General features: G+C 38.8%; 229 protein-coding genes, 3 tRNA genes, 5 pseudogenes, 1 riboswitch and 1 other annotated feature (2 of these 239 running past the window's edge). Of the genes and pseudogenes, 195 read left to right on the top strand and 42 right to left on the bottom strand.

Annotated features, from left to right (window positions below):
* Positions 1-1212, top strand: the 3' portion of a protein-coding gene (locus KBU52_RS01090) for an ABC-F family ATP-binding cassette domain-containing protein (protein ID WP_074324219.1). Its footprint begins 330 nt before the window's first position; 1212 of the gene's 1542 nt are visible here — the last part of the coding sequence; its start codon lies off the left edge, out of view; its stop codon occupies positions 1210-1212.
* A gap of 102 nt (positions 1213-1314) precedes the next feature.
* Here the strand turns inward: KBU52_RS01090 and KBU52_RS01095 are convergent, their stop codons facing one another.
* From KBU52_RS01095 to KBU52_RS01130, 8 genes are all read right to left on the bottom strand, one after another.
* Positions 1315-2613: a hypothetical protein gene (locus tag KBU52_RS01095; RefSeq protein ID WP_254724037.1), complete on the bottom strand. Its 1299-nt coding sequence runs from the start codon at positions 2611-2613 to the stop codon at positions 1315-1317.
* Positions 2614-2725: 112 nt separating this feature from the next.
* Positions 2726-2965: a zinc-ribbon domain-containing protein gene (locus KBU52_RS01100; protein WP_004253050.1), complete on the bottom strand. Its 240-nt coding sequence runs from the start codon at positions 2963-2965 to the stop codon at positions 2726-2728.
* Between the two features lie 27 nt (positions 2966-2992).
* A complete protein-coding gene (locus KBU52_RS01105) occupies positions 2993-3799 on the bottom strand; it encodes a peptidylprolyl isomerase (protein WP_254724038.1) in 807 nt (268 codons plus the stop codon).
* A 65-nt stretch (positions 3800-3864) separates the two neighbouring features.
* On the bottom strand, positions 3865-4683 hold the full coding sequence (locus tag KBU52_RS01110) for a Cof-type HAD-IIB family hydrolase (protein ID WP_004253054.1): 819 nt from the start codon (positions 4681-4683) through the stop codon (positions 3865-3867).
* A gap of 13 nt (positions 4684-4696) precedes the next feature.
* On the bottom strand, positions 4697-5440 hold the full coding sequence (locus KBU52_RS01115; protein WP_004253055.1) for a DeoR/GlpR family DNA-binding transcription regulator: 744 nt from the start codon (positions 5438-5440) through the stop codon (positions 4697-4699).
* Positions 5441-5552: 112 nt separating this feature from the next.
* Positions 5553-5762, bottom strand: a complete 210-nt coding sequence (locus tag KBU52_RS01120; protein ID WP_004253056.1) for a hypothetical protein — start codon at positions 5760-5762, stop codon at positions 5553-5555.
* 198 nt (positions 5763-5960) lie between these two features.
* Complete coding sequence (locus KBU52_RS01125; protein ID WP_042769224.1) at positions 5961-6185, bottom strand: helix-turn-helix transcriptional regulator; 225 nt, start codon at positions 6183-6185, stop codon at positions 5961-5963.
* Between the two features lie 2 nt (positions 6186-6187).
* Entirely contained in the window at positions 6188-6784 is a 597-nt protein-coding gene (locus KBU52_RS01130) for a DUF3796 domain-containing protein (protein ID WP_254724039.1), read from the bottom strand.
* A gap of 482 nt (positions 6785-7266) precedes the next feature.
* On the opposite strand from KBU52_RS01130, the gene rpsP reads away from it, so the two are divergent.
* The 6 genes from rpsP to KBU52_RS01160 all read left to right on the top strand — a co-directional run bounded on the left by rpsP (position 7267) and on the right by KBU52_RS01160 (position 9827).
* Complete coding sequence (rpsP, locus tag KBU52_RS01135; RefSeq protein WP_004253064.1) at positions 7267-7539, top strand: 30S ribosomal protein S16; 273 nt, start codon at positions 7267-7269, stop codon at positions 7537-7539.
* A 19-nt stretch (positions 7540-7558) separates the two neighbouring features.
* Positions 7559-7798, top strand: a complete 240-nt coding sequence (gene kphA, locus KBU52_RS01140; protein ID WP_000379617.1) for an RNA-binding protein KphA — start codon at positions 7559-7561, stop codon at positions 7796-7798.
* 43 nt (positions 7799-7841) lie between these two features.
* On the top strand, positions 7842-8174 hold the full coding sequence (locus tag KBU52_RS01145; RefSeq protein ID WP_254724040.1) for a MazG nucleotide pyrophosphohydrolase domain-containing protein: 333 nt from the start codon (positions 7842-7844) through the stop codon (positions 8172-8174).
* Between the two features lie 74 nt (positions 8175-8248).
* A complete protein-coding gene (rimM, locus tag KBU52_RS01150) occupies positions 8249-8767 on the top strand; it encodes a ribosome maturation factor RimM (protein WP_254724041.1) in 519 nt (172 codons plus the stop codon).
* Complete coding sequence (gene trmD / locus KBU52_RS01155) at positions 8757-9476, top strand: tRNA (guanosine(37)-N1)-methyltransferase TrmD (RefSeq protein WP_254724042.1); 720 nt, start codon at positions 8757-8759, stop codon at positions 9474-9476. Before rimM ends, trmD begins: the two co-directional genes overlap by 11 nt.
* A gap of 12 nt (positions 9477-9488) precedes the next feature.
* Positions 9489-9827, top strand: a complete 339-nt coding sequence (locus KBU52_RS01160; protein WP_004253071.1) for an ATP cone domain-containing protein — start codon at positions 9489-9491, stop codon at positions 9825-9827.
* A 29-nt stretch (positions 9828-9856) separates the two neighbouring features.
* On the opposite strand, the gene KBU52_RS01165 is transcribed toward KBU52_RS01160, so the two are convergent.
* Entirely contained in the window at positions 9857-10177 is a 321-nt protein-coding gene (locus KBU52_RS01165; RefSeq protein ID WP_036754204.1) for a hypothetical protein, read from the bottom strand.
* Positions 10178-10269: 92 nt separating this feature from the next.
* On the opposite strand from KBU52_RS01165, the gene KBU52_RS01170 reads away from it, so the two are divergent.
* Positions 10270-10485: a YdbC family protein gene (locus tag KBU52_RS01170; RefSeq protein ID WP_006151239.1), complete on the top strand. Its 216-nt coding sequence runs from the start codon at positions 10270-10272 to the stop codon at positions 10483-10485.
* Between the two features lie 54 nt (positions 10486-10539).
* On the opposite strand, the gene KBU52_RS01175 is transcribed toward KBU52_RS01170, so the two are convergent.
* Together KBU52_RS01175 and gor are read right to left on the bottom strand one after the other, a co-directional pair.
* The gene (locus KBU52_RS01175) at positions 10540-11079 is read right to left on the bottom strand and encodes a biotin transporter BioY (protein WP_006153208.1); all 540 of its coding nucleotides are present in this window, start codon (positions 11077-11079) and stop codon (positions 10540-10542) included.
* A gap of 140 nt (positions 11080-11219) precedes the next feature.
* Complete coding sequence (gene gor / locus KBU52_RS01180; RefSeq protein WP_254724043.1) at positions 11220-12566, bottom strand: glutathione-disulfide reductase; 1347 nt, start codon at positions 12564-12566, stop codon at positions 11220-11222.
* Between the two features lie 239 nt (positions 12567-12805).
* Here gor and KBU52_RS01185 point away from each other — a divergent pair, with 239 nt between their 5' ends.
* From KBU52_RS01185 to KBU52_RS01230, 10 genes are all read left to right on the top strand, one after another.
* Positions 12806-13993 (top strand): efflux RND transporter periplasmic adaptor subunit, encoded by a 1188-nt coding sequence (locus tag KBU52_RS01185; protein ID WP_254724044.1) that lies wholly within the window; start codon positions 12806-12808, stop codon positions 13991-13993.
* Positions 13977-14678, top strand: coding sequence for an ABC transporter ATP-binding protein (locus KBU52_RS01190; protein WP_254724045.1), 702 nt, complete (start codon positions 13977-13979; stop codon positions 14676-14678). The genes KBU52_RS01185 and KBU52_RS01190 overlap by 17 nt, the downstream gene beginning before the upstream one ends.
* Position 14679: 1 nt before the next feature.
* A complete protein-coding gene (locus tag KBU52_RS01195) occupies positions 14680-15939 on the top strand; it encodes an ABC transporter permease (protein ID WP_036754215.1) in 1260 nt (419 codons plus the stop codon).
* 136 nt (positions 15940-16075) lie between these two features.
* A complete protein-coding gene (metG, locus tag KBU52_RS01200; protein WP_254724046.1) occupies positions 16076-18073 on the top strand; it encodes a methionine--tRNA ligase in 1998 nt (665 codons plus the stop codon).
* A gap of 103 nt (positions 18074-18176) precedes the next feature.
* Positions 18177-19103, top strand: coding sequence for an aldo/keto reductase family oxidoreductase (locus tag KBU52_RS01205; protein ID WP_254724047.1), 927 nt, complete (start codon positions 18177-18179; stop codon positions 19101-19103).
* Between the two features lie 98 nt (positions 19104-19201).
* A complete protein-coding gene (locus KBU52_RS01210; RefSeq protein WP_006153235.1) occupies positions 19202-19438 on the top strand; it encodes a DUF2829 domain-containing protein in 237 nt (78 codons plus the stop codon).
* Positions 19431-20129 carry a 3-oxoacyl-ACP reductase gene (locus KBU52_RS01215; protein ID WP_254724048.1) on the top strand — a complete coding sequence of 233 codons (699 nt, stop codon included), beginning with the start codon at positions 19431-19433 and terminating at the stop codon, positions 20127-20129. Before KBU52_RS01210 ends, KBU52_RS01215 begins: the two co-directional genes overlap by 8 nt.
* Before the next feature lie 9 nt (positions 20130-20138).
* Positions 20139-20639 carry an NUDIX hydrolase gene (locus KBU52_RS01220; RefSeq protein WP_254724049.1) on the top strand — a complete coding sequence of 167 codons (501 nt, stop codon included), beginning with the start codon at positions 20139-20141 and terminating at the stop codon, positions 20637-20639.
* The gene (locus tag KBU52_RS01225; protein WP_254724050.1) at positions 20617-21516 is read left to right on the top strand and encodes a putative PEP-binding protein; all 900 of its coding nucleotides are present in this window, start codon (positions 20617-20619) and stop codon (positions 21514-21516) included. The genes KBU52_RS01220 and KBU52_RS01225 overlap by 23 nt, the downstream gene beginning before the upstream one ends.
* A complete protein-coding gene (locus KBU52_RS01230) occupies positions 21461-21901 on the top strand; it encodes an ASCH domain-containing protein (protein WP_254724051.1) in 441 nt (146 codons plus the stop codon). The genes KBU52_RS01225 and KBU52_RS01230 overlap by 56 nt, the downstream gene beginning before the upstream one ends.
* 190 nt (positions 21902-22091) lie before the next feature.
* Here KBU52_RS01230 and KBU52_RS01235 read toward each other — a convergent pair whose 3' ends face one another.
* Positions 22092-23783, bottom strand: coding sequence for an Ig-like domain-containing protein (locus KBU52_RS01235; RefSeq protein ID WP_254724052.1), 1692 nt, complete (start codon positions 23781-23783; stop codon positions 22092-22094).
* 233 nt (positions 23784-24016) lie between these two features.
* Here KBU52_RS01235 and KBU52_RS01240 point away from each other — a divergent pair, with 233 nt between their 5' ends.
* From KBU52_RS01240 to KBU52_RS01250, 3 genes are all read left to right on the top strand, one after another.
* The gene (locus tag KBU52_RS01240) at positions 24017-26563 is read left to right on the top strand and encodes a M1 family metallopeptidase (protein WP_254724601.1); all 2547 of its coding nucleotides are present in this window, start codon (positions 24017-24019) and stop codon (positions 26561-26563) included.
* Between the two features lie 115 nt (positions 26564-26678).
* The gene (locus KBU52_RS01245) at positions 26679-27350 is read left to right on the top strand and encodes a response regulator transcription factor (protein WP_254724053.1); all 672 of its coding nucleotides are present in this window, start codon (positions 26679-26681) and stop codon (positions 27348-27350) included.
* Positions 27343-28677: a cell wall metabolism sensor histidine kinase WalK gene (locus tag KBU52_RS01250; RefSeq protein ID WP_254724054.1), complete on the top strand. Its 1335-nt coding sequence runs from the start codon at positions 27343-27345 to the stop codon at positions 28675-28677. Before KBU52_RS01245 ends, KBU52_RS01250 begins: the two co-directional genes overlap by 8 nt.
* A 27-nt stretch (positions 28678-28704) precedes the next feature.
* On the opposite strand, the gene KBU52_RS01255 is transcribed toward KBU52_RS01250, so the two are convergent.
* Positions 28705-28980, bottom strand: a complete 276-nt coding sequence (locus KBU52_RS01255) for a DUF3270 family protein (RefSeq protein ID WP_074324208.1) — start codon at positions 28978-28980, stop codon at positions 28705-28707.
* 368 nt (positions 28981-29348) lie between these two features.
* Between KBU52_RS01255 and KBU52_RS01260 the strand changes: the two genes are divergently transcribed.
* The 9 genes from KBU52_RS01260 (at position 29349) to deoD (ending at position 37845) form a co-directional block, all read left to right on the top strand.
* Positions 29349-30404 (top strand): ABC transporter permease, encoded by a 1056-nt coding sequence (locus KBU52_RS01260; protein ID WP_254724055.1) that lies wholly within the window; start codon positions 29349-29351, stop codon positions 30402-30404.
* Positions 30405-30417: 13 nt separating this feature from the next.
* Complete coding sequence (locus KBU52_RS01265) at positions 30418-31098, top strand: ABC transporter ATP-binding protein (RefSeq protein WP_254724056.1); 681 nt, start codon at positions 30418-30420, stop codon at positions 31096-31098.
* Positions 31099-31209: 111 nt separating this feature from the next.
* On the top strand, positions 31210-32139 hold the full coding sequence (locus KBU52_RS01270; RefSeq protein ID WP_254724057.1) for a peptidase U32 family protein: 930 nt from the start codon (positions 31210-31212) through the stop codon (positions 32137-32139).
* 104 nt (positions 32140-32243) lie between these two features.
* A complete protein-coding gene (gene rpiA, locus KBU52_RS01275; protein WP_074324207.1) occupies positions 32244-32927 on the top strand; it encodes a ribose-5-phosphate isomerase RpiA in 684 nt (227 codons plus the stop codon).
* A gap of 23 nt (positions 32928-32950) precedes the next feature.
* Entirely contained in the window at positions 32951-34162 is a 1212-nt protein-coding gene (locus tag KBU52_RS01280) for a phosphopentomutase (RefSeq protein WP_254724058.1), read from the top strand.
* A 1-nt stretch (position 34163) separates the two neighbouring features.
* Entirely contained in the window at positions 34164-34721 is a 558-nt protein-coding gene (locus tag KBU52_RS01285) for a DUF1697 domain-containing protein (RefSeq protein WP_254724059.1), read from the top strand.
* Positions 34721-35530 (top strand): purine-nucleoside phosphorylase, encoded by an 810-nt coding sequence (locus tag KBU52_RS01290; protein WP_247935307.1) that lies wholly within the window; start codon positions 34721-34723, stop codon positions 35528-35530. The genes KBU52_RS01285 and KBU52_RS01290 overlap by 1 nt, the downstream gene beginning before the upstream one ends.
* Before the next feature lie 2 nt (positions 35531-35532).
* Complete coding sequence (locus KBU52_RS01295) at positions 35533-36813, top strand: chloride channel protein (RefSeq protein WP_254724060.1); 1281 nt, start codon at positions 35533-35535, stop codon at positions 36811-36813.
* Between the two features lie 321 nt (positions 36814-37134).
* Positions 37135-37845: a purine-nucleoside phosphorylase gene (deoD, locus tag KBU52_RS01300; protein ID WP_254724061.1), complete on the top strand. Its 711-nt coding sequence runs from the start codon at positions 37135-37137 to the stop codon at positions 37843-37845.
* Between the two features lie 94 nt (positions 37846-37939).
* Here the strand turns inward: deoD and KBU52_RS01305 are convergent, their stop codons facing one another.
* The 3 genes from KBU52_RS01305 to coaA all read right to left on the bottom strand — a co-directional run bounded on the left by KBU52_RS01305 (position 37940) and on the right by coaA (position 39739).
* Entirely contained in the window at positions 37940-38452 is a 513-nt protein-coding gene (locus tag KBU52_RS01305) for a DNA topology modulation protein (RefSeq protein ID WP_254724062.1), read from the bottom strand.
* A gap of 65 nt (positions 38453-38517) precedes the next feature.
* Positions 38518-38766 carry a 30S ribosomal protein S20 gene (gene rpsT, locus KBU52_RS01310; RefSeq protein WP_029689886.1) on the bottom strand — a complete coding sequence of 83 codons (249 nt, stop codon included), beginning with the start codon at positions 38764-38766 and terminating at the stop codon, positions 38518-38520.
* A 52-nt stretch (positions 38767-38818) separates the two neighbouring features.
* The gene (gene coaA, locus KBU52_RS01315) at positions 38819-39739 is read right to left on the bottom strand and encodes a type I pantothenate kinase (protein ID WP_006148720.1); all 921 of its coding nucleotides are present in this window, start codon (positions 39737-39739) and stop codon (positions 38819-38821) included.
* Positions 39740-39862: 123 nt separating this feature from the next.
* Between coaA and KBU52_RS01320 the strand changes: the two genes are divergently transcribed.
* From KBU52_RS01320 to KBU52_RS01360, 9 genes are all read left to right on the top strand, one after another.
* The gene (locus KBU52_RS01320; RefSeq protein WP_254724063.1) at positions 39863-40141 is read left to right on the top strand and encodes a 1,4-dihydroxy-2-naphthoate prenyltransferase; all 279 of its coding nucleotides are present in this window, start codon (positions 39863-39865) and stop codon (positions 40139-40141) included.
* Between the two features lie 107 nt (positions 40142-40248).
* On the top strand, positions 40249-40839 hold the full coding sequence (locus KBU52_RS01325) for a class I SAM-dependent methyltransferase (RefSeq protein WP_134805404.1): 591 nt from the start codon (positions 40249-40251) through the stop codon (positions 40837-40839).
* Complete coding sequence (locus KBU52_RS01330; protein WP_254724064.1) at positions 40836-42119, top strand: pyrimidine-nucleoside phosphorylase; 1284 nt, start codon at positions 40836-40838, stop codon at positions 42117-42119. Before KBU52_RS01325 ends, KBU52_RS01330 begins: the two co-directional genes overlap by 4 nt.
* A gap of 17 nt (positions 42120-42136) precedes the next feature.
* On the top strand, positions 42137-42799 hold the full coding sequence (deoC, locus tag KBU52_RS01335; RefSeq protein ID WP_254724065.1) for a deoxyribose-phosphate aldolase: 663 nt from the start codon (positions 42137-42139) through the stop codon (positions 42797-42799).
* A complete protein-coding gene (locus KBU52_RS01340) occupies positions 42786-43175 on the top strand; it encodes a cytidine deaminase (protein ID WP_004253174.1) in 390 nt (129 codons plus the stop codon). Before deoC ends, KBU52_RS01340 begins: the two co-directional genes overlap by 14 nt.
* A gap of 90 nt (positions 43176-43265) precedes the next feature.
* The gene (locus tag KBU52_RS01345) at positions 43266-44321 is read left to right on the top strand and encodes a BMP family protein (RefSeq protein ID WP_195183300.1); all 1056 of its coding nucleotides are present in this window, start codon (positions 43266-43268) and stop codon (positions 44319-44321) included.
* A 140-nt stretch (positions 44322-44461) separates the two neighbouring features.
* Positions 44462-45997 carry an ABC transporter ATP-binding protein gene (locus KBU52_RS01350; protein ID WP_006148713.1) on the top strand — a complete coding sequence of 512 codons (1536 nt, stop codon included), beginning with the start codon at positions 44462-44464 and terminating at the stop codon, positions 45995-45997.
* Positions 45990-47048: an ABC transporter permease gene (locus KBU52_RS01355; protein WP_254724066.1), complete on the top strand. Its 1059-nt coding sequence runs from the start codon at positions 45990-45992 to the stop codon at positions 47046-47048. Before KBU52_RS01350 ends, KBU52_RS01355 begins: the two co-directional genes overlap by 8 nt.
* A 2-nt stretch (positions 47049-47050) precedes the next feature.
* Positions 47051-48007 carry an ABC transporter permease gene (locus KBU52_RS01360; protein ID WP_254724067.1) on the top strand — a complete coding sequence of 319 codons (957 nt, stop codon included), beginning with the start codon at positions 47051-47053 and terminating at the stop codon, positions 48005-48007.
* 30 nt (positions 48008-48037) lie between these two features.
* Here the strand turns inward: KBU52_RS01360 and plsY are convergent, their stop codons facing one another.
* Entirely contained in the window at positions 48038-48679 is a 642-nt protein-coding gene (gene plsY / locus KBU52_RS01365; RefSeq protein WP_049495867.1) for a glycerol-3-phosphate 1-O-acyltransferase PlsY, read from the bottom strand.
* Positions 48680-48894: 215 nt separating this feature from the next.
* On the opposite strand from plsY, the gene KBU52_RS01370 reads away from it, so the two are divergent.
* The 30 genes and pseudogenes from KBU52_RS01370 to KBU52_RS01510 all read left to right on the top strand — a co-directional run.
* The gene (locus tag KBU52_RS01370; RefSeq protein ID WP_254724068.1) at positions 48895-49536 is read left to right on the top strand and encodes an amino acid ABC transporter permease; all 642 of its coding nucleotides are present in this window, start codon (positions 48895-48897) and stop codon (positions 49534-49536) included.
* A 10-nt stretch (positions 49537-49546) separates the two neighbouring features.
* Complete coding sequence (locus tag KBU52_RS01375; protein ID WP_254724069.1) at positions 49547-50176, top strand: amino acid ABC transporter ATP-binding protein; 630 nt, start codon at positions 49547-49549, stop codon at positions 50174-50176.
* A gap of 9 nt (positions 50177-50185) precedes the next feature.
* Positions 50186-51028: an amino acid ABC transporter substrate-binding protein gene (locus KBU52_RS01380; protein WP_254724070.1), complete on the top strand. Its 843-nt coding sequence runs from the start codon at positions 50186-50188 to the stop codon at positions 51026-51028.
* A gap of 146 nt (positions 51029-51174) precedes the next feature.
* Complete coding sequence (parE, locus tag KBU52_RS01385) at positions 51175-53118, top strand: DNA topoisomerase IV subunit B (protein ID WP_254724071.1); 1944 nt, start codon at positions 51175-51177, stop codon at positions 53116-53118.
* A 33-nt stretch (positions 53119-53151) separates the two neighbouring features.
* Positions 53152-53559, top strand: a complete 408-nt coding sequence (locus KBU52_RS01390) for a YkvA family protein (RefSeq protein WP_254724072.1) — start codon at positions 53152-53154, stop codon at positions 53557-53559.
* A 49-nt stretch (positions 53560-53608) separates the two neighbouring features.
* Positions 53609-54151, top strand: coding sequence for a hypothetical protein (locus tag KBU52_RS01395; RefSeq protein ID WP_254724073.1), 543 nt, complete (start codon positions 53609-53611; stop codon positions 54149-54151).
* Positions 54141-54647: pseudogene (locus KBU52_RS01400) on the top strand (aminoglycoside 6-adenylyltransferase); the annotation flags it as partial. The gene KBU52_RS01395 and the pseudogene KBU52_RS01400, both read left to right, overlap by 11 nt.
* Positions 54646-54867, top strand: a pseudogene (locus tag KBU52_RS01405) (hypothetical protein); the annotation flags it as partial. The pseudogenes KBU52_RS01400 and KBU52_RS01405, both read left to right, overlap by 2 nt.
* Before the next feature lie 63 nt (positions 54868-54930).
* Positions 54931-55305 carry a GNAT family N-acetyltransferase gene (locus KBU52_RS01410; protein WP_254724074.1) on the top strand — a complete coding sequence of 125 codons (375 nt, stop codon included), beginning with the start codon at positions 54931-54933 and terminating at the stop codon, positions 55303-55305.
* Positions 55306-55371: 66 nt separating this feature from the next.
* Positions 55372-55589, top strand: a pseudogene (locus tag KBU52_RS08850) (GNAT family N-acetyltransferase); the annotation flags it as partial.
* A 16-nt stretch (positions 55590-55605) separates the two neighbouring features.
* On the top strand, positions 55606-56424 hold the full coding sequence (locus KBU52_RS01415) for an aminoglycoside 6-adenylyltransferase (protein WP_254724075.1): 819 nt from the start codon (positions 55606-55608) through the stop codon (positions 56422-56424).
* A gap of 329 nt (positions 56425-56753) precedes the next feature.
* The gene (gene parC / locus KBU52_RS01420; RefSeq protein ID WP_254735587.1) at positions 56754-59231 is read left to right on the top strand and encodes a DNA topoisomerase IV subunit A; all 2478 of its coding nucleotides are present in this window, start codon (positions 56754-56756) and stop codon (positions 59229-59231) included.
* Between the two features lie 129 nt (positions 59232-59360).
* Positions 59361-60383: a branched-chain amino acid aminotransferase gene (locus KBU52_RS01425; protein WP_254724077.1), complete on the top strand. Its 1023-nt coding sequence runs from the start codon at positions 59361-59363 to the stop codon at positions 60381-60383.
* Positions 60384-60404: 21 nt separating this feature from the next.
* Positions 60405-62372, top strand: a complete 1968-nt coding sequence (locus tag KBU52_RS01430) for a peptide ABC transporter substrate-binding protein (RefSeq protein WP_254724078.1) — start codon at positions 60405-60407, stop codon at positions 62370-62372.
* Between the two features lie 34 nt (positions 62373-62406).
* On the top strand, positions 62407-63096 hold the full coding sequence (locus KBU52_RS01435; protein ID WP_036754553.1) for an SP_0858 family membrane protein: 690 nt from the start codon (positions 62407-62409) through the stop codon (positions 63094-63096).
* Positions 63093-64016, top strand: a complete 924-nt coding sequence (locus tag KBU52_RS01440) for an SP_0859 family membrane protein (protein WP_036754559.1) — start codon at positions 63093-63095, stop codon at positions 64014-64016. Before KBU52_RS01435 ends, KBU52_RS01440 begins: the two co-directional genes overlap by 4 nt.
* Positions 64017-64029: 13 nt before the next feature.
* Positions 64030-64674: a pyroglutamyl-peptidase I gene (gene pcp, locus KBU52_RS01445; protein ID WP_254724079.1), complete on the top strand. Its 645-nt coding sequence runs from the start codon at positions 64030-64032 to the stop codon at positions 64672-64674.
* Between the two features lie 134 nt (positions 64675-64808).
* Complete coding sequence (locus KBU52_RS01450) at positions 64809-65039, top strand: DUF2969 domain-containing protein (protein ID WP_254724080.1); 231 nt, start codon at positions 64809-64811, stop codon at positions 65037-65039.
* A gap of 49 nt (positions 65040-65088) precedes the next feature.
* Positions 65089-65169, top strand: a tRNA-Tyr gene (locus KBU52_RS01455).
* A gap of 9 nt (positions 65170-65178) precedes the next feature.
* Positions 65179-65250: transfer RNA gene (locus KBU52_RS01460), tRNA-Gln, on the top strand.
* A 159-nt stretch (positions 65251-65409) separates the two neighbouring features.
* Positions 65410-66612, top strand: a complete 1203-nt coding sequence (gene rpsA / locus KBU52_RS01465) for a 30S ribosomal protein S1 (RefSeq protein ID WP_004253232.1) — start codon at positions 65410-65412, stop codon at positions 66610-66612.
* An 84-nt stretch (positions 66613-66696) separates the two neighbouring features.
* Positions 66697-67194 carry a GAF domain-containing protein gene (locus KBU52_RS01470; RefSeq protein WP_254724081.1) on the top strand — a complete coding sequence of 166 codons (498 nt, stop codon included), beginning with the start codon at positions 66697-66699 and terminating at the stop codon, positions 67192-67194.
* Positions 67194-68858, top strand: coding sequence for a DNA polymerase III subunit gamma/tau (gene dnaX / locus KBU52_RS01475; protein WP_254724082.1), 1665 nt, complete (start codon positions 67194-67196; stop codon positions 68856-68858). Before KBU52_RS01470 ends, dnaX begins: the two co-directional genes overlap by 1 nt.
* Before the next feature lie 22 nt (positions 68859-68880).
* Positions 68881-69075: a DUF3272 family protein gene (locus tag KBU52_RS01480; protein ID WP_006153320.1), complete on the top strand. Its 195-nt coding sequence runs from the start codon at positions 68881-68883 to the stop codon at positions 69073-69075.
* A gap of 154 nt (positions 69076-69229) precedes the next feature.
* Complete coding sequence (sufC, locus tag KBU52_RS01485; RefSeq protein ID WP_000114489.1) at positions 69230-70000, top strand: Fe-S cluster assembly ATPase SufC; 771 nt, start codon at positions 69230-69232, stop codon at positions 69998-70000.
* Positions 70001-70027: 27 nt separating this feature from the next.
* Complete coding sequence (sufD, locus tag KBU52_RS01490) at positions 70028-71290, top strand: Fe-S cluster assembly protein SufD (RefSeq protein ID WP_254724083.1); 1263 nt, start codon at positions 70028-70030, stop codon at positions 71288-71290.
* 10 nt (positions 71291-71300) lie between these two features.
* Positions 71301-72527 (top strand): cysteine desulfurase, encoded by a 1227-nt coding sequence (locus KBU52_RS01495; RefSeq protein WP_254724084.1) that lies wholly within the window; start codon positions 71301-71303, stop codon positions 72525-72527.
* Positions 72514-72954, top strand: coding sequence for a Fe-S cluster assembly sulfur transfer protein SufU (sufU, locus tag KBU52_RS01500; protein ID WP_006153239.1), 441 nt, complete (start codon positions 72514-72516; stop codon positions 72952-72954). Before KBU52_RS01495 ends, sufU begins: the two co-directional genes overlap by 14 nt.
* A gap of 57 nt (positions 72955-73011) precedes the next feature.
* Complete coding sequence (gene sufB, locus KBU52_RS01505) at positions 73012-74424, top strand: Fe-S cluster assembly protein SufB (RefSeq protein ID WP_000797046.1); 1413 nt, start codon at positions 73012-73014, stop codon at positions 74422-74424.
* 124 nt (positions 74425-74548) lie between these two features.
* Positions 74549-74746: pseudogene (locus tag KBU52_RS01510) on the top strand (amino acid permease); the annotation flags it as partial.
* A 146-nt stretch (positions 74747-74892) separates the two neighbouring features.
* Here the strand turns inward: KBU52_RS01510 and pbp3 are convergent.
* The gene (gene pbp3 / locus KBU52_RS01515; protein WP_254724085.1) at positions 74893-76134 is read right to left on the bottom strand and encodes a D-alanyl-D-alanine carboxypeptidase PBP3; all 1242 of its coding nucleotides are present in this window, start codon (positions 76132-76134) and stop codon (positions 74893-74895) included.
* Positions 76135-76239: 105 nt separating this feature from the next.
* Here pbp3 and KBU52_RS01520 point away from each other — a divergent pair, with 105 nt between their 5' ends.
* From KBU52_RS01520 to KBU52_RS01575, 12 genes are all read left to right on the top strand, one after another.
* On the top strand, positions 76240-77340 hold the full coding sequence (locus KBU52_RS01520; RefSeq protein WP_036752911.1) for an AI-2E family transporter: 1101 nt from the start codon (positions 76240-76242) through the stop codon (positions 77338-77340).
* A gap of 198 nt (positions 77341-77538) precedes the next feature.
* Positions 77539-78735, top strand: a complete 1197-nt coding sequence (gene tuf / locus KBU52_RS01525; protein WP_004253262.1) for an elongation factor Tu — start codon at positions 77539-77541, stop codon at positions 78733-78735.
* Between the two features lie 270 nt (positions 78736-79005).
* Positions 79006-79644 (top strand): dTMP kinase, encoded by a 639-nt coding sequence (tmk, locus tag KBU52_RS01530; protein ID WP_254724086.1) that lies wholly within the window; start codon positions 79006-79008, stop codon positions 79642-79644.
* A complete protein-coding gene (locus KBU52_RS01535; RefSeq protein WP_254724087.1) occupies positions 79641-80525 on the top strand; it encodes a DNA polymerase III subunit delta' in 885 nt (294 codons plus the stop codon). The genes tmk and KBU52_RS01535 overlap by 4 nt, the downstream gene beginning before the upstream one ends.
* Positions 80526-80560: 35 nt before the next feature.
* Positions 80561-80878 carry a DNA replication initiation control protein YabA gene (gene yabA, locus KBU52_RS01540; RefSeq protein ID WP_254724088.1) on the top strand — a complete coding sequence of 106 codons (318 nt, stop codon included), beginning with the start codon at positions 80561-80563 and terminating at the stop codon, positions 80876-80878.
* A 2-nt stretch (positions 80879-80880) separates the two neighbouring features.
* Positions 80881-81759, top strand: a complete 879-nt coding sequence (gene rsmI / locus KBU52_RS01545) for a 16S rRNA (cytidine(1402)-2'-O)-methyltransferase (protein ID WP_254724089.1) — start codon at positions 80881-80883, stop codon at positions 81757-81759.
* A gap of 133 nt (positions 81760-81892) precedes the next feature.
* Complete coding sequence (gene trmFO / locus KBU52_RS01550) at positions 81893-83227, top strand: methylenetetrahydrofolate--tRNA-(uracil(54)-C(5))-methyltransferase (FADH(2)-oxidizing) TrmFO (RefSeq protein ID WP_254724090.1); 1335 nt, start codon at positions 81893-81895, stop codon at positions 83225-83227.
* An 83-nt stretch (positions 83228-83310) separates the two neighbouring features.
* Positions 83311-84048, top strand: a complete 738-nt coding sequence (gene pyrH / locus KBU52_RS01555; RefSeq protein WP_004253279.1) for a UMP kinase — start codon at positions 83311-83313, stop codon at positions 84046-84048.
* A 7-nt stretch (positions 84049-84055) separates the two neighbouring features.
* Complete coding sequence (frr, locus tag KBU52_RS01560; protein ID WP_006152642.1) at positions 84056-84613, top strand: ribosome recycling factor; 558 nt, start codon at positions 84056-84058, stop codon at positions 84611-84613.
* 60 nt (positions 84614-84673) lie between these two features.
* Positions 84674-85528, top strand: a complete 855-nt coding sequence (cvfB, locus tag KBU52_RS01565) for an RNA-binding virulence regulatory protein CvfB (protein WP_254724091.1) — start codon at positions 84674-84676, stop codon at positions 85526-85528.
* An 8-nt stretch (positions 85529-85536) separates the two neighbouring features.
* Complete coding sequence (locus tag KBU52_RS01570) at positions 85537-85752, top strand: YozE family protein (protein WP_001232087.1); 216 nt, start codon at positions 85537-85539, stop codon at positions 85750-85752.
* Positions 85753-85836: 84 nt separating this feature from the next.
* The gene (locus KBU52_RS01575; RefSeq protein ID WP_036752940.1) at positions 85837-86823 is read left to right on the top strand and encodes a PhoH family protein; all 987 of its coding nucleotides are present in this window, start codon (positions 85837-85839) and stop codon (positions 86821-86823) included.
* A 47-nt stretch (positions 86824-86870) separates the two neighbouring features.
* On the opposite strand, the gene ald is transcribed toward KBU52_RS01575, so the two are convergent.
* A complete protein-coding gene (ald, locus tag KBU52_RS01580) occupies positions 86871-87983 on the bottom strand; it encodes an alanine dehydrogenase (RefSeq protein ID WP_036757336.1) in 1113 nt (370 codons plus the stop codon).
* A 176-nt stretch (positions 87984-88159) separates the two neighbouring features.
* Here ald and KBU52_RS01585 point away from each other — a divergent pair, with 176 nt between their 5' ends.
* The 13 genes from KBU52_RS01585 to KBU52_RS01645 all read left to right on the top strand — a co-directional run bounded on the left by KBU52_RS01585 (position 88160) and on the right by KBU52_RS01645 (position 100071).
* Positions 88160-88729 carry a GNAT family N-acetyltransferase gene (locus tag KBU52_RS01585; protein ID WP_254724092.1) on the top strand — a complete coding sequence of 190 codons (570 nt, stop codon included), beginning with the start codon at positions 88160-88162 and terminating at the stop codon, positions 88727-88729.
* Positions 88730-88794: 65 nt separating this feature from the next.
* A complete protein-coding gene (locus KBU52_RS01590; RefSeq protein WP_254724093.1) occupies positions 88795-89427 on the top strand; it encodes a helix-hairpin-helix domain-containing protein in 633 nt (210 codons plus the stop codon).
* Entirely contained in the window at positions 89411-91621 is a 2211-nt protein-coding gene (locus KBU52_RS01595; protein WP_254724094.1) for a ComEC/Rec2 family competence protein, read from the top strand. Before KBU52_RS01590 ends, KBU52_RS01595 begins: the two co-directional genes overlap by 17 nt.
* Positions 91622-91743: 122 nt before the next feature.
* Positions 91744-93030 carry a U32 family peptidase gene (locus KBU52_RS01600; protein ID WP_006148665.1) on the top strand — a complete coding sequence of 429 codons (1287 nt, stop codon included), beginning with the start codon at positions 91744-91746 and terminating at the stop codon, positions 93028-93030.
* Between the two features lie 13 nt (positions 93031-93043).
* The gene (locus tag KBU52_RS01605) at positions 93044-93355 is read left to right on the top strand and encodes a CHY zinc finger protein (RefSeq protein WP_254724095.1); all 312 of its coding nucleotides are present in this window, start codon (positions 93044-93046) and stop codon (positions 93353-93355) included.
* A gap of 229 nt (positions 93356-93584) precedes the next feature.
* Positions 93585-93785, top strand: coding sequence for a F0F1 ATP synthase subunit C (locus KBU52_RS01610; RefSeq protein ID WP_004253309.1), 201 nt, complete (start codon positions 93585-93587; stop codon positions 93783-93785).
* 32 nt (positions 93786-93817) lie between these two features.
* Positions 93818-94534, top strand: a complete 717-nt coding sequence (atpB, locus tag KBU52_RS01615; RefSeq protein WP_254724096.1) for a F0F1 ATP synthase subunit A — start codon at positions 93818-93820, stop codon at positions 94532-94534.
* A gap of 18 nt (positions 94535-94552) precedes the next feature.
* Positions 94553-95047, top strand: a complete 495-nt coding sequence (gene atpF / locus KBU52_RS01620; RefSeq protein WP_254724097.1) for a F0F1 ATP synthase subunit B — start codon at positions 94553-94555, stop codon at positions 95045-95047.
* Positions 95047-95583: a F0F1 ATP synthase subunit delta gene (locus KBU52_RS01625; RefSeq protein WP_006152681.1), complete on the top strand. Its 537-nt coding sequence runs from the start codon at positions 95047-95049 to the stop codon at positions 95581-95583. The genes atpF and KBU52_RS01625 overlap by 1 nt, the downstream gene beginning before the upstream one ends.
* A gap of 14 nt (positions 95584-95597) precedes the next feature.
* Positions 95598-97103: a F0F1 ATP synthase subunit alpha gene (atpA, locus tag KBU52_RS01630; protein WP_006152674.1), complete on the top strand. Its 1506-nt coding sequence runs from the start codon at positions 95598-95600 to the stop codon at positions 97101-97103.
* Between the two features lie 15 nt (positions 97104-97118).
* Positions 97119-97997, top strand: coding sequence for a F0F1 ATP synthase subunit gamma (locus KBU52_RS01635; protein WP_254724098.1), 879 nt, complete (start codon positions 97119-97121; stop codon positions 97995-97997).
* 237 nt (positions 97998-98234) lie between these two features.
* A complete protein-coding gene (gene atpD, locus KBU52_RS01640) occupies positions 98235-99641 on the top strand; it encodes a F0F1 ATP synthase subunit beta (RefSeq protein ID WP_036757320.1) in 1407 nt (468 codons plus the stop codon).
* Positions 99642-99651: 10 nt separating this feature from the next.
* On the top strand, positions 99652-100071 hold the full coding sequence (locus KBU52_RS01645; protein ID WP_006148659.1) for a F0F1 ATP synthase subunit epsilon: 420 nt from the start codon (positions 99652-99654) through the stop codon (positions 100069-100071).
* Positions 100072-100108: 37 nt separating this feature from the next.
* Here KBU52_RS01645 and KBU52_RS01650 read toward each other — a convergent pair whose 3' ends face one another.
* Positions 100109-101128 carry a lactonase family protein gene (locus KBU52_RS01650; RefSeq protein ID WP_254724099.1) on the bottom strand — a complete coding sequence of 340 codons (1020 nt, stop codon included), beginning with the start codon at positions 101126-101128 and terminating at the stop codon, positions 100109-100111.
* 188 nt (positions 101129-101316) lie between these two features.
* Between KBU52_RS01650 and KBU52_RS01655 the strand changes: the two genes are divergently transcribed.
* From KBU52_RS01655 to KBU52_RS01670, 4 genes are all read left to right on the top strand, one after another.
* On the top strand, positions 101317-102480 hold the full coding sequence (locus KBU52_RS01655) for an AI-2E family transporter (RefSeq protein WP_254724100.1): 1164 nt from the start codon (positions 101317-101319) through the stop codon (positions 102478-102480).
* On the top strand, positions 102470-103702 hold the full coding sequence (locus KBU52_RS01660; protein WP_254724101.1) for a tetratricopeptide repeat protein: 1233 nt from the start codon (positions 102470-102472) through the stop codon (positions 103700-103702). The genes KBU52_RS01655 and KBU52_RS01660 overlap by 11 nt, the downstream gene beginning before the upstream one ends.
* Before the next feature lie 170 nt (positions 103703-103872).
* The gene (locus tag KBU52_RS01665) at positions 103873-104709 is read left to right on the top strand and encodes a DegV family protein (protein ID WP_254724102.1); all 837 of its coding nucleotides are present in this window, start codon (positions 103873-103875) and stop codon (positions 104707-104709) included.
* Between the two features lie 108 nt (positions 104710-104817).
* Positions 104818-105093 carry an HU family DNA-binding protein gene (locus KBU52_RS01670; protein ID WP_004253345.1) on the top strand — a complete coding sequence of 92 codons (276 nt, stop codon included), beginning with the start codon at positions 104818-104820 and terminating at the stop codon, positions 105091-105093.
* Between the two features lie 214 nt (positions 105094-105307).
* On the opposite strand, the gene KBU52_RS01675 is transcribed toward KBU52_RS01670, so the two are convergent.
* Both KBU52_RS01675 and KBU52_RS01680 read right to left on the bottom strand, forming a co-directional pair.
* Positions 105308-105550: a type B 50S ribosomal protein L31 gene (locus tag KBU52_RS01675; protein WP_004253349.1), complete on the bottom strand. Its 243-nt coding sequence runs from the start codon at positions 105548-105550 to the stop codon at positions 105308-105310.
* A gap of 92 nt (positions 105551-105642) precedes the next feature.
* Entirely contained in the window at positions 105643-106581 is a 939-nt protein-coding gene (locus KBU52_RS01680; RefSeq protein ID WP_254724103.1) for a bifunctional oligoribonuclease/PAP phosphatase NrnA, read from the bottom strand.
* A gap of 103 nt (positions 106582-106684) precedes the next feature.
* On the opposite strand from KBU52_RS01680, the gene KBU52_RS01685 reads away from it, so the two are divergent.
* The 11 genes from KBU52_RS01685 to KBU52_RS01735 all read left to right on the top strand — a co-directional run bounded on the left by KBU52_RS01685 (position 106685) and on the right by KBU52_RS01735 (position 113862).
* A complete protein-coding gene (locus tag KBU52_RS01685; protein WP_004253355.1) occupies positions 106685-107128 on the top strand; it encodes a flavodoxin in 444 nt (147 codons plus the stop codon).
* Positions 107129-107241: 113 nt separating this feature from the next.
* Entirely contained in the window at positions 107242-107508 is a 267-nt protein-coding gene (locus tag KBU52_RS01690) for a chorismate mutase (protein WP_006148651.1), read from the top strand.
* Entirely contained in the window at positions 107505-107879 is a 375-nt protein-coding gene (gene crcB / locus KBU52_RS01695; RefSeq protein WP_247921435.1) for a fluoride efflux transporter CrcB, read from the top strand. Before KBU52_RS01690 ends, crcB (KBU52_RS01695) begins: the two co-directional genes overlap by 4 nt.
* Entirely contained in the window at positions 107873-108202 is a 330-nt protein-coding gene (crcB, locus tag KBU52_RS01700; RefSeq protein WP_247921436.1) for a fluoride efflux transporter CrcB, read from the top strand. Before crcB (KBU52_RS01695) ends, crcB (KBU52_RS01700) begins: the two co-directional genes overlap by 7 nt.
* Before the next feature lie 118 nt (positions 108203-108320).
* Complete coding sequence (rplS, locus tag KBU52_RS01705; protein ID WP_001068670.1) at positions 108321-108668, top strand: 50S ribosomal protein L19; 348 nt, start codon at positions 108321-108323, stop codon at positions 108666-108668.
* Between the two features lie 42 nt (positions 108669-108710).
* Positions 108711-108782, top strand: a tRNA-Arg gene (locus KBU52_RS01710).
* Positions 108783-109586: 804 nt separating this feature from the next.
* Positions 109587-110573, top strand: coding sequence for an ATP-binding cassette domain-containing protein (locus tag KBU52_RS01715; protein WP_003010129.1), 987 nt, complete (start codon positions 109587-109589; stop codon positions 110571-110573).
* A complete protein-coding gene (locus tag KBU52_RS01720) occupies positions 110570-111364 on the top strand; it encodes an ABC-2 family transporter protein (protein ID WP_254724104.1) in 795 nt (264 codons plus the stop codon). The genes KBU52_RS01715 and KBU52_RS01720 overlap by 4 nt, the downstream gene beginning before the upstream one ends.
* 1 nt (position 111365) lies before the next feature.
* Positions 111366-112151, top strand: coding sequence for an ABC transporter permease (locus KBU52_RS01725; RefSeq protein ID WP_254724105.1), 786 nt, complete (start codon positions 111366-111368; stop codon positions 112149-112151).
* A gap of 309 nt (positions 112152-112460) precedes the next feature.
* Positions 112461-113333 (top strand): hypothetical protein, encoded by an 873-nt coding sequence (locus tag KBU52_RS01730; RefSeq protein ID WP_254724106.1) that lies wholly within the window; start codon positions 112461-112463, stop codon positions 113331-113333.
* 49 nt (positions 113334-113382) lie between these two features.
* A complete protein-coding gene (locus KBU52_RS01735) occupies positions 113383-113862 on the top strand; it encodes a hypothetical protein (protein ID WP_254724107.1) in 480 nt (159 codons plus the stop codon).
* Between the two features lie 69 nt (positions 113863-113931).
* On the opposite strand, the gene yidA is transcribed toward KBU52_RS01735, so the two are convergent.
* The gene (gene yidA, locus KBU52_RS01740; RefSeq protein WP_006152355.1) at positions 113932-114738 is read right to left on the bottom strand and encodes a sugar-phosphatase; all 807 of its coding nucleotides are present in this window, start codon (positions 114736-114738) and stop codon (positions 113932-113934) included.
* A gap of 12 nt (positions 114739-114750) precedes the next feature.
* On the bottom strand, positions 114751-116055 hold the full coding sequence (locus KBU52_RS01745; RefSeq protein ID WP_254724108.1) for an HD domain-containing protein: 1305 nt from the start codon (positions 116053-116055) through the stop codon (positions 114751-114753).
* Positions 116056-116127: 72 nt separating this feature from the next.
* Here KBU52_RS01745 and KBU52_RS01750 point away from each other — a divergent pair, with 72 nt between their 5' ends.
* Positions 116128-116505 (top strand): DUF1934 domain-containing protein, encoded by a 378-nt coding sequence (locus KBU52_RS01750; RefSeq protein ID WP_254724109.1) that lies wholly within the window; start codon positions 116128-116130, stop codon positions 116503-116505.
* Between the two features lie 179 nt (positions 116506-116684).
* On the opposite strand, the gene KBU52_RS01755 is transcribed toward KBU52_RS01750, so the two are convergent.
* On the bottom strand, positions 116685-117767 hold the full coding sequence (locus KBU52_RS01755; RefSeq protein WP_254724110.1) for a DEAD/DEAH box helicase: 1083 nt from the start codon (positions 117765-117767) through the stop codon (positions 116685-116687).
* Entirely contained in the window at positions 117764-118741 is a 978-nt protein-coding gene (locus KBU52_RS01760) for a Gfo/Idh/MocA family protein (protein ID WP_254724111.1), read from the bottom strand. The genes KBU52_RS01755 and KBU52_RS01760 overlap by 4 nt, the downstream gene beginning before the upstream one ends.
* Before the next feature lie 146 nt (positions 118742-118887).
* Between KBU52_RS01760 and KBU52_RS01765 the strand changes: the two genes are divergently transcribed.
* The 10 genes from KBU52_RS01765 to sdbB all read left to right on the top strand — a co-directional run bounded on the left by KBU52_RS01765 (position 118888) and on the right by sdbB (position 126436).
* Positions 118888-119583 (top strand): YoaK family protein, encoded by a 696-nt coding sequence (locus KBU52_RS01765; protein ID WP_254724112.1) that lies wholly within the window; start codon positions 118888-118890, stop codon positions 119581-119583.
* Positions 119584-119637: 54 nt separating this feature from the next.
* Positions 119638-119817: a sequence feature (ribosomal protein L21 leader region), on the top strand.
* Positions 119818-119852: 35 nt separating this feature from the next.
* The gene (gene rplU, locus KBU52_RS01770; RefSeq protein ID WP_000109141.1) at positions 119853-120167 is read left to right on the top strand and encodes a 50S ribosomal protein L21; all 315 of its coding nucleotides are present in this window, start codon (positions 119853-119855) and stop codon (positions 120165-120167) included.
* Positions 120168-120182: 15 nt separating this feature from the next.
* Positions 120183-120527, top strand: a complete 345-nt coding sequence (locus KBU52_RS01775; protein WP_000613698.1) for a ribosomal-processing cysteine protease Prp — start codon at positions 120183-120185, stop codon at positions 120525-120527.
* A gap of 16 nt (positions 120528-120543) precedes the next feature.
* Entirely contained in the window at positions 120544-120837 is a 294-nt protein-coding gene (rpmA, locus tag KBU52_RS01780; protein WP_000916509.1) for a 50S ribosomal protein L27, read from the top strand.
* A gap of 213 nt (positions 120838-121050) precedes the next feature.
* A complete protein-coding gene (locus KBU52_RS01785; RefSeq protein WP_254724113.1) occupies positions 121051-122310 on the top strand; it encodes a UDP-N-acetylglucosamine 1-carboxyvinyltransferase in 1260 nt (419 codons plus the stop codon).
* A 17-nt stretch (positions 122311-122327) separates the two neighbouring features.
* On the top strand, positions 122328-122879 hold the full coding sequence (locus KBU52_RS01790) for a GNAT family N-acetyltransferase (RefSeq protein ID WP_254724114.1): 552 nt from the start codon (positions 122328-122330) through the stop codon (positions 122877-122879).
* Positions 122872-124149 (top strand): CBS-HotDog domain-containing transcription factor SpxR, encoded by a 1278-nt coding sequence (gene spxR / locus KBU52_RS01795; RefSeq protein WP_254724115.1) that lies wholly within the window; start codon positions 122872-122874, stop codon positions 124147-124149. Before KBU52_RS01790 ends, spxR begins: the two co-directional genes overlap by 8 nt.
* A gap of 15 nt (positions 124150-124164) precedes the next feature.
* Positions 124165-125025, top strand: a complete 861-nt coding sequence (locus tag KBU52_RS01800; RefSeq protein WP_254724116.1) for a methionyl aminopeptidase — start codon at positions 124165-124167, stop codon at positions 125023-125025.
* Between the two features lie 127 nt (positions 125026-125152).
* Entirely contained in the window at positions 125153-125860 is a 708-nt protein-coding gene (gene ccdA2 / locus KBU52_RS01805; protein WP_254724117.1) for a thiol-disulfide oxidoreductase-associated membrane protein CcdA2, read from the top strand.
* Positions 125861-125872: 12 nt separating this feature from the next.
* On the top strand, positions 125873-126436 hold the full coding sequence (sdbB, locus tag KBU52_RS01810; RefSeq protein ID WP_254724118.1) for a thiol-disulfide oxidoreductase-associated lipoprotein SdbB: 564 nt from the start codon (positions 125873-125875) through the stop codon (positions 126434-126436).
* A gap of 63 nt (positions 126437-126499) precedes the next feature.
* Here the strand turns inward: sdbB and KBU52_RS01815 are convergent, their stop codons facing one another.
* Positions 126500-127486 (bottom strand): L-lactate dehydrogenase, encoded by a 987-nt coding sequence (locus KBU52_RS01815; protein ID WP_004253416.1) that lies wholly within the window; start codon positions 127484-127486, stop codon positions 126500-126502.
* Positions 127487-127680: 194 nt separating this feature from the next.
* On the opposite strand from KBU52_RS01815, the gene gyrA reads away from it, so the two are divergent.
* The 28 genes from gyrA (at position 127681) to KBU52_RS01955 (ending at position 163222) form a co-directional block, all read left to right on the top strand.
* Positions 127681-130149 carry a DNA gyrase subunit A gene (gene gyrA, locus KBU52_RS01820; RefSeq protein ID WP_254724119.1) on the top strand — a complete coding sequence of 823 codons (2469 nt, stop codon included), beginning with the start codon at positions 127681-127683 and terminating at the stop codon, positions 130147-130149.
* A complete protein-coding gene (locus KBU52_RS01825; protein WP_036757611.1) occupies positions 130149-130895 on the top strand; it encodes a class A sortase in 747 nt (248 codons plus the stop codon). The genes gyrA and KBU52_RS01825 overlap by 1 nt, the downstream gene beginning before the upstream one ends.
* A 154-nt stretch (positions 130896-131049) precedes the next feature.
* Positions 131050-132126: an aspartate-semialdehyde dehydrogenase gene (locus KBU52_RS01830; RefSeq protein ID WP_254724120.1), complete on the top strand. Its 1077-nt coding sequence runs from the start codon at positions 131050-131052 to the stop codon at positions 132124-132126.
* Between the two features lie 283 nt (positions 132127-132409).
* Complete coding sequence (gene dapA, locus KBU52_RS01835; protein WP_036757606.1) at positions 132410-133345, top strand: 4-hydroxy-tetrahydrodipicolinate synthase; 936 nt, start codon at positions 132410-132412, stop codon at positions 133343-133345.
* Positions 133346-133454: 109 nt separating this feature from the next.
* Positions 133455-134312 (top strand): DNA-processing protein DprA, encoded by an 858-nt coding sequence (gene dprA / locus KBU52_RS01840; protein ID WP_367618085.1) that lies wholly within the window; start codon positions 133455-133457, stop codon positions 134310-134312.
* Between the two features lie 120 nt (positions 134313-134432).
* Positions 134433-136520, top strand: a complete 2088-nt coding sequence (gene topA / locus KBU52_RS01845) for a type I DNA topoisomerase (RefSeq protein WP_254724121.1) — start codon at positions 134433-134435, stop codon at positions 136518-136520.
* A gap of 108 nt (positions 136521-136628) precedes the next feature.
* On the top strand, positions 136629-136988 hold the full coding sequence (locus tag KBU52_RS01850; protein WP_006148621.1) for a YbaN family protein: 360 nt from the start codon (positions 136629-136631) through the stop codon (positions 136986-136988).
* Between the two features lie 92 nt (positions 136989-137080).
* Positions 137081-137713: a copper homeostasis protein CutC gene (locus KBU52_RS01855; RefSeq protein WP_254724122.1), complete on the top strand. Its 633-nt coding sequence runs from the start codon at positions 137081-137083 to the stop codon at positions 137711-137713.
* A 43-nt stretch (positions 137714-137756) separates the two neighbouring features.
* Positions 137757-138413, top strand: coding sequence for an MmcQ/YjbR family DNA-binding protein (locus KBU52_RS01860; protein WP_254724123.1), 657 nt, complete (start codon positions 137757-137759; stop codon positions 138411-138413).
* Positions 138414-138727: 314 nt separating this feature from the next.
* Entirely contained in the window at positions 138728-140290 is a 1563-nt protein-coding gene (locus KBU52_RS01865; protein WP_254724124.1) for a 2-isopropylmalate synthase, read from the top strand.
* 11 nt (positions 140291-140301) lie between these two features.
* The gene (leuB, locus tag KBU52_RS01870; RefSeq protein WP_254724125.1) at positions 140302-141339 is read left to right on the top strand and encodes a 3-isopropylmalate dehydrogenase; all 1038 of its coding nucleotides are present in this window, start codon (positions 140302-140304) and stop codon (positions 141337-141339) included.
* Positions 141336-141605, top strand: a complete 270-nt coding sequence (locus KBU52_RS01875; protein ID WP_254724126.1) for a DUF1294 domain-containing protein — start codon at positions 141336-141338, stop codon at positions 141603-141605. Before leuB ends, KBU52_RS01875 begins: the two co-directional genes overlap by 4 nt.
* Positions 141606-141608: 3 nt before the next feature.
* Positions 141609-142991, top strand: a complete 1383-nt coding sequence (gene leuC / locus KBU52_RS01880; RefSeq protein ID WP_254724127.1) for a 3-isopropylmalate dehydratase large subunit — start codon at positions 141609-141611, stop codon at positions 142989-142991.
* Positions 142992-143000: 9 nt separating this feature from the next.
* Positions 143001-143594 (top strand): 3-isopropylmalate dehydratase small subunit, encoded by a 594-nt coding sequence (leuD, locus tag KBU52_RS01885; protein WP_254724128.1) that lies wholly within the window; start codon positions 143001-143003, stop codon positions 143592-143594.
* A gap of 27 nt (positions 143595-143621) precedes the next feature.
* Positions 143622-144401, top strand: coding sequence for an L-threonylcarbamoyladenylate synthase (locus KBU52_RS01890; protein WP_254724129.1), 780 nt, complete (start codon positions 143622-143624; stop codon positions 144399-144401).
* A 152-nt stretch (positions 144402-144553) separates the two neighbouring features.
* The gene (locus KBU52_RS01895) at positions 144554-146461 is read left to right on the top strand and encodes an McrB family protein (protein WP_254724130.1); all 1908 of its coding nucleotides are present in this window, start codon (positions 144554-144556) and stop codon (positions 146459-146461) included.
* Positions 146448-147752, top strand: a complete 1305-nt coding sequence (locus KBU52_RS01900) for an McrC family protein (protein WP_254724602.1) — start codon at positions 146448-146450, stop codon at positions 147750-147752. The genes KBU52_RS01895 and KBU52_RS01900 overlap by 14 nt, the downstream gene beginning before the upstream one ends.
* A 183-nt stretch (positions 147753-147935) precedes the next feature.
* A complete protein-coding gene (gene guaC, locus KBU52_RS01905; protein WP_254724131.1) occupies positions 147936-148919 on the top strand; it encodes a GMP reductase in 984 nt (327 codons plus the stop codon).
* Positions 148912-149008, top strand: a riboswitch (purine riboswitch). It overlaps the preceding gene by 8 nt.
* 76 nt (positions 149009-149084) lie before the next feature.
* A complete protein-coding gene (locus KBU52_RS01910; RefSeq protein WP_016465764.1) occupies positions 149085-149666 on the top strand; it encodes a xanthine phosphoribosyltransferase in 582 nt (193 codons plus the stop codon).
* Positions 149666-150925 (top strand): nucleobase:cation symporter-2 family protein, encoded by a 1260-nt coding sequence (locus tag KBU52_RS01915; RefSeq protein WP_254724132.1) that lies wholly within the window; start codon positions 149666-149668, stop codon positions 150923-150925. Before KBU52_RS01910 ends, KBU52_RS01915 begins: the two co-directional genes overlap by 1 nt.
* Positions 150926-151017: 92 nt before the next feature.
* On the top strand, positions 151018-152976 hold the full coding sequence (gene ligA, locus KBU52_RS01920) for an NAD-dependent DNA ligase LigA (RefSeq protein WP_254724133.1): 1959 nt from the start codon (positions 151018-151020) through the stop codon (positions 152974-152976).
* A 105-nt stretch (positions 152977-153081) separates the two neighbouring features.
* Positions 153082-155364: a type I pullulanase gene (gene pulA / locus KBU52_RS01925; protein ID WP_254724134.1), complete on the top strand. Its 2283-nt coding sequence runs from the start codon at positions 153082-153084 to the stop codon at positions 155362-155364.
* Between the two features lie 407 nt (positions 155365-155771).
* Positions 155772-157700, top strand: coding sequence for a 1,4-alpha-glucan branching protein GlgB (gene glgB, locus KBU52_RS01930; protein ID WP_254724135.1), 1929 nt, complete (start codon positions 155772-155774; stop codon positions 157698-157700).
* The gene (locus KBU52_RS01935) at positions 157690-158832 is read left to right on the top strand and encodes a glucose-1-phosphate adenylyltransferase (protein WP_254724136.1); all 1143 of its coding nucleotides are present in this window, start codon (positions 157690-157692) and stop codon (positions 158830-158832) included. The genes glgB and KBU52_RS01935 overlap by 11 nt, the downstream gene beginning before the upstream one ends.
* Positions 158822-159961, top strand: a complete 1140-nt coding sequence (gene glgD, locus KBU52_RS01940) for a glucose-1-phosphate adenylyltransferase subunit GlgD (protein WP_254724137.1) — start codon at positions 158822-158824, stop codon at positions 159959-159961. Before KBU52_RS01935 ends, glgD begins: the two co-directional genes overlap by 11 nt.
* Positions 159958-161391, top strand: a complete 1434-nt coding sequence (gene glgA, locus KBU52_RS01945) for a glycogen synthase GlgA (RefSeq protein ID WP_254724138.1) — start codon at positions 159958-159960, stop codon at positions 161389-161391. Before glgD ends, glgA begins: the two co-directional genes overlap by 4 nt.
* A 61-nt stretch (positions 161392-161452) precedes the next feature.
* Entirely contained in the window at positions 161453-162094 is a 642-nt protein-coding gene (gene serB, locus KBU52_RS01950) for a phosphoserine phosphatase SerB (protein WP_254724139.1), read from the top strand.
* A gap of 18 nt (positions 162095-162112) precedes the next feature.
* Positions 162113-163222, top strand: coding sequence for a glycerate kinase (locus KBU52_RS01955; protein ID WP_254724140.1), 1110 nt, complete (start codon positions 162113-162115; stop codon positions 163220-163222).
* Positions 163223-163224: 2 nt separating this feature from the next.
* Here KBU52_RS01955 and KBU52_RS01960 read toward each other — a convergent pair whose 3' ends face one another.
* On the bottom strand, positions 163225-163668 hold the full coding sequence (locus tag KBU52_RS01960) for a DUF1694 domain-containing protein (protein ID WP_254724141.1): 444 nt from the start codon (positions 163666-163668) through the stop codon (positions 163225-163227).
* A gap of 163 nt (positions 163669-163831) precedes the next feature.
* On the opposite strand from KBU52_RS01960, the gene eno reads away from it, so the two are divergent.
* The 22 genes from eno to lacG all read left to right on the top strand — a co-directional run bounded on the left by eno (position 163832) and on the right by lacG (position 185454).
* Positions 163832-165136, top strand: a complete 1305-nt coding sequence (gene eno / locus KBU52_RS01965; protein ID WP_254724142.1) for a surface-displayed alpha-enolase — start codon at positions 163832-163834, stop codon at positions 165134-165136.
* Between the two features lie 177 nt (positions 165137-165313).
* Positions 165314-166654 carry an exodeoxyribonuclease VII large subunit gene (gene xseA, locus KBU52_RS01970; protein ID WP_254724143.1) on the top strand — a complete coding sequence of 447 codons (1341 nt, stop codon included), beginning with the start codon at positions 165314-165316 and terminating at the stop codon, positions 166652-166654.
* Complete coding sequence (locus KBU52_RS01975; RefSeq protein WP_004253516.1) at positions 166632-166844, top strand: exodeoxyribonuclease VII small subunit; 213 nt, start codon at positions 166632-166634, stop codon at positions 166842-166844. The genes xseA and KBU52_RS01975 overlap by 23 nt, the downstream gene beginning before the upstream one ends.
* Positions 166841-167716, top strand: coding sequence for a polyprenyl synthetase family protein (locus tag KBU52_RS01980; protein ID WP_004253519.1), 876 nt, complete (start codon positions 166841-166843; stop codon positions 167714-167716). The genes KBU52_RS01975 and KBU52_RS01980 overlap by 4 nt, the downstream gene beginning before the upstream one ends.
* On the top strand, positions 167709-168524 hold the full coding sequence (locus tag KBU52_RS01985; RefSeq protein ID WP_254724144.1) for a TlyA family RNA methyltransferase: 816 nt from the start codon (positions 167709-167711) through the stop codon (positions 168522-168524). Before KBU52_RS01980 ends, KBU52_RS01985 begins: the two co-directional genes overlap by 8 nt.
* Positions 168517-168948, top strand: coding sequence for an arginine repressor (locus KBU52_RS01990; RefSeq protein ID WP_004253525.1), 432 nt, complete (start codon positions 168517-168519; stop codon positions 168946-168948). Before KBU52_RS01985 ends, KBU52_RS01990 begins: the two co-directional genes overlap by 8 nt.
* A gap of 6 nt (positions 168949-168954) precedes the next feature.
* Positions 168955-170622 (top strand): DNA repair protein RecN, encoded by a 1668-nt coding sequence (recN, locus tag KBU52_RS01995; protein WP_254724145.1) that lies wholly within the window; start codon positions 168955-168957, stop codon positions 170620-170622.
* On the top strand, positions 170623-171351 hold the full coding sequence (locus KBU52_RS02000) for a metallophosphoesterase family protein (RefSeq protein ID WP_254724146.1): 729 nt from the start codon (positions 170623-170625) through the stop codon (positions 171349-171351).
* An 81-nt stretch (positions 171352-171432) separates the two neighbouring features.
* Positions 171433-173256 (top strand): translation elongation factor 4, encoded by a 1824-nt coding sequence (gene lepA / locus KBU52_RS02005; RefSeq protein ID WP_036757546.1) that lies wholly within the window; start codon positions 171433-171435, stop codon positions 173254-173256.
* Between the two features lie 73 nt (positions 173257-173329).
* Complete coding sequence (locus KBU52_RS02010; RefSeq protein ID WP_254724147.1) at positions 173330-173941, top strand: hypothetical protein; 612 nt, start codon at positions 173330-173332, stop codon at positions 173939-173941.
* Between the two features lie 184 nt (positions 173942-174125).
* Entirely contained in the window at positions 174126-174602 is a 477-nt protein-coding gene (locus tag KBU52_RS02015) for a PTS sugar transporter subunit IIA (RefSeq protein WP_254724148.1), read from the top strand.
* 41 nt (positions 174603-174643) lie between these two features.
* Positions 174644-174949 (top strand): PTS sugar transporter subunit IIB, encoded by a 306-nt coding sequence (locus tag KBU52_RS02020; protein WP_006148587.1) that lies wholly within the window; start codon positions 174644-174646, stop codon positions 174947-174949.
* A 44-nt stretch (positions 174950-174993) separates the two neighbouring features.
* Entirely contained in the window at positions 174994-176469 is a 1476-nt protein-coding gene (locus KBU52_RS02025; RefSeq protein ID WP_254724149.1) for a PTS galactitol transporter subunit IIC, read from the top strand.
* Between the two features lie 95 nt (positions 176470-176564).
* Positions 176565-177458, top strand: coding sequence for an aldose 1-epimerase family protein (locus KBU52_RS02030; RefSeq protein WP_254724150.1), 894 nt, complete (start codon positions 176565-176567; stop codon positions 177456-177458).
* A gap of 262 nt (positions 177459-177720) precedes the next feature.
* Positions 177721-178146, top strand: coding sequence for a galactose-6-phosphate isomerase subunit LacA (gene lacA / locus KBU52_RS02035; protein ID WP_006148584.1), 426 nt, complete (start codon positions 177721-177723; stop codon positions 178144-178146).
* A gap of 148 nt (positions 178147-178294) precedes the next feature.
* On the top strand, positions 178295-178810 hold the full coding sequence (gene lacB / locus KBU52_RS02040; protein ID WP_001216925.1) for a galactose-6-phosphate isomerase subunit LacB: 516 nt from the start codon (positions 178295-178297) through the stop codon (positions 178808-178810).
* Positions 178811-178820: 10 nt separating this feature from the next.
* The gene (locus KBU52_RS02045) at positions 178821-179750 is read left to right on the top strand and encodes a tagatose-6-phosphate kinase (RefSeq protein ID WP_254724151.1); all 930 of its coding nucleotides are present in this window, start codon (positions 178821-178823) and stop codon (positions 179748-179750) included.
* Between the two features lies 1 nt (position 179751).
* Positions 179752-180732 (top strand): tagatose-bisphosphate aldolase, encoded by a 981-nt coding sequence (gene lacD, locus KBU52_RS02050; RefSeq protein WP_006148581.1) that lies wholly within the window; start codon positions 179752-179754, stop codon positions 180730-180732.
* A 223-nt stretch (positions 180733-180955) separates the two neighbouring features.
* Complete coding sequence (locus KBU52_RS02055; protein ID WP_254724152.1) at positions 180956-181792, top strand: PRD domain-containing protein; 837 nt, start codon at positions 180956-180958, stop codon at positions 181790-181792.
* A gap of 33 nt (positions 181793-181825) precedes the next feature.
* Positions 181826-182143 carry a PTS lactose/cellobiose transporter subunit IIA gene (locus KBU52_RS02060; protein WP_006151126.1) on the top strand — a complete coding sequence of 106 codons (318 nt, stop codon included), beginning with the start codon at positions 181826-181828 and terminating at the stop codon, positions 182141-182143.
* Complete coding sequence (locus KBU52_RS02065; RefSeq protein WP_254724153.1) at positions 182143-183834, top strand: lactose-specific PTS transporter subunit EIIC; 1692 nt, start codon at positions 182143-182145, stop codon at positions 183832-183834. Before KBU52_RS02060 ends, KBU52_RS02065 begins: the two co-directional genes overlap by 1 nt.
* A gap of 213 nt (positions 183835-184047) precedes the next feature.
* Entirely contained in the window at positions 184048-185454 is a 1407-nt protein-coding gene (lacG, locus tag KBU52_RS02070; protein WP_301785836.1) for a 6-phospho-beta-galactosidase, read from the top strand.
* 39 nt (positions 185455-185493) lie between these two features.
* Here lacG and KBU52_RS02075 read toward each other — a convergent pair whose 3' ends face one another.
* From KBU52_RS02075 to nrdH, 4 genes are all read right to left on the bottom strand, one after another.
* Positions 185494-186261, bottom strand: coding sequence for a DeoR/GlpR family DNA-binding transcription regulator (locus tag KBU52_RS02075; RefSeq protein WP_254724155.1), 768 nt, complete (start codon positions 186259-186261; stop codon positions 185494-185496).
* A 130-nt stretch (positions 186262-186391) separates the two neighbouring features.
* Positions 186392-187354 (bottom strand): class 1b ribonucleoside-diphosphate reductase subunit beta, encoded by a 963-nt coding sequence (gene nrdF / locus KBU52_RS02080; RefSeq protein WP_006148574.1) that lies wholly within the window; start codon positions 187352-187354, stop codon positions 186392-186394.
* A gap of 137 nt (positions 187355-187491) precedes the next feature.
* Positions 187492-189651 (bottom strand): class 1b ribonucleoside-diphosphate reductase subunit alpha, encoded by a 2160-nt coding sequence (gene nrdE, locus KBU52_RS02085; RefSeq protein WP_254724156.1) that lies wholly within the window; start codon positions 189649-189651, stop codon positions 187492-187494.
* A gap of 69 nt (positions 189652-189720) precedes the next feature.
* Positions 189721-189939 (bottom strand): glutaredoxin-like protein NrdH, encoded by a 219-nt coding sequence (gene nrdH / locus KBU52_RS02090; protein ID WP_004253610.1) that lies wholly within the window; start codon positions 189937-189939, stop codon positions 189721-189723.
* A 360-nt stretch (positions 189940-190299) separates the two neighbouring features.
* On the opposite strand from nrdH, the gene KBU52_RS02095 reads away from it, so the two are divergent.
* From KBU52_RS02095 to udk, 3 genes are all read left to right on the top strand, one after another.
* On the top strand, positions 190300-190563 hold the full coding sequence (locus KBU52_RS02095; protein ID WP_000146947.1) for a phosphocarrier protein HPr: 264 nt from the start codon (positions 190300-190302) through the stop codon (positions 190561-190563).
* 4 nt (positions 190564-190567) lie between these two features.
* Positions 190568-192301, top strand: coding sequence for a phosphoenolpyruvate--protein phosphotransferase (gene ptsP / locus KBU52_RS02100; protein WP_254724157.1), 1734 nt, complete (start codon positions 190568-190570; stop codon positions 192299-192301).
* Positions 192302-192422: 121 nt separating this feature from the next.
* Positions 192423-193061: a uridine kinase gene (udk, locus tag KBU52_RS02105; protein WP_004253618.1), complete on the top strand. Its 639-nt coding sequence runs from the start codon at positions 192423-192425 to the stop codon at positions 193059-193061.
* Positions 193062-193098: 37 nt separating this feature from the next.
* On the opposite strand, the gene KBU52_RS02110 is transcribed toward udk, so the two are convergent.
* Genes KBU52_RS02110 through coaB form a run of 3 tightly spaced genes read right to left on the bottom strand, consistent with a single transcriptional unit; the run spans position 193099 to position 194895 of the window.
* Positions 193099-193659 (bottom strand): ECF transporter S component, encoded by a 561-nt coding sequence (locus KBU52_RS02110; protein ID WP_254724158.1) that lies wholly within the window; start codon positions 193657-193659, stop codon positions 193099-193101.
* On the bottom strand, positions 193643-194194 hold the full coding sequence (coaC, locus tag KBU52_RS02115) for a phosphopantothenoylcysteine decarboxylase (protein WP_254724159.1): 552 nt from the start codon (positions 194192-194194) through the stop codon (positions 193643-193645). Before coaC ends, KBU52_RS02110 begins: the two co-directional genes overlap by 17 nt.
* A gap of 14 nt (positions 194195-194208) precedes the next feature.
* Positions 194209-194895, bottom strand: coding sequence for a phosphopantothenate--cysteine ligase (coaB, locus tag KBU52_RS02120; RefSeq protein ID WP_254724160.1), 687 nt, complete (start codon positions 194893-194895; stop codon positions 194209-194211).
* A 233-nt stretch (positions 194896-195128) separates the two neighbouring features.
* On the opposite strand from coaB, the gene KBU52_RS02125 reads away from it, so the two are divergent.
* Positions 195129-196799, top strand: coding sequence for a formate--tetrahydrofolate ligase (locus tag KBU52_RS02125; RefSeq protein ID WP_254724161.1), 1671 nt, complete (start codon positions 195129-195131; stop codon positions 196797-196799).
* Between the two features lie 83 nt (positions 196800-196882).
* Here KBU52_RS02125 and lysS read toward each other — a convergent pair whose 3' ends face one another.
* The 5 genes from lysS to KBU52_RS02150 all read right to left on the bottom strand — a co-directional run bounded on the left by lysS (position 196883) and on the right by KBU52_RS02150 (position 201363).
* The gene (gene lysS / locus KBU52_RS02130) at positions 196883-198373 is read right to left on the bottom strand and encodes a lysine--tRNA ligase (RefSeq protein ID WP_254724162.1); all 1491 of its coding nucleotides are present in this window, start codon (positions 198371-198373) and stop codon (positions 196883-196885) included.
* 135 nt (positions 198374-198508) lie between these two features.
* Positions 198509-199132 (bottom strand): histidine phosphatase family protein, encoded by a 624-nt coding sequence (locus KBU52_RS02135; RefSeq protein WP_254724163.1) that lies wholly within the window; start codon positions 199130-199132, stop codon positions 198509-198511.
* A complete protein-coding gene (locus KBU52_RS02140) occupies positions 199129-199614 on the bottom strand; it encodes an aminoacyl-tRNA deacylase (RefSeq protein WP_254724164.1) in 486 nt (161 codons plus the stop codon). Before KBU52_RS02140 ends, KBU52_RS02135 begins: the two co-directional genes overlap by 4 nt.
* The gene (locus KBU52_RS02145; protein WP_254724165.1) at positions 199614-200456 is read right to left on the bottom strand and encodes a DUF368 domain-containing protein; all 843 of its coding nucleotides are present in this window, start codon (positions 200454-200456) and stop codon (positions 199614-199616) included. The genes KBU52_RS02140 and KBU52_RS02145 overlap by 1 nt, the downstream gene beginning before the upstream one ends.
* Before the next feature lie 106 nt (positions 200457-200562).
* Complete coding sequence (locus KBU52_RS02150; RefSeq protein WP_254724166.1) at positions 200563-201363, bottom strand: glycoside hydrolase family 25 protein; 801 nt, start codon at positions 201361-201363, stop codon at positions 200563-200565.
* A 157-nt stretch (positions 201364-201520) separates the two neighbouring features.
* Here KBU52_RS02150 and glmU point away from each other — a divergent pair, with 157 nt between their 5' ends.
* From glmU to KBU52_RS02180, 6 genes are all read left to right on the top strand, one after another.
* Complete coding sequence (gene glmU / locus KBU52_RS02155; RefSeq protein ID WP_254724167.1) at positions 201521-202900, top strand: bifunctional UDP-N-acetylglucosamine diphosphorylase/glucosamine-1-phosphate N-acetyltransferase GlmU; 1380 nt, start codon at positions 201521-201523, stop codon at positions 202898-202900.
* Between the two features lie 9 nt (positions 202901-202909).
* Positions 202910-203455, top strand: coding sequence for an NUDIX hydrolase (locus KBU52_RS02160; protein ID WP_254724168.1), 546 nt, complete (start codon positions 202910-202912; stop codon positions 203453-203455).
* Positions 203456-203466: 11 nt separating this feature from the next.
* Complete coding sequence (gene macP / locus KBU52_RS02165) at positions 203467-203778, top strand: cell wall synthase accessory phosphoprotein MacP (protein ID WP_036757475.1); 312 nt, start codon at positions 203467-203469, stop codon at positions 203776-203778.
* Between the two features lie 10 nt (positions 203779-203788).
* Entirely contained in the window at positions 203789-204484 is a 696-nt protein-coding gene (locus KBU52_RS02170) for a 5'-methylthioadenosine/adenosylhomocysteine nucleosidase (RefSeq protein WP_254724169.1), read from the top strand.
* Between the two features lie 126 nt (positions 204485-204610).
* Complete coding sequence (gene pcrA, locus KBU52_RS02175) at positions 204611-206899, top strand: DNA helicase PcrA (protein WP_254724170.1); 2289 nt, start codon at positions 204611-204613, stop codon at positions 206897-206899.
* Between the two features lie 130 nt (positions 206900-207029).
* On the top strand, positions 207030-207290 hold the full coding sequence (locus tag KBU52_RS02180; protein WP_250307240.1) for an SWEET family sugar transporter: 261 nt from the start codon (positions 207030-207032) through the stop codon (positions 207288-207290).
* 48 nt (positions 207291-207338) lie between these two features.
* Here KBU52_RS02180 and KBU52_RS02185 read toward each other — a convergent pair whose 3' ends face one another.
* Positions 207339-208148 carry a Cof-type HAD-IIB family hydrolase gene (locus tag KBU52_RS02185; RefSeq protein ID WP_254724171.1) on the bottom strand — a complete coding sequence of 270 codons (810 nt, stop codon included), beginning with the start codon at positions 208146-208148 and terminating at the stop codon, positions 207339-207341.
* Between the two features lie 184 nt (positions 208149-208332).
* Here KBU52_RS02185 and KBU52_RS02190 point away from each other — a divergent pair.
* The 9 genes and pseudogenes from KBU52_RS02190 (at position 208333) to KBU52_RS02230 (ending at position 223540) form a co-directional block, all read left to right on the top strand.
* A pseudogene (locus KBU52_RS02190) lies at positions 208333-209004 on the top strand (lysostaphin resistance A-like protein).
* A gap of 132 nt (positions 209005-209136) precedes the next feature.
* Positions 209137-212388, top strand: a complete 3252-nt coding sequence (gene rexB, locus KBU52_RS02195; RefSeq protein WP_254724603.1) for an ATP-dependent nuclease subunit B — start codon at positions 209137-209139, stop codon at positions 212386-212388.
* A complete protein-coding gene (gene addA / locus KBU52_RS02200; protein ID WP_254724172.1) occupies positions 212385-216035 on the top strand; it encodes a helicase-exonuclease AddAB subunit AddA in 3651 nt (1216 codons plus the stop codon). Before rexB ends, addA begins: the two co-directional genes overlap by 4 nt.
* 89 nt (positions 216036-216124) lie before the next feature.
* Complete coding sequence (locus KBU52_RS02205) at positions 216125-216622, top strand: YkgJ family cysteine cluster protein (RefSeq protein WP_070677462.1); 498 nt, start codon at positions 216125-216127, stop codon at positions 216620-216622.
* 222 nt (positions 216623-216844) lie between these two features.
* Positions 216845-218638, top strand: coding sequence for an LPXTG cell wall anchor domain-containing protein (locus KBU52_RS02210; RefSeq protein WP_254724173.1), 1794 nt, complete (start codon positions 216845-216847; stop codon positions 218636-218638).
* Positions 218639-218876: 238 nt separating this feature from the next.
* Positions 218877-219920 carry a bifunctional glycosyltransferase family 2/GtrA family protein gene (locus tag KBU52_RS02215; protein ID WP_254724174.1) on the top strand — a complete coding sequence of 348 codons (1044 nt, stop codon included), beginning with the start codon at positions 218877-218879 and terminating at the stop codon, positions 219918-219920.
* A complete protein-coding gene (locus tag KBU52_RS02220) occupies positions 219917-220828 on the top strand; it encodes a phosphodiester glycosidase family protein (RefSeq protein WP_254724175.1) in 912 nt (303 codons plus the stop codon). Before KBU52_RS02215 ends, KBU52_RS02220 begins: the two co-directional genes overlap by 4 nt.
* Positions 220803-221228 (top strand): hypothetical protein, encoded by a 426-nt coding sequence (locus KBU52_RS02225; RefSeq protein WP_254724176.1) that lies wholly within the window; start codon positions 220803-220805, stop codon positions 221226-221228. The genes KBU52_RS02220 and KBU52_RS02225 overlap by 26 nt, the downstream gene beginning before the upstream one ends.
* 221 nt (positions 221229-221449) lie before the next feature.
* Positions 221450-223540, top strand: a complete 2091-nt coding sequence (locus KBU52_RS02230) for a glucosaminidase domain-containing protein (protein ID WP_254724177.1) — start codon at positions 221450-221452, stop codon at positions 223538-223540.
* 129 nt (positions 223541-223669) lie between these two features.
* Here KBU52_RS02230 and KBU52_RS02235 read toward each other — a convergent pair whose 3' ends face one another.
* The gene (locus KBU52_RS02235; protein ID WP_254724178.1) at positions 223670-225457 is read right to left on the bottom strand and encodes an Ig-like domain-containing protein; all 1788 of its coding nucleotides are present in this window, start codon (positions 225455-225457) and stop codon (positions 223670-223672) included.
* Between the two features lie 530 nt (positions 225458-225987).
* Here KBU52_RS02235 and KBU52_RS02240 point away from each other — a divergent pair.
* The 6 genes from KBU52_RS02240 to KBU52_RS02265 form a co-directional block, all read left to right on the top strand.
* Complete coding sequence (locus tag KBU52_RS02240; protein WP_254724179.1) at positions 225988-226680, top strand: YjjG family noncanonical pyrimidine nucleotidase; 693 nt, start codon at positions 225988-225990, stop codon at positions 226678-226680.
* A 64-nt stretch (positions 226681-226744) separates the two neighbouring features.
* Entirely contained in the window at positions 226745-227500 is a 756-nt protein-coding gene (locus KBU52_RS02245) for a DUF4336 domain-containing protein (RefSeq protein ID WP_025170353.1), read from the top strand.
* Positions 227501-227513: 13 nt separating this feature from the next.
* Positions 227514-228167 carry a uracil-DNA glycosylase gene (locus tag KBU52_RS02250; RefSeq protein WP_254724180.1) on the top strand — a complete coding sequence of 218 codons (654 nt, stop codon included), beginning with the start codon at positions 227514-227516 and terminating at the stop codon, positions 228165-228167.
* A gap of 12 nt (positions 228168-228179) precedes the next feature.
* Positions 228180-228644 carry an 8-oxo-dGTP diphosphatase gene (locus tag KBU52_RS02255; protein WP_001135775.1) on the top strand — a complete coding sequence of 155 codons (465 nt, stop codon included), beginning with the start codon at positions 228180-228182 and terminating at the stop codon, positions 228642-228644.
* A gap of 12 nt (positions 228645-228656) precedes the next feature.
* Positions 228657-229925 (top strand): dihydroorotase, encoded by a 1269-nt coding sequence (locus KBU52_RS02260; protein WP_254724181.1) that lies wholly within the window; start codon positions 228657-228659, stop codon positions 229923-229925.
* 43 nt (positions 229926-229968) lie between these two features.
* Positions 229969-230686, top strand: the 5' portion of a protein-coding gene (locus KBU52_RS02265; protein ID WP_006152275.1) for an MATE family efflux transporter. 623 nt of this gene lie beyond the right edge of the window; 718 of the gene's 1341 nt are visible here — the first part of the coding sequence; the start codon lies at positions 229969-229971; its stop codon lies off the right edge, out of view.

Here is a 230686-nt window from a genome sequence, read left to right on the forward strand (position 1 = left end):
GAGGGCGCTGATATTGATGCCCTAATGGAAGAAGTCGGCGAACTTCAGGACCGTTTGGAAAGTCGTGACTTCTATACCTTGGATGCTAAGATTGATGAAGTTGCGCGTGCTCTTGGTGTCATGGATTATGGTATGGATACGGACGTAACAGCCTTATCTGGTGGACAAAGAACCAAGGTACTCTTGGCCAAACTCCTCCTTGAAAAGCCAGATATCTTGCTTTTGGATGAGCCAACCAACTATCTAGATGCGGAGCATATTGACTGGCTCAAGCGTTATCTGCAGAACTATGAGAATGCCTTTGTCCTTATTTCGCACGATATTCCATTCCTCAATGATGTTATCAATATCGTATATCACGTTGAAAATCAACAGTTGACACGCTACTCTGGCGATTACTACCAGTTCCAAGAAGTCTATGCCATGAAGAAATCGCAGCTGGAAGCAGCCTATGAGCGTCAACAGAAAGAAATTGCTGATCTCAAGGATTTCGTAGCCCGTAATAAGGCGCGTGTTGCTACCCGTAATATGGCTATGTCTCGTCAGAAGAAATTGGATAAGATGGACATTATCGAACTTCAAAGTGAGAAACCAAAGCCGTCCTTTGATTTTAAACCAGCTCGTACACCTGGACGCTTTATCTTCCAAGCCAAAGACTTACAGATTGGTTACGACCGCCCACTTACAAAACCATTAAATCTTACCTTTGAGCGCAATCAAAAGGTTGCCATCATTGGTGCCAACGGTATCGGGAAAACAACCCTCTTGAAGTCTCTTTTGGGGATTATTCCGCCAATTGCTGGTGAAGTTGAACGCGGTGATTATCTAGAACTTGGCTACTTTGAGCAAGAAGTGGAAGGCGGCAATCGTCAGACACCTTTAGAAGCTGTTTGGAATGCCTTTCCAGCTCTCAACCAAGCAGAAGTTCGTGCAGCCCTTGCTCGCTGTGGTTTGACAACGAAGCACATCGAAAGCCAGATTCAAGTTCTATCAGGTGGAGAACAAGCCAAGGTTCGTTTCTGTCTCTTGATGAACCGTGAGAACAATGTCCTTGTTCTAGACGAGCCTACCAACCACTTGGATGTGGATGCCAAGGACGAACTCAAACGTGCTCTAAAAGAGTATAAGGGTTCTATCCTTATGGTCTGCCACGAACCAGACTTCTATGAAGGTTGGATGGATCAAATCTGGGATTTCAATGAACTAACATAAATAGCCATAAAAAAGCCAAGTCTATATGACTTGGCTTTTTTTACGAGGGTTACAAATAATAGAAGTCGTACTGCTATCAACTTGTTTTAGTATCAAAAATAACTAATTTGTTTGATTTCCTTCGATTACATCCTTTTCAAAGTGTCCCACACCATCTTCAACAACAAATGGGCAGGTAACTTCAACTTTCTTCTGTATTCTATTTTCATAATAACAATTAATGTTATAAATTCCATCGGAAAATGAGTTTTTTGGTAAAGATAAGACTCTTTCCTTAAAGGCGTTCACGGGACTAGCATTTTCTGCCTTTATATTCGAAAGGTCACAATCAAAATCGAGAGTAAGACCTTTGTTTTTCATGAGATCTTTTGTTGTGATATTATAAAAGCCAGCTGCGTCAGAATCTCCTTTTTCTCGATTGCTGACAGCCTGCGCCATAATTGCCACATAGTAGTTTTCTATTGGATATTTTCCAAATTTAAAACTAGAAGTTATTGGTGTCGCAAAGAGTTTATCTATTTTTTCAGCAGTAGCATTTTTGATACTGTCTTCTTCTTGTTGGAAATTCGGCCTTTCTTTGTATACATCTAGTAAGAAACTGAATTCATCTTGTTTGACAGTGTGAAACAGTGCCTTTTCTTTATCATTAAGAAGTGTTTCAAGATCTGTTCCTGAAAGAAGAAAGAAATTTGATAAATGTTCTCCACTTCTTCCTTGAATTTTTGCGGTAGTAGTTTCTTTTAAAATAGTTCCATCGGATAAATTTTCTGTATATGTCAGCTTGTAGGCTGTTCCATAAAATGCTTCAATCTCTCTGTGTTTATCAACTACTTCAACCTTTCCTTTAAGCCCAAGTGATTGAAATTCTTCAGCGAAAGAAGGAGTAGTGTGTTTAGTAGTGTGTTTAATTGATGGAGAAGTGATTATAACTAGTGCTATGATAGTGAGAAAAATGATCATCCCCCCAAAGATAAAGCCAGCTATGGTAGCATTATCTTTTTCTTGCCCTAGCTTTATTGTCTGATAAATAGCAATCATGATAATGATAGAGTATACAATACTTGCGCAAACTAGTAGTGGATAATTATCAATGTAATTAAGTGGAGCCCCCTTAAAACCTATTATTTGCATGAAAAATCCAATTGTAGCTAGAACTAACTGTACAGTAGAAGTCTTTTGAATCAACTCATTATCTTCGAGGGAGGCTTTTAATTTTGAGATATCTCTAAATATAATAATATTTCCTAGCAAAATTAGAGCAAGTGAGAAGAAAAATGCTGGCCACAAAATTATAAAGGCAAATCCTGCAGAGTCATAAATAATAGAATAAACAAAATTATAGATTAAGTATCCTATCAGGATAAGACTGAGCCGAGCTACACTAATTTTGTATGGTTTCATAGGAGAACCTCCTCGTTACTATTGACCAAATTATATCATATTTGAAACAAAAAAGAGAACGTTTACATAAAAGTGTAAATAAAAAAAGATAGGCCGAATGACCTATCTTTTTTTAATAGTTTAGATATTGTTCAATTTCGGATTTTTGGATTTCTTTACCGTAGTGACAAATCGGACAAGAAACGAAATAAGTTTTACCATAAGGAAAGAGTGGAATCCAATAAAGAGTGAACTTGCGTCCATATTCCGTAATTTCCCAAGTATCAACATTGTTACAATGGCCACATTCGATAGTAGTCTGTGTATGTCCCAACACTTTTTGGTAACCTTTTGACCCCCAAAATAGAATCATTTTTACATCTCCTTATAATTAATGATGTTATTGTTTACTGAAATCGTAGTCTTTAACAATTTCGATACTATCGATAGTGATAGCAGTAGTTGGTTTGTCTTTTTCGTCTTTTTCAGCCTTGGCGATTTTATCTACTACGTCCATCCCATCGATCACTTGTCCAAAGACGGGGTGTTTCCCATCAAGAGTTGGATTTCCACCTTCTTTGTAGGCTTCGATAATTTTCTTAGGATAGCTACTTGTAGGAAGTTTAGATGAATAGTCTGTTGTACTTTGGTTAATGAAGAATTGGCTACCATTTGAATTTGGTTGACCAGTATTGGCCATAGATAGAGAACCACGGATATTATAGAGATATGGAGAAATTTCGTTTTTGAAACCTGTTCCCTTGTCCTTGGTTTTATCCTTATCATGCCAGATAGATTCACCACCTGTTCCATCTCCCTTAGGATCCCCAGTTTGTACCATAAAGCCGTCAATTACACGGTGGAAAGTCACACCATTGTAGTAACCTTCTTTAGCATGAGTAAGGAAGTTTTCAACCGCAAGTGGAGCTAACTTAGGAAAGAGTTTGATACGAATATCACCTTGACTTGTGTGAAGGATAGCTTCAGCCTCATCTTCAGCTACTTCCTTAGAAAGTTGAGGGAAGTTAGCATTTTCGTTTGTTAAGGCGTCTTTCAAATCTTTTTCTGCTTGGGCAGCAGCTTTCGAACTCTCTTCAGCAGCAATTTTAGAATCCACGTAATCATCACCACGAAGTGCACGTTGGATGCTTGTGCATCCACCAATAGCAAAAGTTGAAATGAGTAGTAGTGTAGCTAATTTTTTCATATTAGTCCTTTCAAAAATCATTTTTACTATTGTACCGTAAAAGAAAGGGGATTTCAAATTTTCAATTAAGAATATTTATCTAACACATGTAACTTTATAGCTTTACTTACTCCATTTTGTTCATTAGAGTCAGTAACTGCTTTTGCACAAGTTTTGACATCTCTAGGAGCATTCCCCATGGCTATACCTAGCCCTGCGGTTTCAATCATGGGAATATCATTATAATTGTCACCGAGAGTCATAATTGAGGTAAGGGGAAGTTGATAGTAATTTGCTAATTCTAACAGAGCTTGTTTTTTGGATACTTGATTATGTGTAACTTCTAGATAGTTATCTTTAGAGAGATAGAAGTCGGTTTGAGGGAAATCTATTGAGGATAAGGTTTTTTGAAGTTTCTGTATGGTATCCGTATTATCTATCAGCAAAAGTTTATGAACAAGAGTTTTCTCGTCTCTTATAAAATCTGCTAAAGATGTAACTTTTGGACTTTCTCCAGTAATAGTTGCTTCGATTTCTACCCATTCATCAATAGTATTCACAAGCCAATCTTTTCCAGAATAAACATTTATAGAAACTGTCGGGAATTCTTTTTTCAAAAAGTCATGAAGTAAGAGCAATTCGCTTTTATCAATAGAATACTGACTTAGGATTTTATCTCCTAAACTGATGAGTGCTCCATTATAGCAGGCAATAGGACAGTCGGTGATGCCAAGTTCTTTAGAAATTGGAGCTATACCGAGAGGAGATCTAGCAGAAGCTAGAACAAAAGGAATATTACATTGTTTTAAAAGTGGCATCAGTTCTATCAAATAAGAATCTAATTGGTGATTTTTATCCAAAATAGTGCCGTCAATATCACTCATAATTAATTTAATTCTTGACATATTTTGCTCCTTTTTAAAATAGTATTGTTGTTCTACCATCTAAAGATTCTTGTATTTCTACATCAGGCTCTTTATCTGTAATCCAGTAATCAAAATCAGCTAGTTCAGAAAGTATAAAATGAGAGTGTTTGTTTATCTTTCCTGTTTCAGCTAACAAGACGCGAATTTTACTAGTTTTAAATGCTCTTTTTTTCATGAGAACATCTTCTTGATCCTCAAAACTAACTTGTCCGTCTGAAAGACTAGCAGCGCCAAAAAATGCTACATCAAATCTAATTCCCTCTAAAGTATTGGATTCTTCTAGTGAATAATAAAAACGATTCTGTCTATGAAATTTTCCACCGAGAATATGAAAATCGACATTTTCATTATTTCCTAAGATAAGTGCGTTATCTAATGAATGACTGAAAATAGTAACTTTTTTATCTATAATTTTTGCTAACTCAAGTATAGTGGTTGAAACATCAAAGAATATCAGTTGTGAATCAGAAATGAGTTGGGTAGCTAAATGAGCAATTTTCTCTTTTTCTTTAGAAGATTGTTCTGCTCTACCTTGAAAATCAAGAATCCTTTGCTTTTGAATTGGCAATAAACCTCCATGAGTTCTTCTTGCTCGTTTTTCCTTTGCGAGAATTGAAAAATCTCTACGGATGGTATCTTTGGAAACATGGAAATGGTCAACCATTTCTTTTGCTGACAGACTTCCTCTATCCTCTAAAAGTTTTATGATTTCTTCTAATCGTTGTTCTTGGTACATAGGAATTCCTCCTTTTTTTAATACTATACTCTTTTTATAAGCATTTGTCAATAATTATAATGATTTGTAAGTGTTTTAAAAAATTACAAAAAAATCAACCAGCTTTGGTTGATTAAAGATTCTTTTTAGGATGGAGGTCAATGATTACTTGATGGTCTTTGAGAGCTTGTTCACCTTTTGGAGTTAGTTTATAGCCACGAATCGAAAAGCGGTTAGCTAATTCTTCTTCTGAAAAATGATCATGAAGTGCTTGATTCAATTCGGTGGCCTTCATCTTGGAGAGTCCAGTAACACCCTTCTTTTTAAGGATACTCTTTTTCATAGTAGCATTTAGATGGTAAAGCGAGTCAAAGGCGGTTTCGATAATAGCATATCCTTTTTCAACAAGCGTATCTAAATGTTTTGGGATATCAATGCCATAAGAACTACTATATTTTAAAAGAGCATATTCTCAAAGGATTTTTCTTTTGGCTTCAATTCCTAATTAATCAATGAACTTAATGCTAGGTCTCGAAAAGAATTATGCTTCCTCTTTCTGTCTGAGTTCAAAGAGGTCTTCTACTTTCAGATTAAAAACTTGAGCAATTTTAAGAGCCATTTCCAGCGAAGGATTGTAACGGTTATTTTCCAAGTGAAGAATTGTCTCACGTCGCATGCCGATGAGGTCGGCTAACTCCTGCTGGGTCATGCCTGTGGACTCACGAACAGATTTGAGATTAGTAATAATATTGCTTTCTTTGGCCATGCTTATCCTCTCCGTTCCAAGATAAGATAGACAACCGCAAAGATGCAAATCAAGGCAGCTATGCTAAAAAATATCTGGCCCATGTAAAGAGTGAGAGACCCCATATACCCAATGATAACTGCTAGGATCATCAGTGCGCCTAGTATAAAAACAAACATCAAGCTAGCTGCCTTGGCTAAATTAGCATAAAAGCGTTCGTCCGGAGTTTCCTTGACATTTTTCAAACAGAAAAAAGCAAATACAATCACTTCAATAACGAGGCCAATTCCCAAAATCCATTCTTTAATACCAGAACTTAAGCTTGGGGTCGCAACCCAAATTCCTAATGTATAAAAAATACTTGCTGCAAACAAAAGTATCGTGTAAAGCTTAGCAGACAAGTCAAAAATAATCTTCCCCTTTTCTTTCTGACTCTTATGAGGCCGTGGTTTCATATGTAGCCAGCTCCAAATAGCTATAATTTGACCTGACACTGAAATACCAGTAATAACTAACTTGGGTCCCCAACTAAGATTAGAACCAAATAAAACAATAAAATCAATAATGAGAGCTACGGCAATCATTGCAATGAGGCCACGCATTTTTTGACTTTTTTTCATGATAGACTCCTTTTTTGTGTTATAAATATATAACATTTAAATGTTATGTTATAAATATATCACACTTAAATTTAGAAAGCAAGAATTTTATGTGTCAATGTGGTAATTATTTGAAAAAATTTTTTAATTAAAGACCTCGCTAGTCAAACAACTAAAGAATTCTTTGAAGCAATGCATCGGATTTGGTTTGGATAGTTTCGTTAATAATATTTGATGATAAAGAATTTTTGGAAAATCTAGATACTGTATGAATCTCTACTTTTTTTCTTAGACTGTTATAAAGTCTGTCAGAATAAGCTTTGTAGGTGTAGAAGTTACTTTTTTCTTTCTAATTTATCCCTATTAGTCTAAAAAATTTAAAAATTTTAAAGTCTGTCAAGTTTTTTTCTTGACACCGCTCAGAAATCTGCTATAATAGAACATGTGCTAAATAGCTAAGCTATTTCACCGAAATAAAAAATAAAAGAAAAGAGATATTAAAAATGGCAGTAAAAATCCGTTTGACTCGTATGGGTTCTAAGAAAAAACCTTTCTACCGTATTAACGTAGCAGATTCACGTTCACCACGTGACGGACGTTTCATCGAAACAGTTGGAACTTACAACCCACTTGTTGAAGAAAACCAAGTAACTTTGAAAGAAGACCGTATTTTGGCATGGTTGGCTGATGGAGCTCAACCTTCAGATACAGTTCGCAACATTCTTTCAAAAGAAGGCGTATTGAAGAAATTCCACGATTCTAAATTCTCAAAATAAGTTTAAAGTAGGTTGACAGATGGATACGATTGAAAATCTCATTATTGCAATTGTGAAACCTTTGATTTCACAACCAGATGCCTTAACTATCAAGATTGAAGATACACCAGAATTTTTGGAATATCATTTGGATCTTGACCAGAGCGATGTGGGTCGTGTAATCGGTCGTAAGGGTCGCACTATTTCTGCGATAAGAACGATTGTCTACTCTGTCCCAACTGAAGACAAAAAAGTAAGAATCGTTATTGACGAAAAATAAAAAAAGCGGGACATGGTCTCGCTTTTTTTGTAAGGAGAAGGATATGAAGGATTTAACAGTTAGACAACTAGAGGGATACTTACTTGACCATTATCAACAATCTAGAACAGAAGAAGGACTTTTTATAAAACTAGTTGAAGAAGTTGGAGAAGTCGCTGAGGTTTTAAATGGACGTTCAGGTAGAAAAGAGGGTGTCCAAGATTCAAACGAGGAATTGGCAAAGGAGTTGGCAGATATCATTCACTACACAGTGGCAATTGCAGCTATCAACGATATTGACCTAACGAAGACCATTTTTGAAAAAGACAAAAAGGCATCCATCAAGTATCAGCATGTACAAGATTTGGAAAGCTTTTTAGATAAAAACCTTCCATAGTTCTCCTTTTCTCCAACTTGTGAAAATCCCTGTAACATGATAAAATAAAGGGAGAAACAGATACAGGAGATCAAATGAACTATTTTAACGTTGGGAAAATTGTCAATACTCAGGGCTTGCAGGGTGAGATGCGAGTCTTGTCAGTGACAGATTTTACTGAAGAACGCTTTAAAAAAGGGGCAGAACTTGCCTTATTTGATGAAAAAGATCAATTTGTGCGAACAGTGGTTATCGCTAGCCATCGTAAGCACAAAAACTTCGATATCATTAAGTTCAAGGATATGTACCATATCAATGATATCGAAAAATATAAGGGGCACAGTCTGAAGGTTGCTGAGGAGAATCTCAATGAACTTGATGATGGTGAGTTTTACTACCACGAGATTATCGGTTTAGAAGTCTATGAGGGAGATAACTTGATTGGAACCATCAAGGAAATCCTTCAGCCAGGTGCCAATGATGTCTGGGTGGTCAAACGTAAAGGCAAACGTGACCTGCTCTTACCCTATATTCCGCCTGTTGTCCTTAATATAGATATTCCTAATAACCGTGTGGATGTTGAACTCTTGGAAGGGTTAGACGATGAAGATTGATATTTTAACCCTTTTTCCAGAAATGTTCACACCCTTAGAACATTCCATCGTTGGAAAGGCTCGAGAAAAAGGACTCTTAGATATCCACTACCATAATTTTCGTGACTACGCTGAAAAGGCCCGTCATGTTGACGATGAACCTTACGGTGGTGGTCAAGGGATGTTGCTAAGAGCGCAACCCATCTTTGACGCCTTTGATGCCATTGAAAAAAAGAATCCGCGCGTGATTCTATTGGATCCAGCCGGTAAGCAGTTTGACCAGGCTTATGCGGAAGATTTAGCGCAAGAAGAAGAGCTTATCTTTATTTGTGGGCACTACGAGGGTTATGATGAACGGATTAAGACCTTGGTAACAGATGAGATATCTCTTGGAGATTATGTCTTGACTGGTGGAGAACTAGCAGCGATGACCATGATTGATGCGACGGTTCGCTTGATTCCAGAAGTTATCGGGAAGGAAGCAAGTCACCAGGATGATAGCTTTTCATCAGGACTCTTGGAATATCCTCAGTACACAAGACCTTACGATTTTCGTGGTATGTTAGTTCCGGATGTGCTTATGAGTGGACACCATGAAAACATCCGTCAATGGCGACTCTATGAGAGCCTCAAGAAAACCTACCAGCGCAGACCTGATTTGCTGGAACATTATCAGTTGACAGCAGAAGAAGAGAAAATGTTAGCAGAAATTAAAGAAAATAACAATTAAAAGGAGAACCCTATGCAAGTAATTAAACGTGATGGACAAGTCGCTGATTTTGATCCAGATAAAATCTACCAAGCCATCCTTAAGGCAGCTCAAACAGTCTATGTATTGACGGACGATTTGCGTCAAAATCTAGCTCAAGTTACAAAAAAAGTTGTTTTGGATTTAGAAGAAGCAAAAGTAGAACGTGCGACTATCAGTATGATTCAATCAATGGTTGAGCACCGCTTACTTGGTGCTGGCTACATTACAATCGCAGAACACTATATCTCTTACCGTTTGCAACGTGATTTGGAGAGAAGTGGTTACGGCGACCACATCGCTGTTCACCTTCATTTTGAACAAATTCGTTAATAGAAAAAGAGTGAGATGATAAAAGCATCTCACTCTTTCTTAAATCTTCTTTTTTGGGCCGTTTGGATAGTAGAAGGAACGAAAGTTACTCTTCGAATATCCGACACTCGAATAATACGGCTAACGTTTTTGGCGAAATTTTTAACAATAATTTGTTGGCGGTCAGTATCATACTTGATAATATCACCTGTAAAACTCGTTTCCGCAAAGATGATATGTACAGCCTTTTTTTTGGCTAGGGCTTCTTCAAGTCTAGCAATGAGGGGATCGCTTTTCTCAGGAATGGAATCTTCATGACCATTCACAAAATCATGGACTTTTTGTAAAGCTTGTTTCAAGAAATCTTTCATTCCGGCCTCCCTTCTTTACATCATTATATAAAAATTTTATGAAATCTACAAGATTTTTCGAATAATCAATTGAGAACAAAAAGGAGAAGGACATGGCAGAATTTACATTTGAAATTGAAGAACACTTACTCACTTTATCTGAAAACGATAAAGGATGGACCAAGGAAATCAATCGTGTCAGCTTTAATGGAGCTCCAGCAAAGTTTGACATTCGTAGCTGGAGTCCTGATCACACAAAGATGGGGAAAGGAATCACGCTCTCAAACGAGGAGTTCCAAGTGATGGTAGATGCCTTCAAGAATCAATAAGCGTTCATGCAAACATAAATGAAAAGAGGAAGGGAAAAAATTCCGACCTCTTTTTTATTTTTGTGAAAAGTAAGGTTGGCTACTAAGGCGTTGAAGGAGTGGTCGTCCGATAAAACTGATGGCAATAATTTTTGCAAGATCAGGAATGATGAAGGGAATGACGCCGACAGCGAGAGCCTTGTCAATAGGCATACCAGCAAGGAAGTGGAGGCTGAGGATACCACCGACAAAAACAAGTGAATCACCCAAGAGATTGGCTAGGAAGATACGTACAACACCACTATTTGTGTGTGTTAGATAAGATGCAAGTCCTGCATAGACTAGGTCAAACCAAAGATAACCAGCGCTTGGTCCAACTAAAACATGGAAACCAGCTCCACCGCTAGCAAAAACGGGAAGTCCAATAGCACCAAGCAAAAGATAAAGTCCTACAGAGAGAACAGCTTCCCTTGGTCTAAAAACAGTAGCAATGAGCCCGATTGCAAAGTTTTGCAGAGTAAATGGAACAGGTCCAATTGGAATGCTAATTTGGGCTAATACTGCAATCAGTGCAGCCCCGATAGCTGGGATAGCGTAAATGTGTGCTTTTTTCAAAATAGTTAACCTCTTCTATAAATTATAGTAACTATTATACTGGATGAGATAAAATTGTCAACCTATTTTAAAATAAAAGGTTACAAATTTGTAACGGCCGATTGAGATAAAAAAAGAGACCAAGGGGTCTCTCTTTTCTTTTAACGCATGGTCACAAATTCTTCTGAGCCGGTCGGGTGGATAGCGACAGTAGCATCAAAGTCTGCTTTTGTAGCTCCCATCTTGATAGCGACTGCGAAACCTTGGATCATTTCATCGACGCCATAGCCGATACCATGAAGTCCAACTACCTTTTCGTCTGCACCAGCTGTAACGAGCTTGAAGCGAGCTTCTTGACGGTGACTAGTAACGGCAGAATACATAGATGCAAATTTTGAAGTATAGACTTTGACGTTTTCTTGGCCGTACTCTTTGATAGCTTCTTCCTCAGTCAGACCGACTGTTCCGATTGCTGGGTGTGAAAAAACTACAGTTGGAATAGTCGTGTAGTCCATTTTAGCATTGGTTTTACCGTTGAAAAGTCTCTCGGATAGGGTACGACCAGCTTTGATTGCGACAGGAGTTAGTTCCTTTTCACCTGTGACATCCCCAAGAGCATAAATACCTTCAACGACTGTGTTCTGGTATTCATCAACCTGGATAAAGCCACGTGAATTAAGAGTAACACCTGCTTTTTCAAGTTGAAGTCCTTCAACGTTTGGACGGCGACCAGTTGCCCAGATAACTTGACTGGCAGTATGAGTGCTGCCATCTTCGAAATGAATGGTAATGCCTTGTTCAGTTTCTTCAAGTTTAGCAGGAACCTTGTGAGTGTGGAGTTTTAGTCCAGTATTTTCCATTTCTTGAACCAAGCTCTCAACAATATAGCTATCAAATCCACGTAGCGGACGTTCACGACGTACGAAAAGATCAGTCTTTACACCAAGTGTATGGAGTACACCAGCTAATTCGACGGCAATGTAACCAGCACCTAGAATAGCCACCGATTCAGGCAACTCTTCCCAGGCGAAGACATCATCTGAGCTACCACCAAGTTCAGCACCAGGAATAGCAGGGATATGAGGATGAGCTCCAGTCGCAATCACAATATGCTTAGCGTGGATCAATTCGCCATTAACGCTGACAGTATGAGCATCGACAAACTCGGCACGTCCTTCAATCAAATCAACTCCGTTGCGCTTGAAGCTTCCATCGTAAGACGAGCGAGCACGGTCAATATAGGCTTCACGATTCTTACGAAGAGTTGCATAATCAAATCGATTCCCAGTATTTGTGAATCCATAGTCAGGTCCATATTTGTGGATACTCTCTGCAATTTGGGCTCCATACCACATGATTTTTTTAGGGACACAGCCGAGGTTGACACAAGTTCCACCTAATTTCTTTTCCTCAATAACTGCCGCCTTAGCACCATGTTCACCAGCACGATTCATGGTAGCAATTCCCCCGCTACCTCCTCCGATGGCAATAATATCATATTCTCTCATAAGAAAGCTCCTTTAGTTGTTTTCTAGTCATATTCTATCTTTTTTTGGAAGTCAATGCAAAAATCTGCTACGCTTAAATTTCTTAAGAAAATGCTTGCAAAAATAAAAAAGAAGTTGTATTATATAACTAACACAACAATAAAAGATTTGACAATTATTTTTGGATGGTCAGAAAGCAATTGTCCATTTTTATGACTTGTGCTATAATCTTAATATATGTTTATAAAAGAGGTATGGATATGAAAAAGAAGTCAAAAGCTAAAAAATGGCCCCTATTTACAGCTATAGGAGTTACGTCAGTTCTTGTAGTAGGAGCAGCTGCTGTCCTTCTATTGAGACACCCAAATCAAGCTGCAACACAAGACGAAACTGCAAAAGTCGTTCTTGCCAAAGAGGGATCAGTGGCTTCATCGGTTCTCTTATCTGGTACTGTAACAGCTCAAAAAGAACAATATGTTTATTATGATGCTAGTAAAGGTGACTTGGATGAGGTTTCGGTCTCTGTAGGAGATAAGGTAAGTGAAGGCCAAGCCCTTGTTAAGTATAGTAGTACAGAAGCTCAGGCTGCCTATGATGCTGCCAGTCGTGCGGTTGCGAAAGCTGATCGTCATATCAATGAATTGAACGAGGCTCGAAATACTGCTGCAGCAACACCTGTACTCCCTCAAGCAGGGATTGAAGGCGCTACGGACCAAACTCAAGCGCAATCTTCTACATCAGCTACAGCTTCTATTGATTCACAAATCAGTGATGCCCGTGATGTTCGTGCAGACGCAGCGGCACAACTTGAAAAAGCCCAGGCTCAGTTGGATGCCGCTACAGTTTTGAGTACTGTAGAAGGTACAGTTGTTGAAGTCAATCGTAATGTTTCGAAATCTCCAACAGGAAATAGCCAAGTATTGGTGCATATCGTTAGTAACGACAACTTGCAGGTCAAGGGAGAACTTTCTGAGTACAACCTTGCCAATCTATCTGTAGGCCAAGAAGTTACCTTTACTTCTAAGGTTTACCCAGATAAAACTTGGAATGGTAAGATTAGCTATATTTCAAATTATCCAAAGAACAGTAGTGAAGCAAGCAGTAGCTTAGCTGGTTCAAACACAGGTTCTAAATATCCATATACGGTCGATGTAACTAGTGAAATTGGTGATCTGAAACAAGGTTTTACTGTCAGTGTCGAAGTGAAAAGCATGAGTAAAGCATTGCTTGTTCCTATTACAAGTATCGTCATGGAAGAAGATAAAAACTATGTTTGGATCCTTGATGAAAATCAGAAGGCCAAAAAAGTTGAAGTTGGATTGGGCAATGCAGATGCAGAAAACCAAGAAATCACATCTGGTCTGACAGATGGAGCAAAAGTCATCAGTAATCCGACAGCTTCCTTGCAAGAAGGAAAAGAGGTGAAGACTGATGAAGCAACTAATTAACCTCAAAAATATCTGCCGTAGTTATCGAAATGGTGATCAAGAGCTTCAAGTTCTCAAAAACATTAACCTTGAAGTTCACGAGGGAGAATTCGTGGCTATCATGGGACCATCTGGTTCTGGTAAGTCCACCCTCATGAATACCATTGGTATGTTGGATACCCCTACAAGTGGTCAGTATTTTCTAGATGGAAAAGAAGTAGCTGGTTTGGGTGAAAAACAATTAGCCAAGGTGCGAAATCAAGAAATTGGCTTTGTCTTTCAACAATTCTTTCTCTTGTCCAAAATGAATGCTCTCCAGAATGTCGAACTTCCCTTGATTTATGCGGGAGTTTCAGCTTCAAAACGTCGCAAATTAGCAGAAGAGTATCTGGAAAAGGTTGAACTGACTGAGCGTAGCCATCACTTACCTTCAGAGTTGTCAGGAGGTCAGAAACAAAGGGTGGCCATAGCGCGTGCACTCGTTAACAATCCTTCTATCATCTTGGCAGATGAACCTACTGGAGCCTTGGATACTAAAACAGGAAATCAGATCATGCAACTCTTAGTTGAATTAAACAAAGAAGGAAAAACCATCATTATGGTTACGCATGAGCCTGAAATTGCTGCCTACGCTAAACGTCAGATTGTCATCCGCGATGGAGTCATTTCGTCTGATAGTGGACTAGTAGAAAAGGAGGAAAACTAAGATGCAGAATCTGAAATTTGCCTTTTCATCTATCATGGCCCACAAGATGCGTTCCTTCTTGACCATGATTGGGATTATCATAGGTGTATCCTCTGTTGTAGTTATCATGGCCTTGGGTGACTCTATGTCTCGTCAGGTCAATAAAAACATGACCAAGTCTCAAAAAGACATTCATGTCTTTTTCTCACCTACCAAGAGTAAGGACGGTTCCTTTACACAAAGACAATCTGCCCTGACCTTGTCTGGCGGTCAAGAAGAAGATTTTGTTGAACCACCAAAACCTCAAGAAGCTTGGGTTAAGGAAGCTGCAAAGCTCAAGGGAGTAGATAGTTATTACGTAACCAACTCAGCCAATGTGACCTTGACTTATAAGGATAAAAAGGTCGAACACGCGAACATGACGGGTGGGAATGTCACCTATATGGATGCGGTCGAAAATGAAATCATTGCAGGTCGTGGACTTAAAGCACAAGATTATAAAGATTTTGCAAGTGTGATCATTTTAGATGAAGAGCTTGCCAATAGCCTTTTTGGTTCTGCAAAAGAAGCCCTCAACCAAATTGTTGAAGTAAATGAAATCAGTTACCGTGTTATTGGTGTTTATGCAAGTAAAGAAGCTAAGGCTGCGAAAACATTTGGAGTCGGAGGACTTCCAATTACGACCAATATTTCCTTGGCAGCTAATTTTAACACAGACGAGATTTCAAATATTGTCTTCCGTGTTAACGATACCAGCTTGACTCAGACTTTAGGACCAGAGTTAGCAAGAAGAATGACAGAGATTGCAGGTCTTCAACAAGGGGAGTATCAAGTTGCAGATGCGTCTGCCGCCTTCCAAGAAGTACAACAACTCTTCGGCTTTATAACTACGATTATTAGTGCCATTGCAGGGATTTCCCTCTTTGTTGGTGGTACTGGTGTTATGAACATTATGCTTGTTTCGGTGACAGAGCGTACCCGTGAGATTGGTTTACGGAAAGCACTAGGAGCAACACGGGCTAATATTCTGGTTCAGTTCTTGATTGAATCCATGATTTTAACCTTATTAGGTGGATTCATTGGTCTACTGCTTGCTGCAGGGGTGACTATGCTTGCAGGTGTTCTTCTTCAAAACATGATTGCAGGAATAGAAGTTGGTGTATCCATCCCAATCGCTCTCTTTAGTCTAGCGGTCTCAGCTAGTATCGGTATGATATTCGGTGTTCTACCAGCCAATAAAGCCTCTAAGCTTGATCCTATCGAAGCACTTCGCTATGAATAAGACAATCAACAGGAAAAACGAGATGGACGCTTGTCTATCTTGTTTTTTGTATGGATTTCTCTATCGAAAATCACTAAAAATGTGGTATAATGAAGTGTTAGAAAAACAGGTTTCATTAGCCTGGAAAGGAAATATTATGTCTGAAAAGAATTTTTATATTACAACACCGATTTACTATCCATCTGGTAAACTTCATATCGGTTCTGCCTACACAACTATAGCATGTGATGTCTTAGCACGTTACAAACGCCTGATGGGCTACGATGTCTTTTATCTGACTGGTCTTGATGAGCATGGCCAAAAGATTCAACAAAAAGCAGAAGAAGCTGGCATCACGCCTCAAGCCTATGTTGATGGTATGGCAGTTGGAGTTAAAGAACTCTGGAAATTGCTTGATATCTCATATGATAAATTTATCCGTACTACAGATGATTACCATGAAAAAGTGGTAGCACAAGTTTTTGAACGCTTGCTTGCTCAAGATGACATCTACCTAGGTGAATACTCTGGCTGGTACTCAGTATCCGATGAGGAATTCTTTACAGAAAGCCAACTTGCGGAAGTTTTCCGTGATGAAGCTGGAAATGTGACGGGTGGTATCGCTCCATCAGGTCACGAGGTTGAATGGGTTTCAGAAGAATCTTATTTCCTTCGCCTCAGCAAATACCAAGACCGCTTGGTCGAATTTTTCAAATCACATCCTGACTTCATCACTCCAGATGGTCGCCTTAATGAAATGCTACGTAACTTCATCGAGCCAGGTTTGGAAGACTTAGCAGTATCTCGTACAACCTTTACCTGGGGTGTACCAGTCCCATCAAATCCGAAACACGTTGTCTACGTTTGGATCGATGCCCTTCTTAACTATGCGACAGCTCTTGGTTATGGTCAAGATGAACATGGTAACTTTGATAAGTTCTGGAATGGAACAGTCTTCCATATGGTTGGAAAAGACATCCTTCGTTTCCACTCCATCTACTGGCCAATCCTTCTTATGATGTTGGATGTTAAATTACCTGACCGCTTGATTGCTCACGGTTGGTTTGTCATGAAAGATGGCAAGATGTCTAAGTCTAAAGGGAATGTCGTTTATCCTGAAATGTTGGTAGAGCGCTATGGACTCGATCCACTTCGTTACTACCTCATGCGTAGCCTTCCAGTTGGTTCAGACGGAACCTTCACTCCAGAGGACTATGTAGGTCGTATTAACTATGAATTGGCAAATGACCTCGGAAACCTCCTCAACCGTACGGTTTCAATGATTAACAAGTACTTTGATGGTCAAATCCCTGCCTATGTAGAAGGTGTAACAGACTTTGACAATGAACTTGCTCAAGTGGCAGAACAATCAATCGCTGACTACAATACCTACATGGAAGCAGTTGACTACCCACGTGCGCTTGAAGCAGTCTGGACCCTCATCTCACGTACTAATAAATACATCGATGAGACAGCCCCATGGGTACTGGCTAAGGACGAAGCGCACCGAGAGCAATTGGCAAGTGTTATGAGCCACTTGGCAGCTAGCCTTCGTGTCGTAGCACACTTGATTGAGCCATTTATGATGGAAACCAGTCGTGCAGTCTTGACACAACTTGGTCTAGCAGAAGTTTCTAGCCTTGAAAACTTGAGCTTGGCTGATTTCCCTGCAGGTGTGACTGTAGTGGCCAAAGGAACACCAATCTTCCCACGTCTCGATATGGAAGAAGAAATCGCCTATATCAAGGAACAAATGGAAGGCAACAAGCCTGCCGTCGAAAAAGAGTGGAACCCAGATGAAGTCGAACTCAAACTCAACAAGGAAGAAATCAAGTTTGAAGACTTTGACAAGGTTGAAATCCGTGTTGCTGAAGTAAAAGAAGTTTCTAAAGTAGAAGGTTCTGATAAGTTGCTTCAATTCCGCTTAGATGCTGGAGATGGTGAAGATCGTCAAATCCTTTCTGGTATTGCGAAATACTATCCAAACGAACAAGAATTGGTCGGCAAGAAAGTCCAAATCGTTGCCAACCTTAAACCACGTAAAATGATGAAAAAATATGTCAGCCAAGGGATGATTCTCTCAGCTGAACATGATGGCAAATTAACCCTTCTCACAGTTGATCCAGCTGTACCAAACGGAAGTGTGATTGGCTAAGATTTAAAAAGAACCAGATTAAACTGGTTCTTTTCTTTTGTAAGGTATCAGTTGATAAAAGTGGCATTCTGCTTTATAATGAAGAAAAGCGGAGGAAATTGCCATGAAATATATTCCATTTGGTCAAGAGAAAAGAGAATTGTCCGAAATCGTTCTAGGCATGATGCGAATCAGTGACAAATCGGTTAAAAAAGTGGAGGAGTTGGTTGAAACAGCCCTATCTGTAGGAATCAATGCCTTTGATTTGGCAGATATCTACGGTAGAGGACGTTGCGAAGAATTACTGGGTCAAGTGTTAAACAATCGTCCTGACCTGCGAGAAAAGATGTGGATCCAGTCCAAGTGTGGCATTCGCATAGAAGAATTTACCTATTTTGATTTTTCAAAAGACTATATTTTAGAATCAGTAGACGGGATTCTAAAAAGATTGCAGGTTGATTATCTAGATAGCTTTCTTCTCCATCGTCCAGATGCTTTGATGGAAGCTGATCAAGTGGCTCAAGCTTTTGAAATTCTACACAAATCAGGTAAAGTTCGAGACTTCGGTGTGTCCAATCAAAATCCTATGATGATGGAATTGCTGAAGAAAGAGGTCAAACAACCTTTGTCTATCAATCAATTACAACTAAGCGCAGCTTTCACGCCAGGATTTGAATCAGGTTTCCATGTCAATATGGAAGGTGACAAGGCAGCTTTGCGTGATGGTAGCGTCTTTGAATACTGCAAATTAAACGACATGGTTATTCAGGCCTGGTCAGTCTTGCAGTTCGGATATTTCAAAGGGAATTTTGTCGGCAATGAGAAGTTTCAACAACTAAACCAAGTCCTAAATCGATTAGCCTTAAAATACGGTGTAAGCCCATCAGCTATTGCTATCGCTTGGGTATTACGCTATCCAGCCAAGATGCAGGCAGTAGTAGGAACAACTAACCCTAAACATTTGATAGAAGCCAGCCAAGCAAGTCATGTCAACCTGACTCGAAAAGAATGGTATGAGATTTACCTCGCAGCAGGGAATGATTTGCCATAGGAAAAAATGCATTTTAAGAAATCACAGTCAAAAAGCCGTTGAAAAACGGTTTTTTGTTATAATGAAATTAAGATTTATAGATAACAAAGGAGAAAAACATGACATTCGAAGAAATCCTTCCTGGACTAAAGTCTAAGAAGAAATATGTGCGTACTGGTTGGGGTGGGGCTGAAAACTATGTACAGCTTTTTGATACCATCGAGCAAAATGGTGTCGCCCTTGAAGTGACACCCTATTTCCTCATCAACGTATCTGGTGAAGGAGAAGGTTTTTCTATGTGGAGTCCAACTCCTTGTGATGTCTTAGCGACGGATTGGGTAGAAGTCCATGACTAAACGTGTATTGATTACAGGCGTTAGCTCAGGGATTGGTCTGGCTCAAGCTCGACTCTTTTTAGAAAAAGGTTATCAGGTTTTTGGAGTGGATCAGGGTGACAATCCTGATTTACAGGGTGACTTTCACTTTTTACAACGTGATTTAACGCTTGACTTGGAACCAATTTTTGACTGGTGTCCTCAGGTGGATGTTCTCTGCAATACAGCTGGAGTTTTGGATGACTATAAACCTTTACTAGAACAATCTGCTCAGGAAATCCAAGAAATTTTTGAAATCAACTATGTGACTCCAGTAGAGTTGACGCGACATTATCTTACGCAAATGCTAGAGAATAAAAAAGGGATCATCATCAATATGTGTTCCATTGCTTCAAGTCTGGCAGGCGGAGGTGGGCACGCCTATACCTCTTCTAAACATGCCTTAGCAGGCTTTACCAAGCAATTAGCTCTAGACTATGCTGAAGCTGGGATTCAGGTCTTTGGCATTGCTCCTGGTGCAGTTAAGACAGGTATGACCGCTGCCGACTTTGAACCAGGTGGTCTGGCAGACTGGGTAGCCAGTGAAACACCCATCAAACACTGGATTGAGTCAGAGGAAGTGGCAGAAGTTAGCCTCCTCCTAGCAAGTGGAAAGGCAAGCGCCATGCAAGGACAAATCTTGACTATTGATGGTGGCTGGAGCTTGAAGTAGGAGAATCTGATGGAAATCAAAAATCACTTTGGGGTATACGGAGTCTGTCTTCAAGAGGGAAAACTGCTCTGTATTGAAAAAACAAGAGGCCCCTATCAGCATCGTTTTGACCTACCAGGTGGTAGCCAGGAAGTAGGGGAGGGACTGACTGAAACCCTCAAGAGAGAAGTTCTGGAAGAGACGGGTTATATGCTTAGTCAGTATTCAAATCCTAGGATTTATGATGTGCTGGTTCATGAAGAAGGGCAAGACTTCGCAGTACACCATATTATGGCCTTTTATGATATCGTACTCGATTTCGAAGGCTCTCAAAAATTCCTACCTCATGAAGTTCTTGATGGAAGTAATGATTCAGCAAATGCCATTTGGCTTCCTCTTGAGCAGTTGACCGAAGAAAATGCCTCACCCTTAGTATTGAAGGTGAAGGCAGAGTTACGAGGATTTCCAGAATTAGAACTGATAAGCTATAAGAATTGGAAGGTAAAACATGCAAAATCAACTGGCTTTTAGTGGCGAAAGAATTGATGAAAAAGTTTATCCACATTTATTGCACCACGTCGGCTTGATTCGTGGGGAATACTTGCTAAGAGAGCTCAATCAAAACATACTATTACCAAATTGTCAGCAATTTGTGAAAGATTATCTAGACACTATTTGTCATTTGTACTCAGATGAAGAAGTTTGGTATCGCTTTTCAGAGTTAACAAATGCAGAAGCAAATAGTCTAGACGGGACTAAAGAGTATTTTGACGAACGCCACCCCTTATTTGGATACAGAGGTATCAGGCGTTTGTTGGCGTGTCCAGATGAATTTCAGGCTGAGGCAAATGTCGTTACAGATGTTTATCAAAATAATCCCAATTTGTCTGTTATTTTTTCTTTTGTTAATGATGCCGACCAATTAAAACGAGCTATTACATTGTTACGTCAGCATGGTTTTACTGGAAAAGTTGGCACAATGATTGAATTGCCTTCAGCTTATTTTGACTTGGACAGGATACTGGAAACTGGCATTTCAAAGATTGTAGTGGGAATGAATGATTTGACTTCATTTATTTTTGCGACTGTAAGAAACAGTCAATGGCATGATATGGAAAGTCCCATTATGTTAGAAATGCTGAGACAGATGCAGGATAAAGCAAGGATGAAAAAGATAGATTTCGCTGTAGCAGGCTATCTGAATCCTTCTTTCATACAAAAAATGAATCAGATGGGGATTGAGTGCATTATCCACTACAGTTCTATTCCGGAGATTTTTAATTTAGATATTGACTATCCAGATCATCTCAAACGTGTAAAAGAAGAAAGTAAAAAAATACAAAGGAGAACTCATGACACCGCAAGAAATGTGGAATGCATACAAGAAAATCAATACCTCTATCGGTGATGAGATAGACGCCTGGGCTTTTGGAGTAGAGGCAGATCTCTTGGCTGATTTGGTTCTAAGAGGCGAAAAAACAGCAACAGCCTCAGCTTACGATCTCTACGCATTAGAGGACGAACCTCTTCCACAAGAAGGGACCTTTGATATTATTTTAGACAGCCAAGACCAGGCTGTCTGCATTGTCGAAATTACAAAGGTTTCTGTTCAGCCTTTCTATCAAGTGTCAGCCGACCATGCCTACAAGGAAGGTGAAGGCGATAAATCCTTAGCCTATTGGCGTCAGGTTCATGAAGACTTTTTCAAAGACTGCTTAGGAGAAGCAGGTCTGACGTTTACACCTGACAGTAAGGTGGTTTTAGAAGAATTTCGTAAGGTCTACCCCTTGTAAAAAGCAGACATAAGAAAGTTTTGGAAATCATTATCCAAAGCTTTTTTCTGACTTTAAATGATAAAACGAGCAAACAAAAAGCGGACAATCATGTCCGCTTTTTTGAATCTAGCAAGTGAAGTTCTGGATAAAGTATATCAAAGATGTTTATCTTTTGAATCCCTATTCATATCACTTCTACATTGGTTGATTATTTTTTACGATAATGTAAAACTGTTCCTACAGCTACGATAAGCATTGCAACACCAGCAACAGAAACAATTAGGCTATTACGTTCACCAGTGTTCGGAAGTTCTGGTTTGTCCCCAGTTGTTGAAACTGTTGTAGGTTCTCCAGTAGTTGTAGTGGTTGTTGAACCATTAGCTTCAGGAGTTGTTGTTTTCGAAGTTGAAGCTGTTGTATCTGCAGTTGGAGCTGTTGTCTCTGAAGTTGAACTTTCAGTAGTTGTAGTTGTTGTAGAGCTTGATTCTTCACTACTATTTTGACTAGTTGGCTCTTCAGGAGTTGTAGTAGTTGAAGTTGAAGTCTTAGGCTCTTCAGTCGTAGTTGTAGTGGATGAAGTTGTAGACTCAGGAGTCGTAGTTGTAGTAGATGAAGTTGTAGATTCAGGAGTCGTAGTTGTAGTAGATGAAGTTGTAGACTCAGGAGTCGTAGTTGTAGTGGATGAAGTTGTAGACTCAGTAGTTGTAGTGGATGAAGTTGTAGACTCAGTAGTTGTAGTAGTAGATGTCGTAGTCGTTGTTGAAGTTGTTGTGGTAGTAGATGTAGTCGTTGTTGAAGTTGTTACATCACTATTGTAGACTTGTGCATCTGCTGAAGCAGCTTTGTTAACCCAAGTGTTTTCTTTGGCTACAGCTTTTTTGTGTTGATCACTTGTAAGAGAAGCAACATTTGTTACGCTCTTAATTTGATCAGCATGTTGTAGAAGTGTTTGGTATGATAGGGTAATTTCGTCTGTAGATGCAACTTTAAATTGGTCGCTAACCTTAGTCAAATCAAGTTTAAATCCATGTTCTGTCCACTCGATGTATGGTTCTAATGCAAGACCAGACATTGATACTCCGTTAACAACTAGAGTTTTACCATTGACTTTCAAGTCAAATGATGCTGGAAGGTATGTTCCACCTTTGAAGTATTGAGACACATCTTGACCTTTAGCAGATTTAATACGGCTATAGTCAAGTGCAGGAAGGTTAGGCATTTGGTCAGTAAAGACGATGCTTGAAGCAGCTTCTTTCTTGTCAACAGCATTGTTTACTGAGATGTGCCAGAACAAGAAACCATCAGTAGTCTTATCAGTTACTTCTAGGGTATCTCTCCAGTCTGGAATTCCTGTAGGTCCCCAAATTTTTTGAGCATGTTGCAAGTTAGTGTTATCTGTACCACCAGAATTATACTTCTTAATCGGAAGTAGGACTGGTACTGGACCTTGTCCAGAACGTCTGACAATTGCAGATTCTGAGCCGATTTTAATGGAGCGTTCTTGGTCTTGACCAGTGGTGTTATCTCCATCCCATTTATACCAGAATGATACGTTTCCTTCAGCCCCTTTATTCCCTCCTTTTACAAAGGTAATAGTCAGAGTCTTACCGTCATCTGATACTTTTCCTGTTGCAATTTCTTCGCCACTAGCGTTTTTCATTGAGCTAAAAGCGGAAGAAGCAAACTTAACGTCCTCTGGCATAGAAATTGTGAATGTATCACCGACTTCTACGCCACCGTCAATTTCCCAGTGATATGAAATCTTTTCGCCTTCAGTTGTCACTTGAGAAATTTTCACTTGGCTGGTTAATTCTTTTGCTTGCGTTCTATATGCACCGATAGAAATTAGAAGTGCAAGAGCCGCAAATGCAGAAAAAACAGCAAAAAATAGCTTTTTCATTGATCCTCCTTTTTATAGTTGATTTACCAAACAAGACAATTTTAGCACTAACATATTAAGCGGTCAAATAATACGACTTAACAATTTTTATAAAACATCTTTAGAGTTTAGAGTAATGAAGAGATGAAAATATTGTAAAAATCATTTCAATCCTTCTTTCTATTTAAAAATATGATAAAATAGGTATGTTTGAACTAGAGCATTCGCTCAGAAATTTAGAATAGGAGAATATGATGCAAGCAGTAGAACATTATATCGAAACATTTGTTCCTGAACATTATGATTTGTTTTTAGACTTGAGTCGTGAGACCAAGACTTTTTCAGGAAAAGTAACCATTACTGGTCAAGCTAAAAGTGACCGTATTTCCCTTCACCAAAAAGATTTGGAAATTGCTTCAGTTGAAGTAGCAGGTCAAGCTCGTCCATTTACAGTTGATAACGAAAACGAAGCCCTTCATATCGAACTTGCAGAAGCAGGTTCAGTTGAATTGGTTATAGCTTTTTCAGGTAAAATCACAGACAATATGACAGGAATCTATCCATCATACTACACAGTTGATGGAGTTAAGAAGGAAGTCTTGTCTACGCAGTTTGAAAGCCACTTTGCCCGCGAAGCCTTCCCATGTGTGGATGAGCCAGAAGCTAAAGCAACCTTTGACCTAGCGCTTCGTTTTGACCAAGCAGAAGGCGAACTTGCCTTGTCAAACATGCCGGAAATCGATGTTGAAAACCGCAAAGAAACTGGCATCTGGAAGTTTGAAACTACACCTCGTATGTCTTCTTACTTGCTAGCTTTCGTAGCTGGTGATTTGCAAGGGGTAACTGCTACAACTAAAAATGGTACCTTGGTAGGTGTATACTCAACCAAGGCCCATCCACTTTCAAACCTTGATTTCTCACTAGATATCGCTGTTCGTTCTATTGAATTTTACGAAGACTACTACGGAGTCAAGTACCCAATCCCTCAATCTCTTCATATCGCCCTTCCTGACTTCTCAGCAGGTGCTATGGAAAACTGGGGTCTCGTAACCTACCGTGAAGTCTACTTGGTTGTGGATGAGAATTCTACCTTTGCCAGCCGTCAACAAGTAGCCCTCGTCATTGCTCACGAGCTTGCTCACCAATGGTTCGGTAACCTCGTAACTATGAAATGGTGGGATGACCTCTGGCTCAACGAAAGCTTCGCCAACATGATGGAATACGTCTGTGTGGATGCGATTGAGCCAAGCTGGAATATCTTTGAAGATTTCCAAACAAGTGGAGTACCAGCCGCTCTTAAACGTGATGCAACTGATGGTGTTCAGTCTGTTCACGTCGAAGTCAAACACCCAGATGAAATCAATACACTCTTTGACTCTGCAATCGTTTATGCTAAAGGAAGCCGTCTCATGCACATGCTTCGTCGTTGGCTAGGAGATGCTGATTTTGCTAAAGGCTTGCACGCTTACTTTGAAAAACACCAATACGGAAACACTATTGGTCGTGACCTTTGGAATGCCCTTGGTCAAGCATCAGGCCGTGATGTAGCAGCCTTTATGGATTCTTGGTTGGAGCAACCTGGTTATCCAGTTTTGACTGCTACAGTTGAAAATGATGTTTTGAAGATCTCACAAAAACAATTCTTCATCGGTGAGCATGAAGACAAGAACCGTCTTTGGGTAGTACCCCTTAACAGTAACTGGAAAGGTTTGCCAGATACACTCGAAACTGAAAGCATAGAAATTCCAGGTTATGCAGCTCTTCTTGCTGAAAACAAGACAGCCCTTCGTCTCAACACTGAAAATACTGCCCACTACATTACTGACTATCAAGGTGAATTACTGGATTCTATCCTTTCAGAATTAGTTGAACTTGATAATACAAGTAAGCTTCAAATCGTCCAAGAACGTCGTTTGCTTGCTGAAGCAGGACATGTATCATATGCAGACTTGTTGCCAGTACTTGATAAACTTGCTAAGGAAGAGTCTTACCTGGTTGTTGCTGCAGTTTCTCAGGTTATTTCTGCCCTTGAGCGCTTTATCGATGAAGGAACAGAAGCTGAGAAAGCCTTTAACACTCTGGTTGCTAAATTGGCCCGTCACAACTATGAACGACTTGGTTTTGAAGCGAAAGACGGAGAATCTGATGAAGATGAATTGGTTCGTCAATTGACCATTTCTATGATGATTCGTTCAAATGATGAAGAAGCTAGTCAGGTAGCAAGTCAAATCTTTGCAGCCCATAAAGACAATCTTGCAGGACTTCCAGCAGCCATTCGTTCTCAAGTTCTCATCAATGAGATTAAACACAATGAGACTAAGGACTTGGTTGCAACTTACCTAGACCTATACACTCATGCAACAGATGCAGTTTTCAAACGTCAATTAGCAGCTGCGCTTGCATACAGTACAGATGCAGAAAACATCCAAACTCTTCTTGCAACTTGGAAGGACAAATTTGTCGTGAAACCACAAGACCTTTCAGCATGGTACCTCCAATTCCTTGGACACCAAGCTACCCAAGAAACTGTTTGGGTTTGGGCTCGTGAAAACTGGGATTGGATCAAGGCAGCCCTTGGTGGAGACATGAGCTTTGATAGCTTTGTCATCTTCCCATCACACATCTTTAAAACAGAACAACGCTTGGCGGAATATAAAGCCTTCTTTGAACCACAACTTTCTGACCTTGCCCTTAGCCGGAACATCGGTATGGGAATCAAGGAAATCGCAGCACGCGTTGAATTGATTATGCGTGAAAAAGCAGCGGTTGAAGCAGTTGTTGCACAATATGGCAAGGCTTAAAAACTTTTTGACTAATTAGTATATAAAAACTCAACTTTCTCATAGAAAAACAAGGAAAGTTGAGTTTTTTTTAAGATATTTTTGCTATAATGGTTATAATAAGGAGGAATTTTTGATGATCAAAATTCTATTAGTGGAAGATGACCTAGGCCTGTCAAATTCAGTCTTTGATTTTTTGGATGATTTTGCGGATGTCATGCAGGTTTTTGATGGAGAAGAAGGTCTTTATGAGGCTGAAAGTGGTGTCTATGACTTGATTCTATTGGACTTGATGTTACCAGAAAAAAATGGTTTCCAAGTCTTAAAAGAACTACGTGAAAAAGGTGTTTCGACTCCTGTTCTCATCATGACAGCCAAGGAAAGTCTTGATGACAAAGGACATGGGTTTGAGCTGGGAGCAGATGATTATTTAACCAAACCATTTTATCTAGAAGAACTCAAGATGCGTATTCAGGCCCTCCTCAAACGCTCAGGGAAATTTAACGAAAATACCTTAACGTACGGTGATTTGACAGTCAATCTATCTACTAATGAAGTTAAGGTTCAAGATACCTCTGTTGAGCTGCTTGGTAAAGAATTTGAACTATTGGTCTATTTCCTCCAAAACCAAAATGTCATCTTACCAAAAACCCAAATCTTTGACCGTTTATGGGGATTTGACAGTGACACAACCATTTCCGTTGTAGAAGTTTATGTATCAAAAGTTCGTAAGAAATTGAAAGGTTCAGCTTTTGCTGAAAATCTCCAAACTTTGCGTAGTGTTGGGTATATTTTAAAACATGTTTAAGAAATTAAAAAAGAATTGGTACGCAGAAGATTTTAGCTACTTTATCCGTAATTTTGGTGTGTTCACCCTAATTTTCTCTGCCATGACCTTAATTATCTTGCAGGTTATGCACTCCAGTCTCTACACATCAGTGGATGAGAAACTGCTATCTCTCAGCAACAATCCTCAGGACATCATTCAATTGGCGGTCAATCGTGCAACTGAAGACGTTAAGGATTTAGGTAGTGGCAGTGTCGCTTCAGCATCTGATAAAAAGCCAAATGTAAGTTCCAATACTGAAGTAATTTTGCTAGATTCAAATTTGAATCAATTAGTGACTGGCAATCGTTTTTTAGGATTAGACAGAATAACTTTCAATAAAAAGGATTTAAACCATATCCGACAACTTCATGTTGTGAATAGCTACGGTCAGGATGAGATTTATCGGGTGGTCTTAACGGAAATGAATATTGATTCTGTTTCGACTAATATTAAGTATGCTGCTATCCTGATTAACACAAGCCAACTAGAGCAAATTAGTCAAAACCACGAGCAGTTAATCGTGGTGGTAATGGCAAGTTTTTGGATTCTATCTATCTTAGCCAGTCTTTATCTTGCACGTGTCAGTGTTAAACCCTTACTTGAAAGTATGCAAAAGCAAAAAAGTTTTGTGGAAAATGCCAGTCATGAATTACGGACTCCGTTGGCAGTTCTTCAGAACCGTCTGGAAACTCTTTTTAGAAAACCAGAGGCGACTATTATGGAGTCAAGTGAGAGTATCGCTTCTAGTTTGGAAGAAGTTCGAAATATGAAGTTTCTAACAACTAACCTTCTCAATCTGGCACGTAGAGATGATGGAATCAAGCCTGAGTTTGGAGAGGTAGAGCCAGACTTCTTTAATACAACCTTTACTAACTATGAGATGATTGCATCCGAGAATAATCGTGTTTTTCGTTTCCAAAATCGTGTTCATCGCACCATTATCACGGATAAACTCCTCCTCAAGCAATTGATGACCATTCTGTTTGACAATGCGGTCAAGTATACAGAAGAAGAAGGAGATATATATTTTGAGATTTCAACGAAAGAACGAAGCCTCTATCTAACGGTAGCTGATAATGGAATCGGTATTTCTGCAGCCGATAAAAAGAAAATCTTTGATCGTTTTTATCGCGTTGATAAGGCACGTACACGGCAAAAGGGTGGTTTCGGTTTAGGCTTGTCTTTAGCTAAGCAGATCGTCGATGCCTTAAAAGGCTCTATCAGTGTGAAAGATAACAAACCTAACGGAACAATTTTTGAAGTCAAGATAGCTATCACAACACCATCAAGACGAAAGAATAAATAAAAAAAACCTTCGATTTATCGAAGGTTTTTATTTGAATTTTTTCTTGATAAAAGTGCGCTGAAATTGTAAAGCTACAAGACTGAGGCCAATAGCCAAAGCAAATGATAAAACAGTGTTCAATTTAAGCGATAAGAACATAAAGCTAAAGATAGCTAAAAAGACACAGAAGCAAGCAATGTTTACAAAAAATAGGACTTCCTTTACACTAGCAACAGAAGTATTTTCCGGGACATAATCTTGAAACTGAGTAGTTTTTATACTTTCTTGTTCTAACTCATACGGGTGTAGTTTTCTTGCGGGCATATTTCTCTCCTTAACAGTACATTACTATTTTATCATTTTTTAAAGAGAGAATTATTACAGGATTGTTACAAATTGCATAAAATCTGTTATCAAGGACAATTTCGGAATTCTTGACATGCTAATGGGAAAATGATAGTATGAGTAAACCGTTTAAACTTTATCATTTTCTCATATTATATACAAGGAAAATTTGATGGTTGAAACGAATAAAAATCATACACAGATGCAAATAAATTCAGTTTTGAAGTAAGGACAGGATTCTTTTAAATTGATTCTAGCTGTTCATGACGAGATAGTTTTCTATCTTTAGTGCTATGGTAAAGAGGAGATTTGTTTCCTCAACAACAGAATACTTAAAGGAGATTGGCATGTATCTTGCTTTCAAAGAAATTTTACAGAATAAACTGCGTTACAGTTTAATTCTAACAACCATTTTTCTCATTGCTTTTATGGTCTTTTTTATGACTAGTTTGGCTCTCGGGCTTGTTCGAAATAACAGGGCTGCTATTGATAATTGGCAAGCAACAGGAGTTGTGCTATCCGATTATGCAAATGATAATTTAACTGCATCCTTTATACCAGAAAAAGACTACAAAGATAAAGTGTCTGGGTATGCTGTTCCCCTAAGCTACATGTTTGCGGTGACAAACCTTGTCGATAGTAGTGACAAAATGAATGTCTCTATTTTTGGTCAAGAATGGGACAGCTTTATCTCGCCAAACTTGATTGAAGGGCGTTACCCAGAAAACGACCAAGAAGTGGTAGTGGATCAGTCTTTTGAAAATTACGGTATCAAACTCGGGGACGCTATTCAACTCAACGGAAGTGAGACAAGTTTTAAGATTGTAGGTTTGACCAGAGAAAATAAATTTTTCACGGAACCTGTTATCTTTACAAGTTTAACAACGTATTGGGATTTACAAGGAATAACAAAAGGCAATCGTTCGATCTCCGCATTGGTATTGCAAAATGATGTAGAAGTGACTGGCGATGGTTTGAAGCAGATTTCTATTCAAAAAATGATTTCTAAAATTCCTGGCTATACCCCTCAGGTCAATGTATTCTCAGGAATGATTCTAGCTATGATTGTCATTACAGGTCTGATTGTAGGAATTTTTATCTACATCATTACCATTCAAAAATTAGGCCTTTATGGAATTATGCGAGCGCAAGGGATTCAGATAAAATCCATCGTATGGTCCCTTTTCTGTCAAATCTTTCTCTTATCTGGTTTGGGTATAGGATTGGCTTTATTAGCCATTTGGGCTGTTATTTTAGTCTTACCTGCAACCTTCTTTTTCTACCCTAGTTGGTTGGCATACTTTGTGTTAAGCTTGGTCATTTGCTTGATGGCACTACTAGGTGGCGTCATTTCCCTTCCGCGTCTACTTAAAGTAGATCCAATTACAGCGATTGCAGAATGATAAGGAGAATGATATGACGACATTAATTGAGATGATTCAAGTGACAAAAACTTATGGCGAAGGCATTATGAAAGTTACAGCTCTGCATGAGACCAATTTTCAGCTAAACGCTGGGGAGTTTGTAGCGATTGTGGGGCCTTCTGGATCAGGTAAAACAACTTTTTTAACGACTCTAGGCCAACTTCAGGAAGCTTCAAGTGGAAAGATTCTAGTAAAGGGAAAAGAGACTGGGCATTTATCTGAAAAAGAAAAAACGGATTTGCGCTTCAGAGAATTTGGTTTTATCCTCCAGGCTTCAAATCTGATTCCCTTTTTAACGGTTAAGGAGCAATTAGATTTAATTGACCGTTTGGATAAAAAGAAATCTATAAAAAGTAACCGACAAGAGTTATTCAGTTTGTTGGACTTGGAAAAGGTTCAAAATCACTATCCCAAAGCTCTCTCTGGTGGTGAACGCCAACGAGCTGCAATTGCTAGAGCCCTTTATAATAATCCTAGTATCGTACTTGCAGACGAGCCGACAGCTAGCTTGGATACACAACGTGCTTATCAAGTGACGGATATGTTGGCTTCAATTGCTCATGAGCAAGGCAGGGGAGTTGTCATGATTACTCATGATACTCGCTTACTAGATAAGGTTGACCGTATTTATGTGATGAATGACGGACGACTTGTTGAAAAGACACAAGCATAAATCTAAAAAGTGAACTGTTATTGGTACGGTTCACTTTTTTTAAAAATTTGGACTAACAAGACCCACTTTTCTATATAGCTGATTTTTTGGAAATGTGGTATAATTTTCTCTATGGAAAAGATTATCATTACAGCAACTGCTGAAAGTATTGAACAAGTAAAACAGCTACTTGAAGCTGGTGTCGACCGCATTTATGTCGGTGAGAAAGATTTTGGTCTTCGTTTGCCAACGACCTTTAGTCATGAAGAATTGCGTGAAATCGCAAAAATTGTTCATGATGCCGGTAAGGAATTAATCGTTGCGGTCAATGCTCTTATGCACCAAGACATGATGGACCGTATCAAGCCCTTCTTGGACTTTTTAGAAGAAATCAAAACGGACTATATCACAGTTGGGGACGCAGGTGTCTTTTATGTGGTTAACCGTGATAACTATTCTTTCAAAACGATTTACGATGCCTCAACCATGGTCACAAGCAGTCGTCAGATTAACTTCTGGGGACAAAAAGCAGGAGCGTCAGAAGCAGTTTTGGCGCGTGAAATCCCATCTGCAGAACTTTTCAAAATGCCTGAAATTTTAGAAATTCCTGCTGAGGTCTTGGTATACGGTGCTAGTGTCATCCACCATTCGAAGCGTCCACTCTTGCAAAACTACTATAATTTCACACAGATTGATGATGAAAAATCTCGTCAACGTGACTTGTTCTTGGCTGAGCCAAGTGACCCAGAGAGCCATTATTCTATCTTTGAAGACAAACATGGGACTCATATCTTTGCTAACAATGACCTTGATTTGATGACCAAATTGACAGAACTAGTAGAGCATGGTTTCACTCATTGGAAGCTTGAAGGTCTTTATACACCTGGGCAAAATTTTGTAGAAATTGCAAAACTCTTTATCCAAGCGCGCGATTTAATTCAAGAAGGTAACTTTACACATGACCAAGCCTTCTTGCTCGATGAAGAAGTTCGCAAGTTGCATCCTAAAAATCGTTTCTTGGATACTGGATTTTACGACTATGACCCTGATATGGTTAAGTAAACATCACAAAACCCGACATAAAATGTTCGGGTTTTTCTAGTGCAAGGATGAATTTGAAGCGTATTCATGATATAATAGAAGTAGCTCTATTTGGAGGTGTATAAGTGGAAAATCTGAAAAAAATGGCAGGGATTAAAGCTGCCGAGTTCGTCAAAGATGGTATGGTTGTCGGGCTTGGAACAGGCTCAACTGCCTACTATTTCGTAGAAGAAATAGGTCGTCGTATCAAGGAAGAGGGCTTACAGATTACAGCTGTAACGACTTCTAGTGTGACCAGCAAGCAGGCAGAAGGACTCAATATTCCTCTTAAGTCAATTGATCAAGTGGACTTTGTAGACCTGACAGTTGATGGTGCAGATGAAGTAGACAGTCAGTTTAACGGAATCAAAGGCGGTGGTGGGGCCCTTCTCATGGAAAAGGTTGTCGCAACTCCATCTAAAGAATATATCTGGGTAGTTGATGAAAGTAAGTTAGTAGAGAAACTCGGTGCCTTTAAATTACCTGTAGAGGTTGTTCAATATGGTGCCGAACAGGTCTTCCGTCGATTTGAGCGAGCTGGCTATAAACCGAGCTTTCGTGAAAAAGATGGTCAACGTTTTGTGACGGATATGCAGAACTTTATCATCGACCTCGCCTTGGAAGTGATTGAAGACCCAATTGCTCTTGGACAAGAATTGGACCATGTCGTTGGTGTCGTCGAGCATGGCTTGTTTAACCAAATGGTGGATAAGGTCATCGTTGCTGGACAAGAGGGCGTTCAGATTTTAACTTCAACAAAAGCAAAATAATCAAAATAAAAAGGAGACACACTATGCCAAAATTTAATCGTATTCACTTGGTGGTACTAGATTCTGTAGGAATCGGTGCAGCACCAGATGCTCATAATTTTGTCAACGCTGGTGTTCCTGATGGTGCATCAGACACGCTTGGACACATTTCAAAATCAGTAGGTTTGAATGTTCCAAATATGGCAAAACTTGGTCTTGGGAATATTCCTCGTGAACAAGCCTTGAAGACTGTTCCAGCTGAGAGCAATCCAACAGGTTATGCGACTAAGCTTGAAGAGGTATCACTAGGTAAAGATACCATGACAGGTCACTGGGAAATCATGGGTCTTAATATTACAGAACCGTTTGATACTTTCTGGAATGGATTCCCAGAAGAAATCTTGACAAAAATCGAAGAATTCTCAGGTCGCAAGGTCATCCGCGAAGCCAACAAACCTTACTCAGGAACAGCTGTTATCGACGATTTTGGACCACGTCAGATGGAAACTGGGGAGTTGATTATCTATACATCTGCTGATCCAGTTTTGCAGATTGCTGCCCACGAAGACGTTATTCCTTTGGATGAACTCTACCGTATCTGTGAATACGCTCGTTCGATTACTTTAGAGCGTCCAGCTCTTCTCGGACGTATTATTGCTCGTCCTTATGTTGGTGAGCCTGGAAACTTCACTCGTACGGCTAACCGTCGTGACTTGGCTGTATCTCCATTTGCTCCAACTGTATTGGACAAATTGAATGAAGCCGGTATTGATACATATGCAGTTGGTAAGATTAACGATATCTTCAACGGTGCTGGTATCAACCACGATATGGGTCACAATAAGTCAAATAGTCATGGAATTGATACACTATTGAAGACTATGGGACTTCCTGAATTTGAAAAAGGGTTCTCCTTCACAAACTTGGTAGACTTTGATGCTTTATATGGACACCGTCGTGATCCACACGGCTATCGTGATTGTTTGCATGAATTTGATGAGCGCTTGCCAGAAATTATGGCAGCAATGAGAGAAGACGATCTTCTTTTAATTACTGCTGACCACGGAAATGACCCAACCTACGCTGGTACTGACCATACTCGTGAATATATTCCACTTTTGGCATACAGTCCATCCTTTAAAGGCAATGGATTAATTCCAGTTGGACACTTCGCTGACATCTCAGCAACGATTGCAGAGAACTTTGGTGTTGAAAAAGCCATGATCGGTGAAAGTTTCTTAGATAAATTAGTTTAAGATGATTCGCTACGCTCTACTTGTTAGGGGAATTAATGTCGGTGGAAAGAACAAGGTGGTCATGGCTCAATTGCGTCAAGAATTGACGGAGTTGGGATTAGAAAATGTAGCAACCTACATCAATAGTGGCAATATTTTCTTTAATAGCATTGTGCCTAGAACTAAATTAATAGAGAATTTACAGGCTTTCTTTGAAAGACGCTATCCATTTATTCAGAGTTTTTCCTTGCTGAGTCTTGAAGACTATGAAAAGGAGCTTAGAAATCTTCCTGATTGGTGGAATCATGAGATGGCTCGAAAGGATGTGCTCTTTTACACTGAGGGCTTGGATGTGGATCAAGCCATCGAGAAAGTGAACAGTTTGGAACTGGTCGATGAAGTGCTTCATTTTGGGAAATTAGGGATCTTCTGGGGTAAATTGTCAGAAGCTAGCTACTCTAAAACAGCTTATCACAAGCACTTGCTTAAGATGCCTTTCTATCGCAATATTACCATTCGTAACGCTAATACCTTTGACAAAATTGGTCAATTTTTAAAACATAAAGAAGGAGATACCTAATGACATTATTAAATAAAATCAATGAAACAGCAGCATTTTTGAAGGGCAAAGGAATCGAAGCTCCTGAGTTCGGTTTGATCCTTGGTTCAGGTCTTGGAGAATTGGCTGAAGAAATCGAAAATGCAGTCGTAGTAGACTACTCTGACATTCCAAACTGGGGTCAATCCACAGTAGTCGGACATGCTGGTAAATTGGTTTATGGTGATCTTGCTGGACGTAAAGTCTTGGTTCTTCAAGGTCGTTTCCATTTCTATGAAGGAAATCCTCTTGAAGTCGTGACTTTCCCAGTACGTGTGATGAAAGTTCTTGGATGCGAAGGTGTCATTGTAACCAATGCAGCTGGAGGTATTGGATTTGGGCCTGGTACCTTGATGGCTATCTCAGACCATATCAATATGACGGGGCAAAACCCATTGATGGGTGAAAACTTGGATGATTTTGGTCCACGTTTCCCAGATATGTCTAAAGCCTACACTCCAGAATATCGTGCTACTGCCCATGAAGTGGCTAAGAAACTTGGTATCAAGCTTGATGAAGGTGTCTATATTGGTGTAACAGGTCCGACTTATGAAACCCCAGCAGAAATTCGTGCCTATAAGACATTGGGAGCAGATGCAGTTGGTATGTCTACTGTTCCTGAAGTTATTGTGGCAGCCCACTCAGGCATGAAAGTTCTAGGAATTTCATGTATCACTAACCATGCTGCAGGTTTCCAAGAAGAACTCAACCACGAAGAAGTTGTAGAAGTAACTGAACGCGTCAAAGGCGACTTCAAAGGATTGCTGAAAGCGATTCTTGCTGAATTATAATCATGGTACATGAGTTGAGGAGGAGTCTTCAGAAAATCCCATATAACCTCAAATTAGTTCTAGCGGTCATCATGCTAGGGTTAGTTTCAGGCATATTCGGAATTTTGCTCCATTATCTTTTAGAGCTGGTTGAAGGGATTGCTTTTGGTCAGACAGAGCATACCACTGGATTCTTGACAGATGGTGTTGCCTCATCACGGATAGGCATCAGTTTAATCATCGTGGGTGTCAGTTCTGCCTTGGTCTGGTATTTCTTGCAAAGAAAAGCAAAGATTTTTTCCATCAAAGCGCAGATGAAAGATGAAACATCACAATACAATCTTCATTTTTTAAAACAGCTAGTTCATTCAATTTGGCAGATTGTTGCAGTTGGAGGCGGAGCGCCTATCGGTAAGGAAGCTGCGCCGCGGGAGATTGGAGCTTTATTTGCAAGACCTATTGCCAATATTTTTTCTCTCTCCGTGAAGGACCAAATCTTTCTCATTGCCTGTGGAGCTGGCGCGGGTTTAGCGGCTGTCTATCAGGTTCCATTAACGAGTGTGTTTTTCGTTTTTGAAACCTTGGGAATTGCTATATCTGTCAAACGTTTTTTCTTGGTCGGTCTGACTACATATGTATCAGCTTTTACAGCAGGCTTTGTTGTTTCAGATCATGCTCTCTACCAGATTCCAGCCATGACTTGGCCACTAGGTGATATGTGGCTTGTTCCCTTATTAGTTCTTTTCCTGACTCCACTCGCTTGGCTTTTTAGTCGCTTCAACAAACAAGCTTCTTCAAAGAGAATAAAGGACAAGCGGATACTCTATACTCTGCCGGTAACATTCCTTTTCCTTGTTGGATTGGCTATCCATTTGCCTCATCTACTTGGTAACGGGCGTATGATGGCTCAGGAGATTTTAAACGGCAGTAATGCCAAGACGGTAATCCTCTTATTTGTCTTGAAAGCCTTGGTCGTTTTAGTTACCCTTTGGGCAGGTGCCTATGGCGGTACCTTGACCCCATCTTTTGCCTTGGGGATTGCAGGAGCTGCACTCTTGACCATGATTTTAGGTAGTGGCTACCAGCCAGCAGTCTTGCTATTAGGTTCGGTTTGTTTTTTAGCAGTGACCTTGAAGGCTCCCTTATCTGCAACTGGATTGGTGATTGGGTTCACTGGTCAATCATTAGAGGCTATACCTTTTCTTTTGGTGACTGCATACTTGGCATTTAGTTTTGCTAAAATGTTGGACCGAATCCCTTGGGAGAAATACTTACGACCAAAGATAAGGATAATAGAAAATTAATAAGAATACTCTAGTTTTTCTAATCCAAAATATATTTTTGACTTATAATCAATATCATTTAATAAAGAAAGGTAGAGCATGTGTTCAGATTTGAATAAAAGCGAAAAGCTTTTCTCTATAAAATACACAGAAAGGATGGGTTAATCGTATTCGCTGAACTGAATACGAGTTACTCTCCTCTAAATCATCAAAATTAAAAAAGAAAGGAATTGAACCCACTCTAAAAGCAGTGGGAAAAAGATAGTTGGTCTAGCGAGCATCGCTCACTGCGCCCAACTCCTATTTTCCCTTCGCTTTTTGACGGGTTTGGTATCTTATACTATGTCTATCCATATTGCTGCTAAGCAAGGTGAAATTGCTGATAAAATTCTTCTTCCTGGGGATCCTCTTCGTGCAAAATTTATCGCTGAGAGTTTTCTTGAAGATGCTGTTTGCTTTAACGAAGTTCGTAACATGTTTGGTTACACAGGTACTTACAAAGGTCACCGTGTATCTGTTATGGGAACTGGGATGGGGATGCCATCCATCTCTATTTATGCGCGCGAGTTGATTGTTGACTACGGAGTGAAGAAATTGATCCGTGTAGGAACGGCTGGATCTTTGAATGAGGATGTTCACGTCCGTGAATTGGTCTTGGCTCAAGCAGCTGCAACCAACTCAAACATTATCCGTAACGATTGGCCTCAATACGATTTCCCACAAATCGCTAGCTTTGATCTCTTAGATAAGGCTTACCATATTGCCAAAGGCCTTGGTATGACTACTCACGTCGGAAATGTCTTGTCATCAGACGTTTTCTATTCAAACTATGGTGAAAAGAACATCGAGCTTGGTAAATGGGGTGTGAAAGCTGTAGAAATGGAAGCAGCAGCTCTTTACTATCTTGCTGCTCAACACCATGTCGATGCCCTTGCTATCATGACCATTTCTGATAGCTTGGTCAATCCAGAAGAAGACACTACGGCAGAAGAACGTCAAAACACCTTCACTGATATGATGAAGGTTGGTTTGGAAACATTGATTGCTGAATAAAAGGAAACACAAAAGGAAGATTTTCTGAATGAAAATCTTCCTTTTTTAGTCATTCAGTCCATACTGTGACCTTAATGAAATGTTGCTCTATCGTCTATTTTTTAAGAGATTGCAAGAAATAATCAATCTCTGCTTGAGAATGGAGAATGCGCATCTTCTTAGGGTATGTTTTGTTTAAGTATTGGTATCTATCCTTTGCATTTTTCGTTCGTCCATCCCAAAGAATCCAGCGGATAAACTCCCAGTCAAAACGTTCAGGACAACCGTCTGCCATACTTTCTCTAACTTTTCCTCTGTATCTTAGATAGCGTTTAAAGGCTCTTGCTAAACAATTCCATGCTGAGAAGTTTAAAAAGATAATCTGATCAGCTTGCTCCATTCTTTCCTCGTAGCAACACCAGCTATAGTTGCCGTCGATAACCCAATCCTCATGTTTAGAAAGGAAAGTCTTCATCTCCTTTAACATCCAATCGTGGTCGCTATCTTGCCACCCAGGCTGAAATTGCAATCGGTCTATATGGAGTTTAGGAATGGAGTAGTAGCTGGAAAGTTTTTCTGCCAGAGTAGATTTACCTGAGCCTGAATATCCTATAATAGCAATTTTCATGATAACCTCCAGAAAAATGTGTACAAAAAAAGCTCCGAAGAGCTCATTTTGTATCCAGTTAAAGATTAACCAAGTTTAGCTGCAAGACGTGCTTTATCACGGTTAGCTTTATTCTTGTGGATCAAACCTTTAGTTTCTGCTTTATCGATGGCTGAGCTAGCAGCACGGTAAAGTTCTTCAGATGGGTTTGCTTCAAAAGCTTTGATAGCAGTACGCATAGCTGATTTTTGAGCTGAGTTCTTTTCGTTTTGTTTAACGTTCAATTCAGCGCGTTTGATAGCTGATTTAATGTTTGCCAATGTTCTTACCTCCATATTTACTAACTATACCATTATATCTGAAAACTATTATTTTGACAAGGGGAAATCACTTTTTTAAATAAATTTCATCAATTTCATGATTTTTAGATTTATGAAGAATGACTTCAGCCCGATTTCTGGTTGGTTCGATGTAGTTTTGTAGATTGGTCAAATTAATACTTGTCCAAACCTGATGGGCAAAATCTTTGACTTCACTAATTGGTTGCTGGGTGAAACGATAGTAATAGTTGTTTGGATCATCTTGTGCAAAGCTAAGAAGTTTCAAGAAACGGTCCAAATACCAGCTCTCGATATCCTCGACTGCAGCATCTACATAGATTGAAAAATCGAAGAAGTCTGTAATATAAAGACGGCTGTTATGTGGTGTTTGAAAGACATTAATACCTTCTACAATGACAAAATCTGCTGCTTGAACTCTTTGTGTTTTATCAGGTACGATATCGTAGATTTCGTGAGAATAAACGGGGATATCTACATCCTGACCGTTTTTAAGTTGATCAAGGAAATCGAGCAAGCTTTCCATATCATAACTCTCAGGGAAACCTTTTCGGTTTAGGATGTTTCGCTCATTTAAGATGCTGTTAGGATACAGAAAGCCATCAGTTGTCACTAATTCAACACTTGCTTCTGGAAAAATACGGGAAAGCAAAATTTGTAAGAGTCGGCTAGTAGTTGATTTGCCAACAGCGACACTACCTGAAATTCCGATAATAAATGGCTGATTTTTACTCTCCCTTTGGAGGAAAATCCCTTTTGAAAAGGCTAGGTCTTCTTTGGAGCGTTTGTAGATTTGAATCAGATGAGCTAGCGGCAGGTAAATATCTGTTACATCTTGGAGACTAATCTGGTCATTAAAACTCTTAATCGAATCCAATTCCTCCTCGGTTAAAGGAGGTGTTGTCTTACGATGTAAAGATTGCCAAGTTCCGCGACTGATTTTTTCATAATGTATAAATTCGTTGGTCATAAAATTTCCTCGTTTGATATCTCAGTATACCATAATTTACAAAGAAAGACATCTGAATCATTTGAGAAAAAGCGCTTTCTTTGTTAGAATAGAGGTAGAATAAACATCAAAAGAGGTGATGTTATGAGACTAGTGGTGAATGATAAAATCCTAAAACTGACTAGCTTACTGATTGTGATTCTGTGGTTATCTCCGACTTTAATTGAGTTTACTGTGAGTTTAGGAAGTCAAACCTGTAGTTGGTCTGCCTTTGTCTTGTTGTTCTTGCTACCAATCATTGGTTTTATCTACTTGATTCTCGCCATTTTAACAAGAAAATGGTGGCTTTTCTTGTTTGGTCTAGCCTGTATTTTTTCCTTTGCTATCACTATGGCATTGGGTTCTTACTTGCTCGGTCCCTAAAAGGAAATTCAACTTATATTATTTTCCTACGAATTAATGACAAAGAGAAGCCTTGGTTGTCATGTAAACGATTTACAATTAACTTATTTATGTGGTAAAATGAAACTATGAGTAAAATGTATTATGCAGAAAATCCAGATGCAGCCCATGATGTTCATGAACTTAGAGTTGAGCTACTTGGGCAAAAGATGACCTTTTTGACAGATGCTGGTGTCTTTAGTAAAAAAATGATTGATTTCGGAAGTCAGTTATTGTTAAGGTGTCTAGATGTCGAAAAAGATGAAAAAATCCTTGATGTTGGTTGTGGCTACGGTCCAATAGGTTTGTCTTTGGTTAAAGCTTATGGTGCCCAAGCGACCATGGTGGATATCAATAATCGTGCCCTGGATTTAGCCCAGCAAAATGCAGTAAAAAACAATGTTCAAGCGACTATCTTCCAGTCCAATATTTATGAGCAGGTAGAAGGTCAATTCGATCATGTCATTTCGAATCCGCCCATTCGTGCAGGCAAGCAGGTCGTTCATGAAATCATCGAGAAAAGTATTGATTATCTTATGGATGGTGGAGATTTGACCATTGTTATCCAGAAAAAACAAGGAGCTCCTAGTGCCAAAAACAAGATGGAAGAAGTCTTTGGTAATTGTGAGGTTGTGAAGAAAGACAAGGGATATTATATCCTTAGAAGTGTGAAAGAATGAGAGCAGTAGATCTAATCCAGAAAAAAAGAGACGGACAAGAACTCAGTTCCAATGAAATCCAATGGTTGGTAGAAGGCTATGTAGCTGGAACTGTTCCAGATTATCAAATGTCTGCTTTTGCTATGGCTGTATATTTTAAAGGTATGACCACTAGAGAGATTTCCGATTTGACTATGAACATGGTCAAGACAGGTCAGGAATTTGATTTATCTGCTATTGAAGGTATCAAGGTTGATAAACACTCTACGGGTGGTGTTGGTGACAAGGTAACTTTAATCCTAGCACCCTTGGTAGCTAGTTTTGACGTACCAGTTGCAAAGATGAGTGGTAGAGGTCTGGGGCACACAGGTGGAACAATTGATAAATTAGAGTCCATTAAAGGATTTCAAGTCGAACGCAGTCAGGATGACTTTATCAAACAGGTTCAGGATATCGGGGTTTCAGTTATTGGTCAATCTGACCAACTAGTCAAAGCGGATAAGTTGCTCTATGCACTACGTGATGTGACAGCAACAGTTGATACCATCCCCTTGATTGCTAGTTCTGTCATGAGTAAAAAGATTGCAGCTGGGTCGGATGCTATTTTGCTGGATGTTACTGTCGGTGAAGGTGCCTTTATGAAAACAGTCGACGAGGCGCGAGAACTGGCTCAAACCATGGTGAATCTCGGAAAAGCTGTTGGTCGCAAGACAGTAGCAGTCATTACGGATATGAGTCAACCTTTGGGACGTGCCATTGGGAATCGCTTGGAAATTCTAGAAGCACTAGAAATTCTTCAGGGTAAAGGACGCGAGGATATTAGTCACTTTATCTGTGAGTTAGCTCAGATTATGCTTTCTCTGGCAAATGTTGAAAAAACAGTTGAGGAAGTAAGGCAACATCTTGAAAATGGTCAGGCCCTCAAGAAATTCGAAGCGATGGTCCTCGCTCAAGGTGGAGATTTAGAAGATCTTTATCGACCTGTAACAGTTGATCATGTGGTAGAAATTCCTGCTCATGAAGATGGTGTTATTGAGTCACTGCCAGCCATGGAGTTCGGTCTTTTCGCTATGAGATTAGGTGCTGGTCGTGCAGTCAAAACAGATGCTCTTGATTATGAAACAGGAATTGTTTTTGAGAAGAAAGTTGGAGAATCAGTCAAAAAAGGTGAAATTGTCGCAAAAGTATATGCAAATGGCAAAATTTCTCCGGAACTAGTTACAGATTTCCAAAAATATGTTAAAATTAAAATGAGTGATGAAACGCTAAAAATGCGTGAAATCATCGAAATTATCTCCTAATTTAAGGAAAATCCGAAATGAAATTAAATAAATACATTGATCATACGCTTTTAAAACAAGATGCAACCGAACAACAAATCGATCGTTTGCTATCTGAAGCAAGAGAGTACGATTTTGCCAGTGTTTGTGTGAATCCTTGCTGGGTTTCGCATGCAAAAGCAGGTCTAACAGATACTGATGTCAAGGTTTGTACAGTTGTAGGTTTTCCTCTTGGAGCTACAACTTCAGCTGTCAAAGCCTATGAAACCAAAGAAGCCATCCAAAATGGTGCTGATGAGATTGATATGGTTATCAATGTTGGAGCGCTTAAGTCTGGGAATGCTGACTTGGTCGAATCAGATATTCGAGCAGTTGTTGAAGCAAGTGGAGACAAATTGGTTAAGGTTATTATTGAAGCTTGTTTGTTAACGAATGAAGAAAAAGTTCTGGCTTGCCAACTTGCTCAAAAAGCTGGTGCAGACTTTGTCAAGACTTCTACAGGTTTCTCAACAGGTGGAGCAACTTTGCCAGATGTTCAATTAATGCGTCAGACAGTTGGTCCTGATATGGGGGTCAAAGCAGCTGGTGGAGCTCGTTCTTATGCAGATGCAGTTGCCTTTGTTGAAGCAGGAGCTACTCGAATTGGAACATCTTCTGGTGTTGCAATCTTAAAAGGAGAATTAGCTGATGGCGACTACTGAGTTGATTGAATTAGCGATTGAAACTAGTAAGAAAGCTTACGTTCCCTATTCACATTTTCCGATTGGCGCTGTTTTGGTAGCCAAGGACGGAAGTATCTATACAGGGGTTAACATTGAAAATGCTAGCTACCCCTTGACCAACTGTGGCGAAAGAACTGCAATCTTTAAGGCGGTCTCTGAAGGACAACGAGACTTTTCAGAATTGATTGTCTATGGTCAAACTGAAAAACCAATTTCGCCTTGCGGTGCTTGTCGCCAAGTTATGGTCGAATTTTTTAAACCAGATCTAAAGGTGACTCTAGTCGCCAAAGATAAAACGACGGTCGAGATGACGGTCGGGGAATTACTTCCATATTCTTTTACAGACTTACAATAGTCTGTGTCACTCTCTGAGTGGCAAGGGTCCTTGTGACCAATCAATCCATACTTGCAACTTAGTTGCGCATCTTATTTAGGAGGTTCAGTAATGAACAAGAAACAATGGCTAGGCCTTGGTCTAGTTGCAGTAGCAGCATTTGGACTTGCTGCATGTGGTAATCGCTCTTCTCGTAACGCAGCTTCATCTTCTTCTGATGTGAAGACTAAAGCAGCTATCGTTACAGATACTGGTGGTGTTGATGATAAATCATTTAACCAATCAGCTTGGGAAGGTCTTCAAGCTTGGGGTAAAGAACACAACCTTTCAAAAGACAATGGTTACACTTACTTCCAATCAACAAGTGAAGCTGATTACGCTAACAACTTGAACCAAGCAGCTGGAAGCTACAACTTGATTTTCGGTGTTGGTTTTGCCCTTCACAACGCTGTTGAAGAAGCAGCAAAAGAACATTCAGATAAAAACTATGTTTTGATTGACGATGTGATTAAAGATCAAAAGAACGTTGCTAGCGTTACTTTCGCAGACAACGAAGCAGCTTACCTTGCAGGTGTTGCAGCTGCTAAAACTACAAAAACTAAACAGGTTGGTTTTGTAGGTGGTATGGAATCTGAAGTTATTTCTCGTTTCGCAGCTGGTTTTAAAGCTGGTGTTGAGTCAGTTGACCCATCTATCAAGGTTCAAGTAGACTATGCTGGATCATTTGGTGATGCGGCTAAAGGTAAAACAATCGCTGCAGCTCAATACGCTGCCGGTGCAGACGTTATCTACCAAGCAGCTGGTGGTACTGGAGCAGGTGTCTTCTCTGAAGCTAAATCATTGAACGAAAGTAAAAATGAAGACGAAAAAGTTTGGGTTATCGGTGTAGACCGTGACCAAGTTGATGAAGGTAAATACACTTCTAAAGACGGTAAAGAAGCTAACTTCGTGCTTGCTTCTACATTGAAACAAGTTGGAACAACAGTTCAAGATATCTCAAACAAGACTGAAAAAGGTGAATTCCCTGGCGGTCAAGTTATCGTTTACTCATTGAAGGATAAAGGTGTTGACTTGGCAGTGACAAACCTTTCTGAAGAAGGTAAAAAAGCTGTTGAAGATGCAAAAGCTAAAATCCTTGATGGTAGCATCAAAGTTCCTGAAAAATAATTGAAGGAAGTCATTTCTTAGGAAGCGGCCAGTGGCCGCTTCTTTAAGAATTGAGACAAATGGTTTTGTCTCAATAGAGCTTGCTAAGTTTCTTTAGTAGGTTTTATTGAAACAAAATAAAACTCTGAAAGGAAGAGCACATGGCACACGAAAATGTCATTGAAATGCGTGAAATTACCAAAGTTTTTGGTGAATTTGTCGCTAACGACAAGATTAACCTTGAACTTCGTAAAGGTGAAATTCATGCACTTTTAGGAGAAAATGGAGCTGGTAAGTCCACTCTTATGAACATGCTAGCGGGGCTTCTAGAACCAACTAGTGGTGAAATTGTGGTCAACGGTCAAGTTGTAAAGCTAGATTCGCCATCAAAAGCGGCTAGCTTAGGAATTGGGATGGTCCACCAACACTTTATGTTGGTAGAAGCTTTCACTGTTGCTGAAAATATCATTTTGGGGAGTGAATTGACCAAAAATGGTGTGCTAGATATTGCTCGTGCAACTCGAGAAATCAATGAGTTGTCTGAACGTTATGGCCTTGCTGTGAATCCTTCTGCCAAAGTTGCAGACATCTCTGTCGGCGCTCAACAACGTGTTGAAATCCTAAAGACACTTTATCGTGGAGCTGATATTCTTATCTTTGACGAACCTACTGCTGTTTTGACGCCATCAGAAATTGATGAGTTGATGGCTATCATGAAGAACTTGGTTAAAGAAGGTAAATCAATTATCTTGATTACCCATAAGTTGGATGAGATTCGTGCTGTATCTGACCGTGTTACAGTTATCCGTCGTGGTAAATCTATTGAAACAGTTGAGATTGCTGGTGCGACTAATGCTGACTTAGCTGAGATGATGGTAGGACGTTCTGTTTCCTTTAAAACTGAGAAACAGGAAGCTCAACCTAAAGAAGTTATTCTGTCTATTAAAGACCTAGTAGTAAACGAAAACCGTGGTGTTCCTGCTGTTAAAAATCTCTCACTCGATGTTCGAGCTGGTGAGATTGTCGGAATTGCCGGTATTGATGGAAATGGTCAATCTGAATTAATCCAAGCTATCACTGGTCTTCGTAAGATTGAGTCTGGTAGCGTGGAGTTGAAAGGCCAGTCTATCGTAGGTTTACACCCTCGTCAAATTACAGAAATGAGTGTAGGCCACGTTCCAGAAGATCGCCACCGTGATGGTTTAGTTTTAGAAATGATGATTTCTGAAAATATCGCTCTTCAAACCTACTATAAGGAACCTCTTAGCAAGAAGGGAATCTTAAACTACACCAATATCATCGGGTACGCTAAACAGTTAATGCAAGAATTCGATGTGCGTGCTGCTAGTGAGATTGTTCCAGCATCAGCTCTTTCTGGAGGAAATCAACAAAAAGCAATTATCGCTCGAGAAGTCGATCGAAATCCTGATCTCCTAATCGTCAGTCAACCTACTCGTGGTTTGGACGTCGGTGCTATTGAGTACATTCACAAACGCTTGATTCAAGAGCGTGATAATGGGAAAGCTGTCCTTGTAGTCAGCTTTGAACTAGATGAGATTCTAAATGTCTCTGATAGAATTGCTGTTATCCATGATGGTAAGATTCAAGGGATTGTAACGCCAGAAACAACCAACAAGCAAGAGCTTGGTGTCTTGATGGCTGGTGGTGAATTGGAAAAGGAGAAGAGTGATGTCTAAAAAATTACAACAAATTTCGGTTCCTTTGATTTCTGTTATTTTAGGAATTCTACTCGGAGCCATCGTCATGTGGATTTTCGGCTACGATGCTATCTGGGGCTATGAAGAACTGTTCTACACAGCATTTGGTAGTGTTCGTGGAATCGGTGAAATCTTCCGTGCTATGGGACCTTTAATTCTGATTGCCCTTGGATTTGCAGTTGCAAGTCGTGCTGGTTTCTTTAACGTTGGTCTTCCAGGACAAGCTCTCGCAGGTTGGGTTATGAGTGGCTGGTTCGCCCTCTCTTTCCCAGATTTGCCACGACCATTGATGATTCTTGCGACGATTGTAATTGCCTTAGTTGCAGGAGGAATCGTTGGTGCTATTCCTGGTATTTTAAGAGCCTACCTTGGGACATCTGAAGTTATTGTAACCATCATGATGAACTACATTGTTCTTTATGTGGGCAATGCCTTTATTCATCACTTCCCTAAAGAAATCATGCAAAGTACTGACTCATCCATTCGTGTTAGTGCAAATGCAACCTATCAGACACCATGGCTTGCTGAGTTAACTGGAAATTCTCGTATGAACATTGGAATTTTCTTTGCTATTATAGCAGTAGCGGTTATCTGGTTCATGCTTAAGAAGACAACTCTTGGTTTTGAAATTCGTGCAGTTGGATTAAACCCAAATGCTTCTGAATATGCAGGTATTTCTGCAAAACGTACCATTATTCTATCAATGATTATTTCTGGTGCGCTTGCAGGACTTGGTGGCGCAGTAGAAGGACTTGGTACCTTCCAAAACGTTTATGTTCAAGGTTCATCATTGGCAATAGGATTTAACGGTATGGCAGTAAGCCTACTTGCTTCAAACTCACCAGTTGGAATTCTATTTGCAGCCTTCCTTTTCAGTGTTCTTCAAGTTGGAGCCCCTGGTATGAATGCTGCACAAGTACCATCTGAGCTTGTAAGTATCGTTACAGCCTCAATTATCTTCTTTGTCAGCGTTCACTACATCATCGAACGCTTTGTCAAACCAAGAAGACAACTTAAAGGAGGTAAATAAGGATGTCGATTACAACAATGTTAACCCTTATGGTTTCTTCGATGTTGATTTATGCAGCACCACTTATTTTCACAAGTATCGGAGGAGTTTTCTCAGAACGTGGTGGAGTTGTTAACGTTGGTCTTGAAGGAATCATGGTCATGGGTGCCTTTTCTGGAGTTGTTTTTAACCTTGAATTTGCTCAAGATTTGGGAGCATTAACTCCTTGGTTAGCTCTTCTAGTTGGTGGATTAGTCGGAGCTATCTTCTCGCTCGTTCACGCAGTAGCTACAGTTCATTTCCGTGCAGACCATGTCGTCAGTGGTACTGTGCTTAACTTGATGGCGCCAGCCTTGGCAGTTTTCTTGGTGAAGGTGCTTTATAATAAGGGACAAACGGATAACTTAACGCAAACTTTTGGTCGTTTTGACTTCCCGGTATTAGCTAATATCCCTGTTATCGGAGATATCTTCTTCAAGTCAACTAGTCTACTAGGTTACCTAGCAATTGCTTTCTCATTCCTAGCTTGGTTTATCCTCTTTAAGACTCGCTTTGGACTTCGCCTTCGTTCAGTTGGTGAACACCCACAAGCAGCAGATACTTTGGGTATCAATGTCTACAAGATGAGATATCTTGGAGTTGTGATTTCAGGCTTCCTTGGAGGAATCGGAGGAGCTATTTACGCTCAGTCAATCTCCGTCAACTTCTCAGTTACAACTATCGTAGGACCTGGCTTTATCGCTCTTGCAGCCATGATCTTTGGTAAATGGAATCCTGTTGGTGCTATGCTTTCAAGTCTTTTCTTTGGGCTATCACAAAGTTTGGCAGTTATCGGTTCTCAGCTTCCATTCTTGCAAGGAGTACCAGCCGTTTACTTGCAAATCGCACCATACCTCTTGACCATTGTCGTCCTAGCAGCCTTCTTTGGTAAAGCTGTTGCGCCGAAGGCAGATGGTATCAACTATATCAAGTCTAAATAACAGAAAAAAACGTCAGTTGAAACTGACGTTTTATTTTTTTGGTTCTTGGTGCGTTAGGTTAAGTCCCCAAGGAATGAGATTTTCTGTTTTATTTTGGATACGTTTGATATTGTCCTTGTGGCGTACAATTACTAGACTTGCAAGACCAATAATAATCACAGTAAAAAGTAGGTCATAACTAGTTAAAATAAATCCAAAGAGAGGAAACAGAAGGACGCCAATAATTGCAGCAATAGCAGCAGAGATACTAGAGAGGGAAATCATACTTCCTAGATAAAGAATTCCAAAGAAAATGACTGCAAGGTAAAGGCAAAAGAGAGGAGCAAAACCAAAAATAACTCCTGCGCTGGTTGCAACAGCCTTACCACCCTTAAATTTGGCAAAGATAGGGAAGGTGTGGCCGATGACTGCTAAAAGCCCAAAGACGATTGGTGAAACTCCCTGCACATGGAAGATTAGTGGAAGTAGAGTGGCCAAAGTACCTTTAAAGAAATCAATTACAAAGGTTGCCATTCCAGCTTTTTTGCCTAAGATTCGGAAGGTATTGGTCGTTCCAGTATTCCCAGATCCATGTTCTCTTAGATTGATGTTAAAGAATATTTGTCCAATCCACAAGCCTGAAGGAATTGAACCCAATAAATAAGCTAAAATTAATAATACTATTGTCATCATGTTTCTATTATACCATGAATTAGGAGAGAAACGGAACTGAATCTGTTTACTAGCTGTGACATCTGATACTTTGCCAAAGTTGATAAGTTTTTCATGAGTACTATTTTTATTCAAAAATAAAGGCTAAAGTTTTAAAAATTCATGAAAATTTCTGAAAACTTGATTTTGTGTTTATTTATGCTATAATAGGAACAATTATTTTTAGGAGGTGGAATATGTCTTACTTATTTGAGATATTACCTAGTTTATTGAGCGGTGCGACAATGACTTTACAAGTATTTGCACTGGTCTTACTCTTTTCAATTCCTTTAGGTATTTTGGTTGCCTTTTGCTTACAGGTCCATTGGAAACCCCTCCATTACATGATTGATGTTTATATCTGGGTGATGCGTGGTACACCATTGCTCTTGCAGTTGATTTTTATTTATTATGTCCTCCCAAGTATCGGAATTCGACTTGATCGGGTGCCAGCAGCGATTATTGCCTTTACGTTTAATTATGCAGCCTATTTTGCAGAAATATTCCGTGGAGGGATTGCAACGATTCCTCAAGGACAATATGAAGCAGCTAAGGTTTTGAAATTCAAACCTATCGATACCGTCCGCTATATTATCTTGCCACAAGTAACTAAGATTGTTTTACCAAGTGTATTTAACGAGGTTATGAGTTTGGTTAAAGATACTTCTTTGGTCTATGCACTCGGTATTTCAGATTTAATCCTAGCTAGTCGTACAGCCGCCAATCGTGATGCGAGCTTGATTCCAATGTTTCTAGCAGGAGCTATCTATCTGCTTATGATTGGTATCGTTACAATCCTAGCTAAGAAACTTGAGAAAAAGTTTAGCTACTATAGATAGGAGATTATCCATGTTAGAGTTAAAAAATATCAGCAAAAAGTTTGGAAAAAAAGAAATTTTATCCAATTTCAATTTAACAATTCCTGAAAAGCAGATTTTGGCTATTGTTGGACCTTCTGGTGGTGGGAAGACAACCTTGCTTAGAATGTTGGCTGGACTTGAAACCATTGATTCAGGTGAGATTTTTTATAATGGAGAATCCCTACCTTTGGATGAACTTGAAAAGCGTCACTTATTAGGTTTTGTGTTTCAAGATTTTCAGCTATTTCCTCACTTATCCGTTATTGAGAACTTGATTTTGTCACCCATCAAGACTATGGGCATGTCTGAAGCAGATGCCAAGAAGAAGGCAACCGACTTACTCGCTCGTCTGGGGCTCGAAGCTCATGCGGATGCTTATCCATTCTCATTATCTGGTGGTCAAAAGCAACGGGTTGCCTTAGCGCGTGCTATGATGATAGATCCTGAAGTGATTGGCTATGACGAACCAACTTCAGCCCTTGACCCTGAGTTGCGTCTCGAGGTTGAAAAACTGATTCTACAAAATCGAGAATTAGGCATGACTCAGATTGTTGTGACTCACGATCTCCAGTTTGCAGAGAATATTGCTGACCAGATTCTCAAAGTAGAGCCTAAGTAGGAGGTATCTATGAATCGAAAGAAAATCAGCCTTGTTTTTGTATTCTTTCTGGCTTTTTTCCTGGTAGGATGCACACAAAAAGCTAGTGATCCCAAAGTCGATAATTGGGACAAATACCAAGAACAGGGTACCATTACCATCGGGTTTGACAATACCTTTGTTCCCATGGGCTTTGAAGAAAAGAATGGGCAATATGCTGGATTTGACATTGATTTAGCACAGGCTGTTTCTGAGAAACTTGGTTTCAAGGTACAGTTTCAACCCATTGATTGGGACATGAAGGAAACCGAACTTCAAAACGGCACTATTGATGCTATCTGGAATGGATATTCAGCGACTGATGAACGCCGTGAGAAGGTTGCTTTTACCATTCCTTACATGGAAAATCAGCAGGTTCTAGTCTCTAAGAAATCTCAGAATATACAATCAGTGTCTGATATGACAGGCAAGGTTTTGGGTGCCCAGGCAGGATCTTCTGGTTATATAGATTTCGAAGCTCAGCCAGAACTCTTGAAAAACATTGTAAAAGATCAAAAAGCCAACCAATATCAGAGTTTTAACGAAGCTTTGATTGACTTGCAAAATGATCGGATTGATGCCCTTTTAATTGACCGTGTGTACGCCAATTATTATCTTGAAACTGAAGGAATTTTAGACAAGTATGAGATTTTTCCTGCTGGTTTTGAGAGTGAGTCTTTTGCAGTTGGTGTGAGACCAGCTGATAAGACCTTGTTAGCAAATTTGAATAAAGCTTTTGAAGAACTCTATCAAGAAGGTAAATTCCAAGAAATAAGCAAGAAATGGTTTGGTGAAGATGTGACTACAAATCAAATTAAAGGAAAAGAAAACTAAGATTTTTATCTTGGTTTCTTTTTTTGGTATAACTAGGTGATGTTTTTGCTAAAAATACTTGGGAATAGGCTTTTTAACTAGAAAAACTTTGCAAAATCCCTAGAAAACCTGTAAAATAGTAAAGATGAACAAATAGGAGGTTCCTTGTGTCAAAAAAGGAAATCAATATTAACAATTATAATGATGATGCCATTCAGGTGTTAGAAGGGTTGGATGCGGTCCGTAAACGTCCAGGGATGTATATCGGATCGACTGACGGTGCTGGTCTCCACCACCTTGTCTGGGAAATCGTCGATAATGCTGTCGATGAGGCCTTGTCTGGATTTGGTGACCGGATTGATGTAACCATTAATAAAGACGGAAGTTTAACGGTTCAAGACCACGGACGTGGAATGCCGACTGGAATGCACGCTATGGGAATTCCAACGGTTGAGGTTATCTTTACCATCCTTCACGCCGGAGGAAAATTCGGTCAGGGTGGATATAAGACATCAGGAGGTCTCCACGGGGTTGGATCTTCTGTCGTCAATGCCCTCTCTAGTTGGTTAGAGGTAGAAATTACTCGTGATGGAGCAGTTTATAGACAGCGTTTTGAGAATGGAGGCAAACCAGTTACCACTCTAGAAAAGGTTGGGACTGCACCTAAGTCTAAGACAGGCACCAAAGTGACCTTCATGCCTGATGCCAGTATCTTTTCTACGACAGACTTTAAGTACAATACCATTTCAGAGCGTCTCAATGAGTCAGCTTTTCTCTTGAAGAATGTAACCTTGTCATTAACGGACAAGCGAACAGATGAAGCAATCGAGTTCCATTATGAGAACGGGGTACAGGACTTTGTTTCCTACCTCAACGAAGACAAGGAAACCTTGACACCAGTTCTATACTTTGAAGGGGAAGACAATGGTTTTCAAGTAGAAGTAGCCCTTCAGTATAATGATGGCTTTTCAGATAACATCTTATCCTTTGTCAATAACGTCCGTACCAAAGACGGTGGAACGCATGAGACAGGACTCAAGTCAGCCATTACCAAGGTTATGAATGACTATGCCCGTAAGACAGGCCTTCTCAAAGAAAAAGATAAAAATCTTGAAGGATCAGATTACCGTGAAGGATTGGCGGCTGTTCTTTCTATCTTGGTTCCGGAAGAACATCTTCAGTTTGAAGGACAGACTAAGGACAAACTTGGAAGTCCACTAGCTCGTCCAATCGTTGATAGTATTGTTGCTGAAAAACTGACTTTCTTCCTTATGGAAAATGGGGAACTGGCTTCAAATCTGATTCGTAAAGCTATCAAGGCTCGTGATGCCCGTGAAGCAGCCCGTAAAGCGCGTGATGAGAGCCGCAATGGCAAGAAAAACAAAAAAGACAAGGGATTGCTTTCTGGTAAATTAACGCCAGCCCAGTCTAAAAACCCAGCTAAGAATGAACTCTACCTAGTCGAGGGTGATTCTGCCGGTGGCTCTGCCAAACAAGGTCGTGACCGCAAGTTTCAGGCTATTTTGCCTCTTCGTGGTAAGGTCATCAATACAGCCAAGGCCAAGATGGCAGATATCCTCAAAAACGAAGAAATCAACACCATGATTTATACCATCGGTGCTGGTGTTGGGGCAGATTTCTCCCTTGAAGATGCCAACTATGACAAGATCATTATCATGACCGATGCGGACACCGATGGTGCCCACATTCAAACCCTTCTCTTAACCTTCTTTTATCGCTACATGCGTCCTTTAGTCGAGGCAGGACATGTCTATATTGCCCTTCCTCCTCTTTACAAGATGTCCAAAGGTAAAGGAAAGAAAGAAGAAGTGGCCTACGCTTGGACGGATGGCGAGCTAGAAGAACTTCGCAAGCAGTTCGGTAAAGGTGCTACCCTTCAACGCTACAAGGGTCTTGGTGAAATGAATGCGGACCAGCTCTGGGAAACAACCATGAACCCAGAAACTCGTACCCTCATTCGTGTCACGATTGAAGACTTAGCACGCGCAGAACGTCGTGTCAATGTCCTCATGGGTGACAAGGTCGAACCACGCCGTAAGTGGATTGAAGATAATGTCAAGTTTACGTTGGAAGAAGCGACAGTGTTTTAAAATTAGGATATAAATACAAATGGAGGACAAGATATGTCTGAAAATCTAAGTGAAGAGCAAGTGAAAGAAGCTCTTGAAAGTGGCTATGCGCAATCTGAGGCCTTATTAAACGATAAAGATGAATTAGATGATTTTTTGTACCGTTTGGAGCAAAAAATTAAAGAGATGCCATTGGTTGGTAAGAAATTTACAATGATCCCAGTCATGATTTCTTTAGTGAAAAATTATGTTCAAGGGAAATACACCACGGTTCCTTATGGGACTATTTTAGCCGTTTTAAGCGCACTTATTTATTTCCTTTCCCCAATTGACATTATTCCAGATTTTATTCCGTTAGCAGGTTTCTTGGATGATATGGCTGTTGTGGGACTTTGTATGAATATGGTCAAAACAGACATTGAAACCTATGATAAATGGCGTCAGTCTCAAGGATTGATCTGAAAAATCGTCTATATTTCTTAATTTTAGCTTTCTAAAAGAGGTGTAAATCATGATCAGTTTATTGTTTGATACTCCTTTTCTTGTGATAGTCTTGGTACTAGGCGCAGTTACATATATGATTGCTAAACCAGGAAAACCTGAGAAAATTCGCTTTCTTGAATTCTTACTATTAACTATAGTAACCACAGGTGTCTTTTTATTTGATAATCCTTTAAGGTCTAATCCTTATGCAGGTTTGCTTTTCTATGTTTTTGACTTTTATATTTTCACACCAGTGAGCCTTGCTTTTGGATTCACAACTATTTATAAGAGCAATAAACATATCAAACATTATCCTAGTGGTTACTCAAAATTTCTTAAGATAAATGCCTGGTTTTTAGCAATATTTTCGATTATTAACTTCCTCTTTTTAATGCTGACTGAAGAAATGGGAATTCTATTTCTATTACCACTTTTTGGAATCAGTTCTATTATCCAATTTATAGTCGGAGAACTTGAAAGAAAAAGAGTTCAGAAACTTCTTAAGCAAAGAAATGAAGATGCTGTTATTCAGAACATAGAGACCACTGAGGAAGAACCACATGAGAACTGACCAGGAAATGCTTGAACTGATTTTAGGAACAGCTAAAAAGTTACAAGTTGATGCTGTGGCACTATCTGGTTCACGTACTGATACAAAAGCACCAAAAGATGAGTTTCAGGATTACGACGTAGTCTATGTTGTGGACGACTTAGACACTCTAACGAATGACCTTTCTTGGCTGGACCAGTTCGGTAAACGCGTCATTGAGCAAGAGGTTACTCTTGGACATCGACGTCTCTACCTCATGCTTTTCGAAGATGGGAAAAGCATTGACCTAACCCTCTGTCCTAAAGAACACATTAACGAGTGGGTAGCTAGCGAAGCTGATTATACAGTTTTAGTAGATGAGAAGGATTTGTTTGAGTCTTATTCTCCCAGTCCTCAGCGTTTCTGGACAAGCCCAGCTAGTGAGACGGATTTTGAAAAAACTTGTAATGAATTTTGGTGGGTGTCAGCTTACGTAGTTAAAGGGATTTATCGAAAACAAGTCATCTATGCGACCGACTGAGCTCAAGGGCAAGGTTCCCAGCCAGAATAAGACCGTCCGCCTCAAGCTGCAGGAAATCTATGATTTCCTTGTGGACTATACTGCCATCGGTGCTTATGCTTATCCCGAAAGAACTCACATGGTCAATTTTCGCGACCCCCTCAACACCATCCGCAGCCGCTATAAAAAACGCAAGCCACCTAAGAAGGCGAGGGAAGAAGCGACGGAGAGCAACTAGAATATAACTAAATTTGAGTTAAAAAATTGTTAGTGGTCGCATCGGATTTGAAAGGAGTAGAGAATGATAATCAGACCTGCAAGCACAAAAGATTGTCAAGCTATTTATGCCCTTTATCAAAATGAAAAATGGATTTCTTTTACAGAGGAAAAAGTGACATCATTATTTTCAACAAATCTGTCCCATTACTTGGTAGTTGAAGAGAACCAGAAAATCCTTGGTTTTGCCCGCTACTTGACAGATGAAGTGATGACGACCTTTTTAGCTGAAATAGTTATTGATAAATGCCACCGTAGAAAAAGACTGGGGCAGCAGCTGATTGAGGAGATCCACAAAAAATATCCTTTGACACGGATTGAATTAATATCTGAAGCAGATGGATTTTATCGGTCAATAAGTTTTAAGCCTGTTGGTACAGGATTTAGAAAATCTGAATGAAAGGAGACAGCCAATGACGCTTGACAACAAATTGGGTCTGACAGATTCGCTTGAACTAGCCAAGATGGTTATGCGACGGAGGCTGCCAAGCCTGTCTAGACTTTGCTTTTCAGCAAGCTGGCTTGTTAGAAGTTTACTCTTTTACATCCTTACTCAATCAACTTTCGCAAAAAGTCATGCAAAAACTGAGCATGGAATTTGTCAAAGAATTTGATAATGAAAAAGTTCCAGCAGACAGTCCGCTTTATAGACATGTCCTCTACAGAATCAAGAGTTTCCACTAAAAAGGCAGGTATTCCCATGAGAACTGAAACTGAAATGATGAATCTGATTTTACAAATAGCTGAAAGTTTAAAAGTCGAGGCTGTCGCTTTATCTGGTTCACGAACGGATACAAAAGCTCCAAAAGATGAGTTTCAGGATTACGACATAGTCTATGTTGTAGACGACTTAGATACTCTAACAAGTAATCTTGCTTGGTTGGACCAGTTTGGCGCTCGTATCATTGAGCAGCATAATATCCTAGGCAACCGTCGTCTCTACCTCATGCTATTTGAAGATGGCAATCGGATTGATTTAACCCTCTGTCCTAAAGATTACATCAACGAGTGGGTGGATAGTGAGGCGGGCTTCACAGTTTTAGAAGATAAGAAGGGGATTTTTGAGACTTATTCTCCAAGTCCTCAGCGCTATTGGACGGCACCAGCCAGTGCGACTGACTTTGACAAATCTTGCAATGAATTTTGGTGGGTGTCAACTTACGTGGTCAAAGGAATTTGTCGTAATCAGCTCATCTATGCGACTGACCATCTCTACGGTATTTGCCAGCAAGAACTCTTGAAAATCTTAGCTTGGCAGGTGGCAAGTGATAGAGAAGCAGTCGACATCGGTAAAAACTACAAGTATCTCTTTAACTACTTGACTGCTGAGAAGGAGAAGGAATTCTCAAATCTGCTTGATTTCTCGAGTTTAGACAAAATCATTCAATCTTTATCGGCTACGATGCAACTTTTCCATCAGGAAGCTCAAAGCCTTGCTCAAAAGATGGACTTTAAGTATGAAAAAGAAGTGGCTGAGAAGATGATGAGATATGCTGAGGAAAACCTTCTAAATCATTAAAAAAATAAAGAACGAAACTTAAAAGATTAAACTACGGAAAGGGACGTTTGGTTACTGAGGGTAACTAATTTCCTTTACTCTGTAAAACCTACTCTACATTCTTTGAAAGGAGTTGAACACGCCCTAAATACTGGGTGGAAACTCCTGACGCATCTTTTAAAACGTATTTTAAACTACAGAAAGGATAGTTTGGTTACTAGAGGTAACTGAACACGGGACTAATTTCTTATGAAAAAAGATAAATCGTCTAGGGTTCATCGAACCCTGCATCGATTTCCTATTTTTCTACAGAAATTTTCGGCACGCCGAATCGCCCCTTTGTATCTTATATGAGTAATATCCAAAATATGTCCTTGGAGGACATCATGGGAGAGCGCTTTGGTCGCTACTCCAAATATATCATTCAAGACCGGGCTTTGCCAGACATTCGGGATGGATTGAAGCCGGTTCAACGCCGTATTCTTTATTCTATGAATAAGGATGGCAATACTTTTGACAAGAGCTACCGTAAGTCAGCCAAGTCTGTCGGGAACATTATGGGGAATTTCCACCCACACGGAGATTCTTCTATCTATGACGCCATGGTTCGTATGTCTCAGGACTGGAAGAACCGTGAGATTCTAGTTGAAATGCACGGAAACAACGGTTCCATGGACGGAGATCCACCTGCAGCAATGCGTTATACGGAAGCTCGTTTATCAGAGATTGCTGGTTATCTTCTTCAGGATATCGAGAAAAAGACAGTTCCCTTTGCTTGGAACTTTGACGATACCGAGAAAGAGCCAACAGTCTTGCCAGCGGCTTTTCCAAACCTTTTGGTCAATGGGTCAACTGGTATTTCAGCTGGTTATGCCACAGATATTCCACCACATAATTTGGCAGAGGTTATCGATGCGACAGTCTATATGATTGATCACCCAACTGCTAAGGTTGAAAAGCTCATGGAATTCTTGCCTGGGCCAGACTTTCCTACAGGAGCGATCATCCAAGGTCGTGACGAGATCAAAAAGGCCTATGAAACTGGTAAGGGTCGCGTGGTCGTTCGTTCCAAGACTGAAATTGAGAAGTTAAAAGGTGGTAAGGAACAAATCGTTATCACTGAGATTCCCTATGAGATTAATAAGGCTAACTTAGTCAAGAAAATTGATGAAGTTCGTGTCAATAACAAGGTAGCAGGAATTGCTGAGGTTCGAGATGAGTCTGACCGTGACGGTCTTCGCATTGCTATCGAACTCAAGAAAGATGCGAACACAGAGCTTGTTCTCAACTATCTTTTCAAGTATACAGACTTGCAAATCAACTACAACTTCAACATGGTTGCGATTGACAATTTCACCCCTCGTCAGGTTGGAATTGTGCCTATCTTATCTAGCTATATTGCCCACCGTCGTGAGGTCATCTTGGCACGTTCTCGCTTTGACAAGGAAAAGGCTGAAAAACGTCTCCATATCGTGGAAGGTTTGATTCGTGTCATCTCTATTTTAGATGAAGTCATTGCTCTTATCCGTGCTTCTGAGAACAAAGCTGATGCCAAGGAAAACCTCAAGGTCAGTTATGATTTTACTGAAGAGCAGGCTGAAGCTATTGTTACCTTGCAACTATACCGTTTGACCAATACAGACGTAGTTGTCTTGCAGGAAGAAGAAGCAGAGCTTCGCGAAAAAATTGCTATGCTGGCGGCTATCATCGGTGACGAACGGACTATGTACAATCTCATGAAAAAAGAACTTCGTGAGGTCAAGAGACAGTTTGCGACACCTCGTTTGAGTTCTTTAGAAGATACAGCAAAAGTGATCGAAATTGATACAGCTAGCCTTATCGCAGAGGAAGATACCTATGTCAGCGTGACGAAGGCTGGCTATATCAAGCGTACTAGCCCTCGCTCTTTCTCAGCTTCAACCTTAGAGGAAATTGGTAAACGGGATGATGACCGATTGCTATTTATCCAATCTGTTAAGACAACTCAACATCTCTTAATCTTTACGACACTAGGAAATGTTATCTACCGTCCTGTCCATGAATTAGCAGATATTCGTTGGAAGGATATCGGGGAGCACTTGAGTCAAACGATTACCAACTTTGAAACCAATGAAGAAGTGCTATACGTAGAAGTTGTGGATCAGTTTGATGACGCGACGACCTACTTTGCAGCGACTCGCCTTGGACAAATCAAGCGTGTCGAACGTAAAGAATTCTCTCCATGGAGAACCTATCGTTCTAAGTCTGTCAAATATGCTAAGTTGAAAGATGATAGTGACCAAATTGTAGCTGTTGCACCAATCAAGCTTGATGATGTTCTATTAATCAGTAAAAATGGCTATGCTCTTCGCTTTAATATCGAAGAGGTTCCAGTTGTAGGAGCTAAGGCTGCAGGGGTCAAAGCCATGAACTTGAAAGCAGATGATGAGCTTCAAGCTGCCTTTATCTGCAACACTTCATCCTTCTATCTGTTAACGCAACGTGGAAGTTTGAAACGTGTTTCAACAGAGGAAATTCCAGCAACTAGTCGCGCTAAGCGTGGTCTTCAAGTTCTGAGAGAATTGAAGAGTAAACCACATCGCGTCTTCTTGGCCGGTTCTGTCTCAGAACAAGGATTTATCGGAGATCTCTTCAGTACAGAAGTAGAAGATGGCGAACAAACTCTGGTTGTTCAATCAAATAATGGAACGATTTACGAATCAATCCTACAAGATTTGAATCTATCAGAGCGCACAAGTAATGGAAGCTTTATCTCAGATACTATTTCAGACGAGGAAGTTTTCGATGCCTATCTCAAAGAAGTCTTTAAAGAAGAAAAAGATAATTAATAAGAAAATCAGTCCTAGTGACTGATTTTTTATAAATAAAATTTTCAGAAAATTACAAATAATACTTGAATTTTTAGGAGAATAGTGTAGAATAGAACACAAAGCTTGATTAGAATAAAGGAGATTGTCATGACCGTTACGATTGATTGGGAAAATCTCGGTTTTTCCTATATGAAACTACCTTATCGTTATATCGCTTATTTTAAAAATGGACAATGGTCTCAAGGAGAATTAACAGAAGATGCAACCTTGCATATTTCAGAATCATCTCCAAGCCTTCACTATGGACAGCAAGCATTTGAAGGATTGAAAGCCTATCGTACAAAAGATGGCAGTATTCAACTCTTCCGTCCAGATGAAAATGCTAAACGTCTGCAACGTACCTGTGATCGTCTCTTGATGCCACAAGTGCCAACAGAAATGTTTGTAGAGGCTTGTAAGTCAGTAGTTCGAGCTAATGAAGAATACGTACCACCTTACGGAACTGGTGGAACTCTTTATCTTCGTCCGCTCTTGATTGGTGTCGGAGACATCATCGGGGTAAAACCAGCCGAGGAGTATATTTTTACCATCTTTGCTATGCCAGTTGGAAATTACTTTAAGGGTGGATTGGTTCCAACAAACTTCTTGATTCAAGATGAGTATGACCGTGCTGCACCGAATGGAACAGGAGCTGCCAAGGTCGGTGGTAACTATGCAGCTAGTCTTTTGCCAGGAAAAATGGCTAAATCCCGTCATTTCTCAGATGTTATTTATCTAGACCCATCAACCCACACTAAGATTGAAGAAGTTGGTTCAGCAAACTTCTTTGGAATTACAGCTGATAATGAGTTTGTTACCCCATTGAGTCCGTCAATTTTGCCATCAATTACCAAGTATTCATTGCTTTACTTGGCAGAGCATCGTTTAGGCTTGAAACCTGTCGAGGGAGATGTACCAATTGATAGTCTGGATCGATTTGTAGAAGCAGGTGCTTGTGGAACAGCAGCAGTAATCTCACCTATTGGGGGAATCCAACGCGGTGATGATTTCCATGTTTTCTACAGTGAAACAGAGGTTGGTCCAGTGACTCGTAAACTATACGATGAATTGACAGGTATCCAATTTGGTGACATTAAAGCGCCAGAAGGCTGGATTGTAAAAGTAGATTAAACATTATTAAAGGAGATCTTTATGAAAACGAAAAAGTGGATGTTAACAGCAGGAGTTGTCCTGAGTACAGTAGTTCTTCTTGTGGCTTGTGGTAAAGCTGATAAAGAAGCAGATGCGCCTACAACCTTCTCTTATGTCTATGGAGTAGACCCATCATCTTTGGACTACAGTATTGCAACTCGTACTTCAACAACGGATATTATTGGTAACGTTGTTGACGGATTGTTGGAAAACGACGAATATGGAAATTTGGTTCCTTCACTAGCAGAAGACTGGAGTGTTTCGCAAGACGGTTTGACTTATACTTATAAACTTCGTAAAGGAGTTAAATGGTATACTTCAGAGGGTGAAGAATACGCTGAAGTAACTGCGCATGACTTTGTTACAGGATTGAAACACGTTGCAGATGGTAAATCAGACGGTGTCACTCTTATTCAAAACTCCATCAAAGGCTTGAATGAATATATGACTGGTGAGACTAATGACTTCTCTACAGTTGGAGTTAAGGCATTGGATGACTACACAGTCCAGTATACTCTGAATGCACCTGAAAGTTTCTGGAATTCGAAAGTGACTTCAGCAACCATGTTGCCGGTAAACGAGGAATTCCTCAAAGCTTCAGGTAAGAACTACGGAGCAGTAAGTCCATCTGGAATTCTTTATAACGGTCCGTATATCCTGAAGACATTGACTTCAAAATCTTTAATCGAATACGAAAAGAACCCAAATTATTGGGATAAAGAGAAGGTTAAAATTGAGAAAGTAAAATTGACCTACTATGATGGTTCGGACCAAGAATCATTAATCCGTAGCTTCTCTTCAGGTGTTTATACAACAGCTCGTATCTTCCCAAGTAGCTCAAACTTTGCTTCTACTTTGGAACAATACGGAGATAAAATCACATATAGTCCACAGGATTCAACTAGTTACTACTTTACCTTTAACGTAAACCGTCAATCATACAATAAGACAGCAAAAACAAGTGAAGAACAAAAAACTTCCACAAAAGAAGCAATGTTGAACAAGGACTTCCGTCAAGCAATCAACTTTGCCTTCAACCGTCATTCTTATGCCGCACAACTTAATGGTGAAGATGGTGCGGATAAGATTATTCGTAATAGCTTAGTACCAGATAATTTCGTTCAATCTGGTGGTAAAAACTTTGGTGATATTGCTCAAGCAGAATTGGTTAACTACGGCGACCAATGGAAAGGCGTTGAGCTTGTAGACGGAAAAGATACCATCTACAATCCTGATAAAGCCAAAGCTTCGTTTGAGAAAGCTAAGAAAGAATTGGAAGCAAAAGGTGTAACCTTCCCAATTCACTTGGATGTTCCAGTTGAACAGACAGATACAATTGCTGTTCAACAAAGCAATTCCTTTAAACAATCAATCGAGTCAACTCTTGGTTCTGAAAATGTCGTGATTGATGTTCTTCAGATGACTGACAATGAGAAGGAAAGTATTACATCTCAAGCACGTGTTCCTGCTCAGAAAGACTATGACTTGAATAGCACTGGTTGGGCTCCAAGCTATCAAGACCCAGCAAGTTATCTAAATATCATGGATCCTAAAACTGGTTCTGCTATGAAACACCTTGGTATTACGAAAGGTAAAGACAAGGAAGTAGTAGCTCAACTTGGTCTAGACGAATATAAGAAACTCTTGGATGATGCAGTTTCTGAAACAAACGATTTGGACAAGAGATATGAAAAATATGCTAAAGCTCAAGCATGGCTCACTGATAGCTCTCTCTTAATGCCAACCGCTTCATCAGGTGGTTCACCAGTTGTCAGCAACGTTGTTCCTTTCTCTAAACCATACTCACAAGTAGGTATTAAGGGTGATCCATATATCTTCAAGGGAATGAAATTACAAAAAGAAATTGTATCTGCTAAAGAATATCAAGCAGCTCTTGAAAAATGGCAAAAAGAAAAATTGGAATCAAACAGTAAATACCAAAAAGAACTAGAAAGTCATGTCAAATAAAACAGACTAGTATTTTTGGAATAAAGGGGCCTATATGGAATGGATTAAACTAATAGGGATAGTTATCATTGTGGTTGGTTTTATCTATAAATTGGATACCATCGCAACGGTAGTCTTAGCTAGTTTAGTTACAGCTCTAGTTTCTGGAGTTTCTCTTGTTGAGTTCTTGGAAATTTTAGGAAGAGAATTTAGCAATCAACGAGTTCTTACGATTTTCATGGTAACCTTGCCCTTGGTTGGTTTATCTGAAACTTTTGGACTCAAGCAACGTTCAATTGACTTAATTCAAAAGATTAAAGGACTGACCGTAGGAAGTTTTTATACAATTTATTTCTTTTTTCGGGAACTCGACGGGTTCTTTGCCATTCGTCTAGGAGGGCAGCCGCAGTTTGTAAGGCCTCTGGTTCAACCCATGGGACAAGCAGCGGCAGAGTCACAATTAGGTAGAAAATTAACGGAGCAGGAGAGCGAAGCGCTAAAAGCGCGTGCAGCAGCAAATGATAATTTTGCAAATTTCTTTGCTCAGAACACTTTCGTTGGTGCAGGTGGTGTCCTCTTGGTGGGGGGCACTCTGGACCAATTAGGTTACGAAAGTAATTATGCAGGTATCGCTTCGGCTTCTCTTATTGTTGCAGGAGTTGCCTTGCTTGTGGTAGGGCTGTACAATTACTTATTTGATAGAAAATTGCTAGCGAATAAGCTTAGTAAAGGAAAAGATGAATGACCAATCTAGCAAGACAGTTATTAGAGTTAACCTATATTGTGATTGGTTGTCAATTTCTTCACACGGCCTATTGTAGTTCTAAAGACAAAACAAACCCAGTTCGATATGGAACAGCTGGGTTTTGGGCTTTATTGGGCATCAGTTTTATCGGTGGTTCTTATCTACCTTCTATCTGTATTGGAGTTATCGTAGTGCTCTTAGCCCTACTAACACTCTTTAAACAGGTTCGTATCGGAACCTTACCGTCTCTGGATGAAGTCAAGGCAAACTTTGAAGCTAAACGGTTGAAGAATAAAATTTTTATTCCGGTCATGCTGATGGCTTTGATTGCTTTAGTATTAGCAAAAATGATCCCTGAGTTTAGTAAGATTGCTATCAGTCTTGCAGCATTTTTAGCAACCATTTCTCTTTTATTGATTACTAAGAGTTCTCCTAAAAGCTTATTATCAGAAAACAATCGCATGGTTCAGCAAGTCTCAACTAGTGGGATTGTTCCCCAACTTTTAGGAGCTTTGGGGGCTATTTTTACTGTAGCTGGAGTTGGAGATTTAATGTCACATCTGATAAGTGGTTTTGTGCCTTCGGGGAGTCGGTTGATGGGTGTAGTGGCTTATGTCCTTGGTATGGTTCTATTTTCAATGATTATGGGAAATGCCTTTGCGGCCTTTACTGTCATTACTGCTGGAATTGGTGTTCCCTTTGTATTTTCCTTGGGAGCAGATCCAATCGTGGCGGGTGCTCTTGCTATGACAGCAGGTTGTTGTGGGACTCTATTAACCCCAATGGCTGCCAATTTCAATACATTACCTGTAGCCCTTTTGGATATGAAAGATCCAAATGGCGTTATCAAAGCGCAAGTAGGAGTAGCTATTGTCATGATTATCATACATGTATTTCTGATGTACTTTTTGGCATTTTAGTAAAGGAAATAAAATGAAAATATTAGTTACAGGATTTGATCCTTTTGGTGGTGAAAAGGTTAATCCAGCTCTAGAAGCAGTTAAATCATTACCTTCTGAAATCAATGGTGCAGAGCTTCATTGGGTAGAAATCCCAACGGTATTTTATAAATCAGCAGAGGTTTTAGAAGCAGAAATAAATCGATACCATCCAGATGTTGTGCTTTGCATCGGACAAGCAGGAGGAAGAGCTGCTTTAACTCCTGAGAGAGTTGCTATCAATCAAGATGATGCTAGAATTCCAGATAACCAAGGAAATCAACCGATTGACACTCCAATTCGCCTTGATGGAGAAGTTGCCTACTTTAGCAAGCTCCCTATCAAAGCAATGGTACAAGCCATAAAAGAAGAAGGGCTGCCTGCAGCAGTATCCAATTCAGCAGGAACCTTTGTTTGCAATCATCTGATGTATCAGGCTCTCTATTTAGTGGATAAGAAATTCCCTAATATGAGGGCAGGATTTATGCATATTCCCTATATGACAGAACAAGTGGTAAATAAGCCTAATACTGCATCCATGTGCTTAAGAGATATTGTCCGAGGTATCGAAGTTGCTATAGGTGCTATCGTAGACCATAAAGATAAAGATCTGAAGTTGGTCGGAGGGACGACTCACTAATGATTCAATTTTCAAATTAAAAAAATTTCTATTTTATTCCTTAAACTCTCTATCAAGATAAGCTTGATAGAGAGTTTTTTCTTGCTAGATTAGGGAATTTCTTGTAAAATAGATAAAGTGAAAAGAGGTATGGTATGAGTAAAAAAGATAAAAAAATTGAGATTCAATTATCAGATGCTAAAGTAGTAGTTGGAAAAGATAAGTTCGCTGGTTATACTTTAATGATTGGTAAAAAATTAATCGGTGAAATTGCCGAACTAGATGACCAATTTGCAATCATAAAGAATGGAAATGTCGATAGTTTTTACAAGAATCTTGAAAAAGCTGTGGAAATATTGATTGAGAACTATAATTTAGCAAAATAATGCTTGTTTTTTGCAAATTTTCATGATATAATAGTTTTCGTTGATTGTCGGAGAGATAGCGAAGAGGCTAAACGCGGCGGACTGTAAATCCGCTCCTTCGGGTTCGGGGGTTCGAATCCCTCTCTCTCCATATCATCAATGGGGTATAGCCAAGCGGTAAGGCAAGGGACTTTGACTCCCTCATGCGTTGGTTCGAATCCAGCTACCCCAGTTCTTAGGTAATAAATTCAAGATAAAAAGAAAAATATCTTAGGGTATTTTATTTTTATAATTGAAGGACGTTCGAGATGTTCATGTCGTTGCGGGTGCTTAGGAAAAAAATTATAAGTATGTCAAGTTTAAAAGACTTGATTGTTGGAGGATTTTTTAGATGAATGAATTTGAAGATTTGCTAAATAGCGTTAGCCAAGTTGAACCTGGTGATGTTGTTAGTGCTGAAGTATTGACAGTTGATGCTAATCAAGCTAACGTTGCAATCTCTGGAACTGGTGTTGAAGGTGTCTTGACTCTTCGCGAATTGACAAACGATCGCGATGCAGATATCAATGACTTTGTAAAAGTAGGTGAAGTATTTGATGTTCTTGTACTTCGTCAAGTAGTTGGTAAAGATACTGATACAGTAACATACCTTGTATCTAAAAAACGCCTTGAAGCTCGCAAAGCATGGGACAAACTTGTAGGACGCGAAGAAGAAGTTGTTACAGTTAAAGGAACTCGCGCTGTTAAAGGTGGACTTTCAGTAGAATTTGAAGGTTTGCGTGGATTTATCCCAGCTTCAATGTTGGATACTCGTTTCGTACGTAACACTGAGCGTTTTGTAGGTCAAGAATTTGAAGCTAAAATCAAAGAAGTTGACCCTAAAGAAAACCGCTTCATCCTTTCACGTCGTGAAGTTGTAGAAGCAGCTACTGCAGCAGCTCGTGCAGAAGTTTTCGGTAAATTGGCTGCTGGTGATGTAGTAACTGGTAAAGTTGCTCGTATCACAAGCTTCGGTGCTTTCATCGACCTTGGTGGTGTTGATGGATTGGTTCACTTGACTGAATTGTCACACGAACGTAACGTTTCTCCAAAATCAGTTGTAACTGTTGGTGAAGAAGTAGAAGTGAAAATCCTTGACCTTAACGAAGAAGAAGGACGTGTATCACTTTCACTTAAAGCAACAACACCTGGACCATGGGATGGCGTTGAGCAAAAATTGGCTAAAGGTGACGTTGTAGAAGGTACAGTTAAACGTTTGACTGACTTCGGTGCATTTGTTGAAGTATTGCCAGGTATCGATGGACTTGTTCACGTATCACAAATTTCACACAAACGTATTGAAAATCCAAAAGAAGCTCTTACAGTTGGTCAAGAAGTTACTGTTAAAGTTCTTGATGTTAATGCTGATGCAGAACGTGTATCACTTTCTATCAAAGCTCTTGAAGAGCGTCCAGCTCAAGAAGAAGGACAAAACGAAGAAAAACGTGCTCCACGTCCACGTCGTCCAAAACGTCAAGAAAAACGTGACTTTGAACTTCCTGAAACTCAAACAGGATTCTCAATGGCTGACTTGTTCGGAGACATCGAACTTTAATCAATCAGAACTAATTATAAATCCTTTGTTGTAAAACAAGGGATTTTTCTTTTTTCAACTAGTATTTTTTGATATAATGGATTTATGTTACATTCCGAAAAAAAATCAATTTACCAAATTGTAAATGAACAACTCTCTAGTCTTTTAGAAGGTGAGACCAATGTGTTGGCTAATCTATCAAATGCCAGTGCTCTCTTAAAAATGAACTTTCCTCGTACTGTCTTTGCAGGTTTCTATTTATATGACGGAAATGAGCTTATTTTAGGCCCTTTTCAGGGTGGAGTCTCATGTGTTAGAATTGCGCTCGGAAAAGGAGTTTGCGGTGAGTCAGCGGCTGGCCGTCAAACAGTCATCGTTGGTGATGTCAAGACTTATCCAAACTATATTTCTTGTGATAGTAGTGCTCGTAGCGAGATCGTACTTCCAATGGTAAAAAATGGACAGCTTCTAGGTGTATTAGATTTGGACTCATCTCATATTGATGATTATGATGAAATGGATCAGAAGTATTTAGAAGAGTTTGTGTCCATTTTACTAGATAAGACAGAATGGAAATTTTCAATGTTTGAGGAGAAGGCATAATGTATCAGGCGCTTTATCGAAAATATAGAAGTCAAAATTTTTCACAGTTAGTAGGCCAGGAAGTTGTTGCTAGAACTCTTAAACAGGCTGTAGAACAGGATAAGATTAGTCACGCCTATCTCTTTTCAGGGCCTCGTGGAACTGGTAAGACTAGTGTGGCTAAGATTTTTGCTAAGGCTATGAACTGCCCTAATCAAGTAGGGGGAGAACCTTGTAATAACTGTTATATCTGTCAAGCTGTTACGGATGGAAGTTTAGAAGACGTTATCGAAATGGATGCTGCTTCTAATAATGGTGTTGATGAAATTCGTGATATTCGTGATAAATCAACCTATGCTCCAAGTATAGCTCAGTATAAGGTTTATATCATTGATGAGGTTCATATGCTTTCGACAGGTGCCTTTAATGCTCTTTTGAAAACACTGGAAGAACCAACTCCAAATGTAGTCTTTATTTTGGCAACGACTGAGCTTCATAAAATTCCTGCAACTATTTTGTCTCGTGTTCAACGATTTGAGTTCAAGTCCATTAAGACTCAGGATATTCGAGATCATATCTTCCAGATTTTAGAAAAAGAAGGGATTGATTACGAAACAGAAGCTGTTGAAATTATTGCTCGACGAGCTGAGGGTGGTATGCGGGATGCCTTGTCAATTCTAGACCAGGCATTAAGCTTAACCCAAGAAGCTACATTGACAACTGCAGTCTCAGAAGAAATCACTGGTACCATTAGTTTAAGTGCCTTGGATCATTACGTAGCTGCTTTAGCTCAAAAGGATGTACCGGGAGCCCTTCAAAATCTTGATCTGATTTTTGAGAATGGAAAGAGCATGACACGTTTTGTAGTCGATTTGCTGCAATATCTCCGTGATATCTTAATTGTTCAAGCAGGCGGAGAAAATATACATCATAGTGATGCATTTGAGAGAAACTTAGCTCTTCCGCAGGATGTCTTGTTTGAGATGATTAGTCTTGCTACTAGAAGTCTAGCTGATATTAAGGCTAGCCTACAACCTAAAATTTATGCCGAAATGATGACTATTCGTTTAGCAGAAATTGATTCTCAATCAGAGCTTTCAGGTGAGGTGGCTGAGGAATTGTCTTCTCTTCGAGAAGAAGTTGTACGATTGAAACAAGCTCTTGCCAATGTTGGTTCTAATCCCAAACAAACTGTTTCTACACCAAGTCGTCCGACTAACAGTAAGTCAATCTATCGTGTAGACCGAAATAAGGTGCAGTCTATTCTTCAAGAAGCAGTAGAAAATCCAGACTTAGCTCGTCAAAACTTAATCCGTCTTCAGAATGCTTGGGGAGAAGTCATTGAAAGCTTATCTGGTCCAGATAAGGCACTCTTGGCTGGTTCTAAACCAGTTGCTGCTAATGAACATCATGCGATTTTGGCATTTGAATCTAACTTCAATGCTGGTCAAACCATGAAACGAGACAATCTAAACACTATGTTTGGCAATATTCTTAGTCGCGCTGCTGGATTTTCTCCGGAGATTCTTGCTATTTCTATGGAAGAATGGAAGGAAGTTCGAGCTGCATTTTCAAGCAGAGCCAAAGGTTCTCAAGAACAAGTCAATAAGGAAGAAACCGAAGAGTCCCTACTTCCTCAAGGCTTTGAATTTTTAGCAGATAAAGTGACTATAGCTGAAGATTAAAGGGAATTGGTGGTAAAAGACTATGAACAGACAACAATTTATTATCATGGCCTTCTTTACTGCTGCTGAGACTTATTTCTTTAATGAATCCATCATGGAGCAACGGTATATCGTGGCCTTGCTTTGGGCTATTTTGATCCTGAGAAATTTTCGCGTGAGTTATATCATGGGTAAAATTGTGAGCGCTATAGATGATCATTTTCAAGGGAAGAAGTAGCTCCTAGCTTCTAGACAAAATCAAAGCCTTTTAGGCTTTTTTTTGTTATACTATTAAGGTATATTTATTGACATTTTACTGTGTTTTTTTAGGGATTTAAAAAGGTTAAATTTCAGGTAAATACAGTAAAAAGGATGAAAAGAAAGGAACAATCATGTCAGTATTAGAGATCAAAGATCTTCACGTTGAAATTGAAGGAAAAGAAATTTTAAAAGGGGTCAATCTGACTCTTAAAACAGGGGAAATTGCAGCCATCATGGGACCAAATGGTACCGGTAAGTCTACTCTTTCAGCTGCTATTATGGGGAACCCAAACTATGAAGTCACTAAAGGTGAAGTCTTGTTTGACGGTGTAAACATCCTTGAATTGGAAGTGGATGAGCGTGCGCGTATGGGACTTTTCCTTGCCATGCAATATCCATCAGAAATTCCTGGGATTACAAATGCTGAGTTTCTTCGTGCAGCTATGAATGCTGGTAAAGAAGATGATGAGAAGATTTCAGTTCGTGAATTTATCACTAAGTTAGACGAAAAAATGGAATTGCTCAACATGAAAGAAGAAATGGCAGAGCGTTACCTCAACGAAGGTTTCTCAGGTGGTGAGAAAAAACGTAACGAAATTCTTCAACTCTTGATGTTGGAACCAACTTTCGCCCTCTTAGATGAGATTGACTCTGGTCTTGATATTGATGCCCTTAAAGTTGTCTCTAAAGGTGTGAATGCTATGCGTGGTGAAGGTTTTGGTGCTATGATCATTACTCACTACCAACGTCTTTTGAACTATATCACACCAGATGTGGTACACGTTATGATGGAAGGTCGTGTTGTTCTTTCTGGTGGTCCAGAATTGGCTGCACGCTTGGAACGTGAAGGATACGCGAAACTAGCTGAAGAACTTGGCTATGACTACAAGGAAGAATTGTAATTTCCTCGTATCTTTTAGGAGAAGTAAATGACTAAAGAAACTATTAAACTTTTTTCAGAAATGCACGCTGAACCAAGCTGGTTGTCAGACCTCCGTCAAAAAGCTTTTGATAAGATTGAGAGTTTGGAATTGCCAGTCATTGAGCGTGTAAAATTTCACCGTTGGAATCTTGGTGATGGTACCATCACAGAAAGTGAACCATCAGCAAATGTTCCTGATTTCACTGCTTTAGATAATCACTTGAAATTGGTGCAGGTTGGAACTCAAACAGTTTTTGAGCAAATTCCAGTTGAGTTGGCTGAACAAGGAGTGGTCTTTACAGACTTCCATTCGGCTTTAGAAGAAATTCCAGAACTCGTAGAAGAATTTTTCATGTCATCAGTAAAATACGACGATGACAAATTGGCAGCCTACCACACAGCTTACTTTAATAGTGGTGCTGTTCTCTATATTCCAGACAATGTCGAAATCACAGAACCAATCGAAGGAATTTTCTACCAAGACAGTGATAGTGATGTGCCATTTAACAAGCATATTCTGATCATTGCAGGTAAAAACTCTAAAATCAGCTACCTCGAACGTTTAGAATCACGCGGTGAGGGTAGTGCTAAGGCGACTGCTAATATCACAGTTGAAGTGATTGCACGTTCTGGTGCTCAAGTGAAGTTTGCGGCGATTGACCGTCTTGGTGAGAATGTTACTGCCTACATTAGCCGTCGTGGTAAATTAGGCAACGATGCAAGTATTGACTGGGCTATCGGTGTCATGAACGAAGGAAATGTCGTTGCTGACTTTGATAGTGACTTGATTGGTAATGGTAGCCATGCAGACCTGAAAGTTGTAGCACTTTCAAGCGGTCGTCAGGTACAGGGGATTGATACTCGAGTAACTAACTATGGTTGCAACTCTATCGGTAATATCCTTCAACATGGGGTTATCCTTGAAAAAGCAACTTTGACTTTCAATGGTATTGGCCACATCATCAAGGGTGCTAAGGGAGCAGATGCTCAGCAAGAAAGTCGTGTTCTCATGCTTTCTGACCAAGCGCGTTCCGATGCCAACCCAATTCTTTTAATTGATGAAAATGATGTTACTGCAGGGCATGCAGCGTCTATCGGTCAAGTTGATCCAGAAGATATGTACTATCTTATGAGCCGTGGATTGGACAAAGCCACTGCAGAACGTTTAGTTGTCCGTGGTTTCCTTGGCTCAGTTATTGTTGAGATCCCTGTCAAGGAAGTTCGTGATGAAATGATTGCGACGATCGAAGAAAAATTGTCAAAACGCTAAGGGGAAGTCTATGTTAGATGCAGAAGTGATTCGCAAGGATTTTCCGATTTTAGACCAGATTGTCAATGACGAACCTCTGGTTTATTTGGATAATGCTGCGACGACACAAAAACCACTAGCTGTTCTGGAAGCCATTAACCGCTACTATGAACAGGATAATGCAAATGTTCACCGAGGGGTTCACACCTTGGCAGAGCGTGCGACAGCATCTTATGAAGCTGCTCGTGAAACCATTGGTAAGTTTATCAACGCAGGTTCGACAAAGGAAGTACTCTTCACTAGAGGAACTACGACTAGTCTCAACTGGGTGGCACGTTTCGCTGAGGAAATCTTGACTGAGGGAGATCAGGTCTTGATTTCAGTCATGGAACACCATTCCAATATTATTCCATGGCAGGAAGCTTGCCGAAAGACTGGGGCAGAGCTTGTTTATGTCTATCTCAAAGATGGAGCTCTGGATATGGGTGACTTGCGTTCTAAATTGACTGACAAAGTTAAATTTGTTTCACTAGCTCACGCATCAAACGTTCTTGGAGTGGTTAATCCTATCGAAGAAATCACGCAAATGGCTCATCAAGTTGGAGCTATTATGGTGGTGGATGGTGCTCAGTCTACGCCTCATATGAAGATTGATGTCCAGGACTTGGATGTGGACTTCTTTGCCTTTTCAGGTCACAAGATGGCTGGTCCGACTGGTATTGGTGTTCTTTACGGTAAAGAAAAATATCTGGAGCAAATGTCACCTGTCGAGTTTGGCGGCGAGATGATTGATTTTGTTTACGAGCAATCTGCTAGTTGGAAGGAATTGCCTTGGAAATTCGAGGCTGGAACTCCCAATATGGCTGGTGCTATTGGACTTGCAGCTGCCGTGGATTATCTTGAAAAGATTGGTATGGACGTCATTGAAGCCCATGAACAAGAATTGATTGCATACGTCTATCCAAAATTGCAGGCAATTGAAGGATTGACCATTTACGGTTCGCAAGATTTGGCTCAACGTTCAGGTGTCATTGCCTTTAACCTAGGTGACCTTCATCCTCACGATCTTGCGACTGCTCTGGATTATGAAGGAGTAGCAGTTCGTGCCGGTCACCATTGCGCTCAACCTTTGCTCCAGTATTTGGACGTTCCAGCAACAGCTCGTGCAAGTTTTTATATCTACAATACTAAGGCAGACTGCGACAAGCTAGTCGATGCCTTACAAAAAACAAAGGAGTTTTTCAATGGCACTTTCTAAACTAGATAGCCTCTATATGGCAGTGGTAGCGGACCATTCGAAAAATCCCCATCATCAAGGAAAGTTAGAAGATGCTGAGCAAATCAGTCTCAACAATCCAACTTGTGGTGATGTCATCAATCTCTCTGTTAAGTTTGATGCAGAAGATCGTTTGGAAGATATTGCTTTTTTAAACTCAGGCTGTACCATTTCAACGGCCTCTGCTAGTATGATGACGGATGCAGTTTTAGGTAAGACCAAGCAAGAAATTTTAGAACTTGCAACCATTTTTTCTGAAATGGTTCAAGGGCAAAAAGATGACAGACAAGATAGTCTCGGCGACGCAGCTTTCCTGTCAGGAGTTGCCAAATTCCCTCAACGAATCAAATGCGCAACCCTAGCTTGGAATGCCCTTAAAAAAACAATTGAAGACCAAGAAAATAAATAAGACAAGCTTTCTTTGTCTTATAAATCATTAGAAATAAAGAATGAAAGAAAGGATATTATGGCTGAAGAAAGAGTAGAACCAAAACCAATTGATCTTGGTGAATATAAATTTGGTTTCCATGACGATGTAGAGCCTGTCCTATCGACAGGAAAAGGATTGAATGAAGATGTCATTCGTGAACTATCAGCAGCTAAGGGAGAACCTGAGTGGATGTTGGAATTCCGTTTGAAATCTTATGAAACCTTCAAAAAAATGCCCATGCAAACTTGGGGAGCAGATTTGTCAGAGATTGACTTTGATGACTTGATCTACTACCAAAAACCATCTGATAAACCAGCCCGTTCTTGGGATGACGTTCCTGAAAAAATCAAAGAAACCTTTGAACGAATCGGGATTCCTGAAGCTGAGCGTGCCTATCTAGCTGGAGCTTCTGCCCAGTATGAGTCAGAAGTGGTTTACCATAACATGAAGGAAGAATTTGAGAAGTTAGGAATTATCTTTACAGATACAGATTCTGCCCTCAAGGAATACCCGGACTTGTTTAAGCAATACTTTGCGAAATTAGTACCGCCGACAGATAACAAGTTGGCTGCCCTCAACTCAGCAGTATGGTCTGGCGGAACCTTCATTTATGTTCCTAAAGGAGTCAAGGTAGATATTCCACTTCAAACCTACTTCCGTATCAACAATGAAAATACTGGACAGTTTGAACGTACCTTAATCATCGTTGATGAGGGAGCAAGTGTCCACTACGTAGAAGGATGTACAGCGCCAACATATTCAAGCAACAGCTTGCATGCTGCTATTGTAGAAATATTTGCTTTGGACGGAGCTTATATGCGTTATACAACCATCCAAAACTGGTCTGATAACGTTTATAACTTGGTAACCAAACGTGCTAAAGCTTTGAAAGATGCGACTGTTGAGTGGATTGATGGAAACTTAGGTGCCAAAACAACTATGAAATATCCATCAGTTTACCTTGATGGAGAAGGAGCGCGTGGTACCATGCTTTCGATTGCCTTTGCCAATGCAGGGCAACACCAAGATACTGGTGCTAAGATGATCCACAATGCTCCACATACGAGCTCCTCTATCGTCTCTAAATCTATCGCTAAAGGTGGAGGAAAGGTTGACTACCGTGGACAAGTGACTTTCAACAAGAACTCTAAGAAATCTGTTTCTCACATCGAGTGTGATACCATTATCATGGATGACTTGTCAGCATCAGATACTATTCCATTTAATGAAATTCACAACTCACAAGTTGCTTTGGAGCACGAAGCCAAGGTATCTAAGATTTCAGAAGAACAACTCTATTACCTTATGAGCCGTGGTCTGTCAGAATCTGAAGCAACTGAAATGATTGTCATGGGATTTGTAGAGCCCTTCACCAAAGAACTTCCGATGGAGTATGCAGTTGAGCTTAACCGCTTGATTAGCTATGAAATGGAAGGGTCAGTTGGATAATCTTTATAAAAAAAACTGAGCAAATATTACATTTGTTCAGTTTTTTTAGATACAATTTTATAAATATTCACAAAATACATTATCTGTGGTAAAATAAAACAATTATTGTTAGTGGAGATCAAGAATGAATATTTTTAGAATAAAAGACTTCAGTCTAAGTAAAACAGAAATGCATCGTCATTTGAAATTATGGGATTTAATTCTTTAAGGAATTGGGGCCATGGTGGGAACTGGTATTTTTACCATTACAGGAACAGCTGCAGCAACACTAGCAGGACCTGCTCTTGTGGTATCTATCGTGATTTCTGCGATCTGTGTGTCCTTTATGCTTCAATACACTCTTGAAACTTGGATAGCATTTGTATTAGCCTTAATAGTAGGAGTTATTACTTACTTTACTTATGGCTATAAAAACTCTACACTATCAAAAAATCAATAAAGAAAAAATCGCGATTTTTCGCGATTTTTTTATAATTTTTCATTTACAAATCGAACGAAACGATTCCACCATACTTTTAAGAAGAAGGCTTTCTCAACATTCTTTTCAGCGACCATTTCAAAGGTTGGTTTGTCAGTGGTGATATAACCTTGACCAACTAAGTCCTTGTCCTCATAGGTCAGATGTCCAACGACCGTACCTGCTTCTAGAGGAGCAACATGCTCAGTAGCATCAGGTGTGTATGTAACACTTGATTCCGCTCGACTACCAAGACGTTGAACAATTTTTATATCTTCTTTAGCGACTGCTGTAACCGTATCTTGCTTCCCGTCATAAACTGGAGATTTGCTATCTTGGTAGCTTTCCCCCTGCTTAACGATTGTTTGGAGAGCAAAATTAGATGAGATATAGTCCAGAAGAGCTGAAGTTGCTGTGAAACGAGCGTAAGGATTGGTATCTTGGTTGTCAGCGTTAAGGACAACTGTAATAATACGCATTCCTTTTTCTACAGTTGTTCCAACAAAGGATGCTCCTGCCTTATCAGTAGTTCCAGTTTTTAGGCCATCAATTCCCCCACGGTAGGCAGGCATACCATCTAACATTGAGTTTGTAGAATGAATAGTCATTCCTGCAAAAGTGGAAGAAGGTTTCTTTGTAATTTCTAAAACCTGAGGATACTTGAGGATAAGATTACGAGCGACAACTGCAACATCATAGGCGCTCATCTTATTTTCATCATCTTTCTTAGAACCAGGGTAGATATTATTCCCAAGAGTTTCATTATTTAGACCAGTTGTATTGACGAGGGTAGCATCTTGAATTCCCCATTCAAGAAGTTTAGCCTTCATCATATCAACAAAGTCTTTTTCTGATCCAGCAACCTTTTCTGCTAACGCGATAGCTGCACTATTGGCACTAGATACCAATGTTGCTTCTAGCAACTCTTCAACAGTGTAGTTACGAGCTTCCATAGGAACGTTACTTGCTTCGGAGTTGGTTGTGAGCTGGTAGGGGTAATCTGAAATTTCCACTGGGGTAGAAAGGGTGATTTTGCCTTGCTCTAGAGCTTCATATACTAGGTAAACAGTAAGTAGTTTACTGATAGAGGCAATTTCAACCGATTGGGTCGCATCTTTTTCATACAAAATCTTACCACTGTTAGCCTCAACAGCGATGGCGTGTTTTGCTGCGACATCAAAATCCTGAGCAAAAACAGTAGTAGCAGAACCAAATGAAATAAGCGTGATTAATGTTAAAAATAATTTCTTCATAGTAACTTTATTCTATCATAAAGACAAAAAATATTCTTGTTTTTATAATGTAGGTTATCAATCTTTTTCGAAATATGGTAAAATAGGAAAAAGAGGAGGTGGCTTATGTTTCGGAGAAATAAATTATTCTTCTGGACCACTGAGATATTATTAATAACCCTTATTTTCTACTTATGGCGAGAAATGGGTACTATTATTACACCGTTTGTAAGTGTCGTAAATACAATCATGATTCCCTTTTTACTAGGTGGATTTCTATACTACTTAACAAATCCAATCGTCATCTTTTTGGAGAAGGAATGTCGCATTAATCGAATCATTGGTATTTTGTTAACACTTTGTGTTCTCTTTGGAACCATAGTGATAGCTGTCGTCTATCTCTTGCCGATTTTAATCAATCAGTTGAGTAGCTTGATTAATTCTAGCCAAGATATCTATTCTCGAATCCAAGATTTAGTGATAGAATTATCGAAATATCCTACTTTCCAAGAGCTAGATATTCAACAAACAATCCAACAATTAAATCTTTCTTATGTCGATATTTTACAAAATATCTTAAATAGTGTGACAAATAGTGTGGGAAGTGTCCTTTCAGCTTTGGTAAGCACTGTTTTAATTATCATTATGACACCGGTTTTCTTGATTTATTTCCTTTTAGATGGTCATAAATTCTTACCGATGCTAGAAAGAACTATTTTAAAGCGAGACAAACTCAATATATCTGGTTTAATAACAAACTTGAATGAGACTATTTCCCGTTACATAAGTGGAGTATCAATCGATGCATTTATTATCGGGTGTTTGGCTTTTATCGGTTATAGTGTAATTGGCTTAAAATATGCATTAGTTTTTGCTATTTTCTCAGGTTTAGCAAATTTGATTCCTTATGTTGGACCGAGTATTGGACTAATTCCGATGATTATTTCAAATCTGTTTACGGATCCTCAAAAGATGATTATAGCAGTTATCTATATGCTGATTATCCAACAAGTAGATGGGAATATCCTATACCCTCGTATTGTTGGTGGAGTCATGAAAGTCCATCCGATTACAATTCTCGTGCTATTATTGTTGTCAAGTAATATCTATGGTGTCGTAGGTATGATCGTTGCCGTTCCTACCTACTCAATTCTCAAAGAAATATCCAAATTCCTAGTCCGACTTTATGAAAAACATAAAGAAGTACAAGAAGTGGGAGAAAAATAAAGATTTTAAAAAGAAACGGATTCATCTGTTTCTTTTTTATCAATAAATCGACAACTTATAGTAAGAATAAGAATAATTAATAAAAACTTTGTAAAACACTTGCAATTTAGCTAAAATTTGATAAAATAGTAAGGAAAGTTAGACTGTATTGCCTACTGTCTATCTATAAAATATATTTTATTGGAGGCTTTTACTCAAATGGCAAAAGAAAAATACGATCGTAGTAAACCACACGTTAACATTGGTACTATCGGACACGTTGACCACGGTAAAACTACCCTAACTGCAGCTATCACAACTGTTTTGGCACGTCGCTTGCCTTCAGCAGTTAACCAACCTAAAGACTATGCGTCTATCGATGCTGCTCCAGAAGAACGCGAACGCGGTATCACTATCAACACTGCGCACGTTGAGTACGAAACTGAAAAACGTCACTATGCTCACATCGACGCTCCAGGACACGCGGACTACGTTAAAAACATGATCACTGGTGCCGCTCAAATGGACGGAGCTATCCTTGTAGTAGCTTCAACTGACGGACCAATGCCACAAACTCGTGAGCACATCCTTCTTTCACGTCAGGTTGGTGTTAAACACCTTATCGTCTTCATGAACAAGATCGACTTGGTTGACGACGAAGAATTGCTTGAATTGGTTGAAATGGAAATCCGTGACCTTCTTTCAGAATACGACTTCCCAGGTGACGATCTTCCAGTTATCCAAGGTTCAGCTCTTAAAGCTCTTGAAGGTGACTCTAAATATGAAGACATCATCATGGAATTGATGAACACTGTTGATGAGTACATTCCAGAACCAGAACGTGACACTGACAAACCATTGCTTCTTCCAGTCGAAGACGTATTCTCAATCACTGGACGTGGTACAGTTGCTTCAGGACGTATCGACCGTGGTACTGTTCGTGTCAACGACGAAATCGAAATCGTTGGTATCAAAGAAGAAACTTCAAAAGCAGTTGTTACTGGTGTTGAAATGTTCCGTAAACAACTTGACGAAGGTCTTGCAGGAGATAACGTAGGTGTCCTTCTTCGTGGTGTTCAACGTGACGAAATCGAACGTGGACAAGTTATCGCTAAACCAGGTTCAATCAACCCACACACTAAATTCAAAGGTGAAGTTTACATCCTTACTAAAGAAGAAGGTGGACGTCACACTCCATTCTTCAACAACTACCGCCCACAATTCTACTTCCGTACTACTGACGTTACAGGTTCAATCGAACTTCCAGCAGGTACTGAAATGGTAATGCCAGGTGATAACGTGACAATCGACGTTGAGTTGATCCACCCAATCGCCGTAGAACAAGGTACTACATTCTCTATCCGTGAGGGTGGACGTACTGTTGGTTCAGGTATGGTTACAGAAATCGAAGCTTAATTCGATTTAGTTCCCAGAAGAACAATTATTTAAGTCAGACATTAAAAGAATCTTGCTATGCAAGGTTCTTTTTTTCTAGTTATACAAAGACAAAATAAGACAGTATGGTAGTTGATTACGAATATATAAACTTAATTAAATATTTATCTTATTTATTAACGAATGTATTTCCTAGTTTTTCAGAATAAATTTTTATTAGGTTAAAAAGCTTTTCACAAATGCCTGTTTTTTTGATAGAATAGAAGGAAGAAAAAAAGAAAAGAGTTCGTCATGTCAAAAGGATTTTTAGTCTCTTTAGAGGGGCCAGAGGGAGCTGGTAAAACGAGTGTGCTTGAAGCTATCCTCCCTTTGTTAGAAGAAAAGAATATTGAGTTTTTAACAACACGTGAGCCAGGTGGTGTTTTGATTGGTGAGAAGATTCGAGAAGTCATTTTAGATCCTAGTCATACTCAGATGGATCCAAAGACAGAGTTGCTTCTCTATATTGCAAGTCGTAGACAGCACCTAGTAGAGAAGGTCTTGCCAGCACTTGCAGCTGGAAAATTGGTCATCATGGATCGTTTTATTGATAGTTCCGTTGCTTATCAAGGCTTTGGTCGTGGTTTGGATATTGAAGCTATTGACTGGCTCAATCAATTTGCGACAGATGGACTCAAGCCAGATTTGACACTTTATTTTGATATTGAAGTGGAGAAGGGACTTGAAAGAATCGCTGCAAACAGTGATCGCGAAGTCAATCGTTTGGACTTGGAAGGCTTAGACTTGCACAGAAAAGTTCGTCAAGGATATCTTTCCCTTCTTGAAAAAGAAGGTGAACGCATTTCAAAAATCGATGCCAGTTTACCACTAAATCAAGTGATTGAAAATACTAAGCAAGTCTTATTTGACAGAATGGGGCTGACAGAATGAATCAAGAGCAATTAAAAGCTTGTCAACCTCAGCAATTTGAGCGTTTTGTTCACATCTTAGAACAAAAACAGCTCAATCATGCCTATCTCTTTTCAGGGTATTTCGGAAGCATGGAGATGGCCTTATTTCTGTCTAAGAGTTTGTTCTGTACAGAAAAGCAGGGTGTCTTACCTTGCGAGTCTTGCCGAAATTGTAAGTTGATTGATCAGGAAGAATTTCCTGATGTCACCATTATTCGTCCGATGAATCAAATCATTAAAACGGAAAGAATCCGAGAATTAGTTGGCCAGTTTTCTCAATCAGGAATCGAAAATCAACGTCAGGTTTTTATTATTGAACAAGCTGAAAAAATGCATGCCAATGCCGCCAATTCACTACTAAAGGTCATTGAAGAACCGCAAAGTGAAACCTATATTTTCTTCTTAACCAATGATCAAGAGCAGATGTTACCAACTATCCGAAGTCGGACTCAAATTTTCCAGTTTAAGAAACAAGTTGAAAGCCTTAGGAATCAACTTGAACAAGCAGGATTGGTCAAAAATAAAGCAAGGTTTTTAGCTGAGTTTAGTCAATCGCAAGCAGAAGCCGAAAAACTGACAAATCAAACAAGTTTTTGGACTCTAGTTGAAGAAAGTGAACGATTTTATTCTTGGTTAGATGCTGGGAAAAAGGAAACTTATTTACAGGTCGCAAAATTAGCTAGTTTAGCAGATGACAAAGAAAAACAAGACCAAGTCTTTAGAATTTTAGAAGTTTTAGCAGGTCAAGAGATTCAAAAAAATGTAGCACGTACAATCTTGCAAAACCTTCTCGAAGCCAGAAAAATGTGGAAAGCAAATGTGTCTTTCCAAAATTCTTTGGAATACCTAGTTTTACAATAAAATGAACATGAAAACAGAAAAAGAAAGGGCTGTTCATGAACAAGAAAGAATTATTTGATGCCTTAGATGATTTTTCTCAACAGTTGTTGGCAACCTTGGCAGATGTTGAAGCCATCAAAAAAAATCTCAAGAGTGTTGTAGAAGAGAATACAGCTCTTCGTTTAGAGAACGATAAACTGAGGGAGCGTCTGAATGAGGAAGAAGAAACAGCTCCAACTAAGACCAAGCATGTTCGAGAAAATGTTCGTCGAATCTATGAAGATGGCTTTCATGTGTGTCGTGATTTTTATGGACAGCGTCGTGAACAAGATGCGGAATGTATGTTCTGTGATGAGTTGTTGTTTAGGGAGTAAGCATGCAGATTCAAAAAAGTTTTAAAGGGCAGTCACCTTATGGTAAGCTATATCTTGTCGCAACGCCGATTGGAAATCTTGAGGATATGACCTTTCGTGCCATTCAGACCTTGAAAGAAGTGGACTGGATTGCTGCCGAGGATACTCGTAATACCGGTCTATTGCTGAAGCATTTCGATATTTCAACCAAACAAATCAGTTTTCATGAGCACAATGCCAAGGAAAAGATTCCTGATTTGATTGAGTTGTTGAAGCAAGGTCAAAATCTTGCCCAAGTATCTGATGCAGGGATGCCTAGTATTTCTGACCCAGGTCATGATTTGGTCAAGGCGGCAATTGAAGAAGATATAGCAGTTGTCACAGTTCCAGGTGCTAGTGCAGGAATTTCTGCCTTAATAGCTAGTGGGTTGGCACCACAACCGCATATTTTTTATGGATTTTTACCTCGAAAATCGGGACAACAAAAGCAATTTTTTGAATCGAAAAAAGCTTATCCAGAGACTCAGATTTTCTATGAATCGCCTCACCGTGTGGCCGATACGTTAGAAAATATGCTAGAGGTATACGGAAATCGCTCGATTGTCTTAGTTCGAGAATTGACAAAGATTTATGAAGAATACCAAAGAGGTCAGATTACAGAGCTACTAGAAAGCATTTCTGAAACACCTCTCAAGGGCGAGTGCCTTCTCATTGTAGAGGGTGCCAGTCAAGATGCGGTAGAAAAGGATGAAGAGGATTTGTTCTCAGAAATCCAAGAACGTATCCAACAAGGCATGAAGAAAAATCAAGCCATTAAGGAAGTCGCTAAGATTTATCAGTGGAACAAAAGCCAGCTCTACGCAGCTTATCATGAATGGGAAGAGAATCAATCGGATGACTAAACAGGGAAGTTTGCCTTCTTCCCTTTTTTTGTTATACTAGTAAAAGAAAAATTAGAAAGATTTGTGGGTGTCAAATAGTCTAGTAGCTTGTTTTTATTTGGACTTAGTTTCCACCCAAAGAGGTATTAGTGTCGTGTCTCAATCTTATATCAATGTTATCGGAGCAGGTTTGGCAGGGTCTGAAGCAGCCTACCAAATCGCAGAACGTGGTATTCCAGTTAAACTCTATGAAATGCGTGGTGTCAAGTCAACACCCCAGCACAAAACAGACAATTTTGCTGAGTTGGTTTGTTCCAATTCTCTTCGTGGGGATGCCCTGACAAATGCTGTCGGGCTCCTCAAGGAAGAAATGCGTCGCTTGGGTTCTGTTGTCTTGGAATCAGCAGAAGCTACACGTGTTCCTGCAGGCGGAGCCCTTGCGGTGGACCGTGATGGTTTCTCTCAAATGGTGACTGAAAAAGTGGCCAATCATCCCTTGATTGAAGTGGTTCGTGATGAAATTACAGAATTGCCAACTGACGTTATTACTGTGGTCGCTACTGGTCCTTTGACTAGTGATGCCTTAGCTGAAAAGATTCATGCCCTTAATGATGGGGATGGATTCTATTTCTACGATGCGGCGGCGCCGATTATCGACGTTAACACCATTGATATGAGCAAGGTCTATCTCAAGTCTCGTTATGATAAGGGAGAAGCAGCCTACCTCAACGCTCCAATGACCAAACAAGAGTTTATGGATTTCCATGAAGCCTTGGTCAATGCGGAAGAAGCACCGCTCAATTCCTTTGAAAAAGAAAAGTACTTTGAAGGTTGTATGCCTATCGAAGTCATGGCTAAGCGTGGCATTAAAACCATGCTTTATGGTCCTATGAAACCAGTTGGTCTGGAGTACCCAGACGACTATACGGGGCCTCGTGATGGCGAGTTCAAAACACCGTATGCAGTTGTCCAGCTTCGTCAGGACAATGCAGCTGGAAGTCTTTATAACATCGTTGGTTTCCAAACTCACCTCAAATGGGGAGAGCAGAAGCGTGTCTTCCAAATGATTCCAGGTCTTGAAAATGCTGAGTTTGTTCGCTATGGCGTCATGCATCGTAATTCCTATATGGATTCGCCAAATCTTCTTGAACAGACATACCGTTCTAAGAAACAGCCAAATCTCTTCTTTGCTGGTCAGATGACTGGTGTAGAGGGCTACGTTGAGTCAGCTGCTTCAGGATTGGTTGCGGGGATAAACGCTGCTCGTCTTTTCAAGGGAGAAAGTGAGGCTATTTTCCCAGAGACTACAGCTATCGGTAGTTTAGCTCATTATATCACCCATGCTGATAGCAAGCATTTCCAACCCATGAATGTTAACTTCGGGATTATCAAGGAGCTAGAAGGCGAGCGTATTCGTGATAAAAAGGCTCGTTATGAGAAAATTGCAGAACGCGCCTTGTCTGATTTAGAGAAATTTTTATCTGTCTAATTTTTTTGAAAGAATCGCTCATGATACTATAAAAATCCTTGAAATTGTGATAAAATAGGTAGGATGAAAAAAGGAGAGAGAAAATGGTAGAACCTAAGTATAAACGTATCTTAATCAAGCTATCTGGTGAAGCCCTTGCTGGCGAACGTGGTGTCGGTATTGATATCAAAACCGTCCAAAGTATGGCCCAAGAAATCAAGGAAGTTCACGAGCTAGGAATTGAAATTGCCTTGGTTATCGGTGGTGGAAACCTTTGGCGTGGAGAACCTGCAGCAGAAGCTGGTATGGATCGTGTTCAAGCGGATTACACTGGAATGCTTGGGACAGTCATGAATGCTCTTGTGATGGCAGATTCGTTGCAACAAGCTGGTGTTGATACTCGTGTACAAACAGCTATTGCCATGCAACAAGTAGCAGAGCCTTATATTCGTGGACGTGCCCTTCGCCACCTTGAAAAAGGACGTATCGTTATCTTTGGCGCGGGAATTGGTTCACCTTACTTCTCTACAGATACAACAGCGGCTCTTCGTGCAGCCGAGATTGAAGCGGACGCTATTTTGATGGCTAAGAATGGTGTAGACGGTGTCTACAATGCGGATCCTAAGAAAGATAAAACGGCTGTTAAATTTGAAGAATTGACTCACCGTGATGTTATTAATAAAGGACTCCGTATCATGGATTCAACAGCTTCAACTCTATCTATGGATAACGATATTGACTTGGTAGTCTTTAATATGAATCAACCTGGCAATATCAAACGTGTTGTATTTGGTGAAAATATCGGAACAACTGTTTCAAACAATATCGAAGAAAAGGAATAAGAAAATTATGGCTAACGCAATTGTAGAAAAAGCTAAAGAGAGAATGACTCAATCTCACCACTCACTTGCTCGTGAATTTGGTGGTATCCGTGCAGGTCGTGCTAACGCTAGCTTGCTTGACCGTATTACTGTTGAATACTATGGTGTCGAAACACCTCTTAACCAAATCGCTTCTATCACAATTCCTGAAGCGCGTGTCTTGTTGGTAACACCATTTGATAAATCTTCATTGAAGGATATCGAGCGTGCCTTGAACGCTTCAGATCTTGGTATTACACCAGCTAACGATGGTTCTGTTATTCGCTTGGTAATCCCAGCTCTTACAGAAGAAACTCGTCGCGACCTCGCTAAAGAAGTGAAAAAAGTTGGTGAAAATGCTAAAGTAGCGATCCGTAATATTCGTCGTGACGCTATGGATGAAGCTAAGAAACAAGAAAAAGCAAAAGAAATCACTGAAGATGAATTGAAGACTCTTGAAAAAGATATTCAAAAAGCGACAGACGATGCTGTTAAACACATCGACGACATGACTGCCAATAAAGAAAAAGAAATCTTGGAAGTCTAAGAAATAAACAGAAAAACTCAGTTGGCATTGCTGGCTGAGTTTTATTCGAAAGAAGGAAACATGAATACAAATCTTGCAAGTTTTATCGTTGGACTCATCATCGATGAAAATGACAGTTTTTACTTTGTACAAAAGGATGGTCAAACCTATGCTCTTGCCAAGGAAGAAGGTCAGCATACAGTTGGTGATACTGTTAAAGGTTTCGCCTACACGGATATGAAGCAAAAACTTCGCTTGACAACTCAAGAAGTGACTGCAACTCAGGATCAATTTGGTTGGGGAACTGTAACAGAAGTGCGTAAGGATTTGGGTGTTTTTGTTGATACAGGGCTTCCTGACAAGGAAATCGTAGTGTCACTGGATATCCTACCTGAACTAAAAGAGCTCTGGCCCAAGAAGGGCGATAAACTCTATATTCGTCTAGAAGTAGATAAGAAAGACCGTATCTGGGGAGTTTTGGCTTATCAGGAAGACTTCCAACGTTTGGCACGTCCAGCATACAACAACATGCAAAATCAGAATTGGCCTGCAATCGTTTATCGTCTTAAGTTATCAGGAACTTTTGTCTATCTACCAGAAAACAACATGCTTGGATTTATCCACCCAAGTGAGCGCTATGCAGAGCCACGTTTGGGGCAAGTGTTAGATGTGCGTGTCATTGGTTTCCGTGAAGTTGACCGAACTCTTAATCTATCACTAAAACCTCGCTCTTTTGAGATGTTAGAAAACGATGCACAAATGATTCTGACTTATTTGGAAAGTAATGGTGGATTTATGACCTTAAATGACAAATCTTCACCGGATGACATCAAGGCTACCTTTGGTATTTCTAAAGGTCAATTTAAAAAAGCGCTTGGTGGTTTAATGAAAGCTGGAAAGATTAAACAAGACCAGTTTGGTACTGAGTTAATTTAGGGAGGCTTATGCGAAAATCATTTTATACTTGGCTTATGACAGAGCGTAATCCTAAAAGTAATAGTCCCAAAGCAATTTTAGCGGATCTTGCCTTTGAGGAATCAGCTTTCCCAAAACACACGGATGATTTTGATCAAGTCAGTCGATTTTTAGAAGAACATGCTAGTTTTTCCTTTAATATGGGAGACTTCGATCGCATCTGGCAAGAATATTTAGAACATTAAAGATACCATAGGTGTTAGGGATAGTAATTTCTAATTGCCTTTGCTATAATAAAAAGAAATTAAAGAGTTAGAGAGGTTCTTTATTTGAAGGAACATTCAATAGACATTCAGTTAAGTCATCCAGATGACCTGTTTCATCTTTTTGGTTCCAATGAACGCCATCTTCGCTTGATGGAGGATGAGTTAGATGTTATCATCCATGCTCGTACAGAGATTGTACAAGTCTTGGGAGAGGAGTCTTCTTGTGAAGAAGCACGGCAAGTAATTCAAGCCTTGATGGTCTTGGTCAATCGTGGCATGACAGTAGGAACTCCGGATGTGGTGACAGCCATCAATATGGTTAGAAACAATGAAATCGATAAGTTTGTTGCCCTCTATGAAGAAGAGATTATCAAAGACAATACTGGTAAGCCGATACGTGTAAAGACACTGGGTCAAAAACTTTATGTAGATAGTGTTAAGAACCATGATGTGACCTTCGGGATTGGGCCAGCTGGTACGGGTAAAACATTCCTAGCAGTGACCTTGGCTGTTACAGCTCTCAAACGAGGTCAAGTCAAGCGTATTATCCTGACTCGTCCAGCAGTAGAAGCTGGAGAAAGCCTAGGATTTCTACCTGGTGATTTGAAAGAAAAAGTAGACCCTTATCTTCGACCAGTCTATGATGCCTTGTACCAAATTCTTGGGAAGGACCAAACAACTCGTCTCATGGAGCGAGAAATTATTGAGATTGCACCTTTGGCCTATATGCGTGGACGTACCTTGGATGATGCCTTTGTCATCTTGGATGAAGCCCAAAATACAACCATCATGCAGATGAAGATGTTCTTGACACGTCTTGGATTCAATTCTAAAATGATTGTCAATGGGGATATTAGCCAGATTGACCTGCCGCGTAATGTTAAATCAGGTTTGATTGATGCCCAGGAAAAACTTAAGAATATTCACCAGATCGACTTTGTACACTTCTCAGCCAAGGATGTGGTTCGCCATCCAGTCGTTGCTCAGATTATCAGAGCCTATGAACCTCGACCTGTCAAAGCTGAAGAAAATCAAGAAGAAACAGAATAAAGAAAAAGAGCAGTTGAAAAACTGCTCTTAATTTTTTGAATTTCTTATTAGACAAGTTCACTGATAGGTGTGAAGTCACGTTCTAAACCTTCAGCAACTGGTTGACTTGTGAGTTGACCTTGGTAAGTTGTTACACCTTCAAGCAAACCTGCGTCTTCAAGGATTGCTTTTTTAAATCCTTTTCCTGCCAAGGCTTCGATATATGGAAGAGTCACATTTGTAAGGGCGATAGTAGAAGTACGAGCAACTGCTCCAGGAATGTTAGCAACCGCATAGTGAAGGACACCGTGTTTCTCATATACAGGCTCATCATGGGTTGTTACACGGTCAGCTGTTGCAATAACACCACCTTGGTCTACAGCAACGTCTACGATGACAGAACCAGGACGCATTTGTTGAACCATGTCATCTGTCACTAATTTTGGAGCTTTGGCACCAGGAATCAATACTGCACCGATAACAACGTCTGCCTCACGCACACTTGCTTCGATATTAAATGGGTTAGACATGAGTGTTTGGATTTGGTGACCAAAGACATCTTCAAGTTCAGAGAGACGTTTAGCGCTGATATCAAGAATAGTTACCTGAGCTCCTAAACCAAGAGCGATACGTGCTGCGTGTGTACCAACGACACCACCACCGATAATGGTTACTTTTCCTTTTGGTACACCTGGGACACCACCTAAAAGAACTCCAGAACCACCAGCTTGTTTCGTCAAGAAGTGAGCTCCGATTTGGACAGCCATACGACCTGCAACCTCACTCATTGGAACCAATAGAGGAAGTTGACCTTCAGTATTGCGCACAGTTTCATAAGCAACACCAGTTGTTTTCGCTGCAAGCATAGCATCCGCTAATTCTGGGGCTGCTGCCATGTGCAAGTAGGTGAAGAGAAGTAAATCGTCACGCAAGAACTGGTACTCACTAGCAAGGGGTTCCTTGACTTTAACAACTAACTCTGCAGCCCAGGCTTCAGCAGCAGTTGCGACAATCTCAGCTCCTTGCTTTTCATAGTCAGCATCAGCAAAACCAGATCCAAGTCCCGCATTTGTTTCGATGAGGACACGGTGACCACGACCAACAAGACTCTGTACACCAGCAGGTGTCAAAGCAACACGATTTTCATTATTTTTTATTTCCTTTGGAATTCCAATTAACATAGAGATTAGCTCCTTATTTAACATCTAGGTTCTTATACGAAATCATCACAGGAAGAACCCAGTCTTTTCTTGTGATGTTTTTATTTTATATGAAACCGCTATAAATTGCAAGAAAAACTTGTAAACCTATTTCTTTTATGTTATTCTTTTACCAACTTATTTTAGGAGGTACAATCATGGAATTATTATTTATCAAACTAGCGAAGCATCAAATTATCGAAACAGAACGCTTAGTACTTAGACCAGTAACACTTGATGATGCAGAAGCCATGTTTGAATATGCTTCAGACAAGGAAAATACACGCTACACTTTTCCAACCAATCAAAGTCTGGAGGAAACCAAGAATAATATTGCTCAGTTTTATCTAGCCAGTCCATTGGGCCGATGGGGAATTGAACTAAAAAGTACTGGAGAGTTTATCGGAACTATTGACCTGCACAAGTTGGATACTGTTCTTAAGAAGGCAACCATTGGTTATATTATCAATCAAAAATATTGGAATCAAGGTTTGACAACTGAAGCCAATCGAGCTGTAATTGAACTGGCTTTTGAAAAGATAGGAATGAATAAGTTAGATGCCTTTCATGATAAGGATAATCCCGCATCAGGAAAGGTCATGGAGAAATCAGGAATGCGTTTCTCTCACGAAGAACCATATGCTAGAATGGATAAAAATGAACCTGGAAGATTCGTAACAGATGTCCATTACGTCTTGACCAAAGAAGAATATTTTGCAAATAAGTAAGCAGTTGAAAAGTTTTTTCGGCTGTTTTTTCTTTGCCTTACGAATAAGATAAGAGAGGAGAAATTATGGAAGAACTTATTGAAAAAATCAAAGAATATAAAATCATTGTTATCTGTGCTAGTTTGGGCATGGTCTTAGGCGGATTTTTCTTCCTAAAGCCAGTCGCTCAAACACCGGCTAAGGAAAGCAATTTGCAAACAGAAGTTACAACTGTTTCAAAGGATGAAAAGGAAGATAAAAATCAGAAGGAAGAAGTGGTGGAGCAAGATCTGATTACTGTCGATGTCAAAGGTGCTGTCAAATCACCAGGAATCTATGATTTGCCAGTTGGAAGTCGTATCAACGATGCTGTCCAAAAAGCTGGTGGACTTACAGATAATGCTGATAGTAAGTCTATCAATCTTGCCCAGAGAATTAGTGACGAAGCACTTGTTTATGTTCCAACTAAGGAAGAAGCTACCAGTCAAGAGGCGCATTCAAATGCTTCCAACACCAAAGAAAATAAGAAAGTCAATCTTAATAAAGCCAGTTTAGAAGAACTTAAACAAGTCAAGGGGTTGGGAGCCAAACGTGCTCAGGATATCATCGACCATCGTGAGTCCAACGGTAAGTTTAAGTCAGTTGATGAGCTCAAAAAGGTTTCTGGTATTGGTGCAAAAACGATAGAAAAGTTAAAAGAGTATGTCACAGTGGATTAGTCGATTTCCCATCCCTAAAATCTATCTTAGTTTTCTCCTGCTTTGGCTCTACTATGCTATCTTTTCAGCAAGCTTTTTAGCACTTTTGGGCTTTGTCTTTTTACTGCTCTGCCTCTTTTTTCAATTTCCATGGAAGACTGTGGTCAAGGTTCTCTTTGTTTGTGGTCTTTTTGGAAGCTGGTTTATATTTCAAAAATGGCAACAAGAAGAAACGAGTCAACATCTTGTTGACTCCGTTAATACGGTACGAATCTTGCCTGATACTATCAAGGTCAATGGAGATAGTTTATCCTTTCGTGGGAAGGCTGATGGCAGACTCTTTCAGGTCTATTATAAATTCCAGTCAGAGTCTGAAAAGGAAAGGTTTAAAGAGTTATCTGAACTGCATGAGATAGTAGTAAAAGGAAAGCTAGCTATTCCTCAAGGAGCAAATAATTTTGCTGGATTTGATTATCAAAACTATCTCAAAACACAGGGGATTTATCAGACCTTAACTATATCGGAAATGGTCGAATTAAAGAAAACATCCAGCTGGGATATAGGAGAAAATCTATCCAGCTTGCGGAGAAAAGCAGTTGTCTGGATTAAAAGGAATTTTCCTGACCCCATGCGTAATTATATGACAGGTCTTTTATTAGGGCACTTGGACACAGATTTTGAGGAAATGAACGAACTCTATTCCAGTCTAGGGATTATTCACCTTTTTGCTTTGTCAGGAATGCAGGTCGGTTTCTTCATGAATGCTTTTAAGAAGTCACTCTTACGATTGGGTTTGACGCAAGAGAAGTTCAAATGGCTTGCCTATCCCTTTTCTTTGGTCTATGCAGGTTTGACAGGTTTCTCAGCTTCTGTCATTAGAAGCCTGTTGCAAAAACTTTTGGCTCAGCATGGCTTCAAGGGTCTGGATAACTTTGCTTTGACAGTCCTTGTCCTGTTTATCGTGATGCCGAATTTCTTCCTAACTGCTGGTGGAGTGCTCTCCTGTGCCTATGCCTTTATCCTGACCATGACTGGTGAAGAAGTAGCAGGGATAAAAGGTTTGGTAAGAGAAAGTTTCATTATTTCCCTAGGAATTCTGCCAATTTTATCATTCTATTTTTCTGAATTTCAACCTTGGTCCATACTCTTAACCTTTGTCTTTTCTTTTTTATTTGATATGGTCTTGCTACCACTTTTATCAATACTCTTCTGTCTGTCATGGATATATCCTATTACCCAGTTTAACTTTTTTTTTGAATGGCTAGAAAACATCATACGCTATGTATCTCAGCTATCTACTAGACCTTTAGTTTTTGGTCAACCGAGTCTTTGGGTTCTGGTATGTCTATTAGTCTCTTTGGCTCTGATTTATGATTATCGTAAAAATTTGAAGAAAGCACCTTTGCTTATCCTATTTATCGTTTTACTTTTCTTAGTAACCAAACAACCACTGGAAAATGAAATCACAGTTCTAGACATGGAGCAGGGACGTAGCATTTTCCTAAGAGACATGACAGGAAAGACAATATTACTGGATGTCGGTGAAAAGTTAGCAGTTGAGAAAAAAGAAGCTTGGCAGGAGAAAGTCACCTCGAGTGTTGCCAAACGGAGTTTAATTCCCTATCTGAAAAGTAGAGGAGTGGCAAAGATTGATCAGCTTGTTTTAACGGATAGTGAACCTAAGCAGCTAGACCATCTACTAGAAATTAGTAAAGCCTTCAATCTTGGAGAGATTCTAGTAACTGAAGAAACTCTATCTAAAAGAGAATTTATGGATAAATTAAATGAAAGTAACTTGAAAGTACGTCCTATTAAAACAGGAGAGCAGTTATTTATTTTTGGGAGTAGTTTAGAAGTAATCGAAAATCAAAACAGTGATAGTAAAGCCTCAATAGCAATGTATGGAAAGCTACTAAATCAAACTTTTCTAGTCACTGGAAATATAGAGGAGAAGTTCTTAAACAAGTCTTATCCAAAAATCCAAGCAGATGTAGTGCTAACTCATCAGCAAGTATCGAAGAAAAAGACAGATGTCGAAGTCTTCGAAATCTTTCAGCCTAAAATTACTGTCATTTCTGTAGACAAGAAGAAAAAATTTAAAGAAAAAAATGGGGAGAATAACCAAGAACTTGGGAATTCGATTTACAAAACGGATCAAAAGGGGGCCATTCGTTTTAAAGGTTGGGGTGCTTGGCAAATAGAAACAGTTCGCTGAGCTTAGCTTTTCAAGAAAATTAAAATTATCTAAACAATCAATCAAAACTTGATTTTAGAACCTTTTTGCTATAAAATGGTAAAGATTAGTGTCAAACTTTTATATTGCAAATAGGAGAAAACATGACAAAAACTTTGAAACGTCCTGAGGTTCTATCACCTGCAGGAACACTTGAAAAACTAAAAGTAGCTGTTCAATATGGAGCAGATGCTGTTTTTATCGGTGGTCAGGCCTATGGTCTTCGTAGCCGTGCAGGGAACTTTACTTTCGAACAAATGGAAGAAGGAGTACAGTTCGCGGCTAAGTATGGAGCTAAGGTATATGTGGCTGCTAATATGGTCATGCACGAAGGAAACGAAGAAGGGGCCGGCGAATGGTTCCGTAAATTACGTGATATTGGGATTGCAGCAGTTATCGTATCAGATCCAGCCTTGATCATGATTGCAGCAACAGAAGCGCCAGGACTTGAAATCCACCTTTCAACCCAGGCTAGTGCGACTAACTACGAAACCCTAGAATTCTGGAAAGAACTTGGATTGACGCGTGTCGTTTTGGCGCGTGAGGTTTCTATGGAAGAATTGGCAGAGATTCGAAAACGTACAGATGTTGAGATTGAAGCCTTCGTCCATGGAGCTATGTGTATCTCATACTCTGGTCGTTGTACTCTTTCTAACCATATGAGTATGCGTGATGCCAACCGTGGTGGATGTTCACAATCTTGCCGTTGGAAATATGACCTTTACGATATGCCCTTCGGTAAGGAACGTAAGAGTCTCAAGGGAGAAATTCCTGAAGAATTCTCTATGTCTGCGGTTGATATGTCTATGATTGACCATATCCCAGATATGATTGAAAATGGTGTAGACAGTCTTAAGATTGAGGGCCGTATGAAGTCTATCCACTACGTTTCAACAGTAACAAACTGCTACAAGGCAGCTGTTGATGCCTACCTTGAAAGCCCTGAAAAGTTTGAAGCTATTAAGCAAGACTTGATTGATGAAATGTGGAAGGTTGCCCAACGTGAGTTGGCTACAGGTTTCTACTACGGAACACCATCTGAAAATGAGCAACTGTTTGGTGCTCGTCGTAAGATTCCAGAATACAAGTTTGTTGCTGAAGTAGTAGCTTATGATGCTGCAACCCAAACAGCAACTATTCGTCAACGTAATGTTATCAACGAAGGCGACCAAGTTGAGTTCTACGGTCCAGGTTTCCGTCATTTTGAGACATATATTGAAGACCTTCACGATGCTAAAGGAAATAAAATCGATCGCGCACCAAATCCAATGGAACTTTTGACTATCAAGGTTCCTCAACCAGTAGAAGCTGGTGACATGGTACGTGCCCTGAAAGAAGGTCTCATCAATCTTTACAAAGAAGATGGAACAAGCGTCACAGTTCGTGCCTAGATAAGGAAAAAGAATGGTTCAAGCTCAGGGCTTACTAGTAGATCATGAAAGCAGATGTGTTCATTACCATAGTGATAAGGATATCGTAGCCTTACAGTGCTATGAGTGTCAGAAATACTATGCCTGTTATCAGTGTCATAATGAACTAGAGTCGCACGTATTTTCTCCCTATCCTTTAAATCTGAAAGAGGATAGACCTATCTTATGTGGATCCTGTGGCAAAACACTAACGTATGAGGAGTATACAGAGACAGGCACATGTCCATTTTGTAATGCTGCATTTAATCCAGCTTGTCAAAATCATTACTCAATTTATTTCAGATAAGAACTGACAAATCCGAGTTGTAAAACTCGGTTTTTTGTTTTCAGAAAACAAGGAAAGGCAGTGAAAGTGGTAGGAAAAGACAATAATATTTTCTATATAATTGTCTTAAAAATCGTAAAATTAGAAATAAATGATTCGAAACGCTTTCATTACTAGTAAAAAGTTGACAAAAGCAAATTTTAGGACTAAACTAGGGATGTAAATTTAATTTAAAAAAGGAGAATTCGTCATGAATTTAACATTTTTCGGACTTTGTCTTGCCTGTATGGGTGTATCTATTGCTGAAGGATTGATTATGAGTAATCTCTTCAAGTCTGCCGCTCGTCAACCTGAAATTATTGACCAATTACGCAGCCTTTTAATTCTTGGTGTTGCCTTTGTAGAAGGTACCTTCTTTGTAACCCTAGCGATGGCATTTGTCATTAAATAGACAACTCTATTTAGAAATGGAGGTGTCAAACCATGGAAGAAAGTTTGAATCCAACTGTTAATATTGGACCAATATCCTTTGATTTGACCCTGCTTGCCATGTCTCTTGTAACTGTTTTGATGGTTTTTGCCTTTGTCTACTGGGCAAGTCGTAAAATGACCATCCGTCCAAAGGGCAAACAAAATGCTCTTGAGATGATTTATGACTTTGTGATTGGTTTTACCAAACCAAACATTGGAGAATCATACATCAAGGATTATTCCTTGTTTCTGTTTTCTCTCTTTCTGTTTATCTTGGTTGCCAATAATATCGGCTTAATGGCAAAAGTACAAACAACAAACGGTTATAACTTGTGGACTTCCCCAACAGCCAACCTTGGATACGATTTATCCCTCTCATTATTGATCACTTTGATTGCTCATGTAGAAGGAGTTCGTCGTAGAGGCGTTAAAGAATATTTGAGAGCATTTGTTACACCTGGCTTTATGACTCCGATGAACATTTTAGAAGAGTTCACCAATTTTGCCTCTTTGGCGATTCGGATATACGGAAATATTTTTGCCGGTGAGGTTTTAGCAGGATTGCTATTGGCCTTGTCACATCATGCCTTGTATTGGTATCCTTTTGCCTTTATTGCAAACATGTCATGGACAGCATTTTCGATTTTCATTTCATGTATTCAAGCTTATGTATTTACCATGTTGTCATCTATGTACATTGGTAAAAAAATAAATGAAGGGGAAGAGTAAGTAGAGGAGGATTAGAAGATGGATTTAACTATTAGTACCATTATTGGTGACTTTATTCTGATCGCTGGTTCCTTCCTTTTATTGATCTTTTTAGTGAAGAAATATGCTTGGGGAAATATTACCAGTGTCTTAGATGAACGCGCTGAAAAGATTTCTTCAGATATTGATGGTGCCGAAGAAGCCCGTAAAAAGGCAGAGGAACTTGCTAGCAAACGCGAAGCTGAGTTAGCAGGTAGCCGTACCGAAGCTAAAACGATTATCGAGAATGCAAAGGAAACAGCTGAGAAAAGTAAAGCTGATATTTTGGCCGAAGCTAAACTTGAAGCAGGGCGCTTAAAAGAAAAAGCCAACCAAGAAATTGCTCAAAATAAAGCTGAAGCTTTACAAAGTGTTAAGGGAGATGTGGCAGACTTGACAATCAGTCTAGCTGGAAAAATTATCTCTCAAAACCTTGACGGTCAGACCCATAAAGAACTCATTGATCAGTATATCGATCAGCTAGGAGAAGCTTAATGGACAAAAAGACTCTAAAGGTAATTGAAAAATACAGCATGCCTTTTGTCCAATTGGTGATTGAAAAAGGAGAAGAAGATTCTATTTTTTCAGACTTGTCTCAAATCAAGCAAGTAGCTGAAGAAACAGGCTTACCTTCTTTTTTAGCTCAGGTGGCAGTAGATGAGTCGGATAAAGAAAAAACGGTTCGTTTTTTCCATGACTCTGTGTCACCTTTAGTACAAAACTTTATCGAGGTTCTACTTTACAATCACAGATCAAACCTGTTTTATGATGTGATTGTAGATTGCTTGAATCGTCTTGAAAAAGAAACCAATCGTTTTGAAGTGACTATTTTGTCTGCACATCCTTTGACTGACGAACAGAAAGAACGACTAATTCCTCTAATCGAGAAAAAGATGTCTCTAAAAGTTCGTAGCATTAAGGAAAAAGTTGACGATAGTTTAATCGGTGGTTTTGTTATTTTTGCCAATCACAAGACAATTGATGTGAGTATTAAACAACAACTTAAAGTTGTTAAGGAAAATTTGAAATAGAAAGTGGTGTTCTTTTGGCAATTAACGCACAAGAAATCAGCGCTTTAATTAAGCAACAAATTGAAAATTTCAAACCCAATTTTGATGTGACTGAAACAGGTGTTGTAACCTATATTGGTGACGGGATTGCGCGTGCTCATGGTCTTGAAAATGCCATGAGTGGTGAGCTGTTGATTTTTGAAAATGGCTCTTATGGTATGGCGCAAAACTTGGAATCAACAGATGTCGGTATTATCATCCTTGGGGACTTTACAGATATCCGTGAAGGCGATACAATTCGTCGTACAGGGAAAATCATGGAAGTTCCAGTTGGTGATAGCTTGATTGGACGTGTTGTCGATCCCCTTGGTCGTCCTGTAGACGGTTTGGGTCCAATCAACACAGATAAGACTCGTCCAGTTGAAGCACCAGCTCCTGGTGTTATGCAACGTAAGTCTGTATCAGAACCATTGCAAACGGGTTTGAAAGCTATTGACGCCCTTGTTCCAATCGGTCGTGGTCAACGTGAGTTGATCATTGGTGACCGTCAAACAGGGAAGACAACTATCGCTATTGACGCTATCTTGAACCAAAAAGGTCAAGATATGATTTGTATCTATGTAGCGATTGGACAAAAAGAATCAACAGTTCGTACACAAGTGGAAACACTTCGTCAGTACGGTGCCTTGGATTACACAATCGTTGTGACAGCTTCAGCTTCACAGCCTTCACCATTGCTCTACCTCGCACCATATGCTGGAGTTGCTATGGCAGAAGAGTTCATGTACCAAGGGAAGCATGTCTTGATCGTTTATGATGACCTATCTAAACAAGCGGTAGCTTATCGTGAACTTTCTCTCTTGCTCCGTCGTCCACCAGGTCGTGAGGCCTTCCCAGGGGATGTCTTCTACCTTCACAGTCGTCTACTTGAGCGTTCTGCTAAAGTTTCAGATGAGCTTGGCGGTGGATCTATCACGGCTCTTCCATTTATCGAGACACAAGCAGGAGATATCTCAGCTTATATCGCCACAAACGTAATCTCTATTACGGATGGACAAATCTTCCTAAGTGATAGTCTCTTTAATGCGGGTATTCGTCCAGCTATTGATGCGGGTTCTTCTGTATCTCGTGTAGGTGGTTCAGCTCAGATTAAAGCCATGAAGAAGGTTGCTGGTACTCTTCGTATCGACCTTGCTTCATACCGAGAGTTGGAAGCCTTCACTAAATTTGGTTCAGACTTGGATGCAGCTACACAGGCTAAATTGAACCGTGGTCGTCGTACTGTAGAAGTATTGAAACAACCAGTTCATAAACCACTACCTGTTGAGAAACAAGTAACCATTCTGTATGCCTTGACTCATGGATTCCTGGATACTATATCAGTTGATGATATTGTTCGTTTTGAGGAAGAATTCCATGCCTTCTTTGATGCGCAACATCCAGAGATTTTGGAAACTATTCGTGAAACAAAAGACTTGCCAGAAGAAGCGGTCTTGGATGCTGCGATTACTGAGTTTCTCAACCAATCCAGCTTCCAATAAGAATAGAGGTGTCAGATGGCAGTATCTCTAAATGATATTAAAACAAAAATCGCCTCAACGAAAAATACTAGTCAAATTACTAACGCCATGCAGATGGTTTCTGCAGCCAAGTTAGGTCGTTCTGAAGAAGCTGCACGCAACTTCCAGATTTATGCTCAAAAAGTCCGTAAACTCCTTACAGATATCCTTCACGGAGATGGTGCTGGCGGATTAACAAATCCAATGTTGATTAGCCGCCCGGTCAAAAAAACAGGCTATATCGTCATTACATCTGACCGTGGTCTTGTTGGAGGCTATAACTCTTCAATCTTGAAGGCTGTCATGGAACTTCAACAAGAATACCATCCTTCAGGTGATGATTTTGAAGTCATCTGTATCGGTGGTATGGGAGCAGACTTCTTTAAAGCTCGTGGTATTCAGCCAATTTATGAATTGCGTGGTCTAGCCAGTCAACCAAGCTTCGATGAAGTTCGCAAGATTATTTCAAAAACTATTGAAATGTACCAAAATGAACTTTTCGATGAGCTCTATGTTTGCTACAACCACCACGTGAATACACTGACAAGTCAAATGCGTGTGGAGCAGATGCTTCCAATTGTCGACTTGGACCCAAATGAAGCAGATGATAATTACAGCTTGACATTTGAGCTTGAGACAAGTCGTGAAGAAATCTTGGATCAACTATTGCCACAGTTTGCAGAAAGTATGATTTACGGTGCTATAATTGATGCTAAGACAGCTGAAAATGCGGCAGGGATGACGGCTATGCAAACAGCGACAGATAATGCTAAAAAAGTTATCAATGATTTGACTATCCAGTATAACCGTGCCAGACAGGCGGCGATTACACAAGAAATTACAGAAATCGTAGCAGGAGCTAGTGCCTTAGAATAGGCTCTAGTCCAGCTCGTATGAAAATGAACTTATACTCAATGAAAATCAAAGAGCAAACTAGGAAGCTAGTCGCAGGTTGCTCAAAGCACTGCTTTGAGGTTGTAGATAGAACTGACGAAGTCAGTAACATATATACGGTAAGGCGACGCTGACGTGGTTTGAATTAGATTATCGAAGAGTATTAGGACCTAGTTGAGCTAGGAACCGACAGTATCTTATACAGAATAGGAGAAGTAGATGAGTTCAGGTAAAATTGCTCAGGTTATCGGTCCCGTTGTAGACGTCATGTTTGCAGCAGGTGAGAAACTACCAGAGATTAATAATGCACTTGTCGTCTACAAAAATGACGAAAGAAAAACAAAAATCGTCCTTGAAGTAGCCTTGGAGTTGGGAGATGGTATGATTCGTACTATCGCTATGGAATCAACTGATGGCTTGACCCGTGGTTTGGAAGTATTGGACACAGGCCGTCCAATCTCAGTACCAGTTGGGAAAGAAACTCTAGGACGTGTCTTCAACGTTTTGGGAGATACCATTGACTTGGAAGCTCCTTTTGGTGAAGATGCAGAGCGTCAGCCAATTCATAAAAAAGCACCAACTTTTGATGAATTGTCTACCTCTTCAGAAATTCTAGAAACAGGGATCAAGGTTATCGACCTTCTTGCCCCTTACCTTAAAGGTGGTAAGGTCGGACTCTTCGGTGGTGCCGGAGTTGGTAAGACCGTTTTGATCCAAGAATTGATTCACAACATCGCCCAAGAACACGGTGGGATCTCAGTATTTACTGGTGTTGGGGAACGTACTCGTGAAGGGAACGACCTCTACTGGGAAATGAAAGAATCAGGCGTTATCGAAAAAACAGCTATGGTATTTGGTCAGATGAATGAGCCACCAGGAGCACGTATGCGTGTTGCTCTTACTGGTTTGACAATCGCTGAATACTTCCGTGATGTAGAAGGTCAAGACGTTCTTCTCTTCATTGACAACATTTTCCGTTTCACACAAGCTGGTTCAGAAGTATCTGCCCTTTTGGGTCGTATGCCTTCAGCCGTTGGTTATCAACCAACCCTCGCAACAGAAATGGGTCAATTGCAAGAACGTATCACGTCAACTAAGAAGGGTTCTGTAACCTCTATCCAGGCTATCTATGTGCCAGCGGATGACTATACTGACCCAGCGCCAGCAACAGCTTTTGCTCACTTGGACTCAACAACTAACTTGGAACGTAAATTGGTTCAATTGGGGATTTACCCTGCCGTTGACCCTCTTGCTTCAAGCTCACGTGCCTTGGCACCTGAAATTGTTGGAGAAGAGCACTATGCAGTAGCTGCTGAAGTGAAACGTGTTCTTCAACGTTACCATGAGTTGCAAGATATCATTGCCATCCTTGGTATGGATGAACTTTCTGATGAAGAAAAGACTTTGGTTGCTCGTGCACGCCGTATTCAGTTCTTCTTGTCACAAAACTTCAACGTTGCAGAACAATTTACTGGTCAACCAGGATCCTATGTTCCAGTAGCTGAAACTGTTCGTGGCTTCAAGGAAATTCTCGACGGTAAATACGATCATCTGCCAGAAGATGCCTTCCGTGGAGTAGGTTCAATCGAAGATGTTATTGCTAAGGCTGAAAAAATGGGATTTTAAGAGGTGATCTATGGCACATTTAACTGTCCAGATCGTGACACCAGATGGCCTCGTCTATGATCACCATGCCAGCTTTGTATCGGTACGAACTCTGGATGGTGAGATGGGGATCTTGCCACGACATGAAAATATGATTGCGGTTCTAGCAGTTGATGAAGTAAAGGTAAAACGCATCGATGATGATACTCATGTGAACTGGATTGCAGTAAACGGAGGAATCATTGAGATTGCTAATAATGTCATTACCATTATTGCTGACTCAGCTGAACGTGCGCGCGATATTGATGTTAGTCGTGCAGAACGTGCTAAACTTCGTGCAGAACGCGAAATTGAAGAAGCACAAGACAAACACTTAATCGACCAAGAGCGCCGTGCTAAAATTGCATTGCAACGTGCTATTAACCGTATCAATGTCGGAAATAAATTATAAAATAAAAATGAACTTGTTAAATCAAGTTCATTTTTTATTATTTCTTATTTAGTGAAATTATGCAGACTGCTTCAGGAACATGAAATTCATTAGATAGTTCTGCCAGTCTACCAGTTTCAGGATTGCGCTTAAAGACTGTTGCGTTATCAGAATCCTGGTGAACAGCGATAAGGAATTCTTGGTCAGGTGTTAAATCAAAATCACGTGGATTTTTCCCATTGGTTGGAACAATCTCTAATAATTCCAAGCTTCCATCTACTAAAATGCTATAAACAGCGATAGAATCATGACCTCGGTTAGAAGCGTAGAGGAATTTACCATCTTTAGAAAGACGAATAGCCGCAGTACCATTAAAGTCACTATAGTCATCTGGTAAGGTTGAAATGACCTGCATTTGTTCAAATTCTCCGACTCCATCGTAAATCAAAACTTCAATCGTACTGTTGAGTTCACAGATGAGATAAGCAATCTTGTAGTGGTGGTGGAAAACAAGGTGACGAGCACCAGCGCCAGGATTACAATTATAAGTTGCTAGTTTCGTCAACTTTCCTTCTAGATTGACATCATAGGTAGTGACTTCGTCAGTACCCAAGTCACAAGTTACCAAATATTGGTCTGGTGTTAAATCGGTGTAGTGTACGTGGGGAGAAGATTGGTTTTCATGTGGACCATGGCCAGTATGTTGAACTTTGTCTGCCAATTCAAGACAGCCATCTTCTTTACGTTTATAGACTAGAACTTGACCTTTATGATAGTTAGCGCCATAAACTAGACTCCGTGTCTCATCGACTGCAACATAGCAGTGAGGAGCACCTTCTTCAACGACGTGATTCAGGAGGGCACCATCAGTTTTGTATGCTGCGATTCCACCTTTGTCATCATGGCTTCCGACAGTATAGAGATGCTGATGCTGATCAAAGGCTAGGTAGGTTGGACTTGGCTCGGTTGCAAATAGTTCTAGATTTGAGAGTTTGCCAGTCTCAGTATCAAAATCAGCCTTGTAAATCCCTTGAGAAATACGTCGTGTATAGGTTCCAAAATATACTATTTCTTTCATATTCATACCTCTAGAAAAAGATAATTCAATTATAACATAAAAAGGCCTGCTTGATGAAAAATCTAAGTCAGAAAAAACAGCTCTTCCCTTGTCAAGAAGACAAATTTATCCCTTGCTAAATGACTATAAAAAACCCTTATTTTTCTTAAAACATGGTATAATGTTAGGACAAAGGAAAGGAAGAAAAAATGGAACAAAAAGAGAAACACTTTACCTTATCTTGGTTTTTTAAATGGTTTTTAGACAATAAAGCGACCACTGTTTTCTTGGTGACCTTGTTATTAGGTCTCAATATTTTTATTCTCAGTAAAATTAGCTTTTTATTTTTCCCAGTTATAGACTTTTTATCAGTAGTGATGTTGCCGGTTATTTTATCGGGTCTACTTTTTTACCTCTTAAATCCACTAGTAGATCTGATGGAGAAGTACAAGATCAACCGTGTCTTAGCCATTAGTATTATCTTTATCATTATTGCCATACTCTTGATTATTGGACTAGCCGTTGCAATTCCAAACCTTCAACGTCAAGTAGTAATTTTTGCGCAAAATGTCCCAAGTTATCTCGAAGATGCTGATAGAGTCATTAATGACCTTGTAACCAAGCGTTTGCCAGATGACTTTAGACCACAACTGGAGCAAGTTTTAGCTAATTTTTCAACACAAGCAACTGCTTGGGCAAGTAATATTTCTTCTAAGGCTGTTAACTGGGTGAGTGCTCTTATCAGTGGAACGTCACAGGTCATTGTCGCTCTGATCATCATGCCATTTATGCTCTTTTATCTCCTTCGAGATGGAAAAGGACTTAGAGACTATATTACTCAATTCTTACCAAATAAATTGAGAGAACCAGTTGGTAAGGTTCTTTCAGAAGTCAATCAACAACTTTCCAATTATGTTAGAGGACAAATTACGGTCGCTGTAATCGTAGCTATCATGTTTATTATCTTATTCAAGATTATAGGACTTCGTTATGCTGTTACTTTAGGTATTACAGCCGGTTTTCTCAATTTAGTTCCTTATCTAGGTAGTTTTCTTGCAATGATTCCAGCCCTTGTTTTGGGTTTGATTGCTGGTCCTGTTATGCTCTTAAAAGTTATTATCGTTTTCATTGTAGAGCAAACTATAGAGGGACGTTTTGTTTCTCCACTGATTTTGGGTAGCCAATTGAATATTCACCCAATTACCATTCTTTTTGTACTGTTGACTTCAGGATCCATGTTTGGTATTTGGGGTGTATTGCTAGGTATTCCAATCTACGCTTCCGCAAAAGTAGTCATCTCAGCAATTTTTGATTGGTATAAAGGAGTTAGTGGACTTTATGAGCCAGTAGAGGAGACTGATCGTGAACAATAGTCAACAAATGCTCGAAGCCTTGGAGCAACAAGATTTATCAAAAGCAGAATCTTTTTTCCAAAAAGCCCTGGATGAAGATTCAGATGAAGTTCTTCTTGAACTTGCTGCATATCTCGAAGGGATTGGTTTCTTCCCACAAGCTGCACAAATCTATGAGAAATTAGCGCCGAAATTTCCAGAAGTCTACATCAATCTAGCTGCAATAGCTGGTGAGGATGGATTGATTGAGGAGGCTTTTGATTATTTAGAGAATATTGGTCTGGAAAGTGAATGGTACGTATCAGCTCTTGCCTTAAAAGCAGATTTATATCAAATGGAAGGATTGACAGATGTTGCTCGTGAGAAGCTTCTAGAAGCTCGTAGCTACTCTGATGACCCTCTCCTAATATTTGGACTAGCTGAGCTAGATAGCGAGCTAGGAAACGATTTAGAAGCCATTAAAGGCTATGCTCAATTAGATAATCGAGTTATCTACGATCAAACTGGAATTTCGACATATCAGAGAATTGGTCTTGCTTATGCACGTTTAGGTAAGTTTGAATCTGCAATAGAATTTTTAGAGAAAGCCTTAGAATTAGAATATGATGACCAAACAGCCTTTGAGCTTGCGAGTCTCTATTTTGACCAAGAAGACTACCAGAAAGCTGTACTATACTTTAAACAACTAGACACTATTTCACCAGATTTTGAGGGTTATGAGTATGGTTATAGTTTAGCACTCCATAAGGAACATCGGACAGAAGAAGCTCTTAAAATAGCTCAACAGGGCTTGTCAAAAAATCCTTTTGAAACTCGGCTCTTACTCCTTGCATCTCAGCTATCTTATGAGTTGCATCAACCTGAGCAAGCAGAAGCTTATCTGATTCAAGCACAAGAAAATGCTGATGACCAGGAAGAAATTTTGCTACGCTTAGCTACCATCTACCAAGAACAAGAAAGATACGAAGATATTCTAGCTTTAGCAGTCTATGAACCTGAAAATCTCTTGACTAAATGGATGATTGCTCGAAGTTATCAAGAAACTGAAGAATTAGATGCAGCCTATGATCTCTATAAGGAACTTGCTACTGAACTCAAGGATAATCCAGAGTTTTTGGAACAGTTTATTTATTTGTTAAGAGAGTTAGGTCAGCTAGAAGAAGCAAAAGACTACATTCAATCCTATCTCCAATTAGTACCCGATGATTTACAAATGCAAGATTTGTATGATTATTTATCTTAAATACAAAAGATAATCACCAAGCATAGGTGATTTTCTTTTTTTATTAAAAAGAAGTATAAATTGCTTTAAATTTAGGTGGATTGAGTATGAACTTTTAGTATTTTTTTGATATAATTGTTATAGTTATAAGTTGAATAATCAACAATAGTAAAAATAGAAAGATTGGCAAAATGACAAAAGTAAAAATTGTAACGGATTCTTCGGTTACTATTGAACCGGAAGTGGTTAAAGAATTTGATATTACTGTTGTTCCACTATCTGTAATGATTGATAGTGTCCTTTATTCAGATGCAGATCTTGAAGAAGGAGAATTTCTTCGCTTGATGCAAGCTAGTAAAAATTTTCCTAAGACTAGCCAACCACCAGTGGGACTCTTTGCAGAAATTTTTGATGATTTGGGTAAGGATGGTAGTCAGATTCTAGCTATTCACATGTCCCATGCTTTATCAGGAACTGTTGAAGCGGCTCGTCAAGGAGCAAGTTTGTCAACAGCAGATGTCACTGTTTTGGATAGTTCATTTACGGATCAGGCCTTGAAGTTCCAAGTTGTGGAAGCTGCTAAACTAGCTCAAGAAGGAAAAGACCTTGAAACTATTCTAACCCATGTAGAGGACGTAAAAAATCACACTGAACTCTACATCGGTGTTTCAACTTTAGAAAATCTTGTAAAAGGTGGTCGCATTGGCCGTGTTACTGGTTTGCTGAGCTCTTTACTTAATATTCGAGTAGTTATGCAAATGAAAGACCATGAGCTTCAACCGATTGTCAAAGGACGTGGTTCAAAAACCTTTAAGAAATGGTTGGATGAGTTAGTAGCCACTCTTTCAAATCGTTCAGTAGCTGAGATTGGTATTTCTTATGCAGGTACAAATGAATTTGCAAACGAGATGAAAGCTGTTCTACAACCTTACGTTGAAAAACCGATTTCAGTCCTAGAAACAGGCTCAATTATCCAAACTCACACCGGAGAAAACGCCTGGGCGATCTTAATTCGCTATAATTCCTAAAAAAATGAAGAAAAATTGAGATAAAAGGTGTTTTTGACTTGACCTAAAAGGAATTTTAGGTTATGATTATAAGTGTTAATTAGAAATAATTTTGGAGGATTCATTAACATGGCAAACAAACAAGATTTGATCGCTAAAGTAGCAGAAGCTACAGAATTGACTAAGAAAGATTCAGCAGCAGCAGTTGACGCTGTATTCGCAGCTGTAACTGAATTCCTTTCAGCTGGTGAAAAAGTTCAATTGATCGGTTTTGGTAACTTCGAAGTTCGTAAACGTGCAGCTCGTAAAGGTCGCAACCCACAAACTGGTAAAGAAATCAAAATCAAAGCTTCTAAAGTTCCAGCATTCAAAGCTGGTAAAGCTCTTAAAGAAGCAGTTAAATAATGATTTTATAAAAAACCTATTAATCAAGCGTCAAGCTTGGTTAGTAGGTTTTTTTGTTTAATGGAGGACTTGTTACGAAAGTAGAAGTAGAAATAAGAATTGGGACTATTAAAAGCTATAAAAAAAATTAAAGCTTGAAAAAATAAAAGAAACAAAAAAAACAACTCCGAATCGAAGTTGTTTTCGTTTAACCGTATACAAGTGATGCGGTTGATTATTTGAGACCGTATTTTTTGTTGAAACGATCCACGCGTCCATCTGCTTGAGTGAACTTTTGACGTCCAGTGTAGAATGGGTGTGAGTCTGATGAAATTTCCACACGGATCAATGGGTAAGTTTCGCCTTCGAACTCAACTGTTTCGCTAGAGCGTTTTGTTGAACCGCTAAGGAATTTGTAACCAGTAGTTGTGTCCATAAAGACAACTGGGCGATATTCTGGATGGATATCTTTTTTCATTTTGCAATATTTCCTTTCTGCCATGGTCTCTTTGCGAGCCATAGATTGTTACCATACTAGTCTATCAGATTCTGAAAAGTTTGGCAAGCTTTTTATCTATTTTTCAGCAAGTTTTTTAATTTTTGGTAGATGAGCTCGTTCTCTTCTAAACTATACGAATTTGCCCCACTAGCAAGAGGATGGCCACCGCCATCATGTTCTTTTGCGACACCATTGATAGGGACAAATTTACTGCGAAGACGTACGCGGTAGTGACCATCTGCTTGCTCCACAAAGATTCCCCAAAGGCTAATAGTATCGATACGGCCCGGAGCTCCAACGATGGCTGCTGTTTCCGCATCAGTAACGTCGTATTTCTTCAAGATTTCTTGGGTGAGAGTGATACGAGCAGCACCATTTTCATCAACTTCTAAGTGATCATAGACATAACCCTGGAGTTTGGCAATCTTAAAGCTTATAGTATCCATTTTACGAGTTAATTCAGCGTAGTCAAAGTTATGCTCTCTGAGTTGACTTGCCATACGAAGCGTGCGTGCAGAAGTAGAAGGGTAGAGAAAACGGCCGGTATCACCAATAATTCCAGCGCAGAGCATTTTAGCAGCGTAGTCGGATAATTCTAAGTTAGTTGCTTCAGCAAAAAGAGCAATCATCTCACTCGCACTACTAGAGTTCGTATCTACCCAAACAAGATCGCCGTAAACTTCGTCATTTGGATGGTGGTCAATTTTGATAATTGTCTCAGCATTAAGATATCGTTTATCATCAATACGTGCTGTGTTTGCTGTATCACAGATAATGGCAAGTGCACCTTGATAGTCTGTGTCCTCTACCTGATCCATTTTAGCAAGCCAAGTTAAGGTTGGTTCATTAAAACCAACTACTTTTATCGTTTTTTCTGGAAAATGATGCTCAAGCAAGGCTTTTAAACCTACCTGACTCCCCAAAGCGTCAGGATCTGGTTTCATATGACGATGGATGATAATAGTATTATATGCTTTGATTTTTTCTAAAATTTGGTGACAAATTTCCATAATGAACCTCAATTCTTTCTCATTTCATTGTAGCACAAGAGTTTTTATTTTTAAAATGAAAAAGATGTGATATAATGGAGAAAGATTAATTGAGGAGGACCTTATGGCATTAGCAAAAATTGTATTTGCCAGTATGACCGGTAATACTGAAGAAATCGCTGATATTGTAGCAGATAAATTAAGAGAATGTGGTTTAGAAGTGGATGTTGATGAGTGTACAACCGTTGACGCTTCTGACTTTTTAGAAGCAGACATCGCCATTGTCGCAACCTATACCTACGGAGATGGAGAATTACCAGATGAGATGATGGACTTCTACGAAGATCTAGCAGACCTCAACTTGAGCGGTAAAATCTATGGTGTAGTCGGATCAGGTGATACTTTCTACGATGAATTCTGTAAAGCTGTTGATGACTTCGACCGAGTATTTATCGCTACTGGAGCTGAAAAGGGTTCAGAGTGCGTTAAAGTTGACCTTTCTGCCGAGGAAGAAGATATTGAACGCTTGGAGCAATTCGCAGAAGAATTGGCTGCTAAAGTAGGATAAGCATGAAGTGCACTGATGAAAGTTGTCAGTGCAGTTTTTATTAAACAGGATTAGGACTTTACTAGCCTATTTAGTGCTTTTTGGTACAATAGTTCAATTAAAAAGGAGACTCTATGGATTTAGATAATATTCGACAAGAAATCGATAAAATCGATGACCAGATCGTTCAACTTTTAGAAGAGAGGATGCATTTAGTTGAAGGAGTAGTTGCCTATAAAAAAGCTTCAGGAAAACCTATTCTAGATACTAAAAGAGAAGAAGTTATCTTTGAGAAAGTCAAAAGTCGTGTAGGCAATAAAAAATACGAAGATACAATTGTTGAGACTTTTTCAGATATTCTCAAACGTTCACGTGATTATCAGGATAAAACGATCAAATGAAAAAAGAAAAATTTTACCCTCTAGGAATCTTTCTAGCTGGTATGCTGGGGGGAATTGTGCGTTTTCAGATTTCGAGATGGTTGCCATCTAGTCCAGACTTCCCTTGGGGAACACTAGTAGTCAACTATTTAGGAATTTTTTGCCTTGTCTACCTTGTAAAAGGTTATCTGGTTTATAAGGGAAGTAGTAAAGGCACTATTCTAGCGCTTGGAACAGGATTCTGTGGTGGCTTAACGACTTTTTCTAGTCTCCTATTAGATGCAGTGAAATTGCTGGACACAGGGCGGTACCTTAGTTTGGTGACGTATTTGATTTTGAGCGTCGGTGGCGGACTTTTATTAGCTTATTGTCTAGGGAGGAAGAAATGGTAGTATTTTATCTAGCACTTGCTTGTGGACTGGGTGCTCTTGTTCGTTATTTCTTTTCCCGTTATAATCAGGGTTCAGTACTGCCTCTAGGAACTCTCATAGCCAATATTCTTGGCTGTTTTCTGATTGGCTTATTTTATAATCATGTGGAATCAAAAGAAATCTATCTTATCCTTGCGACAGGTTTTTGTGGTGGCTTGACTACTTTCTCAACTTTGAATGATGAACTCCAAAGACTGATCAATGACAAGAAGGCATTTTATAGTTATTTATTATTAACCTACTTGCTTGGTTTTCTTGCAATTTTTTTGGGAATTTTGCTTTAAATTTCTTTACTTTTTCTAGGAATTTTGATAAACTGTATCTTGTGTGTAATGGACGCACAAAAATACAGTTTATCCGCTGAGGAAGTTTCCTCAAGATTGACAAAGATAGGAGAATAAAATGAATCCATTAATCCAAAGCTTGACTGAAGGTCAACTTCGTACAGATATCCCTTCATTCCGTCCTGGTGACACTGTTCGTGTACACGCGAAAGTTGTCGAAGGAAACCGTGAACGTGTTCAGATCTTTGAAGGTGTTGTTATTGCACGTAAAGGTGCTGGCATCTCAGAAAACTACACAGTCCGTAAAATCTCTAACGGTGTAGGTGTTGAACGTATCTTCCCAATCCACACTCCACGTGTTGAAAAGATCGAAGTTGTTCGTTACGGTAAAGTACGTCGTGCGAAATTGTACTACTTGCGTGCTCTTCAAGGTAAGGCAGCTCGTATCAAAGAAATCCGTCGTTAATTCGATGATAAAAACTCTGCTGCAAGGCAGGGTTTTTCTCTAGCTCCCTTAGTTCAATGGATATAACAACTCCCTCCTAAGGAGTAGTTGCAGGTTCGATTCCTGCAGGGGGCATTTTAAGAAGCGTAAAGAAACATAAAGAATATTTAAAGTCTTTATTTATAGGCAATCATCACAATTTAGTTTTTTAAAATAGTATAGTATATTTTGTTTTTTTGACCAAACGTTGACCAAAATTTGACCAAAAATTTGTTTTGATTTTTATGAATATAGAATAAAGTAGATCAGGAAGCTGGTCTATTTTATTTTGTATTTAATATGTATAAAAATTTGAATTGTCTGTCTAAAATAACTTAGTATTTTTGGAATTTTTGACCAAAGTGTGACCAAAATTTGACTAAATATTTGTTTTGATTTTGATGATTATGAGGTTAAGTAGATCATAGGAGTAAGTCTTTATAGGTATAAGTTATTTATGCTCGCTATGTTAGTTAAATAATTAATTTTTGACTGATTTATCTCTGTTTAATGTAAATTAGTTATGAGGAATATTGTCTTATTTATATACGAATATATAAAATAATGATACAATAATATTATATAGAAAATTGTAGATATTAGACTGACTATAAAAAATGGAGGTAATTTATGAATAGCAAGGAATGGATTATGGAATTTGAATCTTTAAATGTATGATTACTATAACCGTTATAAAATCAATAAGAAACGTTGTGGTCGGAATTTTTGATATCTTCTAAGAGTAGTCAGAGGATTATTGATTTAATAACAGAAGTACACGAAGACATATATTTAACATCTATTATTTTACCCATCCCGAAGATTTTAGCTCAATCTTTAGCATTTTGGTAAAGTATGGAAAAAGTACAAGTAAATATATTTTATCGAAAGGAGAGATATATGAGTGAAATAGTTATTAATGCTCAGAATTTATCTAAAAATTTTTATAATTTTGATTCAAGACTCCCATTTATCAAGAGATTTTTGAAACGTAATCAAATAACGATTCGAGCTGTTCAAGATATTAGTTTTACGATTAAGAGAGGGAGTATAGTTGGCTTTATTGGGAGTAATGGAGCTGGTAAATCCACAACGATTAAAATGTTGACTGGGACTCTTTATCCTAGTTCCGGAAAATTAGAAGTGAATGGAGAAATTCCATTTAAAAGAAGTATAAATTTTAGAAAAAAAATTTCAATAGTAGTAGGAAATAAATTACAGTTATTTCAAGATGTTTCGGCTATGGATTATTTTCAATTGATTGGTACTTTATATGAGGTAGAACCGGCGATTTTACAAGAACGAATTCAGGAATTAAGCAATTTGTTGAATGTAAAAGATCAGCTTTACCAGCAGGTCCGGACCCTCTCTCTTGGACAAAAAATGAAAATGGAGTTTATCGCGGCATCTTTAACAAGTCCGGAAATATTATTTTTAGACGAGCCTACTATAGGGTTAGATATACAGTCTAAAAAAGATATCAGAACATTTTTAAAGAAAATGAATGAAGAATGTCATACTACTATTATTTTAACGAGTCATGATATGGATGATATTTCGTCTGTTTGTGACGAATTAATCGTCATTGACAAAGGAAAAATTATTTTGCAGGAGTCAATGGATGTTATTTTATCTAAATTTTCTGATTTTAAATATTTAAAGATAAAAATGACATTAGATTTGGTACCAGAGTTATGCTCTGTTAAAGGAGTAGTAGTCATTTCTCAAACAAAATCGGAATGTATACTAAAAATACCTAGAGATTTTGTCTTTGAGACATTAGAATCAATCAATAAGCTTGTAGATATAGAAGATTTTGAAATATCAAATCTTTCTTTAGAAGAAATTATTTTACAAAACTATTTTACAAAAAAGGAGCACAATTGAAAAAAGAAATGTCTATTATTCTGATATCATTTCGATCTATTTTGAACTATAAATCAAGTGTACTATTGTTAATGTTACAGGCAAGTATACAAATTATGATATCAGTATTTTTATGGACGTATATATATCAGAGTAACCAGATAAATATAGCAGGATATGATTTTACCTCAATGGTTCAATACTATTTGGGGACTATAATTTTTTCATATTTTGTTTTTTATCCAGTTGATTGGGAAATCAATGACGATGTTCATTCAGGAAATTTTTTTAGCATATTAATAAAACCTGTTACTTTTTATAAGTATTATTTTTGTAAAATGCTTGGAGATAGGCTTGCTCATTTATTATTTATCATCATTCCTGTCATTTTATTCTCCAGTGTTTATTACAAGAATGAGTTATTAACCATTGAAATTCTTATTTTAGGAAGTATTGCAATTATTCTATCTATGGTTCTATGGTTTTTAATATCATGTTGTGTAGGTATGCTTTCTTTTTGGTTAGAAAATATATTTTTTGTCCTTACTGTTAAAGAAATAGTAATTCAGTTTTTATCAGGAATATTATTGCCTTTAAGTTTTTTTTCAAATAATTTTCGTCTGTTTTTAGATATATTACCTTTTAAATACTTAGTATATGAACCGCTTCAGATGTTTAGTAATGATACATATAAATTAATAGACTATTTGAGAATTATTTGTATTCAATTGATTTGGTGCATCATTTTTTATATTATATCAAGATTCATATTGAGAAAAGGAGTGGAGCACTTCTCAAATGTGGGAGGATAAAATGTTTAGAATAAAAGTAATTTTTAGGCTACTTCATTTTGGTTTTAAATCTGATATGAATTTTCATTTTGACTTCTTTTGTGGTCTATTTTCGTCGATACTGTGGATTGGTTTACCTATTGTATTTTTTAGATTGATTTTCTTAAACATAGACTCTTTTAATGGTTGGAACTATTATCAAATTTTATTTTTGGTAGGTTCCTACACTATTGTAGATGGAGTTATGATGGGATTGTTAATTAGAAGTATGGGAATTTTAGAATCAGATATTTTGAGTGGTAACTTGGATCAAATTTTATTGAGGCCGTTTGATACTCAGTTGTTCTATATTTTTAGATCATTTAATTTAGTTCAATTCGTGAATACTTTTTTTGGTCTTGCGATCATTTTTATAAGTTATGGAAATTTAAATGTACATTTAAATTCATTAAAAATATTATTTTATATCCTTTCTTTAATGTGTGGTTGTATTATATATTATTCAATTTGGTTTCTAATAACGATTAGTTCATTTTGGTTCCCAACTAAATTTTCAAAAGTAGATGTATTTTTGAATTATATTGGAATTTCTAAGTATCCATATAATATTTTTACAGGTATTAACAGATTGATCACTATGTTATTTGTTCCCAATTTATTAATTGCCAATCCTGCAGTATTAATATTTTTAGGGAAAGATACATTGAACCTATTTTTCTATCAAATAGTTTTTACAGTTTTTTTGATTATTATCAGTCGTACAATTTTTAGAAAAGGATTGAAAAAATATGAAAGTGCAGGAAGATAAACAATGTTGTTCAGTTATATGTTTGACTAAAGGAAGTGATTCGCTGTACTTTCGGATATGAGCTTGAAGGTGGAATTGCCGGAGTGAGTTGGATAAAAAGTTAGCGAAATTTTTGACCAAAAATTGACCAAGTGAGATAGAAAAGCCCTTAGAATAGGACTTTAGGACTGATATTTATATTCCTGCAGGGGAGCGAAACTAGCCACAAAAACACTGGATAACCAGTGTTTTTTCTTTGACCAAATTTTGAACCATTCATAAGATATCCATGGTGTGGTATAATGGACATAGAATGTTTAGGAGAAAGAGATGAAAAAAGGCTTATTAATTGGCTGCTTATCCATGGTTATACTATTTGCAATATTCATAATCCTTAGTCCTATTCTTGCAATGATGGATATGTGGGGTCTATTTGCCCATGCAAGTCGGAATGAACTTGAGCAAGCTGTACATCGTTCTTATGAGAACTACGGTCTTACAGGTCAGTTTGAGTTAGAAAAATACGAAAAAAACTATACAAGTGTAGGAGGATTTGTAATCCATGGTACTTACACTGAAAATATAGATGGTAAAACCTATCAGGCTAATTCTCGATTTGAATACTATACTCGTCCTTCGGAAAACAAAAAGTATAAAAAGACGGATGCAGAAGTAGATTATGAACAAAACAAAAAAATTTATCAGGTTTTTCCAGAATTAGCCTATCTAGGAATTGAGATTAGTCCAGGTACCAGTGAGTTTTTAAAAACATTGGACACTTCAATAACAGATCCTAAAATGACTGCTTTGAAGTACGAAGGGATTGATTTTCAATTTAATAGTAAATCTGGCAACATGTATCTTTATGATAAAATATTAGAGGAAAATCAAAGAAATGGACAAGCATTACAAGGGATGTATCCCATGGATGCTCAAAAGCTTTTCCAAAAAGATATTTTTATACCAGAATTTCAATTTCGATACTACATTCCAGAAGACAAGAAGGATCAGTTATATGATGCTTATCTTAAAGACCTTGAATCGCGAATGAAGGAATTCTTTAACAATCAACCCTTACCAAGCGGTCTTTATGCTGTAAAGATTGATAAATATGAAGGGGATAAACTTGTCAATAATAGCGGTGGATATTATGTAAAGATTGAGAATCGTCAAGTTGTGGAGTTTATCAAAGATTTATACTAAAAGTTGCGTTCAACTGTTCAAAATATAAGAGAAAGATGAAATTTTTTAAATGATCCAAGAAGAATATTTGCAACTAAAAAAAGAATATAAAATTCGCTTAGTCTTAGTATTAGTTCTATTCGTATTATTTTCTATCCTAAGTATTTTGCTTATCATAAATCTCAATAGATTTATCCCGCTAGGCGCGACAGCCATGGCTACAGTTGTGCCATTTAACCATTATTTACTCGTTCCACTTTGGGAAGAGAAAAAAGCGATTGAAGCAGAGCTTCCTGAATGGAAGGACCTTAGTACAAGCGGAGTTAGGGTCCCTTCGACAGAAGCGAGTAAACGAAACATAGCAACTGTTGGGAGCATTATTGCCTTGTTCTTATCGTTTGCTTTACTCTATAGGCCTGCTAAGGTATACCAGAAGGTACCTACTGCCGATGAACTAAAGAACCTTCCCAAGATTGAGAACAAGGGCATTCCTAAACTGGATAATAAAAAAATCCCAAAAATAAAAAAAACTCTGAAGAGTAATCTGTAATAAAAACACCCCAGGAATTAGTTTTTTATATCTAACTTCTGGGGGTGCTTTTATTATATTCTATTCAGTTTACAAGACCCAAGTACGGATAGCATGGGCTACACCAGATTCGTCATTTGTTTTGGTGATGTATTTGGCGATTTTTTTGAGTTCTGGGTTTCCGTTTTCCATAACAACGGGATTACCAACGACTGCTAGCATGGCACGGTCATTTTCTTCATCCCCAATCGCCATAGTTTCATCCTTACTTAGTCCAAGTTTCTCAGCTAAGTGAGTGATAGCAGATCCCTTGTCTACATCCTTTTTAAGGAGTTCTAGGTAAAATGGAGCAGATTTGTTGATAGAGTATCGCTCGTAAAATTCTGCTGGAATCTTTTCAATAGCAGCATCGAGAATCTCTGGTTCGTCGATAAACATACATTTGACGATTTCTTTATCAGCCATCTCTTCAGGTGTACGATAAAAAATTGGCATGCTGACGAGGGTTGATTCGTGTACGGTGTATTTTCCGATATTGCGATTGGCAGTGTAGATGCCGTCTTTGGTAATAGCATGCATGTGGACTCCAAGTTTACGGCTGAGAAATTCCATATCCAGATAGTCCTCGTAAGTCAAGGATTCGCTGATAATCTCATGGCCATTAGCGGTTTCTTGAACTAGGGCACCGTTGAAGGTCACAACATAGTCACCTTCATCTCTCAACTGCAAGTCATCAAGGAGTTTGGCAACACCAGCGATGGGGCGTCCTGTTGCAATGACAACCTTGACTCCAGCTGCTTTGGCATCTTGAATAGCTGCAAAAACTTCTGGAGTAATTTCTTTTTTGCTATTAACCAGGGTACCATCAATATCGACGGCGATTAGTTTTATACTCATAAATTTCCTCTGTTAATTCTTGTCTGGATTAAAATGATCATTCTCAATCAAATGAGAAAATTGTTGAATGATATTTGTGAAAATACTGTTTTGCTTAAGCATTTCTTTAGGGAAGTAGAAGCGGTTGTCACCGTGACGGCTCCCTGCAAGAGACTGAACTATAGGAGATAAGCTAGAAAGTTCTGCCAGTTCACCATTTTTTTGAACAATCTCAATCTGTGTTCTAGGATTTTCAGACTCTGGTCGATAAATATCGTAAGGAAGGTCAAAATTCTTATGAATAGCTGTGTAGTAGTTGGGGTCAAAACCAATTTCTTCTACGAAATTTCGCATGATTTCAAGCTGGTCTTGGTCTTCTTGAGAAAAAGTAATAGATTTAAAGACTTTACGGTTGATAAAACGTTGTGATAAGTCAGCCAAAATCTTGTCCGTACTTGTCATCCAAAGCTGGAAATAGGTATTCATAACTCCATCATCTAGTGCTAGATAATCAGACAAGCTAACGTTTTTCTCAAAAAATGGCAGTAGATGGGGTGATGTAAGGGCAAAGAAGTCCTTATTTTCAGGATAGAGCTCTTTAGCACGTTTGAGAAGATTTTGCAAAAGGACTTCCATAGCTCGTGTGGCTGGGTGGAAATACACCTGCATGTACATCTGGTAACGACTGAGGACATAATCCTCGATGGCATGCATCCCATTACGCTGAAAGGCGATTCCATTTTCAACAGGACGAATAACACGAAGGATACGTGTCAAATCAAACTGGCCATAAAAAGCACCGGTGAAGTAGGAGTCGCGTAGGAGATAGTCCATGCGGTCCGCATCGATCTGACTAGAAATCAACTGAACCACTTGTTTATTTGGATAAGTGTGGTCAATAACGCTGGCAACCTTTTTAGGGAAGTCAGGCGCCACCTGTAACAAGACCTGGTGAATCTCTGTTTCAGGGCTTTGGATTATTTCCTGGGTAATCGCTTCATGGTCAGTGTCAAAGAGATTTTCAAAAGTATGAGAGTAGGCACCATGTCCAAGGTCATGTAGAAGGGCTGCAGTCATGGTTAAGAGAGACTCATTAGAATCCCATTCTTCAGGGTATTTTTCTTCGAAAATTTCAGTGATTTGACGGGCAATTTCATAGACGCCCAAACAGTGAGAAAACCGGCTATGCTCTCCGCCATGGAAGGTATAGCTAGATGTCCCTAACTGTTTGATACGACGGAGCCGTTGAAATTCTTTGGTATTGATCAAGTCGTAAATGACTTGATTGTTAACGTGGATATAGTTGTGAACAGGGTCACGAAATACTTTTTCATTCATAAGACCATTATAGCAAATTCCTTGGCTTTTTGGTAAAATAGTAGGGATAAGTGAGAAGAAAGAGGAATAGTTGTGAAGATTAGAATGAGAAATACCATCAAGTTCGATGAACAATTGGAAGTAATCGACCAACTTTATGATGTTGAATTACGGGAAAAGGGCGATTTTTCCTATCTCCTTTTTTACAATGAAGACCAAGAAAAAGTAGTTTTGAAATTTAATGGGGAGGAACTGGTCATGTCACGTTTCTCAAATCCCAAGACCATCATGCGTTTTCTCAAGGATTCCGATAGTTTAGCCTATATTCCGACACCTATAGGCATGCAAGAGTTTATCATCCAAACAAGTCACTACGAAGTTGGTGAAGAGAAGATTGAACTAGCCTACCAACTACAAAACAAAGAAGGTGTTCCATTTGCCAACTACCGTCTAGAAATTACTTGGGGATAAGAAAAAGAGGCTGGGACAAAAGTCCTAGCCTCTCAATTGTCTTTGGATTGTCGAGCGAGACGCAGTGGTTGAGTGGGCTCTACTACGCTGATTTTATCAGCTTTTACAGCCCTACTCAACTGTGCGGAGGTGGGACGACGAAATCGAATTCTAACGAATTACCGATTTCTGTCCCACTCTCATTTGATATACAGTTCCTGATTTTTCAGGACGATTTCACGTACGCTTGCAAATTTCTTAAGTTTTTTAAGCTCTTCTGGATGGGTGACAAGAGTGATGACATAGCCTTCTTTGCCCATGCGTCCTGTACGACCAGCACGGTGAGTGTAAGTTTCCTTGTCTCTAGGGACATCAAAGTTAATCACGCATTCCAGGCTATCAATGTCTATACCACGAGCGAGAAGGTCTGTGGCAAGAAGTAGTGTCAGTTGATTATCTTTAAATTTTTCTAGAATAACTTTTCTAAATTTAACGTTGACATCGCTAGCTAGCGAAACTGCTAAAACATCACGATATTGTAATTTTTCGTCTGCACTTCCAAGGTCTGACAAGCTATTAAAGAAGACAAGGCCGCGGAAATCTTCAACCTGTGCCAGTTTACGAAGCATATCTACTCTGTGACGTTGGTCTACTTGCATGTAGAAATGTTGAATATTGTCTAACTTTTGGTCTGATAGATCAATGATGCGCGTGTTAGGTGCAATCTTATCTTGGTCAAATTTGGTAGTGGCACTCATGTAAATAAGTTGATGGTCACGAGGTGCATAGTTGGTAATCCTTTCTACAAAGTGGATTTGAGAATCATCTAGCAACTGGTCGAATTCATCAAGAATGATTGTTTCCACGTTCATCATCTTGATTTTTTTCAATTTGACCAGTTCAAAGATACGACCAGGTGTTCCAATCAGAATTTCTGGTCCTTTTTTTAGTCTTTCAATTTGGCGTTTCTGGCTCGAACCGGATAGAAATAGCTGAGCTGTCAATCCGATAGCCTCACCCCAGGTTTTAGTGACTTCAAAAATTTGTCCAGCAAGCTCAGTATTAGGTGCTAAAATCAATAATTGTTGGGCTTTTTTCTTTTGCAGTTTGAGAAGACTAGGTAGGAGATAGGCTAAAGTCTTCCCTGTACCAGTTGGACTGACTCCAAGTAGGTTTTCACCATCTGTTATCGGTTCAAAAAGTTGAATTTGAATGGGAGTAAATTCTTGGAATCCCAGTTGATCAATCAACTCTTGCCATTCGATAGGTAGTTTGGTTTTCATTTTTCTGCCTCAAATCTAATGCCAGCATTCTGGCGCATGGTGTAAAGTAGGTTGTGGACGTGTGTCGCATCATCAATCCAAGATTGGTAAAGAGTCAGGTCTGCTTGCTTGATCATGTTCGCAAAAGCAGCAACTTCCTCAGTCATGGTGTGAGGAGCCTGCTGGATAGGAAGTTGAACATCATTTCCTTGATGGTCTGTAAAAATAGCTGATTGGACATGCTCGATTGTATTAAGTGTCAAGGTTCCATCAGTAGTATAAATCTCACAAGGAAGATTAGAAGTGATATTCTTTCCTGCTTTGATATGTACTTGATAGTTAGGATATGAGAGAATACCATCCCCATTTAAATCAATGCTATTATCTAGTTTCTGAGCTTGATAGGTTGCATGAGTCGGTTTTCCAAATAAGCGGATTGCTGCGTATAGAGTATAAATACCAAGATCCATAAGTGCACCACCTGCAAAACGGTCTGAGAAAACATTAGGAGTATTGCCAGCAAGTAGGTTAGGCATCTTAGAAGAGTATTTAGCGTAGTTAAAATCCGCACCCAGAATTTGTTTGTTTGCAAGAAAGTCTTTGATTGTGGCAAAAGCATCTTCGTGGTAGTTTCTTGCTGCTTCAAAGATAAAACATTTATTATCTTTAGCTGTTTGAACTAAATCCTGCCATTCTTGTGGTTGAGTGACAGCTGGTTTTTCAAGGAAAACATGTTTTCCAGCAGATAAAGCCATCTTTGCCTGGCTAAAATGCAGGGAATTCGGACTAGCAATGTATACCACATCGAATGAATCTTTAAAGAAATCATTTAGCTGATCAAATAGCTTAACGCCTTGATACTGTTCAACAAACTTTTCTGCAGTTTCTATTTTTCTAGAATAGACTGCACCCAGTTGAAATTTCTCGCTAGTATGGGCAGCCTCTAGAAAATGATGGCTGATTGAACTAGTTCCTATGATACCAAGTTTTAGCATAGTTACTCCTTTTTCACAAGTAATGATTGATTTCATTATAACATAGAAAGAGTCAACTAGTTACCTTAAGATATTTCTTTTGCTTTGATACTTCGAAATTTCTAGAAAAAATGGTACAATAGTTACAGTATATTTAGGAGATTAGTATGAGATTATTACCTATGAGAAAAATTTCTCGTCATTCAAAAAGATTGGCGCTTTTTTTGACTTTTTGTGCAGGCTATGTAGATGCCTATACGTTTATAGTAAGAGGGAATACCTTAGTCGCTGGGCAAACGGGGAATGTGGTATTTCTATCAGTCGGAATCGTTCAGAGAAATTTGGCTGATGCTGAAATAAAGATATTGACACTTTTATCTTTCATGTTAGGCGTTTTTTTGCTTACGATTTACAAGGAAAAACTTCGCATTGTTAAAAAACCCATTCTATCACTTGTTCCATTAGCTATTTTATCATTGATAATCGGCTTTGTTCCATTGAGTGTTGATAATATGTTTATTATTCCTCCTCTGGCTTTTTGTATGGGTCTCGTTACAACAGCTTTTGGAGAGGTTTCTGGAATTGCCTATAATAATGCCTTTATGACGGGAAATATCAAACGCACCATGTTAGCTTTTGGTGAATACGTCCGGACCAAGCATACAGCCTTTTTGATGGAAGGATTGATTTTTGTGAGCCTACTTGTTAGTTTCATTCTAGGAGTAGTATTTTCAGCTTACTTAACGATTATCTTCAACGAAAAAACAATTTTAGGTGTCCCTATCATGATGAGTATTTTTTATCTAAGTATGGTTTTATCTTCTTTGCGAAAAAAGTCTAATAAAAGGCTGAATTTTGAGTGAAAATACTTGTCAAAAATTTGGAATCATGCTATACTTGTAGAGTTGACTATGCACGATCCTGTGCAACCGCACGAACATCGTTGCTCGTCGTATAACAAATTTAAACTTCGTCATTATCGCCTTGCCTAACATAAGTTATGTCTTCGGCTCAATTCCTAGTTTATTCTTTGTTATACTAAGAGCTCTTCTTTTAAGTGGTTCGTCCCACGATGCTAGGCGAGTCTTCACAAAAATTCGGGGAAACCCCAAAAAATCATAGGAGGTGCATAATGAGCACATACGCAATTATCAAAACTGGCGGAAAACAAGTTAAAGTTGAAGTTGGTCAAGCAGTTTACGTTGAAAAATTGAACGTTGAAGCTGGTCAAGAAGTTACTTTTAACGAAGTTGTTCTTGTTGGTGGTGAAAACACTGTTGTCGGAACTCCACTTGTTGCTGGAGCTACTGTAGTTGGAACTGTTGAAAAACAAGGAAAACAAAAGAAAGTTGTTACTTACAAGTACAAACCTAAAAAAGGTAGCCACCGTAAACAAGGTCACCGTCAACCATACACTAAAGTTGTCATCAACGCAATCAACGCTTAATTTTAAGGAGAACACATGATACAAGCAGTCTTTGAGAGAGCCGAAGATGGCGAGCTGAGGAGTGCGGAGATTACTGGACACGCCGAGAGTGGCGAATACGGCCTAGATGTCGTGTGTGCATCGGTTTCTACGCTTGCCATAAACTTTATCAATTCCATTGAGAAATTTGCAGGCTATGAACCAATCTTAGAATTAAACGAAGATGAAGGTGGCTATCTGATGGTTGAAATTCCAAAAGATCTTCCTTCTCACCAGAGAGAAATGACACAATTATTCTTTGAATCATTTTTCTTAGGTATGGCAAACTTATCGGAGGACTCTTCTGAGTTCGTCCAAACCAGAGTTATCACAGAAAACTAACACGGAGGAAAACATTATGTTAAAAATGACTCTTAACAACTTGCAACTTTTCGCCCACAAAAAAGGTGGAGGTTCTACATCAAACGGACGCGATTCACAAGCTAAACGTCTTGGAGCTAAAGCAGCTGACGGACAAACTGTAACTGGTGGATCAATCCTTTACCGTCAACGTGGTACACACATCTATCCAGGTGTAAACGTTGGACGTGGTGGAGACGATACTTTGTTCGCTAAAGTTGAAGGCGTAGTACGTTTCGAACGTAAAGGTCGCGATAAGAAACAAGTTTCTGTTTACCCAATCGCTAAATAAGCATTAAAAAAGGCTTTCCAAGATTTTTGGAAAGCTTTTTTTCTTGAACAATTTTAGTATCAGTTATTTTTTATGTTTACTTCAGAAACTATTCTGAATCAATAAACTCTTAAGGAACTTATTTGATTTATTATGATAGATAATAAGAAAGAAATATGGTATAATATAGGGTGAGACCTTATGAATAAATAGTGAAAGAGTATATAAAAAATAATGAAAAAAATTGTCATTAACGGTGGGCGCCCATTAAAGGGTGAGATAACCATTAGCGGAGCGAAAAATAGTGTAGTAGCTCTAATTCCAGCTATTATTTTGTCAGATGATGTAGTTATTTTGGACTGTGTTCCAGACATCTCTGACGTTGCTAGTTTGGTTGATATCATGGAAATTATGGGTGCTAGTGTAAAGCGCTATGATGATGTTTTAGAGATTGATCCTCGTGGTGTTCAAAATAAACCAATGCCATATGGTAAAATCAACAGTCTTCGTGCATCCTATTATTTCTACGGTAGTCTTCTTGGACGTTTCGGTGAAGCAACAGTAGGTTTACCTGGTGGATGTGACTTGGGACCTCGTCCGATTGACTTGCATTTAAAAGCCTTCGAAGCAATGGGTGCTAAGACAACCTATGAGGGAGACAATATGAATCTCTCAACAAACGGCTCTAGATTACAAGGCGCTCATATTTATATGGATACTGTTAGTGTCGGAGCAACCATTAACACAATGCTTGCAGCGGTAAAAGCCCAAGGACGTACAGTCATTGAAAACGCGGCTAGAGAGCCTGAAATCATTGATGTAGCTACATTGTTAAATAATATGGGAGCTCATATTCGTGGTGCAGGTACAGATATGATTACTATCGATGGTGTTGAATCTCTACACGGTACACGCCATCAGGTAATTCCTGACCGTATTGAAGCAGGGACCTATATTGCAATGGCTGCTGCTGTGGGACAAGGAATTCGTATTAACAATGTACTTTATGAACACTTAGAAGGTTTTATTGCAAAACTTGAAGAAATGGGTGTTCATATGACTGTTTCTGAAGATAGTATCTTTGTTGAAGAGCAGAAAAATCTAAAAGCTGTTAATATCAAGACTGCTCCATATCCAGGATTTGCTACAGACCTTCAACAACCGATTACCCCTCTTTTGTTGAAAGCTGAAGGACGAGGAACACTGATTGATACCATTTATGAAAAACGTGTCAATCATGTCTTCGAATTAGCCAAAATGAATGCAGATATTTCTACAACGAATGACCATATTTTCTACAAGGGTGGCAATCCTTTACACGGTGCAAGTGTAAGAGCGACTGACTTACGTGCAGGAGCTGCCTTGGTTATTGCTGGATTAATGGCTGAAGGTAGAACAGAAATTACTAGTGTAGAGTTCATTTTAAGAGGCTACTCAAATATTATTGAAAAATTACGTAACCTTGGAGCAGATATTGAGCTAATCGAAGATTAGCCATTTTGAGGAACACAATGAATATCTGGACAAAATTAGCAATGTATTCTTTCTATGAGACGGAACGTTTGTATTTCCGTCCATTCTTTTTTACGGATGTAGATGACTTTCATGCTCTAGCATCAGACCCTGAAAATCTCCAATTTATTTTTCCTTCGCAAGCCAGCATTGAGGAAAGTCAATATGCTCTTTCTAACTACTTTATGAAATCACCTTTGGGAATTTGGGCGATTTGTGATAAGAAAGCACAGAAGATGATTGGAGCCATTAAGTTTGAAAAGCTGGATGAAATTCGTAAAGAAGCAGAAATTGGCTATTTTTTAAGGAAAGACTATTGGTCTCAGGGATATATGACGGAAGCAGTTACCAAATTACGTGATTTGTCTATGGATCAGTTTGAATTAAAGCAACTTTCTATTGTGACGCATTTAGAAAATAGTGCTAGTCAAAAGGTTGCACAAAAATCAGGCTTCGTTTTATATCGTCGTTTCAAGGGTAGTGACCGCTATACTCGTAAGATGCGGGATTATCTAGAATTTCGCTATACAAAAGGAGAGCTAAATGAGTAAACACCAAGAAATTTTAGCTTATTTAGAAGAATTACCAGTCGGAAAACGGGTCAGTGTTCGAAGTATTTCAAATAGGCTGGGAGTGAGTGATGGTACAGCTTATCGTGCTATCAAAGAAGCTGAAAATAGAGGATTGGTTGAAACACGTCCTCGAAGTGGAACTGTCCGTGTCAAGTCCAAAAAAGTTGCCATTGAGAGATTAACCTATGCAGAAATTGCAGAAGTCACTGGTTCGGAAATTTTAGCTGGCCAAGCAGGTTTGGAGAGAGAATTCAGTAAATTCTCCATTGGAGCCATGACAGAAAAGAATATTCTTTCTTATCTTCATGATGGTGGTCTACTTATTGTCGGTGACAGAACACGAATCCAATTATTGGCACTTGAGAATGAAAATGCTGTCTTGGTAACAGGTGGATTTGAAGTTCATAAAGATGTTTTGGATGCTGCTAATAAGAAAAATATCCCAGTGTTACGCAGTAAACATGACACATTTACCATTGCAACCATGATTAACCGAGCTTTGTCAAATGTACAAATAAAGACAGATATTTTAACTGTTGAAAAAATCTATCGTACTTGTCATGAATATGGTTTTTTACAGGAAACGGATACTGTTAAAGATTACTTAGATTTAGTTCGTAAGAATAGAAGTAGTCGCTTCCCTGTTATCAATCAGCATAAGGTTGTTGTGGGTGTCGTGACCATGCGTGATGCTGGAGATAAATCACCAGGGACTACCATTGATAAGGTCATGACAAGAACTGTCTACATGACCGGTTTAGCCACAAATATTGCTAACGTGAGCCAGAGAATGATTGCAGAAGATTTTGAAATGGTACCTGTTGTACGGAGCAATCAAACCTTGCTTGGTGTCATAACTAGACGTGATGTCATGGAAAAAATGAGTCGTTCTCAGGTCTCAACTTTACCAACCTTTTCAGAACAGATTGGACAGAAGTTATCTTATCATCATGATGAAGTTGTTATTACAGTTGAACCCTTTATGTTAGAAAAAAATGGTGTTCTGGCTAATGGTGTTCTTTCAGAAATCTTGACTCATATGACGCAAGACTTGGTCGTTAATAGCGGGCGTAACCTTATCATTGAACAAATGTTGATTTACTTCTTACAGGCTGTTCAGATTGATGATGTTCTACGTATTCAAGCTAGAATAATTCATCATACGAGACGATCGGCTATTATTGATTATGACATTTATCTCAATCATCAAATTGTATCAAAAGCAAATGTAACTGTAAAAATTAATTAGAATCTAGGAGAAAACATGATTACATTAAAATCAGCTAGAGAAATCGAAGCTATGGATAAGGCTGGTGATTTTCTTGCAAGTATCCACATTGGCTTGCGTGATATCATCAAGCCAGGTGTTGATATGTGGGAAGTAGAAGAGTATGTTCGCCGTCGTTGTAAAGAAGAGAATTTCCTTCCACTACAGATTGGTGTTGATGGAGCAATGATGGACTATCCATATGCAACCTGCTGTTCGCTCAATGACGAAGTAGCACATGCCTTCCCTCGCCATTATATCCTCAAAGAGGGTGACCTTCTCAAGGTTGATATGGTCCTTGGTGGGCCAATCGCGAAGTCTGACCTCAATGTTTCTAAACTCAATTTTAACAACGTTGAGCAGATGAAAAAATACACTCAAAACTATACGGGTGGATTAGCTGATTCTTGTTGGGCATACGCAGTTGGTAAACCATCAGAAGAAGTTAAAAACTTGATGGACGTGACCAAGGAAGCTATGTATAAGGGTATCGAGAAAGCTGTTGTTGGCAACCGAATTGGTGATATTGGTGCAGCTATTCAAGAATATGCTGAAAGTCGTGGATACGGTGTTGTTCGTGATCTTGTAGGACACGGTGTTGGCCCAACTATGCATGAAGAACCAATGGTTCCTAACTATGGTGTAGCTGGTCGTGGTCTCCGTCTTCGAGAAGGTATGGTTTTGACAATCGAACCTATGATCAATACAGGTGATTGGGAAATCGATACAGACATGAAAACAGGCTGGGCTCACAAAACTATCGACGGTGGTCTATCATGTCAGTATGAACACCAGTTTGTTATTACCAAGGATGGACCTGTAATCTTGACAAGTCAAGGTGAAGAAGGAACTTATTAATAAAAAAGGGGAGCTGAGCTCCTTTTTTTATTCGTTAAAGTTGAAATAAAATTTGCGTAGCAGATATCTTACAAACGTTTTCTTTTATAGTAAAATAAAAGATAACTATATGAAAGAAGGTTCTTAATTGGAAAGTATTATATTTTTTATCTCTGTATTTTTAGCTGGGGTTTTATCGTTTTTCTCACCCTGCATATTTCCTTTATTACCAGTCTATGCAGGTGTTTTGTTAGATGATCAAGAGCAGTCAAAGACATTTCGGTTTTTAGGTAAAGATGTTGCCTGGTCAGGATTAATTCGGACATTCTGTTTTATCGCAGGTATCTCTCTGATTTTCTTTATTCTAGGGTTTGGAGCAGGATTTCTCGGCAACTTACTCTATGCTGATTGGTTTCGTTATGTTATGGGTGGTATTATTATCATACTAGGCTTACATCAGATGGAAATCCTTCATTTACAAAAATTAGAGTTCCAAAAAACAGTAAGATTTGATCAAAAACAGTCTAGTAAATATCTATCAGCCTTTCTATTAGGTATTAGCTTCAGCTTTGGTTGGACTCCATGTATTGGTCCAGTTTTAAGTTCAATTTTAGCATTAGCTGCCTCAGGAGGAAATGGAGCTCTTCAAGGGGCCTTATTAACCCTAGTTTATACTCTTGGAATGGCGCTTCCATTTTTAGTATTGGCCTTGGCATCAGGTCTCATCATGCCTTATTTTAGTAGAATTAAATCTCACCTACTCTTACTGAAAAGAATTGGTGGTTTACTAATTATTCTCATGGGAATTTTATTAATGTTGGGACAGTTAAATGTCTTATCCGGAATATTAGGATAAAAGGAGTTATCTATGAAAAAAATAATCTATTTTGGACTTAGTTTCTTATCTATCTTTCTTTTGATTGCTTGTGGCAAGGAAGAGAAGGAATCAAGTCAGGAAAATCAAACGACTCAAACACAGCAACAAGCAACGGTTAAGCAAATTGCTGTAGGAGCAGAAGCGCCGGATTTCACGCTCCAATCGATGGATGGAAAAGAAGTCAAACTATCTGATTTTAAAGGTAAAAAAGTTTATCTAAAATTCTGGGCTTCTTGGTGCGGACCATGTAAAAAAAGTATGCCAGAACTAATGGAACTTGCTGCAAAAGAAGATCGTGATTTTGAAATATTATCTATTATTGCACCAGGCCTTCAAGGTGAAAAAACCATAGACCAATTTCCAAAATGGTTTGAGGAGCAGGGCTATAAGGATATTCCTGTCCTATATGACACCAAGGGGACAACCTTCCAAGCCTATCAGATTCGAAGCATTCCAACAGAATTTCTAATCGATTCAAATGGTAAAATTGCCAAAATCCAAATAGGTGCAATTAGTAATGCAGATGCAGAAGCGGCGTTTGCACAAATGAATTAACGTTATAAAAAAATGTCTAGACTGTTTTGTCTAGACATTTCTTTTTTTAAAAATTTAATTGAATTAGTTTTTAGAAGCAGCTTGGAATTCTGGGTTTTTCCATGCTTCGTCAATAATTTCTTGTAATTCACGAGCAGAAAGTTGCATTTTTTGAGTTTCAGCGTCGTTCAATGGGATGTTAACTGGGCGAACGATACCATGCGCACCAACGATAGCTGGTTGACCGATAAAGACGTTTTCAACTCCGTATTGTCCTTCTTGGAAGACTGAAAGTGGAAGAACCGCATTTTCATCATCAAGGATAGCTTTTGTGATACGAGCAAGAGCAACTGCGATACCGTAGTATGTAGCACCTTTTTTGTTGATGATTGAGTAAGCAGCGTCACGAACTGAGATGAAGAGTTCAACAAGGTCAGCTTCATTCAAGTCACGGTTAGCTTGCAACCATTGTTCCAATTTAACACCGGCAACGTTAGCGTGTGACCAAACAGCAAACTCAGAGTCACCGTGTTCACCCATGATGTAGGCGTGAACTGAACGTGCATCAACACCGATAGTTTCAGCAAGTGCTTGACGGAAACGAGCTGAGTCAAGTGAAGTACCTGAACCGATAACACGTTCTTTAGGGAAACCTGAGAATTTCCAAGTTGAGTAAGTTAAAATGTCAACTGGGTTAGCAGCAACAAGGAAGATACCGTCAAATCCAGATGCAACAACTTGTTCAACGATTGATTTGTTGATAGCAAGGTTTTTTCCAACAAGATCAAGACGAGTTTCACCTGGTTTTTGTGGAGCACCAGCAGTGATAACTACAAGGTCTGCATCCGCACAGTCTTCGTACTTAGCTGCATAGATTTTTTTAGGTGAAGTAAAAGCTAGCGCGTGGCTAAGGTCTTCAGCATCACCAACTGCTTTTTCAAACAATTGAGGAATCTCAATGATACCAAGTTCTTGTGCAATTCCTTGTGTTACGAGGGCAAAAGCGTAAGATGAACCTACGGCACCGTCACCGACGAGGATAACTTTTTTGTGTTGTTTAGTTGCTGTCATTTGTCTAAACATCTCCTTTATTTTATTAAGTGGGAAACCCATTTGATTTCATTCTATCACTTTTGCTAAGCTTTGTCACGGATATACCTTCGTGATAAATATGTAAACGTTTTACACGTGTTGTTAGACTGTAAAATAGTACAAACTATGGTATAATATATCTAGTTACTAATAGTGAAATGAGGCATTTTTTAATGCAAGATAAAAATTTAGTGAATGTCAATCTGACCAAGGAGATGAAGACTAGCTTTATCGACTACGCCATGAGTGTAATCGTATCGCGTGCTCTTCCTGATGTTCGTGATGGGTTGAAACCTGTTCATCGTCGTATTTTGTACGGAATGAACGAATTAGGAGTTACGCCTGATAAACCTCATAAGAAATCTGCCCGTATTACAGGGGACGTAATGGGTAAATACCACCCACACGGGGATTCATCTATCTATGAAGCTATGGTTCGTATGGCTCAATGGTGGAGCTACCGCTACATGCTTGTAGATGGGCACGGTAACTTTGGTTCTATGGACGGTGATGGTGCTGCCGCGCAACGTTATACCGAAGCACGTATGAGCAAGATTGCTCTTGAAATGCTTCGCGATATCAATAAAAATACTGTTGATTTTGTTGATAACTATGATGCCAACGAGCGCGAACCTGTTGTTTTACCAGCTCGTTTCCCAAATCTTTTGGTCAATGGTGCCACAGGTATTGCCGTTGGAATGGCGACCAATATTCCACCTCATAATTTGGGTGAAACCATTGATGCTGTTAAACTCGTCATGGATAATCCTGAAGTTACAACCAAAGATTTGATGGAAGTTTTGCCTGGTCCAGACTTCCCAACTGGTGCCCTAGTTATGGGTAAATCAGGTATTCATAAGGCTTATGAGACTGGTAAGGGATCTATTGTTCTTCGTTCTCGTACGGAAATTGAAGAAACTAAAACAGGTCGCGAACGTATCGTTGTTACTGAATTCCCATATATGGTCAACAAAACCAAAGTACATGAACATATTGTGCGCTTAGTTCAGGAAAAACGTATCGATGGAATTACAGCTGTTCGTGATGAATCTAACCGTGAAGGTGTTCGCTTTGTTATTGAAGTTAGACGCGATGCATCAGCTAATGTTATTTTGAACAACTTATTCAAGATGACTCAGATGCAGACTAGCTTTGGTTTTAACATGCTTGCTATCCAAAATGGTGTTCCAAAGATTTTATCGCTTCGCCAAATCTTGGATGCATACATTGAGCACCAAAAAGAAGTTGTGACTCGTCGCACTCAATTTGATAAAGAAAAAGCTGAGGCACGCGCGCATATCTTGGAAGGTTTGCTAATTGCTCTGGATCATATTGATGAAGTCATTCGTATCATCCGTTCCAGCGAAACTGACCAAGAAGCTCAAGCGGAATTGATGAGCAAGTTCAAGCTATCTGAACGTCAAAGCCAAGCAATCCTAGACATGCGTCTCCGTCGTTTGACTGGCTTGGAGCGTGATAAGATTCAATCTGAATATGATGACCTCATTGCTTTGATTGCCGACTTAGCAGATATTCTTGCAAAACCAGAACGTGTGGCTCAAATCATCAAGGAAGAATTGGATGAAGTCAAACGCAAGTATGAAGATAAACGCCGTACTGAGTTAATGGTTGGTGAAGTCTTGACGCTTGAAGATGAAGACTTGATTGAAGAGTCTGATGTTCTTATCACTCTATCAAATAAAGGTTATATTAAACGTTTGGACCAAGACGAGTTTACTGCCCAAAAACGTGGTGGACGTGGCGTACAGGGAACAGGAGTCAAGGACGATGACTTTGTCCGTGAGTTGGTTTCTACCAGCACCCATGATCACTTGCTCTTCTTTACCAACAAAGGTCGTGTCTATCGTTTGAAAGGTTATGAAATCCCAGAATATGGTCGTACAGCCAAGGGATTGCCTGTAGTTAACCTCTTGAAACTGGATGAGGGAGAAAGCATCCAAACTATCATTAATGTCGAATCAGAACGTAGTGATGATGCATACATCTTCTTTACGACCCGAGCAGGTATTGTTAAGAGAACTAGCGTTAAAGAATTTGCCAACATTCGTCAAAATGGTCTAAAAGCCTTGAATTTGAAAGATGAGGACGAATTGATTAATGTTCTTCTTACTCAAGAAGATACTGATATCATTATCGGTACTAAGTTAGGCTATGCAGTTCGTTTCAACCAGTCATCCGTTCGTAGCATGAGTCGTAGTGCAACTGGTGTTAAAGGAGTGAATCTTCGTGAAGGTGATGCTGTAGTTGGCGCTAGAGTGATTACCGATCAAGATGAAGTTCTTATCATTACTGAAAAAGGATACGGTAAGCGTACAGTTGCCACTGAATATCCAACTAAAGGTCGTGCTGGTAAAGGTATGAAGACCGCTAATATTACTGATAAAAACGGTCAACTTGCAGGCCTACTAACAGTAAAAGGTGACGAAGATTTGATGGTTATCACAGATACTGGTGTCATGATTCGTACAAATGTTGCCAATATTTCTCAAACTGGACGTTCAACCATGGGAGTTAAGGTTATGCGTTTAGATGAGAACGCTAAGATTGTAACCTTTACTACAGTTGCAGCAGCTGAGAAAGAAGAAGTTGGGGCAGACAACGAAACAGAAAGTGAAGAATAATGTCTCAAAAAAGAACTAAGAGTAAAAAAAATAAACGTAAGAATCTGCTGATTAATATTTTAGCTGGCTTTCTAATCCTTTTGTCTCTAGCCTTGATTTTTAACTCAAAGATTCGTAATATCTTTATGGTTTGGAATACTAACAAGTATCAAGTTAGTCAAGTCTCTAAAGAGAAGCTTGAAGAGAACAATGGTGCAGAAGGAAATTTTGATTTTAATTCCGTGAAGGCTATTTCTTCGGAGGCTGTTTTATCATCCCAATGGGATGCACAACAGTTGCCTGTTATAGGTGGAATTGCAGTTCCTGAAGTAGAAATCAACTTGCCAATCTTTAAAGGTTTGGACAATGTAAACTTGTTCTACGGAGCAGGAACCATGAAACCAAATCAAAAAATGGGTGAAGGAAATTATTCTCTAGCTAGTCACCATATCTTTACAGCTGAGAATGCTAGCCAAATGCTATTTTCTCCTTTGGTTAATGCCAAAGAAGGAATGAAGATTTATCTGACTGATAAGGATAAAGTTTATACCTACGAAATTCGGGAAGTGAAACACGTAACCCCAGATCGAGTTGATGAAATTGATGATCGTGAAGGTATCAATGAAATTACCTTGGTCACTTGTGTAGACTATGATGCAACCGAACGGATTATCGTAAAGGGAGATTTAAAAGAAATCAAATCTTATTCAGACACTCCGTCAGATGTCTTGGCAGCATTTAATAAACCGTATAAACAAAGATATTAATTTGTAAATTTTAGAAAAAGGTTCGCTAATGATAGCGACCTTTTTTCTTGTCAATTTCAGAAAATAGATAAGGTAAAGACTTTTCAATTTTTCTAAAAAGTAGTATAATGTTTCTATTATAGAAATTTTTAGAAAATTCCAAAAGAGGTTTGTTATGGGATATACAGTTGCTGTTGTCGGTGCTACAGGTGCCGTTGGTGCTCAAATGATCAAAATGTTGGAAGAATCAACTCTTCCAATCGATAAGATTCGCTACCTTGCGTCTGCACGTTCTGCAGGAAAGGTCTTGCAATTCAAGGGCCAAGATGTGACTATTGAAGAAACAACAGAAGAAGCTTTTGAAGGAGTTGATATTGCTCTCTTCTCTGCTGGTGGTTCAACTTCTGCAAAATACGCACCTTATGCTGTTAAAGCAGGGGCAGTAGTAGTAGATAACACTTCTTATTTCCGTCAAAATCCAGATGTGCCATTGGTTGTTCCTGAAGTAAACGCCCATGCTCTGGATGCTCATAACGGGATCATCGCATGTCCTAACTGTTCAACTATTCAAATGATGGTAGCTCTTGAACCAGTTCGTCAAAAATGGGGCTTAGACCGTATCATCGTTTCAACTTATCAAGCTGTTTCAGGTGCTGGTATGGGAGCCATTCTTGAGACACAACGTGAATTGCGTGAAGTCTTGAATGATGGTGTAAATCCACGTGATTTGCATGCGGAAATCTTGCCATCAGGTGGCGATAAGAAACACTATCCAATTGCTTTTAATGCCCTTCCTCAAATTGACGTCTTCACTGATAATGACTACACTTATGAAGAAATGAAGATGACAAAGGAAACTAAGAAAATCATGGAAGACGATAGCATTGCCGTTTCAGCAACTTGCGTGCGTATTCCTGTCTTGTCAGCTCACTCTGAGTCTGTTTACATTGAAACAAAAGAAGTGGCTCCAATCGATGAAGTCAAAGCTGCGATTGCTGCCTTTCCAGGTGCAGTTCTTGAAGACGATGTGGCTCACCAAATCTATCCACAAGCTATCAATGCGGTTGGTTCTCGCGATACCTTTGTCGGACGTATCCGTAAAGACTTGGATGCTGAAAAAGGGATCCACATGTGGGTGGTGTCTGATAACCTTCTTAAAGGTGCTGCTTGGAACTCAGTTCAAATTGCAGAAACTTTACATGAACGTGGTTTGGTTCGTCCAACTACAGAATTAAAATTTGAATTGAAATAGGGAGCAAAACAGAAATCAGTAACTCGAAGAGTTTGATTTCTTCCTCGCTTTTATAATTTAAGGCTCAGGCTATAAAAGTCCACCGGACTTTTATACTCCCCCCGCACAGTTGATTAGTAAGTACGAATGTTGCAAACATGAGTAGTTCCAATCAACCACTGCGTTATGAAACAGAAACCAGTAACTCGAAGAGTTTGATTTCTTCCTCTTATTTTATGTACATAACAGGAGGCAAAGGCAAGTATGCCCCAGCCTCTTTCTTATATAGAGAAAGGTTTTTTCTATGGCTTATCAAGATTTAAAAGAGTGTAAAATTATCACGGCTTTTATTACCCCTTTTCATGAAGATGGGTCAATAAATTTCGACGCTATTCCAAAATTGATTGAACATCTATTGGCACATCACACAGACGGAATTCTCTTGGCGGGGACGACTGCTGAGAGTCCGACTCTTACTCACGATGAGGAGTTGCAATTGTTTGCAGCTGTTCAGAAGGTTGTTAATGGACGTGTTCCTTTAATTGCTGGTGTTGGTACTAATGATACACGCGACTCTATTGAGTTCGTCAAAGAAGTAGCAGAATTTGGAGGCTTTGCGGCTGGTCTTGCGATTGTTCCTTACTACAATAAACCATCTCAAGAAGGAATGTATCAACACTTTAAAGCTATTGCAGATGCTTCTGATTTACCCATCATTATCTATAATATTCCAGGTCGTGTAGTAGTTGAGTTGACACCAGAAACCATGCTTCGCTTAGCGGAACATCCAAATATCATTGGTGTCAAGGAATGTACCAGCCTTGCAAATATGGCTTATTTGATTGAGCACAAACCAGAAGAATTCTTGATCTACACTGGTGAAGATGGAGATGCTTTCCATGCTATGAACCTTGGTGCTGATGGGGTTATCTCTGTTGCTTCTCATACCAATGGTGATGAAATGTATGAAATGTTCACTGCGATTGAAGAGAGTGATATGAAGAAGGCTGCAGCTATTCAACGTAAGTTTATTCCCAAAGTTAATGCTCTCTTCTCATACCCAAGTCCTGCACCTGTTAAGGCAGTCCTCAACTATATGGGATTTGAAGCTGGTCCAACTCGCCTCCCATTGGTTCCTGCGCCTGAAGAGGATGCTAAACGCATTATCAAGGTTGTTATTGACGGAGACTATGAGGCGACTAAAGCGACTGTCACTGGAGTTCTTCGACCTGATTATTAAGATAACAAATATAAAAAGAAACTTCCTACAAGTAAAAATTGTTGGGAGTTTTTTTCTTTTTCTACGAATATATAAATAGAGAGAGGATAACAAGGAGTTAATAATGAAGATTAAGATTGATAATTTTGAGATTTATAAGTTAAAGCAAGCAGGTTTAAGTAATCAGCAGGTTCTAAAAGTACTTCAATACGGAGAAATTTATGATCAGGAATTGAGTTTAGAGACAATCGCTGAAGCCTCAGAGTGTCGTAATCCAGTAGTTTTTATGGAGCGGTACCATAAACTGACTTTTGAAAGCATGGAACGCCTGAAGAAAGATTTTGAAAAGTTCCCATCATTTTCAATTTTGGATGATGTTTATCCCATTTCACTCAGTGAAATTTATGATGCACCTGTATTGCTTTTTTATAAAGGAGATTTAAATCTCTTGAAATTACCCAAGGTTGCAGTTGTAGGTAGTCGCTCTTGTAGTCAAATTGGAACCAAATCAGTCCGTAAAATCATTGAAGAATTGGAAAATGAATTAGTTGTGGTGAGTGGACTTGCTAGAGGAATTGATACAGCAGCCCATATGTCTGTTCTACAAACTGGGGGCAAAACGATTGGCATTATTGGGACTGGTTTAGATGTCTATTATCCCCGCTCCAATAAACGCCTTCAAGAATACATTGGAGAACATCATTTGCTTCTAAGCGAGTACGGTCCAGGAGAAGAACCTTTGAAATATCACTTTCCTGCCAGAAATCGCATTATTGCAGGATTGTGTCGAGGAGTCATCGTTGCAGAAGCTAAAATGAGATCTGGTAGCTTAATCACTTGTGAGCGTGCCATGGAGGAAGGTAGAGATGTCTTTGCGATTCCAGGTTCCATTTTAGATGGACGCTCAGACGGCTGTCATCATTTAATCCAAGAAGGAGCAAAACTAGCAACATGTGGGCAGGATATACTAGCAGAATTTGAATTTTAATGAATGAAATGATTTCATTTAGCAAACTTTTCTTCTATTATATGGGTGTTATGTCTTGACAGGTTTTTAAAAATGGTTTACACTTTATAAAGTTTAATTACTTTGAGAAGGTGTGATACTGTGGTAACGGCAACCAAAAAGAAAAAATCAACAAGTAAAAAAAATCTTGTAATCGTGGAGTCGCCTGCTAAGGCGAAAACGATTGAGAAATATCTAGGACGTAATTATAAGGTTTTAGCCAGCGTAGGACATATTCGTGATTTGAAAAAATCAAGTATGTCAGTTGACGTGGAAAATAATTACGAACCGCAATATATCAATATTCGTGGGAAAGGTCCTCTCATCAATGATTTGAAAAAAGAAGCTAAGAAAGCCAATAAAGTCTTTCTTGCAAGTGACCCGGACCGGGAAGGGGAGGCTATTTCATGGCATTTAGCGCATATTTTAGATCTAGACGAGAATGATACCAACCGTGTTGTTTTCAACGAGATTACCAAAGATGCAGTAAAAAATGCCTTTAAAGAACCTCGTAAAATCAATATGGATTTGGTCGATGCCCAACAAGCCCGTCGTGTTTTGGACCGTTTAGTGGGGTATTCAATTTCACCAATTCTTTGGAAAAAGGTTAAAAAAGGCTTATCAGCAGGACGTGTTCAGTCTGTTGCTCTTAAGCTAATCATTGATCGTGAAAATGAAATCAATGCCTTCCAACCAGAAGAATATTGGACGATTGATGGTGTTTTTAAAAAAGGTACCAAGCAATTCCAAGCTTCTTTTTATGGAATGAATGGCAAGAAGATGAAGTTGACTACCAATGATGAAGTCAAAAAAGTTTTATCTCATTTGAACAGCAAGGATTTTACAGTTGATCAAGTAGATAAAAAGGAAAGAAAGCGCAATGCTCCTCTTCCATATACAACGTCTTCTATGCAGATGGATGCTGCTAACAAGATTAACTTCCGTACTCGAAAGACGATGATGGTTGCTCAGCAACTCTATGAAGGAATCAATATCGGTACAGGTGTCCAAGGTTTGATCACCTATATGCGTACGGATTCTACTCGTATCAGTCCAGTTGCTCAGAATGAAGCCGCTAGCTACATCAATGAACGTTTTGGTAGTATGTATTCTAAACATGGTAGCAAGGTGAAAAATGCCTCTGGCGCTCAAGACGCCCACGAAGCTATTCGTCCTTCAAGTGTCTTTAATACACCTGAGAAAATTGCTAAGTATTTGGATAAAGACCAGCTAAAACTTTATACCCTTATCTGGAACCGCTTTGTAGCGAGTCAAATGACTGGTGCAATTTTTGATACCATGGCTGTTAAACTTTCACAAAATGGTGTTCAATTCGCGGCGAATGGTAGTCAGGTTAAGTTTGATGGTTATTTAGCCATTTACAATGATTCTGATAAGAATAAGATGCTGCCAGATATGAAGGTGGGTGATGTTGTTAAACAGGTTAATAGCAAACCTGAACAACATTTCACACAACCACCGGCACGATATTCAGAAGCAACACTGATTAAAACCTTGGAAGAAAATGGAGTTGGACGTCCATCTACCTATGCTCCAACCATTGAAACAATCCAAAAACGTTACTATGTAAGACTAGCATCTAAACGCTTTGAACCAACTGATTTGGGACAAGTTGTTAACAAGCTGATTGTCGAATATTTCCCAGACATTGTTAACGTGAAGTTTACCGCTGAAATGGAAGGTAAACTGGACGATGTTGAGGTCGGAAAAGAAGAGTGGCAACGGGTTATTGATGAATTTTACAAACCATTCTCTAAAGAGGTCGCAAAAGCTGAAGCAGAGATGGAAAAAATTCAAATCAAGGATGAGCCAGCTGGATTTGACTGTGAAGTTTGTGGTAGTCCTATGGTAATTAAGATTGGACGCTTCGGTAAGTTTTACGCATGTAGTAATTTTCCAGATTGTCGACATACGCAAGCCATTGTTAAAGAAGTCGGTGTTACATGTCCAAATTGTCATCAAGGGCAAATTATCGAACGTAAAACCAAACGTAATCGTATTTTCTATGGATGCAATCGTTATCCAGAATGTGAGTTTACCTCTTGGGATAAACCTGTTGGACGTGATTGTCCTAAATGTGGTCATTTCCTCATGGAGAAAAAAATCCGTGGTGGTGGGAAACAGATTGTATGTAGCAATGGTGACTACGAAGAAGAAAAGATTAAATAAAAATAATTAGGGCTGAAATGATAATTTCAGCTCTTTTTAATTTAAACTTGACAGATTTTATCTTTTTATGCTTAACTAGAAGAAGATTATTCTTACTTAGGAGCAGATATGCGCATTATTTATCTTTGCATTGGATTCATTTCTTTAGCTTTAGCAATCGTTGGAGTTGCCTTGCCACTATTACCGACAACACCCTTTCTCTTGTTGTCAATTGCTTGTTTTTCAAAATCCTCTAAACGTTTTGAAGATTGGCTCTATCATACCAAGCTCTACCAAACTTATGTTGCGGACTTCAGAGAAACTAAGTCTATTGCGCGTGAACGAAAGAAGAAGATTATCGTATCGATTTATATTTTGATGGGAATCTCCATTTATTTTGCTCCGCTCTTACCTGTAAAAATTGCTTTAGGCTGCTTAACAGTATTTATAACCTATTATCTCTTTAAGGTAATTCCAGATAAAGAATAGCTAAAAAAGTCATGATTTTCCTTGATAAAAAGTAGGGGTTACTTAAAACAATATGATATAATAATATCAAAGAAAGCTTCAAGGAGTATCAAATGATTTACGAATTTTGTGCTGAAAATGTGACCTTGCTTGAAAAGGCTATGCAAGCTGGAGCTCGCCGTATTGAGCTCTGTGATAATTTAGCAGTTGGTGGAACGACACCAACCTACGGAGTGACAAAGGCAGCTGTTGAACTTGCATCAAACTACGATACGACTATCATGACGATGATTCGTCCACGTGGTGGTGACTTTGTTTACAATGACCTCGAGATTTCTATTATGCTTGAGGATATTCGTCTAACTGCTCAAGCAGGTAGCCAAGGGGTTGTCTTTGGTGCCTTAACAGCAGATAAGAAATTGGATAAGGCTAACCTTGAAAAGTTGATTGCTGCATCTAAAGGTATGGAGATTGTCTTCCATATGGCTTTTGACGAATTGAGCGAACAAGATCAGTTGGAAGCCATTGATTGGCTCGGCCAGGCTGGTGTAACACGCATCCTCACTCGAGCTGGTGTATCTGGCGACTCGTTAGAGAAACGTTTTGCTCACTATCGCAGAATTTTAGAACACGCAGCAGGAAAAATTGAAATTTTACCTGGTGGGGGGATTGACATGGACAACCGTCAAACCTTTATTGACGAACTGGGCGTGACACAATTACATGGAACTAAGGTTGTCTTTTAAAAAATAGAAAGGAACTGCTAGCTTTTGGTAGCAGTTTTCGCTTATGTTTGAAATTTTTAAGGCCTATCAGTTTAATAGTAAAAAGGCTAAAGAGTATGGATTTTTAGAAAAACAAGGTGTATGGACCTATAGTTCGACTATCTTGCAGGGTGATTTTCTTATGAAGATTACAGTTGAGGATAGTGATTTAACTTTTCAGGTTTTTGATCAGGAAACTGGCGAACTCTATCCTCAAGTTCATATGGAAAGTATGAGAGGTACTTTTGTTGGAACTGTTCGAGAGACTTGTTTAGAAGTTCTTTATGGCATTCGAAAGGCTTGTTTTGAGGTACAGGAATTTCTCTGTCCACAGACCAAGAGAATCATGGCGCTTGTTCAAGAAAAGTATGGCAATCAGCTGGAATATCTATGGGAGAAATCACCTGATACGGCGGTTTTGCGCCATGAAGATAATCAGAAGTGGTATGCTATTTTAATGAGAATTCCTTGGGATAGGCTAGATAAGGGGAGAGATGGGCTAGTGGAAGCAGTCAACCTCAAACACGACCAAGTAGCTGACTTGCTTTCACAAAACGGGATTTATCCAGCCTTTCATATGAATAAACGCTATTGGATTAGTCTTCCACTCGATGACACTCTAACTGACGAAAAGGTCCTTGAATTATTTGAGAGAAGTTGGTTTTTGACTTCTAAGAAATAAATAAACATATTTGAGTTTTCAAATACTTTCAATTCGCAAAATATTCTTTATTGAAGAAATTTTCAGAAAATATTGGATTTTTTCTTGACAAGTGATTTTTCCTATGCTAGAATACTAAACAAGACATCAAACAAAGGAGAAAGCCAAACATGAAAACAGCTAAGTTTAATCAATTTGCTTTGTTGTTGAGGTACTCGGACTAGTGCAAAAGCATTAGTCCTGTTTGGCTTACCAAGCGGGAGTAAATCAACATCTCGCTTGGAACTCCGAGCGAGATGTTTTTTCTATATCGAAAATGTGAAGGGAGAATTCTCATGCGTGTAGTTGAGTTTTTAGATACCAGTCTCCGAGATGGTGAGCAGACACCAGGTGTCAATTTTTCAATAAAGGAAAAGGTTGCTATAGCAAAACAGTTAGAAAAATGGGGAATTTCAGCAATCGAAGCTGGTTTTCCAGCTGCTAGTCCAGATTCATTTACAGCTGTTCAAGAAATTGCTAAGGCTATGAAAAAAACAGCCGTGACAGGCTTAGCTCGTTCTGTTAAATCAGACATTGACGCTTGTTATGAAGCACTCAAGGATGCTAAGTATCCACAAATACATGTCTTTATAGCAACAAGTCCTATTCATCGTAAGTATAAGCTCAATAAGAGTAAGAAAGAGATTTTGGAAGCGATCAGTGAACAAGTTTCCTATGCACGGAGTAAGTTTGAAGTAGTAGAATTCTCTCCAGAAGATGCGACTAGAACTGAGCTGGAATTTCTCCTACAAGTCGTTCAAACTGCGGTCGATGCGGGGGCAACCTACATAAATATTCCTGATACAGTTGGATTTACTACACCAGAGGAATACGGAAGTATCTTTAAATATCTGATTGACAATGTCCAAACAGACCGTCAGATTATCTATTCTCCTCACTGTCATGATGACCTCGGAATGGCAGTAGCAAATAGCCTCGTTGCTGTAAAGAATGGTGCAGGACGAGTTGAAGGAACCATCAATGGTATCGGGGAGCGAGCTGGAAATGCTGCTTTAGAAGAAATAGCGGTAGCTCTCAATATTCGCCAAGATTATTACCAAGCAGAGACAAGTATTGTCCTAAACGAAACCATCAATACTTCTGAAATGGTCTCTCGTTTCTCAGGAATTCCAGTTCCTAAAAATAAGGCAGTTGTCGGTGGAAATGCCTTTTCTCATGAATCAGGTATTCACCAAGACGGAGTTCTTAAAAACCCACTTACCTATGAAATCATAACACCAGAATTGGTGGGTGTAAAGAGTAATAGTCTTCCGCTTGGAAAATTATCTGGTCGCCATGCCTTTGTAGAAAAACTGAGAGAACTGGCCTTAGACTTCACAGAAGAGGATATTAAGCCACTCTTTGACAAATTCAAATCACTTGCAGATAAGAAACAAGAAGTCACAGACGCGGATATTCGTGCTCTGGTAGCTGGAACCATGGTTGAAAATCCAGAAGGTTTCCACTTTGATGATTTACAACTTCAAACTCATGCGGAAAATGAAATTGAAGCGACTGTCAGATTGGCTAATTTGGACGGTGAGAAAGTCGACTTTAATGCGACTGGACAAGGATCTGTTGAAGCGATCTTTAACGCTGTTGACAAGTTCTTTAATCAATCTGTTCGCCTGGTATCCTACACCATTGATGCGGTAACAGATGGAATCGATGCTCAGGCTAGAGTCTTAGTTACTGTTGAAAATAGAGAAACAGAAACAATCTTTAACGCAGCCGGAATTGATTTCGATGTGTTGAAGGCTTCAGCTATTGCCTACATCAATGCCAATAGCTTTGTTCAAAAAGAGAATACCGGAGAGATAGGTCCAAATGTTTCCTATCGCGACATGCCTAGTCTTTAAAGGAGAATACCATGACAAAGAAAATTGTTGCTCTAGCAGGTGATGGGATTGGACCAGAAATCATGGAAGCTGGGTTAGAAGTTCTGGAGGCTTTAGCCAAAAAAACAGACTTTGACTTTGAGATTGATAGAAGACCCTTCGGAGGTACAGGTATTGATGCTGTAGGGCATCCCTTACCTGATGAAACGCTCAAGGCTGCTAGAGAAGCAGATGCTATTCTCCTAGCTGCAATCGGTAGTCCTCAGTATGATAATGCTACAGTTCGACCCGAACAAGGGCTTTTGGCACTCCGCAAGGAACTTAATCTTTATGCCAATATTCGTCCAGTTAAAATTTTTGATAGTCTTAAGCACTTATCGCCTCTCAAACCTGAACGAATTGCTGGTGTTGACTTTGTGGTAGTGCGTGAGTTGACAGGTGGGATTTACTTTGGTGATCATATCCTTGAAGAGCGAAAAGCGCGTGATATCAATGATTATAGTTATGAGGAAGTAGAGCGGATTATTCGTAAGGCTTTTGAAATTGCAAGAAGTCGGAGAAAAATCCTTTCCAGTATTGATAAGCAAAATGTTTTGGCAACATCAAAACTTTGGCGAAGAGTGGCTGAGGAAGTCGCAAAAGATTATCCCGATGTAACCTTGGAGCACCAGCTGGTCGACTCAGCTGCTATGCTCATGATTACCAATCCTGCTAAGTTTGATGTTATCGTGACAGAGAATCTTTTCGGAGATATCCTCTCGGATGAGTCAAGTGTTCTATCTGGTACACTTGGGGTTATGCCATCAGCCAGTCACTCTGATAATGGGCCAAGCCTCTATGAACCCATTCATGGTTCGGCGCCTGATATCGCAGGCCTAGGAATCGCCAATCCTATTTCTATGATTTTATCAGTTGCTATGATGTTGCGAGATAGTTTTGGGAGATATGAGGATGCTAAGCGTATAGAAGATGCTGTTGAAGCAACTTTAGCAGCAGGAATTTTAACAAGAGATTTAGGAGGACAGGCTTCGACCAAGGAAATGACGGAAGCCATCATTGAAAGATTATGAAGATAAATCAAGGAATTACTTTTGCTATTTTGATTTGGAATCTATTGGTATTTATGATTTATGGTATTGACAAATCCAAAGCAAGAAAAGGTGCTTGGCGCATCCCTGAAAAATATTTATTATCATTTGCATTCTTGTGTGGTGGTTTTGGTGCTTGGTTGGCAAGTGTTACCTTTCATCACAAGACTAGAAAATGGTATTTTAAAACGGTTTGGTTCCTAGGAATAGTGACTACACTAGTAACTTTGTATTTGATATGGAGGTAATGAATGGCAGGAAAATCGATTTTTGATAAATTATGGGACCTCCATGTGATTACAGGAGAAGAAGGACAACCTCAACTCATGTATGTAGATCAACACTATATTCACGAGGTGACCAGTCCTCAAGCTTTTCAAGGATTGCGGGATGCAGGACGTAGATTGAGACGACCAGATTTAACATTTGGTACCTTTGACCACAATGTCCCGACGGTTAATATATATGATATTCGAGATGTAATCTCCAAAGCACAGATTGATAAGTTAGCTGAAAATGTTGAAGAGTTTGGAATCGAACATGCTGCCCACGGTTCAGAAAAACAAGGTATCGTTCATATGGTTGGTCCAGAAACAGGAAGAACACAACCAGGAAAATTTATCGTCTGTGGTGATAGCCATACTGCAACACACGGAGCTTTTGGAGCGATTGCCTTTGGAATTGGAACCAGTGAGGTCGAACATGTCTTTGCAACCCAAACCATTTGGCAGGTTAAACCAAAGAAAATGTTGGTGGAATTCACAGGAGTTCCTCAAAAAGGGGTTTATGCCAAAGATTTCATTCTAGCCTTGATTGCCAAATACGGTGTTGCTTGTGGTGTTGGCTACGTGGTGGAGTATCGAGGTCAGGCCATTGATGCACTTAGCATGGAAGAGCGTATGACTATCTGCAATATGTCCGTCGAGTTTGGCTCCAAAATGGGAATCATGAATCCAGATCAGACAACTTTTGACTATTTAAAGGGACGAGAGTGTGTACCTAAAGATTTTGATGAAGCAGTAGCTGATTGGAAAAGACTGGTTAGTGATGAAGATGCCGTTTATGATAAGGTTATTCGTTTGGATGTGTCAGAATTGGCTCCAATGGTGACTTGGGGTACTAATCCCGCTATGGGTGTTGACTTTGATTCTAGTTTCCCAGAAATTAAGGATATGAATGATGAACGAGCCTATCATTACATGGATTTGCAACCAGGTCAAAAACCAGCAGATATCCAACTAGGCTATGTCTTTATTGGTTCTTGTACCAACGCTAGACTTAGTGATTTGCAACTGGCGGCTCGATTTGTAGAAGGGAAAAAGATTGCACCAAATTTGACGGCTATCGTGGTACCTGGTTCTCGACCTGTCAAGCGAGCTGCTGAGAAGTTAGGTTTGGACAAGGTATTCCTAGATGCTGGCTTCGAATGGAGAGATCCAGGGTGTTCTATGTGTCTAGGAATGAATCCTGATAAAGTACCAGATGGTGTTCATTGTGCCTCAACTAGCAACCGTAACTTTGAAGATCGGCAGGGCTTTGGTGCTAAGACTCATCTTTGTAGTCCAGCTATGGCAGCTGCGGCAGCAATTGCAGGACGTTTCGTAGATGTACGGAAAATGCCAGAAGCTCAGTAAGGAGAGGATATGGAGAATTTTACAGTTTATACGGGAACGACCGTTCCTCTGATGAATGACAATATCGATACCGACCAAATTCTTCCCAAACAGTTTCTGAAGTTGATTGACAAGAAAGGTTTTGGCAAATACCTCATGTATGCTTGGCGTTATTTGGACGATAAGTACACTGAGGATCCAGATTTTGTCTTTAACCGACCTGAATATAGCAAAGCTACTATCCTCATCACGGGAGATAACTTTGGAGCCGGCTCTTCTAGAGAGCACGCAGCTTGGGCGCTAGCAGACTATGGTTTTAAGGTCGTAATTGCAGGATCTTTTGGAGATATTCATTACAATAATGAGCTCAATAATGGTATGTTGCCAATTGTTCAACCAAGGGAAGTTAGAGAAAAACTCGCCCAATTGAAACCAAGCGACCAGGTAACTGTCGACTTGGAGCAACAAAAAATCATCACACCAGTTGGAGAATTCACTTTCGAAATCGATAGCGAATGGAAACACAAGCTCTTAAATGGTTTGGATGATATCGGTATTACCATGCAGTATGAAGATTTGATTGCTGCTTATGAGAAACAACGTCCAGCCTACTGGCAGGATTAGAATAAATATAGAAAAGGAAATAGAACTATGACAAAACACATTCGATGGGACGGAACACTTTCACAAGAAGGCTACGACATTTTAAAAGGTGACGGCGGATGTATCGTTTGTCCTACTAAAGTTGGTTACATTATCATGACTAGCGATAAGGCAGGACTTGAGCGTAAGTTTGAAGCCAAAGAACGTAATCGTAACAAACCAGGCGTAGTCCTCTGTGGTAGCATGGATGAGCTTCGCGCCTTAGCACAGCTAAATCCTGAAATCGAGGCTTTCTATCAAAAACATTGGGACGAAGATATTCTCCTTGGTTGTATCCTTCCTTGGAAACCAGAAGCTTTTGAAAAATTGAAAGCATACGATGATGGACGTGAAGAACTCATGACAGATGTTCGTGGTACTAGCTGTTTTGTCATCAAGTTTGGTAAAGCTGGTGAACAGTTGGCTGCTAAACTTTGGGAAGAAGGTAAAATGGTTTATGCCTCATCTGCAAATCCATCTGGAAAAGGGAACCGTGGTAAAGTGGAAGGAATTGGGGAGCGTATCGAAGGAGCAGTGGATCTTGTCATCGAAGCAGACGACTACGTTGCTTCAATCCAGCCAGACAAAACGATTGAAACTCGCTACGAGCAAGGTGTGATGGTGTCTATGGTCGATAAAGACGGCAAGCTTATTCCAGAACAAGGAGGAGCACGCTCAATTTCACCAGCACCAGTTGTGATCCGTAAAGGACTTGACATCGATAAAATCATGATGCATCTGTCAGACACCTTTAACTCATGGGACTACCGTCAGGGTGAGTATTATTAATATTAAAAAGAAGTCTAGTGTTAAGAGATATTGAAGCTCCTAACGCTGGGCTTTTTCTTTAGAAATTCTTTTCATTTTTTATAGGGTATGATATTCTATATATGAAATATATAGTTTTTTATTCGAACATTATTATAAAAGGAGTAAGATTGATGCTAAAAAGAAAAGTCAGTTTGGAAGATTTTTATGCTTGGTACCAAGAAAATAAAATAAGATTAAGAGAAGATGCATCTAAATATAGTATTTACAATGAACAATTACGTGAAGAATTTCTTAAAGAGTGGCCACTTGATAGAATTTTAACACTATCTATCGATGAATACGTCATTGGAAAAGGAGCTCAAAGTAATTCTTTTTGCTACGGTCTTGAGAGGGGGAAATACAAATCTTTATTTATGGGAATTGGAGGCGGAGGTTCTTCAAAATTTGGTATTTATTGGAATGAAAAAACAAAGAGTTATAAAGATCAAGCTAATAAAGTCATTTCGCTTTCAGAGTTGGATCAGCGATTTACTAAATTAAAAACAGATTTGTACGAAATTATTAAAGAAGGTATTCATCTTAAATTTGATAATGTTATCTTTGATATGAAAAAGTCAACAAATGAATTTATTGGTCGTTCTGCGGTGGTGACAAAATTACTTTGTATTTATTCTGAGAATCATTCTTTTTTAGGGGTAAATATGAATAGTCAAAAGAGATTCTGGAACAAGCTACTTCCTCAAAAAAATCAAGGAGGGCCTTATCTTCAGAATCATGAGATTTGTCAACTCGTATTGCAAAAGTATCCTGAGCTGGAACCATCATTGTTGGGAAGTATCTTATTTGAATATTCAACACAATTTTTAGACGAAAAAGAAAAGAAAGAAGAAAAAATGTCTCTAGAATATAAGGTTTATTATCCATCGAGTCAAACTCTACTACAATCCAAAAACCTCATTCTTCGTGGTGCTCCTGGTACAGGAAAAACTTATCTTGCTAAAGAAATTGCCAAAGAATTAACAGATGGTAACGAAGATCAAATCGGCTTTGTTCAGTTTCATCCATCCTATGACTATACAGATTTTGTAGAGGGGTTGAGACCGGTATCAAATGGGGATGGAGCTATTGAGTTTAGGCTACAGGATGGTATTTTTAAAGATTTTTGTCAGAAAGCAAAAGAAGCCCAATTGATTGGAGGACAAGATAATTTTGATGAGGCTTGGGATTCTTACTTAGAATATATAAATGTTGCTGAAGAAAAAGAATATATAACAAAAACATCTTACTTATCTGTTAATAGTAGACAAAATTTGTCAGTAAATTATGATAGTGGTGTTCCAGGATGGTCACTACCTCGCAAATATGTTTATGAGTTGTATAAAGATAAAAATTATAATAAGCAAGAATACTACAAAAGTGGTGGAAAAACTGTCCTAGAAACATTGAGAAAGAGATTTGGTCTGAAAGACTACCTTTCCCCAACAGAAATTGATACTGATAAGAAATTCGTCTTCATCATCGATGAGATCAATCGTGGTGAGATTTCTAAGATTTTTGGGGAACTATTTTTCTCTGTTGATCCTGGATATCGTGGTGAAAAGGGAAGTGTATCTACCCAATATGCCAATCTACACGAAAACGATGAAAAGTTTTATATCCCAGAAAATGTTTACATCATTGGAACTATGAATGATATTGACCGTTCGGTAGACACCTTTGATTTTGCTATGCGCCGTCGTTTCCGTTTTGTTGAAATTACTGCTGAAAGCCAACTAGGCATGCTAGATGATGCTCTTGGTGATAAGGCTGAAGAAGCTAAAGCGCGTCTAAGAAACTTGAATGCTGAAATTGAAAAAGTTCAGGAACTAAATAGTCATTATCATATCGGACCAAGTTATTTTCTTAAGTTAGAAGATGTAAACTTTGACTATGAGTTACTCTGGTCTGATTATCTTAAACCACTTTTGGAAGATTACTTGCGTGGTTCTTATGAAGAAGATGAAATACTGAATACTTTGAAAAAAGCATATGATCTGACAAATCAGCAAGATATTGGTGATGACGATGCAGTTAACTGACAATCAACAGGGCTTAAACAAAGAAGAGTTTATCACAGAATATCCTAAAATTAGTCAAGTTCTTTTAGATAGAACTCTAGATAATCTTTCTCAAGAAGATAGTATCTTTATATTTCCAAACGACCTGAAAAATTCTCCTGATTTGGATAAGGACCAAAAGATTTTGGAAACAGTCAATCAGAAAATTAAGACAGGGAATGTGATTGGATTTCTGGGGTGTGGTCAGGAGAGATTAACCATTTCTTCTCGCTTTTCGAGTAAAAGTGATGACTATTTTTTGCATTATCTATTGCAGAAAGTTCTAAATATCAATCTCACTAGTTTGGAGGTTGGTTTATCGCGCGAGGAAAGACTCTATCAACTTTTGATGTATCTATTTCCCAAGTATTTGCAAGCTGCTCTTCGAAAAGGTCATTATAAGGAATACCAGAGATTTTTTCATAACGACAGTCATGTTAACGGAGTAGTTGATGTAGGAAATCATCTCAAGAAAAATCTTCCTTTCACGGGAAATGTTGCCTATACAACAAGAGAGTTTGCTTTTGACAATCCGATGATGCAACTGATCCGTCACACAATTGAATTCATGAAGAATCAGAAAAGTATAGGGAGAGGAGTTCTTGAAAATCTCTCAACTAGCCGTGAAAATGTGGCAGAAATCGTACGAGTAACGCCCTCTTATAAAATAGCTAATCGTGCTAAGGTTATTCGACGAAATCAAGATAAACCCCTTCGTCATGCCTACTTTCGAGAGTACAGAAAATTGCAAGAACTTTGTCTGATGATCCTAAATAGAGAAGAGCATGGTTTAGGATACCAAGAGCAAAAAATCCATGGTATTCTTTTTGACGTTGCCTGGCTTTGGGAAGAGTATGTTCATACCTTGTTGCCAAAAGATTTTATCCATCCTAGAAATAAGGATAAAACGGACGGTATTTCAGTATTTTCTAATCGTGAAAGAAAAGTATATCCAGATTTTTATGATAGGGAACGAAAGATTATTCTAGATGCTAAATATAAAAAACTGGAATTGACTGAAAAGGGAATCAATCGTGATGATCTATTTCAATTGATTTCTTATGCTTATATCTTACAAGCAGAGAAAGCTGGCTTGATTTTCCCTAGCATAGATCAGACAGTAAGTAGTGAAATAGGAAAAGTTGAAGGTTATGGGGTCTTGCTTAAAAAGTGGTCTATCCAAATTCCTCAAAAGACGTCATCCTACAGCGAATTCTATGAAATGCTAGGGGTGTCAGAAAAAATTTTTCAAAATAATATAAATCAAAAATAGAGAGCCTATAAACTCTCTATTTTTATATGAAATTAGCAGTAAAATCCGAACGTTATAAATTTTAGGTTTCAAAATAATTGACAAAAACTTTACCTTAGTTTATAATCTTTAAAGGAAACGTCGGAAAAGGCGTAGTGATGCGCAAGCATAGGTAGGTCATTATAAAAGAAACGAGACATCGAAATGTTAAACGAATTTCCGATTTTTGACTATGAAGATATTCAACTAATTCCTAATAAGTGTGTTCTTCAAAGTCGAGCAGAAGCTGACACACAAGTAACACTAGGGAAGCACACCTTTAAATTACCAGTTGTTCCTTCTAATATGCAAACTATCTTGGATGAAGATGTTGCAGAACAACTTGCAAAAGGTGGTTATTTCTATATCATGCATCGCTTCGATGAAGCTGGACGCATTCCTTTTGTAAAACGCATGCATGAAAAAGGGTTGATTGCTTCTATCTCTGTTGGTGTTAAGGATTATGAGTATGACTTTGTTAGTCAATTAAAGGAAGATGCCCCAGAGTATATCACTATTGATATCGCTCATGGACATGCCGACAGTGTGATTTCAATGATTCAGCACATTAAGAAAGAATTGCCAGATACCTTTGTCATCGCTGGTAACGTTGGTACTCCCGAGGCAGTTCGTGAACTTGAAAATGCTGGAGCAGACGCTACTAAGGTCGGGATCGGTCCAGGTAAAGTATGTATTACTAAGGTTAAAACTGGTTTTGGTACTGGTGGTTGGCAGTTAGCTGCCCTTCGCTGGTGTGCGAAAGCTGCGCGTAAACCGATTATTGCTGATGGTGGTATCCGTACACACGGAGATATTGCCAAGTCAATCCGCTTTGGTGCAAGTATGGTTATGATTGGTTCTTTATTTGCAGGCCATATCGAAAGCCCTGGTAAAACTGTCGAAGTCGATGGGAAACAATTTAAAGAATACTATGGTTCTGCTTCAGAATACCAAAAAGGTGCCTATAAGAATGTCGAAGGTAAGAAAATTCTTCTTCCTGCCAAAGGACATTTACAAGATACCCTAACTGAGATGGAACAAGATTTGCAAAGTTCGATTTCTTATGCTGGAGGTCGAAAGGTAGCTGATCTTAGACATGTAGATTATGTGATTGTGAAGAACTCTATCTGGAATGGAGATGCTCACTAAAAATATGATTACTTATTTATGCTGCGAATTGGCGTGGCGTTTCTACAAGGTACCGTAAATACCTAACAATGAGTAAGTCGAAGAGAGATAAAAGAAGCAGTACTATCTGTTTCTATGTTTCCGAGGGACTTGCTTTGTGAGTCCCTTTTTATTTCGGAGGTTATTGTGAAATTACTAGAGGAACGTATTTTAAAAGATGGGAATATTCTAGGTGAGAATATTCTTAAGGTGGATTCATTCTTGACTCACCAAGTGGATTTTTCCTTAATGCGCGAGATTGGTCGCACCTTTGCAGAATATTTTAAAAATGCAGGTATTACCAAAGTCGTAACCATTGAAGCATCTGGAATTGCTCCAGCTCTATATGTTGCTGAACAATTAGATGTACCTATGATTTTTGCTAAGAAGGCAAAAAATATTACCATGAATGAGGGAATTTTAACTGCTGAGGTTTATTCTTTCACTAAGCAAGTTACTAGTACCGTATCCATTGCAGGGAAGTTCTTATCTCCAGGAGATAAAGTATTAATTATTGATGATTTCTTGGCTAATGGTCAAGCAGCTAAAGGTTTGATTCAAATTATCGAACAAGCTGGTGCTACAGTCGAAGCCGTCGGGATTGTGATTGAAAAATCTTTCCAAGATGGTCGTGAACTGTTAGAAAAATCAGGTCATCAGGTAGTATCACTTGCTCGTTTAGAGCGTTTTGAAAATGGAAGAGTTATCTTCAAGGAGGCAGACATCTAATGAATCAAAAAGAAAACCACTCAAAAGCGGCCGTATTGGGCTTGCAACACTTACTTGCCATGTACTCAGGTTCAATCCTGGTACCAATCATGATTGCAGGTGCCCTAGGTTACTCACCTCAACAACTGACATACCTTATCTCTACAGATATCTTTATGTGTGGGGTCGCAACTCTATTGCAGTTACAATTAAATAAATATTTCGGTGTCGGTTTACCGGTTGTTCTGGGTGTGGCCTTTCAGTCTGTTGCTCCACTTATTATGATTGGACAAAGTCACGGTAGTGGTGCTATGTTTGGTGCCTTGATTGCTTCTGGTATTTATGTCGTTCTTGTAGCAGGCGTATTTTCTAAGATTGCTAATCTGTTCCCTTCAATCGTAACGGGTTCTGTCATTACAACAATCGGATTGACCTTGATTCCAGCAGCTATCGGAAATATGGGAAATAATGTCGAAAAACCAACGGGACAAAGTCTAGCGTTAGCAACAATCACCATTCTTATCATTCTCTTGGTTAATATCTTTACAAAAGGATTCATTAAATCTATTTCAATTTTGATTGGTTTGATTGCAGGTACTATCATCGCTGCGACTATGGGCTTGGTTGATTTCTCTCCAGTAGCAGAAGCTCCACTTGTTCATATCCCAACTCCATTCTACTTTGGTGCTCCACAATTTGAGATTTCTTCTATTGTAATGATGTGTATTATCGCTACTGTATCAATGGTAGAATCAACTGGTGTATATCTTGCCCTTTCTGATATTACTAAAGATCCAATTGATAGCACTCGTCTCCGTAATGGTTATCGTGCTGAAGGTCTTGCTGTTTTACTTGGTGGACTTTTCAATACCTTCCCTTATACAGGATTTTCACAAAACGTAGGTTTGGTGAAACTTTCAGGTATTCGTACACGCTTGCCAATCTACTATGCTGGTGGTTTCCTCATCTTACTTGGTCTCTTGCCTAAGTTTGGTGCCTTAGCACAGATTATTCCTAGCCCTGTTCTAGGTGGAGCCATGCTCGTCATGTTTGGTTTCGTTTCACTTCAAGGGATGCAAATCTTGGCACGTGTGGACTTCGAACATAATGAACATAACTTCCTCATTGCAGCAGTTTCTATTGCTGCTGGTGTGGGATTAAACGGAAGCAACCTCTTCAATACTTTACCAACAGAATTACAGATGTTCTTCTCAAATGGTATCGTCATTGCAAGTACAGTGGCCATCATTTTGAACGCTATTTTGAATCGTAAAAAATAAAAATAAGTGAGAAGGATAGAAATATCCTTCTCATTTTGTTTTTTAGAGCTTCTGTATTGTTTCTATAGTCCTTTTTATGGTAAAATGGTTCTATGAATGAAAGAATGAAAGAGCTCGTTGAGTTGCTCAATCGCTATGCGACAGAGTATTATACAAGTGATAACCCATCTGTATCTGATAGTGAGTATGATCGTCTCTATCGTGAATTGGTAGAGTTGGAAAAAGCTCATCCAGAGCAAGTCTTGCCAGATAGTCCGACCCATCGCGTTGGCGGTAAGATTCTAGATGGATTTGAAAAATATAGTCATCAGTATCCTCTCTATAGTTTGCAGGATGCTTTTTCTCGTGAAGAACTCGATGCCTTTGATGCGCGTGTTCGTAAAGAATTGGATGATGTTACTTATATCTGTGAGTTAAAAATTGATGGTTTATCGATTTCCTTGACTTATGAGCAAGGAATTTTTGTTGCTGGAGCAACTCGTGGTGATGGTTCAATCGGTGAGAATATCACAGAAAATCTCAAACGTGTCAAGGACATTCCTTTATCCTTACCAGAGAAATTAGATATCACTGTTCGTGGTGAATGTTATATGCCAAGAGCTTCTTTCAATCAAGTTAATCTTGCTCGTCAAGAAAACGGGGAGCCGGAGTTTGCTAATCCACGAAATGCAGCTGCAGGAACCCTTCGCCAGTTAGATACAGCAGTAGTAGCTAAGCGTAATCTTGCAACTTTCCTCTATCAGGAAGCAAGTCCTTCAACTAGAGACAGCCAAGAGAAGGTTTTAAATCATCTGGAACAGTTGGGCTTTGTGGTTAACCCTAGACGACTATTAGCCCACAGCATGGACGAAGTTTGGGAATTTATCCAAGAAGTAGGCCAAGAAAGAGACCAATTGCCATATGATATCGACGGTGTCGTGATTAAGGTTAATGATTTAGCTGGTCAAGAGCAACTTGGTTTTACAGTTAAAGCGCCTAAGTGGGCAGTCGCTTATAAGTTCCCTGCAGAAGAAAAAGAAGCAAAATTGCTTTCTGTTGACTGGACAGTAGGAAGAACTGGTGTCGTAACTCCGACTGCTAATCTTACTCCGGTGCAATTGGCAGGTACAACAGTTAGTCGTGCAACCCTGCATAATGTAGACTATATCGCTGAAAAGGATATCCGCAAGGATGATACAGTCATTGTCTACAAGGCGGGAGATATCATTCCAGCTGTTTTACGAGTGGTAGAGTCTAAGCGAGTGTCTGAGGAGAAACTAGATATTCCAACAAACTGTCCAAGTTGTGAGAGCAAGCTGTTACACTTTGAAGATGAGGTGGCTCTTCGTTGTATAAACCCACGTTGTCCAGCTCAAATCAAGGAAGGTCTAATTCATTTCGCATCTCGTGACGCCATGAATATTTCTGGCCTTGGTCCATCAATCGTCGAAAAACTTTTTGCTACCGATTTGGTTAAAGATGTTGCAGATATATACCGTTTGACAGTTGAAGATTTTCTCTTGTTAGACGGTATCAAGGAGAAATCAGCTCAAAAACTTTATCAGGCTATTCAAGCTTCTAAAGAAAATTCTGCTGAAAAACTTTTGTTTGGTTTAGGGATTCGTCATGTTGGAAGCAAGGCAAGTCAGTTACTCTTACAACATTTCCATTCAATCGAGTCACTTGCACAAGCAAATCCTGAAGAAGTAGCAAGCATCGAAAGTTTGGGAAGTGTCATTGCTCAAAGTCTCCAATCTTATTTTGAGACTGAGGGTGCAAAAATTCTTTTAAGTGAATTGAAAGAATTAGGTGTTAATCTAGATTATAAAGGACAGATCGTTGCAGCAGATGCTGCCTTATCAGGTCTAACTGTTGTATTGACAGGGAAACTCGAACGTCTTACTCGCTCGGAAGCCAAAAGTAAGCTCGAAAATCTTGGGGCCAAGGTAACGGGTAGCGTATCGAAGAAGACTGACCTTGTAGTAGCAGGAGCAGATGCAGGAAGCAAACTCCAAAAAGCACAAGAACTGGGAATTGAGATTCGAGATGAAGCTTGGTTGGAGAGTTTATAATCATTACACACTAAAGAATGACTATCTTAGATTTCTTGCTCCAACTCGCAAATTTAAACAAGAAATTATTTTTTAAAATTTAACAATTAGAAATTAGGGAGAACTATGTACAATTATCCTGTACTTATTCATTATCATCGTAAGGATGGAGCGTATCAGAATTGCAACTTTAGTAAGGGGTCAGCTGATTCAGTAGAATTTGTTAAAGAAGAAGAGTATTTTGGAGAAAAATTTTCTTTAACTCAATCTAGCGAAAAAGCTATCGAAACGATGACTTTTGTAGTTACAAAAGACGGTGTTTCAAAAGAGTATCCAATTCGTTTCAATTATTATCCACTTCTAACGGAAGTTTGGATTTTAGACGGAGATGACACTGTTTATTATTCTGAAAATCCAGCTATTGCAAGTCCACACTATAAAGATCAAAATCCATTTGCTTTTGATAAAGCGATTAACAGTGCTAGTTTTGATCACCACTGGGGTTACCAAGGAGAACTGGGATGCAAGGTTTCCGAAGAAGAAACAAGCTTTAAACTTTGGTCGCCAACAGCAACAACTGTACAAGTTGTAGTCTATGAATCAGCAAGCAATGACGCTCCTATCCTAAAAACGCACGAGATGAAACGTGGAAATAGTTATTCCTATAGTCACAAGGATAATACAATTGGCGTTTGGAATTTGACAATTCCTGAAAGTCTTGCAGGTCGTGCCTATCAATATCAGATTGATTTTCCACATCATCAATCATTGACCCGCGATCCATATACCATTGCGACAAGTCCAGATGGCAAACGTTCAGCAATCCTTTCAGAAAAAGAACGTCAAGTTGAAGGTTTTGAAGTTAAGAATGGAACGGAAGCAACTTGGCGATTGGAAAATCCTTGTCAAGCGGTTGTTTACGAAATGCACATTCGTGACTTGACTAAGTCTGAAACTTCAGGTGTTGCTCCAGAATTAAGAGGTACTTTCTTAGGTGCTGCCCAAACTGGAACTGTCAACAAATATGGTCAGTCTACTGCATTTGACTACATCAAAGAACTTGGTGTGAACTATGTTCAACTGCAACCAATTGCTGATCGTCACAAAGAGTATGATGCAGATGGAAATGTGACCTACAACTGGGGTTACGATCCACAAAACTACAATGCACCAGAAACCAGCATGTCTACGAATCCAAATGATCCAGGTCAAGTCATCCGCGATTTGAAGACGATGATTCAAGCTTATCATGATGCTGGAATTGGCGTCATTATGGATGTGGTGTACAACCATACGTTTTCAACTGTTGATGCCCCATTCCAAACAACGGTTCCAGACTATTATTACCGAATGAACCGCGATGGAAGTTATCAAAATGGTACTGGTGTAGGAAACGAGACTGCTAGTGAACATGAAATGTTCCGTAAGTACATGATTGATTCACTTCTTTATTGGGTGAATGAGTTTAATATTGATGGTTTCCGCTTTGACTTGATGGGAATCCATGACATTAAAACCATGCAGATGATCCGTTGGGCAATGGATGAAGTCGATCCTAAAATCATCCTTTATGGAGAAGGTTGGGATATGGGTACTGGTCTAGCACCTTACGATAAGGCTAAGAAAGACAATGCTTATCAGTTACCTAATATTGGATTTTTCAATGATGATCAACGTAATGCGGTTAAGGGTGCTGAAGTTTATGGTGATATCAAATCAGGCTTCGTAAGTGGTGCTGCCACTGAACCAATTGTTGCCAAAGCTATCCTTGGTAGTCGTGAACTGGGCTCTTATTTAAGCCCTAATCAGGTTGTCAACTATGTAGAAGCCCATGACAACTATAACTTGCATGATTTATTAGCGACACTTCATCCAACAGAAGACCAAGCAAGTATCATGAAAAAGGTAGAAACAGCAACTGCCATGAATCTACTCATGCAAGGTATCTCCTTTATGGAACTTGGTCAAGAGTTTGGACGTACCAAACTGGTTCCTACAGGTGAAAACGGTGAGTTGACTCATGATGATCGCGAACGTGCCATGAACAGTTACAATGCTCCAGACGCTGTTAACCAGGTGGACTGGGACTTAATCAATGAGCGTCAGGATAGTATTGAATTTATTCGTCAGATTATAGGTCTTAAAACAAAGAGTAGTGCCTTTTCATACCCTACATACGAGGAAGTATACCGTCACGTCTTTGTTCACACAGCTATTGAAAATAGTGGCTGGATTGTCTATGAAATTCAGGAAGATGACGAGCATTACTTAGTGGTCTTTAATGCTAAAGGAGAATCCCACTATTATGAAAATGCGGGAAACCTTGAAATGCGAATCACTAATAGTCGTTCAAACCAAGAAAACACTATTGATAATGTGAGCGTTGCAGTTATGAATGTTTTAGTTTAAAAAAAATAAAACTCAAGATTAATCTTGAGTTTTTTATATATAAATTTGTCCTAATAAAAAATATGGAAATATTACTAAAAATAGTTGAAAATTTCAGAAAATTTGATAAAATTGTACTTAAGATACTTTATCCGAACAAAAATATTAATTTATGAAAATAATGTTAAGTTTTTGTGGTGTCTATTTTGCAAAATTAGGATTGAAAAAAATATTGTAAGCAATTTAATGCTACAAGAACTGAAATCAAGGTAGAATATCATTAAATACTGAAAATATAAGAAATGTCAAGATAATTATTTGAAGATTTTCTAAAAAATATTTATGATAATTCGGAAATTGGTTGAAAGTTTTCTTAAAAGATAGTATAATAGAAATATAGAAAACGCTTACAATATAAAGGGGGATTTATGGATACATTAGAAGCTTTAAGAACTTTTACAACAGGCGAAAATTTCCATCTTCAGCACTATTTGGGCGCACATCGTGAGGAGAAAGACGGGGAATGGGGTTACACATTCCGTGTTTGGGCTCCAAATGCGCAAGCTGTTCATCTAGTTGGTGATTTCACTAATTGGGTTGAAAATCAAATCCCTATGGTTCGAAATGAATCTGGAGTTTGGGAAGTTTTTACAACTTTAGCCCAAGAGGGTCAGATTTATAAATATCATATCACACGGGCTAACGGTCATCAGCTTATGAAGATTGATCCTTTAGCTGGTCGGTATGAAGCACGTCCAGGAACAGGGGCTGTTTTAACAGAAATCCCAGAAAAGAAATGGAAGGATGGACTTTGGTTAGCTCGTAGAAAACGTTTGGGATTTTTTGAAAGACCAGTTAATATCTATGAGGCTCATGCAGGCTCTTGGAAGAGAAATCCAGACGGAACTCCATACAGTTTTGCTCAATTAAAAGAAGAGTTGATTCCTTACTTAGTTGAGATGAACTACACTCATATTGAGTTTATGCCTTTGATGGCGCATCCGCTTGGTTTGAGCTGGGGCTATCAACTCATGGGGTATTTTGGTTTAGAACATTCTTACGGAAGACCAGAAGAGTTTCAAGACTTTGTTGAAGAGTGTCATTTAAACAATATCGGAGTTATCGTTGACTGGGTTCCAGGTCATTTTACTATCAATGATGATGCCCTAGCTTATTATGACGGAACACCAACTTTTGAATATCAAGACCATAACAAAGCTCATAACTATGGTTGGGGAGCACTAAACTTCGACTTAGGGAAAAACGAAGTACAGTCTTTCCTAATTTCTAGCATTAAGTTCTGGATTGATTTTTATCATTTAGATGGTATCCGTGTTGATGCCGTAAGTAATATCCTTTATCTTGATTATGATAATGCACCTTGGACACCAAATAAGGACGGTGGAAATCTTAACTACGAAGGCTATTATTTCCTTCAGCGTTTAAATACTGTTATTAAGCTAGCTCACCCTGATGTCATGATGATTGCAGAAGAAAGCTCTTCGGCAACTAAAATAACAGGTCCGAAAGAGATAGGTGGTCTTGGATTTGACTACAAGTGGAACATGGGCTGGATGAATGATATCTTACGTTTCTACGAAGAAGATCCAATTTACCGCAAGTATGATTTTAACCTTGTAACTTTCAGTTTTATGTATGTCTTTAATGAAAATTATCTCCTACCATTCTCACATGATGAGGTTGTACATGGTAAGAAGAGTATGATGCATAAGATGTGGGGAGATCGTTATAATCAATTTGCAGGCCTTAGAAATCTTTATACTTATCAAATTTGTCACCCTGGTAAGAAATTGCTCTTTATGGGTAGCGAATTCGGTCAATTCTTAGAGTGGAAATCAGAAGAGCAATTAGAATGGTCAAACCTTGAAGATCCAATGAATGCCAAGATGAAATACTTCACATCTCAGTTGAATCAACTTTATAAGGACCACCGTTGTCTTTGGGAAATTGATACAAGCTATGATGGAATTGAAATTATCGATGCAGATAATAGAGATCAGAGTGTTCTTTCCTTTATTCGTAAAGGAAAGAAAGGCGAGATGCTAGTCTGTGTCTTTAATATGGCACCAGTTGAACGTCCTGATTTCACAATTGGACTACCAGTTGCAGGTGTGTATGAAGAAATTTGGAATACAGAGTTGGAACAATGGGGAGGTGTTTGGAAAGAACACAACCAAACTGTTCAAACTCAAGAAGGGTTATGGAAGGATTATGAGCAGACTTTGACATTTACTTTGCCAGCTATGGGGGCAAGTATCTGGAAAATCAAACGTCGCTTGAAACCCGCTAAAAAAGAATCAAATAAATCTCAAAAAGGAGTAGAAAATGAAGAATGAAATGCTAGCTTTAATCCTTGCCGGTGGGCAAGGAACTCGTCTCGGTAAACTCACTCAAAGCATTGCAAAACCTGCTGTGCAATTTGGTGGGCGCTATCGTATCATTGACTTTGCTCTTTCTAACTGTGCCAACTCTGGCATCCATAATGTTGGGGTTATTACACAGTATCAACCACTAGCTCTCAACAGCCACATTGGTAATGGTTCTAGTTGGGGTCTTGATGTAATTGATTCAGGTGTTTCTATCCTTCAACCTTACTCTGCAAGTGAAGGAAATCGTTGGTTTGAAGGTACAAGTCATGCGATTTACCAAAATATTGATTATATCGATAGCATTAATCCTGAGTATGTTTTGATTCTTTCAGGAGACCATATCTACAAGATGGACTATGATGATATGCTCCAATCACACAAGGATAACAATGCCAGCTTGACAGTAGCTGTCTTGGATGTACCGCTAAAAGAAGCTAGCCGTTTCGGTATCATGAATACAGATGCTAATAATCGCATTGTTGAATTCGAAGAAAAACCTGCCCAACCAAAATCAACCAAGGCATCAATGGGGATTTATATCTTTGACTGGAAACGACTTCGCAACATGCTAGTTGCTGCTGAAAAGGCTAACCTAGATATGTCTGATTTCGGAAAGAATGTTATTCCTAATTATCTTGAGACAGGTGAAAGTGTCTATGCTTATGAATTTAATGGATACTGGAAGGATGTTGGTACAATCGAATCTCTTTGGGAAGCAAATATGGAATACATCTCTCCAGAAAATGCTCTAGACAGCCGAAATCGTCAATGGAAAATTTATTCTCGTAACCTTATCGCTCCACCAAACTACCTTGGAGAATTTGCTCAAGTAGAAGACTCTCTAGTAGTAGATGGATGTTACGTGAATGGTACTGTAAAACATTCCATTCTTTCTACAGCTGCTCAAGTTCGTAAGGGAGCAGAAGTTGTTAATTCTGTCATCATGAGTGGAGCAGTTATCGGTAGAGGTGCTAAAATTACACGTGCAATCATCGGTGAAGGTGCAATTATTGCCGATGGTGTTGAAATTGATGGTACAGAAGAAGTACAAGTAGTCGGATATAACGAAGTAGTGGGGGTAGCAACAGATGAAGATTGATAAATATTCAGCGATTTTAGGAAATACCGTTGGTTTTCATGATATGTCAACCTTGACGAGTAATCGTCCTGTGGCGAGTTTGCCATTCGGAGGAAAGTATCGCTTGATTGACTTCCCACTCTCAAGTTTAGCAAATGCTGGGGTTCGTAGTGTCTTTGGAATTTTCCAACAAGATAACATCAGCTCTGTATTTGACCACATTCGTTCTGGACGTGAATGGGGCTTGAATACCCTTCTTAGCCACTACTATCTTGGAATCTACAATACTCGTGTGGAAAGTAGTACTGTTGGTAAAGAGTATTATCAACAACTCTTGACTTATTTAAAACGTTCTGGATCTAACCAAACGGTTTCCTTGAACTGTGACGTTTTGGTAAATATTGATCTTACTCAGGTCTTCCATTTGCATAATACTACAAAATCTCCTATCACAGTCGTTTATAAGAAACTACCTAAAAAGGATATTTCAGAAGTAAATGCTATCCTAGATATTGATGAAACTGACCACGTGCTCTCTCACAAACTCTTCGATAAAAAAGCTGAACAAGAATACTACAACATGTCAACGGATATCTTTGTTGTAGATACTCAATGGTTGATTGAACGTCTGGAAGAAGAAGCTCAGAAAGAACACCCAGAAAAACTACGTTATGTTCTACGTGACTTAGCAGCGGAATCAGGCGCTTTTGCATATGAGTATACTGGTTACTTAGCTAATATTCATTCTGTAGAAACATACTACCAAGCCAATATTGATATGCTTGATCTGCATAAATTCTACTCTTTATTCTCTCCAAATCAAAAGATTCACACAAAGGTGAAAAACGAAGAACCAACTTATTATGCGCCTGGTTGTGAAGTAAATACTTCGCAGTTTGCTTCTGGTAGTATTGTCGAAGGTAAGGTTGATCGTTCAGTTGTTTCGCGTAATGTTCAAATTCATAAAGATAGCTTAGTTAAAGAATCTATTGTTTTCCCTCGTGTTGTCATTGGTGAAGGTGCTCAAGTTGAGTATGCAATTATTGATAAGGGTGCTGAAGTAGCTGATGGAGTTGTTATTCGTGGTACAGCAGAAAATCCTGTTGTCATCAAAAAAGGTGAAAAAGTAACAGAGGACATTCTTTCATGAAAATTTTATTTGTAGCAGCCGAAGGAGCCCCTTTTTCTAAAACAGGTGGCTTGGGAGATGTTATCGGGGCTCTTCCAAAATCATTAGTTAAAGCTGGTCATGAAGTTGCTGTTATCCTGCCATACTATGACATGGTGGAAGCTAAGTTTGGTGATCAAATTGAAGATGTTATTCAATTTGAAGTATACGTTGGTTGGCGTAGACAATTTTGTGGAATAAAGAAAACTGTTTTAAATGGCGTTACTTTCTACTTTATTGACAACCAGTATTATTTCTTCCGTGGTCACGTATACGGAGACTTCGATGATGGTGAACGCTTTGCTTTCTTCCAACTTGCAGCCTTAGAAGCTATGGAGCGTATTGGTTTTATCCCAGATGTTCTTCATGCTCATGATTATCATACAGCTATGATTCCTTTCTTGTTGAAGGAAAAATACAGATGGATTCAAGCCTATCAAAACATTAAGACTGTCTTAACGATCCATAATTTGGAATTCCAAGGTCAATTCTCTGAAGGTATGCTTTGGGATTTGTTCCGAGTTGGATTTGAACGCTATGCGGATGGTACAGTTCGCTGGAATGACTGCCTGAACTGGATGAAGGCTGGTATCCTCTATGCAGATCGTGTATCTACTGTATCGCCAAGCTATGCTTATGAAATCATGACAACAGAGTTTGGATGTGGTTTGGATCAAATTCTTCGAATGGAGTCTGGTAAGGTTTCTGGTATTGTAAATGGAATCGATACGGATCTTTATAATCCAGAAACGGATCCTTTGTTGGATTATCATTTTAATAAATCAGACCTATCAGGAAAAGCTCAGAATAAAGCTAAACTTCAGGAGAAAGTTGGTCTTCCAGTTCGTCCTGATGTTCCAATGATTGGTATTGTGTCGCGTTTGACAAGACAGAAAGGTTTTGATGTCGTCGTTGAAGGTTTGCATCGCATGCTTCAAGAAGATGTTCAAATCGTTCTCTTGGGTACAGGTGATCCTGGTTTTGAACAAGCCTTCTCATGGTTTGGTCAAGTATTCCCAGATAAACTTTCTGCCAATATTACCTTTGATGTCAAGCTAGCACAGGAAATTTATGCAGCCTGTGATATTTTCCTCATGCCAAGTCGTTTTGAACCTTGTGGACTTTCTCAAATGATGGCTATGCGTTATGGAACATTACCACTTGTTCATGAGGTAGGCGGGTTGAGAGATACTGTTCAACCATTCAATCCAATCGAAGGAACGGGTACAGGATTTAGTTTTGACAACTTGACGTCATACTGGCTTAACTGGGCTCTTCAAACTGCTTTGGATGTTTACTATAATCATCCTGACGTTTGGAAGAAACTTCAAGTACAAGCTATGGAATGTGATTTCTCCTGGGATACAGCTTGTCAGTCTTATCTTGATTTATATCACAGCTTAGCAAATTAAATAAATAAAATCGTATGATGCTTTCATACGATTTTTTGAGATAATAAAGTAAGGATTATAAATGAAAACAATCAACGGTCTCTGTGTCCTCGATGTAGATGGAACTCTGATAGAAGAAGAGGTTATTGATTTATTAGGGAAAGAGGCAGAGTGCGAAGAAGAAGTAGCCCTGCTAACAGCTCAAGCTATGAGAGGAGAATTAGACTTTGAAGCAAGTTTAAAAAGACGTATTTCTCTTCTTAAAGGTCTCTCTATCAATGTTTTTGATAGGATTTATCATGAACTTCACCTTAGTAAAAACGTTGCCAAGTTTATTAAAGTTCTTCAAGAAAATCAGATAGAAGTCGGCTTAGTATCAGGTGGATTTACCACTATTGTAGAAAGATTAGCAAAAGATTTGGGAATTTCATTATATACTGCTAATCAACTGGAAATCAAAGATGATCATTTAACTGGAAATCTAATTGGCCCTATTATAAGCAGAGAAGTAAAAGAAGCAACCCTCGTGAGATGGGCTGAAGAATTACAAGTGCCATTTGATAGAACGATTGCAATCGGTGATGGAGCTAATGACTTAAAAATGCTTAAAAGTGCAGGACTTGGAATAGCCTTTTGTGCCAAGGATATTGTGAAAAAGGAAATAAATCTTCAGGTAGATGAGAGAGATTTTGGGAAAGTTTTGGAAATGATAGACTTCCTTTAGATAGAAAGAGGAATCAAAATGAAAATTGTTATCGCGCCGGACTCTTTCAAAGAGAGTCTTCCTGCAAACGAAGTAGCAGAAGCTATAAAAAGAGGATTTAAAAGGGTGATACCGGATGCTGAATGTCTACTTTTACCTGTTGGCGATGGAGGTGAAGGAACAGTAGACGCCATTAAAAGTTCTCTAGGTTTGGAAGAAAAAAGAGTCCAGGTAACTGGACCTTTTGGTGATGAGGTTTTGATGTCTTACTTTCAAAAAAGAGAATTAGCTCTATTTGAAGTTGCAAATTTAGTAGGTCTTGCTAAAATCCCTTTTGATAAACGTAATCCTCTAGAGATTCAAACAAAGGGAATTGGTCAACTTATTCTCCATTTGATAGAACAAGGAATCAAAGATATCTACGTTGGTGTCGGTGGTACAGCTAGTAACGATGGTGGAATTGGCATTGCTGCAGGACTCGGATATCAATTTTATGATGAAAATGGAATTGAACTGGAGGCTTGTGGCCAGTCCTTGTTTGAAATTAGTCATATTTCGAAAGATAAAGCCTCATCTGTTCCTGCAGATGTTCGTATCAAAATTTTAGCGGATGTGTCCAATCCTCTCTGTGGACCTCATGGAGCCACCTATACATTTGGAAAACAAAAAGGATTAAACCCTGCTAAATTCCAAGACGTTGATATTGCTATTGAAGACTTTTATGGTAAAGTCGCACCTGAAATATTAAAATTAGATGGTGCAGGGGCAGGCGGTGGAATTGCAGCTGGCTTGTGTGCCTTCGCTAGAGCAGAGATTGTATCTGGTATTCAAACTTGTTTGGATTTGATAAACTTCGATCAAAAAGTTACTGATGCAGACCTAGTTATCGTTGGTGAAGGTAGGTTGGATACTCAAAGTTTGGCAGGTAAGGCACCAATCGGTGTAGCAAAAAGAACACCAAATGGTGTTCCAGTTATTGCTATTTGTGGTAGTTTATCAGAGGATTTACCACTCTTACCATTTGAGAATATAGTCGCAGCTTTTTCCATAATTGAAAAAAGCGAACCGTTAGCAGACAGTCTAAAAAAAGCAGCTGTTTATCTAGAAAATACAGCTGCAAGTATCGCACGAATCATGTCTTTGAGATAGAGTTAACCAAACCATTTTTTCCAGAGAGAAGTAGGAGCTTTCGTCTCTTTCTCTTGCCATAAGTCTGAAAAGGCCTTTCTGAGGTCTTTTTCACTTGTTTGAACCGGAACATCGCTATGGATAACCAGTCCGAAAGGAGAAGAGTTATGATCTTCAGAAACGATGGTTGCTTGGCAATCAGAATCTTTAGCATTTTTTAAATAATAAACTTGTTTGTCAAACTCAACTTGAGGAGAGATTTTGACAAATAGAGGTTCAGTTTCTTTTTTAAAAGTCTCCAAAATAGTCAAAAAACCTTTTTGAAATTTGTCATCATTCGCAGTAGCGAGTTCAGCGTAGCCAAGAACACGTTCTTCAAAAGTACCAAGAAAACGTCTTTGTTCGTCTGGATTTAACTTAAGAACACCATGAGCTTTTTCTAATATTTGTTTTGATACATCAGTCATAAATATAGTATATCATAAAAGTCTATAGATATAGCGGAAAAGAAAGCGATTACTTAACAAACTTAAGGAAAATTTGCACAAAGATAACGTTTTTTCTTGAAAAAGGTATCTTTTTGATGTATCATAGAGGTGTAAAATAATTTAACTCAAAGGAGAGTAAAAAATGTCAATTATTACTGATGTTTACGCTCGCGAAGTCCTAGACTCACGCGGTAACCCAACACTTGAAGTAGAAGTTTATACTGAATCAGGTGCTTTCGGACGTGGTATGGTTCCATCAGGAGCTTCTACTGGTGAACACGAAGCAGTTGAACTTCGCGACGGTGACAAATCTCGTTACGGTGGTCTTGGTACACAAAAAGCTGTTGACAACGTAAATAACATCATTGCTGAAGCTATTATCGGCTACGATGTACGTGACCAACAAGCTATCGACCGTGCTATGATCGCTCTTGACGGTACTCCTAACAAAGGTAAATTGGGTGCAAACGCAATCCTTGGTGTGTCTATCGCTGTAGCTCGCGCTGCTGCTGACTACCTTGAAATCCCACTTTACAGCTACCTTGGTGGATTCAACACTAAAGTTCTTCCAACTCCAATGATGAACATCATCAACGGTGGTTCTCACTCAGATGCTCCAATCGCTTTCCAAGAATTCATGATCGTACCTGCTGGTGCACCTACATTCAAAGAAGCTCTTCGTTGGGGTGCTGAAATCTTCCACGCTCTTAAGAAAATCCTTAAATCTCGTGGTCTTGAAACAGCTGTAGGTGACGAAGGTGGATTCGCTCCTCGTTTCGAAGGAACTGAAGATGGTGTTGAAACTATCCTTGCTGCTATCGAAGCTGCTGGTTATGTTCCAGGTAAAGACGTATTTATCGGATTTGACTGTGCATCATCAGAATTCTACGATAAAGAACGTCAAGTATACGACTACACTAAATTCGAAGGTGAAGGAGCTGCTGTCCGCACTGCTGCTGAACAAATCGATTACCTTGAAGAATTGGTAAACAAATACCCAATCATCACTATCGAAGATGGTATGGACGAAAACGACTGGGACGGTTGGAAAGCTCTTACTGAACGTCTTGGTGGTAAAGTTCAATTGGTTGGTGACGACTTCTTCGTAACAAACACTGACTACCTTTCACGTGGTATCGAAGAAGGTGCTGCTAACTCAATCCTTATCAAAGTTAACCAAATCGGTACTCTTACTGAAACATTCGACGCTATCGAAATGGCGAAAGAAGCTGGTTACACTGCCGTTGTATCACACCGTTCAGGTGAAACTGAAGATTCAACAATCGCTGACATCGCAGTTGCAACAAACGCAGGACAAATCAAGACTGGTTCACTTTCACGTACTGACCGTATCGCTAAATACAACCAATTGCTTCGTATCGAAGATCAACTTGGTGAAGTAGCTGAATACCGTGGATTGAAATCATTCTACAACTTGAAAAAATAATCTAGTTCAGTGAACTAATTAAAGCCCTTGGATTTTTCCGAGGGCTTTTGTATATTATTAGACAAGCCCAAAGAAATCCAGTCTTGTTTTCGTATTCTAGAGGTGAAAAGAGAGATTTTTAAACGTTTTTTTGGTATAATAATACCCAGGAAAAACTAGAGAAAGAAGGAGGTTGAGATGGAAAAATATTTGTCGGTAACAACTTTGACTAAGTATCTGAAAATGAAATTCGATAATGACCCATACTTGGAGAGGGTCTATTTAACTGGTCAGGTCTCTAACTTCCGGAAACGTCCAACTCATCAATATTTTTCTCTCAAAGATGATCGAGCAGTAATCCAAGCGACTATTTGGTCAGGTATTTATCAGAAACTAGGTTTTGATTTGGAAGAAGGGATGAAGATCAATGTTATCGGTCGTGTCCAAGTCTATGAACCAAGTGGGAGCTACTCTATCATCATTGAAAAGGCAGAGCCTGATGGTGTAGGGGCTCTTGCAATTCAGTTCGAACAATTAAAAAAGAAATTATCAGAAGAAGGCCTTTTTCAAGAACGCTTTAAACAAGCAATCCCTCAGTTTGCAAAACGCATCGGGGTTGTGACTAGTCGTAGTGGTGCTGTTATACAGGATATTATTACTACCGTTAGCAGACGTTTCCCAGGGGTTGAGATTGTTTTATATCCTACCAAGGTTCAAGGCGAAGGGGCAGCAGAGGAGATTGCCCGTAACATTGCTAGAGCTAATGAACGAGAAGACTTGGATGTTCTTATCATTGGTCGTGGTGGTGGATCAATTGAGGATCTTTGGGCTTTTAACGAAGAGATTGTAGTGCGTTCTATCTTTGAATCGCGCCTTCCTATTGTTTCAAGTGTGGGCCACGAAACAGATGTAACCTTGGCTGATTTTGTGGCTGATAAGAGAGCAGCAACACCAACTGCTGCAGCAGAGTTAGCTACACCTGTGACTAAGTTAGATCTACTGACCTATCTTAAAAATCAAGAGAAACGAATGGCTACTGCTGTACAAAATACTTTATCAAAGAAAAAAGAATCCTTGAGAGGGCTTAGTCAATCAGTCATCTTTAGACAACCAGAGCGTTTATATGATGGATATCTGCAACGTTTGGATCAGTTAATGCTTCGACTGAAGCAGGGATTGAATGGTGAGTTAGTTAGAAATCAACAGAAGGTTCAAGCTCAAATTCACCGTTTGGAGCAATTATCGCCAAATGTCAAGATTCAGCGCTACCAAGACCGTATTCAACAGTTACAAAAATTAATGCGTAGCCAGATGGCTGTAATCTATGATGCCAAGGTTGCTGAAGTAAAACGCTTGTCAGAAGCTCTACTCATGTTAGATACGAGTCGTATCGTAGCCAGAGGTTATGCGATTGTTAAAAAAGAGGATACTGTGGTATCTTCAGCAAATGATTTGAAAAAAAATGACCAGGTGATGCTGATGATGCGAGATGGTCAAGTAGATTTAGAGGTTAAAGATGTCAAAACAGAAGAAATTTGAAGATAATTTAGCAGAGCTTGAGACTATTGTTCAGAGTTTAGAAAATGGTGAAATTGCTTTAGAAGATGCTATTACTGCATTTCAAAAAGGAATGGTTCTTTCAAAAGAATTGCAAGCAACACTTGATAAAGCAGAAAAGACCTTGGTTAAAGTTATGCAAGAAGATGGAACAGAAAGCGAACTTCTATGAACAAGCAAGAAAAATTAGCTTTGGTTGAGTCAGCTCTTGAGGAGTTTTATGGAGACCAGCAATTAGCTGCTAATCTCAGAGAAGCTGTTCTCTATTCTATCCATGCAGGTGGTAAACGAATTCGTCCTTATCTGCTTTTAGAAGTGTTGGAATCTTTGCAGGTGCCAATCACTATAGCTCATGCCCAGGTTGCAGCAGCGCTTGAGATGATTCACACAGGAAGCTTAATTCATGATGATCTTCCTGCTATGGATGATGATGATTTTCGTCGTGGGCGTTTAACCAACCATAAGAAGTTTGGTGAAGCACTAGCAATTTTAGCAGGAGATGCCCTCTTTTTAGATCCTTATGCTTTGATAGCGCAAGCAGACTTGCCAAACGAAATTAAGGTAGATTTAATAGCTTCTTTGTCCCTTTCTTCTGGAAGTATGGGGATGGTCGCTGGCCAAGTTTTGGATATGGAAGGTGAAGGTAAACATTTAAACCTAGAAGAACTTCAGACCATCCATGCAAATAAAACTGGTAAACTCTTAGCCTTCCCTTTTCAAGCGGCAGGAGTTATTGCAGGATTGGATGAAAATCTTCAAAAACAGTTGAAAACAGTTGGAGAGCTGATTGGGCTTGCTTTTCAAGTGAGAGATGATATCCTTGATGTTACTGCTAGTTTTGAGGAAATTGGTAAAACACCACAAAAAGATTTGCAAGCTGAGAAATCAACCTATCCTGCTTTGTTAGGATTGGATGAGGCAAAAGTTTTTTGTAACCGAACTTTGGATCAGGCTAATGAGAAGTTAGACGTGATTAGCCAATTAGTTGATTTTGATAAAGAACCAATTGTAAAAATAGTAGAAAGTTTGAGAATCAATGCCTAAGGAAAGAGTAGATGTACTTGCCTACAAACAAGGTTTATTTGAAACAAGAGAACAGGCTAAGCGGGGCGTAATGGCTGGATTAGTGATTGCGGTCCTTAATGGTGAGCGTTTTGATAAACCAGGAGAAAAAATTCCAGATGATACTGAATTAAAACTCAAGGGTGAGAAACTTAAGTATGTTAGTCGAGGGGGCTTGAAACTTGAGAAAGCTTTAGAAAAATTTGATATATCGGTTGAAGGCAAAACGACCATTGATATTGGCGCTTCAACAGGAGGTTTTACGGATGTCATGCTTCAAAATGGTGCAAAACTGGTTTATGCTGTTGATGTTGGGACCAATCAGCTAGCCTGGGAATTACGCCAAGATTCACGAGTTGTTAGCATGGAGCAATTTAACTTTCGTTATGCTGAAAAAAATGACTTTGAAGTAGAGCCAAGTTTTGCAAGTATCGACGTGAGTTTTATTTCTTTGAGTCTCATTTTACCGGCTCTACATAGAATATTGGTCGACCAAGGGGAAGTTGTTGCACTCATAAAACCACAGTTTGAAGCAGGCCGAGAACAGATTGGTAAAAATGGAATTATCAGAGATGCCAAAGTTCACCAAAATGTTTTAGAATCAGTTACTAAAATGGCAGTTGATGAAGGATTCTCAGTCTTAGGATTGGATTTCTCTCCTATTCAAGGTGGACAGGGGAATATTGAATTTCTTGCTTATTTACGTAAAGAAGAACATGCAAGCAACCAAGTGGTTTCTGAAATAGAAAAAGTAGTAGAAAAAGCACATAGAGAGTTTAAAGATGAATAAAAAAGAAAGACTTGAAAAGATTAGAAGATTTGTGACTGACTATCAAATCGGCACACAAGAAGAAATCGTTGAACACTTGAGAGAAGCAGGCATCTCTGCCACTCAAGCAACTGTTTCACGAGATATCAAAGAATTAGGGATTGTAAAAATTCCTTTGAAAGACAATACATATGTCTATGAATTACCAAAGTCAGTAGTTAAAAGTTTACAGTTAGCTGAGAACAATATCGAAAGTTTCGAAAGAATGGGGAATCTCATCAACTTAGATGTTATTCCTGGGAATACAATTTTTGTAAAAAGTCAATTGACTCAAACATTTTCGGATATGATTTTTAGCTGTTTAGCAGATGATAACTCAATTTTAATTGTGGCGCGAACTGAAGAAGCAGCTGTAGAGATTGTTGAACAAGTTAAAAAGTGGTAGGACCTTATGTTACTTGAAATTTCAATTAAAAACTTTGCCATCATTGAGGGTATTTCACTTAATTTTGAGAAGGGAATGACAGTTCTGACGGGGGAAACCGGTGCTGGCAAGTCTATCATCATCGATGCTATGAATATGATGCTGGGAGCAAGAGCTACAACGGACGTCATTCGTCATGGTGCTCCTAAGGCTGAAATCGAAGGTCTTTTCTCGGTTGAAAACAGTCATGCTTTGCAAATGATTTTTGATGAGCAAGGAATAGAGCTAGGTGATGAAATCATCATCCGTCGTGAAATTTTACAAAACGGGCGTAGTGTTAGTCGTGTCAATGGACAGATGGTTAATCTATCTGTTCTTCGCTCGATTGGACAGTATCTGGTTGATATCCATGGCCAACATGATCAAGAAGAGTTAATGCGTCCCCAATTGCATATTCAGATGCTTGATGGGTTTGGTGATGCAGGTTTTCTGGAACTGAAGCAAGCCTACCAGACAAACTTTGATGCTTATCGTAAAATGCGCAAGCAACTTCTTGAGATTAAGAAAAATCAAGAAGAGCACAGGGCTCGTATTGAAATGTTGGAATTTCAGATGGCTGAAATTGAATCTGCGTCCTTACAGCCAGGTGAAGACCTCAAACTAAACCAAGAACGAGATAAACTTCTAAATCATAAAAATATTGCTGATACGTTGACTAATGCTTATACAATGTTAGATAATGAAGAATTTTCAAGTCTAGCTAACGTGCGTTCAGCTATGAATGATATGGAAAGTTTAGAAGAGTATGATGTAGAATATCGTGAAATTTCTACTTCCTTATCCGAATCTTATTATGTTCTAGAAGATGTTACTAAACGTTTAGAAGATATTATCGAAGATTTAGATTTCGATGGTAATCGTCTCATGCAGATTGAAAGCCGTTTAGATCTCCTTAACGCCATTACACGTAAGTATGGTGGGAATGTTGACGATGTCTTGATGTACTTTGCTAAAATCACAGAAGAATACAACCTTTTGACTGGCAATCATTTATCTTCAGATGATATGGAAGCAGAACTCAAAAAGTTGGAAGTAAGCCTGGTAGATTTAGCAAGTAAGCTTGCATCTGCTCGACATAACTTAGCTCAACAATTAGAAATTGAGATTCAGCAAGAACTCAAAGAACTTTATATGGATAAGGCTCGATTTCAGGTTCAATTTACTAAAGGTAAGTTTACTCGTGAAGGAAATGAAAGTGTTGAATTTTACATCTCCACAAACCCTGGAGAAGACTTTAAACCATTGGTTAAAGTAGCTTCTGGAGGAGAGTTGTCTCGCCTCATGTTGGCAATCAAGTCTGCTTTTTCTCGTAAGGAAGGTAAGACCAGTATTGTATTTGATGAAGTGGACACAGGAGTTTCAGGTCGTGTAGCCCAAGCAATTGCTCAAAAGATTCATAAAATTGGTCAGCACGGCCAAGTATTAGCTATATCTCATCTTCCTCAAGTCATTGCGATTGCAGATTATCAGTTCTTTATTGAAAAGATTAGTAATGACCATTCAACTGTTTCAACAGTTCGCTTGTTGACAGTCGAAGAAAGGGTGGAAGAAGTTGCTAAAATGTTGGCTGGTGAAAATGTGACTGAAGCAGCACTTAGTCAAGCGAGAGAATTGTTACAAAGTAAGGAGAAATAAATGACAGACTATTATGTTATTGGAGATGTTCACGGAAAAGCAGGAATGCTTGAAGACCTTCTAAAAACATGGGATGGTAAGACACAATTACTCTTTCTTGGAGATTTGATTGATAGAGGAGAAGATAGTCGTCGTGTCCTTGAAATGGTCAAAGACTTGGTAGAAAATCAAGGAGCGATTTGCATTTCAGGAAATCACGAGTACATGTTTTTAACTTGGTTGGATAATCCTGAAGAAAGCTATGACCACTATCGTCGTAATGGTGGGGATACAACTATTAATTCTATTCTAGGTCGTCCACTGGATGCACCAGTCGATGGAGTAGCAGATGCTAAACGTGTAGAAACTGAAGCAGCAGACTTGGTTGCTTTTATCCGACAAATGCCTTTTGTGATTGAAACGGATCAGTATATCTTTGTTCATGCGGGAATTGATTTAACTTTGGATGATTGGCATGAAACTACAGATTACAAGAAAGTCTGGCTCAGAAAACCATTCCACGAAGCAGTTAATCATACAGGGAAAACAATTGTCTTTGGGCATACACCAGTCTATGGTCTACTAGATCAGAAACCAGGCACAGCTGACCTTTGGGTGACAGAAGATGGAAAAATCGGAATGGATGGAGGAGCTGTCTATGGTGGTGTCCTTCATGGAATTGTCTTTACTGACCAAGGTATGACAGACCACTATTTCATCGAAAATGACGGCTTTGTTGCGGAAGATTAATACTCTCTACAGGGTATTATGGTCTTGTCAAAAACATAAAAACAATTTATAATTAATAGATACCCTGAAAGGAAGAGAATCTTGAATTTAGAAGAATTGAAAAAACGTCAGGAGAAGATCCGAAACTTTTCCATTATCGCTCATATTGACCATGGGAAGTCAACATTGGCAGACCGTATTTTGGAGGCTACAGAGACGGTTTCTAGTCGTGAAATGCAAGCTCAGCTTCTTGATAGTATGGACCTAGAGAGAGAACGTGGGATTACTATCAAACTGAATGCCATCGAGCTTAATTATACTGCCAAAGACGGCGAGACCTATATTTTCCACCTGATTGACACACCAGGACACGTGGACTTCACTTATGAGGTATCGCGTTCTCTAGCTGCCTGTGAGGGAGCCATTTTGGTTGTCGATGCTGCTCAAGGGATTGAGGCTCAAACATTAGCTAACGTTTACCTTGCCTTAGATAATGATTTGGAGATCCTTCCAGTTATCAATAAGATTGACTTGCCTGCTGCAGATCCGGAGCGCGTGCGTACAGAAATTGAAGATGTCATCGGTCTGGATGCTAGTGAGGCTGTATTAGCTTCAGCAAAAGCTGGGATTGGAATTGAAGATATTTTAGAGCAAATTGTAGAAAAAGTTCCAGCACCAACTGGTGATGTATCAGCACCATTAAAAGCTTTGATTTTTGACTCAGTTTACGATGCTTATCGTGGCGTTATCCTCCAAGTTCGTGTCATGGATGGAGTTGTGAAGCCAGGTGATAAGATTCAACTCATGAGCAATGGTAAAACCTTTGATGTTACTGAGGTCGGAATATTCACACCCAAAGCAGTAGGACGTGACTTCCTTGCGACAGGTGACGTTGGTTATATTGCAGCATCTATCAAGACTGTTCAAGACACTCGTGTCGGTGATACAGTTACCTTGGCGGCAAACCCTGCTTCAGAACCCCTATCTGGATACAAGCAGATGAATCCGATGGTTTTCGCAGGTCTTTATCCAATCGAGTCAAATAAATACAATGACCTACGTGAAGCTCTTGAAAAATTGCAGTTGAACGATGCTAGTCTTCAGTTTGAACCCGAAACATCGCAAGCTCTTGGTTTTGGTTTCCGTTGTGGATTCTTGGGTCTCCTTCATATGGATGTTATTCAAGAACGTTTGGAACGTGAGTTCAACATTGACTTGATCATGACTGCACCATCCGTTATCTACAAGGTCAATCAGACTGATGGTGAGTCTATGGATGTATCGAATCCATCCGAGTTTCCTGATCCTACTAAAATTGCAACTATTGAAGAACCTTATGTTAAAGCACAAATCATGGTACCGCAGGAATTTGTAGGAGCTGTTATGGAACTAGCTCAGCGCAAACGTGGTGACTTTGTGACGATGGACTATATCGATGATAATCGTGTCAATGTTATCTATCAAATTCCACTTGCTGAAATTGTCTTTGATTTCTTTGACAAGCTCAAATCTTCAACACGTGGCTATGCAAGCTTTGACTACGAACTGTCAGAGTATCGTCCATCTAAACTGGTTAAAATGGATATCCTTCTCAATGGAGACAAGGTTGATGCACTCAGCTTTATCGTTCACAAGGACTTTGCCTATGAACGTGGGAAACTCATCGTTGATAAACTCAAGAAAATCATTCCACGTCAACAATTTGAAGTTCCAATCCAAGCAGCTATTGGACACAAGATTGTAGCTCGTACAGATATCAAAGCTCTTCGTAAAAACGTTCTTGCCAAGTGTTATGGAGGTGACGTTTCGCGTAAACGTAAACTTCTTGAAAAACAAAAAGCTGGTAAAAAGCGCATGAAAGCAATTGGATCAGTAGAAGTTCCTCAAGAAGCCTTCCTAAGTGTCTTGAGTATGGATGAAGAATAATTGATTCCTAATTCAGTTATCTTTTGACACTTATCTTTTCTTTCATTAGAATAGAAGTGAAAGGAGAAGGATCATGAAAAAAATCGTCAGCTTATCTACACTTTTAGTGTGTTGCCTTTGCCTCGCTGCTTGTAATACTTCAAAATCTAAAAAAGAAGTAGCCTCAGAAACAACAACAGTTCAAGAAACTACTACAGCCCAAGAAACAACAACTGTAGCTGAAACAACAATTAAAGATACACAAGTAATTGGGTCAGATACTTATGGCTACGTAAAAGTGCCAAAATCATGGATTCATTTTACAGAAGTTGAGGGTGGTGATGATATTCAGTACTGTGATGGAACGGACATCAATATCGTAACCCTAAATACTTTTAAACCAGAGCACCTTGGTGTTAGTGAAAGTGAATATGCTGCTCTTGATGCTGTTCAAGTCTCTACTAGTGTTTATCAAACGAAACAACAAAGCAAGGATTTCTCTAAAGTTTGGGGATCTAAATCAAAAATTGGTGGTTATGACGCCTATGTCGTAAACTGTATTGCAAAAAATGGTAAATATCTAGTGATCTGGATCTTTAAATCAGACGATGGTAAGTTTAGATACGTTTCTCTAGAAGGAACACCTGAAGTGTTGAAGGATATGCTTCCATTAATTGAACAAAGTTGGACTACGAAAAAAAATTAATATAAAAAAACAGGATGTATGTCCTGTTTTTTCTATCTTTTTTCAAAACTATTTAAAATTATTTGCTGTTTAAAATCAAACAAAAAAAATAAAAATCAAACAAAATGCAACAAAAAAATATTGACAACGGTTTCATATAGTGATATACTTGTATCATAAAAGTTAAATATGAAGGGAGAAGGTCATGGGATTAGATCATTTCTTCAGCAAAGACTTAGTTTTTTGTTTAGAAGCAGATAATCAAGAGCAACTCTTTGATCAAGTTGCAACCCTGTTAGAAGAAAAGAAAGTTGTTACGGATACCTATCGATCGGCATTGATTGAACGTGAAAAAATGTTCCCAACCGGTTTAGATATGGAATTTCTAGGGAAGGACTTGCCGAATGTAGCAATCCCTCACACAGACACGATTCATAATTTAACTGAAAACGTTGTTGTGGTTCGCTTAGCGAAACCAGTAACATTCCACAACATGATTGCTCCTGACAAGGAAGTAGAAGTATCATTACTCTTCTTTATCATCAATAATTCAAGTTCGAGTCAAACAAATATTCTTGCTCAATTGATGGACTTCTTTACAGGTAATGGTCATTTAGAAGCACTTTCTAAGATTACAGAACCAGAAACTTTGTTCCAGTATATCTCAGAAGCAACTGCTTAAATTCATTAATAAATAGTAACTATAAAACGGAGGAAATCCAAATGATTAAAATTCTTGCTGCATGTGGTGCAGGTGTTAACTCAAGCCACCAAATTAAAAGCGCTCTAGAAGAAGAGCTATCTAACCGTGGATACGACGTACAGTGTGACGCAGTTATGGTTAAAGATGTCAATGAAGACTTGATTAAAGGTTATGATATCTTCACGCCAATTGCTGCAACTGACTTAGGTTTTGACCCTGGTATCCCAGTAGTTGAAGCTGGACCAATCTTGTTCCGTATTCCAGCAATGAGCGCTCCAGTTTATGACAATATTGAAGCAGCAATCAAAGAACACGGATTAAGTTAATTATAATTTTGTAATTTTCCATAAAAATAAAGGGAGGAAAAATTATGGAAATCATTATCAATCTAGCCAACGATTTCTTTAAACCAATCTTGGCTATGGGTGGCCCAATCATCATGCTGATCATTTTGACAGTATTGGCCTTGCTTTTCGGAGTTAAATTCTCCAAAGCACTTGAAGGTGGTATCAAACTTGCCATCGCGCTTACTGGTATCGGTGCTATCATCGGTATGCTTAATGGAGCTTTCTCAGCTTCACTTGCAAAATTCGTTGAAAATACTGGTATTCAATTGAACATCACCGACGTTGGTTGGGCACCGCTTGCTACAATCACTTGGGGATCTGCATGGACTCTATACTTCTTGCTAGTTATGTTGATTGTCAACATTGTAATGCTTGCAATTAAGAAAACTGATACACTTGACGTTGATATCTTCGATATCTGGCACTTGTCTATCACAGGACTTTTGATCAAATGGTACGCTGACAACAATGGAGTTAGCCAAGGAGTTTCACTCTTCATCGCGACTGCAGCTGTTGTTCTTGTTGGCGTTCTTAAAATTATCAACTCTGACTTGATGAAACCAACATTTGATGACCTTCTTAACGCACCAAGTTCATCACCAATGACTTCAACTCACATGAACTACATGATGAACCCAGTTATCATGGTTTTGGATAAGATTTTCGATAAATTCTTCCCAGGTCTTGATAAATACGACTTTGACGCTGCTAAATTGAACAAACGAATCGGTTTCTGGGGATCTAAATTCTTCATCGGTTTCATCCTTGGTATCGTTATCGGTTTGATGGGTACTCCACATCCAGTTGCTGGAGTAGAAGATGCATCTTCATGGGAACTTGTTATTAAAGGTTGGTTGTCACTTGGTTTGACTGCCGGTGTCTGCTTGGAGCTCTTCTCATTGATCGGTTCATGGTTCATCGCAGCCGTAGAACCACTTTCACAAGGTATTACAAACGTTGCTACTAAACGTCTTCAAGGACGTAAATTCAACATCGGTCTTGACTGGCCATTTATCGCTGGTCGTGCTGAAATCTGGGCTTGTGCTAACGTACTTGCACCAATCATGTTGGTTGAAGCAGTGCTTCTTTCAAATGTCGGAAATGGTATCTTGCCACTTGCTGGTATCATCGCTATGGGTGTAACTCCAGCTCTCTTGGTAGTTACTCGTGGTAAATTGCTCCGTATGATTATCTTCGGAACTCTCTTGTTGCCACTCTTCCTTCTTTCAGGTACACTTATCGCACCATTCGCAACTGAACTTGCTAAAGGTGTAGGTGCCTTCCCAGAAGGTGTGAACCAATCACAATTGATTACTCACTCAACTCTTGAAGGACCAATCGAAAAACTATTTGGTTGGGCAATCGGTAACGCTACAACTGGTGATATCAAAGCTATCCTTGGCGCATTAGTATTCCTTGTATTCTACGTTGGTATCTTTGCATGGTACAGAAAACAAATGATCAAACGTAATGAAGAATACGCAGCAAACGCAAAATAATTTGCTCCTAAAAATGTAAATTGTAAAAACTAGGTTGTCAGTTTCCACTATGGAGCAGTCAGCCTAGTTTTTTTAGAGAATTGGAGGTAAGACTTATGATTGTATTAAAATCAGATCAATTAAATGTTGAGTTTCAAACGCTTGGAGGCGCCCTTTCTTCCATAAAAGACAAGGAAGGCGTAGAGTATTTGTGGCAGGGTGATCCAACTTATTGGAGTGGACAAGCACCCGTATTATTCCCAATATGTGGTTCAGTAAGAAATGATACGGTCCTTTATGATAAGGAAGATGGTAGTCAAAAAGAAGTAAAAATTCCTCGACATGGTTTAGTAAGAAAAAAAGAATTTACATTAGTAGAACAAACAGATAATTCTGTTACATTCGCTATCGAAGACGATGAAGAAATGTATGCAAACTACCCTTATCATTTTCGTTTAGAAATCACTTATACAGTGACTGGGAAAACTATACGTACTCAGTATAAAATCTATAATAAAGAATCAGAAAAGAGTATGCCATATTTTATCGGTGGGCATCCTGGTTTTAACTGTCCCTTACTAGATGACGAGGTATATGAAGATTACTATCTTGAATTTGAAAAGCCAGAAACATGTACAGTTCCAAAACCTTTCCCAGAAACAGGAATGTTGGATTTAAAAGATAGAAATTCTTGGTTAAATAATCAAAAAGAAATAGACTTGAATTATGACTTCTTTAGCTATGATGCTGTGACATTAGATGAGTTGGAATCTCGCACAGTAGCTTTGCGTTCACGAAAACATGATAAAGGTTTGAAACTACATTTTAAAGAGTTTCCAAATTTAATCGTATGGTCAACTCTTAATAAAGGTCCTTTTATTGCCTTGGAACCATGGTCAGGTTTGTCTACTTCAATAGAAGAAGGAGATAGACTGGAAGATAAGAAAGATGTTAAGATTATAAAACCTAGTGATTTTGATCAGATTGGATTTGATATCGAGATTTTATAAAAAATAAACAAAAACAAACATAAATTGTTGACTTTTCCAACTAATAGTAGTATATTATGTTTATAAAGAACAATTTGTGTTTATTTTAACAAGATTACTGTTCTGGCTTTTCTCTGAAGAAAGCTTATTAAGAAACAAATAAGATATTTGTTCTTAATTTAAATGATTGTCAACAAAACTACTAGTAACTATTTGAGAAAGGTCTCTTTTGGGCTAGAATCAAAAAGTTTTACTGGTCTATTATAAAAAAGGAGTATACAATATGGCTATTGTTATTGGTGCAGATGCTGCAGGTTTAAGATTAAAAGAAGTTGTAAAAGACTTCTTGGAAAAAGAAAACTTCCACGTAGTGGATGTTACAGCAGAAGGTCAAGACTTTGTTGATGTAACTCTTGCGGTTGCGGAAGAAGTTAAGAAAGAAGAACAAAACCTTGGTATCGTCATTGATGCTTATGGTGCAGGTCCGTTTATGGTTGCTACTAAAATCAAAGGAATGGTTGCTGCAGAAGTTTCTGATGAACGTTCAGCTTATATGACTCGCGGTCACAACAACTCACGTATGATTACGATGGGTGCTCAACTTGTTGGTGATGAATTAGCTAAAAACATTGCTAAAGGCTTTGTAAATGGTAAATACGACGGCGGTCGTCACCAAATCAGGGTCGACATGTTGAACAAAATGTGCTAATACTCTTCAAAAATCAAGATAATCTGTCGTCAGCTCACTTTAGCTAACCTCAGTTATGCTCGCAGCTCGCTTCCTAAGCTAATCTTGATTTTTCTTGAGTTAGGATAAATGATATTAGATTTATACAATTAATCGGAGGGAATAAGTAATGAGAATTGCAATCGGATGTGACCACATCGTAACAAATGAAAAAATGGCGGTTTCAGAATTTTTGAAATCTAAAGGACACGAAGTTATCGACTTTGGTACTTATGACCATGCTCGTACCCACTACCCTATCTTTGGTAAAAAAGTTGGTGAAGCAGTAGTTAGTGGCCAAGCTGATCTTGGTGTATGTATCTGTGGAACTGGTGTAGGTATTAATAATGCTGTTAACAAGGTTCCTGGTGTTCGTTCTGCTTTGGTTCGCGATATGACAACAGCTCTATATGCAAAAGAACAATTGAATGCCAACGTAATCGGATTTGGTGGTAAAATCACTGGTGAATTGCTCATGTGTGATATCATTGAAGCTTTCATCAACGCTGAATACAAACCATCAGAAGAAAACAAAAAATTGATCGCTAAAATCCAACACGTCGAAACTCATAACGATCATCAAACGGATGCCAACTTCTTTACAGAGTTCCTTGAAAAATGGGATCGTGGTGAATACCACGACTAAGAGGTGACTTATGATTTTAACAGTCACAATGAACCCATCCATTGATATTTCCTATCCTTTGGATGAATTGAAAATTGACACTGTCAACCGTGTTGTAGATGTAACTAAAACGGCTGGTGGTAAAGGTTTAAATGTTACTCGTGTCCTATCAGAATTTGGTGATTCAGTAGTGGCAACAGGACTTGTCGGTGGTAAACTTGGTGATTTTTTAGTAGAAAATATTGATGATAAAGTAAGCAAACGTTTCTTCTCTATTCAAGGTGAAACCCGTAACTGTATCGCAATTCTACATGGAGAAAACCAAACAGAAATCCTAGAAAAAGGTCCTGAAGTTCAAGAAAAAGAAGGTCAAGATTTCTTGGCTCATTTCAAAGAACTTTTAGAGACTGTAGAGGTAGTGGCCATTTCAGGTAGTCTACCTGCAGGACTTCCAGTGGATTATTATGCTAGTCTGGTTGAACTTGCGAATCATGCTGGGAAACCTGTTGTATTGGACTGTTCAGGAGCTTCACTTCAGGCGGTTCTTGAATCTCCATATAAGCCAACAGTTATCAAACCAAATAATGAAGAATTATCTCAACTTTTAGGAAGAGAAATTTCTAAAGACTTGGATGAATTAAAAGAAGTCCTTCAAGAACCACTATTTGATGGAATCGAGTGGATTATCGTTTCCTTAGGCGCTAATGGGGCCTTTGCTAAACACGGTAACACTTTCTACAAAGTAGATATTCCAAGAATTCAAGTAGTAAATCCAGTTGGTTCTGGCGATTCTACAGTGGCAGGTATTGCTTCAGGTCTTTTCCATAAAGAAACGGATCAAGAACTGTTAATCAAGGCTAATGTCCTTGGTATGCTTAATGCTCAAGAAAAAATGACCGGTCATGTCAATATGGCTAACTATCAAGGTCTCTATGACCAATTAATTGTAAAAGAGGTATAAAATGGTTTTAACAGAAAATAAACGCGCTTGTATGCAAAAACTCTCTGATGAGAATGGTATCATCTCAGCTCTCGCTTTTGACCAACGTGGTGCTTTGAAACGCCTCATGGCTCAATACCAAACAGAAGAGCCAACAGTTGCTCAAATGGAAGAACTTAAAGTATTGGTGGCGGATGAATTAACTAAATATGCTTCATCTATGCTACTTGACCCTGAGTACGGACTTCCAGCTACAAAAGCTCTTGATCCAAATGCTGGTCTTCTCCTTGCTTATGAGAAAACAGGATACGATACAACAAGTACAAAACGCTTGCCAGACTGCTTGGACGTTTGGTCTGCAAAACGTATCAAAGAACAAGGTGCAGATGCCGTTAAATTCTTGCTTTACTATGACGTAGATAGCTCTGACGAACTCAACCAACAAAAACAAGCCTACATTGAACGTATTGGTTCTGAGTGTGTAGCTGAAGATATTCCATTCTTCCTTGAAATCTTGGCTTACGATGAAAAGATTGCGGACGCAGGTTCTGCAGAATACGCTAAAGTAAAACCACGCAAGGTTATCGGTGCTATGAAGGTCTTCTCAGACCCACGCTTTAACATCGATGTCTTGAAAGTGGAAGTTCCAGTTAACGTGAAATACGTTGAAGGATTTGGCGATGGCGAAATCGTTCACACACGTGAAGAAGCTGCAGACTTCTTTAAAGCTCAAGACGAAGCTACTAACTTGCCATACATCTACTTGAGTGCAGGTGTATCAGCTAAGCTCTTCCAAGAAACTCTTGTATTTGCGCACGAATCAGGTGCAAACTTCAATGGTGTTCTTTGTGGACGTGCAACATGGGCTGGATCAGTTGAAGCTTATATCAAAGACGGTGAAGCAGCTGCTCGCGAATGGCTTCGTACAACTGGTTTTGAGAACATCGATGAACTCAACAAAGTTCTTAAAACAACAGCAACTTCATGGACTGAACGTGTATAAACTCCCTATATCTGTCTTTTAAATCTACTAATTTTAAAAAAAGTTAGATGAAAAGGTTTACAAAAACAAAATCTTGTGATATACTAAAATCACAAGTTAATAAGAGTGAGTGTTACTAAGTAATATTAGGCATGATCACAGATGACTCAGAAATTTATTTTCAGGGTCATTTGTGGTCATTTTTTATACTCTAGCTCTTAAATGACAGAACAAGGAGGTCGACATGTATCGGATATTAAATCCAATGAATAACAATGTTTCTCTTGTGCGAAATAGCAAGGGAGAGGAGTTGATCGTAGTTGGTAAGGGTATTTCGTTTGGTAAGAAGAAGGGAGATTTGATTTCTGAGGATCAGGTTGAAAAAGTCTTTCGGATGAAGACTGAAGAATCTCGAGAAAATTTTATGACTTTACTCAAGGATGTTCCGTTAGACTTTATTACCGTTACTTATGAAATTATCGATAATCTTTCAAAAAAATACCAATATCCTGTTCAAGAGTACCTCTACGTAACCTTGACAGACCATATCTATTGTTCTTATCAAGCGATTAGCCAAGGACGTTATAAGGATAGTAATTTACCTGATATTTCAAAGGAGTATCCTATTGCTTTTCAAATAGCTCAAGAGTCTTTTGAAATCTATAATAGTAAACTATCTGGTAATTTACCAAAGGATGAAATAAAAAGAATAGCCTACCACTTTATTAATGCCGAGGGTGAGAATGAGGTAGAAGTTCCAGAAGCTATTGATAAGAGAAAGGAAATCATAAAGAAGGTTGAGAGTCTTCTCAGGAGCTATAACATTCAAAGAACCCAAGAAAATAATAATTTCTACGATCGTTTTATGATTCATCTAAATTATTTCTTGGATTACCTTGATCGTAGTCGCGATGATAATCAATCCTTGCTCGATATGGAAGAACATATAAAAAACACCTATCCAGAAGCATTCGAGATTGGTAGTAAAATTTATGAAGTTATTGCACAGGAAACGGGTGTTGACCTTTATAAGAGTGAACGAGTTTACCTTGTTCTACATATTCAACGTTTATTGTCATAATATTACTAAAAATTATATAAGGAGAAATCTATCATGAATAGAGAAGAAGTAACATTGCTAGGTTTTGAGATTGTTGCCTATGCTGGCGATGCTCGTTCAAAACTCTTAGAAGCTCTGAAAGCTGCTGAAGCTGGTGATTTTGCAAAAGCGGACGCTCTGGTAGAGGAAGCTGGTAGCTGTATTGCAGAGGCCCACCACGCGCAAACAAGTCTATTGACTAAGGAAGCTGCTGGTGAGGATTTAGCCTATAGCGTGACCATGATGCATGGCCAAGATCACCTGATGACAACAATCTTGCTAAAAGATTTGATGCATCATTTAATTGAACTTTATAAAAGAGGAGCTAAATAATGAATAAGTTAATTGCCTTTATCGAGAAAGGAAAACCTTTCTTTGAAAAACTATCTCGTAATATCTATCTTCGTGCTATTCGTGATGGATTTATCGCTGGGATGCCAGTCATTTTATTCTCAAGTATTTTTATCTTGATTGCCTTTGTGCCTAATTCATGGGGATTTGTATGGTCTGATGATGTTGTAGCGCTTTTGATGAAACCTTATAGCTATTCAATGGGTATTCTCGCACTTTTGGTTGCTGGTACAACTGCTAAATCTTTAACAGACTCTGTTAACCGTAGCATGGAAAAAACTAACCAAATCAACTATATGTCAACTCTATTAGCTGCTATTGTTGGGTTATTGATGTTGGCAGCTGACCCAATTGAAGGGGGCTTTGCAACAGGTTTCCTCGGAACAAAAGGTTTGCTTTCAGCTTTCCTAGCAGCCTTTGTGACTGTAGCAATCTATAAGGTTTGTGTGAAGAATAATGTTACTATTCGAATGCCTGATGAAGTTCCACCAAATATCTCACAGGTCTTTAAAGATGTTATTCCATTTACGCTTTCTATCGTTTCCCTATACGGTCTTGACTTACTTGCTCGTCATTTTGTTGGTGCAAGTGTAGCAGAATCAATCGGTAAATTCTTTGCGCCTCTATTCTCAGCAGCAGACGGTTATGTTGGTATTACGATTATTTTCGGTGCCTTTGCATTCTTCTGGTTTATTGGTATTCACGGCCCATCTATCGTTGAGCCTGCGATTGCAGCGATCACTTATGCAAATGCTGAAGTCAACTTGAACCTTCTTCAACAAGGTATGCACGCTGATAAGATCCTTACATCTGGTACACAAATGTTTATCGTTACTATGGGTGGTACAGGGGCAACTCTTGTGGTTCCATTCATGTTTATGTGGTTATGTAAATCGAAACGAAATCGTGCTATTGGACGCGCTTCAGTAGTTCCTACATTCTTTGGTGTAAACGAACCAATCTTGTTTGGTGCACCACTTGTTTTGAACCCGATCTTCTTTATCCCATTCATCTTTGCACCAATTGCAAACGTATGGATCTTTAAGTTCTTTATTGAAACACTTGGCATGAACTCATTTACTGCCAACCTTCCATGGACTACACCAGGACCTCTTGGTATTGTTCTTGGTACAAACTTCCAGTTCTTATCATTCGCTCTTGCAGCATTGTTAATTGTAGTAGATATTGCTATCTACTATCCATTCCTCAAGGTTTATGATGAACAAATTCTTGAAGAAGAACGTTCAGGTAAAGCTAATGATGAATTAAAAGATAAAGTAGCTGCAAACTTTAACACTGCAAAAGCAGATGCTATTCTTGCAAAAGCTGGAGTAGAACCAGCACAAAATACTATTACTGAAGAAACAAACGTCCTCGTTCTTTGTGCGGGTGGAGGAACAAGTGGTCTTCTTGCCAATGCTTTGAATAAAGCCGCAGAAGAGTATAAAGTTCCAGTAAAAGCTGCAGCAGGTGGCTATGGAGCCCACCGTGAAATGTTGCCAGAATTTGACCTTGTTATCTTGGCGCCTCAAGTTGCTTCCAACTTCGAAGATATGAAGGCTGAAACAGATAAACTAGGCATCAAATTGGCGAAGACAGAAGGTGCTCAGTACATCAAGTTAACCCGTGATGGAAAAGGTGCTCTGGCATTTGTTCAGGCGCAATTCGATTAACGATAGGGACTGTGAAACAGTCTCCTATCGTAACGGAAATTGCTATGGCGATTTTCCTAATCGCCTTGTTAATTCGTCGGTAAAAATATATCGTTTTTACCTCCTTATGTCACAATTCGGTGGCTTGGAACAAGAAGTGAGATGGAGATGGATGGCTCACTAACTCCTCTCCCCTCACTTTTCATTTTATCCAATCAAGAAATAGGTGAAAAAATGACAAAAACACTTCCTAAAGATTTTATTTTTGGTGGCGCAACAGCAGCTTATCAGGCAGAAGGTGCGACTCATACAGACGGTAAAGGTCCTGTTGCCTGGGATAAATACTTAGCTGATAACTATTGGTATACAGCAGAACCAGCAAGCGATTTTTACCATAAATATCCAGTAGACTTACAGTTGGCGGAAGAATATGGCGTAAACGGAATTCGTATTTCTATTGCTTGGTCACGTATTTTCCCAACTGGCTATGGTGAAGTAAATCCAAAAGGGGTAGAATTCTATCATAAGTTATTTGCAGAATGTCATAAACGTCATGTAGAACCATTTGTAACTCTTCACCACTTTGATACACCTGAAGCGCTTCACTCAAACGGAGACTTCTTAAATCGTGAAAATATGGACCATTTTGTGGACTATGCAGCCTTCTGTTTTGAAGAATTCCCAGAAGTCAACTACTGGACAACCTTCAATGAAATTGGCCCAATCGGTGATGGTCAATACTTGGTCGGTAAATTCCCACCAGGTATTCAATATGACCTTGCGAAAGTCTTCCAATCCCACCACAATATGATGGTTTCACATGCTCGAGCTGTCAAACTCTACAAGGATAAAGGCTATAAAGGTGAAATAGGGGTTGTTCACGCCCTTCCAACTAAGTATCCATTGGATCCTAAAAATCCTGCAGACGTTCGTGCTGCTGAGTTGGAAGATATCATCCACAACAAATTTATCTTGGATGCAACCTACCTTGGACACTATTCAGATGCAACAATGGAAGGTGTAAACCACATTCTTTCAGTTAATGGTGGTGAGTTGGATCTTCGAGACGAAGACTTTGTGGCACTTGAAGCAGCTAAAGACCTGAATGACTTCCTTGGAATTAACTACTACATGAGTGATTGGATGGAAGCATTTGATGGTGAAACTGAAATCATCCACAACGGTAAAGGGGAAAAAGGAAGCTCTAAGTACCAAATTAAAGGTGTTGGTCGTCGTGTAGCTCCTGACTATGTACCTCGCACTGACTGGGACTGGATCATTTATCCTCAAGGGCTATATGATCAGATCATGCGTGTGAAGGCGGATTATCCAAACTATAAGAAAATCTACATCACTGAAAACGGACTTGGCTACAAAGATGAATTTGTGGACAACACTGTTTACGATGATGGCCGTATTGATTATGTGAAACAACACTTGGAAGTATTGTCTGATGCGATTGCCGATGGTGCAAACGTCAAAGGATACTTCATCTGGTCATTGATGGACGTCTTCTCTTGGTCAAATGGTTACGAAAAACGCTATGGTCTCTTTTATGTGGACTTTGAAACCCAAGAGCGTTATCCTAAAAAGTCAGCTCATTGGTACAAGAAATTAGCAGAAACAGGCCTTATTGAGTAAATATAACGATAAAAAAAGTCTCACCATTGGTAAGACTTTTTAAGGTGTCGACTTAATAATTTTTGTTTGTTTAGACAAAGTTTTTAGGGTTTCTTGGCTAAGTTTTGAATCTGAAATAATTGTATCAATATCAGCAATATTATAGAAAGTATAAAAATCAAACTTATTAAATTTACTGTGGTCAGCAAGAAGAATCTTTTTATTAGCATTATTTAATGCTAGCTTTTGGACTTCGCCTTCATCTTCGCTAAAAGTAGCGATAGCATGATCTTTTATACCATTGCAACTAACAAAAGCTTTAGAGAATTGAAGACTTTCGATATCTTGGAGCGTTAAGGTTCCGACAAAGGCACCAGTGATTTCTCGATAATTTCCACCAATCAAAATTAAATCAGTCAACTTTCGCTCATTCAAGATAATGAAAACAGGAAGGCTATTTGTTACCACACGAATATTATCTATTGGAAGTTCACGCGCAAAGAACTCAAGAGTAGTACCTGGACCGATAAAAATCGTTTCTCTTTCTTCGACTAAATGACCAGCAAATTTTGCAATTTCTTGTTTTTCAGCAATCTGAAGACCTTGCTTTTCGACATTCGAGCGTTCATTTGCTAATAGAGAACCAGAACGAAGTTTTTCAGCACCTCCATGCACTCGAACAAGTAGATCCTTGTCAGCTAACTCTTGCAGATAACGTCGAGCAGTCATATCAGAAATATCTAAACGATTCATTATTTCTTTGACTGTAATGGTTCCTCTTGTATTGACAATCTCTAAAATCACATCTAGTTTTTCTTGTTTTAGCATTGAATCACCCCCATATCCAATATCATTTTATCATATTTTAAACATCTAAGCAACTTAAACAAAACAAAAATAAACAAAAACAAAAAACATCTGTGTTTGTTTTTAACTCAGATGTTTTTATATTTCTTAATTAGTCTAATCCGTAGTTATAATCATCGTCCTGCATAGCTTCAACTTCACCAAGTAGATATCCGTTACCAACTTGAGAGAAGAAGTCGTGGTTGGATGTACCAGTTGAAATTCCATTCATAACAATAGGGTTTACATCGTCAGCTGAGTCAGGGAAGAGAGGATCTTGTCCTAGGTTCATAAGAGCTTTATTGGCGTTGTAGCGAAGGAATGTTTTCACTTCTTCAGTCCAACCAACACCATCATATAAACTCTCTGTATAACCTTCTTCATTTTCATAAAGAGTGTAGAGGAGGTCGTACATCCAGTCTTTTAATTTTTCTTGCTCTTCTTCTGGTAATTCGTTAAAACCAAGTTGGAATTTATAACCAATATATGTTCCGTGAACTGACTCGTCCCGAATGATGAGTTTGATGATTTCAGCAACGTTTGCCAACTTGTTATTTCCTAGATAGTAGAGTGGAGTGAAGAAACCAGAGTAGAAGAGGAAGGTTTCAAGGAATACACTAGCCACTTTCTTTTCAAGTGGTGTTCCGTTAAGGTAAATCTCATTGATGATTTGTGCCTTTTTCTGAAGATATGGGTTTGTATCAGTCCATTCAAAGATTTCTTCAATTTCTGTCTTGGTATTCAAGGTTGAGAAAATAGAAGAATAAGATTTAGCGTGGACAGATTCCATGAATTGGATGTTGTTAAAAACAGCTTCTTCGTGAGGAGTACGAATATCAGCGCGAAGAGCATTTACCCCTGTTTCAGACTGCATGGTATCCAAAAGTGTCAAACCGCCAAAGACTTTTCCTACCAAGTCTTTTTCTTGATTTGATAACTTTCTCCAGTCATCTAAGTCATTAGATAAGGGAATACGTGTATCCAACCAAAATTGTTCGGTTAGTTTTTCCCATGTTGATTTATCGATGACATCTTCGATGGCATTCCAGTTAATGGCTTTGTAGTAAGTTTCCATTACAAATCTCTTTCTTTTGATTTTATTAAAATATTGATGCATGTTCTAGTCTTGTGTGATTGGGTTACCGCACAAAAAGTCGGTACTCCGACTTTTTGATGTTACCTTATCTTTGTAAACAAGATTTTAGTGAGATTTTAAATCACACAGCTTTCACATTGGTTAGCACCAACTTCACCGCCGTCATCTGTGTAGGTACGAACGTAGTAGATAGACTTAATACCCTTGTTAAATGCGTAGTTACGAAGGATAGATAGGTCACGTGTTGTTTGTTTGTTCTCCTTCTTCCATTCGTAAAGACCTGTTGGGATATCACTACGCATGAAGAGAGTAAGTGAAAGCCCTTGGTCTACGTGCTCAGTTGCAGCAGCATAGACATCGATAACTTTACGCATATCCATGTCATAGGCAGAAGTGTAGTAAGGAATAGTTTCAGTTGATAATCCTGTAGCAGGATAGTAAATCTTACCAATTTTCTTCTCTTGACGTTCTTCAATACGTTGAGTAATTGGGTGGATAGAAGCAGACACGTCATTGATGTAGCTGATAGAGCCATTCGGCGCTACAGCAAGACGGTTTTGGTGGTAAAGTCCATCAGTTTTAACTTTATCACGAAGTTCAGCCCAATCAGCTGCAGACGGGATAAAGATTCCATCAAAGAGTTCTTTAACACGATCAGATTTTGGAACAAATTGACCAGACGTATACTTATCGAAATAAGTACCATTTGCATAGTCTGATTTCTCAAAGTTGTGGAAGGTAATGCCACGTTCACGCGCAATATTGTTTGATTCTACCAAAGTCCAGTAATTCAAAAGCATAAAGTAGATGCTTGTAAATTCAACAGACTCAGGAGATCCATATTCGATTAATTGCTGAGCAAGATAGCTGTGAAGCCCCATGGCACCAAGTCCAAATGTATGAGCTTGGCTATTTCCGTGGTCGATAGTTGGAACAGCAACGATGTGAGAGCTATCTGTTACAAAGGTCAAAGCGCGAACCATTGCACGAATAGAACGTCCAAAGTCAGGTGATGTCATCATATTTACAACGTTGGTTGAACCAAGGTTACATGAAACGTCAGTACCCATTTGAAGGAATTCTTGCGCATCGTTGATAAGACTTGGTTCTTGGACTTGAAGAATTTCTGAACACAGGTTACTCATGATAATCTTACCATCGACAGGATTTGCACGGTTAGCAGTATCGATATTGACTACGTAAGGATAGCCAGATTCTTGTTGCAATTTAGAAATTTCTGTTTCCAAATCACGGGCCTTAATTTTTGTCTTACGGACGTTTGGATTTGCCACCAATTCATCGTATTTTTCTGTGATATCGATGTAGTTAAAAGGTACACCATACTCTTTTTCAACAGAATAAGGACTGAAGAGGTACATTTCTTCATTCTTACGTGCTAATTCGTAGAATTTATCTGGTACCACAACACCAAGTGAAAGAGTCTTGACACGAACTTTTTCATCAGCATTTTCTTTCTTAGTAGAAAGGAAAGCAATAATGTCTGGATGGAAGACGTTAAGGTAAACAACCCCAGCACCTTGACGTTGACCCAATTGGTTAGAGTAAGAGAAGCTGTCTTCGAAAAGCTTCATAACTGGTACGACACCAGAAGCAGCCCCTTCGTACCCTTTGATAGGTGATCCAGCTTCACGAAGGTTGCTGAGGGAAATTCCGACACCACCACCGATACGTGAAAGTTGAAGAGCTGAGTTGATAGAACGTCCAATAGAGTTCATATCATCTGTTACCTGAATCAAGAAACAGGATACCAATTCACCACGACGTGCACGGCCTGCATTCAAGAAAGAAGGTGTAGCAGGCTGGTAACGCTGGTGGATGATTTCATTGGCAATATCAATTGCGATAGCTTCGTCACCATCAGCAAAGTAAAGAGCGTTAAAGAAGACACGGTCTTCCATGCTTTCAAGATAGTACTCTCCGTCATTAGTTTTCAAGGCATATTGATTGTAAAACTTGTATGCTGCCATGAAAGACTTGAATTGGAAGTTTTGATCCTTAATAAATTGGTAAAGCTCTTCTAAGAATTCTGGACGATATTTCTTGATAAAAGCTGTTTCGATATAGTCTTGTTTAATAAGGTAATCGATTTTATCAGTGATAGAATCAAAAACCATAGAATTTGGTACAACATTTTCTTTAAAGAAAGCGTCCAAAGCTTCTTTATCTTTGTGGAGCATGATTTGTCCATTAACAGGACGGTTGATTTCATTATTTAGACGGAAGTAAGTTACGTCCTCAAGTTGTTTTAATCCCATAAAATTTCCTTTAATTCATTACAAAAGAAAGGCTTCTAAGATTGACATAGAAGCTTTTAATCCTGATACTTAAGCAAGTTCTTTAAGTTTTGCTGGTTGGAAACCAGAGAAAACTTCAGTTGGTGTTTGAATGATAGGAGCAGCGCTGAAGCCTAGCTCTTTAACTTGTTCAATAAATTCAGGTTGTTCATCAAGATTGATTTCGCGATATGCGATTTTGTTACTATCTAAGAATCGTTTGGTCATTTTACATTGAACACAATTGTTTTTAGAATAAACGGTTACCATTCTGTAACTCCTCTTTCAAAATTTAATTACTTCTTAAGTATATCAGAAAAAAAATCTTTGTCAACGAAGAAAAACTAAATATTGTAGATTTTTTTCAGATGAGAGTTATCCGAACACAATATATAGTGATTGTAAAAAATCAAACCCATAAATAACAGCGTTTTCTAAATGTTAAAATTTTAAAAAACTATATGATGTATTTTGATACATAAAATAGAAGATTTTCAGCAAGTTATCTGAAAGGAAAAAGAAGAAATCCCATAAAATACTTGAAAAAAATCCTAGAAGGTGATATAATACCAAATTGTAAGGGTTATCAGATATAACTCAAAAAGAAAACATTTAAAGGAGAGTCAAATTATGGCTTCTAAAGATTTCCACGTAGTGGCAGAAACAGGTATTCACGCACGTCCAGCAACATTGTTGGTACAAACTGCTAGCAAATTTGCTTCAGATATTACTCTTGAGTACAAAGGTAAATCAGTTAACCTTAAATCTATCATGGGTGTTATGAGCCTTGGTGTTGGTCAAGGTGCTGACGTTACGATCAGTGCTGAAGGTGCAGACGCTGATGATGCTATCGCTGCTATCTCAGAAACAATGGAAAAAGAAGGATTGGCATAAGGATATGACAGAAATGCTTAAAGGAATCGCAGCATCTGATGGTGTTGCAGTTGCTAAAGCATATCTACTCGTTCAACCGGATTTATCATTCGAGACTATTACAGTCGAAGATACAAATGCAGAAGAGGCTCGTTTGGATGTTGCTCTTGAAGCTTCTCAAAACGAGCTTTCTCTTATCCGCGAGAAGGCTGTAGGTACGCTTGGTGAAGAAGCGGCGCAAGTATTTGACGCTCACTTGATGGTTCTTGCTGACCCTGAATTGATCGGTCAGATTAAAGAAACAATTCGTGCAAAGAAAGTAAATGCAGAAGCAGGTCTGAAAGAAGTTACAGACATGTTTATCACTATCTTCGAAGGAATGGAAGACAACCCATACATGCAAGAACGTGCAGCGGATATTCGCGACGTTACCAAACGTGTTTTGGCAAATCTTCTTGGCAAGAAATTGCCAAACCCAGCTTCAATCAATGAAGAAGTGATTGTGATTGCGCACGACTTGACTCCGTCTGATACTGCTCAATTGGACAAAAACTTTGTAAAAGCTTTTGTAACAAACATTGGTGGACGTACAAGCCACTCAGCTATCATGGCTCGTACACTTGAAATAGCTGCTGTATTGGGTACAAACAACATCACTGAACTTGTAAAAGATGGTGATGTTTTGGCTGTTTCAGGTATTTCAGGTGAAGTCGTAATCAACCCAACTGAAGAACAAATTGCAGAATTCAAAGCAGCTGGTGAAGCTTACGCTAAACAAAAAGCTGAATGGGCTCTTTTGAAAGATGCTAAAACTGTTACTGCAGATGGTAAACACTTTGAGTTGGCAGCTAATATCGGTACACCAAAAGACGTTGAAGGTGTGAACGAAAATGGTGCCGAAGCTGTTGGTCTCTACCGTACAGAATTCTTGTACATGGATTCTCAAGATTTCCCAACGGAAGACGATCAATACGAAGCTTACAAAGCAGTTCTTGAAGGTATGAACGGTAAACCTGTTGTTGTTCGTACAATGGATATCGGTGGGGATAAAGAACTTCCTTACTTCGATCTTCCTAAAGAAATGAACCCATTCTTGGGTTACCGTGCTTTGCGTATCTCTATTTCTGAAACTGGTAACCAAATGTTCCGTACACAATTGCGTGCCTTGCTTCGTGCATCTGTTCACGGTAAATTGCGTATCATGTTCCCAATGGTTGCTTTGTTGAAAGAGTTCCGTACTGCTAAAGGTATTCTTGAAGAAGAAAAAGCTAAATTGGTTGCTGAAGGTGTTGCCGTTGCAGACGATATCGAAGTAGGGATCATGATTGAAATCCCAGCTGCAGCAATGCTTGCGGATCAATTTGCTAAAGAAGTTGATTTCTTCTCAATTGGTACAAACGATCTTATCCAATACACAATGGCTGCTGACCGTATGAACGAACAAGTTTCATACCTTTACCAACCATATAACCCATCAATCCTTCGTTTGATCAACAACGTGATCAAAGCAGCACATGCTGAAGGTAAATGGGCAGGTATGTGTGGTGAAATGGCCGGTGACCAAACTGCTGTTCCACTTCTTGTCGGAATGGGCTTGGATGAGTTCTCGATGTCAGCCACATCTGTACTTCGTACTCGTAGCTTGATGAAGAAACTTGACACAGCTAAGATGCAAGAATATGCTAACCGTGCTCTTACTGAATGTTCAACGATGGAAGAAGTTCTTGAACTTTCTAAAGAATACGTTAACTTTGATTAAAAACATTAAAACCTTGTAGAACTAAACTACAAGGTTTTTTTGTACTATTATTTAAAAAGTCCACCTGTAAAATTTTCTAAAAATATGGTAAAATAGACAAAGGAAAAATACGGAGGCAACTATGCAAAACAGACCAATCATTATCGGAGTAACAGGGGGATCTGGTGGAGGAAAAACCAGTGTTTCTAAAGCAATCTTATCCCATTTCCCAAATGAAAAAATTGCCATGATTGAGCATGATTCCTACTATAAAGATCAATCTCATTTAACCTTTGAAGAACGTATTAAGACTAATTATGACCATCCTTTTGCTTTTGATACTGACTTGATGATTGCGCAAATCAAAGAATTGTTGGCGGGGCGTCCTGTTGATATTCCTACATATGATTATGCTGCCCATACAAGAAGCTCGAAAACCTATCGTCAAGAACCTCAAGACGTCTTTATTGTAGAAGGAATTTTGGTTTTAGAAGACAAACGTCTTCGTGATTTGATGGATATCAAGATTTTTGTGGACACTGATGATGATGTTCGTATCATCCGTCGTATTAAACGCGATATGGAAGAACGTGGTCGTAGTTTGGATAGCGTCATTGATCAGTATCTTGGCGTCGTAAAACCTATGTATCATCAGTTTATCGAGCCAACAAAGCGTTATGCTGATATTGTGATACCTGAAGGTGTAACCAATACTGTAGCTATTGATTTACTGACAACAAAGATTGAGAAGATTTTAGAAGAAGCTCGTTTAGCTCAGTAATAGAAATAAAAAACTGTATCTCTTGATACAGTTTTTATTATTTAATTTTTTCAAGTCTCGGAACAATGACGAGAGTTAAGAGGGCTGAGATAATTAATTCTGCGATTGAATTTGTTGAGATAACAGTCGCTAATAGTTTTTGAATATTTCCATCAAAAACATTACCAAAGAGAAAGAAGATACCACCTAAGACAAATACTGTATTCGTGAGTGAGCCAAGTGCACCTGCAAAGATGAGTCCAGCTCTTCCCTTTAGTAGTTTATAGACGAAATAAGGGGTCAAACCGATTAAGATACGAGGAACAATTGCGATCACAACTGAATAGAAGTTACCATTTGGTACAAATGGTGAGAAGAGATAGCTTGTTGGCAGGATTGTGAGAGTATTAACCGTTAAGCTAAGCATTCCCATCAGAAAACCTAAGGTTGCACCGATTCTTGGTCCGTAGATAATACTTGCAATAATTACTGGAATGTGAACGATGGTTGGTTTGATTGGAAAGGGAAGTACATTAAATAAAATCGAGCTTAGTAAATGAATAACAATCATAATAGCAAAAAAGATAGCGATTGGAGCAATATTAGAGCGTTTGTTCATGAATTTTATCCTTTATTTCTTGTAAAATAGTTTCGAGATCAGCGAGAGCACCACGACCTGTATCCCCACAGGCCAGTAGAGAATCTTTGGGAGAAATAATTGTATAACCATAATTTTCTAAAGTTTTTAGATTAGCTTGGGTTGCAGGATGGTCATACATCTTTGTGTTCATAGCTGGAGCCAATAGTTTATGTACAAAGTGTGGCAAAGCAAGAGCAGTAGCAGTCACCATATTGTCAGCAAAACCGTGAGCTAATTTAGCGATTGTATTGGCTGTCGCAGGAACTACGATAAATAAATCTGTTTCTTTTCCTATTTGAATGTGATTCACTTGATCTGGAAAAGGTTCGTGCATGACATCGAGATGTACAGTATTTTGTGATAGTACTTGTAAAGTTAATGGCTGAATGAATTCTGTTGCTGACTGAGTCATAAGAACAGTAACAGAATGCCCCTGTTTTTTTAAAGAACTAACTAGGTCAACTGTCTTGTATGCAGCAATAGATCCTGTAATAGCGAGTGTAATACGGGCCATAAAATTCCTTTCTTTTAGTCATAACTTTTGATTTTCTCGAGGAGTAAATTAGCAATTTCATGTTTACTCATAGCAGTTTGGAAAGAATTTTTTTCAACTAAGTAAGCCTTATGTTGTTCGCTACTAATCTGAGTAAGGTCGTTTGCGACAATTAAATCAGCTTGGTTCTTTTCAAGACTTTCCCGAGCAATTTGAATCAGATGTTCCTGGCTGACATCAACCAGTAATTTAAATCCAATCAGGTGAATCTTAGGATTCCATTCTTTAACAAGAGATATGATTTTTGGATTCTTCTTGAGAAATAGAACCTGAACGTCTTCCTTAGATGAGATTTTTGTTTCCTGATTTTTCTTATCTAAAAACTCTGTTAAATCTTGACTAGCTTCAACCTCATCAAAACCAGCCATATAGACAGGCGTGTAATCTGATACTGCCATGGAATGGATTAAGACCTGGTGATCCATAACCTTATCTTTCATGACTTGCAGCAAATCAGCAGTATTTTTAATTTCGATGATGGTCAAGTTTGTCTGACTAAGTGGCTTAACTGCCTGAAGAGTGGTAATCAAACAAACTTCGTGGCCAGCCTTTAGAAAAGTTTCGGTGATAATTTTTCCAAGTTTACCGGAAGAGTGATTGGTAATAGAACGAACTCTATCAATTTTTTCACTTGTACCACCAGAAGTAACTAAAATTTTCATAGAACTATTGTACAAAAAAATGAGCATTAAGTAAAATGAAAGCGATGTAACAAGGGCCGAAAATAGGATGTTAATCCATAGTTAAAACCTATAAAGACATATAAAAATTTAAATAGAGATAAAGAAAGTCTGTTATTTAGCCATATTCACGAACGTTACTAATCATAATGACTGTTAAAAATCTTGTTTTATGATATAATGAATTAACACATTAGAGGCTAGAGGAGTTTTTTATGAAAACAGATATTGAAATTGCACAGAGTATTGAGTTAAAACCAATCGTTGATGTTGTTGAGAAACTTGGTATTTCATATGATGATTTGGAGTTGTATGGAAAGTACAAGGCTAAACTAAGCTTTGACAAGATTCGTGAGGTTGAGACAAATCCAGTTGGTAAGTTGATTCTTGTTACAGCTATCAACCCAACACCTGCTGGTGAAGGGAAGTCAACCATTACCATTGGTCTTGCTGATGCTTTGAACAAGATTGGTAAAAAAACTATGATTGCCATACGCGAACCTTCTCTTGGCCCTGTTATGGGGATTAAAGGTGGAGCTGCTGGGGGTGGTTATGCCCAAGTGTTACCAATGGAAGATATCAACCTTCACTTTACTGGGGATATGCACGCTATTACAACTGCCAACAATGCTCTTTCTGCCTTGATTGACAATCATTTGCACCAAGGAAATGAGCTAGGAATCGATCAACGTCGTATTCTCTGGAAACGTGTTGTTGACTTAAATGACCGCTCTCTTCGCCATGTAACTGTTGGTCTTGGTGGTCCACTTAATGGTATTCCACGTGAAGATGGATTTGATATCACAGTTGCTTCAGAGATCATGGCTATCCTTTGCTTGGCAACTGATATTGAAGATTTGAAACGTCGTTTGGCTAATATCGTTATCGGCTACCGTTATGATCGCACACCAGTTTCAGTTGGTGATTTACAGGTTGAAGGTGCCTTGGCATTGATTTTGAAAGATGCTATTAAACCCAACTTAGTTCAAACAATTTATGGTACACCTGCATTCGTACACGGTGGCCCATTTGCCAATATTGCTCACGGATGTAACTCTGTATTGGCGACTAAAACAGCTCTTCGTTTAGCTGATTATACTGTAACAGAAGCTGGCTTTGGTGCCGACCTTGGTGCTGAGAAGTTCCTGGATATCAAGACTCCAAACTTGCCAACAGCTCCAAGTGCAGTAGTCATTGTGGCGACTCTTCGTGCCCTTAAGATGAATGGTGGTGTTGCAAAGGATGCTCTGACAGAAGAGAATGTAGAAGCAGTACGTGTTGGATTTGCAAACTTAAAACGCCACGTTGAAAATATTCGTAAGTTCGGTATTCCAGCAGTTGTTGCTATCAATGAATTTGTTTCTGATACAGAAGCGGAAATCGCAGCCTTGAAAGAACTATGTGCTTCAATCGATGTACCAGTCGAATTAGCGAGCGTATGGGCTGATGGAGCTGAAGGAGGAGTTTCTCTAGCTGAAACTCTCGTAAAAACAATCGACGAAAACCCAGCAAACTACACACGTCTCTATGACAACTACCTTTCTGTTCAAGAAAAAATCGAAAAGATTGTGACTGAAATTTACCGTGGTAGCAAGGTTAACTTTGAGAAGAAAGCTCAAACCCAAATTGCACAAATCGTACAAAATGGTTGGGATAAACTGCCAATCTGTATGGCTAAGACTCAGTACAGTTTCTCAGATAATCCAAATGCACTTGGAGCACCTGAAAACTTTGAAATTACCATTCGTGAATTGGTACCAAAACTTGGTGCAGGCTTCATCGTTGCCTTAACTGGTGATGTCATGACTATGCCTGGACTTCCAAAACGTCCTGCCGCTCTCAACATGGATGTTGAAAGCGATGGAACTGTTCTTGGATTATTCTAATTCAAACACAAAAGACAACCTCTTAGATAAGGTTGTCTTTTTAACTACAAAAAACTCCTAGAAATCATCTAGGAGTTTAGTTTTTATTTCATAGTTGGGAAAAGAAGTACGTCACGGATAGTAGTAGTATCAGTGAGTAGCATGCAGAGACGGTCGATACCGATTCCCAAACCACCTGTTGGTGGCATACCATATTCAAGGGCTTCGATGTAGTCGTAGTCAATGCCAGTTGCTTCATCGTCACCAAGTTCTTTGGCTTTGGCTTGGGCTTCAAATCGGCTAAGCTGATCGATTGGATCGTTCAATTCAGTAAAGGCATTTCCGTATTCTTTAGTCATGATGAAGAGTTCGAAACGGTCAGTGAAGCGCTCGTCTTCAGGATTCTTCTTAGCAAGTGGAGATACAGCTACTGGGTGACCATAAACAAAGGTAGGCTGAATCAAAGTTTCTTCGACAAATTCTTCAAAGAAGGCATTTATGATGTGACCAACTTCGGTGTAGTGTTTTTCAACTGGGACTTTCTTGTCAGCAGCGATAGCTTTAGCTTCTTCGAAAGTCATGTCTTGCCAGAAATCTACACCAGTAATTTCCTTGATAGCATCAACCATGTGAACACGTTTAAATGGCTCGTTAATCTTGATTTCAGTTCCTTGATAGATAACTGGACTGTCGCCTTTAACGGCTCTAGCAACGTGTTGGATAATACCTTCAGTCAAGTCCATGATGTCCTGGAAGTCTGCATAAGCTTGATAAACTTCGATCGAAGTGAACTCGGGATTGTGTGTAGCATCCATTCCTTCGTTACGGAAGATACGACCGATCTCATAAACGCGTTCCATACCACCAACGATAAGGCGTTTTAAGTGAAGCTCAGTCGCGATACGAAGTACCATATCAATGTTCTGTGCATTGTGGTGAGTGATAAACGGACGGGCAGCAGCACCTCCAGCTTCGTTGTGAAGAACTGGAGTTTCAACTTCAAGGAATCCTTGAGCATCAAGGTAACGACGGATTTCAGAGATGATTTTTGAACGGGTAACAAAGCGTTCAAAGCTTTCGCGGTTTGAAATCAAATCAAGGTAACGTTTGCGGTAGATTGTCTCAACATCTGTTAAGCCGTGGAATTTTTCTGGAAGCGGACGAAGGGCTTTAGACAAGTGAGTGATGTGTGTAGCCTTAATAGAGAGCTCTCCCATATCAGTACGCATAACTTCACCTTCGACCCCAAGGAAGTCTCCTAGGTCAGCCTTTTTGAAGATTTCGTAGTTTTCTTCACCAACTTCATCTTTACGAACGTAGATTTGGATTTGACCTTCACGGTCTTGAAGGTGAGCAAAACCAACTTTACCTTTACCTCGTTTAGTCACCAAGCGTCCAGCGATAGTAGCAGTTTCATTTAGTTCGTGTAGTTGTTCTTTATCTAGCTCAGCAAATTTATCTTTTAGTTCTTGAGAGTTGGCAGTACGTTCAAAACGTTTACCGAAAGGATCAATTCCTTGTTCACGGAGCGCAGCCATTTTTTCGCGACGAACGATTTGCTGGTCATTTAGTTCTTCCATGTGTTCTGTTGACATGAGTTCCTCCTAATTTTAATCGAAATTTGAAATAATAAATTAATTTTTCACGATACTCCATTTTATCATAAATAGTCAAGAAATTCACGGATATTCTATAAAAACTAAAAAGAACTTGATTGTTAATATCAAGTTCTATATTTTTTGATAAGAAGTATCGTTCCAAGTCTTTAGAGTAAATCTTTCAAAGTCATCAGTTTCTATAATTGTTAGACTTGCATTAGCCAAACCTCCGTCTTTACGAAGCAGAGCTTCCTGATAGCCTATCAGCGTGCGAAGACTTGCAGTAAGGTTTGCTCCATGACCAACAAGTAATAGGTATTCTGCCTTAGAGTTTTTTAAGGACTTGATAAATTGGATGGTCCGCTGAGTTGTAGTGTAGAGTGATTCAGCTTCGAACATGCGTGTATCAAACTTAGCTAAGTTAGTTTTGAAGGCTTGAATTTGCTGAGGGTAGATAGCATTTAAAGTCGCAATTTTTAGACCTTCAAGCTTACCCAGGTGCCATTCTCTGAGTTCGGGAACACTTTCTAAGGGACATGGATTTGTCAGCTGACTTTGGATAATTTCAGCTGATTTTACAGCTCTCGGTAAATCACTCGAATAGATCTTGTCAAAAGGGATATCTTTAAGATACTGTCCTAGGTCTTTTAAAGTTTCAATAGATTCAGGGAGAAGTGGGGAATCTCCGCCAGCCCCTTGAAAGCGACCTTCTAGATTCCAGACTGTTCGACCGTGACGGACAAAGTAAAGTTTCATGAGTTACTTTCCTCCAAGATATCTACAAATCTAGCTTTTACAAAGTTTGCCAGATCTTTAGGTGCGATGATGATACTGTGTCCGACTTCTCCAGCAGAGACAATCAATTTTTCCAATTTTAAAGCTGTTTCATCAATAAAAATAGGGTAGTTGTGTTTTTGACGAATACCTACAGGGTTATTAGCTCCATGGATATATCCAGTCGTTTTTTCTAAATCCTTTTGAGGAATCATGGCCACTTTTTTATTGCCAGAAATCTTTGCTAATTTCTTTTCAGAAAGGTGTTCGGTGATAGGAACGATTCCTATTACCGGACCAGTCTTATCACCCAATAATGCTAAGGTCTTAAAGATATGATTTCTATCATAATTAGAAGGAAGTTCTCCCTCTAAAGCGTTAATTTGAATACCTTGATGGTCAATACCTGCCTTAGTCAATATTTGCTCTACTAAGGTTTTTTTAACTTTTACTTTTTTAGCCATTATTTGTATTTATCCTCCAATTGACTCATCCAAATACCTAACCAAATACCAAGAGCAAAAAAGAAGGCAACAATGACATAAGACACAAGAGATAAACCAGTGTAGTTAATACTTTCAGCATTACCCGCATTTGGAATCAATATCAAGAGTGTACTTGAAAGAACTATTGCAATGATGAAATGATAAACACGAGAGTGATACACTCGAAGAGCGTAGTCCATCAATTTTGAAAAAATGACTAGAGTAGCAGCAGCTCCAATTCCTATCGGAAGGAAGGTACCAAATAAATCAAAAGTTTTAAATCCAGTTAACATTGGGGTATAAAGACCTAAAATCAAGAGAAGATTTGAGGGGCTTAATCCTGGAACCAAGATACCTAGAGCAAGCAGAGCACCAGCTAGGATAAAACTTGTGAAACTTGCGCTGAGTGAACCAACAACAAAGTTTAAAGCATAAAGACCAATTCCAGAAACAATAAAGGTCACCCAAAACCAGATAAGATCGACTTTGTCTCTTTCTGAATCTTGAGTAGCCTCCCTTACAAGGCTTGGGACTGTACCAATAATGGCACCCGCAAAACTCCATAAAACATAAACCTGATAGTGCTCAAGGAGGTACTCAATTGGATAAGAAAATAGCCCAATACCTAGTAACATCCCAATAGCAACAGGTAAGAAATAAAGAATATCTTCTTTTAGGTTTTTGAATGGATGGGCAAGAAAACGAATCATTCTCTCATAGATACCCAAAATAGCTGCCAAGACTCCACCAGAAATACCAGGCAAGATAAATCCTAGCGCAATAACAATTCCTTTAATCATTTTTGAAATCCAAGATAACATAAACTCTCTCCATATTTATTCTCTAAAATTCTCTTCTTGTATTATATCACAAAGTAAGAGAAATAAAAAAAGCAAGCAGAAGTAATATCTTGCTTGCTGAATGAAATTAAGGTTTTAAAAATAGTTTTCTAAACGTTTCTTCCTTATCTTTTGACAAAGAAATAAGATTTAGGTCTAGATGGTGTTCAAATCCAACCAGTTTACCCTTTGAGGTGTATTGATGAAGATCGAAGTCAAGGTCTGTATTTGGTGAACTTTCAAAATAGCCCGAATCAGGTCCGTAGGAAGGAATCCAAATAGCTGAAAACTTATCTGTGCTGATGCTATGCTCTTCCATGAAGTAAACTCCGATGTAAATACCGATGTTTTTAGCACCTAGAGATTCTAGTTTAGCACGAAAAGCTTCAACCCCTTTATTCATATCTGACATCGTTTTTTCTTCGACATCTAACCAATAGTAACTTGGATTGTATGGGGAAGCTGAATTGTAGAATGCTTCAGCAGCCTTTTCCATTTCCTCTACACTCTTTCCAGATACATATGCATAGACAGCAACTGGAACATTTCTCTTTTGAAACTCAGCGATATGACTTTTATAAGCTTTATCTGTTCCATTGGTATAAGATGCATCGTTCTCAGTAGTAATCTGGTTTCCTCCGTGGACTCGAACAATAGCACCAGAGATATTTTTAGATAAAACATCATAATTAATCTCTGACGGTCGTTGCCAACCAGAGATATCGATGATAGGCTTATCCAAGTTATGTAGAGCTTGTGTTTCTATTTGAACTGGATTTTGTTTGGTTTTTACAGGATGTTCTTCGAATCGTGGACGATTGAGAATCAAGAGTCCTATAAAAGCAGCAAATATAATAACTATAAAAGCTGGACGAATTTTTTTTCTCATACTCCTATAGTTTATCGTAATTTATTAAAAAAATCAAAAAATTTACTCAAAACGGAGTAGTGACAGTCATTAGCGTTATGTTGAGGTCAACAAATTTGTGTATCGTGAAGTAAATTGTGGTATAATAATAAAGAATTTCTATAGAAAAGAGAAAAATATGGCAAATTATGCAATTATTTTAGCAGCGGGTAAAGGTACCCGTATGAAATCAGATCTACCTAAAGTTATGCACAAGGTTGCGGGAATTTCAATGCTTGAGCATGTTTTTCGTAGCGTGGGCGCAATTAATCCTGAAAAAACAGTTACTGTAATCGGGCATAAGGCTGAACTTGTAGAGCAAGTTTTAGCAGGACAGACTGATTTTGTGAGACAGTCCGAACAATTAGGTACTGGTCATGCGGTTATGATGGCCGAACCAATTCTTGAGGGTCTTTCTGGACAAACATTGGTTATTGCTGGCGACACACCGCTAATCACTGGTGAGAGTTTAAAGAACTTGATTGATTTTCATGTGAATCACAAGAACGTAGCCACTATCCTTACCGCAGAAGCTGAAGATCCATTTGGTTATGGACGTATTGTTCGCAATGATAATGCTGAAGTACTAAGAATTGTTGAACAAAAAGATGCGACTGATTTTGAAAAGCAAATCAAAGAAATTAATACAGGAACTTATGTTTTTGATAATGCTCGTCTCTTTGAAGCTCTTAAAAACATCAATACCAATAACGCTCAAGGCGAATACTATATTACAGACGTGATTGGTATTTTCCGTGAAGCTGGTGAAAAAGTCGGAGCCTACACTCTTAAAGACTTTGATGAAAGTCTCGGAGTCAATGACCGTGTAGCACTTTCTACAGCCGAAGCTGTTATGCGTCGTCGTATTAACCAAGCTCACATGATTAATGGCGTTAGTTTTGTAAATCCAGAAGCGACTTATATTGATATTGATGTTGAAATTGCTCCAGATGTACAAATTGAAGCTAATGTAACCCTCAAAGGTTCTAGCAAGATTGGTGCTGAGACTATTTTGACGAATGGAACTTATATTGTCGATAGTACTATCGGTTCAGGTGCAGTGATTACCAACTCTATGATTGAGGAGAGCACAGTTGCTGATGGTGTTACAGTCGGACCTTACGCTCATATTCGTCCAGGTTCTAGCCTGGCAAAAGATGTTCATATTGGAAACTTTGTTGAGGTGAAAGGTTCTAGCATTGGAGAAAATACAAAAGCTGGCCATTTGACATACATTGGTAACTGTGAAGTTGGCAGTGACGTCAACTTTGGTGCTGGTACTATAACAGTGAACTATGATGGGAAAAATAAATTCAAGACAGTCATCGGCAACAATGTCTTTGTTGGTTCTAATTCAACCATCATTGCTCCTGTTGAACTAGGAGACAACTCTCTTGTTGGCGCAGGTTCAACCATTACTAAAGACGTGCCTGCTGATGCTATTGCCATCGGTCGTGGCCGCCAAGTTAACAAAGACGAATATGCAACTCATCTCCCTCACCATCCTAAAAACAAATAGGAGCTAACCATGGAATTTGAAGAGAAAACACTCAGCCGTAGAGAAATCTATAAAGGTCCTATTTTCCAATTGGTACAAGACCAGGTTGAACTTCCTAATGGAAAAGGGACAGCTCAACGTGATTTGATTTTCCATAATGGTGCAGTATGTGTTCTTGCAGTTACTCCAGAAAATAAGATTGTTCTAGTCAAGCAATATCGCAAGGCGATTGAGAAAGTTTCTGTTGAAATTCCTGCAGGAAAACTAGAAATTGGAGAAAACGCTGATCCTGAAGCGGCAGCTCTTCGCGAATTGGAAGAAGAAGCTGCCTACACTGGAAAGCTGACTCTTTTGTACGATTTCTATTCTGCTATTGGTTTCTGTAATGAGCGATTAAAACTTTATTTGGCAAGTGATTTGACGAAGGTTAAGAATCCACGTCCGCAGGATGAAGATGAAACTTTAGAATTACTTGAAGTTAGTCTTGAAGAAGCTAAACAACTGATCCAGTCTGGTGATATCTGTGATGCCAAGACTATTATGGCTATCCAGTACTGGGAATTACAAGAAAAATAGGGGAGGAACCTATGGGAAAACCTTTATTAACAGACGAAATAATCGAGCGTGCAAATCGTGGTGAAGATATCTCTGGCTCTACTTTAGTAGATGATCAAGAAACAAAGATATTATCGACTTCATCTCAACATTATAGAGCTTCACGTTCAAGTGACCATGGTTTTAGTCAAGATACCCTAACGATTGATGTTGAACCACAAATCCATAAAAGTCGTCGAATTGAAAATACTAAGAGAAATGTTTTTAACTCAAAACTGAATAAGATTCTATTTGCTGTTATTCTTCTCTTGATTTTGCTAGTTTTAGCAATGAGATTTATTTAAGGGGAATGTCATGAAAATTGGAATTATAGCAGCTATGCCAGAAGAGCTAGTTTATCTGATTCAACATTTAGAAAACGCTCAAGAAGAGACGGTATTAGGAAATAAGTATCATACGGGTAAAATTGGTTCAGTCGAGCTTGTCTTGGTCGAGAGTGGAATTGGTAAAGTTATGTCTGCTATGAGTGTAGCAATCTTAGCTAACCACTTTAAAGTAGATGCTGTTATCAACACTGGTTCAGCTGGTGCTTTAGCAGGAGGAATCGAAGTTGGAGATGTAGTGATTGCTGATAAGCTAGCTTATCATGATGTTGATGTGACTGCTTTTGGTTATGAATACGGTCAAATGGCCCAACAACCACTCTACTTTGAAACAGATAAAAAGTTAGTTAGCTTGATTCAAGAAAGCTTGTCTAAACTAGACCAAAATTGGCATCTAGGTTTGATTGCGACCGGTGATAGTTTTATTGCGGGTGACGATAAGATTAAAGCTATAAAAGAACATTTTCCTCAGGTGCTTGCGGTTGAGATGGAAGGAGCGGCTATCGCTCAAGCAGCTCACGCGCTTAATCTACCTTTCTTAGTTGTCCGTGCCATGAGTGATAATGCTAACCACGAAGCTTCTATTTCATTTGATGAATTTATCGTAGAGGCTGGACGTCGCTCAGCAAAGGCGCTATTGACACTTTTAAAATCTATTCATGATTAAAATAAAAAGAACACTTGCTAGTGTTCTTTTTTTAGGAAAAAGGAAGCTTGTCTCAGATAGAGTTATTTTCATTCTTTTTTGATATAATAGAAACATTGATTTGAAGAATAGGAATAGGAAGAGAAAATGAACCCTTTATTAAACGGTATGAATAACCGACAGGCAGAAGCGGTCCAAACAACAGAAGGTCCACTGCTGATCATGGCGGGGGCTGGTTCTGGTAAAACACGAGTTTTGACCCATCGTATTGCCTACTTAATTGATGAAAAGATGGTTAATCCCTGGAATATTTTAGCCATTACCTTTACCAATAAGGCTGCTCGTGAAATGAAAGAACGTGCCTATGGGCTCAATCCAGCTACACAGAACTGTTTGATAGCGACCTTTCACTCTATGTGCGTTCGTATCTTACGTCGTGATGCGGATCATATTGGTTACAATCGTAACTTTACCATTATCGATCCAGGTGAGCAGCGAACACTGATGAAACGTATTCTCAAGCAGTTGAACTTGGATCCTAAAAAGTGGAATGAACGAACCATTTTGGGAACTATCTCCAATGCTAAGAATGATCTGATTGATGATGTGGCTTACGCTGCCCAGGCAGGAGATATGTATACGCAAATTGTAGCTAAGTGTTATACGGCCTATCAGAAAGAACTTCGCCAGTCAGAGTCGGTGGACTTTGATGACTTAATCATGTTGACCTTGCGTCTCTTTGACCAAAATCCTGATGTTTTGACTTATTATCAGCAGAAGTTCCAGTACATCCACGTTGATGAGTATCAAGATACCAACCATGCCCAGTATCAATTAGTTAAACTCCTGGCTTCACGCTTTCAAAATATCTGTGTAGTTGGGGATGCAGACCAGTCTATCTATGGTTGGCGTGGTGCTGATATGCAGAATATCTTGGACTTTGAGAAGGATTATCCTCAAGCCAAGGTTGTTTTGTTGGAGGAAAATTACCGCTCAACCAAAACCATCCTCCAAGCAGCTAATGATGTCATCAAAAACAATAAAAATCGCCGTTCAAAGAATCTATGGACTCAAAATGCGGATGGGGAACAGATTGTCTACTATCGTGCTAATGACGAACAAGACGAGGCTGTCTTTGTAGCCAAAACCATCGATGAACTTGGTCGAAGCCAAAACTTCCTACACAAAGACTTTGCAGTCCTTTACCGTACCAATGCTCAATCACGTACTATTGAGGAGGCCCTGCTCAAGTCTAATATTCCTTATACTATGGTTGGTGGTACCAAGTTCTACAGCCGAAAAGAAATCCGTGATATCATTGCTTACCTCAATCTCATTGCCAACCTAAGTGATAATATCAGTTTTGAGCGTATCATCAATGAACCAAAGCGTGGTATTGGACCAGGAACTGTTGAGAAGATTCGCGACTTTGCTAATTTGCAAGAAATGTCCATGCTGGATGCTTCAGCCAATATCATGTTATCAGGAATTAAGGGTAAGGCAGCCCAGTCGATCTGGGACTTTGCCAATATGATTCTGGATTTGAGGGAGAAACTGGACCAATTAACCATTACAGAGTTGGTTGAGGCTGTCCTTGCAAAAACAGGTTACGTCGATATTCTAAATGCACAAGCAACATTGGAGAGTAAAGCTCGGGTTGAAAATATTGAGGAATTCTTATCTGTTACCAAAAACTTTGATGACAATCCTGAAAGCCAAGAAGAGGAGACTGGATTGGATAAACTCAGTCGTTTCTTGAATGATCTTGCCTTAATTGCAGATACGGACTCAGGCAGTCAGGAGACGTCAGAAGTAACCTTAATGACCTTACACGCTGCCAAAGGACTCGAGTTTCCAGTTGTCTTTATTATCGGTATGGAGGAGAATGTCTTTCCTCTTAGTCGTGCCTCTGAAGATCCTGATGAATTGGAAGAAGAACGTCGTTTGGCCTATGTAGGTATCACGCGCGCTGAGAAGATTCTCTATCTGACCAACGCAAACTCTCGCTTACTTTTCGGACGTACAAGTTACAATCGTCCGACCCGTTTTATCAACGAGATTAGTTCAGATCTGTTGACCTATCAAGGTTTGGCTCGTCCAGCTAATACAAGTTTTAAAGCTTCTTACACAAGTGGAAACACTACATTTGGTCAAGGAATGAGTCTGGCACAGGCTCTTCAAGAACGAAAACGGAATACTGCGCCTACATCGATCCAATCAAGTGGTTTACCATTTGGACAATTTGCGGCTGGTTCTAAATCAGCTTCCAGTGAAACTAGCTGGTCTATCGGTGATATTGCCCTTCATAAAAAATGGGGTGAAGGAACTGTCCTTGAAGTATCAGGTAGTGGATCAACACAGGAATTAAAAATCAACTTCCCAGAAGTCGGTCTCAAAAAACTTTTGGCCAGTGTTGCACCGATTGAGAAGAAGTAAGTTATCTAAATGAATAAGATTCCCTTATCACAAGATTGTGATAGTTTACAAGTTTTTAACAAATAGGTTTTTAAACTTCACTATCTAAAAAAATAGTGTATAATTGAGACTGTTTTTGAAAGGAGAAAAAATGACTGAAAAACAAATGAAAACTTTAGGTTGGATTGCAACCTTTATGTCTGTAATGATGTATGTCTCTTATATTCCTCAAATTATGAATAACCTTGCTGGTCAAAAAGGGAATTTTATCCAACCAGCAGTAGCTGCACTTAACTGCAGTCTTTGGGTTTACTACGGTCTCTTTAAAAAAGAACGAGATATCCCTTTGGCAGCAGCTAATGCACCAGGTATCGTTTTTGGACTTATTACCGCATTGACAGCAATATTCTAAAAATAAAAAGCAATTAGCAGAGTTATCTGTTAGTTGCTTTTTATATATCTACAAAATATATTTCTCAATAGCGTGTGCAACACCATCTTCTTCATTGCTAGCAGTTACGGCATCAGCGAGAGATTTGACGTGGTCGCTGGCATTTCCCATGGCGATCCCCAGCCCAGCAAACTCTAACATCTCAATGTCGTTATTGGCATCACCCATAGCCATGATTTCAGAAGGTTGGATATCTAAAATCTCAGCCAAACGAGATAGAGCAGAAGCCTTGGTTGTACCGAGTGGCATTGCCTCATAGATAACAGGTTGAGAACGAACACCGCTAAATCTCTGACAAAGTTCATCAGCAAATTGTTGTTCAAAGTCATCTGTCTGTTCTTTTGTTCCTAAAAACATTCCCTGGAACATACGATATTTACCACTAGTAGCTTCTTCCAGTGAGATTTCAGTCAGGTCAGCAAAGACAAGTGTGGCATCATATTGAACGATAGGATTTGGTTTGCCTCCGAGAACGAAATAGTGCTCTTCATCAAAGAGAGTCAACTGGACTTCACTCTTTTCAGCAAGGTCATTGAGGTATTCGATGTCAGATTTGCTAAGTTCCCGCCAGTCGATAAGGCTCCAGTCGCTGGTTTGGTGGGTAGAACAACCATTATTGACAATAACGTATTCATTTTGCAAATCAAGACCGAGTTTCTTGTAGTAGGGAAGAACTCCAAAGAGAGGTCGTCCAGTACATAGAACCAGTTTAACACCTTTTTCGATAGCCTTATGAATGGCGTCAATATGAGCTTGAGGGATTTCCTTTGCTTCGTTGAGAAGAGTACCATCCATATCCAGAGCAAGTAGTTTAATCATAGCATTTCCCTTTTTCGTGTTTTGCTTATATTATAGCATATTTTGAGGCAAATGAGTCTAAAGCTAAGTGAAATACCATTTCTATTTAGGTTTTTAGTAGATCGATAACGAAAATATGATATACTAAATTAGTAATATATTTAATATTTATGCTGATAATGGATAAAAAATCAGAGGACTTGGCATGAAAAAAAGAACAGTACAGATTTTACTAGCCTTGTTAGTAATTATTTATAGAAAGACATGATTTTGGTGGATTTTTAATCATTTTGCAGGTAGGCTTGTACCTGCTAGTAGAGAATTTTTTCAAATTCTTTCTTTTTTAGAGTTTAGCGTTACTTTTCTAGCTATTCTTTATTTACTAGTATTCGAAGGTAGAAGAACTTTTGAGTTGAAGTGGAAATGGAGATATCCAGTTTATTTGCTTCTTGCTTATGGAGTCAATCATCTTTCAGGTATTGTGTTTTCCTTTTTAACCCCAGCAACGTCCAATCAAATGGCTTTAAATGAATTAGTTGAGATGACAGGGCGACAAGAGTTACTATATTTATTGCTTATTACTTGTCTGCTAGGACCAATTACAGAAGAATTGGTTTATCGAGGAGTTCTGATGAATACATTTTTGAAAGATTCACCTTGGTATGGAGATGTTTTACTATCAGCCTGTGTCTTTGGCTATGTGCATGTTTCTGATGGTATAACACCACTTGCCTTTTTCACCTATGCAAGCGGAGGAGCGATTGTAGCATTCCTCTACCGAAAAACTCATTCTCTCTATTATCCCATTTTGCTCCATATCATGATTAACATTTTAGCATTTTGGGAATTATGGGTACTCTTGTTTTCTGGTACTTAATAACTATAAAAGGTCGGATTTTATTCCGACTTTTTTGATATGGGACAGGTTAAAATTAGGACTTTATATCAATCTGTTTTGACTTAAAAAATGATATAATAAAAGGTAATGACAAAAACAAACGAGGCAGAGATGAAACTACTTTATACCGATATTCGGACTTCTTTGACAGAAATCCTAACCAAGGAGGCTCAAGGACTAGTTACCCAAGGCAAACGAGTCTTTTATATCGCCCCTAACTCTCTTTCTTTTGAAAAGGAACGTGCCGTGCTGGAATGTTTAAGCCAGCAGGCTTCTTTTGCTATCACAGTCACGCGCTTCGCCCAAATGGCTCGCTATCTGGTTTTAAATGATATTCCTGAGAGGTCAAGTCTCGATGATATCGGTCTTGGTATGGCTTTCTATAAATGTCTGTCCGAGATTGACCCTAAGGATTTACGTGTTTACGGGGCTATTAAACAAGATCCTCAATTCATCCAGCAACTGATTGAGATTTATCATGAAATGACAACGGCAAATATGAATTTTTTGGACTTGGAAAGTTTGACAGATGCTGATAAACGCTCTGATTTAATCTTGATTTTTGAAAAGATAACAGCTTATTTAAATCAAGGTCAAGTTTCACAGGGGAGTCCATTATCCTATCTGATTGATGCTATCGAAGAAAACAAGGTAAGTAGTGATTTTAGTAAGATTGCCCTTGTCATTGATGGTTTTACCCGATTTTCTGCAGAAGAGGAATACCTAGTGGATTTGCTTCATCGTAAGGGTGTTGAAATTATCATTGGTGTATATGCGTCTAAGAGAGCCTATAATAGTTCTTTTAGTGAAGGGAACCTCTATCAAGCCAGTGTTGAATTTCTACGTCATTTAGCTTTTAAATATCAGACCCAGGCAGAAGATGCATGTCAAGAACATAAAAATCTTGATGCTTTTGCCAAGGCCTCAAAATTACTGGAAAGTGCTTATGATTATTCTGAACTCAGTATAGAAGTGGATGCTAAGGATAGAGAAGACTTGCAAATCTGGTCTTGTCTAACACAGAAAGAAGAGCTGGAGCTCGTTGCTCGTAGTATTCGCCAGAAATTGCACCAAGAGCCAGAACTTAGCTATAAGAATTTTCGTATCTTACTAGGAGACGTAGAGTCTTATAAATTGTCCTTGCAGACAATTTTTAATCAATATCAGATTCCCTTCTATCTGGGGAGAAGTGAGTCTATGGCTCATCATCCTTTGACTCAATTTGTAGAATCTGTTGGACGTCTCAAACGGTACTATTTCCGTCAAGAAGATTTGATTAATCTCTTGCGAACTGGCTTATATACCGACCTTACTCAAGAAGAAATCGATAGCTTTGAACAATATATCCGCTATTTAGGTATTGATGGTCTTTCTAACTTTAAACAAGAATTTACAAAAAATCATCATGGAAAATTTGATTTAGAAAAATTAAATGAGCTGCGTGTTCGTGTCCTAAATCCACTAGAAGCTTTATTATCCAGTCGTAAGCAAAAGACTGAAAATATCCTTACAAAATGGAATAACTTTTTGAAGGATGCATCTGTTACCAAGCAATTACAATCCTTATCTGAAACGATGGATGCGACAGAGCAAGAAAGACAAGAGGAGGTTTGGAAAGCATTTTGTCATGTAATGGAGCAATTTGCTACTGTATTTGAAGGTTCTCAGGTCGCTTTAGATGATTTCTTGGCTCTTCTTCATTCAGGGATGTCCTTGTCCAATTATCGTACAATCCCAGCAACGGTAGATACGGTTCTGGTGCAAAGTTATGATTTGATTTCGCCTTTGACTTCTGATTACATCTATGCACTTGGCTTAACCCAGGATCATCTACCTAAAATCACCCAAAATACCAGTCTTTTGAGTGCTGAAGAAAGAGAAGTTTTAAACCAAGGTACTGAAGATGGCTCTCAATTGCTGATTGCTAGCCAAGAAAATCTTAAGAAAAATCGCTATACCATGCTTTCTTTGGCAAACTCTGCTAAGAAGCAATTGGTCTTATCAGCGCCAAGTTTACTCAATGAAAGCGAGAGTAAAGAGTCGGTTTATCTGAAAGAATTGCAGGATTTTGGTTTTAGCAAGATTGAAAAGAGAATTGATCGAAGCAGTCTATCAACAGATGACATTGGTTCTTATCACAGTCTTTTGTCTAGTCTTGTTGCTTATCACCAGCAAGGTGATATGGAGACAAGTGAACAAGATTTGACCTTTATTAAGGTTCTAGCTCGTGTTATGGGGAGAAAATTAGAAGATCAAGGTCTTGATAATCCCGTCCTGCCTACAAGTCCACGAAGTAAGACTTTAGCAGCAGATACTTTAGATGCCTTGTATCCTCAAGGTCAGGATTTCTATCTATCAACTTCTGGATTGACAGAGTTTTATCGAAACGAATACAGTTATTACCTTCGATATGTCTTAGGCTTACAGGAAGAATTGCGTCTACGACCTGATGCTCGAAGCCATGGGAATTTCTTGCATCGTATTTTTGAACGCGCTATGAAACTTCCTGTTGATACACCTTTTGACCGTCGTTTAGAACAAGCAATTTCTGAAACCAGTCAAGAACGTGAGTTTCAAGCGATTTATCAAGAAAGTTTGGAAGCCCAATTAACCAAAGAAGTTCTTTTGGATGTAGCGCGTGCAACTGGGCACATTCTTCGTCACAATTCTGAAATTGAAACCATTCAGGAAGAAGCAGTCTTTGGTGGTAAGGAACAAGCTTTTGTTCAGTTAGAAAACGGCAGAAATGTCTATGTCCGTGGTAAAGTCGACCGTATCGACCGCTTAAAGACAAGTGATGCGATTGGTGTTGTAGACTACAAATCTTCTCTAACTCAGTTTAACTTCCCTCTCTTTTATAACGGCCTTAATTCACAGTTACCGACCTATCTGGCTGCACTTAAAAAAGAAGGAAATACAGACTTCTTTGGTGCCATGTATTTAGAGATGGCTGAGCCAGTTCAGTCCTTACAAACTGTTAAAACTCTTTCAAAGGCTTTAGCAGAAACAACTAAGACTATGAAGTATCAAGGGTTATTTCTTGAAAAAGAGATAAAGAACCTTGGGGAACTATATAATAAAAACAAGACCTATCAGTTGTCTGATGAGGAATTCCAGTTATTGCTGGACTATAACGCCCTTATCTATAAGAAAGCTGCAGAGAAGATTTTATCTGGTAGATTTGCTATCAATCCCTATACAGAAGACGGCAGAAGTATTGCTCCTTATGTCCAACAATATCAGTCGATAACTGGTTTTGAAGCTAATTACCATTTAGGTCAGGCTAGATTATTAGATAAGGTCGCAAAGAGCAATGATAAGGAATCATGGTTTAATAAAATTAGAGAGGAGTTGGAGCGATGAAATTTTTATCCCAAGAAGAGATTGAAAAGTTGCAAATAGAAGAAGCTCATTCTGACAAGAAACCCAAGAAGACTGCTGAGCAAATTCAAGCTATTTACAGTTCTGGTCAAAATATTCTGGTCTCAGCATCAGCTGGCTCAGGAAAAACCTTTGTCATGGCTGAACGAATTCTTGATCAACTAGCGCGTGGAGTAGAAATTCGCCAACTCTTTATCTCAACCTTTACGGTGAAGGCAGCAAGCGAGTTAAAAGAACGCTTGGAAAAGAAAATCAGCCAACAAATCCAAGAGACTCAAGATTTTGAGCTAAAAAATCATCTTGGAAGACAATTAGCTGATTTACCAAACGCTGCTATCGGAACTATGGACTCTTTTACTCAGAAGTTTCTAGCTAAACATGGCTATCTGATTGACCTCGCTCCAAACTTTCGGATTCTTGAGAATGAAAGTGAGCAACTCCTCTTAAAGAATGATGTGTTTCGACAAGTTTTCGAAAGTCACTACCAAGGTAAGGAACAAGAACAGTTTAGTCAGTTGGTCAAGAACTTTGCGGGTAAAAGTAAGGATGCACGTGGACTGCGTAAACAGGTCTATATGATTTATGACTTTTTGCAATCTACAAGTAATCCTCAGGCTTGGCTACAGGAATCTTTCTTAAAAGGATTCGAAAAGGCCGATTTTACAAGTTCTAAAGAGAAGTTGGCTCAAGACATTCAGCAAAGACTCTGGGATTTGGAAAGTTTTTTCCGTTACCATCTTGAGAATGATGCCAAGGAATTTGGAAAAGCAGCCTACTTAGAAGCTGTCCAACAAGTTCTTGATGAAATTGGAGCTTTAACCAACGAATCAACTTTTAATCAATATCAAGAAGTTCTAGAGCGAGTTGTGAGTATTTCTAAGGATAAGGGTGGCCGTGCTCTCACAAATTCTAGTCGCAAGGCTGAACTCCTAGAACTGAAAGAAGCGTACAACCAAGAGAGAAAAGATAAGTTTGAAAAGTTAATTGCATTAAATGACCAAATTACTTTATTGAAATTCCAGGAAAAATATCATCAAGAGTCTTGGGACTTAGCAAAGACTTTTCAAGTTTTTATGAGTGATTTTGTTGACGCCTATCGAAAGCGTAAACGCGAAGAAAATGCCTTCGAATTTGCGGATATTAGTCACTATACCATTGAGATATTGGAAAACTTCCCTCAAGTTCGGAAAGAGTATCAGGAACGTTTCCACGAAGTTATGGTCGATGAGTACCAAGATACCAACCATATCCAGGAAAGAATGTTGGAACTCCTCTCAAACGGCTATAATCGTTTTATGGTGGGAGATATCAAGCAGTCTATTTATCGTTTTAGACAGGCAGATCCCCAAATCTTCAATGAGAAATTCCATAGTTTTGCTCAAGATAGTGAAGAAGCTCAGTTAATACTGCTCAAGCAAAACTTCCGTAGTAGTTCTGAAGTACTAAATGCTACCAATGACGTCTTTAAGCATCTCATGGATGAGGAAGTTGGAGAGATATCTTATGACGGTATGCATCAACTTATTTTCGGAAATACTGATTTACACCCAGATCCAGAAAACAAGGCAGAAGTTCTTTTGTATGATAAGGATGTTGATGGTGATTCTAAGGAAGAGGAAGATTTTTCGACCAACAAACTGACTGGTGAAATGCGAATGGTCATTAAGGAGATATTGCATCTTCATAATGATAAAGGTGTTCCTTTTAATGACATTGCTCTCTTGACTGCCAGCAGAAGTCGGAATGACCAGGTTTTACTTGCTTTGTCTGAGTATGGGATTCCAGTCAAGACAGATGGTGCTCAAAGCAACTATTTACAATCTTTAGAAGTCCAAGTTATGTTAGACACTCTTCGAGTTATCCATAATCCTCTGCAAGACTTCGCTTTAGTAGCTCTCATGAAGTCTCCTATGTTTAGCTTTGATGAAGATGAATTAGCTCGTCTAGCTCTTCAAAATTCTGAGGATAAGGTTCAAGAGAACTTTTATGAAAAACTAGTCAATGCTCAAGCACAAACTAGCCTCCATAAGGATTTAATAAAATCTGAACTCCATAAAAAGCTTAACCTTTTCTTGGAAACTGTTAATTCTTGGCGTTTGTTCTCAAAAACGCATTCGCTTTATGACCTTATTTGGAAAATCTATAGCGAACGTTTCTACTATGATTATGTTGGTGCTTTACCAAATGGTCAGGCTAGACAGGCCAACCTCTATGCCCTTGCACTACGAGCTGACCAGTTTGAAAAGAGTAATTTTAAAGGCTTATCACGTTTCATAACTATGATTGATCAAGTCTTGGAAGCCAAGCACGACCTTGCCAGTGTCACTGTTGCTCCACCTAAGGATGCTGTGGAGCTTATGAGTATTCATAAGAGTAAGGGGCTTGAGTTCCCATATGTCTTTATTCTCAATATTGATCAGCAATTTAACAAGCAAGATTCCATGTCTGAAGTTATCCTAAGTCGTAAAAATGGCCTTGGCCTTAAGTATGTGGCTAGAGTAGCTACAAATGCAAAAGAGGAATATCTTCCATCTACGATTAAGTTATCCATTCCAAGCTTGACTTATAGTCAAAATGAGGAGGAGCTCCAATTAGCAAGCTATTCTGAGTTAATGCGTTTACTGTATGTAGCAATGACTCGTGCTGAGAAAAAACTTTATCTAGTCGGAAAGGGATCGAGGGAAAAGTTAGAGTCTAAAGAATACCCGACAAATGGGCAAGGTCTTTTGACTCGTGAAACAAGACTTGACGCTCAAAATTTCCAGGATTGGATTTGGGCCATCTATCAAGCTTTTTCTAAAGAGGACTTACACTTTAGTGTGCGCTTTGAAGGTGAAGAAGACCTAACCAAGGAAGCTATCGGAGAATTGGAAACTAAAAACCAGCTCCAAGATCTTTCTCAGGCAAGCAACCGTCAGTCTGATGCCATTAGGGAAGCTTTAGAAATGCTGAAAGAAGTGGAAGTGTATAATGAAATCCACCGTGCAGCGATTAATCTTCCGAGTGTTCAGACCCCAAGCCAGATTAAGAAGTTTTATGAACCAGTCATGGATATGGAAGGTGTAGTAGTAGCTGGTCAATCTAAACCAAAAGAAACTATGATTCAGTTTGAACTTCCAGACTTCTCCAAGACAGAAGAAGTCACTGGAGCTGAGATTGGTAGTGCTACCCATGAACTCATGCAACGAATCAATCTCGCTAAGAAACCTACTTTGGAAACCTTGGCAGAAGCCTTGGAGCAAGTTCAGGCAACTTCAGCTGTTAAAGATAAAGTTAATCTAGAAAAAATCTTGCCCTTCTTTGATACAGCTCTTGGTCAAGAGATTTTTGCAAATCAAGATAAACTTTATCGAGAACAACCCTTCTCTATGTTAAAACGGGATACTAAGAGTCAGGAAGACTTTGTTGTCCGTGGGATTTTAGATGGTTATCTAGTTTATGAGGATAAAATTGTTCTCTTTGACTACAAGACAGATCATTATGAATATCCAAGTCAACTGATTGAACGTTATAGAGGTCAATTATCTCTATATGCAGAAGCCTTGTCTCGTTCTTACCAAATAGATCAAGTTGAAAAGTATTTAATCTTACTTGGCAAAGATATGGTTGAGGTGGTCGCAGTTAACTAATCTTGTAAAAACTATTGCCTTAACGGCAGTAGTTTTTATTTATGTTCAGTTATGGTATACTAGTTTCAGAAAAGGATGTTAAAGAATCTATGTCAAAAGAAATCGATATCGAATACTATCACCAATTAGCTTTACAAAAGCAAAAAGAGCATCGTAAATTTCTTGGAAATCTGAAAAAGAAAGCTCCAAAAAACCTAGATAAGATTGCCCTTGAAATTCACCAGGAAGTTTTTGAAGAAATTGATTGTACAGCCTGTGCAAACTGCTGCAAGAGCCTTGGACCAGACTTTAAAGAAGCAGATATCACACGCATTGCCAAGTACTTTAAAATGAAATTACCAGCCTTCGAAGATGAATTTCTACAGGTAGATGAAGACGGTGATAAGGTCTTTAAGTCAATGCCATGTCCATTTCTCGGTGGTGACAATCTCTGTTCCATCTATGATGTTCGTCCCAAGGCTTGTAGAGAATTTCCACATACCGACCGTAAAAAAATTTATCAAATCAATAATCTGACTATCAAAAACACTTTAACCTGTCCTGCGGCCTATCTCTTTGTCGAGAAATTAAGAGATAAAATAGAATAAAAGAAGATATACTGTTCTAGTATAAGCGAAGGGGCTTAAGCTAGTTAATTATAAATATTTATGACTCTGTTACTTTTAAAAAAATATAAAAAAAACGTTCATAAAGTATGTAAATTGTATAATTCCTTACATTTTAATTAACTTTCGTTTACAATAGATTATGGTTATTTAGACAAGTGATTTTGTTTTTATAGTTGGTATTTTTAACAGGAGTCTTTTCAAATGAATAAATTAGTAAAATTAGGGCTTACATCATTTTCAATTTTTGTATTGAATTCATATACACAATTCATTGTTAAATCTGATGAGAATATAAGTACAGAAACTATTGCTATCCAAGAAAATTCGGGTTATAGTGATAATAGCATCTCAAAACTAGAGTCTTCTAAATCAAACCAAATTGATGACTCTAACAAATCATTCGAATCATCTATTGCTGTAACAGAAGAAAATAACGTAGAAACAAAACTAAACGATAATGTTATTTCTGAAGGTGGCCATGTTAACGTAGAGGGACAGAATGCTACTATAACTAAAGATGGGAAGAGTGTCACTTATAGCTATATAGTTGCTTACCAGAGAATGCATACTAGTGACCATGGACAAACAGTAAATGATCTTTTGATTCGAGTTCCAAAGATTAAGAATGCTACGGTACAATTCACTCTTGTTGGTACACGAGATGCTAAGGGCAATCCTATCAATGTCAATAAGCCAATGACAGAGATTAGCTTTGATGATACAGAAAAATATGATCGCGAAACCCTTAATACTCCGACCGTTGAGGAACTGGAAGCAGGAAAAACACCTTACGTAGTCAATACCAGCAACTACGAATATGGTTATATGACAGATGGTAAAGTTGAATCTTATGGTTTGTTTACCAATTTTGATAATAGTCAAGCTTACAAAGTAGAAGTCACAGTTCCAATGGAAGAAGCTAAAAAAATCAAATACTTAGCAATTGATGCTAGAATGGTTTGGAAATCTAGTCAAGAAGGTGGTGTTATGAGTTATGAAACCGGCTCTCAAAATTTAGAAGAATATTCTAACCATTATTTTGCTGCCAATTTGGATAGTGACGACATTGGTGGTATGGGAGAGCCTTCATCTATTGATGAAAGTTATGTAAGGAATGGTCATCTTATCAAGTCAGTGTCCAATCCAACTACCTATATTACCCCAAATAATGGTGATTGGACAAGAATTCCTGAAGATACCAATATAGATAAATCAACTTTTTTCAATTATGTTGATAAATTTACTCTAAGGGCAAACACGAAAGTAGTTTATTATGTATCTGAAAAAGAAGATATGGCTGACCAAGATGTATCGGCTTTATATACAGGTAATGTAATTATAGATTATCTTATCAAAGGTACTAACCAAAAATTAAAAGAAACATACAACAAGATTTCTGAATTTCCTATCTATGATTCAACTGGAGAGTTGGTTACATACAAAGTCGGAGATAATAGAATTGAACGTCCTGACAAAATAATGGTTGATGGAATCACATATCGTCTTGTTGGACTCTCGACTTCTTCTGATTCGGAAACTGGAACGTTAAAAAATGGAACAGTTCATATTACTTATGAATATGAAAAGGAAATCCTAACAACGACAGAAGAACCAACAACAACGACAGAAGAGTCAACAACAACAACAGAAGAGCCAACAACAACAACGACAGTAGAACCAACAACCACAACCGTAGAGCCAACAACAACCACGACAGTAGAACCAACAACCACAACCGTAGAGCCAATAACAACCACGACAGTAGAGCTAACAACAACCACAGTAGAACCAACTCCTGGTTCAAGTTCAGAACCTGGCCAGGCACAGACTTCTAGTTCCGAAAAGGAAACAGAAGTAGAGTCAAAATCTGTAGCGGACCAAACAGAGTTACCAAATACAGGTGAGTCAAATTCTCAATTATTCTATACAATCGTAGCTATTCTAATGGGATTCTTTGGAATTTCACTATTAAAAGTGACACACGATAATAAGTGAGTCTTAGTCAAAGATTTAACATGAGTCAACCCTTTGGGGCTGACTTTTTTATTTGAATGATTTGTTAAGTGAAGTTTGAAGCATTTAAAGGATATTATGTATATTTATTACAAATAACGATTTACAATCTTTTCAAAACATTAAATTATTCTGTACTTTTTCTTAAAGAAAACTGATATAAGGTAGTTTTAAGCGATGTTCTGTATAGTTATACCATCACTAAGAAAGGAGTGCCGGTATGAACTATATAGTAATTCCAGCTTATCAACCTGATAATAAACTTATCAAACTCATCGAAAAAATCCACGAAAAGAGTGATTTTCGTATTCTAGTTATCGACGACGGTGGTTCATCAAAGTGTCAAAATATCTTTGATAAAGCAGAACAATATGCTACGGTGCTCCGTCACCAAGTGAACCAAGGTAAAGGCCAAGCGCTTAAAACGGCCTTTGATTATATCCAACAACAAAATAGCTATGGAACGGTTGTAACGGCAGACGCAGATGGGCAGCATAAGATTTGGGATATTCTCCGTACGGCTAACAAAGCTTCTGAAAATCCTAACAAGCTAATCTTGGGTGTGCGGGCCTTCACAGGTAAAGTACCCCTTCGTAGCCGTTTCGGAAATAGCTTGACAAAAGCACTCTTTAAACTTCAAACAGGAGTAGGTGTAACAGATACACAAACTGGACTTCGTGCTTTTACAACAAACTTGATACCGTTTATGCTTAAGATTGAAGGCCAACGTTACGAATATGAAATGAATATGTTGCTCGAAGCTACAAAAGAATATGAGATTTTAGAAGTTCCTATTGAAACTGTCTATATTAATGACAATGAGGCTTCACACTTCCGCCCAATCCAGGACGGGCTCATGATTTATAAAAATATCTTTAAATTTGCCTTATCATCTCTCAGTAGCTTTGTTGTAGACTATGTCGTTTACGCCCTAGCAATCTTGATTTTGCCGACAGTTCCGACGAGTCTACGAATCTTTCTAGCAAACGGACTAGCTCGTGTAACAAGCTACGTTTTTAACTACTCTACAAATAAAAAACTAGTCTTTAAAAACGACGATAGCATTGTGAAAACAGGAGTGGGATACTTTGGTCTAGCAGTCGGACTCTTTGTCTTAGACACGCTACTGATTCGTCTCTTCTTTACAGTCTTTGGTATCAACCTTCTGATTGCCAAAATTATCGTCGGCATCCTTCTCTTTGCTGTTTCTTGGACCGTTCAGAAGAAATTCATTTTTAAGGAAAGGACATCAACTGTACTATGAAATTTTTAAAGAAACGATATGCTTATGCTTCGGTTGTCGCATTACTTTTGACAGGATCCTTTAGCTACTCTATGCTGAAGACCTTTGTTCTCGCTGAAACTATTTCGACAGTAGCAACAACTAGCACTAGTACAAATACTGCCACGGCAAGCCAAGCAGCTAAAACAGCAACAGTAACAGACTCAAGTTATAAGGATGATAATATCTCCATCAATTTGACTGAAACAACGGTCAATAATACGCAAGTCTACGTTGCAGATGTTACAGTAAGTTCATCAGAATATCTAAAAACAGCATTTGCTCAAAACTCATTTGGAACAAACGTAACAGCTAAAACATCTGTCACTGCTGCAGATAATGATGCAATTTTAGCAGTCAATGGTGACTATTACGGTGCCAATTCTTCAGGTTATGTTATCCGTAATGGCGTTGTCTATCGTGATACTGTCCGTGAAAATTCTAATAATGGTGATTTAGCCATTTATAAAGATGGTTCTTTCAAGATTATTTACGAGGATCAGATTTCAGCTGACCAACTAGTCAAAGACGGAGTTGTTAATCTCTTAGCTTTTGGTCCTGCCTTGGTTGAAAATGGTGAAGTAGTAGTAGGAAAAAACCAAGAAGTTGGACAAGCTATGGCTTCGAATCCACGTACAGCTATTGGTATTATCGATGAAAACCACTACATTATTGTAGTTTCTGACGGACGTACATCTGAAAGCAAGGGTCTATCCCTGTACCAAATGGCTGAAGTCATGAAATCATACGGTGCAAAAACAGCTTACAATCTTGATGGTGGGGGTTCCTCTACACTTTACTTCAACGGTCAGGTTATCAATAAACCAACGACTGGAGGAAACAAAATTTCAGAAAGGGCGGTGAGTGATATTGTCTACATCGGTTATTAATCCTAACAAAAAACGTTTTAAAAAAACTGCCATCTCTTATACACTAATTACGATTTTCTTCTTTGCCTTCTCTAGAATTTATGAAGCATTCAGTTTTGGAGAGACATCAGTTTACATGCATTACTTGTTCACCGTACCTCTGGTCGGTGGGATAATACTAGCAATCTTGCTCAAAGTCCTTCCATATTTTTCCAGAATTAGCCTTAATTTATGGAATTCGGCAGTAGCTATTATTACAACAGGGACACTATTCCGAGGTATTGTCAATCTTTCTGGTCGTTCAACCACACTTGATGCACCATACTGGTATGTCGGTATCAGTTTTGCAATCTTAGCCATTCTATCTATTATTATACATCCACTTCTAACTAATAAAACTAGCAGAGTAATAGAGAGTTAATTATTGATAATACAAAAAAAGTAGTCGAACAATATCAGAACGACTACTTTTTGTTGACTTTTATTTCTAAATTGTTTTAACAATATTACAACTTTCTTTCTTCTTAAAGACCTTACTTTTATAATTAAAATTATATTGTATAATAAAGTGGATAAATGTTGTCTTTAAAACGATAAGTAAGAAGTAAAAAATTTAGGGAATATAAAATTGAAAGGTTAAAAATGAAAAAGATATTACTAGCAAGTTCTGTTGTTCTTTCCATTGCAGGTATTTCAAAAACAACAGTGTTGGCTGAAGAAAACCAAGCTACAAATAAAATAGAAAGTTCTGACAAAACTGTAGCAAATAGAACTAGTAAGGATAATAAAGAGATAAAGCAAGCTCAAGGTCAAGAGCAGAACGATAAGCAGAATCAGAACGAAACACAAAACAAGGCAGAAAAGGATTCTTCTCAAACCACACAGAAACAAGAAACAGCCCTTACCAAGGATAACTCTTCAACAGAAGAAATTACTGAAGAGGTCAACAAAGAAGGTTGGCAAAAAGAGAATGGCCAATGGCGTTATTATGAAAATAAAAAGGCTGTCAAAAATTGGAAGAAGATTGCTGGAGTTTGGTATTATTTTAACCAGGATGGTACCATGCTTAGCAATACTGTCTTTAACGACTATCTTTTCAATAAGAGTGGAGCCCTAGCGGAATCATCATGGGTGAAACTTGAAAATAAATGGTATTATGCGACTGAAGAAGGAAAAGTAACTCGAAATAAATGGGCTAGTATTTCTGGAGATTGGTATCGTTTTAATCAAGACGGTATCATGCTTAGTAATGTCATTTACGAAGACTATTTGTTCAATAGTAGTGGAGCTTTAGCAATTAACACTTGGACTAAAATTGGTGATAAATGGTACTATGGTAATCAAGATGGGAAAATTCTTCGTAATAAGTGGGAAAAAATTAAGAACATCTGGTATTACTTTAACCAAGACGGAACCATGCTCAGTGATACGATTTACAAAGAGTATCTCTTTAATAAGAGCGGTGCATTAGCCGAATCTTCATGGGTTAAAATTTCTAACAAGTGGTATTACGCTGATGCATCCGGTAAAATAACTCGTAATAAATGGGAAAAAATTAAAGACCGCTGGTATTACTTTGATGCGGAAGGTGTAATGGTAAGTAGCACCTGGAAAAAGAAATACTATTTAAAAGATAGTGGTGCTATGGCACAAAGTGAATGGATTTTTGACAAACAGTACAATAGCTGGTTCTACTTAAAACCAGATGGGACTTATGCTGAAAATCAATGGCAAGGGTCCTACTATCTTAAATCAGGTGGCCATATGGCCAAAAGTGAGTGGATATTTGATAACTCATACAATGCTTGGTATTATCTGAAAGAAGATGGACAATATGCTACTGGAACTCTTAAAATCAAAGGTAAAGATTATAGTTTCGAGAATAATGGAAAATGGATTTCTAATCCGTCTGCATCAACTTACTATAAGGTAAAACCAATTATAGCCTATGTTTATAGCGCCTCTGGTAGTAGACTTAGCTATATTTCTCAAGGTTCTATCGTTGCTGTTTCTGCCTCAGGATCTCAAGGAGATAGATTACCAGTCCAAATTTCTGGACTTTCAGGCTTTATGAATAAGAGTGACCTTGTAGCTGTGAATGCAAGTGACGAGTTTATCCCTCATTATACGAGTGACGGTCGTTATATTTACCACGAGTTATCACCATATACAAGCGTTCGTGTAGCACCTCATAGTTCATCTATGGCAATTGGTAAAAAATACTATTCATCGGATGGTGTTAACTTTGATACCTTTAAAGTCGAGAATCCATTCCTCTATCGAGACTTAAGAAAGCCAACCAATTATACAGCAGCTGAACTAGATAAAGTTTATTCTCTAATGAATATTAACGGAAGTCGTCTCGCAGGTAAAGGAGCTGTCTTTAAAGAAGCGGAGAAACGTTATCAGGTTAACGCACTCTATCTAATGGCTCACAGTGCCTTAGAAAGTTCGTGGGGACGTAGTCAAATTGCTAACGATAAAAATAACTTCTTTGGTATTGCAGCCTACGATACTACTCCGTATCATTCAGCTAAGAGTTTTGACAATGTCGACAAAGGAATCTTGGGGGCTGCTAAATGGATCCGAGAGAATTATATTGATGAAGGTAGAACTCATCTTGGAAATAAATCATCTGGAATGAACACTCTTTACGCTTCTGATCCATATTGGGGTGAAAAGATTGCAAGTATCATGATGACCATCAATAGCAAACTTGGTGAAAAGGACTAAAATTCTTTATTATCGATAACTAAACAAAACTAGTTATCGAATTTTATCTTTAATCATACAAAAAAGGATTTACTTTTAAAAAGTAAATCCTTTTTGAACTTCTAATCAAACCTAATCTCTAATTTAGAATTAGTCTTTTTTTGATTTATGTAGAAATGCTACCAAAATAATGGATGAAATTAAAGTTACAAATCCAATGATAGTAACCAATGTACCTTTGCCTTCTCCAGTTTTAGGAAGTCCAGGTTTATCATTTGTTGTAGTTACTGTAGTTTTAGGTTCTTCTACAGTAGTTGTTGTAGTTGAAGTAGTTTTAGGCTCTTCAGTTGTTGTAGTTGAAGTGGTCTTAGGTTCTTCAGTAGTTGTAGTTGAAGTAGTCTTAGGCTCTTCAGTAGTTGTAGTTGAAGTAGTTGTAGGCTCTTCAGTAGTTGTAGTTGAAGTAGTCTTAGGTTCTTCAGTTGTAGTTGTTGTTGAAGTAGTTGTAGGCTCTTCAGTAGTTGTAGTTGAAGTAGTCTTAGGTTCTTCAGTAGTTGTGGTTGAAGTAGTCTTAGGCTCTTCAGTTGTTGTGGTAGTAGTTGTGGTTTCTTCAGTCGTAGTTGTAGTGGTGGTTGTAGTTGTTGTAGTTTCTTCCTTCGGATTCACAATCGTTTTGGTTACCGAATGATCTGCTCCAAAATCTTCAACATTAACCACAGTATCGGCTTCTTTGATGATATGACCTGAAGGGGCTTCAATTTCAGTTAAGATATATTTATCTTTTAACAGTTTGCCAACAGCAATATTACCATTTTCATCTGATTCAAACTCACCAATGACTTGATTATTAGCTTGACGAACGACTCTAAACTTAGCACCTTTAAGTGGTTGGTTAGCATCATCGACTTTATGAATGTTGATTGAGAAAACATAACCAACACCAGAACCACCAGCAATTTGAACGGCAGCAGCATTCGTTACATTTTTGGTTTCAATACCTAGACCTTTAAGAGTTGCTTCATTTTTCAAGACCTCTCCGTCGGCTGGATCATAATTTAAACGAACATTATAAGCAATACGATATTGGTCATTTTCAGTAACATCACCTAAATCGATAACAAATGATTGACCATCTTCGCTAATTGTAATCTTATGTTGGTCTGTTACATCAACTCTATCAGAGAATACCCACTCACCAGTATCATAAGAGAATTTACCTTTAATAATTTTAATGCTATCTTTTACGTATGAAGCATTCGTAAATTGTAAGTGATCTTCGAGTGTAACATTCTTAATATTTTGTTTTGTACGATTGACAGAAATCGTGTATTGAATTTCCCTTTGGTCCCCTGCGTTTACCCAACTAGTCTTTGTTAAAAGTCTAGGATTTCCATCGCCAACACCAGTAAATGAAACTTTACCAGCAATTTTTGTTTCTTTGTTAATGGTGATTTCTACTGGAACCTCACCTTTTTGTGGGTGTTTTTTGAAATCGATACGAGCGTAAAAGAAGAATGATCCGCTTGTATCTGAGTGTTTTTCAACATAATCCGTATAGGTAATTGTAATGGATTTATTATCTGGGCTTACTTCAGCATTTGCGATAATCTCATTTGTATTGATATCACGAATCTTGAACGAAGTATTAGTAATCATCAAAGCATCTGGAACAGTAACTACAGTTGAATCTCCTGCTTTAACATTTTTTCCAGACAAATTATAATCAGCGTTGATTCGGAAGGTTGCCCACTGTTGCAAGTCCCAGTTGAGATCTCCGCCTTCATTATTTGATACTTTAACATTTTGGATTGTATCAACAAATTTTCCAGAAACTGAAACCTCAGGAGTTTCAGCAAAAGTTTTATTCAAACTAAATACGAAAATAGTCGTCAATACAACGATCAAAAATGAGAAAATACTAAACTTTTTCTTTTTGTTCATCATATACATCCTTCTTATAAATTTAAGATAGTTTCTAAATATAATATAAAGTAGTGTCAATCATTAACTGAAAGACGAGTTAATAATATAGGTTAATTTTATAGACAAACCTTAACCAAGCCTCCTCCTAGTCTAACACTAAAACTCCCCTATAACGTGAATTATATCACAATAAAACATGGACATCAATGTTTAAGGTGTCAAATTATTATGAAAATGTAAGTTTTTCGAATTATTATATAAGTTATGTTTTCAACGGACAAATAATATATAATAACAGTTGCATTTCTCATAAAATTAGGAGAAAATTAGTATCAGATTTATGCTTAAATGATATCCTTTATTTCTGTCACATTTTAGTAATTTAATATATTTTTTTTAAGTTTAACTAGTAATTTTAGAGCTTTTAGATTTAATTTTTTTAGTTCAATTTTGTCAACTTAAAATTACCACACTTGGTTAATAGTTTTGTTTGTGTTATACTTTGAAGTATATTATATAAAGAATACTGAATACAGGACAATGAATAGATGATTTATAAATTTTTACTCTTCGACCTTGATCATACCTTGCTTGATTTTGATACTGCCGAGGATGTAGCTTTAACGCAACTTCTAAAAGAAGAAGGTGTTACCGATATTCAAGCCTATAAAGATTATTACGTTCCAATGAATAAGTCTCTCTGGAAGGATTTGGAGCTTAAAAAGATTAGAAAACAGGAATTAGTTAATACACGATTTTCAAAATTGTTTTCGTATTTTGGAATTGAAAAGGATGGCGTATACTTAGCTGTACGTTATCAGTTTTATTTAGCTCAACAGGGGCAGGTATTTTCTGGGGCCATGGAACTCTTAGATAGCCTTATTGATCGTGGTTATGAACTCTACGCTGCCACCAACGGGATAACTACAATTCAGACAGGTCGTATGGCTCAATCAGGTCTGGCTCCCTATTTCAACCAAGTTTTTGTCTCAGAGCAGTTGCAAACTCAAAAACCTGATGCACTATTCTATGAAAAAATTGGTCAGCAGATTGCAGGTTTTAGCAAAGAAAAGACGCTGATGATTGGAGATTCCCTAACCGCCGACATTCAAGGTGGTAATAATACTGGGATTGCCACTATCTGGTACAACCCTCATCACCTCGAAAATCACACACAAGCCAAGCCGACTTACGAAGTTGACTCTTATCAGGCTCTGCTAGAACTCTTAGATAAACTGTAAAAAGTGGTTTCCATAGCCACTTTTTGCTATAATAGAGGCAGTAAAAACGAAGGAGTAGTAAATGATGTCTAGGCCACCTCTTTCTCTTTATGAACCATTGTATTTACTAAAGGAAGTTGATCAAAATATCTGGATAGTAGATGGTGATTTGATACAAATGGATATGAAGGTCTTCAAACTTCCTTTTCAGACACGTATGACGGTGATTAAGTTAAATGATGACAAACTTTGGATTCATTCTCCTATTGCTCCAAATGAGAAACTTTTTACTGAACTGAACGCTTTGGGCAAAGTGGCTTACCTGATTTCACCAAATAAGATTCACTACGCCTATATTGCAGATTGGAAACAAAGATATCCTCATGCGCAAGCATGGTCTAGTCCAGGAGTAGAAGAGAGAGCGAAAAGTCAGAAAGTCAAGGTTGTATTTGATGCTCCCTTAACAGATAAGGCTCCTGACTTATGGTCTGATGAGATTGAACAACTCATTTTTAAGGGAAGTTCAGTCATTGAAGAGGTGGTATTTTTTCATAAATCAACTAAAACACTGATTGTGACAGACCTCATAGAGAATTTTGAACCGGAAAAGATAGCTAGTCCAATCCGCAGAAGATTCTATCGTTTAGCTCGTGTAACATCCCCTGATGGACAAACTCCTATCGATTATCGGATGACTTTCATAGGAAGACAAAGGGAAGCAAAAACTTCCTTTTCCCGTATGTTAAACTGGAAACCTGATAAGATTATACTTGCACATGGTTTATGCTTTTTTAAAAATGGTACGGATGAATTAAGACGTGCTTTTCGATGGATACGGTAAAGGAGAGAAAGCTATGCAACACTCATCTTGGCACGCCTTGATTAAGGAGCAATTACCGGAAGGTTATTTTGGGAAAATCAATCACTTTATGGAACAGGTTTATGCACAAGAAACTGTCTATCCGGCCAAGGAAAAAGTTTTTCAGGCTCTTTTAACAACTCCTCTTGAAGAGGTTAAAGTGGTGATTCTTGGTCAGGATCCTTATCATGGTCCTGGTCAGGCTCAAGGTTTGAGTTTTTCTGTTCCAGATAATATCCCAGCACCTCCTTCTTTGCAAAATATTCTAAAAGAACTTGCTGATGATGTTGGGCTTAAATCTTCACACGATTTAACGTCTTGGGCGGAGCAAGGCGTTTTACTTCTAAATGCTTGCTTGACTGTTCCAGCTGGCCAGGCCAATGGTCATGCTGGTCAGATTTGGGAGCCTTTCACGGATGCAGTGATTAAGGTTGTCAATAATATAGATAGACCTGTAATCTTTGTTCTTTGGGGTGCTTATGCACGCAAGAAGAAATCATTGGTGACCAATCCCAAGCATTTGATTATCGAATCCGCCCATCCAAGTCCTCTTTCCGTTTACAGAGGATTTTGGGGTTCCAAGCCTTTTTCTAAGGCCAATACATTCTTAACAGAGACAGGACAAGAGCCGATTGATTGGCTTAGATAAGGAGAGAATAATATGCCCCAGTTAGCGACGATTTGCTACATTGATAATGGAAAAGAACTGCTCATGCTTCATCGCAATAAAAAGCCTAATGATGTCCATGAAGGAAAATGGATCGGTGTAGGTGGAAAGTTAGAGCGTGGAGAAACTCCACAAGAATGTGCGGCCCGCGAGATTTTAGAAGAAACAGGATTGAAGGCTAAGCCAGTTCTTAAAGGTGTAATCACCTTTCCTGAATTTACACCAGATTTAGACTGGTACACCTATGTGTTTAAAGTAACTGAGTTCGAAGGTGAGTTGATTGACTGTAATGAAGGGACTTTAGAATGGGTTCCTTATGATGAGGTTTTAAGCAAACCAACCTGGGAAGGAGACCACACCTTCGTAGAGTGGCTTTTAGAGGACAAACCCTTCTTTTCAGCTAAGTTTGTTTATGATGGTGATAAGTTATTGGATACCCAAGTGGATTTCTACGAATAAAGGAGAAAGCAGATGTTACTAATCAAAAATGGTCGAGTAATGGATCCTAAGTCTGGTTTGGATCAAGTGTGTGATGTCTTGGTTGAAGACGGTAAAATTGTCAAAATTGCACCACAAATTAGTGAGAAAGATGCAGAGATCATTGATGCAACTGGTCTTGTAGTTGCACCCGGCTTGGTTGATATCCATGTTCATTTCCGTGAACCTGGTCAAACTCACAAGGAAGATATCCATACAGGAGCCCTTGCAGCTGCTGCTGGTGGATTTGCAACTGTAGTTATGATGGCTAATACCAATCCAACCATCTCAGATGTTGAGACTTTGCAGGAAGTACTTCAATCTGCGGCAAAGGAAAAAATTAATGTTAAGTCTGTAGCAACGATTACCAAGAACTTTAATGGCCAAGACTTGACTGACTTTAAGGCGCTTTTAGAAGCTGGAGCCGTTGGTTTTTCAGATGATGGTATTCCGCTTGAAAGCAGTAAAGTGGTCAAGGAAGCTATGGAAGAGGCTAAAAAACTCAATACCTTTATCAGCTTACACGAGGAAGATCCTGGTCTGAATGGTACGCTAGGTTTTAATGAAAATATTGCTAAAGAACACTTCCATATTTGTGGCGCTACAGGGGTTGCAGAGTATGCAATGATTGCACGTGATGTCATGATCGCCTATGCAACAAAAGCCCATGTTCATATCCAGCACTTATCCAAGGAAGAAAGTGTTAAGGTTGTAGAGTTCGCTCAAGGTTTGGGAGCAAACGTAACTGCAGAAGTAGCACCGCAACATTTCTCTAAGACTGAAGCGCTTCTCTTGACTAAGGGAAGTAACGCTAAGATGAATCCACCACTTCGCTTGGAGTCTGACCGCCGTGCAGTTATCGAAGGACTCAAGTCTGGTGTCATTTCTGTCATTGCGACTGACCACGCGCCTCACCATGCTGATGAAAAGAATGTCGAAGATATCACCAAAGCTCCTTCAGGTATGACAGGACTGGAAACTTCATTGTCACTTGGTTTAACTTACTTAGTCGAAGCTGGTGAGCTAAGCTTGATGGAATTATTAGAAAAAATGACAGTAAACCCAGCTAAATTGTATCATTTTGAAGCAGGTTATTTGGCTGAAAATGGTCCAGCTGATATTACCATTTTCGATGATAAAGCTGACCGAATTGTAGACACACATTTTGCTTCTAAAGCAGCTAATTCACCATTTATCGGTGAAACTTTAAAAGGGCAGGTAAAATACACTATTTGTAATGGACAGATTGTCTATAAATACTAGATGAAATACTGCTCTATAAAATTTAAATTTAGAGAGAGTCTGTATGTATCAAACCGATCATTTTAAAGACAAGTTCATTTTATTTCTTAAGATTTTCTTCCCTATTTTGGTTTATCAATTCGCAAATTATTCGGCTTCCTTTGTCGATACAACCATGACCGGCCAGTACAATACTATTGATTTAGCTGGTGTTTCAATGGCTACTAGCTTGTGGAATCCTTTCTTTACTTTTTTAACAGGTATTGTTTCTGCCTTAGTTCCAATAGTTGGACATCATTTAGGACGTGGGAAAAAAGAAGAAGTGGCTTCTGATTTCTATCAGTTTCTTTATCTTTCGCTTGGCTTATCCATTTTTCTATTTGTTTTAGTTTTTCTGGTTGCTCCTCTAGTTCTAAATAATATGGGATTAGAAGTGACGGTAGCAAATATAGCAGTTCGTTATCTATGGTTTTTAGCAATAGGGATTATTCCTCTCCTACTCTTTAGTGTCATTCGTTCGTTACTGGATGCACTTGGGTTAACAAGGTTGTCCATGTATTTGATGCTTTTATTACTCCCTCTCAATAGTGGTTTTAACTATTTATTGATTTATGGTGCCTTTGGTTTTCCTGAGTTGGGAGGAGCTGGAGCTGGACTTGGGACCTCTATGGCTTATTGGGCCTTGTTGGGTATATCTATACTAGTCCTTCTTAAACAAGAAAAATTAAAAGAACTACATTTAGAAAACCGACTACCTTTAGACAGGAATAAAATAAAAGAAG

The organism is Streptococcus sp. 9.1(2021) (genome assembly GCF_030466425.1).
GTDB classification, from domain to species: domain Bacteria; phylum Bacillota; class Bacilli; order Lactobacillales; family Streptococcaceae; genus Streptococcus; species Streptococcus wuxiensis.

What these genes read in the sequence shown, in the direction of transcription:
- coaA (WP_006148720.1), bottom strand. Translation starts at nt 39,739, where the DNA reads ATGACCAACGAATTTATACATTATGAAAAAATCAGTCGCGGAACTTGG.
- KBU52_RS01875 (WP_254724126.1), top strand. Translation starts at nt 141,336, where the DNA reads ATGAAGATAAATCAAGGAATTACTTTTGCTATTTTGATTTGGAATCTA.
- KBU52_RS01675 (WP_004253349.1), bottom strand. Translation starts at nt 105,550, where the DNA reads ATGAAAAAAGATATCCATCCAGAATATCGCCCAGTTGTCTTTATGGAC.
- atpB (WP_254724096.1), top strand. Translation starts at nt 93,818, where the DNA reads ATGGAAGAAAGTTTGAATCCAACTGTTAATATTGGACCAATATCCTTT.
- KBU52_RS01865 (WP_254724124.1), top strand. Translation starts at nt 138,728, where the DNA reads ATGCGTGTAGTTGAGTTTTTAGATACCAGTCTCCGAGATGGTGAGCAG.
- leuC (WP_254724127.1), top strand. Translation starts at nt 141,609, where the DNA reads ATGGCAGGAAAATCGATTTTTGATAAATTATGGGACCTCCATGTGATT.
- KBU52_RS01585 (WP_254724092.1), top strand. Translation starts at nt 88,160, where the DNA reads ATGGAATTATTATTTATCAAACTAGCGAAGCATCAAATTATCGAAACA.
- KBU52_RS01730 (WP_254724106.1), top strand. Translation starts at nt 112,461, where the DNA reads ATGAAAAAAGGCTTATTAATTGGCTGCTTATCCATGGTTATACTATTT.
- KBU52_RS01370 (WP_254724068.1), top strand. Translation starts at nt 48,895, where the DNA reads ATGTCTTACTTATTTGAGATATTACCTAGTTTATTGAGCGGTGCGACA.
- KBU52_RS02235 (WP_254724178.1), bottom strand. Translation starts at nt 225,457, where the DNA reads ATGAACAAAAAGAAAAAGTTTAGTATTTTCTCATTTTTGATCGTTGTA.
- nrdE (WP_254724156.1), bottom strand. Translation starts at nt 189,651, where the DNA reads ATGGGATTAAAACAACTTGAGGACGTAACTTACTTCCGTCTAAATAAT.
- KBU52_RS01735 (WP_254724107.1), top strand. Translation starts at nt 113,383, where the DNA reads ATGATCCAAGAAGAATATTTGCAACTAAAAAAAGAATATAAAATTCGC.
- macP (WP_036757475.1), top strand. Translation starts at nt 203,467, where the DNA reads ATGGGAAAACCTTTATTAACAGACGAAATAATCGAGCGTGCAAATCGT.
- KBU52_RS01985 (WP_254724144.1), top strand. Translation starts at nt 167,709, where the DNA reads ATGCCTAAGGAAAGAGTAGATGTACTTGCCTACAAACAAGGTTTATTT.
- KBU52_RS02205 (WP_070677462.1), top strand. Translation starts at nt 216,125, where the DNA reads ATGTCAAAAGAAATCGATATCGAATACTATCACCAATTAGCTTTACAA.
- parC (WP_254735587.1), top strand. Translation starts at nt 56,754, where the DNA reads ATGAGTAATATCCAAAATATGTCCTTGGAGGACATCATGGGAGAGCGC.
- metG (WP_254724046.1), top strand. Translation starts at nt 16,076, where the DNA reads ATGTCTGAAAAGAATTTTTATATTACAACACCGATTTACTATCCATCT.
- KBU52_RS02255 (WP_001135775.1), top strand. Translation starts at nt 228,180, where the DNA reads ATGCCCCAGTTAGCGACGATTTGCTACATTGATAATGGAAAAGAACTG.
- KBU52_RS01815 (WP_004253416.1), bottom strand. Translation starts at nt 127,486, where the DNA reads ATGACAGCAACTAAACAACACAAAAAAGTTATCCTCGTCGGTGACGGT.
- KBU52_RS01755 (WP_254724110.1), bottom strand. Translation starts at nt 117,767, where the DNA reads ATGAAAACCAAACTACCTATCGAATGGCAAGAGTTGATTGATCAACTG.
- sufU (WP_006153239.1), top strand. Translation starts at nt 72,514, where the DNA reads ATGGCACTTTCTAAACTAGATAGCCTCTATATGGCAGTGGTAGCGGAC.
- rpsP (WP_004253064.1), top strand. Translation starts at nt 7,267, where the DNA reads ATGGCAGTAAAAATCCGTTTGACTCGTATGGGTTCTAAGAAAAAACCT.
- gor (WP_254724043.1), bottom strand. Translation starts at nt 12,566, where the DNA reads ATGAGAGAATATGATATTATTGCCATCGGAGGAGGTAGCGGGGGAATT.
- KBU52_RS01935 (WP_254724136.1), top strand. Translation starts at nt 157,690, where the DNA reads ATGAAGAATGAAATGCTAGCTTTAATCCTTGCCGGTGGGCAAGGAACT.
- KBU52_RS01520 (WP_036752911.1), top strand. Translation starts at nt 76,240, where the DNA reads ATGTTTCGGAGAAATAAATTATTCTTCTGGACCACTGAGATATTATTA.
- ligA (WP_254724133.1), top strand. Translation starts at nt 151,018, where the DNA reads ATGAATGAAAGAATGAAAGAGCTCGTTGAGTTGCTCAATCGCTATGCG.
- KBU52_RS01595 (WP_254724094.1), top strand. Translation starts at nt 89,411, where the DNA reads ATGTCACAGTGGATTAGTCGATTTCCCATCCCTAAAATCTATCTTAGT.
- leuB (WP_254724125.1), top strand. Translation starts at nt 140,302, where the DNA reads ATGACAAAGAAAATTGTTGCTCTAGCAGGTGATGGGATTGGACCAGAA.
- frr (WP_006152642.1), top strand. Translation starts at nt 84,056, where the DNA reads ATGGCTAACGCAATTGTAGAAAAAGCTAAAGAGAGAATGACTCAATCT.
- KBU52_RS01345 (WP_195183300.1), top strand. Translation starts at nt 43,266, where the DNA reads ATGAACAAGAAACAATGGCTAGGCCTTGGTCTAGTTGCAGTAGCAGCA.
- KBU52_RS01375 (WP_254724069.1), top strand. Translation starts at nt 49,547, where the DNA reads ATGTTAGAGTTAAAAAATATCAGCAAAAAGTTTGGAAAAAAAGAAATT.
- lacB (WP_001216925.1), top strand. Translation starts at nt 178,295, where the DNA reads ATGAGAATTGCAATCGGATGTGACCACATCGTAACAAATGAAAAAATG.
- KBU52_RS01095 (WP_254724037.1), bottom strand. Translation starts at nt 2,613, where the DNA reads ATGAAACCATACAAAATTAGTGTAGCTCGGCTCAGTCTTATCCTGATA.
- KBU52_RS02045 (WP_254724151.1), top strand. Translation starts at nt 178,821, where the DNA reads ATGATTTTAACAGTCACAATGAACCCATCCATTGATATTTCCTATCCT.
- pcrA (WP_254724170.1), top strand. Translation starts at nt 204,611, where the DNA reads ATGAACCCTTTATTAAACGGTATGAATAACCGACAGGCAGAAGCGGTC.
- pcp (WP_254724079.1), top strand. Translation starts at nt 64,030, where the DNA reads ATGAAAATATTAGTTACAGGATTTGATCCTTTTGGTGGTGAAAAGGTT.
- KBU52_RS02220 (WP_254724175.1), top strand. Translation starts at nt 219,917, where the DNA reads ATGAAATTTTTAAAGAAACGATATGCTTATGCTTCGGTTGTCGCATTA.
- KBU52_RS01650 (WP_254724099.1), bottom strand. Translation starts at nt 101,128, where the DNA reads ATGAAAGAAATAGTATATTTTGGAACCTATACACGACGTATTTCTCAA.
- KBU52_RS01145 (WP_254724040.1), top strand. Translation starts at nt 7,842, where the DNA reads ATGAAGGATTTAACAGTTAGACAACTAGAGGGATACTTACTTGACCAT.
- lacA (WP_006148584.1), top strand. Translation starts at nt 177,721, where the DNA reads ATGGCTATTGTTATTGGTGCAGATGCTGCAGGTTTAAGATTAAAAGAA.
- addA (WP_254724172.1), top strand. Translation starts at nt 212,385, where the DNA reads ATGAAATTTTTATCCCAAGAAGAGATTGAAAAGTTGCAAATAGAAGAA.
- KBU52_RS01685 (WP_004253355.1), top strand. Translation starts at nt 106,685, where the DNA reads ATGGCATTAGCAAAAATTGTATTTGCCAGTATGACCGGTAATACTGAA.
- rpsA (WP_004253232.1), top strand. Translation starts at nt 65,410, where the DNA reads ATGAATGAATTTGAAGATTTGCTAAATAGCGTTAGCCAAGTTGAACCT.
- KBU52_RS01900 (WP_254724602.1), top strand. Translation starts at nt 146,448, where the DNA reads ATGCAGTTAACTGACAATCAACAGGGCTTAAACAAAGAAGAGTTTATC.
- gyrA (WP_254724119.1), top strand. Translation starts at nt 127,681, where the DNA reads ATGCAAGATAAAAATTTAGTGAATGTCAATCTGACCAAGGAGATGAAG.
- KBU52_RS02180 (WP_250307240.1), top strand. Translation starts at nt 207,030, where the DNA reads ATGACTGAAAAACAAATGAAAACTTTAGGTTGGATTGCAACCTTTATG.
- rplS (WP_001068670.1), top strand. Translation starts at nt 108,321, where the DNA reads ATGAATCCATTAATCCAAAGCTTGACTGAAGGTCAACTTCGTACAGAT.
- KBU52_RS01790 (WP_254724114.1), top strand. Translation starts at nt 122,328, where the DNA reads ATGAATATCTGGACAAAATTAGCAATGTATTCTTTCTATGAGACGGAA.
- KBU52_RS01955 (WP_254724140.1), top strand. Translation starts at nt 162,113, where the DNA reads ATGAAAATTGTTATCGCGCCGGACTCTTTCAAAGAGAGTCTTCCTGCA.
- atpF (WP_254724097.1), top strand. Translation starts at nt 94,553, where the DNA reads ATGGATTTAACTATTAGTACCATTATTGGTGACTTTATTCTGATCGCT.
- coaC (WP_254724159.1), bottom strand. Translation starts at nt 194,194, where the DNA reads ATGGCCCGTATTACACTCGCTATTACAGGATCTATTGCTGCATACAAG.
- KBU52_RS01915 (WP_254724132.1), top strand. Translation starts at nt 149,666, where the DNA reads ATGAATCAAAAAGAAAACCACTCAAAAGCGGCCGTATTGGGCTTGCAA.
- KBU52_RS01305 (WP_254724062.1), bottom strand. Translation starts at nt 38,452, where the DNA reads ATGAAAATTGCTATTATAGGATATTCAGGCTCAGGTAAATCTACTCTG.
- KBU52_RS01535 (WP_254724087.1), top strand. Translation starts at nt 79,641, where the DNA reads ATGAATCAAGAGCAATTAAAAGCTTGTCAACCTCAGCAATTTGAGCGT.
- KBU52_RS01185 (WP_254724044.1), top strand. Translation starts at nt 12,806, where the DNA reads ATGAAAAAGAAGTCAAAAGCTAAAAAATGGCCCCTATTTACAGCTATA.
- lacG (WP_301785836.1), top strand. Translation starts at nt 184,048, where the DNA reads ATGACAAAAACACTTCCTAAAGATTTTATTTTTGGTGGCGCAACAGCA.
- KBU52_RS01390 (WP_254724072.1), top strand. Translation starts at nt 53,152, where the DNA reads ATGTCTGAAAATCTAAGTGAAGAGCAAGTGAAAGAAGCTCTTGAAAGT.
- KBU52_RS01100 (WP_004253050.1), bottom strand. Translation starts at nt 2,965, where the DNA reads ATGATTCTATTTTGGGGGTCAAAAGGTTACCAAAAAGTGTTGGGACAT.
- KBU52_RS01895 (WP_254724130.1), top strand. Translation starts at nt 144,554, where the DNA reads ATGCTAAAAAGAAAAGTCAGTTTGGAAGATTTTTATGCTTGGTACCAA.
- rexB (WP_254724603.1), top strand. Translation starts at nt 209,137, where the DNA reads ATGAAACTACTTTATACCGATATTCGGACTTCTTTGACAGAAATCCTA.
- KBU52_RS02260 (WP_254724181.1), top strand. Translation starts at nt 228,657, where the DNA reads ATGTTACTAATCAAAAATGGTCGAGTAATGGATCCTAAGTCTGGTTTG.
- KBU52_RS01590 (WP_254724093.1), top strand. Translation starts at nt 88,795, where the DNA reads ATGGAAGAACTTATTGAAAAAATCAAAGAATATAAAATCATTGTTATC.
- KBU52_RS02015 (WP_254724148.1), top strand. Translation starts at nt 174,126, where the DNA reads ATGGGATTAGATCATTTCTTCAGCAAAGACTTAGTTTTTTGTTTAGAA.
- lacD (WP_006148581.1), top strand. Translation starts at nt 179,752, where the DNA reads ATGGTTTTAACAGAAAATAAACGCGCTTGTATGCAAAAACTCTCTGAT.
- glgB (WP_254724135.1), top strand. Translation starts at nt 155,772, where the DNA reads ATGGATACATTAGAAGCTTTAAGAACTTTTACAACAGGCGAAAATTTC.
- KBU52_RS02075 (WP_254724155.1), bottom strand. Translation starts at nt 186,261, where the DNA reads ATGCTAAAACAAGAAAAACTAGATGTGATTTTAGAGATTGTCAATACA.
- KBU52_RS01690 (WP_006148651.1), top strand. Translation starts at nt 107,242, where the DNA reads ATGGATTTAGATAATATTCGACAAGAAATCGATAAAATCGATGACCAG.
- KBU52_RS02230 (WP_254724177.1), top strand. Translation starts at nt 221,450, where the DNA reads ATGAAAAAGATATTACTAGCAAGTTCTGTTGTTCTTTCCATTGCAGGT.
- KBU52_RS01170 (WP_006151239.1), top strand. Translation starts at nt 10,270, where the DNA reads ATGGCAGAATTTACATTTGAAATTGAAGAACACTTACTCACTTTATCT.
- KBU52_RS01355 (WP_254724066.1), top strand. Translation starts at nt 45,990, where the DNA reads ATGTCTAAAAAATTACAACAAATTTCGGTTCCTTTGATTTCTGTTATT.
- rpmA (WP_000916509.1), top strand. Translation starts at nt 120,544, where the DNA reads ATGTTAAAAATGACTCTTAACAACTTGCAACTTTTCGCCCACAAAAAA.
- KBU52_RS01570 (WP_001232087.1), top strand. Translation starts at nt 85,537, where the DNA reads ATGCGAAAATCATTTTATACTTGGCTTATGACAGAGCGTAATCCTAAA.
- yabA (WP_254724088.1), top strand. Translation starts at nt 80,561, where the DNA reads ATGAACAAGAAAGAATTATTTGATGCCTTAGATGATTTTTCTCAACAG.
- KBU52_RS02160 (WP_254724168.1), top strand. Translation starts at nt 202,910, where the DNA reads ATGGAATTTGAAGAGAAAACACTCAGCCGTAGAGAAATCTATAAAGGT.
- KBU52_RS02000 (WP_254724146.1), top strand. Translation starts at nt 170,623, where the DNA reads ATGACAGACTATTATGTTATTGGAGATGTTCACGGAAAAGCAGGAATG.
- KBU52_RS01725 (WP_254724105.1), top strand. Translation starts at nt 111,366, where the DNA reads ATGTTTAGAATAAAAGTAATTTTTAGGCTACTTCATTTTGGTTTTAAA.
- KBU52_RS01325 (WP_134805404.1), top strand. Translation starts at nt 40,249, where the DNA reads ATGAGTAAAATGTATTATGCAGAAAATCCAGATGCAGCCCATGATGTT.
- KBU52_RS02060 (WP_006151126.1), top strand. Translation starts at nt 181,826, where the DNA reads ATGAATAGAGAAGAAGTAACATTGCTAGGTTTTGAGATTGTTGCCTAT.
- KBU52_RS01430 (WP_254724078.1), top strand. Translation starts at nt 60,405, where the DNA reads ATGAAAACGAAAAAGTGGATGTTAACAGCAGGAGTTGTCCTGAGTACA.
- KBU52_RS02185 (WP_254724171.1), bottom strand. Translation starts at nt 208,148, where the DNA reads ATGATTAAACTACTTGCTCTGGATATGGATGGTACTCTTCTCAACGAA.
- KBU52_RS01645 (WP_006148659.1), top strand. Translation starts at nt 99,652, where the DNA reads ATGGCACATTTAACTGTCCAGATCGTGACACCAGATGGCCTCGTCTAT.
- crcB (WP_247921435.1), top strand. Translation starts at nt 107,505, where the DNA reads ATGAAAAAAGAAAAATTTTACCCTCTAGGAATCTTTCTAGCTGGTATG.
- KBU52_RS01960 (WP_254724141.1), bottom strand. Translation starts at nt 163,668, where the DNA reads ATGACTGATGTATCAAAACAAATATTAGAAAAAGCTCATGGTGTTCTT.
- crcB (WP_247921436.1), top strand. Translation starts at nt 107,873, where the DNA reads ATGGTAGTATTTTATCTAGCACTTGCTTGTGGACTGGGTGCTCTTGTT.
- KBU52_RS01295 (WP_254724060.1), top strand. Translation starts at nt 35,533, where the DNA reads ATGGTACATGAGTTGAGGAGGAGTCTTCAGAAAATCCCATATAACCTC.
- KBU52_RS01470 (WP_254724081.1), top strand. Translation starts at nt 66,697, where the DNA reads ATGTTACATTCCGAAAAAAAATCAATTTACCAAATTGTAAATGAACAA.
- KBU52_RS02140 (WP_254724164.1), bottom strand. Translation starts at nt 199,614, where the DNA reads ATGGCTAAAAAAGTAAAAGTTAAAAAAACCTTAGTAGAGCAAATATTG.
- KBU52_RS01415 (WP_254724075.1), top strand. Translation starts at nt 55,606, where the DNA reads ATGAGAACTGAAACTGAAATGATGAATCTGATTTTACAAATAGCTGAA.
- glmU (WP_254724167.1), top strand. Translation starts at nt 201,521, where the DNA reads ATGGCAAATTATGCAATTATTTTAGCAGCGGGTAAAGGTACCCGTATG.
- KBU52_RS01160 (WP_004253071.1), top strand. Translation starts at nt 9,489, where the DNA reads ATGCAAGTAATTAAACGTGATGGACAAGTCGCTGATTTTGATCCAGAT.
- deoD (WP_254724061.1), top strand. Translation starts at nt 37,135, where the DNA reads ATGTCTATCCATATTGCTGCTAAGCAAGGTGAAATTGCTGATAAAATT.
- rpsT (WP_029689886.1), bottom strand. Translation starts at nt 38,766, where the DNA reads ATGGAGGTAAGAACATTGGCAAACATTAAATCAGCTATCAAACGCGCT.
- atpD (WP_036757320.1), top strand. Translation starts at nt 98,235, where the DNA reads ATGAGTTCAGGTAAAATTGCTCAGGTTATCGGTCCCGTTGTAGACGTC.
- sufD (WP_254724083.1), top strand. Translation starts at nt 70,028, where the DNA reads ATGACTAAAGAAACTATTAAACTTTTTTCAGAAATGCACGCTGAACCA.
- KBU52_RS01195 (WP_036754215.1), top strand. Translation starts at nt 14,680, where the DNA reads ATGCAGAATCTGAAATTTGCCTTTTCATCTATCATGGCCCACAAGATG.
- KBU52_RS02065 (WP_254724153.1), top strand. Translation starts at nt 182,143, where the DNA reads ATGAATAAGTTAATTGCCTTTATCGAGAAAGGAAAACCTTTCTTTGAA.
- KBU52_RS01220 (WP_254724049.1), top strand. Translation starts at nt 20,139, where the DNA reads ATGGAAATCAAAAATCACTTTGGGGTATACGGAGTCTGTCTTCAAGAG.
- lysS (WP_254724162.1), bottom strand. Translation starts at nt 198,373, where the DNA reads ATGTCAACAGAACACATGGAAGAACTAAATGACCAGCAAATCGTTCGT.
- KBU52_RS01285 (WP_254724059.1), top strand. Translation starts at nt 34,164, where the DNA reads ATGATTCGCTACGCTCTACTTGTTAGGGGAATTAATGTCGGTGGAAAG.
- nrdF (WP_006148574.1), bottom strand. Translation starts at nt 187,354, where the DNA reads ATGGAAACTTACTACAAAGCCATTAACTGGAATGCCATCGAAGATGTC.
- KBU52_RS01350 (WP_006148713.1), top strand. Translation starts at nt 44,462, where the DNA reads ATGGCACACGAAAATGTCATTGAAATGCGTGAAATTACCAAAGTTTTT.
- eno (WP_254724142.1), top strand. Translation starts at nt 163,832, where the DNA reads ATGTCAATTATTACTGATGTTTACGCTCGCGAAGTCCTAGACTCACGC.
- sdbB (WP_254724118.1), top strand. Translation starts at nt 125,873, where the DNA reads ATGAAAAAAATAATCTATTTTGGACTTAGTTTCTTATCTATCTTTCTT.
- KBU52_RS02245 (WP_025170353.1), top strand. Translation starts at nt 226,745, where the DNA reads ATGTCTAGGCCACCTCTTTCTCTTTATGAACCATTGTATTTACTAAAG.
- KBU52_RS01800 (WP_254724116.1), top strand. Translation starts at nt 124,165, where the DNA reads ATGATTACATTAAAATCAGCTAGAGAAATCGAAGCTATGGATAAGGCT.
- KBU52_RS01130 (WP_254724039.1), bottom strand. Translation starts at nt 6,784, where the DNA reads ATGAAAAAAAGTCAAAAAATGCGTGGCCTCATTGCAATGATTGCCGTA.
- KBU52_RS01435 (WP_036754553.1), top strand. Translation starts at nt 62,407, where the DNA reads ATGGAATGGATTAAACTAATAGGGATAGTTATCATTGTGGTTGGTTTT.
- trmD (WP_254724042.1), top strand. Translation starts at nt 8,757, where the DNA reads ATGAAGATTGATATTTTAACCCTTTTTCCAGAAATGTTCACACCCTTA.
- KBU52_RS01210 (WP_006153235.1), top strand. Translation starts at nt 19,202, where the DNA reads ATGACATTCGAAGAAATCCTTCCTGGACTAAAGTCTAAGAAGAAATAT.
- KBU52_RS01625 (WP_006152681.1), top strand. Translation starts at nt 95,047, where the DNA reads ATGGACAAAAAGACTCTAAAGGTAATTGAAAAATACAGCATGCCTTTT.
- KBU52_RS01665 (WP_254724102.1), top strand. Translation starts at nt 103,873, where the DNA reads ATGACAAAAGTAAAAATTGTAACGGATTCTTCGGTTACTATTGAACCG.
- pulA (WP_254724134.1), top strand. Translation starts at nt 153,082, where the DNA reads ATGTACAATTATCCTGTACTTATTCATTATCATCGTAAGGATGGAGCG.
- KBU52_RS01855 (WP_254724122.1), top strand. Translation starts at nt 137,081, where the DNA reads ATGATTTACGAATTTTGTGCTGAAAATGTGACCTTGCTTGAAAAGGCT.
- KBU52_RS01715 (WP_003010129.1), top strand. Translation starts at nt 109,587, where the DNA reads ATGAGTGAAATAGTTATTAATGCTCAGAATTTATCTAAAAATTTTTAT.
- KBU52_RS01680 (WP_254724103.1), bottom strand. Translation starts at nt 106,581, where the DNA reads ATGGAAATTTGTCACCAAATTTTAGAAAAAATCAAAGCATATAATACT.
- KBU52_RS02170 (WP_254724169.1), top strand. Translation starts at nt 203,789, where the DNA reads ATGAAAATTGGAATTATAGCAGCTATGCCAGAAGAGCTAGTTTATCTG.
- KBU52_RS01245 (WP_254724053.1), top strand. Translation starts at nt 26,679, where the DNA reads ATGATCAAAATTCTATTAGTGGAAGATGACCTAGGCCTGTCAAATTCA.
- KBU52_RS02010 (WP_254724147.1), top strand. Translation starts at nt 173,330, where the DNA reads ATGAAAAAAATCGTCAGCTTATCTACACTTTTAGTGTGTTGCCTTTGC.
- KBU52_RS01235 (WP_254724052.1), bottom strand. Translation starts at nt 23,783, where the DNA reads ATGAAAAAGCTATTTTTTGCTGTTTTTTCTGCATTTGCGGCTCTTGCA.
- KBU52_RS01670 (WP_004253345.1), top strand. Translation starts at nt 104,818, where the DNA reads ATGGCAAACAAACAAGATTTGATCGCTAAAGTAGCAGAAGCTACAGAA.
- ptsP (WP_254724157.1), top strand. Translation starts at nt 190,568, where the DNA reads ATGACAGAAATGCTTAAAGGAATCGCAGCATCTGATGGTGTTGCAGTT.
- cvfB (WP_254724091.1), top strand. Translation starts at nt 84,674, where the DNA reads ATGAATACAAATCTTGCAAGTTTTATCGTTGGACTCATCATCGATGAA.
- KBU52_RS01765 (WP_254724112.1), top strand. Translation starts at nt 118,888, where the DNA reads ATGAGATTATTACCTATGAGAAAAATTTCTCGTCATTCAAAAAGATTG.
- serB (WP_254724139.1), top strand. Translation starts at nt 161,453, where the DNA reads ATGAAAACAATCAACGGTCTCTGTGTCCTCGATGTAGATGGAACTCTG.
- KBU52_RS01110 (WP_004253054.1), bottom strand. Translation starts at nt 4,683, where the DNA reads ATGTCAAGAATTAAATTAATTATGAGTGATATTGACGGCACTATTTTG.
- glgD (WP_254724137.1), top strand. Translation starts at nt 158,822, where the DNA reads ATGAAGATTGATAAATATTCAGCGATTTTAGGAAATACCGTTGGTTTT.
- KBU52_RS01105 (WP_254724038.1), bottom strand. Translation starts at nt 3,799, where the DNA reads ATGAAAAAATTAGCTACACTACTACTCATTTCAACTTTTGCTATTGGT.
- KBU52_RS02145 (WP_254724165.1), bottom strand. Translation starts at nt 200,456, where the DNA reads ATGTTATCTTGGATTTCAAAAATGATTAAAGGAATTGTTATTGCGCTA.
- KBU52_RS01655 (WP_254724100.1), top strand. Translation starts at nt 101,317, where the DNA reads ATGGAACAAAAAGAGAAACACTTTACCTTATCTTGGTTTTTTAAATGG.
- KBU52_RS01605 (WP_254724095.1), top strand. Translation starts at nt 93,044, where the DNA reads ATGGTTCAAGCTCAGGGCTTACTAGTAGATCATGAAAGCAGATGTGTT.
- KBU52_RS02055 (WP_254724152.1), top strand. Translation starts at nt 180,956, where the DNA reads ATGTATCGGATATTAAATCCAATGAATAACAATGTTTCTCTTGTGCGA.
- KBU52_RS01980 (WP_004253519.1), top strand. Translation starts at nt 166,841, where the DNA reads ATGAACAAGCAAGAAAAATTAGCTTTGGTTGAGTCAGCTCTTGAGGAG.
- rplU (WP_000109141.1), top strand. Translation starts at nt 119,853, where the DNA reads ATGAGCACATACGCAATTATCAAAACTGGCGGAAAACAAGTTAAAGTT.
- KBU52_RS02020 (WP_006148587.1), top strand. Translation starts at nt 174,644, where the DNA reads ATGATTAAAATTCTTGCTGCATGTGGTGCAGGTGTTAACTCAAGCCAC.
- KBU52_RS01260 (WP_254724055.1), top strand. Translation starts at nt 29,349, where the DNA reads ATGTATCTTGCTTTCAAAGAAATTTTACAGAATAAACTGCGTTACAGT.
- dnaX (WP_254724082.1), top strand. Translation starts at nt 67,194, where the DNA reads ATGTATCAGGCGCTTTATCGAAAATATAGAAGTCAAAATTTTTCACAG.
- KBU52_RS01255 (WP_074324208.1), bottom strand. Translation starts at nt 28,980, where the DNA reads ATGCCCGCAAGAAAACTACACCCGTATGAGTTAGAACAAGAAAGTATA.
- dapA (WP_036757606.1), top strand. Translation starts at nt 132,410, where the DNA reads ATGGCTTATCAAGATTTAAAAGAGTGTAAAATTATCACGGCTTTTATT.
- udk (WP_004253618.1), top strand. Translation starts at nt 192,423, where the DNA reads ATGCAAAACAGACCAATCATTATCGGAGTAACAGGGGGATCTGGTGGA.
- KBU52_RS01270 (WP_254724057.1), top strand. Translation starts at nt 31,210, where the DNA reads ATGGAAAAGATTATCATTACAGCAACTGCTGAAAGTATTGAACAAGTA.
- KBU52_RS01115 (WP_004253055.1), bottom strand. Translation starts at nt 5,440, where the DNA reads ATGTACCAAGAACAACGATTAGAAGAAATCATAAAACTTTTAGAGGAT.
- pbp3 (WP_254724085.1), bottom strand. Translation starts at nt 76,134, where the DNA reads ATGAAGAAATTATTTTTAACATTAATCACGCTTATTTCATTTGGTTCT.
- KBU52_RS01250 (WP_254724054.1), top strand. Translation starts at nt 27,343, where the DNA reads ATGTTTAAGAAATTAAAAAAGAATTGGTACGCAGAAGATTTTAGCTAC.
- KBU52_RS02025 (WP_254724149.1), top strand. Translation starts at nt 174,994, where the DNA reads ATGGAAATCATTATCAATCTAGCCAACGATTTCTTTAAACCAATCTTG.
- tuf (WP_004253262.1), top strand. Translation starts at nt 77,539, where the DNA reads ATGGCAAAAGAAAAATACGATCGTAGTAAACCACACGTTAACATTGGT.
- KBU52_RS02210 (WP_254724173.1), top strand. Translation starts at nt 216,845, where the DNA reads ATGAATAAATTAGTAAAATTAGGGCTTACATCATTTTCAATTTTTGTA.
- KBU52_RS01165 (WP_036754204.1), bottom strand. Translation starts at nt 10,177, where the DNA reads ATGAAAGATTTCTTGAAACAAGCTTTACAAAAAGTCCATGATTTTGTG.
- plsY (WP_049495867.1), bottom strand. Translation starts at nt 48,679, where the DNA reads ATGATGACAATAGTATTATTAATTTTAGCTTATTTATTGGGTTCAATT.
- kphA (WP_000379617.1), top strand. Translation starts at nt 7,559, where the DNA reads ATGGATACGATTGAAAATCTCATTATTGCAATTGTGAAACCTTTGATT.
- KBU52_RS01395 (WP_254724073.1), top strand. Translation starts at nt 53,609, where the DNA reads ATGATCAGTTTATTGTTTGATACTCCTTTTCTTGTGATAGTCTTGGTA.
- xseA (WP_254724143.1), top strand. Translation starts at nt 165,314, where the DNA reads ATGGAAAAATATTTGTCGGTAACAACTTTGACTAAGTATCTGAAAATG.
- sufB (WP_000797046.1), top strand. Translation starts at nt 73,012, where the DNA reads ATGGCTGAAGAAAGAGTAGAACCAAAACCAATTGATCTTGGTGAATAT.
- KBU52_RS02095 (WP_000146947.1), top strand. Translation starts at nt 190,300, where the DNA reads ATGGCTTCTAAAGATTTCCACGTAGTGGCAGAAACAGGTATTCACGCA.
- KBU52_RS01125 (WP_042769224.1), bottom strand. Translation starts at nt 6,185, where the DNA reads ATGGCCAAAGAAAGCAATATTATTACTAATCTCAAATCTGTTCGTGAG.
- KBU52_RS01480 (WP_006153320.1), top strand. Translation starts at nt 68,881, where the DNA reads ATGAACAGACAACAATTTATTATCATGGCCTTCTTTACTGCTGCTGAG.
- KBU52_RS01120 (WP_004253056.1), bottom strand. Translation starts at nt 5,762, where the DNA reads ATGAAAAAGAGTATCCTTAAAAAGAAGGGTGTTACTGGACTCTCCAAG.
- tmk (WP_254724086.1), top strand. Translation starts at nt 79,006, where the DNA reads ATGTCAAAAGGATTTTTAGTCTCTTTAGAGGGGCCAGAGGGAGCTGGT.
- KBU52_RS01290 (WP_247935307.1), top strand. Translation starts at nt 34,721, where the DNA reads ATGACATTATTAAATAAAATCAATGAAACAGCAGCATTTTTGAAGGGC.
- KBU52_RS01425 (WP_254724077.1), top strand. Translation starts at nt 59,361, where the DNA reads ATGACCGTTACGATTGATTGGGAAAATCTCGGTTTTTCCTATATGAAA.
- KBU52_RS01890 (WP_254724129.1), top strand. Translation starts at nt 143,622, where the DNA reads ATGACAAAACACATTCGATGGGACGGAACACTTTCACAAGAAGGCTAC.
- KBU52_RS02030 (WP_254724150.1), top strand. Translation starts at nt 176,565, where the DNA reads ATGATTGTATTAAAATCAGATCAATTAAATGTTGAGTTTCAAACGCTT.
- KBU52_RS01975 (WP_004253516.1), top strand. Translation starts at nt 166,632, where the DNA reads ATGTCAAAACAGAAGAAATTTGAAGATAATTTAGCAGAGCTTGAGACT.
- KBU52_RS01330 (WP_254724064.1), top strand. Translation starts at nt 40,836, where the DNA reads ATGAGAGCAGTAGATCTAATCCAGAAAAAAAGAGACGGACAAGAACTC.
- ald (WP_036757336.1), bottom strand. Translation starts at nt 87,983, where the DNA reads ATGTTAATTGGAATTCCAAAGGAAATAAAAAATAATGAAAATCGTGTT.
- deoC (WP_254724065.1), top strand. Translation starts at nt 42,137, where the DNA reads ATGAAATTAAATAAATACATTGATCATACGCTTTTAAAACAAGATGCA.
- KBU52_RS01785 (WP_254724113.1), top strand. Translation starts at nt 121,051, where the DNA reads ATGAAAAAAATTGTCATTAACGGTGGGCGCCCATTAAAGGGTGAGATA.
- rimM (WP_254724041.1), top strand. Translation starts at nt 8,249, where the DNA reads ATGAACTATTTTAACGTTGGGAAAATTGTCAATACTCAGGGCTTGCAG.
- KBU52_RS01410 (WP_254724074.1), top strand. Translation starts at nt 54,931, where the DNA reads ATGATAATCAGACCTGCAAGCACAAAAGATTGTCAAGCTATTTATGCC.
- KBU52_RS01280 (WP_254724058.1), top strand. Translation starts at nt 32,951, where the DNA reads ATGCCAAAATTTAATCGTATTCACTTGGTGGTACTAGATTCTGTAGGA.
- KBU52_RS01635 (WP_254724098.1), top strand. Translation starts at nt 97,119, where the DNA reads ATGGCAGTATCTCTAAATGATATTAAAACAAAAATCGCCTCAACGAAA.
- nrdH (WP_004253610.1), bottom strand. Translation starts at nt 189,939, where the DNA reads ATGGTAACCGTTTATTCTAAAAACAATTGTGTTCAATGTAAAATGACC.
- KBU52_RS02250 (WP_254724180.1), top strand. Translation starts at nt 227,514, where the DNA reads ATGCAACACTCATCTTGGCACGCCTTGATTAAGGAGCAATTACCGGAA.
- sufC (WP_000114489.1), top strand. Translation starts at nt 69,230, where the DNA reads ATGTCAGTATTAGAGATCAAAGATCTTCACGTTGAAATTGAAGGAAAA.
- KBU52_RS02215 (WP_254724174.1), top strand. Translation starts at nt 218,877, where the DNA reads ATGAACTATATAGTAATTCCAGCTTATCAACCTGATAATAAACTTATC.
- recN (WP_254724145.1), top strand. Translation starts at nt 168,955, where the DNA reads ATGTTACTTGAAATTTCAATTAAAAACTTTGCCATCATTGAGGGTATT.
- glgA (WP_254724138.1), top strand. Translation starts at nt 159,958, where the DNA reads ATGAAAATTTTATTTGTAGCAGCCGAAGGAGCCCCTTTTTCTAAAACA.
- rsmI (WP_254724089.1), top strand. Translation starts at nt 80,881, where the DNA reads ATGCAGATTCAAAAAAGTTTTAAAGGGCAGTCACCTTATGGTAAGCTA.
- KBU52_RS01215 (WP_254724048.1), top strand. Translation starts at nt 19,431, where the DNA reads ATGACTAAACGTGTATTGATTACAGGCGTTAGCTCAGGGATTGGTCTG.
- yidA (WP_006152355.1), bottom strand. Translation starts at nt 114,738, where the DNA reads ATGAGTATAAAACTAATCGCCGTCGATATTGATGGTACCCTGGTTAAT.
- KBU52_RS02240 (WP_254724179.1), top strand. Translation starts at nt 225,988, where the DNA reads ATGATTTATAAATTTTTACTCTTCGACCTTGATCATACCTTGCTTGAT.
- KBU52_RS01830 (WP_254724120.1), top strand. Translation starts at nt 131,050, where the DNA reads ATGGGATATACAGTTGCTGTTGTCGGTGCTACAGGTGCCGTTGGTGCT.
- KBU52_RS02150 (WP_254724166.1), bottom strand. Translation starts at nt 201,363, where the DNA reads ATGAGAAAAAAAATTCGTCCAGCTTTTATAGTTATTATATTTGCTGCT.
- KBU52_RS01225 (WP_254724050.1), top strand. Translation starts at nt 20,617, where the DNA reads ATGCAAAATCAACTGGCTTTTAGTGGCGAAAGAATTGATGAAAAAGTT.
- KBU52_RS01825 (WP_036757611.1), top strand. Translation starts at nt 130,149, where the DNA reads ATGTCTCAAAAAAGAACTAAGAGTAAAAAAAATAAACGTAAGAATCTG.
- leuD (WP_254724128.1), top strand. Translation starts at nt 143,001, where the DNA reads ATGGAGAATTTTACAGTTTATACGGGAACGACCGTTCCTCTGATGAAT.
- coaB (WP_254724160.1), bottom strand. Translation starts at nt 194,895, where the DNA reads ATGAAAATTTTAGTTACTTCTGGTGGTACAAGTGAAAAAATTGATAGA.
- KBU52_RS01745 (WP_254724108.1), bottom strand. Translation starts at nt 116,055, where the DNA reads ATGAATGAAAAAGTATTTCGTGACCCTGTTCACAACTATATCCACGTT.
- KBU52_RS01775 (WP_000613698.1), top strand. Translation starts at nt 120,183, where the DNA reads ATGATACAAGCAGTCTTTGAGAGAGCCGAAGATGGCGAGCTGAGGAGT.
- guaC (WP_254724131.1), top strand. Translation starts at nt 147,936, where the DNA reads ATGTTAAACGAATTTCCGATTTTTGACTATGAAGATATTCAACTAATT.
- spxR (WP_254724115.1), top strand. Translation starts at nt 122,872, where the DNA reads ATGAGTAAACACCAAGAAATTTTAGCTTATTTAGAAGAATTACCAGTC.
- KBU52_RS01850 (WP_006148621.1), top strand. Translation starts at nt 136,629, where the DNA reads ATGCGCATTATTTATCTTTGCATTGGATTCATTTCTTTAGCTTTAGCA.
- KBU52_RS01495 (WP_254724084.1), top strand. Translation starts at nt 71,301, where the DNA reads ATGTTAGATGCAGAAGTGATTCGCAAGGATTTTCCGATTTTAGACCAG.
- pyrH (WP_004253279.1), top strand. Translation starts at nt 83,311, where the DNA reads ATGGTAGAACCTAAGTATAAACGTATCTTAATCAAGCTATCTGGTGAA.
- KBU52_RS01320 (WP_254724063.1), top strand. Translation starts at nt 39,863, where the DNA reads ATGAGACTAGTGGTGAATGATAAAATCCTAAAACTGACTAGCTTACTG.
- KBU52_RS01205 (WP_254724047.1), top strand. Translation starts at nt 18,177, where the DNA reads ATGAAATATATTCCATTTGGTCAAGAGAAAAGAGAATTGTCCGAAATC.
- KBU52_RS01990 (WP_004253525.1), top strand. Translation starts at nt 168,517, where the DNA reads ATGAATAAAAAAGAAAGACTTGAAAAGATTAGAAGATTTGTGACTGAC.
- KBU52_RS01610 (WP_004253309.1), top strand. Translation starts at nt 93,585, where the DNA reads ATGAATTTAACATTTTTCGGACTTTGTCTTGCCTGTATGGGTGTATCT.
- KBU52_RS01760 (WP_254724111.1), bottom strand. Translation starts at nt 118,741, where the DNA reads ATGCTAAAACTTGGTATCATAGGAACTAGTTCAATCAGCCATCATTTT.
- KBU52_RS01340 (WP_004253174.1), top strand. Translation starts at nt 42,786, where the DNA reads ATGGCGACTACTGAGTTGATTGAATTAGCGATTGAAACTAGTAAGAAA.
- KBU52_RS01860 (WP_254724123.1), top strand. Translation starts at nt 137,757, where the DNA reads ATGTTTGAAATTTTTAAGGCCTATCAGTTTAATAGTAAAAAGGCTAAA.
- KBU52_RS02125 (WP_254724161.1), top strand. Translation starts at nt 195,129, where the DNA reads ATGAAAACAGATATTGAAATTGCACAGAGTATTGAGTTAAAACCAATC.
- KBU52_RS01265 (WP_254724056.1), top strand. Translation starts at nt 30,418, where the DNA reads ATGACGACATTAATTGAGATGATTCAAGTGACAAAAACTTATGGCGAA.
- KBU52_RS01450 (WP_254724080.1), top strand. Translation starts at nt 64,809, where the DNA reads ATGAGTAAAAAAGATAAAAAAATTGAGATTCAATTATCAGATGCTAAA.
- KBU52_RS01240 (WP_254724601.1), top strand. Translation starts at nt 24,017, where the DNA reads ATGCAAGCAGTAGAACATTATATCGAAACATTTGTTCCTGAACATTAT.
- KBU52_RS01600 (WP_006148665.1), top strand. Translation starts at nt 91,744, where the DNA reads ATGACAAAAACTTTGAAACGTCCTGAGGTTCTATCACCTGCAGGAACA.
- KBU52_RS01380 (WP_254724070.1), top strand. Translation starts at nt 50,186, where the DNA reads ATGAATCGAAAGAAAATCAGCCTTGTTTTTGTATTCTTTCTGGCTTTT.
- KBU52_RS01230 (WP_254724051.1), top strand. Translation starts at nt 21,461, where the DNA reads ATGACACCGCAAGAAATGTGGAATGCATACAAGAAAATCAATACCTCT.
- KBU52_RS01190 (WP_254724045.1), top strand. Translation starts at nt 13,977, where the DNA reads ATGAAGCAACTAATTAACCTCAAAAATATCTGCCGTAGTTATCGAAAT.
- KBU52_RS02110 (WP_254724158.1), bottom strand. Translation starts at nt 193,659, where the DNA reads ATGAACAAACGCTCTAATATTGCTCCAATCGCTATCTTTTTTGCTATT.
- KBU52_RS01360 (WP_254724067.1), top strand. Translation starts at nt 47,051, where the DNA reads ATGTCGATTACAACAATGTTAACCCTTATGGTTTCTTCGATGTTGATT.
- KBU52_RS02135 (WP_254724163.1), bottom strand. Translation starts at nt 199,132, where the DNA reads ATGAAACTTTACTTTGTCCGTCACGGTCGAACAGTCTGGAATCTAGAA.
- KBU52_RS01440 (WP_036754559.1), top strand. Translation starts at nt 63,093, where the DNA reads ATGACCAATCTAGCAAGACAGTTATTAGAGTTAACCTATATTGTGATT.